Annotated in this window: 217 protein-coding genes, 1 tRNA gene, 1 pseudogene and 1 riboswitch (2 of these 220 cut by a window edge); of the genes and pseudogenes, 124 read left to right on the top strand and 95 right to left on the bottom strand. The window is 59.8% G+C overall.

Features of this window, described 5'->3' with window-relative positions; genetic code table 11:
* From BM254_RS02870 to BM254_RS02790, 17 genes are all read left to right on the top strand, one after another.
* Positions 1-572 carry the 3' portion of a ParA family protein gene (locus BM254_RS02870; RefSeq protein ID WP_091998364.1) on the top strand. It extends 223 nt beyond the left edge of the window, so only the last 572 of its 795 coding nucleotides appear in the window; its start codon lies off the left edge, out of view; it ends in the stop codon at positions 570-572.
* Positions 573-632: 60 nt separating this feature from the next.
* On the top strand, positions 633-1,508 hold the full coding sequence (locus BM254_RS02865) for a ParB/RepB/Spo0J family partition protein (protein WP_091999150.1): 876 nt from the start codon (positions 633-635) through the stop codon (positions 1,506-1,508).
* Between the two features lie 269 nt (positions 1,509-1,777).
* Positions 1,778-2,176, top strand: a complete 399-nt coding sequence (locus BM254_RS02860) for a F0F1 ATP synthase subunit I (RefSeq protein WP_091998362.1) — start codon at positions 1,778-1,780, stop codon at positions 2,174-2,176.
* A gap of 19 nt (positions 2,177-2,195) precedes the next feature.
* Complete coding sequence (atpB, locus tag BM254_RS02855; protein WP_091998360.1) at positions 2,196-3,068, top strand: F0F1 ATP synthase subunit A; 873 nt, start codon at positions 2,196-2,198, stop codon at positions 3,066-3,068.
* Between the two features lie 73 nt (positions 3,069-3,141).
* Entirely contained in the window at positions 3,142-3,399 is a 258-nt protein-coding gene (gene atpE / locus BM254_RS02850) for a F0F1 ATP synthase subunit C (RefSeq protein ID WP_012138088.1), read from the top strand.
* Between the two features lie 68 nt (positions 3,400-3,467).
* A complete protein-coding gene (locus BM254_RS02845; protein ID WP_175497189.1) occupies positions 3,468-3,938 on the top strand; it encodes a F0F1 ATP synthase subunit B in 471 nt (156 codons plus the stop codon).
* 15 nt (positions 3,939-3,953) lie between these two features.
* Positions 3,954-4,490, top strand: coding sequence for a F0F1 ATP synthase subunit delta (locus tag BM254_RS02840; protein WP_091998356.1), 537 nt, complete (start codon positions 3,954-3,956; stop codon positions 4,488-4,490).
* A 28-nt stretch (positions 4,491-4,518) separates the two neighbouring features.
* Positions 4,519-6,063 (top strand): F0F1 ATP synthase subunit alpha, encoded by a 1,545-nt coding sequence (gene atpA, locus BM254_RS02835; protein ID WP_091998354.1) that lies wholly within the window; start codon positions 4,519-4,521, stop codon positions 6,061-6,063.
* Positions 6,064-6,137: 74 nt separating this feature from the next.
* Positions 6,138-7,001: a F0F1 ATP synthase subunit gamma gene (gene atpG / locus BM254_RS02830; RefSeq protein ID WP_091998352.1), complete on the top strand. Its 864-nt coding sequence runs from the start codon at positions 6,138-6,140 to the stop codon at positions 6,999-7,001.
* Between the two features lie 54 nt (positions 7,002-7,055).
* Positions 7,056-8,447, top strand: coding sequence for a F0F1 ATP synthase subunit beta (gene atpD, locus BM254_RS02825; protein WP_091998350.1), 1,392 nt, complete (start codon positions 7,056-7,058; stop codon positions 8,445-8,447).
* A gap of 48 nt (positions 8,448-8,495) precedes the next feature.
* Positions 8,496-8,918 carry a F0F1 ATP synthase subunit epsilon gene (locus BM254_RS02820; RefSeq protein WP_091998348.1) on the top strand — a complete coding sequence of 141 codons (423 nt, stop codon included), beginning with the start codon at positions 8,496-8,498 and terminating at the stop codon, positions 8,916-8,918.
* Between the two features lie 141 nt (positions 8,919-9,059).
* Positions 9,060-10,424: a bifunctional UDP-N-acetylglucosamine diphosphorylase/glucosamine-1-phosphate N-acetyltransferase GlmU gene (gene glmU / locus BM254_RS02815; RefSeq protein ID WP_091998346.1), complete on the top strand. Its 1,365-nt coding sequence runs from the start codon at positions 9,060-9,062 to the stop codon at positions 10,422-10,424.
* A gap of 30 nt (positions 10,425-10,454) precedes the next feature.
* Positions 10,455-12,287 (top strand): glutamine--fructose-6-phosphate transaminase (isomerizing), encoded by a 1,833-nt coding sequence (gene glmS, locus BM254_RS02810; protein WP_091998344.1) that lies wholly within the window; start codon positions 10,455-10,457, stop codon positions 12,285-12,287.
* A 364-nt stretch (positions 12,288-12,651) separates the two neighbouring features.
* Positions 12,652-13,470 carry a transporter substrate-binding domain-containing protein gene (locus BM254_RS02805; RefSeq protein ID WP_091998343.1) on the top strand — a complete coding sequence of 273 codons (819 nt, stop codon included), beginning with the start codon at positions 12,652-12,654 and terminating at the stop codon, positions 13,468-13,470.
* Between the two features lie 152 nt (positions 13,471-13,622).
* Positions 13,623-14,288: an amino acid ABC transporter permease gene (locus tag BM254_RS02800; protein WP_091998340.1), complete on the top strand. Its 666-nt coding sequence runs from the start codon at positions 13,623-13,625 to the stop codon at positions 14,286-14,288.
* On the top strand, positions 14,288-14,941 hold the full coding sequence (locus BM254_RS02795; protein WP_091998338.1) for an amino acid ABC transporter permease: 654 nt from the start codon (positions 14,288-14,290) through the stop codon (positions 14,939-14,941). Before BM254_RS02800 ends, BM254_RS02795 begins: the two co-directional genes overlap by 1 nt.
* Entirely contained in the window at positions 14,938-15,660 is a 723-nt protein-coding gene (locus tag BM254_RS02790; RefSeq protein WP_091998336.1) for an amino acid ABC transporter ATP-binding protein, read from the top strand. The genes BM254_RS02795 and BM254_RS02790 overlap by 4 nt, the downstream gene beginning before the upstream one ends.
* Before the next feature lie 107 nt (positions 15,661-15,767).
* On the opposite strand, the gene BM254_RS02785 is transcribed toward BM254_RS02790, so the two are convergent.
* Positions 15,768-16,370 carry a cysteine hydrolase family protein gene (locus BM254_RS02785; RefSeq protein ID WP_091998334.1) on the bottom strand — a complete coding sequence of 201 codons (603 nt, stop codon included), beginning with the start codon at positions 16,368-16,370 and terminating at the stop codon, positions 15,768-15,770.
* Between the two features lie 273 nt (positions 16,371-16,643).
* Between BM254_RS02785 and BM254_RS02780 the strand changes: the two genes are divergently transcribed.
* The 11 genes from BM254_RS02780 (at position 16,644) to BM254_RS02730 (ending at position 26,789) form a co-directional block, all read left to right on the top strand.
* Positions 16,644-17,528 carry a LysR family transcriptional regulator gene (locus BM254_RS02780; RefSeq protein ID WP_091998332.1) on the top strand — a complete coding sequence of 295 codons (885 nt, stop codon included), beginning with the start codon at positions 16,644-16,646 and terminating at the stop codon, positions 17,526-17,528.
* A 116-nt stretch (positions 17,529-17,644) separates the two neighbouring features.
* Positions 17,645-18,436 (top strand): putative hydro-lyase, encoded by a 792-nt coding sequence (locus BM254_RS02775; RefSeq protein ID WP_091998330.1) that lies wholly within the window; start codon positions 17,645-17,647, stop codon positions 18,434-18,436.
* 35 nt (positions 18,437-18,471) lie between these two features.
* Positions 18,472-19,536: a TRAP transporter substrate-binding protein gene (locus BM254_RS02770; protein ID WP_091998328.1), complete on the top strand. Its 1,065-nt coding sequence runs from the start codon at positions 18,472-18,474 to the stop codon at positions 19,534-19,536.
* A 64-nt stretch (positions 19,537-19,600) separates the two neighbouring features.
* Entirely contained in the window at positions 19,601-20,194 is a 594-nt protein-coding gene (locus tag BM254_RS02765; RefSeq protein ID WP_091998326.1) for a TRAP transporter small permease subunit, read from the top strand.
* Positions 20,194-21,477 carry a TRAP transporter large permease gene (locus BM254_RS02760; protein WP_091998323.1) on the top strand — a complete coding sequence of 428 codons (1,284 nt, stop codon included), beginning with the start codon at positions 20,194-20,196 and terminating at the stop codon, positions 21,475-21,477. The genes BM254_RS02765 and BM254_RS02760 overlap by 1 nt, the downstream gene beginning before the upstream one ends.
* Positions 21,478-21,511: 34 nt before the next feature.
* Positions 21,512-22,189, top strand: coding sequence for a DUF2848 domain-containing protein (locus tag BM254_RS02755; protein WP_091998320.1), 678 nt, complete (start codon positions 21,512-21,514; stop codon positions 22,187-22,189).
* Entirely contained in the window at positions 22,186-23,559 is a 1,374-nt protein-coding gene (locus tag BM254_RS02750; RefSeq protein ID WP_091998318.1) for an amidase, read from the top strand. Before BM254_RS02755 ends, BM254_RS02750 begins: the two co-directional genes overlap by 4 nt.
* On the top strand, positions 23,553-24,353 hold the full coding sequence (locus BM254_RS02745) for a hypothetical protein (RefSeq protein ID WP_091998315.1): 801 nt from the start codon (positions 23,553-23,555) through the stop codon (positions 24,351-24,353). Before BM254_RS02750 ends, BM254_RS02745 begins: the two co-directional genes overlap by 7 nt.
* Positions 24,350-25,105 (top strand): 5-oxoprolinase subunit PxpA, encoded by a 756-nt coding sequence (locus tag BM254_RS02740; protein WP_091998313.1) that lies wholly within the window; start codon positions 24,350-24,352, stop codon positions 25,103-25,105. Before BM254_RS02745 ends, BM254_RS02740 begins: the two co-directional genes overlap by 4 nt.
* Positions 25,102-25,830, top strand: coding sequence for a 5-oxoprolinase subunit PxpB (gene pxpB / locus BM254_RS02735; protein ID WP_091998310.1), 729 nt, complete (start codon positions 25,102-25,104; stop codon positions 25,828-25,830). Before BM254_RS02740 ends, pxpB begins: the two co-directional genes overlap by 4 nt.
* Entirely contained in the window at positions 25,827-26,789 is a 963-nt protein-coding gene (locus BM254_RS02730) for a 5-oxoprolinase subunit C family protein (protein WP_091998308.1), read from the top strand. Before pxpB ends, BM254_RS02730 begins: the two co-directional genes overlap by 4 nt.
* Here BM254_RS02730 and BM254_RS02725 read toward each other — a convergent pair.
* The 5 genes from BM254_RS02725 to BM254_RS02705 are packed head-to-tail and all read right to left on the bottom strand — an operon-like array spanning position 26,740 to position 31,760.
* The gene (locus BM254_RS02725) at positions 26,740-27,306 is read right to left on the bottom strand and encodes a MarR family winged helix-turn-helix transcriptional regulator (protein ID WP_245777338.1); all 567 of its coding nucleotides are present in this window, start codon (positions 27,304-27,306) and stop codon (positions 26,740-26,742) included. The genes BM254_RS02730 and BM254_RS02725 overlap by 50 nt on opposite strands.
* Before the next feature lie 8 nt (positions 27,307-27,314).
* A complete protein-coding gene (gene aliB / locus BM254_RS02720) occupies positions 27,315-28,454 on the bottom strand; it encodes a cyclohexanecarboxyl-CoA dehydrogenase (protein WP_091998304.1) in 1,140 nt (379 codons plus the stop codon).
* Between the two features lie 24 nt (positions 28,455-28,478).
* On the bottom strand, positions 28,479-29,261 hold the full coding sequence (locus BM254_RS02715; RefSeq protein ID WP_091998302.1) for an enoyl-CoA hydratase-related protein: 783 nt from the start codon (positions 29,259-29,261) through the stop codon (positions 28,479-28,481).
* 31 nt (positions 29,262-29,292) lie between these two features.
* Entirely contained in the window at positions 29,293-30,060 is a 768-nt protein-coding gene (locus tag BM254_RS02710; protein ID WP_091998300.1) for an SDR family NAD(P)-dependent oxidoreductase, read from the bottom strand.
* A gap of 35 nt (positions 30,061-30,095) precedes the next feature.
* The gene (locus tag BM254_RS02705; protein WP_091998298.1) at positions 30,096-31,760 is read right to left on the bottom strand and encodes an AMP-binding protein; all 1,665 of its coding nucleotides are present in this window, start codon (positions 31,758-31,760) and stop codon (positions 30,096-30,098) included.
* Positions 31,761-31,970: 210 nt separating this feature from the next.
* Between BM254_RS02705 and BM254_RS02700 the strand changes: the two genes are divergently transcribed.
* The 4 genes from BM254_RS02700 to BM254_RS02685 all read left to right on the top strand — a co-directional run bounded on the left by BM254_RS02700 (position 31,971) and on the right by BM254_RS02685 (position 36,587).
* Entirely contained in the window at positions 31,971-32,747 is a 777-nt protein-coding gene (locus BM254_RS02700; protein WP_091998295.1) for an enoyl-CoA hydratase, read from the top strand.
* Between the two features lie 66 nt (positions 32,748-32,813).
* Positions 32,814-33,995 (top strand): acyl-CoA dehydrogenase, encoded by a 1,182-nt coding sequence (locus BM254_RS02695; RefSeq protein ID WP_091998294.1) that lies wholly within the window; start codon positions 32,814-32,816, stop codon positions 33,993-33,995.
* A gap of 161 nt (positions 33,996-34,156) precedes the next feature.
* A complete protein-coding gene (nhaB, locus tag BM254_RS02690; RefSeq protein WP_091998292.1) occupies positions 34,157-35,662 on the top strand; it encodes a sodium/proton antiporter NhaB in 1,506 nt (501 codons plus the stop codon).
* 88 nt (positions 35,663-35,750) lie between these two features.
* Entirely contained in the window at positions 35,751-36,587 is an 837-nt protein-coding gene (locus tag BM254_RS02685; protein WP_091999147.1) for a substrate-binding periplasmic protein, read from the top strand.
* A gap of 12 nt (positions 36,588-36,599) precedes the next feature.
* Here BM254_RS02685 and BM254_RS02680 read toward each other — a convergent pair whose 3' ends face one another.
* On the bottom strand, positions 36,600-37,250 hold the full coding sequence (locus BM254_RS02680) for a DUF3047 domain-containing protein (RefSeq protein ID WP_091999145.1): 651 nt from the start codon (positions 37,248-37,250) through the stop codon (positions 36,600-36,602).
* 148 nt (positions 37,251-37,398) lie between these two features.
* A riboswitch (cobalamin riboswitch) is annotated at positions 37,399-37,619 on the top strand.
* Positions 37,620-37,751: 132 nt separating this feature from the next.
* Here BM254_RS02680 and BM254_RS02675 point away from each other — a divergent pair.
* The gene (locus BM254_RS02675; RefSeq protein WP_091998290.1) at positions 37,752-40,514 is read left to right on the top strand and encodes a ribonucleoside-diphosphate reductase subunit alpha; all 2,763 of its coding nucleotides are present in this window, start codon (positions 37,752-37,754) and stop codon (positions 40,512-40,514) included.
* Between the two features lie 195 nt (positions 40,515-40,709).
* Complete coding sequence (locus tag BM254_RS02670) at positions 40,710-41,768, top strand: ribonucleotide-diphosphate reductase subunit beta (protein WP_091998288.1); 1,059 nt, start codon at positions 40,710-40,712, stop codon at positions 41,766-41,768.
* A 51-nt stretch (positions 41,769-41,819) separates the two neighbouring features.
* Here the strand turns inward: BM254_RS02670 and BM254_RS02665 are convergent, their stop codons facing one another.
* The gene (locus tag BM254_RS02665) at positions 41,820-42,623 is read right to left on the bottom strand and encodes an enoyl-CoA hydratase-related protein (protein ID WP_091998286.1); all 804 of its coding nucleotides are present in this window, start codon (positions 42,621-42,623) and stop codon (positions 41,820-41,822) included.
* A 53-nt stretch (positions 42,624-42,676) separates the two neighbouring features.
* Between BM254_RS02665 and BM254_RS02660 the strand changes: the two genes are divergently transcribed.
* Positions 42,677-43,450 (top strand): CLCA_X family protein, encoded by a 774-nt coding sequence (locus BM254_RS02660; protein WP_091998283.1) that lies wholly within the window; start codon positions 42,677-42,679, stop codon positions 43,448-43,450.
* A gap of 9 nt (positions 43,451-43,459) precedes the next feature.
* On the opposite strand, the gene BM254_RS02655 is transcribed toward BM254_RS02660, so the two are convergent.
* Entirely contained in the window at positions 43,460-44,419 is a 960-nt protein-coding gene (locus tag BM254_RS02655; RefSeq protein ID WP_091998281.1) for an integron integrase, read from the bottom strand.
* A gap of 318 nt (positions 44,420-44,737) precedes the next feature.
* Here BM254_RS02655 and BM254_RS02650 point away from each other — a divergent pair, with 318 nt between their 5' ends.
* The 4 genes from BM254_RS02650 (at position 44,738) to BM254_RS02635 (ending at position 47,075) form a co-directional block, all read left to right on the top strand.
* Complete coding sequence (locus tag BM254_RS02650; RefSeq protein WP_091998279.1) at positions 44,738-45,223, top strand: hypothetical protein; 486 nt, start codon at positions 44,738-44,740, stop codon at positions 45,221-45,223.
* A 151-nt stretch (positions 45,224-45,374) separates the two neighbouring features.
* Positions 45,375-45,944: a hypothetical protein gene (locus tag BM254_RS02645; protein ID WP_091998277.1), complete on the top strand. Its 570-nt coding sequence runs from the start codon at positions 45,375-45,377 to the stop codon at positions 45,942-45,944.
* A 616-nt stretch (positions 45,945-46,560) separates the two neighbouring features.
* Positions 46,561-46,785 (top strand): addiction module protein, encoded by a 225-nt coding sequence (locus tag BM254_RS02640; protein WP_091998275.1) that lies wholly within the window; start codon positions 46,561-46,563, stop codon positions 46,783-46,785.
* On the top strand, positions 46,782-47,075 hold the full coding sequence (locus tag BM254_RS02635; protein ID WP_062363598.1) for a type II toxin-antitoxin system RelE/ParE family toxin: 294 nt from the start codon (positions 46,782-46,784) through the stop codon (positions 47,073-47,075). The genes BM254_RS02640 and BM254_RS02635 overlap by 4 nt, the downstream gene beginning before the upstream one ends.
* A 66-nt stretch (positions 47,076-47,141) precedes the next feature.
* Here BM254_RS02635 and BM254_RS02630 read toward each other — a convergent pair whose 3' ends face one another.
* Both BM254_RS02630 and BM254_RS02625 read right to left on the bottom strand, forming a co-directional pair.
* Positions 47,142-47,459, bottom strand: coding sequence for a CcdB family protein (locus BM254_RS02630; protein WP_091998272.1), 318 nt, complete (start codon positions 47,457-47,459; stop codon positions 47,142-47,144).
* Complete coding sequence (locus BM254_RS02625) at positions 47,460-47,705, bottom strand: type II toxin-antitoxin system CcdA family antitoxin (protein WP_091998271.1); 246 nt, start codon at positions 47,703-47,705, stop codon at positions 47,460-47,462.
* Between the two features lie 312 nt (positions 47,706-48,017).
* On the opposite strand from BM254_RS02625, the gene rluF reads away from it, so the two are divergent.
* Positions 48,018-49,049, top strand: coding sequence for a 23S rRNA pseudouridine(2604) synthase RluF (gene rluF, locus BM254_RS02620; protein WP_245777337.1), 1,032 nt, complete (start codon positions 48,018-48,020; stop codon positions 49,047-49,049).
* Here the strand turns inward: rluF and rlmE are convergent.
* A complete protein-coding gene (gene rlmE, locus BM254_RS02615) occupies positions 49,046-49,666 on the bottom strand; it encodes a 23S rRNA (uridine(2552)-2'-O)-methyltransferase RlmE (protein WP_091998267.1) in 621 nt (206 codons plus the stop codon). The genes rluF and rlmE overlap by 4 nt on opposite strands.
* Before the next feature lie 123 nt (positions 49,667-49,789).
* Between rlmE and BM254_RS02610 the strand changes: the two genes are divergently transcribed.
* The 8 genes from BM254_RS02610 to BM254_RS02575 all read left to right on the top strand — a co-directional run bounded on the left by BM254_RS02610 (position 49,790) and on the right by BM254_RS02575 (position 53,713).
* Positions 49,790-50,536, top strand: a complete 747-nt coding sequence (locus BM254_RS02610; protein WP_091998265.1) for a TrmH family RNA methyltransferase — start codon at positions 49,790-49,792, stop codon at positions 50,534-50,536.
* A 202-nt stretch (positions 50,537-50,738) separates the two neighbouring features.
* Positions 50,739-51,050 (top strand): type II toxin-antitoxin system RelE/ParE family toxin, encoded by a 312-nt coding sequence (locus BM254_RS02605; protein WP_012137896.1) that lies wholly within the window; start codon positions 50,739-50,741, stop codon positions 51,048-51,050.
* Complete coding sequence (locus tag BM254_RS02600) at positions 51,043-51,330, top strand: helix-turn-helix domain-containing protein (protein WP_012137897.1); 288 nt, start codon at positions 51,043-51,045, stop codon at positions 51,328-51,330. The genes BM254_RS02605 and BM254_RS02600 overlap by 8 nt, the downstream gene beginning before the upstream one ends.
* 102 nt (positions 51,331-51,432) lie before the next feature.
* Positions 51,433-51,693: a hypothetical protein gene (locus BM254_RS02595; RefSeq protein ID WP_091998263.1), complete on the top strand. Its 261-nt coding sequence runs from the start codon at positions 51,433-51,435 to the stop codon at positions 51,691-51,693.
* A 131-nt stretch (positions 51,694-51,824) separates the two neighbouring features.
* Positions 51,825-52,241, top strand: a complete 417-nt coding sequence (locus tag BM254_RS02590; protein WP_091998261.1) for a GNAT family N-acetyltransferase — start codon at positions 51,825-51,827, stop codon at positions 52,239-52,241.
* Positions 52,242-52,378: 137 nt separating this feature from the next.
* Positions 52,379-52,702, top strand: coding sequence for a hypothetical protein (locus BM254_RS02585; RefSeq protein WP_091998259.1), 324 nt, complete (start codon positions 52,379-52,381; stop codon positions 52,700-52,702).
* 121 nt (positions 52,703-52,823) lie between these two features.
* Complete coding sequence (locus BM254_RS02580; protein ID WP_091998257.1) at positions 52,824-53,225, top strand: GFA family protein; 402 nt, start codon at positions 52,824-52,826, stop codon at positions 53,223-53,225.
* A gap of 101 nt (positions 53,226-53,326) precedes the next feature.
* Positions 53,327-53,713, top strand: a complete 387-nt coding sequence (locus tag BM254_RS02575) for a septal ring lytic transglycosylase RlpA family protein (protein WP_091998255.1) — start codon at positions 53,327-53,329, stop codon at positions 53,711-53,713.
* A 30-nt stretch (positions 53,714-53,743) separates the two neighbouring features.
* On the opposite strand, the gene BM254_RS02570 is transcribed toward BM254_RS02575, so the two are convergent.
* A complete protein-coding gene (locus BM254_RS02570; RefSeq protein WP_217647727.1) occupies positions 53,744-54,331 on the bottom strand; it encodes a hypothetical protein in 588 nt (195 codons plus the stop codon).
* Between the two features lie 234 nt (positions 54,332-54,565).
* Here BM254_RS02570 and BM254_RS02565 point away from each other — a divergent pair, with 234 nt between their 5' ends.
* A complete protein-coding gene (locus BM254_RS02565) occupies positions 54,566-55,048 on the top strand; it encodes a YbjN domain-containing protein (RefSeq protein WP_091998252.1) in 483 nt (160 codons plus the stop codon).
* Between the two features lie 79 nt (positions 55,049-55,127).
* On the opposite strand, the gene BM254_RS02560 is transcribed toward BM254_RS02565, so the two are convergent.
* The 5 genes from BM254_RS02560 to prxU all read right to left on the bottom strand — a co-directional run bounded on the left by BM254_RS02560 (position 55,128) and on the right by prxU (position 59,764).
* Complete coding sequence (locus tag BM254_RS02560) at positions 55,128-55,499, bottom strand: VOC family protein (protein WP_091998250.1); 372 nt, start codon at positions 55,497-55,499, stop codon at positions 55,128-55,130.
* Positions 55,500-55,608: 109 nt separating this feature from the next.
* Positions 55,609-55,704 (bottom strand) — tRNA-Sec (locus BM254_RS17725).
* Positions 55,705-55,714: 10 nt separating this feature from the next.
* Positions 55,715-57,640, bottom strand: a complete 1,926-nt coding sequence (gene selB / locus BM254_RS02555; RefSeq protein WP_091998248.1) for a selenocysteine-specific translation elongation factor — start codon at positions 57,638-57,640, stop codon at positions 55,715-55,717.
* 10 nt (positions 57,641-57,650) lie between these two features.
* Complete coding sequence (selA, locus tag BM254_RS02550) at positions 57,651-59,060, bottom strand: L-seryl-tRNA(Sec) selenium transferase (RefSeq protein ID WP_091998246.1); 1,410 nt, start codon at positions 59,058-59,060, stop codon at positions 57,651-57,653.
* A gap of 98 nt (positions 59,061-59,158) precedes the next feature.
* Positions 59,159-59,764: a thioredoxin-dependent peroxiredoxin gene (gene prxU / locus BM254_RS02545; protein WP_245777336.1), complete on the bottom strand. Its 606-nt coding sequence runs from the start codon at positions 59,762-59,764 to the stop codon at positions 59,159-59,161.
* Between the two features lie 299 nt (positions 59,765-60,063).
* On the opposite strand from prxU, the gene BM254_RS02535 reads away from it, so the two are divergent.
* The 3 genes from BM254_RS02535 to BM254_RS02525 all read left to right on the top strand — a co-directional run bounded on the left by BM254_RS02535 (position 60,064) and on the right by BM254_RS02525 (position 63,107).
* The gene (locus tag BM254_RS02535) at positions 60,064-62,259 is read left to right on the top strand and encodes an OsmC domain/YcaO domain-containing protein (protein WP_091998240.1); all 2,196 of its coding nucleotides are present in this window, start codon (positions 60,064-60,066) and stop codon (positions 62,257-62,259) included.
* A gap of 154 nt (positions 62,260-62,413) precedes the next feature.
* Positions 62,414-62,716 carry a hypothetical protein gene (locus BM254_RS02530; RefSeq protein ID WP_091998237.1) on the top strand — a complete coding sequence of 101 codons (303 nt, stop codon included), beginning with the start codon at positions 62,414-62,416 and terminating at the stop codon, positions 62,714-62,716.
* Complete coding sequence (locus tag BM254_RS02525; RefSeq protein WP_091998235.1) at positions 62,706-63,107, top strand: DUF2784 domain-containing protein; 402 nt, start codon at positions 62,706-62,708, stop codon at positions 63,105-63,107. Before BM254_RS02530 ends, BM254_RS02525 begins: the two co-directional genes overlap by 11 nt.
* Positions 63,108-63,110: 3 nt before the next feature.
* On the opposite strand, the gene BM254_RS02520 is transcribed toward BM254_RS02525, so the two are convergent.
* The 3 genes from BM254_RS02520 to BM254_RS02510 form a co-directional block, all read right to left on the bottom strand.
* Positions 63,111-63,896 carry an OmpA family protein gene (locus BM254_RS02520; RefSeq protein ID WP_091998233.1) on the bottom strand — a complete coding sequence of 262 codons (786 nt, stop codon included), beginning with the start codon at positions 63,894-63,896 and terminating at the stop codon, positions 63,111-63,113.
* Positions 63,897-63,918: 22 nt separating this feature from the next.
* On the bottom strand, positions 63,919-64,296 hold the full coding sequence (locus BM254_RS02515; RefSeq protein ID WP_091998230.1) for a DUF4398 domain-containing protein: 378 nt from the start codon (positions 64,294-64,296) through the stop codon (positions 63,919-63,921).
* A 186-nt stretch (positions 64,297-64,482) separates the two neighbouring features.
* A complete protein-coding gene (locus BM254_RS02510; RefSeq protein WP_091998229.1) occupies positions 64,483-65,580 on the bottom strand; it encodes a malate dehydrogenase in 1,098 nt (365 codons plus the stop codon).
* Positions 65,581-65,743: 163 nt separating this feature from the next.
* On the opposite strand from BM254_RS02510, the gene BM254_RS02505 reads away from it, so the two are divergent.
* On the top strand, positions 65,744-65,926 hold the full coding sequence (locus BM254_RS02505; RefSeq protein ID WP_091998227.1) for a hypothetical protein: 183 nt from the start codon (positions 65,744-65,746) through the stop codon (positions 65,924-65,926).
* A gap of 14 nt (positions 65,927-65,940) precedes the next feature.
* On the opposite strand, the gene BM254_RS02500 is transcribed toward BM254_RS02505, so the two are convergent.
* A complete protein-coding gene (locus BM254_RS02500; protein WP_091998225.1) occupies positions 65,941-66,111 on the bottom strand; it encodes a DUF2897 family protein in 171 nt (56 codons plus the stop codon).
* A gap of 203 nt (positions 66,112-66,314) precedes the next feature.
* Between BM254_RS02500 and BM254_RS02495 the strand changes: the two genes are divergently transcribed.
* On the top strand, positions 66,315-67,970 hold the full coding sequence (locus tag BM254_RS02495) for a DUF4382 domain-containing protein (protein ID WP_091998223.1): 1,656 nt from the start codon (positions 66,315-66,317) through the stop codon (positions 67,968-67,970).
* A gap of 45 nt (positions 67,971-68,015) precedes the next feature.
* Here the strand turns inward: BM254_RS02495 and BM254_RS02490 are convergent, their stop codons facing one another.
* Complete coding sequence (locus BM254_RS02490) at positions 68,016-68,699, bottom strand: DUF4396 domain-containing protein (RefSeq protein ID WP_091998221.1); 684 nt, start codon at positions 68,697-68,699, stop codon at positions 68,016-68,018.
* 119 nt (positions 68,700-68,818) lie between these two features.
* On the opposite strand from BM254_RS02490, the gene BM254_RS02485 reads away from it, so the two are divergent.
* The 3 genes from BM254_RS02485 to ahpC all read left to right on the top strand — a co-directional run bounded on the left by BM254_RS02485 (position 68,819) and on the right by ahpC (position 70,283).
* A complete protein-coding gene (locus BM254_RS02485; protein ID WP_091998219.1) occupies positions 68,819-69,142 on the top strand; it encodes a DUF3175 domain-containing protein in 324 nt (107 codons plus the stop codon).
* A gap of 58 nt (positions 69,143-69,200) precedes the next feature.
* A complete protein-coding gene (locus BM254_RS02480) occupies positions 69,201-69,413 on the top strand; it encodes an acetyltransferase (RefSeq protein ID WP_091998217.1) in 213 nt (70 codons plus the stop codon).
* A 306-nt stretch (positions 69,414-69,719) separates the two neighbouring features.
* Positions 69,720-70,283 carry an alkyl hydroperoxide reductase subunit C gene (gene ahpC / locus BM254_RS02475; protein WP_217647726.1) on the top strand — a complete coding sequence of 188 codons (564 nt, stop codon included), beginning with the start codon at positions 69,720-69,722 and terminating at the stop codon, positions 70,281-70,283.
* Between the two features lie 50 nt (positions 70,284-70,333).
* Here ahpC and BM254_RS02470 read toward each other — a convergent pair whose 3' ends face one another.
* On the bottom strand, positions 70,334-73,183 hold the full coding sequence (locus BM254_RS02470) for a cation-translocating P-type ATPase (RefSeq protein WP_091998215.1): 2,850 nt from the start codon (positions 73,181-73,183) through the stop codon (positions 70,334-70,336).
* A gap of 75 nt (positions 73,184-73,258) precedes the next feature.
* Positions 73,259-73,990 (bottom strand): DUF3581 domain-containing protein, encoded by a 732-nt coding sequence (locus BM254_RS02465; RefSeq protein ID WP_091998213.1) that lies wholly within the window; start codon positions 73,988-73,990, stop codon positions 73,259-73,261.
* 142 nt (positions 73,991-74,132) lie between these two features.
* Here BM254_RS02465 and BM254_RS02460 point away from each other — a divergent pair, with 142 nt between their 5' ends.
* Together BM254_RS02460 and ahpF are read left to right on the top strand one after the other, a co-directional pair.
* Entirely contained in the window at positions 74,133-76,034 is a 1,902-nt protein-coding gene (locus BM254_RS02460; RefSeq protein ID WP_091998211.1) for an ATP-binding protein, read from the top strand.
* A 183-nt stretch (positions 76,035-76,217) separates the two neighbouring features.
* Positions 76,218-77,786 carry an alkyl hydroperoxide reductase subunit F gene (ahpF, locus tag BM254_RS02455; protein ID WP_091998209.1) on the top strand — a complete coding sequence of 523 codons (1,569 nt, stop codon included), beginning with the start codon at positions 76,218-76,220 and terminating at the stop codon, positions 77,784-77,786.
* Between the two features lie 58 nt (positions 77,787-77,844).
* Here the strand turns inward: ahpF and BM254_RS02450 are convergent, their stop codons facing one another.
* Positions 77,845-78,513, bottom strand: coding sequence for a transglutaminase-like domain-containing protein (locus BM254_RS02450; protein ID WP_091998207.1), 669 nt, complete (start codon positions 78,511-78,513; stop codon positions 77,845-77,847).
* 97 nt (positions 78,514-78,610) lie between these two features.
* Entirely contained in the window at positions 78,611-79,642 is a 1,032-nt protein-coding gene (locus BM254_RS02445) for a histone deacetylase family protein (protein ID WP_091998205.1), read from the bottom strand.
* A 144-nt stretch (positions 79,643-79,786) separates the two neighbouring features.
* Here BM254_RS02445 and BM254_RS02440 point away from each other — a divergent pair, with 144 nt between their 5' ends.
* The 3 genes from BM254_RS02440 to BM254_RS02430 all read left to right on the top strand — a co-directional run bounded on the left by BM254_RS02440 (position 79,787) and on the right by BM254_RS02430 (position 82,393).
* Positions 79,787-80,335: a YgjV family protein gene (locus BM254_RS02440; RefSeq protein WP_091998203.1), complete on the top strand. Its 549-nt coding sequence runs from the start codon at positions 79,787-79,789 to the stop codon at positions 80,333-80,335.
* Between the two features lie 104 nt (positions 80,336-80,439).
* Complete coding sequence (locus BM254_RS02435; protein ID WP_091998201.1) at positions 80,440-80,730, top strand: encapsulin-associated ferritin-like protein; 291 nt, start codon at positions 80,440-80,442, stop codon at positions 80,728-80,730.
* A gap of 136 nt (positions 80,731-80,866) precedes the next feature.
* Positions 80,867-82,393: a flavin-containing monooxygenase gene (locus tag BM254_RS02430; RefSeq protein ID WP_091998198.1), complete on the top strand. Its 1,527-nt coding sequence runs from the start codon at positions 80,867-80,869 to the stop codon at positions 82,391-82,393.
* Here BM254_RS02430 and mltF read toward each other — a convergent pair whose 3' ends face one another.
* Positions 82,394-83,785: a membrane-bound lytic murein transglycosylase MltF gene (gene mltF, locus BM254_RS02425; RefSeq protein WP_217647725.1), complete on the bottom strand. Its 1,392-nt coding sequence runs from the start codon at positions 83,783-83,785 to the stop codon at positions 82,394-82,396.
* Positions 83,786-83,940: 155 nt separating this feature from the next.
* Here mltF and BM254_RS02420 point away from each other — a divergent pair, with 155 nt between their 5' ends.
* Both BM254_RS02420 and BM254_RS02415 read left to right on the top strand, forming a co-directional pair.
* Positions 83,941-84,396, top strand: a complete 456-nt coding sequence (locus tag BM254_RS02420; protein WP_091998194.1) for a DUF302 domain-containing protein — start codon at positions 83,941-83,943, stop codon at positions 84,394-84,396.
* 96 nt (positions 84,397-84,492) lie between these two features.
* Positions 84,493-85,797: a hypothetical protein gene (locus BM254_RS02415; RefSeq protein ID WP_091998192.1), complete on the top strand. Its 1,305-nt coding sequence runs from the start codon at positions 84,493-84,495 to the stop codon at positions 85,795-85,797.
* 12 nt (positions 85,798-85,809) lie between these two features.
* On the opposite strand, the gene dsbG is transcribed toward BM254_RS02415, so the two are convergent.
* Together dsbG and BM254_RS02405 are read right to left on the bottom strand one after the other, a co-directional pair.
* Positions 85,810-86,586 (bottom strand): thiol:disulfide interchange protein DsbG, encoded by a 777-nt coding sequence (gene dsbG, locus BM254_RS02410; protein ID WP_091998190.1) that lies wholly within the window; start codon positions 86,584-86,586, stop codon positions 85,810-85,812.
* Positions 86,583-87,434, bottom strand: a complete 852-nt coding sequence (locus tag BM254_RS02405; RefSeq protein ID WP_091998188.1) for a TlpA disulfide reductase family protein — start codon at positions 87,432-87,434, stop codon at positions 86,583-86,585. The genes dsbG and BM254_RS02405 overlap by 4 nt, the downstream gene beginning before the upstream one ends.
* A gap of 345 nt (positions 87,435-87,779) precedes the next feature.
* On the opposite strand from BM254_RS02405, the gene BM254_RS02400 reads away from it, so the two are divergent.
* Positions 87,780-89,093 (top strand): DEAD/DEAH box helicase, encoded by a 1,314-nt coding sequence (locus tag BM254_RS02400; RefSeq protein WP_091999137.1) that lies wholly within the window; start codon positions 87,780-87,782, stop codon positions 89,091-89,093.
* A 129-nt stretch (positions 89,094-89,222) separates the two neighbouring features.
* Complete coding sequence (gene mrtJ / locus BM254_RS02395) at positions 89,223-89,708, top strand: JDVT-CTERM system glutamic-type intramembrane protease MrtJ (RefSeq protein WP_091998186.1); 486 nt, start codon at positions 89,223-89,225, stop codon at positions 89,706-89,708.
* 53 nt (positions 89,709-89,761) lie between these two features.
* Here mrtJ and BM254_RS02390 read toward each other — a convergent pair whose 3' ends face one another.
* Complete coding sequence (locus BM254_RS02390) at positions 89,762-92,011, bottom strand: choice-of-anchor O protein (RefSeq protein ID WP_139227001.1); 2,250 nt, start codon at positions 92,009-92,011, stop codon at positions 89,762-89,764.
* A gap of 448 nt (positions 92,012-92,459) precedes the next feature.
* On the opposite strand from BM254_RS02390, the gene BM254_RS02385 reads away from it, so the two are divergent.
* The gene (locus BM254_RS02385; RefSeq protein ID WP_091998182.1) at positions 92,460-94,091 is read left to right on the top strand and encodes a hypothetical protein; all 1,632 of its coding nucleotides are present in this window, start codon (positions 92,460-92,462) and stop codon (positions 94,089-94,091) included.
* Between the two features lie 137 nt (positions 94,092-94,228).
* Here BM254_RS02385 and BM254_RS02380 read toward each other — a convergent pair whose 3' ends face one another.
* Together BM254_RS02380 and BM254_RS02375 are read right to left on the bottom strand one after the other, a co-directional pair.
* Positions 94,229-94,978 carry an OmpW/AlkL family protein gene (locus BM254_RS02380; RefSeq protein WP_091998180.1) on the bottom strand — a complete coding sequence of 250 codons (750 nt, stop codon included), beginning with the start codon at positions 94,976-94,978 and terminating at the stop codon, positions 94,229-94,231.
* A gap of 157 nt (positions 94,979-95,135) precedes the next feature.
* Positions 95,136-95,606, bottom strand: coding sequence for a winged helix-turn-helix transcriptional regulator (locus tag BM254_RS02375; RefSeq protein WP_091998178.1), 471 nt, complete (start codon positions 95,604-95,606; stop codon positions 95,136-95,138).
* A gap of 90 nt (positions 95,607-95,696) precedes the next feature.
* Here BM254_RS02375 and BM254_RS02370 point away from each other — a divergent pair, with 90 nt between their 5' ends.
* Both BM254_RS02370 and bamE read left to right on the top strand, forming a co-directional pair.
* Positions 95,697-96,809 (top strand): NADH:flavin oxidoreductase, encoded by a 1,113-nt coding sequence (locus BM254_RS02370; RefSeq protein WP_091998176.1) that lies wholly within the window; start codon positions 95,697-95,699, stop codon positions 96,807-96,809.
* A 154-nt stretch (positions 96,810-96,963) separates the two neighbouring features.
* The gene (gene bamE, locus BM254_RS02365; protein ID WP_091998174.1) at positions 96,964-97,275 is read left to right on the top strand and encodes an outer membrane protein assembly factor BamE domain-containing protein; all 312 of its coding nucleotides are present in this window, start codon (positions 96,964-96,966) and stop codon (positions 97,273-97,275) included.
* 25 nt (positions 97,276-97,300) lie between these two features.
* Here the strand turns inward: bamE and pntB are convergent, their stop codons facing one another.
* From pntB to BM254_RS02350, 3 genes are all read right to left on the bottom strand, one after another.
* Positions 97,301-98,692 (bottom strand): Re/Si-specific NAD(P)(+) transhydrogenase subunit beta, encoded by a 1,392-nt coding sequence (gene pntB, locus BM254_RS02360; protein WP_091998172.1) that lies wholly within the window; start codon positions 98,690-98,692, stop codon positions 97,301-97,303.
* A 12-nt stretch (positions 98,693-98,704) separates the two neighbouring features.
* On the bottom strand, positions 98,705-100,282 hold the full coding sequence (locus tag BM254_RS02355; protein ID WP_091998169.1) for a Re/Si-specific NAD(P)(+) transhydrogenase subunit alpha: 1,578 nt from the start codon (positions 100,280-100,282) through the stop codon (positions 98,705-98,707).
* Positions 100,283-100,385: 103 nt separating this feature from the next.
* On the bottom strand, positions 100,386-101,018 hold the full coding sequence (locus BM254_RS02350) for a TetR family transcriptional regulator (protein ID WP_091998167.1): 633 nt from the start codon (positions 101,016-101,018) through the stop codon (positions 100,386-100,388).
* A 543-nt stretch (positions 101,019-101,561) separates the two neighbouring features.
* On the opposite strand from BM254_RS02350, the gene BM254_RS02345 reads away from it, so the two are divergent.
* The 3 genes from BM254_RS02345 (at position 101,562) to BM254_RS02335 (ending at position 105,970) form a co-directional block, all read left to right on the top strand.
* Positions 101,562-103,145 (top strand): flavin-containing monooxygenase, encoded by a 1,584-nt coding sequence (locus BM254_RS02345; RefSeq protein WP_091998165.1) that lies wholly within the window; start codon positions 101,562-101,564, stop codon positions 103,143-103,145.
* A 203-nt stretch (positions 103,146-103,348) separates the two neighbouring features.
* The gene (locus tag BM254_RS02340; protein WP_091998163.1) at positions 103,349-105,367 is read left to right on the top strand and encodes a T6SS phospholipase effector Tle1-like catalytic domain-containing protein; all 2,019 of its coding nucleotides are present in this window, start codon (positions 103,349-103,351) and stop codon (positions 105,365-105,367) included.
* Between the two features lie 9 nt (positions 105,368-105,376).
* Positions 105,377-105,970, top strand: a complete 594-nt coding sequence (locus BM254_RS02335; protein WP_091998161.1) for a DUF2931 family protein — start codon at positions 105,377-105,379, stop codon at positions 105,968-105,970.
* A gap of 23 nt (positions 105,971-105,993) precedes the next feature.
* On the opposite strand, the gene scpC is transcribed toward BM254_RS02335, so the two are convergent.
* Positions 105,994-107,502, bottom strand: a complete 1,509-nt coding sequence (gene scpC, locus BM254_RS02330; RefSeq protein WP_245777357.1) for a succinyl-CoA:acetate CoA-transferase ScpC — start codon at positions 107,500-107,502, stop codon at positions 105,994-105,996.
* 181 nt (positions 107,503-107,683) lie between these two features.
* Here scpC and BM254_RS02325 point away from each other — a divergent pair, with 181 nt between their 5' ends.
* From BM254_RS02325 to BM254_RS02315, 3 genes are all read left to right on the top strand, one after another.
* A complete protein-coding gene (locus tag BM254_RS02325; protein WP_091999132.1) occupies positions 107,684-108,316 on the top strand; it encodes a MarC family protein in 633 nt (210 codons plus the stop codon).
* 35 nt (positions 108,317-108,351) lie between these two features.
* Positions 108,352-108,927: a gamma-glutamylcyclotransferase gene (locus BM254_RS02320; RefSeq protein WP_091998159.1), complete on the top strand. Its 576-nt coding sequence runs from the start codon at positions 108,352-108,354 to the stop codon at positions 108,925-108,927.
* A gap of 152 nt (positions 108,928-109,079) precedes the next feature.
* On the top strand, positions 109,080-109,508 hold the full coding sequence (locus BM254_RS02315) for a hypothetical protein (protein ID WP_091998157.1): 429 nt from the start codon (positions 109,080-109,082) through the stop codon (positions 109,506-109,508).
* On the opposite strand, the gene BM254_RS02310 is transcribed toward BM254_RS02315, so the two are convergent.
* Positions 109,465-110,415, bottom strand: a complete 951-nt coding sequence (locus tag BM254_RS02310) for a DMT family transporter (RefSeq protein WP_091998154.1) — start codon at positions 110,413-110,415, stop codon at positions 109,465-109,467. The two genes, BM254_RS02315 and BM254_RS02310, sit on opposite strands and share 44 nt — an antisense overlap.
* Positions 110,416-110,644: 229 nt before the next feature.
* Here BM254_RS02310 and BM254_RS02305 point away from each other — a divergent pair, with 229 nt between their 5' ends.
* The gene (locus tag BM254_RS02305) at positions 110,645-111,610 is read left to right on the top strand and encodes a LysR family transcriptional regulator (protein ID WP_091998152.1); all 966 of its coding nucleotides are present in this window, start codon (positions 110,645-110,647) and stop codon (positions 111,608-111,610) included.
* Positions 111,611-111,655: 45 nt separating this feature from the next.
* On the opposite strand, the gene tsaA is transcribed toward BM254_RS02305, so the two are convergent.
* From tsaA to BM254_RS02285, 4 genes are all read right to left on the bottom strand, one after another.
* Positions 111,656-112,150: a tRNA (N6-threonylcarbamoyladenosine(37)-N6)-methyltransferase TrmO gene (gene tsaA / locus BM254_RS02300; protein ID WP_091998150.1), complete on the bottom strand. Its 495-nt coding sequence runs from the start codon at positions 112,148-112,150 to the stop codon at positions 111,656-111,658.
* Between the two features lie 15 nt (positions 112,151-112,165).
* Positions 112,166-114,673 (bottom strand): acyl-CoA dehydrogenase, encoded by a 2,508-nt coding sequence (locus tag BM254_RS02295; RefSeq protein ID WP_091998148.1) that lies wholly within the window; start codon positions 114,671-114,673, stop codon positions 112,166-112,168.
* Between the two features lie 114 nt (positions 114,674-114,787).
* Positions 114,788-115,678, bottom strand: a complete 891-nt coding sequence (locus BM254_RS02290) for a prenyltransferase (RefSeq protein ID WP_091998146.1) — start codon at positions 115,676-115,678, stop codon at positions 114,788-114,790.
* 12 nt (positions 115,679-115,690) lie between these two features.
* On the bottom strand, positions 115,691-116,578 hold the full coding sequence (locus tag BM254_RS02285; RefSeq protein ID WP_091998144.1) for an AEC family transporter: 888 nt from the start codon (positions 116,576-116,578) through the stop codon (positions 115,691-115,693).
* Between the two features lie 180 nt (positions 116,579-116,758).
* Here BM254_RS02285 and BM254_RS02280 point away from each other — a divergent pair, with 180 nt between their 5' ends.
* Positions 116,759-117,943, top strand: a complete 1,185-nt coding sequence (locus BM254_RS02280) for a MalY/PatB family protein (RefSeq protein WP_091998142.1) — start codon at positions 116,759-116,761, stop codon at positions 117,941-117,943.
* A 10-nt stretch (positions 117,944-117,953) separates the two neighbouring features.
* Here BM254_RS02280 and BM254_RS02275 read toward each other — a convergent pair whose 3' ends face one another.
* Positions 117,954-118,889 carry a DMT family transporter gene (locus tag BM254_RS02275; RefSeq protein ID WP_091998141.1) on the bottom strand — a complete coding sequence of 312 codons (936 nt, stop codon included), beginning with the start codon at positions 118,887-118,889 and terminating at the stop codon, positions 117,954-117,956.
* 51 nt (positions 118,890-118,940) lie between these two features.
* On the bottom strand, positions 118,941-120,332 hold the full coding sequence (locus BM254_RS02270) for a succinylglutamate desuccinylase/aspartoacylase family protein (RefSeq protein WP_425434475.1): 1,392 nt from the start codon (positions 120,330-120,332) through the stop codon (positions 118,941-118,943).
* 194 nt (positions 120,333-120,526) lie between these two features.
* Between BM254_RS02270 and BM254_RS02265 the strand changes: the two genes are divergently transcribed.
* The gene (locus BM254_RS02265; protein WP_091998138.1) at positions 120,527-120,685 is read left to right on the top strand and encodes a YqaE/Pmp3 family membrane protein; all 159 of its coding nucleotides are present in this window, start codon (positions 120,527-120,529) and stop codon (positions 120,683-120,685) included.
* A 93-nt stretch (positions 120,686-120,778) separates the two neighbouring features.
* On the opposite strand, the gene BM254_RS02260 is transcribed toward BM254_RS02265, so the two are convergent.
* Positions 120,779-122,416 (bottom strand): MBL fold metallo-hydrolase, encoded by a 1,638-nt coding sequence (locus BM254_RS02260; protein ID WP_091998136.1) that lies wholly within the window; start codon positions 122,414-122,416, stop codon positions 120,779-120,781.
* 283 nt (positions 122,417-122,699) lie between these two features.
* Here BM254_RS02260 and BM254_RS02255 point away from each other — a divergent pair, with 283 nt between their 5' ends.
* Positions 122,700-123,146, top strand: a complete 447-nt coding sequence (locus BM254_RS02255; protein WP_091998134.1) for a thioesterase family protein — start codon at positions 122,700-122,702, stop codon at positions 123,144-123,146.
* Between the two features lie 27 nt (positions 123,147-123,173).
* On the opposite strand, the gene BM254_RS02250 is transcribed toward BM254_RS02255, so the two are convergent.
* From BM254_RS02250 to BM254_RS02235, 4 genes are all read right to left on the bottom strand, one after another.
* Positions 123,174-124,457 (bottom strand): MATE family efflux transporter, encoded by a 1,284-nt coding sequence (locus BM254_RS02250; protein WP_175497201.1) that lies wholly within the window; start codon positions 124,455-124,457, stop codon positions 123,174-123,176.
* Between the two features lie 147 nt (positions 124,458-124,604).
* Positions 124,605-125,102 (bottom strand): thiol peroxidase, encoded by a 498-nt coding sequence (tpx, locus tag BM254_RS02245; protein WP_091998130.1) that lies wholly within the window; start codon positions 125,100-125,102, stop codon positions 124,605-124,607.
* A gap of 252 nt (positions 125,103-125,354) precedes the next feature.
* Entirely contained in the window at positions 125,355-126,575 is a 1,221-nt protein-coding gene (locus tag BM254_RS02240; protein WP_091998129.1) for a Bcr/CflA family multidrug efflux MFS transporter, read from the bottom strand.
* 236 nt (positions 126,576-126,811) lie between these two features.
* On the bottom strand, positions 126,812-127,723 hold the full coding sequence (locus BM254_RS02235) for a LysR family transcriptional regulator (protein ID WP_091998127.1): 912 nt from the start codon (positions 127,721-127,723) through the stop codon (positions 126,812-126,814).
* A 131-nt stretch (positions 127,724-127,854) separates the two neighbouring features.
* Here BM254_RS02235 and BM254_RS02230 point away from each other — a divergent pair, with 131 nt between their 5' ends.
* Entirely contained in the window at positions 127,855-128,526 is a 672-nt protein-coding gene (locus tag BM254_RS02230; protein WP_091998125.1) for a haloacid dehalogenase type II, read from the top strand.
* A 170-nt stretch (positions 128,527-128,696) separates the two neighbouring features.
* Here the strand turns inward: BM254_RS02230 and BM254_RS02225 are convergent, their stop codons facing one another.
* Positions 128,697-129,848, bottom strand: a complete 1,152-nt coding sequence (locus BM254_RS02225) for an alpha/beta fold hydrolase (RefSeq protein WP_091998123.1) — start codon at positions 129,846-129,848, stop codon at positions 128,697-128,699.
* A gap of 196 nt (positions 129,849-130,044) precedes the next feature.
* Here BM254_RS02225 and BM254_RS02220 point away from each other — a divergent pair, with 196 nt between their 5' ends.
* Complete coding sequence (locus BM254_RS02220) at positions 130,045-130,941, top strand: acyltransferase (protein ID WP_091998121.1); 897 nt, start codon at positions 130,045-130,047, stop codon at positions 130,939-130,941.
* 11 nt (positions 130,942-130,952) lie between these two features.
* Here the strand turns inward: BM254_RS02220 and BM254_RS02215 are convergent, their stop codons facing one another.
* The 10 genes from BM254_RS02215 to folE form a co-directional block, all read right to left on the bottom strand.
* Positions 130,953-132,938, bottom strand: a complete 1,986-nt coding sequence (locus BM254_RS02215) for a ribonuclease R family protein (RefSeq protein WP_091998119.1) — start codon at positions 132,936-132,938, stop codon at positions 130,953-130,955.
* 91 nt (positions 132,939-133,029) lie between these two features.
* Complete coding sequence (locus BM254_RS02210) at positions 133,030-134,745, bottom strand: sensor domain-containing diguanylate cyclase (RefSeq protein ID WP_091998117.1); 1,716 nt, start codon at positions 134,743-134,745, stop codon at positions 133,030-133,032.
* A gap of 123 nt (positions 134,746-134,868) precedes the next feature.
* Positions 134,869-135,318 (bottom strand): DUF411 domain-containing protein, encoded by a 450-nt coding sequence (locus BM254_RS02205; RefSeq protein ID WP_091999129.1) that lies wholly within the window; start codon positions 135,316-135,318, stop codon positions 134,869-134,871.
* 123 nt (positions 135,319-135,441) lie between these two features.
* Positions 135,442-138,048 (bottom strand): heavy metal translocating P-type ATPase, encoded by a 2,607-nt coding sequence (locus BM254_RS02200; protein ID WP_091998115.1) that lies wholly within the window; start codon positions 138,046-138,048, stop codon positions 135,442-135,444.
* Positions 138,041-138,484 (bottom strand): MerR family transcriptional regulator, encoded by a 444-nt coding sequence (locus tag BM254_RS02195; protein WP_091998113.1) that lies wholly within the window; start codon positions 138,482-138,484, stop codon positions 138,041-138,043. The genes BM254_RS02200 and BM254_RS02195 overlap by 8 nt, the downstream gene beginning before the upstream one ends.
* A 235-nt stretch (positions 138,485-138,719) precedes the next feature.
* Positions 138,720-139,034 carry a hypothetical protein gene (locus tag BM254_RS02190; RefSeq protein WP_091998111.1) on the bottom strand — a complete coding sequence of 105 codons (315 nt, stop codon included), beginning with the start codon at positions 139,032-139,034 and terminating at the stop codon, positions 138,720-138,722.
* 58 nt (positions 139,035-139,092) lie between these two features.
* Positions 139,093-141,345, bottom strand: a complete 2,253-nt coding sequence (locus BM254_RS02185) for a putative bifunctional diguanylate cyclase/phosphodiesterase (RefSeq protein ID WP_091998109.1) — start codon at positions 141,343-141,345, stop codon at positions 139,093-139,095.
* A gap of 9 nt (positions 141,346-141,354) precedes the next feature.
* A complete protein-coding gene (locus BM254_RS02180) occupies positions 141,355-141,783 on the bottom strand; it encodes a CoA-binding protein (RefSeq protein WP_091998107.1) in 429 nt (142 codons plus the stop codon).
* 20 nt (positions 141,784-141,803) lie between these two features.
* Positions 141,804-142,178 carry a dihydroneopterin triphosphate 2'-epimerase gene (gene folX, locus BM254_RS02175; protein ID WP_091998105.1) on the bottom strand — a complete coding sequence of 125 codons (375 nt, stop codon included), beginning with the start codon at positions 142,176-142,178 and terminating at the stop codon, positions 141,804-141,806.
* A 25-nt stretch (positions 142,179-142,203) separates the two neighbouring features.
* Positions 142,204-142,773 carry a GTP cyclohydrolase I FolE gene (gene folE / locus BM254_RS02170; protein WP_091998104.1) on the bottom strand — a complete coding sequence of 190 codons (570 nt, stop codon included), beginning with the start codon at positions 142,771-142,773 and terminating at the stop codon, positions 142,204-142,206.
* A 197-nt stretch (positions 142,774-142,970) separates the two neighbouring features.
* Between folE and BM254_RS02165 the strand changes: the two genes are divergently transcribed.
* Positions 142,971-143,891 carry an alpha/beta fold hydrolase gene (locus BM254_RS02165; RefSeq protein ID WP_091998102.1) on the top strand — a complete coding sequence of 307 codons (921 nt, stop codon included), beginning with the start codon at positions 142,971-142,973 and terminating at the stop codon, positions 143,889-143,891.
* On the opposite strand, the gene BM254_RS02160 is transcribed toward BM254_RS02165, so the two are convergent.
* Positions 143,888-144,958, bottom strand: a complete 1,071-nt coding sequence (locus BM254_RS02160) for a GGDEF domain-containing protein (RefSeq protein WP_245777335.1) — start codon at positions 144,956-144,958, stop codon at positions 143,888-143,890. The two genes, BM254_RS02165 and BM254_RS02160, sit on opposite strands and share 4 nt — an antisense overlap.
* A 176-nt stretch (positions 144,959-145,134) precedes the next feature.
* On the opposite strand from BM254_RS02160, the gene BM254_RS02155 reads away from it, so the two are divergent.
* Positions 145,135-146,220, top strand: coding sequence for a patatin-like phospholipase family protein (locus BM254_RS02155; RefSeq protein ID WP_091998098.1), 1,086 nt, complete (start codon positions 145,135-145,137; stop codon positions 146,218-146,220).
* A gap of 45 nt (positions 146,221-146,265) precedes the next feature.
* Positions 146,266-146,514: a CDGSH iron-sulfur domain-containing protein gene (locus BM254_RS02150; protein ID WP_091998096.1), complete on the top strand. Its 249-nt coding sequence runs from the start codon at positions 146,266-146,268 to the stop codon at positions 146,512-146,514.
* 11 nt (positions 146,515-146,525) lie between these two features.
* Here the strand turns inward: BM254_RS02150 and BM254_RS02145 are convergent, their stop codons facing one another.
* The 11 genes from BM254_RS02145 to pilG form a co-directional block, all read right to left on the bottom strand.
* Positions 146,526-147,338 carry a metal ABC transporter permease gene (locus BM254_RS02145; RefSeq protein WP_091998094.1) on the bottom strand — a complete coding sequence of 271 codons (813 nt, stop codon included), beginning with the start codon at positions 147,336-147,338 and terminating at the stop codon, positions 146,526-146,528.
* Positions 147,325-148,113 (bottom strand): zinc ABC transporter ATP-binding protein ZnuC, encoded by a 789-nt coding sequence (gene znuC, locus BM254_RS02140; protein ID WP_091998092.1) that lies wholly within the window; start codon positions 148,111-148,113, stop codon positions 147,325-147,327. Before znuC ends, BM254_RS02145 begins: the two co-directional genes overlap by 14 nt.
* Positions 148,106-148,597 (bottom strand): Fur family transcriptional regulator, encoded by a 492-nt coding sequence (locus BM254_RS02135; protein WP_091998090.1) that lies wholly within the window; start codon positions 148,595-148,597, stop codon positions 148,106-148,108. The genes znuC and BM254_RS02135 overlap by 8 nt, the downstream gene beginning before the upstream one ends.
* 74 nt (positions 148,598-148,671) lie before the next feature.
* On the bottom strand, positions 148,672-149,133 hold the full coding sequence (locus tag BM254_RS02130) for a chemotaxis protein CheW (RefSeq protein ID WP_091998088.1): 462 nt from the start codon (positions 149,131-149,133) through the stop codon (positions 148,672-148,674).
* Positions 149,134-149,144: 11 nt separating this feature from the next.
* Positions 149,145-150,197 (bottom strand): chemotaxis protein CheB, encoded by a 1,053-nt coding sequence (locus BM254_RS02125; protein ID WP_091998086.1) that lies wholly within the window; start codon positions 150,195-150,197, stop codon positions 149,145-149,147.
* Positions 150,197-157,714, bottom strand: a complete 7,518-nt coding sequence (locus BM254_RS02120) for a hybrid sensor histidine kinase/response regulator (protein WP_091998084.1) — start codon at positions 157,712-157,714, stop codon at positions 150,197-150,199. The genes BM254_RS02125 and BM254_RS02120 overlap by 1 nt, the downstream gene beginning before the upstream one ends.
* 11 nt (positions 157,715-157,725) lie before the next feature.
* Positions 157,726-158,625 carry a CheR family methyltransferase gene (locus BM254_RS02115; protein WP_091998083.1) on the bottom strand — a complete coding sequence of 300 codons (900 nt, stop codon included), beginning with the start codon at positions 158,623-158,625 and terminating at the stop codon, positions 157,726-157,728.
* Positions 158,626-158,652: 27 nt separating this feature from the next.
* Entirely contained in the window at positions 158,653-160,728 is a 2,076-nt protein-coding gene (locus BM254_RS02110; RefSeq protein ID WP_175497188.1) for a methyl-accepting chemotaxis protein, read from the bottom strand.
* A gap of 92 nt (positions 160,729-160,820) precedes the next feature.
* Positions 160,821-161,366, bottom strand: coding sequence for a chemotaxis protein CheW (locus tag BM254_RS02105; protein WP_091998080.1), 546 nt, complete (start codon positions 161,364-161,366; stop codon positions 160,821-160,823).
* A 22-nt stretch (positions 161,367-161,388) separates the two neighbouring features.
* Positions 161,389-161,751 (bottom strand): twitching motility response regulator PilH, encoded by a 363-nt coding sequence (pilH, locus tag BM254_RS02100; protein WP_011787171.1) that lies wholly within the window; start codon positions 161,749-161,751, stop codon positions 161,389-161,391.
* A 32-nt stretch (positions 161,752-161,783) separates the two neighbouring features.
* Entirely contained in the window at positions 161,784-162,176 is a 393-nt protein-coding gene (gene pilG, locus BM254_RS02095; protein ID WP_008175635.1) for a twitching motility response regulator PilG, read from the bottom strand.
* A 296-nt stretch (positions 162,177-162,472) separates the two neighbouring features.
* Between pilG and gshB the strand changes: the two genes are divergently transcribed.
* From gshB to BM254_RS02055, 8 genes are all read left to right on the top strand, one after another.
* Positions 162,473-163,426 carry a glutathione synthase gene (gene gshB, locus BM254_RS02090; RefSeq protein ID WP_091998078.1) on the top strand — a complete coding sequence of 318 codons (954 nt, stop codon included), beginning with the start codon at positions 162,473-162,475 and terminating at the stop codon, positions 163,424-163,426.
* 52 nt (positions 163,427-163,478) lie between these two features.
* Positions 163,479-164,339 (top strand): energy transducer TonB, encoded by an 861-nt coding sequence (locus BM254_RS02085; RefSeq protein ID WP_091998076.1) that lies wholly within the window; start codon positions 163,479-163,481, stop codon positions 164,337-164,339.
* Positions 164,336-164,902 (top strand): YqgE/AlgH family protein, encoded by a 567-nt coding sequence (locus BM254_RS02080; protein ID WP_175497187.1) that lies wholly within the window; start codon positions 164,336-164,338, stop codon positions 164,900-164,902. Before BM254_RS02085 ends, BM254_RS02080 begins: the two co-directional genes overlap by 4 nt.
* Complete coding sequence (gene ruvX, locus BM254_RS02075) at positions 164,895-165,335, top strand: Holliday junction resolvase RuvX (protein ID WP_091998073.1); 441 nt, start codon at positions 164,895-164,897, stop codon at positions 165,333-165,335. The genes BM254_RS02080 and ruvX overlap by 8 nt, the downstream gene beginning before the upstream one ends.
* 35 nt (positions 165,336-165,370) lie before the next feature.
* The gene (gene pyrR, locus BM254_RS02070; protein ID WP_091998071.1) at positions 165,371-165,880 is read left to right on the top strand and encodes a bifunctional pyr operon transcriptional regulator/uracil phosphoribosyltransferase PyrR; all 510 of its coding nucleotides are present in this window, start codon (positions 165,371-165,373) and stop codon (positions 165,878-165,880) included.
* Between the two features lie 39 nt (positions 165,881-165,919).
* Positions 165,920-166,930, top strand: coding sequence for an aspartate carbamoyltransferase catalytic subunit (locus tag BM254_RS02065; RefSeq protein WP_091998069.1), 1,011 nt, complete (start codon positions 165,920-165,922; stop codon positions 166,928-166,930).
* Positions 166,927-168,234, top strand: coding sequence for a dihydroorotase (locus BM254_RS02060; protein WP_091998067.1), 1,308 nt, complete (start codon positions 166,927-166,929; stop codon positions 168,232-168,234). The genes BM254_RS02065 and BM254_RS02060 overlap by 4 nt, the downstream gene beginning before the upstream one ends.
* A gap of 200 nt (positions 168,235-168,434) precedes the next feature.
* A complete protein-coding gene (locus BM254_RS02055) occupies positions 168,435-169,466 on the top strand; it encodes a putative solute-binding protein (RefSeq protein ID WP_091998065.1) in 1,032 nt (343 codons plus the stop codon).
* Between the two features lie 33 nt (positions 169,467-169,499).
* Here BM254_RS02055 and BM254_RS02050 read toward each other — a convergent pair whose 3' ends face one another.
* Positions 169,500-169,772, bottom strand: coding sequence for an HU family DNA-binding protein (locus tag BM254_RS02050; protein ID WP_091998063.1), 273 nt, complete (start codon positions 169,770-169,772; stop codon positions 169,500-169,502).
* 234 nt (positions 169,773-170,006) lie between these two features.
* Here BM254_RS02050 and BM254_RS02045 point away from each other — a divergent pair, with 234 nt between their 5' ends.
* The 3 genes from BM254_RS02045 to BM254_RS02035 all read left to right on the top strand — a co-directional run bounded on the left by BM254_RS02045 (position 170,007) and on the right by BM254_RS02035 (position 173,650).
* Complete coding sequence (locus tag BM254_RS02045; RefSeq protein WP_091998061.1) at positions 170,007-171,071, top strand: hypothetical protein; 1,065 nt, start codon at positions 170,007-170,009, stop codon at positions 171,069-171,071.
* A gap of 27 nt (positions 171,072-171,098) precedes the next feature.
* Positions 171,099-173,162 carry a TRAP transporter large permease subunit gene (locus BM254_RS02040; RefSeq protein ID WP_091998059.1) on the top strand — a complete coding sequence of 688 codons (2,064 nt, stop codon included), beginning with the start codon at positions 171,099-171,101 and terminating at the stop codon, positions 173,160-173,162.
* Positions 173,163-173,287: 125 nt separating this feature from the next.
* Positions 173,288-173,650 (top strand): group I truncated hemoglobin, encoded by a 363-nt coding sequence (locus BM254_RS02035; protein WP_175497186.1) that lies wholly within the window; start codon positions 173,288-173,290, stop codon positions 173,648-173,650.
* A 116-nt stretch (positions 173,651-173,766) separates the two neighbouring features.
* Here BM254_RS02035 and BM254_RS02030 read toward each other — a convergent pair whose 3' ends face one another.
* The 6 genes from BM254_RS02030 to mutM form a co-directional block, all read right to left on the bottom strand.
* A complete protein-coding gene (locus tag BM254_RS02030) occupies positions 173,767-175,302 on the bottom strand; it encodes a phosphoenolpyruvate carboxykinase (RefSeq protein WP_091998055.1) in 1,536 nt (511 codons plus the stop codon).
* A 174-nt stretch (positions 175,303-175,476) separates the two neighbouring features.
* Positions 175,477-176,331, bottom strand: a complete 855-nt coding sequence (gene hslO / locus BM254_RS02025) for an Hsp33 family molecular chaperone HslO (RefSeq protein ID WP_091998054.1) — start codon at positions 176,329-176,331, stop codon at positions 175,477-175,479.
* A gap of 68 nt (positions 176,332-176,399) precedes the next feature.
* Positions 176,400-176,807 (bottom strand): ribosome-associated heat shock protein Hsp15, encoded by a 408-nt coding sequence (gene hslR, locus BM254_RS02020; protein WP_091998052.1) that lies wholly within the window; start codon positions 176,805-176,807, stop codon positions 176,400-176,402.
* Between the two features lie 41 nt (positions 176,808-176,848).
* Positions 176,849-177,538, bottom strand: coding sequence for a GMP/IMP nucleotidase (gene yrfG, locus BM254_RS02015; protein WP_091998050.1), 690 nt, complete (start codon positions 177,536-177,538; stop codon positions 176,849-176,851).
* 84 nt (positions 177,539-177,622) lie between these two features.
* Positions 177,623-177,955, bottom strand: coding sequence for a hypothetical protein (locus tag BM254_RS02010; RefSeq protein WP_091998049.1), 333 nt, complete (start codon positions 177,953-177,955; stop codon positions 177,623-177,625).
* Positions 177,956-178,125: 170 nt separating this feature from the next.
* Entirely contained in the window at positions 178,126-178,938 is an 813-nt protein-coding gene (gene mutM / locus BM254_RS02005) for a bifunctional DNA-formamidopyrimidine glycosylase/DNA-(apurinic or apyrimidinic site) lyase (protein ID WP_091998047.1), read from the bottom strand.
* 218 nt (positions 178,939-179,156) lie between these two features.
* Here mutM and BM254_RS02000 point away from each other — a divergent pair, with 218 nt between their 5' ends.
* Positions 179,157-180,335 (top strand): DesA family fatty acid desaturase, encoded by a 1,179-nt coding sequence (locus BM254_RS02000; RefSeq protein WP_091998045.1) that lies wholly within the window; start codon positions 179,157-179,159, stop codon positions 180,333-180,335.
* Between the two features lie 98 nt (positions 180,336-180,433).
* On the opposite strand, the gene BM254_RS01995 is transcribed toward BM254_RS02000, so the two are convergent.
* A complete protein-coding gene (locus BM254_RS01995) occupies positions 180,434-180,694 on the bottom strand; it encodes an acyl-CoA-binding protein (RefSeq protein ID WP_091998043.1) in 261 nt (86 codons plus the stop codon).
* 218 nt (positions 180,695-180,912) lie between these two features.
* Here BM254_RS01995 and BM254_RS01990 point away from each other — a divergent pair, with 218 nt between their 5' ends.
* On the top strand, positions 180,913-181,644 hold the full coding sequence (locus tag BM254_RS01990; protein ID WP_091999123.1) for an HNH endonuclease family protein: 732 nt from the start codon (positions 180,913-180,915) through the stop codon (positions 181,642-181,644).
* Here BM254_RS01990 and BM254_RS17720 read toward each other — a convergent pair.
* Positions 181,571-181,774, bottom strand: coding sequence for a hypothetical protein (locus BM254_RS17720; RefSeq protein ID WP_175497177.1), 204 nt, complete (start codon positions 181,772-181,774; stop codon positions 181,571-181,573). The genes BM254_RS01990 and BM254_RS17720 overlap by 74 nt on opposite strands.
* Before the next feature lie 604 nt (positions 181,775-182,378).
* Here BM254_RS17720 and BM254_RS01985 point away from each other — a divergent pair.
* From BM254_RS01985 to BM254_RS01955, 7 genes are all read left to right on the top strand, one after another.
* Positions 182,379-183,827, top strand: coding sequence for a YfcC family protein (locus BM254_RS01985; RefSeq protein ID WP_091998041.1), 1,449 nt, complete (start codon positions 182,379-182,381; stop codon positions 183,825-183,827).
* Between the two features lie 24 nt (positions 183,828-183,851).
* Positions 183,852-185,081, top strand: a complete 1,230-nt coding sequence (locus tag BM254_RS01980) for an arginine deiminase (RefSeq protein WP_091998039.1) — start codon at positions 183,852-183,854, stop codon at positions 185,079-185,081.
* An 18-nt stretch (positions 185,082-185,099) separates the two neighbouring features.
* Complete coding sequence (locus tag BM254_RS01975; protein ID WP_091998037.1) at positions 185,100-186,101, top strand: ornithine carbamoyltransferase; 1,002 nt, start codon at positions 185,100-185,102, stop codon at positions 186,099-186,101.
* A 1-nt stretch (position 186,102) separates the two neighbouring features.
* Entirely contained in the window at positions 186,103-187,011 is a 909-nt protein-coding gene (gene arcC / locus BM254_RS01970) for a carbamate kinase (RefSeq protein ID WP_091998035.1), read from the top strand.
* A gap of 157 nt (positions 187,012-187,168) precedes the next feature.
* The gene (locus BM254_RS01965) at positions 187,169-188,170 is read left to right on the top strand and encodes an HlyD family secretion protein (RefSeq protein WP_091998033.1); all 1,002 of its coding nucleotides are present in this window, start codon (positions 187,169-187,171) and stop codon (positions 188,168-188,170) included.
* Positions 188,163-190,895, top strand: a complete 2,733-nt coding sequence (gene rbbA, locus BM254_RS01960) for a ribosome-associated ATPase/putative transporter RbbA (protein WP_091998031.1) — start codon at positions 188,163-188,165, stop codon at positions 190,893-190,895. The genes BM254_RS01965 and rbbA overlap by 8 nt, the downstream gene beginning before the upstream one ends.
* Positions 190,896-190,897: 2 nt before the next feature.
* Positions 190,898-192,016 (top strand): ABC transporter permease, encoded by a 1,119-nt coding sequence (locus BM254_RS01955; RefSeq protein WP_091998029.1) that lies wholly within the window; start codon positions 190,898-190,900, stop codon positions 192,014-192,016.
* 29 nt (positions 192,017-192,045) lie between these two features.
* On the opposite strand, the gene BM254_RS01950 is transcribed toward BM254_RS01955, so the two are convergent.
* Together BM254_RS01950 and BM254_RS01945 are read right to left on the bottom strand one after the other, a co-directional pair.
* The gene (locus BM254_RS01950; protein WP_091998027.1) at positions 192,046-192,399 is read right to left on the bottom strand and encodes a hypothetical protein; all 354 of its coding nucleotides are present in this window, start codon (positions 192,397-192,399) and stop codon (positions 192,046-192,048) included.
* Positions 192,400-193,209: 810 nt separating this feature from the next.
* Positions 193,210-194,217, bottom strand: coding sequence for a lipid A deacylase LpxR family protein (locus BM254_RS01945; RefSeq protein ID WP_091998025.1), 1,008 nt, complete (start codon positions 194,215-194,217; stop codon positions 193,210-193,212).
* A 978-nt stretch (positions 194,218-195,195) separates the two neighbouring features.
* Here BM254_RS01945 and BM254_RS17850 point away from each other — a divergent pair.
* Positions 195,196-195,387: pseudogene (locus BM254_RS17850) on the top strand (type VI secretion IcmF C-terminal domain-containing protein); the annotation flags it as partial.
* A gap of 155 nt (positions 195,388-195,542) precedes the next feature.
* Here BM254_RS17850 and rsmD read toward each other — a convergent pair.
* Positions 195,543-196,181 carry a 16S rRNA (guanine(966)-N(2))-methyltransferase RsmD gene (gene rsmD / locus BM254_RS01930; RefSeq protein WP_091998021.1) on the bottom strand — a complete coding sequence of 213 codons (639 nt, stop codon included), beginning with the start codon at positions 196,179-196,181 and terminating at the stop codon, positions 195,543-195,545.
* Positions 196,182-196,342: 161 nt separating this feature from the next.
* On the opposite strand from rsmD, the gene ftsY reads away from it, so the two are divergent.
* From ftsY to BM254_RS01890, 8 genes are all read left to right on the top strand, one after another.
* Entirely contained in the window at positions 196,343-197,548 is a 1,206-nt protein-coding gene (ftsY, locus tag BM254_RS01925) for a signal recognition particle-docking protein FtsY (RefSeq protein WP_091998019.1), read from the top strand.
* Between the two features lie 31 nt (positions 197,549-197,579).
* Positions 197,580-198,281 (top strand): cell division ATP-binding protein FtsE, encoded by a 702-nt coding sequence (gene ftsE, locus BM254_RS01920; RefSeq protein WP_091998017.1) that lies wholly within the window; start codon positions 197,580-197,582, stop codon positions 198,279-198,281.
* The gene (gene ftsX / locus BM254_RS01915; protein ID WP_091998015.1) at positions 198,271-199,275 is read left to right on the top strand and encodes a permease-like cell division protein FtsX; all 1,005 of its coding nucleotides are present in this window, start codon (positions 198,271-198,273) and stop codon (positions 199,273-199,275) included. Before ftsE ends, ftsX begins: the two co-directional genes overlap by 11 nt.
* A 206-nt stretch (positions 199,276-199,481) precedes the next feature.
* Positions 199,482-200,342, top strand: a complete 861-nt coding sequence (gene rpoH, locus BM254_RS01910) for an RNA polymerase sigma factor RpoH (RefSeq protein ID WP_091998014.1) — start codon at positions 199,482-199,484, stop codon at positions 200,340-200,342.
* 238 nt (positions 200,343-200,580) lie between these two features.
* On the top strand, positions 200,581-201,492 hold the full coding sequence (locus tag BM254_RS01905; protein ID WP_091998012.1) for an NAD(P)-dependent oxidoreductase: 912 nt from the start codon (positions 200,581-200,583) through the stop codon (positions 201,490-201,492).
* A gap of 5 nt (positions 201,493-201,497) precedes the next feature.
* Positions 201,498-202,277 (top strand): hydroxypyruvate isomerase, encoded by a 780-nt coding sequence (gene hyi / locus BM254_RS01900; protein ID WP_091998010.1) that lies wholly within the window; start codon positions 201,498-201,500, stop codon positions 202,275-202,277.
* A gap of 103 nt (positions 202,278-202,380) precedes the next feature.
* Positions 202,381-203,061, top strand: a complete 681-nt coding sequence (locus BM254_RS01895) for a winged helix-turn-helix domain-containing protein (RefSeq protein ID WP_091998009.1) — start codon at positions 202,381-202,383, stop codon at positions 203,059-203,061.
* Positions 203,048-204,526 carry a HAMP domain-containing sensor histidine kinase gene (locus BM254_RS01890; RefSeq protein WP_091998007.1) on the top strand — a complete coding sequence of 493 codons (1,479 nt, stop codon included), beginning with the start codon at positions 203,048-203,050 and terminating at the stop codon, positions 204,524-204,526. The genes BM254_RS01895 and BM254_RS01890 overlap by 14 nt, the downstream gene beginning before the upstream one ends.
* On the opposite strand, the gene BM254_RS01885 is transcribed toward BM254_RS01890, so the two are convergent.
* Positions 204,527-204,808: a hypothetical protein gene (locus BM254_RS01885; protein WP_091998005.1), complete on the bottom strand. Its 282-nt coding sequence runs from the start codon at positions 204,806-204,808 to the stop codon at positions 204,527-204,529.
* Between the two features lie 289 nt (positions 204,809-205,097).
* On the opposite strand from BM254_RS01885, the gene greB reads away from it, so the two are divergent.
* Together greB and BM254_RS01875 are read left to right on the top strand one after the other, a co-directional pair.
* A complete protein-coding gene (gene greB, locus BM254_RS01880) occupies positions 205,098-205,613 on the top strand; it encodes a transcription elongation factor GreB (RefSeq protein ID WP_091998004.1) in 516 nt (171 codons plus the stop codon).
* Between the two features lie 113 nt (positions 205,614-205,726).
* Entirely contained in the window at positions 205,727-206,197 is a 471-nt protein-coding gene (locus BM254_RS01875; RefSeq protein WP_091998002.1) for a hypothetical protein, read from the top strand.
* 11 nt (positions 206,198-206,208) lie between these two features.
* Here BM254_RS01875 and BM254_RS01870 read toward each other — a convergent pair whose 3' ends face one another.
* From BM254_RS01870 to BM254_RS01845, 6 genes are all read right to left on the bottom strand, one after another.
* The gene (locus BM254_RS01870) at positions 206,209-206,520 is read right to left on the bottom strand and encodes a site-specific integrase (protein WP_091997999.1); all 312 of its coding nucleotides are present in this window, start codon (positions 206,518-206,520) and stop codon (positions 206,209-206,211) included.
* 143 nt (positions 206,521-206,663) lie between these two features.
* On the bottom strand, positions 206,664-207,119 hold the full coding sequence (locus BM254_RS01865) for a MaoC family dehydratase (RefSeq protein ID WP_091997996.1): 456 nt from the start codon (positions 207,117-207,119) through the stop codon (positions 206,664-206,666).
* Between the two features lie 32 nt (positions 207,120-207,151).
* The gene (locus BM254_RS01860) at positions 207,152-207,898 is read right to left on the bottom strand and encodes a class II aldolase/adducin family protein (protein WP_091997994.1); all 747 of its coding nucleotides are present in this window, start codon (positions 207,896-207,898) and stop codon (positions 207,152-207,154) included.
* Positions 207,899-208,028: 130 nt separating this feature from the next.
* Positions 208,029-209,171 carry an acyl-CoA dehydrogenase family protein gene (locus BM254_RS01855; RefSeq protein ID WP_091997991.1) on the bottom strand — a complete coding sequence of 381 codons (1,143 nt, stop codon included), beginning with the start codon at positions 209,169-209,171 and terminating at the stop codon, positions 208,029-208,031.
* A 10-nt stretch (positions 209,172-209,181) separates the two neighbouring features.
* Positions 209,182-210,378 carry an acyl-CoA dehydrogenase family protein gene (locus tag BM254_RS01850; RefSeq protein WP_091997989.1) on the bottom strand — a complete coding sequence of 399 codons (1,197 nt, stop codon included), beginning with the start codon at positions 210,376-210,378 and terminating at the stop codon, positions 209,182-209,184.
* Between the two features lie 30 nt (positions 210,379-210,408).
* Positions 210,409-211,578: an acyl-CoA dehydrogenase gene (locus tag BM254_RS01845; RefSeq protein ID WP_091997987.1), complete on the bottom strand. Its 1,170-nt coding sequence runs from the start codon at positions 211,576-211,578 to the stop codon at positions 210,409-210,411.
* A gap of 171 nt (positions 211,579-211,749) precedes the next feature.
* Here BM254_RS01845 and BM254_RS01840 point away from each other — a divergent pair, with 171 nt between their 5' ends.
* Entirely contained in the window at positions 211,750-213,111 is a 1,362-nt protein-coding gene (locus BM254_RS01840; protein ID WP_091997985.1) for a hypothetical protein, read from the top strand.
* 19 nt (positions 213,112-213,130) lie between these two features.
* Here the strand turns inward: BM254_RS01840 and BM254_RS01835 are convergent, their stop codons facing one another.
* Positions 213,131-214,060 carry a 2-hydroxyacid dehydrogenase gene (locus BM254_RS01835; RefSeq protein WP_091997983.1) on the bottom strand — a complete coding sequence of 310 codons (930 nt, stop codon included), beginning with the start codon at positions 214,058-214,060 and terminating at the stop codon, positions 213,131-213,133.
* A 275-nt stretch (positions 214,061-214,335) separates the two neighbouring features.
* Here BM254_RS01835 and BM254_RS01830 point away from each other — a divergent pair, with 275 nt between their 5' ends.
* The 6 genes from BM254_RS01830 (at position 214,336) to BM254_RS01805 (ending at position 223,397) form a co-directional block, all read left to right on the top strand.
* A complete protein-coding gene (locus BM254_RS01830) occupies positions 214,336-215,160 on the top strand; it encodes an IclR family transcriptional regulator (RefSeq protein WP_091997981.1) in 825 nt (274 codons plus the stop codon).
* A 286-nt stretch (positions 215,161-215,446) separates the two neighbouring features.
* Positions 215,447-217,540: a 3-hydroxyacyl-CoA dehydrogenase NAD-binding domain-containing protein gene (locus BM254_RS01825; protein WP_091997979.1), complete on the top strand. Its 2,094-nt coding sequence runs from the start codon at positions 215,447-215,449 to the stop codon at positions 217,538-217,540.
* A gap of 141 nt (positions 217,541-217,681) precedes the next feature.
* Positions 217,682-218,866, top strand: coding sequence for an acetyl-CoA C-acyltransferase (locus BM254_RS01820; protein ID WP_091997977.1), 1,185 nt, complete (start codon positions 217,682-217,684; stop codon positions 218,864-218,866).
* 17 nt (positions 218,867-218,883) lie between these two features.
* Entirely contained in the window at positions 218,884-220,686 is a 1,803-nt protein-coding gene (locus BM254_RS01815; protein WP_091997974.1) for an acyl-CoA dehydrogenase, read from the top strand.
* A gap of 178 nt (positions 220,687-220,864) precedes the next feature.
* On the top strand, positions 220,865-221,971 hold the full coding sequence (locus BM254_RS01810) for a zinc-binding dehydrogenase (RefSeq protein WP_091997972.1): 1,107 nt from the start codon (positions 220,865-220,867) through the stop codon (positions 221,969-221,971).
* A gap of 10 nt (positions 221,972-221,981) precedes the next feature.
* On the top strand, positions 221,982-223,397 hold the full coding sequence (locus BM254_RS01805; protein WP_091997970.1) for an aldehyde dehydrogenase family protein: 1,416 nt from the start codon (positions 221,982-221,984) through the stop codon (positions 223,395-223,397).
* Positions 223,398-223,590: 193 nt separating this feature from the next.
* Here the strand turns inward: BM254_RS01805 and BM254_RS01800 are convergent, their stop codons facing one another.
* Positions 223,591-224,172: a QsdR family transcriptional regulator gene (locus BM254_RS01800; RefSeq protein ID WP_091997968.1), complete on the bottom strand. Its 582-nt coding sequence runs from the start codon at positions 224,170-224,172 to the stop codon at positions 223,591-223,593.
* A 55-nt stretch (positions 224,173-224,227) separates the two neighbouring features.
* Here BM254_RS01800 and BM254_RS01795 point away from each other — a divergent pair, with 55 nt between their 5' ends.
* Together BM254_RS01795 and msrA are read left to right on the top strand one after the other, a co-directional pair.
* A complete protein-coding gene (locus tag BM254_RS01795; protein WP_091997967.1) occupies positions 224,228-225,208 on the top strand; it encodes an NAD(P)H-dependent flavin oxidoreductase in 981 nt (326 codons plus the stop codon).
* A gap of 53 nt (positions 225,209-225,261) precedes the next feature.
* Positions 225,262-225,951, top strand: a complete 690-nt coding sequence (msrA, locus tag BM254_RS01790; RefSeq protein WP_091997965.1) for a peptide-methionine (S)-S-oxide reductase MsrA — start codon at positions 225,262-225,264, stop codon at positions 225,949-225,951.
* 70 nt (positions 225,952-226,021) lie between these two features.
* On the opposite strand, the gene BM254_RS01785 is transcribed toward msrA, so the two are convergent.
* Positions 226,022-226,750: a 3'-5' exonuclease gene (locus BM254_RS01785; protein WP_091997963.1), complete on the bottom strand. Its 729-nt coding sequence runs from the start codon at positions 226,748-226,750 to the stop codon at positions 226,022-226,024.
* Positions 226,740-228,097, bottom strand: the 3' portion of a protein-coding gene (locus BM254_RS01780; protein ID WP_091997961.1) for a putative nucleotidyltransferase substrate binding domain-containing protein. The gene runs 520 nt beyond the window's last position; only the last 1,358 of its 1,878 coding nucleotides appear in the window; its start codon lies off the right edge, out of view; it ends in the stop codon at positions 226,740-226,742. The genes BM254_RS01785 and BM254_RS01780 overlap by 11 nt, the downstream gene beginning before the upstream one ends.

The following is a 228,097-nucleotide window of genomic DNA, read 5'->3' as shown; positions in this document are numbered from 1 at the left end:
TCACTGTGGAAAACGGCGGGTTCGACCTGCTGCCGGCGAACGGTGACCTGACCGCCGCGGAAGTGGAGCTGATGAACGAGATCGGCCGGGAACACCGCCTGCGCCTGTCCCTGAACAGCATCCGGGACACCTACGATTACATCCTGATTGATTGTCCGCCGTCCCTGAACCTGCTCACCGTCAATGCCCTGTCGGCCGCGGATTCGGTGCTGATCCCCATGCAGTGCGAGTACTATGCCCTGGAGGGGCTGGCGGCGTTGATGAATACGGTGGAGCAGATCCAGGAAACGGTGAATCCCAACCTGGAGATCGAAGGTCTGTTGCGTACCATGTACGATCCGCGCAACAGTCTGACCCTGGATGTATCCGCCCAGCTGGCGGAGTTTTTCGGTGACAAGGTTTACCGTGCCGTGATTCCCCGCAATGTGCGGCTGGCGGAAGCGCCCAGCTACGGGCTGCCGGCCCTGAAGTACGATCGTGCCTCCAAGGGCGCCGTGGCCTACCTGGCCCTGGCCGGTGAAATGGTCCGCCGCCATGGTTCGAAAAAGACATCCGAGCCGGTTGCGGTGTAACATACCGGGCCGTTGGTACACGACACACAACGCTTTTCAACGGGAAGAATGACAGACACCATGGCGGCTAAGAAACGAGGATTGGGTGAGCGTGGACTGGGAGCCCTGCTGCAGGGTTCAAAGGTCAACCTTAACCAGGAGGTGAAGGACCACGACGGCGAGCTGCGCGAGATCCCGATCGATCTGGTTCAGCGTGGCCGCTACCAGCCCCGCCGAGACATGGATCCCGCCGCCCTGCAGGAACTGGCCGACTCCATCCGCCAACAGGGTGTGATGCAGCCGGTAGTCGTTCGCCCGATCGCCGAGGGCCGTTTCGAGCTGATTGCCGGTGAGCGCCGCTGGCGCGCGGCCCAGATTGCCGAACTCGACAGCCTGCCTGCCATCATCCGCGATGTACCCGATGAAGCCGCCATCGCCATGGCGCTGATCGAGAACATCCAGCGCGAGAACCTCAACCCCATCGAGGAAGCTTTTGCCCTGCAGCGCCTGCAGGACGAGTTCGGGCTGACCCAGGCCCAGGTCGCCGAGGCTGTGGGTAAATCCCGGACCACCATCACCAACCTGCTGCGGCTGATCGGCCTGACCGAGGATGTTCGTCTGATGCTCGAACACGGTGACCTGGAGATGGGCCATGGCCGGGCAATGCTGACCCTGCCCCCGGAACTGCAGATGCAGGTGGCCCGCCAGGTGGTGGCCAAGTCCCTGTCGGTGCGCCAGACCGAAGCGCTGGTGCGCCGGGTCCAGCAACAGTCGCCCGGGGGCAAGTCCAAAGACAAGGGCGCCATTGACCCCAACATTCGCGCCCTGCAGGACGACCTGGCCGAGCGCCTTGGTGCCCGCGTCTCCATCAGTCATGGCCAGCGCGGCAAGGGCAAACTGGTGATCGAATACAGCTCCCTCGACGAGCTCGATGGCATTCTGGGCCATATCAAGTAGCCGGAAATTTTTCCTACTCTTTTCGACCCCCTACGAAAGTCCGTACCGGCTGTTTTACACAACATGTAGTGTTCAATAATTGATCCTGTACCTATTTGTGTCCGGAGGCCGAGAACGCCGCGGATTTCGGGCAATCCGGGCCTGCGCAGTGCGGCCGGATTTGTTGATTCGTGCACATTGAACACATATAATCTGCCGCGCTTGTATCGGTGTATTTGTTTATTTTTTAGACCGAATCGAGTCGAAAACACCGAATTCCCGGGAAAAACATGACGAAGGCAACCCCGAGCGGCATCCGCCGCCCGCCCATCGCACGATGGTTCTTGATTGAGAGTGTGATTCTTGTCGTCGTCAGCCTGGCCTTTTTGTTACGCAGCCAGGTCGCAGGTTATTCAGCGCTACTGGGCGGTCTTATTTTTCTGCTGCCCCATGGTTACTTTGCGCTCAAGGCATTCCGCTACTCCGGCGCGCGGTCTGCCAAAAAGATCATGAGTTCTTTTTACCAGGGTGAGGCCGGCAAGCTCATCCTGTGCGCCATCCTCTTCACGATGGTGTTCAAATGGATTCAGCCGCTTGATGTAGCGGCACTTTTTTTAACATTTGCGATCATGCTGGTCACCAACTGGTTGACACCGCTTCTGGCGGGCAGCAATACGCAGCAAAGCTAACTGGACCTGGGAACCCGTTATGGCAGGAAGTGCATCCGAATATATACAGCATCACCTCCAGAACCTGACCTACGGAAAACTGCCGGCCGGATATGAGCGCGCCGATGGTTCCGTGGTTGAAGAAGCCACCTGGACACTGGCCCGCACCGGCCAGGAAGCCTCCGACATGGGCTTCTGGGCGTTGCACATTGACTCTCTGGGCTGGGCCGTCGGTCTCGGCGTTCTGTTCCTCTTTCTGTTCCGCATGGCCGCCAAGCGTGCCACGTCCGATCAGCCCGGCGGGCTCCAGAACTTCGTCGAAGTGATGGTCGAGTTCGTGGACAACAGCGTGAAGGAAACCTTCCACGGCAAGAACAAGGTGATTGCCCCGCTGGCCCTGACCATCTTCTGCTGGATCTTCCTGATGAACCTGATGGACCTGGTGCCGGTGGACTTCCTGCCGCAGCTGTTCCATCTCATGGGTCTGGAGTACATGAAGGTCGTTCCGACCACCGACGTGAACGTGACCCTGGGTATGTCCCTGTCCGTATTCGCGCTGATCATCTACTACAGCCTGAAGGTGAAGGGCGTGGGTGGCTTCCTCGGTGAGCTGACCCTGCACCCCTTCTCCTCCGACAACCTGTTCCTGAAAATCCTGCTGGTGCCGGTCAATTTCCTGCTCGAGGGCGTGAGCCTGATCGCCAAGCCGATTTCACTGGCTCTGCGTCTGTTCGGTAACCTGTACGCCGGCGAGCTGATCTTCATCCTGATTGCACTGTTGCCGCTGTGGGCACAGTGGACGCTGTCTGTACCCTGGGCGATCTTCCACATCCTGGTAATCACCCTGCAGGCGTTCATCTTCATGATGTTGACGATCGTGTACCTGAGCATGGCTCACGAAGACAGTCACTGATCGGACACCATTGAACCGTAGTCTTAAACCCTAAACCCTTAAACTGAAAACCTAACTGAAACTGGGAGTTATCATGGAAACTGTAGTTGGAATGACCGCTATTGCTGTTGCACTGCTGATCGGCCTGGGTGCCCTGGGTACTGCAATCGGCTTTGGTATCCTCGGTGGCAAGTTCCTGGAAGGCGCCGCGCGTCAGCCGGAAATGACCCCGATGCTGCAGGTTAAAATGTTCATCGTTGCAGGTCTGCTGGACGCCGTAACCATGATCGGTGTTGGTATCGCGCTGTTCTTCACTTTCGCCAACCCGTTTGTCGGCCAGATCGCCGGTTAATCGAGTCGCCAGCCGGGGGCTTTACCCCGGTCAGATGATTCTTAACAAAACAGGCGAGAGGTGAAGACGTGAACATTAATTTGACGATGATTGGTCAAGCCATCGCGTTCTTTATCTTTGTCGTCTTCTGCATGAAGTATGTGTGGCCGCCAATCATGGCCGCACTGCAGGAGCGTCAAAAGAAGATCGCTGACGGCCTGGCTGCTTCAGACCGTGCTGCGCGCGATCTGGAACTGGCTCAGGAAAAGTCAGCAGAGGAACTGCGTGAAGCCAAGCAGCAAGCTGCGGCCCTGATTGAGCAGGCCAACAAGCGTGCGGCCCAGATTGTGGAAGCATCCAAGGATGACGCCCGCAAGGAAGGCCAGAAGCTGATTGAGCAGGCCAAGGCCGAAATTGAACAGGAGCGCAATCAGGCTCGTGACGCCCTGCGTGCAGAAATTGCCGCAATCGCTGTCGCCGGTGCTGAGAAGATCCTGGAAACCTCTGTCGATGCCTCCAAGCACAACGAGATGTTGGAAAAACTGGCGGCAGAACTTTAAACGGCGAGGTTCATCATGGCAGAACTGAGAACGCTGGCCCGTCCATACGCGAAAGCAGCATTTGCAGCCGCCCAGGAGCATAAAGAGCTGGCTGAGTGGTCCCAGGTGCTGACGATTGCCGGACAGGTCACTGCGAATGTAGACATTCGACAGCTTCTCGCGAATCCGGGTCTGGAGGAGCAGAAGAAAGCCGAGCTGATTCTGGAGGTCGTCGAGGACGGCGTCACCGAGCAGGTTCGCAATTTCTTCGCTGTACTGGCAGAAAACCGCCGGCTGACTCTTCTTCCTGAGATTGCAGCGCTCTTCAACACGTACCGGGCTGATCTGGAGCGCACTGTTGATATCGACGTCACCGCCGCATTCGAGCTGACGGACGAACAGCAACAGAAGCTCGCCCAGGCGCTCTCCGAAAAACTCGAGCGGAAAGTGTCACTCGCAGCGTCAACTGACAAGTCTCTGATTGGCGGTGTGATCATCCGCACCGGCGATATGGTCATTGACGCATCTGTACGCGGAAAGCTGAACAAGCTGGCCGACGCTCTGGGCTCCTGATTTCAGCACAAGGTTTGAGGATATTGGCATGCAGCAACTGAATCCATCCGAGATCAGTGACATCATCAAGAAGAGAATCGAGAAGCTCGATATCTCTTCCGAAGCAAAGAACGAAGGTACGATCCTGTCTGTTTCTGACGGTATCGTGCTGATCCACGGTCTCGCCGACGTTATGTACGGTGAGATGATTGAATTCGCCAACGGCACTTTCGGTATGGCTCTGAACCTGGAGCGTGATTCCGTTGGTGCGGTTGTACTGGGTGACTACGAAGATCTGGCCGAAGGTCAGAAGGTTCGTTGTACCGGCCGCATCCTGGAAGTTCCGGTAGGTCCGGAGCTGATGGGTCGTGTGGTTGACGCCCTGGGTAATCCGATCGACGGCAAGGGCGATCTGGGCACCGAGCTGACCTCCCCGGTCGAGAAGGTTGCACCCGGCGTTATCGCTCGTCAGTCCGTTGACGAGCCGGTCCAGACCGGTCTGAAAGCCATCGACACCATGGTGCCGATCGGTCGCGGTCAGCGTGAGCTGATCATCGGTGACCGTCAGATCGGTAAGACTGCGGTTGCGATCGACGCGATCATCAACCAGAAGGACACCGGCATCAAGTGTATCTACGTTGCCGTTGGCCAGAAGCAGTCTTCCATCGCCGCTGTGGTACGTAAGCTCGAAGAGCACGGCGCCATGGACCACACCATCGTGGTTGCCGCGGGTGCTGCGGATCCTGCTTCCATGCAGTTCCTGGCTCCGTACGCCGGTACCTCCATGGGTGAATACTTCCGTGACCGTGGTCAGGACGCCCTGATCATTTACGACGACCTGTCCAAGCAGGCTGTGGCTTACCGCCAGATCTCCCTGCTGCTGCGTCGTCCGCCGGGCCGTGAAGCTTACCCGGGTGACGTATTCTACCTGCACTCACGTCTGCTCGAGCGCGCTTCCCGCGTTAACGCTGACTACGTGGAGGAGTTCACCAACGGTGAAGTGAAAGGCAAGACCGGTTCTCTGACCGCACTGCCGATCATCGAGACCCAGGCCGGTGACGTTTCCGCATTCGTACCGACCAACGTGATCTCCATCACCGACGGCCAGATCTTCCTGGAAACCAACCTGTTCAACTCCGGTATCCGTCCGGCGATGAACGCCGGTATCTCCGTATCCCGGGTAGGTGGTTCCGCCCAGACCAAGATCATGAAGAAGCTTGGCGGTAACATCCGTCTGGCCCTGGCCCAGTATCGTGAACTGGCCGCTTTCGCCCAGTTTGCTTCCGATCTCGACGAAGCAACCCGTAAGCAGCTTGAGCACGGTCAGCGTGTTACGGAACTCATGAAGCAGAACCAGTACAGCCCGATGTCCGTGGCTGAGATGGGCACGGTTCTGTTTGCAGCCAACGAAGGCTTCCTGGACGACGTTGATGTCGACAAGGTGGTTAAGTTCGAAGCGCAGATGCTCGACTGGATGCGCTCCGAGCAGAAAGACCTCCTCGACAAGATCAACGAGAAAGGCGATTACAACGACGAAATCGCTTCCGGCCTGAAAGCTGCACTTGAGAAATTCAAGACCACTCAGAGCTGGTAAGAAATCGGGCCTGCGGCATCAGTCGCGGGCCGCTTTCGTAGCAACGAGTGTCTAACTTGAGAAGGCAGTGAGTTATGGCCGTCGGCAAAGAAATACGTAACCAGATTTCAAGCATCAAGAGCACGCAGAAAATCACCAGCGCCATGGAAATGGTGGCTGCGAGTAAGATGCGGAAGGCTCAGGAGCGCATGCAGGCGACTCGCCCGTATGCCGACAAGATGCGTCAGGTGATCGGGCACATTGCCAAGGCGAATGCTCAGTACAAGCACCCGTTCATGGTCGAGCGCGAGGTCAAGCGCGTGGGCTATATCGTGGTGTCGACTGATCGTGGCCTCTGCGGTGGTCTGAACATCAACCTGTTCAAAGCGCTTGTCCGTGAAATGAAAGCGTGGAAAGAAAAAGGGGTCGAAACCGATCTGTGCGCCATCGGGCAGAAAGGGGCTTCCTTTTTCCGGAGCTACGGCGGCAACGTCGTTGCGGCATTGACCCATATGGGTGACAGCCCGAGCTCCGAAAAACTCATCGGCAACGTCAAGGTCATGTTGGACGCGTTCTCGGAAGGCAAGATCGATCGCCTATACGTGGTAAGCAACGAGTTCGTCAACACCATGACCCAGAGCCCGAAGGTGGAGCAGCTTCTGCCCCTGCCTCCGAGCGAAGACGAAGAAGAGATCAAGAACCAGTGGGATTATCTCTACGAGCCCGATGCCAGGCAGATCCTCGATGGCCTTCTGCCACGTTTTATTGAATCCCAGGTATACCAGGGTGTGGTAGAGAATCTGGCATGTGAACAGGCAGCCCGGATGATCGCCATGAAGAGCGCAACTGATAACGCCGGTAGCATTATCGACGAACTTCAGCTGGCTTATAACAAGGCGCGTCAGGCAGCCATCACCCAAGAGATTTCAGAGATTGTGAGCGGTGCGGCTTCGGTCTGATCACCCCACGATCCAACTGGTTTTATTGACTATCAAGATAACGAGGAACCGAGCATGAGTAGCGGACAAATCGTTCAGATCATTGGCGCGGTTATCGACGTGGAATTCCCACGTGACTCCGTACCCAACGTATATGACGCACTGCTGCTTGAAGGTGGCGAAACAACTCTGGAAGTCCAGCAGCAGCTGGGTGACGGCATTGTTCGTACCATCGCCATGGGCAGCACCGAGGGCCTGAAGCGTGGCCTGAAAGCAGAAAACACCGGCAAGCCGATCTCTGTACCGGTTGGTACACAGACTCTGGGCCGGATCATGGACGTTCTGGGTCGTCCCATCGACGAGCAGGGCGACATTGGTGAAGAAGAGCGCTGGGCTATCCACCGCAAGGCGCCGGGCTATGCCGACCAGGCAGCGTCCGCCGACCTGCTGGAAACCGGCATCAAGGTTATCGACCTGATCTGCCCGTTCGCCAAGGGTGGTAAGGTTGGCCTGTTCGGTGGTGCCGGTGTAGGCAAGACCGTAAACATGATGGAGCTGATCAACAACATCGCGAAAGAGCACTCCGGTCTCTCCGTATTCGCGGGTGTTGGTGAGCGGACCCGGGAAGGTAACGACTTCTACTATGAAATGAAGGAGTCCAACGTTCTCGATAAGGTTGCCATGGTTTACGGCCAGATGAACGAGCCTCCCGGAAACCGTCTGCGTGTGGCCCTGACCGGTCTCACCATGGCCGAGAAGTTCCGTGACGAAGGTCGTGACGTACTGTTGTTCGTTGACAACATCTACCGTTACACCCTGGCCGGTACCGAGGTATCCGCACTGCTGGGCCGTATGCCGTCCGCGGTAGGTTACCAGCCGACCCTGGCCGAAGAGATGGGTCAGCTGCAGGAGCGGATCACCTCCACCAAGACCGGTTCCATCACTTCCATCCAGGCGGTCTACGTACCGGCGGATGACTTGACTGACCCCTCCCCGGCCACCACCTTCTCGCACCTGGATGCGACCGTGGTACTGAGCCGTGACATCGCCTCCAAGGGTATCTACCCGGCGATCGATCCGCTGGATTCCACCTCTCGTCAGCTGGATCCGCTGATCATCGGTCAGGAGCACTACGAAGTGGCTCGTGGCGTGCAGACCAACCTGCAGCGCTACAAGGAACTGAAAGACATCATCGCCATCCTGGGTATGGACGAACTGTCAGAAGAAGACAAGCTGACTGTAGCCCGTGCCCGTAAGATCGAGCGTTTTCTGTCCCAGCCGTTCCACGTTGCTGAAGTATTCACCGGCTCCCCCGGTAAGTACGTGTCTCTGAAGGAGACCATCAGCAGCTTTAAGGGCATCCTCAACGGCGACTATGACGACATGCCTGAGCAGGCGTTCTACATGGTCGGTACCATCGAGGAAGCGGTCGAGAAAGCGAAGGAAATGAAGAGCAAGGGCGAGTAAACTGAAGCCCAAGCCCGAATTTCCGGATCGATCAAAGAGGCAACTGACATGGGTATGACCGTGCATTGTGACGTGGTAAGTGCCGAAACAAAGATCTATTCCGGATTGGTAGAGATGCTGATCGCAGCGGGCTCTGAAGGTGACCTGGGTATTGCCCCGGGTCACGCTCCGCTGCTGACCCAGCTGAAGCCTGGTCCCATTCGGATCATCAAGCAGGGCGGTGAAGAAGAGATTCTTTACGTGTCCGGCGGATATCTGGAGGTCCAGCCCAATCTGGTGACTTTGCTGGCAGACACAGCCGTTCGTGCAAAGGATGTGGACGAAGCTGCTGCGCTTGAAGCCCAGAAAGAGGCTGAGAAGGCACTTGCCGACAAGACCGGTGAATTCGAGTATTCCCGTGCTGCTGCGGAACTGGCCGAGGCTGTTGCTCAGCTTCGTACCATCCAGCAGCTGCGTAACAAAATGCGCTGAGCATTTTCGTTTCGGGTTTGCCGAACACCAAAGCCGCATCCTGAGCGGCTGGAATACCAGCGCCCTGCGTTGGCGATCCGGCCCCGATGGTTGCGGCTTTTTTATTGATTCAAACAAACATCCCGGGAGCCTGAGTTTTCCATGAGCCCGTTACACGTCGTGATCCTGGCCGCCGGCCAGGGTTCCAGAATGAAGTCCGCACTGCCCAAGGTTCTGCACCCGGTGGCCGGCAAAGCCATGCTGCATCACGTGGTGGATACCGCCAAGCAGCTCGGGGCGGAGAAAATTCACACGGTGATCGGCCATGGTGCGGATCAGGTGCGTGCTTCCCTCGACGATCAGACGGTGAACTGGGTACTCCAGACCGAACAACTGGGCACCGGCCATGCCGTCGCACAGGCCCTGCCGGACCTGCCGGATGATGCCCGGGTGCTGGTCCTGTACGGGGATGTCCCCCTGACCCGCCGGGAAACCCTGGAGGCGATGGTCAGCGAGCTGGACGAGGGCAACCTGGCGCTGCTGACCGTGGATATGGACAACCCCCATGGTTATGGTCGCATCGTGCGCAATGACCGGGGTGAGGTTCAGGCCATTGTCGAGCAGAAGGACGCCACTGCCGAGCAGCAGGCCATCCACGAAGTGAACACCGGGATTCTGGCGGTCTCCGCAAGGCATCTGAAAAGCTGGCTGCCGACCCTGTCCAACAGTAATGCCCAGGGCGAATACTATTTGACCGACATCATCGCCATGGCGGTGGAGCATGGGTTGGAAGTCACGGTGTCCCAGCCGCTCAATCCTTTCGAGGTCCAGGGCGTGAACAACCGGGTGCAACTGGCGGAACTGGAGCGCTGGTTCCAGCGCCAGCAGGCCGAACGCCTGATGACCGAAGGCGCCAGCCTGGCGGATCCGGCCCGGGTGGACGTCCGGGGTGAACTCACTATCGGCAACGACCTGTGGATCGACGTGAACGCGGTGTTCGAGGGCAAGGTCAGCCTCGGCAACAACGTGGTTATCGGCCCCAATTGCGTGATCAAGGATGCCACCATTGCCGACGGCGCCGAGATCAAGGCCAACAGCGTGATTGAAGGCGCGGTGGTTGGCGCCAATGCCCAGATCGGCCCGTTCGCCCGCCTGCGTCCGGGTACCGAGCTGGCCGCCAACACCAAGGTGGGCAACTTCGTCGAAACCAAGAAAGCCGTGGTGGGCGAGGGCAGCAAGATCAATCACCTGAGCTACGTGGGTGATGCCTCCCTGGGTCGTAATGTGAATGTGGGTGCAGGTACCATCACCTGCAATTATGATGGGGTGAACAAGTACCGGACCGTGATCGGTGACGGTGTCTTCGTGGGGTCCAATACCTCCCTGGTCGCGCCGGTTACCATCGCCCCGGAGGCGACCATCGGCGCCGGCTCCACCATCACCCGGGATGTGGCAGACAGCGAACTGGCCGTGGCCCGTGGCCGCCAGCGCAACATTTCCGGCTGGGAAAAGCCGAAAAAAGCATAAACGAACGATCAGCGAACAGGTGACAACAGCATGTGTGGGATTGTAGGAGCGGTTTCCGAACGGGACGTCCAGGGTATTTTGCTCGAGGGACTGCGCCGCCTTGAGTACCGGGGTTATGACTCCGCGGGTATGGCCGTCATCGACGGCAAGCATGAAGTGCAGCGCGCCCGTGAAGTCGGCAAGGTTGCGGCCCTGGCCGAGGCCATCGAGGCCAATCCCCTGAGCGGTCACCTGGGCATCGCCCATACCCGCTGGGCCACCCACGGCGAGCCGTCCCAGCTCAATGCCCACCCGCACATGTCTGGTGAGCGCCTGGCCATTGTCCACAACGGCATCATCGAGAACTACCAGGAGCTGCGTGAGGAACTGAAAGCCGACGGCTTCGAGTTTACCTCCCAGACCGACACCGAGGTGGTCGCCCACCTGATCGAGAAGAATTACCGGGAACTGGGTGAACTGTACGCTGCGGTGAAAGCCGCGATTGCCCGCCTGCGCGGTGCCTACGCCCTGGCGGTCGTCCATGCCGACGAGCCGGATCACCTGGTGGTATGCCGGGAAGGCAGCCCGCTGGTAGTGGGCGTCGGTATCGGCGAGAACTTCATCGCCTCGGACCAGCTGGCCCTGCTGCCGGTGACCGACCGGTTCATGTTCCTGGAAGAAGGCGACATGGCTGATATCCGCAAGGACCGGATCGAGATCCACGACCGTGAGGGCACGCCGGTCGAGCGCCAGATCACCCGTTTCGAGCATGGCGCCGATTCCGCCGACAAGGGCGAGTACCGCCACTTCATGCTCAAGGAAATCTACGAACAGCCGAAAGTGATCAAGGCCACCATGGAAGGCCGGCTGACCGATTCACGGGTGCTGGAACAAGCCCTGGGTACCGAAGCGGCCAACCTGCTGGACAACGTTCGCCATGTCCAGATCATCGCCTGCGGCACCTCCTACCACGCCGGCATGGTGGCCCGTTACTGGATCGAGGAACTGGCCGGCGTGCCCTGTTCCGTGGAAGTGGCGTCCGAGTTCCGCTACCGCAAGCACGTGATCCAGCCCGACACGCTGTTCCTGTGCATCTCCCAGTCCGGTGAGACCGCCGACACCCTGGCCGCCTTGCGCCAGGCCAAGCAAGCCGGTTTCCGTGCAGCGCTGGCGATCTGTAACGTACCGGGCAGTTCCCTGGTGCGGGAGTCGGACCTGGTGATCATGACCCAGGCCGGTCCGGAAATCGGTGTCGCCTCCACCAAGGCCTTTACCACCCAGCTGACCGCACTGCTGATCTTCACTCTGGCCCTGGCCCGTCACAATGGCCTGAGCGAAGAGCGTGAAGCCGAGATCGTGCAGGCCATCCATCAGCTCCCGGGTCAGGTCAACGATATCCTGGCCCTGGATGGCGAAATCCAGGAGCTCTCCAAAGCCTTCATGGACAAGCACCACAGCCTGTTCCTGGGTCGGGGCTCCCAGTTCCCGGTCGCCCTGGAAGGCGCCCTGAAGCTCAAGGAAATCTCCTACATCCACGCCGAAGCCTACCCCGCCGGCGAGCTCAAGCACGGCCCGCTGGCGCTGGTGGACAGTGAAATGCCGGTGGTAACCGTCGCACCGAACAACGACCTGGTGGAAAAGCTCAAGTCCAACCTGGAAGAAGTCCGTGCCCGGGGCGGTGAACTGTTCGTGTTTGCCGACAAGGCGGCGGATGTGAAGCCGGAGGAAGGCGTCCACGTGATGCAGATCCCGTCTGTGCACGAGATCACCGCACCGATCGTGTACACCGTACCGCTGCAGTTGCTGTCCTACCATGTGGCTGTACTGAAGGGTACCGATGTGGACCAGCCGCGGAATCTGGCGAAGAGTGTGACGGTGGAGTAATTCCACCGTCGCGCCAACAATGGCCAAGTGTCGCCGCCAGCTCGCAAAAATGCTGCCAGTTCAAACGTTTCCGAAGCGTATTATCTGAAACATCCCTACAATTCCCCTGCAGTTCTGCCTATTAGCAAGGCAGAACTGCGACGTCCTCTCTTGTTGTTTTCTCCACCTCTTGAGTTTTCAGCTTAAAAAAGTCGGTTAAATTTAAAAAATTTAGGAAAATTGTCTGCTAAACGGGAAATTTCAAGAATTTTCACTAAAAAATCTACGGTAGTATTTAAATCGTATGCTCTCTGCACATAGCGGGCGCTATGTAAGCATATCGATTACGCAATAATTGCTGATAAAAGAACAAGAGAGACAAACTATGATCCGTAAACTTGCAACGCTAGTATTCGCGTGTGCTGCCCTCACATCCGTGAGCGCCACTGCCGACCAGCTGGACACCGTGATTCAACGAGGTACTTTGAATTGTGGTGTGGTCCTGGATTTCCCGCCGATGGGGTATTTCGACGAAAACAATGAACCGGCCGGTTTCGACGTCGATTACTGTAATGACCTGGGCGAAGTGCTCGGCGTGGACGTGAATGTCCTCAACCTCACCTGGGGTGACCGGATCCCCTCCCTGATTTCCGGCAAGACCGATGTTGTAATCGGTTCTACCTCCGATACCCTGGAACGTGCCAAGACTGTTGGCTTTACCTACCCGTACTTCGTCTTCAAGTTCCAGGTGATCTCTCATGAAGACAAGAACATCGATTCCTTTGAGGATCTGAAGGATCTCAAAGTCGGTGCAGCTCTCGGAACCACCTACGAAACCGAATACCTGGCTTATGCCGATCAACAGGGCTGGGGCCGGGACAATTACACCTCGTTCAAATCTGAAAACGATGCTTTCCTGGGTCTGTACCAGGGCAAAGTCGACGCCATCATTTCAACCAACACCAACATCGCTACCAAGTTGCGAAGCAAGGAATTCGAAGAGTTTGTCGCTGGCCCTTACGTTCCCAACTACGACGATGTTGTAGGCATCATTGCCAAGCGGGATGAAACCGCCTGGATCAACTACCTGAATCTGTTCCTGATTCACCAGATCCGCGACGGCAACATGAACAAGGCTTACAACAAGCATTTCGGTGTGGACGCGCCCGCCGATCTGATCCAGTCCCTGAGAGACAACAAGTAAGCGCTGAATTGGCGGCCGCCCGACCGGGGGGTCGCCATGGCTCGTCTTACGAGCCAGGCGCAAATTCCCATATGCCCTGGCTCGGATTTCTGATCACGGCTATCAATCAGCGTGGGTCGAGTTTCCTTCCATTCTAAGAAAATGGCCAAGGTATGGACTACGAATTTCACTGGAACATCGTGTTCCAGAATATGCCCGAGTTGCTGAACGGCGCGTTTGTTACCCTGCACGTCTCTGTTCTAGCCATGTTCCTGGGCGTTGTGATCGCCATATTGCTGGCGATTGCCAAAATGAACAACAGCAAACCCTTCTGCTACGTCGCAACGGTCTGGGTCGAGGTTGCCCGAAACACGCCGGCTCTGTTCCAGATCTACATGGCGTATTTTGGCCTTGGGGCGTTTGGCATACACCTGAGCCCCTATGTTGCGGTACTGAGTGCACTGGTGTTCATCAATGCCGGTTACCTCACCGAAACCTTCCGGGGTGGGTTCCAGTCGATTCCGGCTACCCAGTACAGCGCCTCCAAATCCCTGGGCATGACCAGCATTCAGGCTTACCGGTACATCATCCTGCCGCAGATGCTCAGGCGCATCTATCACCCGATGACGAATCAGTTTGTCTGGTCAATCCTGATGAGCTCGTTGGGCATTCTTGTGGGCATGAGTGAGCTTTCCGGCACCACCCAGAGGTTGCAGTCATTGTCGTTCAGAACGCTTGAGTTCTTCATCGTGGCGGCGGTTATGTACTTTGTCATCACCAAGCTGGTGTTGTTCACCTCATCACTGCTTGCTCGAAGACTCTTCAAGGGGGAAATCTGATGAATTCCTTATTCACACCCCTGTCATGGAGCGATAGCGGCCTGATCCTGACCGGTATCTGGAATACCATCATCATCTCCGTTGTCGCAATCGTTGTGGGCACTGTACTGGGTTTGATCGTCGGTTTTCTGCGTGCCGAGAGCAACAAGGCTGTCAACGTCCTTTTCGGCAGCGTGCTGGACGTGCTCAGGAGTGTTCCCCTGATCATCCAGCTTATCCTGTTCTCCACCTTTGTCGGTGCGATGGGGAACCCATTGGCGCCGTTTGTGGCGGGCTCCATCGTACTTTCGCTGTACACCATGGCCTTCATGAGCGAGGTATTTCGCAGTGGCTTCGAGAGTGTCAGCCCCTCGATGCAGATAGCTGCGCGCTCGCTCGGTATGACCAAGTGGCAAACCATCTACCACATCCGGTTACCCATTGGGTTGCGTGCCGTGTTCCCGTCCTGGCTGGGTGTCTCGCTCAGTGTGATCAAGGACTCGGCCCTGGTCTCGGTCATCGGTTACATGGAATTGCTGCGCACCTCGGAGCAACTGATTTCAAGAACCCAGCAGCCGCTCGAGATCCTGATAGGCGTTGGTATCTTTTACTTCATTATTTCCTACCCGCTGTCCCATTACGGCCGGTATGTTGAGAGGAAAATGGCAATATGATCAGCGTACAGAATGTCCATAAATCCTTTGGAGACCTTGAAGTACTGAAAGGCGTGAGCCTGGATGTGGAAAAAGGCGAGGTCGTGAGTGTTATCGGGGGCTCTGGCAGCGGTAAGTCGACCCTGCTGTACTGCATCAATGCCATTGAGACGATCAACAGTGGAAAAATCCTGGTTGATGGTGTGGATGTCCATGCCAAAGAGACCAACAAGGACAAGTTGCGCCAGAAACTGGGCATGGTCTTCCAGCAGTGGAACTCCTTTCCTCACATGACGGTGCTGGAAAATGCGGCGCTTGCCCCCCGGATCGTCAAGAAAATGAGCAGGGACGAGGCGATGGAAATCGCCAAAAAGGAGCTCGAGCACGTGGGCCTGGGTGACAAGCTGGACGTATACCCCACCAAAATGTCCGGCGGCCAGCAGCAGCGCCTGGCAATCGCCCGGGCACTGGCCATGAAACCCGACTACATGCTGCTTGATGAGGTGACCTCCGCACTCGACCCGGAGCTGGTCGGCGAGGTTCTGGACACCTTGCGCCTGTTGGCGGAAGAGGGAATGACCATGATCTGCGTGACCCATGAAATGGGCTTCGCACGGGACGTCTCCGATCGAGTGGCGTATTTCCACCAGGGCGTTATTGCCGAGATTGGTGAGGCCAGGCAGGTGATTACCGATCCGCAAAACCCGCTCACCCAGAAGTTCCTTTCAAAAGTGCGCTAAAAAGTCGCCACAGGCGTGGCGCTGGTTGGGGAGCTTGTGGACCCGGGCTCTCCAACCAACTTTCTGCACGATCCGGGAACACTCGCCTCTACAGTTTCAATCGCAATTCAATCCGGAACATCAGCCACACTCGCAACCACCGCCGAAGGCAGATCCGCGATCGCCGTATGGGCAGCCATATGCACCTGATCGGCCGGAATCACCTCGCCTGAGATGGGGGATGGCAGTGCCCGGGTCGCGGTGGCCGAAGCCACTACAGTGGGGTTGTAACCAAGGGAGAACGCTTCCCGGGCTGTGGCATTCACGCACATGTGTGACATGAAACCGACCAGGATCAGGTTCTCGATACCCGCTTCCTTGAGCTGCTTGTCCAGATCGGTGCTGGCGAAAGAATTCGGGTAGTTCTTGGTGACAACGGGCTCACCCTCTTTCGGTGCGACGATATCGGCAATCTGGCCAATCGGGGCGTTGATGTCGTAGGGGGAGCCGGCACCCGCATCGTGCTGGATATGAAAGACCGGGCGTCCGGCGGCACGGAACCGGTCCAGCAGCTTGCGGCATTCCTCCAGCGCGGGCTCGACACCCTCGAGTTGCATGACGCCTTCCCGATAGGTCTGTTGGGCGTCGATGATGACCAGTGCCGAGGAACTGATGGGGCTTGCGCTATTGCCAAGCCCGACCAGATCACGAAGGGTTTGGGGATTACTCATGATGCTCTCCTTTGTCTTTATTCGTCGTTGGCAACCGAATTACGGCTTGCGTAACTACCTGGATTAACGAGACCTGTCATTCCTCCCCGACTCGACTTATGCTGGAGGCGAAACCGGTATGAGAGGTAATCATCCCCTCCGAAGCTACTGAACGAATGGCTAAAAGGGAAGCACCCGGGTGGTGCAATCACCTGCTACGTTAGTTCCGGTGCTTTGGTACCGGTGTCAGCCGGTTGGTACGCCAGCTCAACAGGTATCTTGATCAGGTAGCCGATGAACATCAGATCCCTCGAAACCTTCTACTGGATTGCCAAGCTGGGCAGCTTCCGCGCGACCGGTGACAAGCTCTATGCCTCCCAGCCCACGATTTCGGCCCGTATTTCCGGGCTTGAGGACGAGCTTGGTGTCGAGTTGTTCGACCGCTCCGGCCGTAGTGCCGTGCTGACGGCAAAAGGACGGGAATTGCTGATTTATGCCGAGAAAATCCTGGAACTTCACCGGGAATTGCTGGAAAAGGTAGCCGATCCGGAGTCCATCCACGGCACTATCCGGCTCGGGGTGGCGGAGACCATTGCCTACACCTGGCTGCCGAAACTGATCGAGCGGATCAACGAAACCTATCCGGCGATCAACCTGGAGCTGGATGTCGACATCTCCATCAATCTTGCCGAGAAACTGATCAAACGGGAGGTGGACATCGCGTTTCTGATCGGCGATGTCCGGCACGAGGATTTTGTCACCAAACCCTTCTACAGTTATTCCCTGACCTGGGTTGCCAGCTCGAAAATGACCCTGCCCGAAGACCCGCTCAGCCTGTCCTCACTGGCACGGATTCCGATCATCACTTACCCGCGCATGAGCGAGCCTCACGCCCATATCCGGTCACTGGTTCATCCCGTGGGGCGTTCCATCCAGATTCACTCCAGTTCGTCGCTTTCAACCATCATCCGGATGACGGTGGACGGCATTGGCGTTAGCGCCTTGCCCCGGGAGATCGTGACCAGTGAGCTGGCCTCCGGCAAATTGCGGGAGTTCCGGGTGGAGGCGACCCTTCCGGACCTGGTGTTCAACGTCGCCTATATGACGGCTCCCGGGGCGCATGTGGTTCGCGCGGTGGCGGATCTGTCGCTGGCGCTGGTCGCTTCCGAAAAGGACTAAAAAACCTGATTTTTGTAACTGATCAGGTTTTTCGATCAATTAAGATCCTTATTATCAATTGGAATTGATCATTGTTTTCGCCTTAACTTAAGTAGAAACCAGTACAAGGCGAAAAAATGACCAATTCCAATACTTCCCCCGCTCAAGCGGTCCGGCTCCGGGCCCGTGATGGTAGCCTGATCAGCCCAACGGCCGGCCTGGCCAACGGCTTCGTTCAGGTCAACCTGGTCATACTTCCCGAGGCCCAGGCCAACGGGTTCCTGAGATTCTGCCAGGCCAACCCGAAGCCGTGCCCCTTGATTGCCGTCAGCGAGCCCGGCCAGCGCGGTTGTGACATCCTGGCCGATGACCTGGATATTGCCCGCGACGTGCCGTCCTACTGTGTCTACCGTGATGGCCAGCTGTCCGAAACCCTTCCGGATGTCTCCGGCCTCTGGCGGGATGATCTGGTGACTTTCGCACTGGGCTGCTCGTTCAGTTTTGAACACGCCCTGGTGCAGAACGGCGTGGCCGTGCGTCATATCGACGAAGGCCGCAACGTGCCCATGTTCAAGACCTCGATCCCGCTCCAGACCGCCGGCGGTTTTGCTGGCCGGATGGTGGTATCCATGCGGCCGTTCCGGGCAGCCCAGGCCATCCGCGCCATCCAGATCACCACCCGTTATCCCCAGGCCCATGGCGCTCCGGTGCATCTGGGCGATCCCGCCCTGATCGGCATTTCCGATCTGGCGCATCCGGACTACGGCGACGCGGTTTCGGTCCATACTGATGAGATCCCGGTCTTCTGGGCCTGCGGTGTGACACCCCAACAGGTGTTGATGGATGCCGGCGTTCCATTCGCGATCACCCACAATCCGGGCTACATGCTGGTAACGGATATTCCCGAAAGTCACGTGGCCCTGCTGTAAAAACGAACGACAACAAAGAGAAGAGGAACCATCCCATGATCAACAAGAAGCATCTTACCTCCGCTGTCGCTGCCGTAACCCTGGCCCTGGCTGGTCAAGCCTCCGCCCAGGAGATCGACGAGACCAGCATTTCCTACGTCGGCAGCTGGAGCAGCCTGTCCCTGTACCAGAACTTCGAGCAGCCGTTCTGGAGCAAGCACATCCCCGAGGCTTCCGGTGGCAACATATCCACCGAAGTCACCACCTTTGACCAGATGGGCCTGGGAGGCGGCGAGGTGTATCGCCTGATGGCCCGGAATGTCATCGAAGTTACCTCCACGGTGGCCGATTACGCCGTCCAGGACGCGCCGGAACTTGAGGGGCTGGACATGCCCATGATCGCGCCGGATGTGGAAACCGCCCGCAAGATCGCCGAGGCCTACTGGCCGGTTCTGGATGACGCCTTCAGCGAACGGTTTGACGGTGCCAAGGTACTGGCGGTGGCCCCGTACCCGTCCCAGGTGGTGTTCTGTAATACCGAGATTGGTGGCCTGTCGGATCTTGCCGGCAAGAAGGTTCGTGCCAGCGGCCGCACCACCGCCGAGTTCCTGGAAGCCCTGGGTGCGGAAGGTATCACCCTGAACTTCAGCGAAGTACCGGGTGCCTTGCAGCGCGGCGTTATCGACTGTGCCGTCACCGGTTCCCTCTCCGGCTACAGCTCCGGCTGGTATGAAGTCTCGACCCATCTGTACCCGCTGCCGGTCGGTGGCTGGGACCATGTGGTCACCGCCATGAATGGCAACAAGTGGAAATCCCTGTCTCCCGAGACCCAGGAATGGTTGCTGAAAGAAATCAAGGAGAACTACGAACAGCCGGTATGGGCTTCCGCAGTAGACGAGACCAAGGAGGGTATTGCCTGCCTGACCGGGCAGGGTGAGTGTTCCCGTGGTGAGCCCGGCGACATGGTTCTGGTGGAAGCTACCGAGAGCGATTTCGAGCAGGTCTCCCGTCACCTGGAAGAAACCCTGCTGCCGAACTGGGCCGCCCGGGTGGACCAGCGCTGGGTGGACCGCTGGAACGAGACCATTGGCAGTGTCAGCGGTCTCAAGGCCTCCAAGTAACCCTGCTTAACCTTCCAGAGACAGAGAACGGGCCGGTAGCTGCCGGCCCGTTCCGGAGAACACTATGTTGGAACAGGTAACGTCCGGACTCGACCGGATTCTTCAGGGCGTCCGTACCGGGTCACTCTGGCTGGCCCGGGCCGGCGGACTTCTGATTCTTCTGACGGTGATCCTGGTGACCATCGAGGTACTGTCCCGCCAGTTTTTCGGGCGTTCGAACGTGCATGCCACCGAAATCACCGGGTATGTCATGGCCATCAGCACCAGTTGGGCGTTTGCCTACACGCTGATGCGCAAGGCCCACATCCGGATCGATGCGCTGTACCTGAAATTCCCGGTCAGTGTCCGTGGCGTGCTGGACCTGGTGGCCTTGCTGTCCCTGGCCCTGTTCTGCGTTCTGGTGGTGGGAGCTGCCTTTGGCGTTACCGAACATTCCTTCAGCGGCGGTGCCCGGGCCAATACACCCCTGGGCACACCGGTATGGATTCCCCAGGCCCTTTGGTTTCTGGGCCTGGTCTGGTTTTCCATCGCGGTCGTGTTGATGTCGCTTCGGGTTCTGCTGGGCGTGATCGGTGGCCACGTGGATGAGGTCCAGTGGCTGGCGGGTAGTCCGACCCTGGATGAACAGATCAGTGATGAGAAAGGGGAAACCAACTGATGATTCTGATAACCCTGCTGGTCCTGCTGGTCCTTCTGCTGCTGAGTGTCCCGGTTGCCGCCACTCTGATCGTGCTGGGACTGTTTCTCGATGAATTTTTCTCGCCGTTTCCCCTGGTCAATGCCATGGGGGACGTGTTGTGGTCGGCGTCCAACAGTTTCCTGCTGATTGCCATTCCACTGTTTATCCTGCTGGGTGAAATCCTGGTGCGTACGGGGATTGCCAAGGGTACCTACCGGGCCCTGGAGAGCTGGTTGTCGTGGCTGCCCGGTGGTCTGCTGCACGCCAACGTTGGAACAGCCACCCTGTTTTCCGCCACCTCGGGCTCCAGTGTCGCCACGGCGGCCACCATCGGTACCGTGGCCATTCCCCAGGGCAAGGAAATGAACTACGACCCACGGCTGTTTACCGGCTCGATTGCCGCCGGCGGCACCCTGGGCATCATGATTCCGCCGTCCATCAACCTGATTGTCTATGGCTTCCTGACCGAGACCTCGATCCCCCAGCTGTTCGCCGCCGGCCTGATCCCGGGTCTGTTGCTGGCACTGCTGTTCGTGGTTGGCACTGCGCTTATCTGCCTGTGGCGGCCTTCGATGGGAGGTCCGAGCACCCATCACTCCTGGGGCGAACGGTTTGCCGGGCTGAAACACCTGGTGCCGGTCCTGGTGCTGTTCGGCATCGTGGTCGGTTCCATCTACGCCGGCTGGGCCACGCCCACCGAGGCGGCGTCGCTTGGTGTCATCGGGGCTTTCGCGATTGCCCTGTCCATGGGCAAGCTGACCAAGACCGTGGTGATGGAAGCCCTTGAGGGCACCATGCGCACCACCGGCATGATCATGCTGATCATTATCGCCTCCTATTTCCTGAACTTCGTTCTGGCCTCGGCGGGCATCACCCGGGAGCTGACGGCGTTCCTGGAGTCCGCGGGCCTGGGTCCCTATTCGACCCTGCTGCTGGTGATCGCCCTGTACATTATCCTGGGCTTCTTCATCGAGACCCTGTCGCTGATGGTTATTACCATTCCGATTGTGGCGCCTATCATCATCGGCATGGGCTTTGATCCGGTCTGGTTCGGCATTCTGCTGATCCTGCTGATCGAAATGGCACTGATTACCCCGCCGGTGGGGCTCAACCTCTACGTTGTCCAGGGGGTGCGCCAGGGCGGTTCTTTCAACGATGTGATGGTCGGAGCGATGCCGTATGTGGCAATGATGCTGCTGATGGCAGTGGCGCTGGTTCTGTTCCCGTCCATCGCCATGTTCCTGCCGGATCTTTTGAACTGATCAGTAACCGGCTGACAACAACAGGAGACACGTAATGACACAATTCCAGCTGGCCGATACCGGTGAAAAACTGGACATCACCGTCCGGGAACTGATCATTGCCGGATGGGCAGGGCGTGAACAGGCGGCCATCGATGAGCATATCGAGGAGCTGAAGGCGATCGGGGTTTCCCCGCCGTCCAGTACCCCCCTGTTCTATCGGGTATCGGCGGACCTGCTGACCACCGAGGGCAATGTCCAGTTCCTGGGCAACGCCTCAAGCGGCGAGGTGGAGGTGCTGCTGCTCGGTACCGAGCGGGGCACGGTGGTGGGCATCGGTTCCGACCATACCGACCGTGAAGCAGAGGCCTGGTCGGTGGCCCATTCCAAGCAGGTGTGTGCCAAGCCCGTGGGCTACCAGGTGTGGTGGCTCGCTGACGTGATCGACCATTGGGATGAACTGGAGATGGCGTCGTTCGCCACCATTGACGGTGAGGAAGTGCGTTACCAGGAGGGCGGTGTCACCGGGCTGCTGCATCCGGAGGAATTGCTGCGCCGTTTTGGCCTGGACCAGCCACAACTGGCGCCCGGGCAGGCCATGCTGTGCGGCACCCTGCCGGTTATTGGCGGGGTCCGTCCCGCCCAGGCGTTCCGGATGGTGTTGAGGGATCCGGTTACCAGCCGCACTCTGGAACACAGTTATCACATTCAGACGCTGCCGGTGGTGAAATGACCCAGTTCAAAGCCGAGGATCTCAAGCCATTGCCGGCCGGGACGCTGGCGGACCTGCTGGATGGCCTGGCAACGGGGCAGTGGCAGGCCGCGGACTTGCTGAAGACCTGTCAGCACAACATGGATACCGGAGATGATCGCGCCCGGCAGGTTTATACCGCCCGTTTTGACCGGACCGCGACCGCCGAGGCGCGTGCAGCGGATAACCTGTACGAGGCGCGGGTGCCGGTGGGGGAGCTGGCGGGGATTCCCGTGGCTCTCAAGGCACTGTTCGACGTGGCAGGGCAGGTGACCCACGCCGGAAGTCAGTGGTGGGACACCCCCGCCGAGCATGATGCGCTGATAGTGTCACGCCTGCGGCGTGCGGGGGCGGTGATCACCGGGCACACCAACATGACCGAGTTTGCCTATTCCGGCCTCGGCCTGAACCCCCATTACGGTACCCCGGACAATCCGCTGGCCCCGGGCCGGATTCCCGGGGGGTCTTCGTCGGGTGCCGCCGTGGCCGTTGCCTGTGATATGGCCGCTGCGGCCATCGGCACCGATACCGGTGGTTCCATCCGTATTCCCTCGGCGTTCTGTGGCCTGGTCGGGTTCAAGCCGTCCCAGCAACGCATACCGAGGCGGGGCACCTTTCCCCTGTCGGACAGCCTGGATTCGGTCGGGCCCATTGCCCGTTCCGTGGACTGTTGTGCCCGGGTCGATGCGGTGCTGGCCGGACTGGAGTGGCAACCGCTCAGGCCCCGGCCACTGGACGGGCTGCGCTTCGCGGTACCCGCCAATTACATGCTGGACGACGTTTCCCGGGAGGTCGCCGATGCCTTCACCCGGAGCCTGAAACTGCTTCGCGACGCCGGCGCCCGGATCGAGGAAGTGGCGGTGCCGGTGCTGGATACCCTGCCGGAACTTTTGGAAGGTGGTGGCCTCACCGCCGCGGAGAGTTACCATATCCACCGGGAATGGTTGCGCTGCCACGGGGACCGCTATGATCCGAGAGTCCGCAGCCGAATGGAGCGGGGCGCACAGCTCGGGGCCGCGGATTACATCGAACTGCTCCGGCGCCGGGCTGACCGCAAGCTACAGGCTGACCAGTGGCTGGCGGCCTACGACGGCCTGCTTGCGCCGACAGTACCGATTGCACCGCCGCGTTTTGAGGAGCTTGCCAGTGATGACGATTATGGTCGTCTGAACCTGCTGGTGCTGCGTAATCCCACGGTGGCCAACCTGCTGGACCTGTGTGCCATCACGCTGCCGAACCACGAGCCGGGTGAGTTGCCCTCGGGGCTGATGCTGGTCGGTCGCAATGGTACCGATGCCGGCTTGCTGGCCATCGCGGCGGGTATCGAGGAGGCGCTCAGGGAAGCATGCTGAGTGTTCTGATCGCAAAGCTGGTGGCCACCGCCCTGGTGGTCATCGGCGTTTCAGTGGCGGTGGGCAAGGTGGGCCCGCGGCTTGGGGGCATACTGGCAGGGACACCCATCATCCTGGGCCCCGGCTACTTTTTCATGCTTCAGGAGCGCTCTGTGGAGTTCCTCCAGGCCGCCGCGCTGTCGACGCTACATGCCCTGATCGCCACCCTCATCTTTGCCATCTGCTTTGTGGTGGCCGCCGGGCGTTTCGGCGTGTACACCAGCCTGGCGTTGGCGACCGGGATCTGGATACCGACGGCCCTGCTGTTTTCCCTGTTGCCGGGTGGGGTATGGGGTGGTTTGCTGGTATACGCTCTGGTGCTGTTCGCGGCCGAAGCCATACGCCGGGCCCTGAAACTGGGCCAGACAGTGGTGGTTGCCCGGTCCGGGTGGTTTGATCTGCTGTTTCGGGGGCTGTTGGCGGGAATTCTGGTGAGCCTCGCGACCACCGTGGCAGCGAAATCCGGGCCGTTGCTTTCCGGTATGCTGGTGGGGTTCCCGGTGGGGCTGTTCACCATTGGCTGGACGTTATATGAGCGCTATGGCGCTGAAGTGGCCAGGGCAACGGTCAGCATGGCCCAGAAAGGCATGCTGAGTCTGGTCGCTTTCGCCTTGGCGCTGGCCCTGATGGTGGGTACCTTGCCACCCATGGCCACCTTTGCCATCTCCCTGCTTGCCTCGATAATGGTAAGTCTGGGTATTTTTGTCATCAGCCAGTGGCGTTATCGCGCACTGCAGACGGGAGAGGGAAAATGAGAACTCTGATGATCAACGCCGACATGGGGGAAAGCTTTGGCCCCTGGGTCATGGGCATGGACGAGCATGTCATGCCCCATGTCGATCTGGCCAACGTGGCCTGTGGCTTCCACGCCTCCGACCCGCACGTTATCCGGCGCACGGTGCGGCTGGCGAAACAGCACGATGTGAAGGTGGGTGCCCATCCGTCCTACCCGGATCTGGTGGGTTTTGGCCGCCGCTCCATCGCCTGCTCGCCGGACGAAGTGGAAGACCTGGTGCTGTACCAGATCGGGGCGCTATCCGGCATTTGCCAGGCCGAGGGCACGGGTATCCACTACGTGAAACCCCACGGTGCCCTCTACAACGACATGATCAAGGATCCCGGCCTGTTCGAGGCCGTGGTCAAGGCGGTCAAGGATTTCGATGGCAACCTGCCTTTGATGACCATGGCCTCCTGTGACACTTCCATGGCCCGGGAAATCGCGGATCGCTACGGCATCAAGCTGTGGTTCGAGGCGTTTGCCGACCGTGCCTATGACGGGGAAGGTCGTCTGGTATCCCGGCGCATACCCGGGGCAGTCCATGAAGACCCCGACGAGATCCTGGAGCAGGCTGTGAAGATTGCCAAGGGCGAACCGCTGACCGCCATTGACGGCAGCGAGATCGAGTTGAACGCCGATACCCTGTGCGTGCACGGGGACAACAACGACTCCATCGCCGCGATCCAGTCGATCCGCGAGGCGATCCTGGCACTGGGAAACCGGGCATGACCGGTAGCCCGGCCAACGCCTTGCCCCGGCTCGAGTCCGCCGGTCTCGATGGCTGGATGGTCCGGCTGTTCGAGCAGATCGACGAGGCCAACCTGCCCTGGATCACGGCCCTGGCACGCCACTGCGAGTCGGCGTTTGCTGACGCGCTGGTGGATCTGGTGCCGTCCTACACCACGCTGCTGGTGGTCTTCGATCCTGTCCGGTTGTCTCCGGCCGAGGCACGGCAAACGATTGCCGGGTTACTGGCGGACCTGAAACCGGACGAGGACCTCGGCACCGGCCAGGTCCACGAACTGCCGACTTTCTATGACCCCAGCGTCGGGCCGGACCTGGGCCGGGTCGCCGAGCACACCGGCATGACCGTGGAGCAAGTCATCGACTGCCACAGCAGCAAAACCTACCGCGTGTTTGCCCTGGGCTTTGCTCCCGGCTTTGCCTTCATGGGGCTGATTGATCCACGACTGGAATGCCCCAGGCTGGATACCCCGCGCAAGAAGGTGCCGGTGGGCAGTGTCGCCATTGCCGCCCGCCAGACCGCCGCCTACCCCACGGCCACCCCTGGTGGCTGGAACCTGCTCGGCCGCACCAGTGCCCGGCTGTTTGACCGTGAACGGGAGGGTTTCAGCCTGCTGAGAGTGGGAGACGAAGTACGCTTTGTCTCCGTCAGCCGCGAGGAATTCGAACGCCAGGGCGGTGATGCCACCCCCATGGAGGCGGCGGGATGACAGCACAAAGCAAGGCGGAAACCGCCATCCGGGTGCACCGGGCCGGGCCGCTGGCGCTGCTGCAGGACCGGGGCCGTTTCGGCGTGCGCCATCTGGGCGTGACCCAGGGCGGGCCGGCGGATCTGTACTCCTGGGCCTGGGCCAATTACCTGGCTGGCAACCCCTGGGGTACCGCGAGCCTGGAGATCACCTTTGGCGGGCTGCAACTGATCGCGGAACGGGATCTGGACATCGCCATCGCCGGCGCCGATCTCGGCGCGACCCTCGATGAGCAACCGGTGCCCCTATGGCAGCGAGTGACCTGGAAGGAAGGCCAGAAACTGATCTTTGCCTCGCCCGTAAGTGGTCTGCGGGCCTACCTCTCGGTTCGGGGTGGCTTTGCCGCCGAACCGGTGATGGGCAGCGTTGCCTGTGTCAGTCGCGAACAGTTGGGCGGCTTCGATGGCTGGGGCAGCAAGCTGGCGGAGGGCGACCGGCTGGCAATTCATACCCCGGAAGGGAAAACGGCCGAGGGAATGACCGAGGCGCCGGGCCATGCCCGTAAAGATTTCCGGGAAGCGCCGGTCCTGGAGCTGCTGCCCGGCGCCCAGATCGGGGAGTTCACCGGCCGCAGCCTCTACGATGCCTTCAATACCTGGTGGCGGGTGGATGACCGGGCGGACCGCATGGGCGTACGTTTGCTCGGCCCGAAGCTGCAGTGCCGGATCGGCTCGCTGATCTCCGAGGGCATCAACCTGGGCGGCGTCCAGGTGCCAGCGGATGGCCAGCCCATTGCCCTGCTCAATGACCGCCAGACCATCGGCGGCTACCCGCGGCTCGGGGCGTTGTCTCCGCTGTCGGCATCCCGGCTGGCCCAGTGCCTGCCAGGGCAGGAGGTCAAGTTCGTGGCCCGCGGAAGTGGGCAAGTACTCAGGGACTACCGGGCTTTTCTGGAGCTGTTTCGGCTTCGGAGGTCATAGATACGTTGGACAGGTCCTGCTGGAGTTTCTTGAGCAGGTGCAGCAGGCTGACGCCGTCATCGAAGCTCATCCCCAGCAGGGCCTGGCGGTAGAACTCGGTGATGGTGTCCTGCAGCTGGTTCCAGAAGGCCCGGCCGGATTCGGTGAGCACCACCAGCCGCGCCCGGCGGTCCTGAGGATCGGGAATTCTCACCACGTGGCCATCCCGCTCCATGCGTTTGAGCACGCCGTCCAGGTTCTGGCGGCTGACATACAGGTATTCCTTGAGCTGGTTGAAGGAGGTGCCTTCCTCGAACCCCTCCCGTGACAGCGCCCCCAGCACCGCCCACTGCACAGCGCTGATGCCCATTTCGTTCTGGACCTGGCGCTGCAGGATGTTTCCGGTCTGGAACAGCCGGAAAAACAGTCGGTTGGGTACGCCTCCGGATTCGTTGACGATCATCTGTGCTCCTGTCGTGCCGCCCGGGCTCTCGGGCCAGGGCAGGCTGTCACCGGCACCCCGAATCGCGGAGGACATGGGGTGCGTCACCTGGGGAGGTACTCGCGCGCGATGATGTTCTTCATGATCTGCGCGGTACCATCACCAATCTGCAGGCCAAGGACATCACGCAACCGCTGGGCAAAGGGCAGGTCTTCGCCCCAGCCAGTGTGGCCGTGGGCCAGCAGGCACTGTTTAACCACATCGAAAGCGAGCTTTGGGCCCCACCACTTGTTCATGGCGGCTTCGGCGTTATGGGGCAGGTTGTTGTCCTTGAGCCAGAGCGCATGGTAGCACTGCATGCGCGCGGCATGAACGTAGGTCTGGTATTCCGCCAGCGGATGGGTCAGGCCCTGGAAGGCGGACAGGTTCTGGCCAAAGGCGGTGCGCTCGGTCAGCCACTGCCAGGTTTCCTCCAGGGACTGCTGGGCCACCGCCAGGCACTGCAGGCCGATCAGCGCGCGGCTGTAGTCGAAACCCTGCATGACCTGTTTGAAGCCCTTGCCTTCGTCACCCATCATGTGGCTGGCGGGCACTTCCACGTTGTCGAAGAAGATGGAGCCCCGGCCGATGGCGCGCTGACCATTGTCCTCGAACCGGGTGGTGGTGATGCCCGGGCTGTCCATGGGCACCAGAAACGCGCTGATGCCGGAGGCGCGCTGCTCCACCGTGCCGGTGCGGGCAAACACCACCGCCACGTCGGCCTGGTCGGCCATGGAGATGGAGGTTTTCTCGCCGTTGAGCACGTAGACGTCGCCCTTTTTCTCCGCCTTCAGGCGCAGGTTGGCGGCGTCGGAGCCGCCGTGGGGTTCGGTCAGGGCGATACAGGCCACCTTCTGGCCGGAGGTCATGCCGTGCAGCCATTCCTTGGCCAGATCCGGCGCGGCGTGGCTGGCAATGATCTGTCCGTTCAGGGACGTCAGCAGGGGAATGTAGCCAACGTTGAAATCCCCCTTGGAGATTTCCTCGATGATCAGGCCGCTGGTGACACAGTCCATGCCACTGCCGCCGAATTCCTCGGGCAGCTCGCCACCGAGCAGGCCCATCTCGCCAAGCTGGCGGATGACATCCTTTTCGATCACGCCTTCCCGGTCCCGTTTGCGATAGCCCGGAGCCAGTACCTCGGCGCTGAAGCGGGCCACAACCTCGCGGATCGCGTTTTGTTCTTCGTTGAATGCGAAATTCATGGTGTTCTCCGGGCTATCGTGCCGTTACTTGTAGTACTTGCGGAATTCCGGTTTGCGCTTTTCCTTGAAGGCGTTGACGCCCTCCTTGGACTCGTCGGTGTCGTAGTAGAGGCTCAGGGCCTGCATACCGAGGGCACCGATGCCGGCGATATTGTCGCTGTCAGCGTTGAACGAGCGCTTGGCGATGGTCAGGGCGGTGGGGCTCTTCTCCAGGATCTCGTCACACCACTTGCGTACTTCCTCGTCCAGCTGCTCGGGGGGAACTACGGCGTTCACCAGGCCCCACTCCAGCGCCTGCTGGGCCGAATACTTGCGGCACAGGTACCAGATCTCCCGGGCCCGCTTCTCACCCACGACCCGCGCCAGGTAGGCGGTGCCGAAGCCGGGATCGACGGAGCCGACCTTGGGGCCGACCTGGCCGAAAATGGCCGTTTCCGAGGCGATGCTCAGGTCACAGATCACGTGCAGGACGTGGCCACCGCCGATGGCGAAGCCGTTGACCCGGGCAATCACTGGCTTGGGTACTTCCCGGATCAGGCGCTGCAGTTCTTCCACCGGCAGGCCGATCAGGCCGCGGCCGTCGTACTGGCCCTCGTGGGCGCCCTGGTCGCCACCGGTGCAGAAAGCTTTCTCGCCGGCGCCGGTGAACACGATCACGCCGATATCCTTGTTCCAGCCGGCGCGATGGAAGGCGTCGATCAGTTCCATGCAGGTCTGGCCGCGGAAGGCGTTGTAGCGGTCCGGGCGGTTGATGGTGATGGTAGCGACGCCGTCGGTTTCGTCGTACAGGATGTCTTCGTAACTCATGTCTGGGTCTCCGTGTTCGTGAAGGTGGCAGTTAGCCGGCCATGGTCAGGCCGCCGGACACACTGATGACCTGGCCGGTGATGAAGTTGGCGTCGTCACTGGCGAGCAGTGCAATGATTCCGGGGTAATCGTCCGGCTGGGCCAGGCGTTTCATGGGCACGGCGTTGCGGAACGCTTCCAGCAATTTCTCCGGGTTCGGCGCACTCTCGGCAACGCCCTTGAGCAGGGCGGTGTCGGTGGGGCCTGGGCAGACCACGTTCAGGCACACGTTCTTGGTGGCCAGTTCCCGGGCCACGGTCTTGCTGAAGCCCACCAGGCCGGCCTTGCAGGCGGCATAGACGGATTCACCGGAGGAACCGACCCGGGCCGCATCGGAAGCCACGTTGATGACCTTGCCACCGCCGGCGGCCACCATCTTCGGCAGTACCACGTGGTGCATGTTCAGGGCGCCGGTCAGGTTCACCGCGATCAGCTGTTCCCAGAGTTTCGGTTCGGTCTTGAGGAACGGGATGAAGCGGTCGAAACCGGCGTTGTTCACCAGTACCGTGGGTACGCCCAGCTCTTTCTCGATGGCCGCCACGGTGTCGGTGATCGCGGCGTAATCGGTGATGTCCGCCGCATAGGCACGGGCGGTGCCGCCGGCTTCGGTAATCAGGTTAGCGGTGGCCCGGGCAGCACTCTCGTCCCGGTCCAGCACCGCAACCAGACTGCCTTCCTCGGCAAATCGCCGGCACACGGCGCGGCCGATGCCGCCCCCGCCGCCGGTGACGATGACGGTTTTTCCGTTCAGGCCTCTCATGATGATTTGCTCCTGTTGCTGGTCAGTCAAAGGGATCAGCCGCGTCTGGCCGGTTCGAGGCGAACCTCTTTGGCCTGCTCGCGCAGCTTGAATTTCTGGATCTTGCCGGAGGCGGTGCGGGGCATGGCCTCGATCACTTCCAGGTATTCCGGCAGGTAGTTCCTCGACAGTTGCTGTTCGGTCAGGTAGGCCTTGACCTGATCCAGCGTCAGATCGGTGGCGTTCTCGTCGAGGGTGACGTAGGCACACAGGCGCTCGCCCAGGCGTTCGTCCGGACAACCCACCAGCGCCACATCGACAATGCCCGGGTACTTGTAGAGCAGGTTCTCTACCTCAACCACGGGGATGTTCTCGCCGCCGCGGATCACCACGTCCTTGGTGCGACCGGTGATGCGGATGTAGCCGTCATTGTCCATGCGAGCGAGGTCGCCGGTGTTGAACCAGCCGTTCTCGTCCACGCCGTAGAGTTCGGGCCGTTTGAGGTAGCCGACAAACAGGCTGGAGCCCCGGACCAGCAGGCTGCCTTCTTCGCCGGCCGGCAGTTCGTTGCCCTGGAAGTCGGTCACTTTCACGTCCATCCAGGGCAGAGCCTTGCCGTCGGACTGGCTGGCCCGCTCGGCGGGATCTTCCGGGCAGGTCATGGTGACCGCACCGTTTTCGGTCATGCCCCAGGCCGAGACAATCTTTGCCTTCAGAACCTTGCCGGCCTGTTCCACCACGGCACTGGGGATGGGGGCGCCGGCGGAGACGAAGATCCGCAGGGAATCCAGTTCGCCCTCGTGCTTGGGTGCGGTTTTCACCAGGTCCGCCAGGAAGGGCGTGGCGGCCATGGTGAAGGCCGGTTTCTCGGCAGCAATCACCTTGCAGACGTAGTCTGCGTCCCAGATGTCCTGGAGGATGGCGGTGGTGCCCAGGTAAACGGGCATCATGATGCCGTACATGAAGCCGGTCTGGTGGGCGACCGGGGAGGCCATCAGTACCTTGTCGTCGGAGCTCAGGTGCAGCCGGTCGGCATAGGGCCGCACGTTGGAGAACAGGGTGTTGGAGGTGTGCATGACCCCCTTGGGTTCGCCGGTGGTGCCGGAGGTGTAGAGGATCTGGATGGCGTCGTCGGCGGTGAGTTCGCGCTCGGCAAACAGGGCGTTGATGTCCTGCTTTTGTTCCCAGGGAGTCTCCACCAGGCGCTGTTCGAAGCTGCGTTCGCCCTCGCCGCCGATCACCAGCAGGGTTTCCAGGTTCGGCAGTTCGGCGCGGATGCCGTCGATCATGGCTTCGTAGTCGAAGCCCCGGAACACCTTGGGAATCACCAGCAGTTTGGCCTCGCCATGCTTGAGCATGAAGCGCAGTTCCCGCTCCCGGAAGATCGGCATAAGCGGGTTCAGGATGGCGCCGATGCGCATACAGGCCAGGTGCAGGGCAGTGGTCTGCCACCAGTTCGGCAGCTGGCAGGCCACCACGTCGCCTTTACCGATGCCCATGCCGGCCAGGCCGGCCGCCATGCGGGTGACCTTGTCATTGAGTTCCCGATAGGTAAGGGCGGTGCGGGTATCGCTGGTGACCTGGTAGCCGACGATGGCTTCCCGGTCCGGGGTGCTGGCCACGGCCTGGTCCAGGTAGTCGGTAATGCGTTTGTCGTTCCATGCGCCGCTCTCGACCATGGCGGCGCGGCGTTCCGGATTGAGAGTGATGCCTGTGTCCATCTGATTCACCTGTTGTGTCCGGTTTGTTGTTGTCGGGGACCTGACTGCAGATGCAGGTCGTTATGGCCTCCATTTCAAAATACGCCCCGCCCAAATATTGTGTCAACATATTGCTTAAAAAAATAGCGGGGTGTAGTCTGTTTTCAATCAGTAAAGTCTTTATATAGAGATATAAAAGGAATAAAGGCAGATCTCTTAGAGAGGGCGGTTATGGAATACAGCAACATATTGCTTGAAAAGCGCGAGGCCGTCGCGCTCATCCGGCTCAACCGGCCGAAGGTGCATAACGCACTGAACAATGCCTTGATGAACGAGCTGACCTCGGTTCTGGAGGCCCTCGAAAAAGACGACAGCATCCGCGCCATTGTCATCACCGGGAACGAGAAGGCCTTTGCCGCCGGTGCGGATATCACCGAAGTCTATGCCCTGGATTTCTCCAGGGCTTACCGGGAGCGCTTCATCTCGGCTAACTGGGAAACCGTGACCCGCTGTCGCAAGCCGGTGATTGCGGCAGTCGCCGGCCTGGCGCTTGGTGGTGGCTGTGAGCTCGCGATGATGTGTGACCTGTTGATCGCGGCCGATACCGCCCGTTTCGGTCAGCCGGAAGTAAAAATCGGCACTCTGCCCGGAGCCGGGGGCACCCAGCGCCTGGCCCGGGCCATTGGCAAGGCCAAGACCATGGACCTGTGCCTGACCGGGCGCACCATGGACGCCGAAGAAGCCGAGCGCAGTGGCCTGGTGAGCCGGATCGTCCCGGCCGGGGAACTGATTGAGACGGCCCTGGCGGTGGCGGCGGAAATCGCGGGCTACTCGCAGATGGCGACCATGATCAACAAGGAGGCGGTCAATCAGGCCTTCGAGACGACCCTGGCGGCGGGCGTGGAGTACGAGCGCCGGTTGCTGTGGTCCAGCTTCGCCAGTGAGGATCGTCATGAGGGCATGAGTGCGTTCCTCGAAAAACGCCAACCGCAATGGAAGCACCGCTGATATCCTGAACGTATCTGCCAGAAACTGTCATATAACCGTGATACCGGAATTGAGTGGAGACCAACCATGGCCAACCAAGCAAGTTTCAACTGGGAAGACCCCCTGTTGCTGGACCAGCAGCTGACCGAAGAAGAGCGCATGGTGCGCGACAGTGCCCGCCAGTTTGCCGACAGCAAGCTCCGGCCGCGGGTACTGGAAGCCTTCCGCAATGAAAAGACCGATCCGGAGATCTTCCGGGAAATGGGCGAGACCGGCCTGCTCGGCGCCACCATCCCCGAGCAGTACGGTGGCAGCGGCCTGAATTACGTGTGTTACGGACTGATCGCCCGGGAAATCGAGCGGGTGGATTCCGGTTACCGTTCCATGATGAGCGTGCAGTCGTCCCTGGTGATGGTGCCCATCTACGAATTCGGCAATGAGGAAACCCGCCAGAAGTACCTGCCGAAACTGGCTTCCGGCGAGTGGATCGGCTGCTTCGGCCTGACCGAGCCGGACCACGGCTCCGATCCCGGCAGCATGGCGACCCGGGCCCGGAAGGTTGACGGCGGTTACCGGCTGACCGGCAGCAAGATGTGGATCACCAACAGCCCGATCGCCGACGTATTTGTGGTCTGGGCCAAGGACGACGATGGCGCGATCCGCGGCTTTGTGCTGGAGAAAGGCTGGGAAGGCCTGAGTGCGCCTGCCATTCACGGCAAGGTGGGGCTGCGCGCCTCCATCACCGGCGAGATCGTGATGGACGGCGTGTTTGTGCCGGAGGAAAACGCCTTCCCGGACGTACGAGGCCTCAAAGGGCCGTTCACCTGCCTGAACTCCGCCCGCTACGGCATTTCCTGGGGTGCCCTGGGCGCGGCCGAGGACTGCTGGCACACTGCCCGTCAGTATGTGCTGGATCGCAAGCAGTTCGGCCGGCCATTGGCGGCCAATCAGCTCATCCAGAAGAAGCTGGCGGACATGCAGACCGACATCACCCTGGCCCTGCAGGGCTGTCTGCGCCTCGGCCGCATGAAGGACGAGGGCACAGCCGCGGTGGAAATCACCTCCATCATGAAGCGTAATTCCTGTGGCAAGGCCCTGGATATCGCCCGCATGGCCCGGGACATGCTCGGTGGTAACGGCATCAGTGATGAGTTCGGGGTGGCCCGCCACCTGGTGAACCTGGAAGTGGTGAACACCTACGAAGGCACCCACGATGTGCATGCCCTGATCCTTGGCCGCGCCCAGACCGGAATCCAGGCTTTCTTCTGACAACCTTTTCATCATTTTTTTAGAAAGCGACCGCATCTGGCCGGAAATCGGTTAGAATGCGGCCGCCCAATTGGTCGATGCACCAATATATAAATATCAAGGAAGATTCAGGGCTTTAGCGACATAATTGCAACTATTCGTTTTCTCAGAAGATCTCTGCAATGCCCACTACCGTGTTGTCCGGCTTCACCCACAATTTCCTTGGCAAGGCGCCTGTCTGGTACAAGCAGGCCATCCTGCTGTTTCTGATTGCCAACCCGATTGTGATGTACGTGCTTGGCCCTGGCGTGGCGGGGTGGTTGCTTATCGGCGAGTTCATTTTCACCCTGGCCATGGCGCTGAAATGCTACCCGTTGCTGCCGGGCGGCCTGCTGGCGGTGGAGGCCTTGCTGATCGGGCTGACCACGCCGGATGCGGTGTATCTGGAGGTGTTGACCAACTTCCCGGTGATCCTGCTGCTGATGTTCATGGTGGCCGGTATCTACTTCATGAAGGAACTGCTGCTGGTCACCTTCACCCAGATCCTGGTGGGGGTCCGCTCCAAGTCGGCGCTGTCCCTGTTGTTCTGCAGCGCCGCGGCGGTACTTTCGGCCTTTCTGGATGCCCTGACCGTCACCGCGGTGATCATTTCCGTGGCCGTCGGTTTCTACTCGGTTTACCACAAGGTGGCGTCCGGCAAGGGCTACCAGCACTCTGACCACAACGCCAACAGTGACGAGGAAGTGATCGAGCTGCACCGGGAAGATCTGGAAAACTTCCGGGCCTTTCTGCGTAGCCTGCTGATGCATGGTGCTGTGGGTACCGCGTTGGGTGGCGTAACCACGATGGTGGGGGAGCCCCAGAACCTGCTGATTGCCAAGGTTGTGGGCTGGGATTTCATCGGCTTCTTCCTGAGCATGGCGCCGGTGAGTCTGCCCGTGCTGGTGGGCGGTCTGGTTACCTGCTGGGCCCTGGAGAAGCTGCGCTGGTTCGGCTATGGCGGCCGCCTGCCGAAGCCGGTGCGCCGGGTGCTGGAAGAGTTTGCCGAGAACGAGCGTAACAAGCGCACCAAGGCAGATCAGGCCGCCCTTTGGGTTCAGGCTGCCGCCGCCGCGGTGCTGGTTATTGGCTTGGCCTTCCACCTGGCGGAGGTGGGGCTGATCGGTCTGCTGGTGATTATCCTGGTAACCTCCTTCACCGGCATCACCGACGAGCACCAGATCGGCAAGGCGTTCCAGGAATCCCTGCCGTTCACTTCACTGCTGGTGGTGTTTTTTGCCGTTGTTGCCGTTATCCACGAGCAGCACCTGTTCAAGCCGATCATTGACTACGTGCTGTCCCTGCCGGAAAGTGAACAGCCGGGCATGTTCTTCATCGCCAACGGCCTGCTTTCCATGATCAGTGACAACGTGTTCGTGGCCACGGTCTACATCAGCGAGGTCAAGCAGGCCCTGGATGCCGGCGCCATCAGTGTCGAGCATTTCCGGGATCTGGCGGTGTCCATCAACACCGGCACCAACCTGCCCAGTGTGGCAACCCCCAACGGCCAGGCCGCCTTCCTGTTCCTGCTGACCTCCGCGATTGCTCCGCTCGTGCGCCTTTCCTACGGGCGCATGGTCTGGATGGCGCTGCCCTATACCCTGGTGATGGGCGGGATCGGCCTGTATTTCGTGGTCTATCACATCTGACAAGTTGCGGGAATTGCGCCACGCGTCAGTGCAGACTCCGTAAGTTCTGGTACTCTAGGCTGCAGTGAAATTTGCAGAACTGGAGATCATGAATAGTCGCGCGAAGTTGTCCTCCGGATTCCGGGAGGTTCGGTTTACGGTCCGGTTTTGTGCCTGGGTGACCATGGCCCTGTTGGCTATCGCGGCCTCTTCGTCCGTTGCGGAGCCCACCGGGGACCGCCGGGTTCTCACCATTGCCTACAATGAATTCCCGCCCTTTGCCCATCACACCGAATCCGGTGAAGCCTCCGGCGAGATTATCGAGGTGACCCGCAAGGTGGTGGAAGAGGCCGGTTATGAGCCCGAATTCCTGTTCCTGCCCATCAGCCGCATCTACCTCTACCTGAAAAACGGCACAGTGGATGCCTGGCCCGGGCTGACCAACATTCCCCAGCTGGAAGGGGAAGTGCTGGAAAGCTGGGCGCAACCACTCACTGTGCAGCTCAGCGCCTGGTATCTGGAGGGCAATCCGCCCCTGAATCACTTTGATGACCTCCAGGGCAAGACCGTGATCGTGATCGGAGGCTATACCTACGCCGGCATGATCCAGTGGCTGCGGGAGTCGGGCCAGATCCTGGTCACCGAGGCTCCGAATCACCGGGCGGCCATCGATATGCTCAAGCGCCGGAGGGGCGACTACGTTCTGGATTACCGTGCACCGGTACGGGAGATCCTGACCGAGCCTTCCGACAGCGTGGTGAGGGAATCGGAAGTCCGCTCCCGGACCGCGGCCTGGTTGTTCTCCCTCGCCAACCCGCGGGCGGCGATTCTCCGGGAAGAGTTTGATGATGCCTACCTGCGTCTGGTGCAGCGGGGTGAACTACCGGCCATCTACCCGAACAGCCATGGCTACGTGATTCCCGGTTTTCCGGAAGCCTACCGCTGAGTTCCGATTTGTTCAGGGCGAGAGGGTGAGGTCCCGGTACCACGCGGTGGCCCGCTCTCCGGTGTTGTCCGAATCCGACATGATGGCAATGCCCACCACCGGTGGTGGGTCCTCGCCGAAGGCCCTGCGATAGTCCGCCGCGATATCCCGTTCCACGCTGACCCATTGACCGACCCGACTGCCGCCGGAGCTTACCGCCACCATCATGGTCCGGTCGGTGTAGGAATTGGCGATGAACTCCCCCTCGGGCAGCTTGTTGGCCCAGATGTAATTGAGGGCATTGCCGGGCAGGGTCTCCCCGAACAGCACTTCCACTGTCTTGCGCTTGGCCCGCTCGAAGAACCCGGCTTCCTCGGGCTGGAACTCGAAGGCCACGTAGATCCGGGCGGGGTAGTCGTCCCCGGATTTTTCCCGGGCGTTGCCGGCTTCGAATACGTTCGACACCTTCCACTGCCAGGCGAGCTTCTGAGTGCTGTCCGGATCCAGGTTCAGGCGGGTGATCAGCCCGGAGGCGCCACCCTCGGTGGTGGCCCTGACCACCTGTTGGCCATCCTCCTGCACGAGTTCATAGAGAGTGTGCTGCTCGATCTTCGGGAATTGCAGCGGCTCCCAGCCATCATCCAGCGATCCGATTTGCGAGAAAGGCGGTATCGGATTGTTCATGGCCAGGGCCTGGGCGCCCAACGCCGCGGAGACGGTGATGCCGGCCAACCAGTACCAGCGAGATTTCATGGCCTACCCCTTGTAATGTTGTATCAACGAAGACAGGGCGATGGCGGAAAAGTGCCTTGTCCCGATCCTTTTACGTGTATATAGTGTTTCTATCCTTGGTCAACTACCAGATGTTGTGATCATTCTCTGATCGCCTCTGGTAGTCGGGAATCCGGTGAGAGTCCGGAACTGACGCGCAGCGGTATTGGGGAACGAGCGTGGCACGATGACACTGGCATCCGCCGGGAAGTCGCTACGCAAGGCCGGATCAGACGATCCACGCCCCTGAGTCCGAAGACCTGCCAGGGATCAGGAGCCAGTAACACCGGCTTCTGGACTGCACCTTCGCGACTCAGGGTGAGCAGACCGGTTCCCGTTGCCTGTCCTCCAGGCAAAGTGTGCCCCTGCATTCGCGAAGGTGAAATGGAACCAACGCGAACCCAGGAGAGCACCATGACAGCCACCGCCTTTGCCGAACCGCCGGCCGCTTCCACCGATACCCAATCCCTTCAGGTAATTAAACGCAACGGCACTCTGGTTGGATTCAATCCGGCCAAGATCAGTGTTGCCGTCACCAAGGCCTTCCTTGCCGTGGAAGGTGACAAGGCCGCTGGCTCCGCCCGCATCAACGATGCCGTACACCGGGTCACCGAACAGGTGGTCCAGGCCATCAGCCGGCGCCTGAAAGCCGGCGGCAAGGTTCATATCGAGGATATCCAGGACCAGGTGGAACTGGCCCTGATGCGGGCCGAGGAACAGAAAGTGGCCCGGGCCTACGTACTGTACCGGGAAGAACACGCCCGCAAGCGCGCCGTGGAAGAACCCATGGAGGCCCACCCGCACCTGACCGTGAAAAAGGCCGACGGCAGCATCGCCCCGCTGGACCTGGGCCTGATGAAGCTGCAGGTGGAACAGGCCGCTACCGGCCTGGACGGCATCGATGGCGAATCCCTGGTGGAAGACGCCCTGCGCAACCTGTACGACGGCATCGAAGAAACCGAAGTGCTCTCGGCCCTGGTCATGACCGCCCGCAGCCGGATCGAGCAGGAGCCCGATTACAGCGCCGTGACCGCCCGACTGCTGCTGGAACAGCTGCGCCTCGAAACTGCCGAAGCCCTGGACCTGCCCCGGAATCAAACGCTGGCGGAGGTCTATCCACAGGCCCTGGCTGCCTTCATCCACGCCGGTATCCGCCACGAGTTGCTGGACGAAGCCCTGGCGGCTTTTGATCTGGAACGCCTCGGCGAGGCCCTGAAACCCGAGCGCGATCACCAGTTCGGCTTCCTGGGCCTGCAGACCCTGTACGACCGCTACTTCCTGCACTGGAACAAGGCCAGGTTGGAGCTGCCCCAGGTGTTCTTCATGCGCGTCGCCATGGGCCTGGCGCTGCGGGAAGACGACCCCAACGCCCGCGCCATCGAGTTCTACGAGCTGCTCTCCAGTTTCGACTACATGGCGAGCACACCAACCCTGTTCAACAGCGGCACCCGCCACTCCCAGCTGTCCTCCTGCTACCTGACCACCGTGCAGGACGACCTGGAAAGCATCTACGGCGCCATTCGCGACAACGCCATGCTGTCAAAATGGGCGGGCGGCCTTGGTAACGACTGGACACCAGTACGGGCGCTCGGCTCCCACATCAAGGGCACCAACGGCCAGAGCCAGGGCGTGGTGCCGTTCCTGAAAGTGGTGAACGACACCGCCGTGGCAGTGAACCAGGGGGGCAAGCGCAAGGGCGCCGTGTGCGCCTACCTGGAAAGCTGGCATCTGGACATCGAGGAATTCCTGGAGCTGCGCAAGAACACCGGTGACGAGCGCCGCCGCACCCACGACATGAACACCGCCAACTGGGTACCGGACCTGCTGATCGAACGCATGCGCGAGGACCGCGACTGGACTCTGTTCTCCCCTAGCGACGTGCCGGATCTGCACGACCTGTACGGCAACGCCTTCCGGGAGCGCTACGAGCAATACGAAGCCCTGGCGGAGCAGGGCAAGATCAAGCTGTTCAAGAAGATCCCCGCCAAACAGCTGTGGCGCAAGATGCTGACCGTGCTGTTCGAGACCGGCCACCCCTGGATCACCTTCAAGGACCCCTGCAACCTGCGCTCACCCCAGCAGCACCAGGGCGTAGTCCACAGCTCCAACCTGTGCACCGAGATCACCCTGAACACCAGTGCCGACGAAATCGCCGTGTGTAACCTGGGCTCGGTGAACCTGGCCGCCCATATCGTTGGGGGCGAACTGGACGTGCAGCGCCTGGAACGCACCGTCACCACCGCCGTACGGATGCTCGATAACGTCATCGACATCAACTACTACGCCGTGCCCCAGGCGAAAAACTCCAACCTCAAGCACCGTCCCGTGGGCCTGGGCCTGATGGGCTTCCAGGACGCGCTGTATCAACTGGGCCTGCCGTATTCCAGCCCGGAGGCGGTCGAGTTTGCCGATGTCGCCATGGAGCAGCTCAGCTACTTCGCCATCCGCGCCTCCGCCACCCTGGCCGGCGAACGGGGCGCCTACGACACCTATGAAGGCTCACTCTGGCACCAGGGCATCCTGCCCATCGACTCCATCAACCTGCTGCAGGAAAACCGCCGGGACGGCGACTGCTCAGTGAATACCGACACGCGCCTGGACTGGACCCCGGTGCGTGATCTGATTGCCAAAAACGGCATGCGCAACAGCAACGTCATGGCCATCGCACCCACCGCCACCATCTCCAACATCGTCGGCGTGTCCCAGTCCATCGAACCGGCGTACCAGAACCTGTTCGTCAAATCGAACCTCTCCGGCGAGTTCACGGTGGTGAACCCCTCCCTGGTCCGTGACCTCAAGGCCGAGGGCCTGTGGGACAACGTGATGGTCAACGACCTCAAGTACTTCGACGGCTCGGTGCAGCAGATCGACCGTATCCCGGCGGAACTGAAAGCCCGCTACGCCACCGCCTTCGAGATCGATGCACGATGGCTGGTGGAGGCTGCCGCCCGGCGCCAGAAATGGCTCGACCAGGCCCAGAGCCTGAACCTGTACATGGCCGAACCCAGCGGCAAGAAGCTTGATGCGCTGTATCAGCTGGCGTGGGAGCGTGGGCTCAAGACCACCTATTACCTGCGTTCCCTGGGGGCCACCGGCGCCGAAAAAATCGCCCCGGTCGCCGCGCCGCAACCGCAGGTGTGTTCCATTGCCGACCCGGACTGCGAGGCGTGTCAGTAAATACTGACATACACAACAGACTATAACTGCCAAGCCTGGAGAACCGGGCTGGTATCCCCTCCCGAAAATGTCTGTAGCCATGGATGGCTACAGCCAAGCCCTACAGGGACGTATTCACGGGCGGTTTTCGGGAGGGGATACCAGATCGGTTCAATCACCAGTTCTGGCAGGCTAAGGAATCAGAGGTAGAAAGCAATGTTGAACTGGGACGACGAACCGAAAACCGAATCCGGACCTGCCGCCACCGGCGGCCCCGCACCCGTGAATGTGGACGACAAGCGGGTAATCAACGGCGAGACCGACATCAACCAACTGGCGCCGTTCAAGTACCCCTGGGCCTGGGAATACTTCATGAACGCCAACAAGAACCACTGGACCCCGCTGGACGTGAACATGGCCCAGGACGTCCACGACTACCATCACCGCCTGAACCCGGCGGAGAAGCACGTGTACGAGAACGTGCTGGCTTATTTGACCACTTCGGACATCCTGGCCATGCGCAACATCGGCCTGGCGGTGATGGAGAAGATGAGCGCACCGGAGCTGCAGATCTATCAGGCCCGCCAGGTGTACGAAGAATCCATGCACACCTGGGCTTATCAGCACTGCATCGAAACCCTGAACCTGGACCAGAGCGAGATCTACAACCGCTACCGCGTGGTGCCGGAGATCCACGGCAAGATCAGGATGGCCAATCGCCGGCTCGATGCCGCCATGCGCCCCGACATGAACCTGCGCAACCCCTATGACCTGCAGGAATTCGTCATGTCCTATCTGTTCTTCGCGGCGGTGTTCGAGGGCGCCTGGTTCTACAACGGCTTCAGCCCGATTTTCGCACTCCAGCGTCGTGGCCTGATGCGCGGCACCGGCGAGCAACTGCAGTACATCCTGCGGGACGAGGCCATGCACTTCTCCTTTGGCCTGAAAGTGGTGAACCAGATCCTCGAGGAGGAAAACATCACCCTGGACCCGAAAGCCGTGCGCGAGATGTGGGATGAATCCGAGGCGGCGGAAACGGCCTACGCCAACTACATCCTGCGCGACCCGATCCTGGGTTATTCGGCGGAATACCACAGCGAGCAGTTCCGCTTCGTGGCCAACCGGCGGGCCCGCACCGTGGGGCTGGAAGAACCGTTCCCGGGGGCGAAGAACGTCTCGCCCTGGCTGGACGAGCAGGCCACCCTGCGCAAGGAGAAGAACTTCTTCGAGACCCGGGTGATCGAATACCAGACCGGCGCGCAGCTGGAGTGGTAAGCCGGTAGGGAAGCGCGGAGCTGTCCGATCTGCCGGGCAGCTCCGGTTGAGTTATTTCCGGGCCATGGCCTCCAGCATCCGGTTCACCGCGTCCAGGTGCTCCGGCTCGTTGTGGCACATGCCCTGGAAGCAGGCGCAGATATCCAGGAAATCCTTCAGCTCGGTGCGCTGGGCCATCTTCATCAGGCGCTTGGTGAGCCGTGTGGCCTTGGGCGGCTGATTGGCCATCTTATTTGCCATTTTCAGGGCTGCCGGCATCAGCTCCTCGCCGGGCACCACGTCCATCACGATGCCCAGTTCCCTGGCTTCGGCGGCATCCACGATGCGGCCGGTCAGCGTCAGCTCGAAGGCACGCTGGTAACCAATCAGCCGCTGCATGAACCAGGCCCCGCCATCGCCGGGAATGATGCCAAGGTTCAGGAAGGTTTCCCCGAATTTGGCGGAATCGGCGGCAATGCGGATATCCGCCATATTGGCCAGATCAAAACCCGCGCCAATGGCTGGCCCGTTCACCGCGGCAATGACCGGTACCTCCACCGCCTGCATCGCCAGTGGAATGCGCTGGATGCCCTTGCGATAGCGCTCGGCACACTCGGCCGGATCCCCGGCGAAATCGCCGCTGCGGTTGGCCATGTCCCGGACGTTGCCGCCGGCACTGAACGCCGAGCCGGCCCCGGTGATCACCAGCACCGAGACGTCCTGGCAGTGATTGACCCATTCCGCCGTGGTGACGATGTCATCAATCAGATTCGAGCCGGTGAGGGCATTGCGCAGGTCGTGCCGGTTCAGGGTCAGCACCGCCACGCCGTCTTCCAGGGTGAGCAGGGCGTCGGTCAGCTGGGGCAGGTTGGTCATCATGGATTCCTTGTTCGGTAGATTCAGAGCGATTGTCTCCCTATGATTGGCCCATGCCAAGAACCTTCTACCGCCGAGGCCCCGACCATCGGGACGATGCCCCCGTGACCTTCCTGGACGTTCGCCGCCGCTTCGATTTCCGCACGGTGGAGATCGGCCGCTGGGTGACCGAACCGGAAAAACAGCGCAGTGCTGCCCTGTTCTACGATGCCCTGTGTGATCTCATGACCATCCTCGGCGGCACCGAGAGCCTCATCTCCCTGCGCGGCACCCTGGCGCTGCAGTACGGCATCGGAGGCCGCCCTGGTGTTTCTGCCCACTACAGCCCCGCCACCCGCAGCTTCGCCCTGGCCAAGAACGCCGGCCCAGGCAGCATCGCCCACGAATGGTTCCACGCCTTCGACCATTACATCTCCGACAAGTTATTCACAGGTACGGGCAAAGGCGAGTTTGCCTCAAAGCTCTGGCTCACCCGCGAAGACGCCATCCCCCATCCCCTGAACGACCGCCTGCAAGCCTGCTACCGCGCCGTTCTGCTGAACGACGCCGGCACCGAACCCAGCGACCTGTTCCGAAAATCTGCGAAAGCCGACAAGGCTGCCGGCGTGCATTACTACAGCCAGCCGGAAGAACTCTGCGCCCGGGCCTTTGAAGCATTTGTGCAGGATGCACAGTGCAAGAATGCATTTCTGGTGCGCGGAACCCGGGAATCGGAAGAAGCAAAGCTGGGGCTTTATCCACAGGGTGAACAGCGAGGGCGGATTAACTTTGCCTTCAAGGATTACTTCCAGAACCTGGGCTGTGCATTGCAAAGACTGGCTCGCTGAGCGGCGTGATCAACCAAGTGGGCTACGTACCCCTGCAAATCCTTGCCCGAGCACATGGGTATAGATCTGGGTGGTGCGCAGATCCGAGTGGCCCAGCAAGTCCTGTACTGTCCGTATATCGGTTCCTCTTTTCAGCAACTCAGTGGCAAAGCTGTGGCGAAACGTGTGACAACCGGCCTTTTTACCGATGCCGGCTTCTCTTGCGGCGTTACGTACGGCCCTCTGCACGGAGGATATGTGGCGATGATGGCGGCAAACATTGCCCAGATTATCCGTGCTGAGAGTGGGCGATGAGAAGAGCCATTGCCATTCCAGTGAATGGCCGGCTCCCGGGTACTTTCGAGCCAGCGCAAAAGGAAGGCTTACGGGATGCAGGAACTGTTCACTTCGTTGTTTCCATGCTCTACGGATGGCTTCCACATGGTCCTGTAACGATCCGATGAGAGAAGCAGGCATCAATGTTGTCCGGTCTTTTGCCCCTTTGCCATCGCGTATCGTGATCACCTGTTGTGGGAAATCCAGATCTTTTATCCTGAGTCGGCATGCCTCTGTAACACGTAGCCCTGATCCATAGAGCAAAGAGGCAATCAGCCTATTAGTATCGTCAAGCTGATTGATGATACGCATGGCCTCTTCGTGACTAAGCACCACCGGCAGCTTTCGGGGTTTCTTTGAGCGAATAACCTCGCCGATGTCTCCCAACGGTTGGTCCAGGACCTTGTCATATAAAAACACCAGAGAATTCAAAGCCTGAGCTTGCGTCGCTGCAGCAACATTCCGGTGCACCGCAAGCCAGGTTAAAAACTCATTAACCTCACGCGGCCCCATGTCCCGGGGATGCCTCATTTGATGAAACCGAATGAAATGGCGGATCCAGTACCAGTAAGTTTTCTCTGTGCGGACGCTGTAGTGATTAACCCGAATAACAGCGCGAACCTGGTCGCGCAGGCGGGGCTGCTTTTCCTGCATAGTGAAGGCTCCATGCCGATAACTGTATATCTATACAGTATTATTGGAGGAGCGGATCACAGATGTCAAATGATTACGTGGAAACGACCCATGCGGTGGGCTAAGCTGTTGTTTTATAAATTTTTGGACGAAATGCTGCCGGTTTCAAAACCCGTAATCATGAAGCGGTAAAATTTCCGCGATAATGCAGCACGTTGTCCAATTGCTGTTAGGACGATATGGAATATCTAGTCAGAATTATTGAAGCCTTAGCTTGGCCTGGAGTGGCCCTCATCGCTCTGTTCGTCTTACGGAGGCCCATCGCTGACATTGATTCCAATGTTGCAGCGCTTGAAGTACAAGGATCTGGAGTTGGAGTTTGAAAGAGATTTGGACAAACTCCGGGAAGAAGCTCGGGACGCGCGGTCAAAAACTACGCTTCCTCCTTCTGACGAATCGGTAGTTGCAGATTTAGACTATTACTTGCAGCAGGTTCGGGAATCCTCGCCAAGAAATGCCGTCATCGAAGCATGGCTGGGTCTCGAATCCTCAGCAGTATCCACCGCCACGCACTTTAAGCTAATGCCGGAGGGAGCGAGGGTAACTGCTTCATCAGCGATAAAGGCGCTCGTAACCGCAGGTGTTCTTTCCGACAACGATATGCGGATCATTAATGAGTTGCGCCTTCTACGAAACAAAGCTGTTCATGAGCTAAGTGCAAGCATTTCAGAATACGAGGCAGCCAAATTCTTGGAAATTGCCCGAGATGTATCGGACATAATTGCCGGGGAAGCTTGGCAAAAATTTGGTGGTTGTAGCGGGTAAGTCCTAACCAATAGTTCCAGTTCGTTCCGGGCCTGAAGGCCCTCCACCGGACGCCCTTTTCTCCGCTTCGCTCCGAAAAGGTCGCCGCTGAACAAAAGCGTTAGAAGGATAGGCGCCAATGTCTGAGTTGGCCTTTTGAAGTGGAGGGAAGATGAAAGAAGGGATCTCTAGATTTGATGATTTTTGGGCGCTCCACGTGAATGGGTATATTTTCCTGCTCTCGGGCAAAGATTTTTCTGAAGCTACCCAAACCGCCAAGAAAAAGTGCGGAGAGACGGTGTGGGCGCAATTTCTCGTGGCAGTTTCGAGCTTTTCAAGACTGTCGGATGCGAAGCGCCATGCCAGCATTGAACGTGACACAGTTAAAGCCATTCAAAACTTCTTTCAACAGAATCCAAGATCGATCCCGCAATACAAGTTCGTGGGCAAAGAGGCTGTAACCGTCGCATCCACATTCATCGAGGCTTGCACCACATGTCCCGCATCCAAGGGCTTGTTTACATGGGAAGAAATCCAGATCGATGGTAAAAACCAATGGATTCTCCGCGAATATTATTCTCAAAGCCTTGTTGAGCGCTTAAGCAACAAAAAAAGATTAGCGAAGACGGTGCCTATCACTCCATCGAAGATTGAAGAGCTGAATGGTAACTCAACTGATTTCACAATCCGCGTAGCTGGGGATTGGCTCCGGATATGTCACGAAGGAGTTCGTGCCCCATGAGTAATCGCGTCACTCGGGAGGACCTAAACACTTCTAACCAGGCCATGCACCGGATGCCAAACCCTCCGCTTCGCTGCGGTTTTGTCACCGGTGATGGCGGGCGTTTGGGCAGACCTTAGTAAGTGCAATGAATCCAAAGGCCCAAGATCTCAACAAGTTAGACAAACATAACTGTATATTCAAACAGTATTTTTCGAGTTGAGATCTGAACCACGAAACAAAATAAGGAAGATCGTTGTTGAACGCTTTTTCAGCTACCCTCGGAGACTCACAGGTGCGTCACAAGACGCGGCTTGAGAACGCCACCTGTGAGTCTCCGAGGGCACGCCATTCATCAGCGATCGCGTTACCTTTTTTGTTGCCATTCTCATCTTTTCAGTACGTCGTTAACCACTCGCCTGGAGCCACGTCGCATGCCCAATAATCCGGAGTGGACTTAGAGGAAGGTGGATCCTGGTAACTTTGCTGGACTGGGCTGCCAAACAAGGTCACTACACGAGACACTCGCGTTGCTCGCGCTCGTGAGTTCCAAACGTTAAAGCTGAAAAGTCGAGTCGTGGCACCTGGTACCCATCCGTGTCAAAATTGGGTGATACGTGAACGAGAGGTTTTGTCCATGAATCTCCAGAAAATTGAAGACGAGGCGCTGCACCTCCCTAAAGAGGAGCGAGCCCAATTGATCCAGAGACTGGTATTGAGTCTGGAGTCTCCTTCAGAAGAAGAGCTCAGATCCGATTGGTTACTTGAGGCCCGACGTAGAGGCGAAGAGCTGGACAATGGCACAGTTCAGGCTGTGTCTAGTGAGGATGTCATGAGGAAGGCTAGAGCACTGATCAAATGACCTATTCTTTTCACCCGGCAGCGGAAGCCGAGTTCCTGGAGTCAGTTGGTTATTACGAATCAAAAGTTCCGGGATTGGGTGGTGCCTTCATAGAGGAATTTGAGGCCTTGGCCAATTTAGTTGGCGAGTCACCAAAAGCCTGGCAAGTCGAGTTGCCACCAGATATTCGTAGAGCGCCCCTTCACAGATTTCCCTTGTCCATCGTTTACCGAGAGAGGCCTGATGGTTTTCAGGTTCTGGCCGTTGCCCATGATCGGCGGCGTCCGCAGTACTGGCTGGGCAGGCTTTAACAATCCGCTGCACAGCGACCGATTTTCCGCCGCTCCGCGGCTCCAAACCGGCGCGTGAGCCGGGCGTTAAATGCCAGTGACAGCAAGATCCAGAGCCCCAACAATCTGCTCTCTAAAATGCGAGAGGGAGCCAACTGGGTTTTTGAGATGCTTTTCTGGTACGGAGGAAATTTGGGGGGTTAACAGCAGTAGTTCCTGATCGGCAAAGCTGATTTCCGGAGTGAGTCCTTGCATGGCTTCGCCACCCAAGGCAGAACGTTTGCCCAAAGGAATAACGATCCGAGTTGCCAGATCGCTCAGGAGGCTGCTCTGAATATCGACAAAGTAAGGGTAGTGCGCTTTGCTAGTTTTACTTGGGTTGGGGTACACATCAAACTGTGACATTCAGAACTCCCTGAATTCATCGCCGAAGCATCCATGTTGTTCGACGAAATCGTTGTAGCTTTTTATCGCAGTACGATTTTCCTCAACCCATTTTGCTGCTTCGCGTTTCGAAAGCTCTTCTTTTAGAGCTCTTTCCAGGGTGGCAGACAAGTTAATGTTCAGTTCTCGGGTCTTACGCAGCAGATCGCTATTGATTGAAAGGTTCGCTGCTTTTTTTGGCGCGGCTGAATTGTAGAGTTCGGCCATGGGGCCTCCAAGTAGCTTTCAAATCCACAATCTGAGTCTATGCGCATGATAATGCGCATGCAAGCATTTAACCAACGCCTGTTGCCGGACGCACCTCCGCTGTCGCTCCGGCACGCCGCAATGCGGGGCGTTAATGGCAAAGGCTTCAGTCTTTTGGGTGGCTTTGTGACAGTAGCCTTACGTAGGTCTCGTCGCTAAAAATGTCGAAACATAACTATCGGTTCCAAGCGACGTCCATAGAGCAGAAGGTGGGAATACCATAAGATAGGCGGGTGACTAGCTGCGAGCGTGGTGCCGTCTTAGCCGGGTGCTGTGCGCAGTTTTATTTTCCAAGCCAATCATCAAGATAAGTCATTACCTATGTTGAATGCCTCGTCGACCCGCCTCAATAAATACATCAGCAGCAGCGGTATGTGCTCGCGCCGCGAAGCGGACCGTTACATTGAACAGGGCAACGTATCTCTGAATGGCCGGCGTGCTGAGGTGGGCGATCTGGTCATGCCCGGAGATACGGTAAAGGTTAACGGGCAGCTGATCGAGCCGCCAGAGCCCGACGACTTCGTTTTCATTGCACTGAATAAACCCGTGGGGGTTGTCAGTACGACAGACAGCAGTGAGCGCAATAACATTGTGCGCTTTGTGGGTCACGGTACCCGAATCTTTCCCATTGGTCGCCTGGATAAAGACTCCCAGGGTTTGATTTTTTTAACCAGTAACGGCGATCTGGTGAATAAGATCTTGCGCGCTGGCAATGACCATGAAAAAGAATATCTGGTGGAAGTGAACAAACCCATTAACAAGGGTTTTGTTGAAGGTATGGCCAACGGGGTGCCGATTCTCGGTACCGTCACCCAAAAATGTAAGGTGCAGCAGGAATCTTCGACGGTCTTCAGAATCACCCTGGTGCAAGGTTTAAACCGCCAGATTCGCCGTATGTGCGCACATTTTGGGTACGATGTGGTCACGCTGGAACGTGTTCGCATCATGAATGTGGATCTCAAAGGCCTGGCCGTTGGTGAGTGGCGCGACCTCACGCAAAAAGAGCTGAATGGCATTATGGACGCCATTAAAGACTCCTCGTCTGAGGCGCCTGCCGGGCATAAAACCACGCAAAAACGGTCAGCCAGTAAGAAGTCCGGTCCGAAACGTGGCGACCCACCTAAAGCCCAGAAAACTGGCGTTAAACCCAATGGCAGGCATAAGCCCGGGAAACCATCCGGCAAACCTAAGAAACCGGGCAAGGGCGGTGACAGAAACCGGCCGGGTGGGAAACCCGGCGGTAAAAACACAGGGCCGAAGTCAAAACGGCCAAGGAAGCCAAGCGTCAAGAAAGCGCGTGGCTAGCCTTTGAAGCCTTTGGCCACTACATAGACCTCGCGGGAGCGGGCGCGTGACGCATCGGGTTTGCGAATCAAGACCTTGCTGAACGACGAACGCACGTCTTTGAGGTACTCGTCATAGCCCACCCCCTGAAACACCTTGGCGACAAAACAGCCGCCGGGCTTCAGGACCTGGCGGGCCATATCCAGGGCCAGCTCCACCAGATACATGGACGCTGCCTGGTCGGCCACATTGATACCGCTGATGTTGGGGGCCATGTCCGAGACCACCAGGTCCACCGGGGCGTTGTCCAGGGTGGCCATGATGTCGTCAAAGACCTCGTCTTCGGTAAAGTCTCCCTGGATGAAGTCCACACCCGCTATGGCATCCATGGGCAGAATATCGGATGCGATCACGCGGCCCTTGGCGCCGACCCTGGTCGCCAATACCTGCGACCAGCCGCCCGGTGCACTGCCAAGGTCCATGGCCACCATGCCGGGGCGAACCAGCTTGTCTTTCTCAATCAGCTCAAGCAGCTTGTAGCTGGCGCGGGAGCGATAGCCATCAGCTTGGGCGCGTTTCACGTACACATCATTGACGTGCTCATCAAGCCATTGCTGGCTGCTTTTGGATCTGGCCATGTCATTGCTCTGAATAGAACCTGAAGTGTGCGCGGATTATACCTGCTCCGGCAGGGGGCTGTAACATGGGAAAATCGCGATCCATGCTAGTATTCAGTGGCTTATTGGTGTGAGTAACGCGCGATGAAACTGGATGACATAAAAAAGCTGCATAAGAAGAAAGGCCGCAAAGATCTGGGCTGTTTTTTGGTGGAAGGCGAGCACCTGATCCTGGAGCTGGAAAAGGCGGCCAGAGCCATTCCTGCATTCCGGCAGGCGAAAGTTTATGTCAGTGAAAGCTACGGCGACGTGGCGACATCGCTGGAACAGGTACGTATTACTGACAAGCAAATGCAAAAGATTGCCGATACGCAGACCCCGCAGGGCATTGTTGCGGTGGTGCCATTTCTTACCGCTGAGCCGCTCTCTGCGCCTTCTGTTGATGCGGGTGAAACACCCCAGGAAAAAACCATTTATTTATACGAAGTTCAGGACCCGGGCAACCTGGGTACCATTTTGCGAACCTTGGCCTGGTTCGGCGGTTTTCGCTGCGTATTAAGCCCCAACAGTGTGGACCCCTATAACCCAAAAGTGGTGCGTGCGAGTATGGGGGCGATTTTCCATGTGCCCATTGAATTGGATGTGAGTATCAACGAGCTGAAAACGCGCTTTGATCACTTTGCGTGCCTGGATATTGCCGGAGCACCACTCTCCAGTGAAAGCTTTACAACGCAACAGTGCTTTATATTTGGCAATGAAGCGCGCGGAGTTCCCCACGACGAACTGGCCAGGCTTGATGTGACCGCGTATTCCATTAAAGGGGCCGGCGTTCTTGAATCGCTGAATTTGGCCACGGTCGTCAATATGTGCGCGTACGAACTGAATCGCTAGCCTCGACGCCGCTCACAGATCGGGTCTCGGAATCCTGCGAGAAAAGGCCCCCGTATGAGGTATAAAAAAAGGATTTAACAATCGGCTGCACGGCGACTGATTTTCCACCGCTTCGCGGTGCAAGATCACGCCGCTTATGGCAGGCGTTACACCTCACTGATCTTGCCTTGACGCTCGTACGGCAACGCCGTATATTTTGGCAATGCTGTTCATCGAAACCTCAACGTTCACAAAGCTATTGCCGAACTACCTCACGGACGAGGAATACCGTGGGCTTCAAACCTACCTTTTGCAGAAGCCGGATGCCGGGGATCTAATCAAAGGCTCGGGTGGCGTTCGTAAAGTTCGATGGGCACCAGCGGGTTCGGGAAAGAGCGGTGGTATCAGAGCCATTTACTACTGGAAGAAGTCTGACCACGAGATATGGATGCTCACGCTGTACAGTAAATCAGAGCGCGCCAGCATTCCTGGCCATACGCTCAAGCAGATAGCGGAGGCAATCAAAAATGGGTGACAGGAACCTTGGGGCAGAAATTCTTGATGGCATCAATGAAATCAAGCAGTTCAAGAAGGGCAAATTGGCTCTACGAACCCACGAGCTATCAGAGCCCTCACCGCCTAAAGTGATCAGGCTGAAGTTGAACATGTCGCAGTCAGCATTTGCCGGTCTTATGGGCGTGAGTGTGCGAACCCTTCAGGATTGGGAACAGGGTCGGCGAGAGCCGCAGGGGCCTGCGGTTGCGCTTCTGCGCATTGCTGAGCAACACCCGGAAGTTTTCAATCAGCTTCACTGACCAGAGTGAGGTGTAACCAGGCCATGCACCGGATGCCACAACTTCCGCTTCGCTGCGGTTTTGCCACCGGTGATGGCGGGCGTTAGCTGTTTTGGTACGACCATGATTGACAAGTTTGAGGCATGGACAAAGAGGGTTTATCAGCCGCAGGAGGCGAAATGGAAGCGTCCTGTCTTGTTGATCCTCAGCCTCGCTATCGGAATCTTGTGTGGGTCGGCTGGCTACGCCCAGTTCCAGTATCAATGGACAAATGACGGGGTCTGGCTGGTCATTGGTTTATTTGGCTTTTTCTCTGTTGTTGGGACCATAGTGGCCCTGTTCTGTAAAGACTATTGGGTTGCCCTAGTGCTTGGAAAAAAATAGTGGATCCTTGCCAGTCACAGCTAACCAATCGTTCAAGTTCGCTACTGGCCTGGCGGCCGTCCGCCGGACGCCCACTACGCTGCGCTCCGCAGGCGCCGCTTAACATTCAGCGTTAATTGCCAAGGAGAGGTATGGCTGTCAGTTTCAAGGTGAATCGCCCCATTACCATAGACCAGTTCACTCGTTTGCTGGAGAGTTCTACCCTCGGGGAGCGTCGGCCGATTCACGACCGAGAATGCATGGAGGGGATGATTTCCAATTCCAATCTCATCGTGAGCGCTTGGGATGGTGCTTTGCTTGTCGGTATAGCCCGCAGTGTCACGGATTTTCACTATGCCTGCTATCTGTCAGATCTGGCTGTTCACAAGAGCTACCAGAAGTCAGGAATAGGTAAACGGTTACAGTCACTGACCCAGGAGCAGCTGGGGCCACTCTGCAAATTGATACTCATCGCAGCACCAGCAGCCAATTCGTACTATGGTCAGATTGGTTACACGCACAATGATCGCTGTTGGGTTCTGGAGCCGGGGGTGACCATTGGCAATTAACAAAGCCATTAAGTCTGTTCCGGGCCGATGGCCCCCCGACGGGCGCCCATTTCGCTGCGCTGCATGGGCGCCGCTAAGCGTTGGCAACCACAGTGATGGCGGGCGTTAACCACACTGGCAATCTGGAGAGTCGATCATTGTGGAAGTTTGACCCAGTCCTCCGAGATGCTGGCTATTATCGTCGGCGTTGGTCATTTATTAATGGTTTACTCAGCTTCGTATTCCTGGTTGCCGGTACAGTAGCTTTCTATTTCGACAATGTGACCCTACCCGGACGTACCGGACTCGCCGAGTTTTCGGGAAAGTGGGCCCACGGGGTAGGGGTGGCTTCCTTTTTCATTGCTGCCTATTGGATTTATCAGTCGGTAAAGGAGTATCGAGTTTCTTTGCTCATACTCCTGGCCCCGTTTTTAGCTGCGGCGGCGGTGTCGGCAATTTTGCTTGCCATCAAGTATGGTTAATAAGTCGTTGTAGTACATTCCGGGCCTTCGGCCCTACACTGGGCGCCCATTTTGCTGCGCGGCATGGCCGCAAAGCCAATGCGTTATGTGTTTTCACCCACAGTCCAGGGAAGGAGTTCTGATGACTGATCATTTCGGCTCTTGTCTGTGCGGTACCGTGAGCTTTGAGATAAAAGGTGAGTTCGACAGCTTTTACCTGTGCCATTGTCAGCATTGCCAAAAAGATACAGGTTCGGCTCATGCAGCAAATCTATTCTCGCACTCAGCGAAATTGGTCTGGCAGTCGGGTGCAGATGCAGTGACTTCCTTTACGCTTCCAGGCACTCGTCATAACAAGAGCTTTTGTAAGTTGTGTGGTTCAGCATTGCCAAACACTCAGATCGCAGGTTTGCTTGTCGTTCCCGCAGGGTGTTTGGACACTGAAATCACTATGGTGCCAACTGCGCATATCTTCTCATCCAGCAAAGCCGCTTGGGATGAGGGGTTAGGGGAGGTGCCAAAGTTCGAGGGACTGCCAACTTGAGCTACCATCACACAACCAGTGACTGTTGTCGGACGCACCTTCGCTGCGCTTTGGCACGCCGCGAAGCCGGGGCGTAAGCCCAACAAAAGACTCGGACCAAGATGAATACGTTCAAAAAGATAGTCGTAGTTGCATGTTTCAGCCTGATCGCAGGATGTTCAAGTGTCCAGCCCGTGGCCGGGGGTAGCTGGGCCGGATTCACTGAAACCGGGCAGGCGTCCTACTATGCGGATAAATTTCAGAACAGGCAGACAGCCAGTGGTGCAATTTATAAGCACGACCTCCCTACAGCGGCACACAAGAAGCTACCGTTCGGTTCAAAGGTGAAAGTCACCAACGTAGAGAATGGCAAAGATGTCGTTGTAGAGATCAACGATCGTGGGCCGTTCGTGAAGGGGCGTATCATTGATCTCTCTAAATCTGCGTTCAGTAGTATCGGCAGTACATCGTCGGGCTTGATCGACGTGAAAATCGAAGTGCTGAGGTAGCGCAAAGCGAGAGAATGCAGCGGACACCAGTTACGGTTTCCCAACACTGAACTGCCAGTCAAACCTGCTTCGCTTCCACATCATCGCGGATAACCCGAAGTAGAAGGACATGTACAACGCAAAGTGCCATTCGATGACGTTCTCCGATTGATCAGCCCAGCTGACGCCGGTGGCTTTGATGACAACGTTGGCGATGCCCAGGCACCAATAGAGCACCATTAACAGGAACTGCAGGTTCAGGTAGCGGCGGATGTGGGTGTCCAGTTCGGCAGATTTCTGTTGAAGGCTTCGAATACTGAACATCTGGGCCAGTACCGTCAGGGCAAAATAGAGCGTCGTGCCGTACCGGCGCAGGAACCGGTAGAAATCCCCCTCGGTTCCCAGGAAGTCCACATAGAGGATCAGGAAGAGCGCGCCAATAGCCCCTGAAACAAAGGTCCAGAAATGGGCCTTTTGTGTGATCTGCTTTAACCAGACACTTTGCAGGTACCAGAATAGAACCAGTAAAGCCGCCACGGGCATCATCAGGCCACGAAACAGGAAGATCGCATTGCCTTCACGGGCGGCGCGACTGATGGATGTGCACCCCCCGACATAGGGCACACATTCGTTTGCCACCCCTTCCCATAATCCAAATAAAAACGACCCGTGAGCCGCGATGATGGGTATCAGGCAAACACTCCAGGCAAGATGGTGGGGACGCATACTGTGCTCCCGAACTTTTGAATTTTTATTATGGCAAGTTCGAGGAGAATGGGCATGGATTGATCAAGCAAGAGCTCCCCGCTGACAGGGTGATTGCTAGTCCGTATTGGTATACTTCTGGCCGTACATAATCTGGAGGAACATTTTTTGAACGATAAACATTTGAAGTATCTGCTGATGGCATTTGCTTGCCTTGCGATCTTATTGGGTGGCGGTATGGCGCATGCTGCAAAGATGATCGATGGCAGTAAGCCTGGGGATATCCTGGAGATTGCCAAGGGTTTCGGCTACGCCACCTTGGACACCGATGATGACGGCGACCCGATGATCACTGGCCGTATCGATGGTAACCGCTTCGTTATTCACTTTTATAATTGCACCAATGGTGAGAACTGCGGCGTGATCCTGTTGAGAGCGGCTTGGATATCTGACAATGTCGACTGGGAGACGCTCAACGGCTGGAACACCAGAATGCTGGTCGGCATGGCCTATCTGGATGATGAGAACGATCCGGTCATCGAGTTGCCGGTGATTCTGGAGGGAGGGGTCAGTGCCGATAATCTTGAAGAGGTCTTTGATTACTGGCGCACCGTGCTGGGGAGCTTCGAGACGGAAGTGATCAAGGACTGACAATCAGCTTTGGTTCGGAATGACTACTCTGGCAGGCCGCCCTCATGGCTGCGGCCTGCATCTTTATTGAATCGCCGTCTTACCCGAAGTAGTAAAACGCCAGCTTGTTACCATCCGGGTCTTTCACGTAGGCCCCATAAAACTGCCCGGGAATCCGCTGCCCCGGTTCGCCGTCACAGGTGGCGCCCAGTTCGATGGCCTTTTTGTAGTGGGCATCGACGGCCTCTTTGGGGCCGGGGTGGATCGCCAGCATGTTGCCATTGCCCGGATGGTTGGGCTCTTCATTGAAGGGGATGCACACCGCCAGCATCGGTTCGCGCATGCTCTTGCCGATGAAGGCAATGCGCCCCATGTCCAACAGTACCTTGGCGCCCAGATCACTCAGCAGTTCGCTGTAGAAGGCTTTTGCCCGTTCCATGTCACTGACACCGATGGTGACGTAGCCGATCATTGTGTTTTCTCCTCATTGGTTGTTGATCCAGCAGTGTAAATACGAGGCGAGCGGCGAAAAGTTCTGTTCGTCTCGGGGCTGCCAGGCGAATAGTCGGGAAGGGTAGAGATGGCGGAAGAGAGCAGGAGTCGAACCTACCAGGGATTGCTTGACAACCCCTCCCGGTTTTGAAGACCGGGCGCCCCACCGGGGAACGATCTCTTCCTTAAGTGTTTTCATACTGACCAAGGTGGTGCAGTACTGTCCTCACGAATGACATGGTCGTCACGGACACGCCGAGTGTAGCCGATGCGATCGAAGAATTCGAGAATGCGAATAGCCACCTTGCGACCGCCGCTGCCGTCCGGATAGAGGATGTCCCGAAAAGGCGCTGCTCGGGCGCCGTCGTAGGTTTCATTGAGCTGGCGGACGATCCCGGCCAGCTCAGCCACGGCGTCGGCGGTGAAATAGTGGTCGTGGGCGACCGGGTAGAGTTCGCCGGCACGGGCGAGGCGTTTGAACAGTTGCCGCACCTCGTGCTCCGGTACGCCGGTGGCGTGGAACACGTCCCGTACGCGCGGCGGGTTATAGGGCTGTTCGTCCAATAGCGGCTTGAGCCGGGCAAATTGCTCCCGGTCTTCGTCCGTGACATTGGCGCGATGCGTTGGCAGATGCAGCCAGGCCCGGGTCTGGATGATCTGGCCGGATGCCAGCAGTTCGTTGCAGAGCGCGTCGAAGGGAGCCCGGCCAAGTCGTGCGGCAGTCATTCGGCGAAGACGGTCAGGTTCGACACCGATCATGTCCGGGCTGTTGTCGTGTTCGCGGGCAAGGGTATCGAGCAACCGGGCCTTGAGTGCCTTCCAGGCCGGTTGGGTGAAACCGGTGGCGGTCTCCCGATCCCGGATCACCTTGAGCCCTGCCCGCTCCCAGAGCTTTTCTGCTTCCTCATCCGCCAGGTTCCAGGCCAGGGTGAAACGCTGCAAATCAACGCCGGCCGCAGCCTGTTTTGCCAGGGTTTGCAGTGTGACCAGCGGATCGTCCTGGCGCATCTGATCAAGCAGCGCGAGGCGTTGTTCAGTGCGTTTGTGGCGCGTGGGCGGGAAGATGTCGAGCACCCTGCCACCGCCGACGGTACGACGAGCGCCGGCATCGCGCAGGATGAAGCGGTCCCCGCGCAGGGCCAGGGTTTCGCGCTCCAGCAGGATTTCCGCCAGTGCCGTGCTGCCGGATTCCACCTTCTTGCAATCCAGCAGTGCCACTCGCCCCATGATGTCATCGGCGCCCAGGTGTACATGCACGGTCTGCATGTGTTTGACCGGCTGCTGGCCGGCCGGAACCCGAAGTTCTGCCTGGAACCGCGTGAGCGGCAGGTGCAGTGACGGGTCGATCAGCCACATGCCCCGCTCGATGTCCTGCTTGTCGAAATCCCCTTTCAGCGCTATGGCGCAGCGGTCGCCGGCACGGCCGGTTTCAGCTTCCCGGTCCTGAACATGCAGTCCTCGCACCCTCGCTGTCAGGCCGGCCGGTGAGACCATGACTGTCTGGCCGACGGTTATGGTGCCTGCGTGGGCCGTGCCGGTTACGACCGTGCCTGCGCCGGTAATCGAGAAGCGCCGGTCGATGGCAAGGCGGAAGCGGCCTTTTGCCGGCCGGGTGGGCCAGGCGGCTGCGGCGGCTTCCAGATACTCCCGCAGAGCCGGCACGTCTTCGCCGGTCTGGCCGGACAGGGGGAAGATCGGGCTGTCCCTGAGCCCGGTCCCGGCGAGCAGTTCCATGATTTCTTCTTGTACCTGTTCAAGCCGCTCGGGCGAGACCGCATTGATCTTGGTCAGGGCAACCGCGCCCTGTTTCCGGTCCAGCAGGTCGAGCAGTTCCAGGTGTTCCCGGGTCTGGGGCATCGGGCCGTCGTCAGCGGCAATGACCAGGAGCACGAAATCGATGGCGGTCGAGCCGGCGAGCATGTTCCGGATGAGCTTTTCATGGCCGGGTACGTCAACGAATCCCAACACCGAACCGTCCGGCAGGGGGCTATAGGCATAGCCCAGGTCGACCGTGATGCCGCGGGCTTTCTCCTCCGGCAGGCGGTCGGCGTCGACGCCGGTCAGCGCTTTAACGAGGGTGGTTTTGCCGTGGTCGATGTGGCCGGCGGTGCCTATCAGCATGGTGTAGAGCTCAGCGTGTTGGTGTTTGGGATAGGTCCAGTTGCGTTAGTTGCGCCGTGAAATCCGGTTCCTGTTCGGGCGGCAAGCAGCGCAGGTCGAGCAGCAGGGCGCCGTCCTCGATGCGCCCGACCACCGGTTTGGGCAAGCAGCGTAAGCCGGCCTCAAGACGGTTGAGTACGCCACTGCTGCGCCCCTGCGGACGCACCGCCAGGCCGGCAGAAGGCAGGCGATCCACTGGCAGCGAACCCGAACCGATCTGGGACCGCAGCGGGACGATCTCCACGTCCACCGGCCATGCGTCGAGCGCGGATTGCAGCTCTGGCAGCAGCCGTTGGGCGGCCTCGCGGATTTCGGCCTCGGGCCGGGTCAGTTGTTGCAGGGTGGTCAGGCGTTGTGACAGCCGATCGGGATCGCGATACAGGCGCAGTACCGCTTCCAGGCTGGCCAGGGTCAGCTTGCCGACGCGCAACGCCCGCTTGAGCGGGTTCTGCTTGATCTGGGCAATCAGGTCCCGGCGGCCCACCAGCATTCCCACCTGCGGGCCGCCGAGCAGCTTGTCACCGGAGAAGGTGACCAGGTCGGCGCCGGCCTCGATGCTCTCGCGCGGGGTGGGCTCATGGGGCAATCCCCAGCGTTCGAGATCGGTCAGGGTACCTGAGCCCAGATCCACCGCGAAGGTCAATTCATGCTCATGGGCGAGGGTGGCGAGTTCGTGTTCGGGAACGGCGTGGGTGAAGCCCTCGATGGCATAGTTGCTGGTGTGTACCTTCATGAACATGCCGGTGCGCGGGCTGATGGCGCCGGCGAAATCCCTGAGGTGGGTGCGGTTGGTGGTGCCAACCTCGACCAGCTTGGCACCGGCCCGTTTCATGATATCCGGGACCCGGAATGCACCACCGATCTCGACCAGCTCACCCCGGGAAACCACCACTTTTTTCTTGTGGGCCAGGGTATTGAGCAACAGAAACACTGCAGCGGCGTTGTTGTTGACCACCGTGGCAGCCTCGGCGCCGGTCAGTTCGCAAAGCAGTTGCTCGACCACGTCGTCACGATCACCGCGGCCGCCCTGCTCGATATCGTACTCCAGTGCACAGGGGTTGCGGGCCGCCTCGACCAGAGCCGTGATGGCCTCCTCGGGCAGTGAAGCGCGGCCGAGATTGGTGTGCAGCACGGTACCGGTCAGGTTGAACACCGGGCACAGGCGGGGAAGGGCCTGTGCCTGCGCGGCGGCGGAAACATCTTCGATCAAGCTTGATTCATCCGGAATCGGTGCGCCATTCCGGCCGGCTTCACGGGCTTCGGCCAACTGGTCGCGAATCAGGCCGGTAATGACGGCGCGACCATGGGCTTGAACCAGGCCCTCGATGCGGTCATGGGTTAGCAGATGGCTGACCGAAGGCAACTTCGAAAGAGCATTCATCGTGGAGTTCCATTTGTTGTCGTCGTCCCGCCTTCCAGCCAAAAAGAACCCCGTCACTGGGACGGGGTTCATGATGGTCGGCTACAAGACGAGACCGATCATTCCATGGAGGGATTCCAGACCTTCCAGACATTCCCGACCAGATCCGGCCCGGGTTTGAGGGTGGTCTTGCCCGGTTCCCAACCGGCCGGACAGGCTTCTTTGCCTTGAGTCGCACGAACGTGCTGGTAGGCCTGAATCTGCCGGATGGTTTCACCCAGCTTGCGGCCAACTGGCGGGGTGAGCATTTCCATGGCCTGGATGACACCATCGGGATCGATGATGAACCGACCGCGGAGCTCAACGCCCTGGTTTTCTTCCCAGCAACCGTAGGCCCGGCCCAAGGCGCCGTTCTGATCGGCCACCATCGGGAAGGGGACTTCTCCTCCAATCATTTTGCTCAGTTCGTGCTCATCCCAGATTTTGTGCACGAACTGACTGTCGACACTGACAGATATGACTTCAACACCCAGGTCCTGGAGCTTCTGATAATTTGCGGCGACCGCCGACACTTCAGTAGCTCAGACGAATGTGAAATCACCCGGATAGAAACAGAGCATCACCCACTTGCCGGCATAATCGGAGAGCGACACGTTGGTGAATCCCCCCTTGTGATAAGCCGGTGCTGTGAAGCCGGGGGCTTTTTGCCCAACGCGCGCTGCCATCACAGATACCTCTTCCTTTGCTGTTGGTTCAGTTGTTGCCGGCGGTGGGCCGCTCTCGACCGAGCCGGTGGGCCGGTCACATGATGCAGAATCCTGATTTGCCATAAGTTCTCCTTCAATAGCGGTGTGACAGATGCAAGTACAGGTACTCGAAACCCGTCATGAGCAAGATTAGCCCACTGAGGGAACTTTGCCAGTCAGCCGCAGTAATACGGAGAGACGAGGCCTTGCAAAAACTGGATAATGACGGGTTTTAGCCTGACGGCTCGCCGAAATTCTCCAAGCCTGGTGCTCCCGCTATGGAAATCAAAGTCAATTTTCTCGACAACCTCCGCCTTGAAGCCAAGTTCGACGACTTCACTGTCGTCACCGATCAGCCCATCCGTTACAAGGGCGATGGCTCGGCCCCGAGTCCTTTCGACTACTTCCTGGCATCCTCAGCGCTGTGTGCGGCCTATTTTGTCCGGGTGTACTGCCTGGCGCGTAACATTCCCACCGACAACATCCGGCTGTCCCAGAACAACATCGTGGACCCGGAGAACCGGTACAACCAGATCTTCAAGATCCAGGTGGAGCTGCCGGAGGATCTGCCCGAGAAAGATCGGCAGGGCATCCTGCGTTCAATCGACCGCTGCACCGTGAAGAAGGTGGTGCAGACCGGCCCGAATTTCGAGATCGAGACGGTGGAAAGCCTGGACGAGGATGCCCAGGCGCTGCTGATGGTGGAGCCGGACAGCGAGCACCACACGTTCATCGAGGGCAAGGACGCACCGCTGGAGCAGACCATCGCCAGAATGACCGGCATCCTGCGGGAGCTGGGCATGAAGATCGAGATCGCTTCCTGGCGCAACATCGTGCCTCACGTGTGGTCCCTGCACATCCGCGATGCGGCGTCGCCCATGTGCTTCACCAACGGCAAGGGTGCCACCAAGGAGAGTGCCCTGTGTTCGGCCCTGGGCGAGTTCATCGAGCGGCTGAACTGCAACTTCTTCTACAACGATCAGTTCTTCGGCGAGGACATCGCCAACGCCGATTTTGTGCATTATCCGGATGAGAAGTGGTTCCAGCCGGGCCCGGAGGACGAGCTGCCCGAAGGCATCCTGGACGACCACTGCCTGGCCATCTACAACCCGGAGGGGGAGCTTGGTGGTTCCAACCTGATTGATACCAACTCCGGTCGGGTGGACCGGGGTATCTGCTCCCTGCCGTTCGTGCGCCAGTCTGATGGTGAGGTGGTGTATTTCCCCTCCAACCTGATTGAGAACCTGTTCCTGAGCAACGGCATGAGCGCCGGTAACACGCTTGCTGAGGCCAAGGTTCAGTGCCTGTCCGAGATTTTCGAGCGGGCGGTGAAGAAGCAGATCATCGAGGAAGAGATTGCCCTGCCGGATGTGCCCCGGCATGTGCTTGAGCGCTATCCCGAGATCGTGGAAGCGATCGAGGCGCTGGAAGCCCAGGGCTTCCCGGTGCTGGTGAAAGATGCCTCCCTCGGCGGCCGGTTCCCGGTGATGTGTGTGACCCTGATGAACCCGAAAACCGGCGGCGTGTTCGCCTCCTTCGGGGCGCACCCGAGCTTCCACGTGGCCCTGGAGCGCAGCCTGACCGAGCTGATGCAGGGCCGCAGCTTCGAGGGCCTGAACGACGTGCCGCCGCCCACCTTCAATAGCCTGGCGGTCTCCGAGCCCAACAATTACGTGGAGCACTTCATCGACTCCACCGGCGTGGTGTCCTGGCGCTTCTTCAGCGCGAAGTCCGACTACGAGTTCAGTGACTGGAATTTTTCCGGGACTAACGAGGAAGAGGCCGATTTTCTCTTTGGCATCCTGGCGAACCTGGGCAAGGAAGTTTACGTGGCTGTGCATGAGGCTCTTGGCGCCCCGACCTGCCGCATTCTGGTGCCGGGCTACTCCGAGGTCTATCCGGTGGAGGACCTGATCTGGGACAACACCAACATGGCCCTGGACTACCGGGAAGACATCCTCAACTTGCACTCCCTGAGTGACGAGCAGCTGGCGGACCTGGCGGAGCGGCTGGAAGCCAGCCAGCTCGATAACTACATGACCATCATCAACCTGATCGGCGTGGAGTTTGATGAAAACACCGTGTGGGGGCAGCTGACCATCCTCGAGCTCAAACTGCTGATCTGCCTGGCCTTGGGCTGGCACGAGGAAGCGCTGGAATTCGTCGAGATGTTCCTGCAGTTCAACGACAACACCGTCGAACGTGGCCTGTTCTACCAGGCCATGCAAGCGGTGCTGGAAGTGACCCTGGACGAGGATCTGGAGCTGGACGATTACATCGCCAACTTCCGCCGCATGTTCGGCGATGACACCATGGATGCGGTGGTTGGCTCTGTCGAGGGCACCGTGCGCTTCCACGGCCTGACGCCGACCAACATGCAGCTCGAAGGTCTGGAGAAGCACCTGCGACTGGTCGACAGCTACAAGAAGCTGCACGCGGCCCGGGCGCGTGCAGCGGGTGTGGCCAAGGGCTGAGGTCCGACCCCAGCCGAACCGGTCCCAATAGGGTGGCTCGCCGAAGTAGCCGTCGAGAAAGGCGGTGATTCTCGGGAAACAGTCGGGGATGTTCTATTGGCGCTTAGGCCCTTAAAGTGGGAGTTCACGCACAGCATCGGGAGGGTGCCGGACCATGAAATTACTCGTCATCGCAATTTTTGTGGGAGTGGTGCTGTTTCTGATCTATCGGAGTAAAAAGAACATCGATCCGGCGGAACAGGCCTGTGCGAAAGAAATCGGAAGTTTGCTGAATTCAGATCCGGATGCTGATACCCGCACCATCGCGGATATTTTTGCCAGGCACGACATTGACCAGTCTCGGTGTTCCCGGGTTGGTGCCATGGTGATGCCCCAGTTGCGGAAAAACGGGATGAAGCCGGAGGATGCCCGAATCGCCATGATTCAGGTAAAAAAGGCGTATTCTCTTGTCCCCTGAGTTCTATCTCGCGCTGGCGGATTCACTGCTGGTGCTGCATGTACTGCTGGTGGCCTTTGTCATTTTCGGCCTGGCAGCAATTTTTATCGGCCCCTTCCTGCATTGGCACTGGGTGCGGAATGTCTGGTTCCGGGTCACTCACCTGGTGGTGATCGGCATCGTCGTCCTGCAAGCCTGGCTTGGCGTTCTTTGTCCACTGACAGCCTGGGAGATGGCGTTACGTGAAAAGGCAGGAACGGCCGGCTATGAGGGCTCCTTCATCCAGCATTGGCTGCAATCCATTCTCTATTACAGCGCCCCGGAGTGGGTATTCATCCTCGCTTATACTGTGTTCGGGGGCGTGGTCCTGGCCAGCTGGTTCCTGGTCAGGCCAGGACGGCCCCGGAAATGATCCTCAGCGTGTCTGGATCACGCCGCTCTCGTCGGAAATGACGATCTCCACCCGTCGGTTCTGTTGTCGCCCGGCACTGGTGTCGTTGCTCGCTACGGGATAAGCCTCGCCGTAGCCGATCACTTCCACCCGGCTTCGCGCAACTCCCTCGGCCATCAGCGCATCGCGCACGGCCATGGCCCGGCGTTCGGACAGGTCCTGGTTGTATGACTCTGCGCCGGTGCTGTCGGTGTAGCCTTCGACCCGCACCCGGCGCTCTTCATATTGCAGCATGAAGTCCGAGAGCCTCTGTACCGTGCGCATACCGGCGGGTTTCAGATCGGCCTTGTTGAGGTCGAACAGGACGTCACCGAGGGTCAGTACCATGCCGCGCTCGGTTTGCTCCGCCTGGAGGGCCTCCATTTGCGCCCGGAGCGCGTCGGCTTCGCTGGTTTTGAGCTGTAGCATGATGTCCTGGCGCCGCTTTTCTGCAGAGCTGATTTCCTCTTCCAGTTCAGCGCGCAAGCCCTGCTGCTCGGCGATTTCGGCATGACGCTTGGCGAGGTAGGCAGCCTGCTCGACGAGCACGATATCCTCGTCGTCCGCCAGCAAGGCGTCTGCCCGATCCAGTTCAGTCTGCGCGCTGCGGAGCTGGCTGGAACCGCTGCGGGCAACGTAGGGATCTTCCGCGATCTTGTTGTAGACCATTCGTGCTTCTTCGACTTTGGTGTTCTGCTCGGGGGCGCTGGCACAGCCAAACATCAGCGCCGACAGCCCGACCGTGGTAATCAGGGACAGTGTACGATTCATGGTGTCGATCTCCTTTCAGGGCTCACTGTTGGTCCATTTCCAGCTGTCTGCGGAGGTTCTCGATGTTGGCATTGATCTCCTCCACGGCGCGCCTGGCTTTCTCGGTCTCGGAGCGGGCTCCGGCCAACTGTGCGTCCACCGCGGCCTGCTCCAGCAAGCGCTCGGCTTCCCTGTATTCTTCCCGATCGATCAGTTCGCGGGCATCGGCCACCTTGTTCTGGGCCTGGTTCAGCAGAACCGGCTCGAACTGGCGGGCATCGGCGGCCTCAGCTTGTGAGATGGACCCGGTGGCCAGCTGCAAATCGCTGTCAGGGCGTGGTCCGGGACCCGCACAGGCCGCAAGGGTGGCTGCGAATCCCAGAATGATGAAGGTGCGTGAGAAACGGATGTGTGGCTGCATGCATGAACTCCCTTGTTCAGACATTTCCTTGGGTGGGGGTGATCACGGCTGTGAAATTTTGTGAAATCCCAAGAAAAATATAGCAGCTGTGGGGGCAGTAACGAGGTTTTTGGTCAAAAAGTGCCCTGATCAGGCGGGCCTGAGCGAATCTTGCCCGGGCGGATATCACGCCCGGGCAGATGCAGATCAGCGAACGCGATCGGTCTGCAGGTATTGCTTCTTCGGCAGTGAGATACCGTCGTCGTACAGGGTGGTTCCCGAGCGCAGGCACACGGAGAGGTTGCGGTGGGATTCCCCGGTTTCCTTCGGCAGAAGGTCTTTCACGGTTTCCATTTCCGTGAGCAGTTCCTGCTCGGACAGGGTCATTTTTTCCCGGGCAAACTCACTGATTTCCAGGCCCTGAACGATCTGGTAGCGGCCGTAGTCGCAGCGCACCGGGAACGAGTAGATGATGCCTTTCTCGATGCCATAGCTGCCGTCACTGACAATCCCCATGCTGACCCAGTCGTTCTCGGGGGTGCCGTTAATCCAGTCGTGCATGTGGTTGATGATGGCCTGGGCGGCGGAGGCGGCGCTGGAATGGCCACGGGCGTCGATGATGGCAGAGCCACGTTTCTGGATCTTCTCGATGAAGGTGTCCCGGTACCAGTCCTGGTCGATCTGCGGCAGCGCCGGTTCCCCATAGATGGTGGCGTGGTGCAGGTCCGGGAACTGGGTGGAGGAGTGGTTACCCCAGACAGTGACGCGGCGGATATCCTTGGGATTGGCGCCGGTATGGTTGGCCATGATGCCCCGGGTCCGGTTGTGGTCCAGACGGGTGAGGGCGGTGAACTGGGCGGGTGACAGATCCGGGGCGTTGCGGCTGGCGATCAGGGCGTTGGTGTTGGCCGGGTTACCGACTACCAGCACCTTCACATCCCGGTTCGCCAATTTGTTGATGGCCTGGCCCTGATGGGCAAAGATCGGCGCGTTGGTGGCGATCAGTTCGCTGCGCTCCATCCCCGGTCCGCGGGGCTTGGCGCCAATGAGCAACACATAGTGGGCACCGACCACACCTTCCTCGAAATTGTCGTGCAGGCTGATGCTGTGCAGCAGGGGGAAGGCACAGTCTTCCAGCTCCATGGCGATACCACGCAGGGGTTCCATGGCCTGCGGCATTTCGATCAGTTGCAGGATAACCGGCTGGTCCTGGCCGATCATTTCACCGGTGGCGATCTTGAACAGCAGAGAGTGGCTGATGCTGCCGGCGGCGCCGGTGATGGCGATTCTGACGGGACGTTTCATAGCAAGTAACCATTGTTGTTGGGGCCGAATTTGCCGGCATTCACCGGCGGAAACGAGAGGGACGATTATGCTTGGAGAATGGAGGCTCGTCATTGCCTGCGATGGTTTGTCGCAGCGCCTGTTCCGTGCAACGCATCGATAAGGCCAGGGAGGCTGTTTGGTGATGAGAGATGAAATTGTCCTGCTTGCCTACTACCTGGCGGAGCTCCTGGCTTTCGGTTTCGGTCTCTATATCTGGATTTCCAACGGGGCCATCTTTAACTGGGGTGCAATGTTGGGAGCGGGTATTGCGTGGTTTCTCGCCAGGGTTGTGCTGGTTAACCTGGCTGCCGTTCTCTTTCGTTAGATGCGGGCCGTCATTCAGTCATCGCCTTCTGCCCTGTCTTTTTCCTCCATTTCGGCCTTGCGCTTGCGGATTTTCTCCAGTTTCTCCGGTGGAAGGCGCATGTGGGCCGAGTCGCGCAGTAGCATGAGGCTGCCGACGATCAGGGCCAGGGCAAGCAGGATTATGATCCATCCTATGAGGGGCATGGCCTTATGACTCCGGTGCGGGATGTTCTCTCTTTATAGTGGACCTTCCGGGCAGGAGGCAACCTGCAGAGGTTACGACCGCTCGCGTTCGACCTTTTCCGGGGGGGGGGGGGCGGGTAACAAATCCTTCATGATTCAGTCGGAACGGCTGGCGGCAGTTTGGCGTGGATTTGTTGTATCAGACCAAAAACAAGGAGTGGGATATGTCTTTTTCGCGGATTCAGGCCGCCTGGCTGGCGTTGCTCATCGGCCCGGCAGTCGCACTTACCGGCTGTGGCGGCTCGTCTTCTGATTCGTCTTCGACGACAACAGCGGAGTCCACGTCGCCCCAGGGCTCGGTGGCGATGTTTGTAACCGATGCACCCGCTGATCCCGATCTGTTCGAAGCGGTGTATGTAACCCTGAGCCAGGTTGAGCTGGTTCCGGAGGATGGCAGCCAGCCAATCGTTGTCCGTGAGGGTGATCCGGTCACCGTGGATTTACTCAACCTGACCCATGATTCCTTGCCGCTGAGCTACCGTGAGGGTATCCCGGAGGGCCGTTATTGCGAGATCCGGTTGACGGTGGATGAGGTGAAGCTGGATCTGGCGGATGGAGAGACTGTGACAACCGGGTTGCCCGCTGATGGCTTGGTGACACTGCTGCCGGATGACTGCCTTGACGTGCAGACCGGTGGTGTCGTCAATGTGCAGCTGGATATCGACCTGGGCAAATCCATCTTCGAGGAAGACGGTGCCTATTTCATGCGCCCGGTGTTCTACGTGGACGTGATTCGGGAGCCAGGTAGTCAGCGCCTCGTGCGCCTGGAAGGTAAAATCTCCGAGTTTGACCAGGACCAGCAGCGGATCCTGTTGTGTGACAGCCTGCCGGTCCAGCGGTATGACTTTGATAACACCTACCAGGGTTGCGCCTGGGTGGACCTGACCGATTCAACAGCCCTGTTCGATAATCTGAATTACGATGGCGAACCCCGTGCGCTTTCAGAGTTGTTCATGGATGCCAAGCTCGGTCAGACCCTGGCTGTTGCCGGTGTAGTCAGCGAATTCGGCCATGGTGTGCTCGAGTTTGATATTCCGGCAGGCCAGCTGCCACCGCCTGGTGAGTGCAAGCTCTGGTATCCGGAGCGGCCAGCAGGCCAGCAGCCACCACCCAAACCCTGTGATCTGCTGGTTGAGACCGCGCCGACTGACACGGTGGTTATTGACCACGATGCCCGGATCATCCTTGACCGTCGGGGACTGATGGCTGTGGATGCCATAGCCCTTGAGCTTGGCGAATTCCTTCGGGTCGATGGCTCGGTTGTTGATCCCGTCACCGATGGCGCATTCACCATGGCCTCACGGCCCGGAGAAGCTGTGCAGGCTGACGCCGCCGATCCTCTTCCGGTGGCTTTGCAGGCAACGGCCGCTGGTGTAAATGGAACGCGCATTGTGTCCAAAACCGGAGCGTACTTGGGCACCGACGCAGTCATCCCCGAAACGCCGGTTTCCGTGGATGGCATCCTCGAAACATCTTCGGTCGGCAACACTCTCCGGGCTGCTCTGGTGGTTCTCGATGAAGCCATGCAGGGGCTTGAGCGCCTGAGCGGCACCGTCCAGACTGTGGATGGCTCGACGGCCATCGTGACCACTGCAATCGCCGACGATAACCCCTGTGGTGATTCTGCCGGTGACCTGCAGATCGTGACCGATGCAGAGACCCGGTTCCTGACCGTGACCGTGACTGACTCCGGCAGCACCTCCCGTGATGGCGGTACCCTTGAGGCCGATCAGACGGTGGATGTTTACGGTGTGTGCGCCACAGATGGTACCTTCGATGCCGAACAGGTCGTGATTATCGAGGACACGCGAGCATTTTGATGCTCCTGTCAGTTTTTTCACTCAACGCCAATCTTGATGAGCGGATCAGTGGCAGTGCGCATGCGCTGCCGCGTCCGTGTCTCTCGGATCGCCCATGCCGCCCTTCAGACCATATTTGATCAGCAGCAGATTTGCCGGCCAGGCGGCGAACAGGCCAAGCGACAGGGACACATAGAGTGATGACCAGAACAGGGCATCGCTCATGGTCGCTTCACCACCCAGGTACAGGTCCGTGGTGATGGCCACAGATTCCATGACCACGATGGAGATGGATTCCGCCACGAAGGCACCCTTGAAGGCTTCCTTGAAGGGCATGCCGTTCTGCATCATGGGGCCGATATTCATGGCGAAGCCGAAGATGTACGCCAGCGAGAAGGTGATGATCGCAGCCCAGAAATTTCCCATGGCAAACAGGCCGACGGAGATAATGACACCGAGGATCTCACCGATGCCGCAGCCGGAATAGCAGTGGGCCACGGAGCGGAAGCCTTTTCTGGACAGACTGTCGGTGGCTATCTGCTTGCGCCCCGAATAGCGGTAGATCAGGACACCGATGGGGCCGGAATAGAGTACTGTCAGTCCCCATACCCACTGCATCATGGAGGCGATGTGGCTGTTGTTGGTGCGCAGATCGTAGACCACCCACGCAACACTGGCTGCGACGAGGGCCAGCCAGATACCGAGACCGGTCCAGTTGTCGATCAAGGCCTGAATCTGGTCAATAGCCATAGCCGAGAGAAACCTTTGCCCGGAAAATTTGGAGTAATGTTTAAACTCTGGACCCGCTTGACCGTTTTTCAACCATGTATGGTGAAGAACGGCCGAGGTAACGCACACAGGAGGGGATCATGAGTTCACAAAAAGTCCGGAGTGAGCCTGCAAGCCAATGGTCACAGAGAGTGACGGAGACCAGTGACTCGCTGGATCTCGAGGACGGTATTTTTACCCTGGAGGATCCGAAGGAGATTGCGTTATCCCTGAAGCGTTCAGCGGAACAGAGTTCACGGCGGAAATCCAAACCTTTCCGCGCCGCCATGTCGATGCTGACGTTCTACATCAACCGTGCGGGTAAACATCTTCCTGAAGAGCAACGGCAACGACTGGAGCAGGCCAAGGATGAATTGCGAGCCCTGTATGGGCGGCCACGGAAACAGTCCGTTGACCGGAAATAAGCAGACTGCCGGGTCTTCTGTTAAGTTTAGGGATAATCCCCCGAGAAGGAGTTCGTCCATGTTTGTTGCCGAGAAAGCCACCGGGCACTTGATTGAAGTGCTTGATACCGCAGCTTTGTTTGATCCCCATCTCGACTCTGTCAAAGGCAGTTTGCATTACGGAGAGGAGGCCCAGGATCCCGAGTTCTACCGGAAATCGGAACTGGTGTTTCCTTCTGGTGAAGCCCTGCCGGTATGCTGGACCAATCCGGACTACCGTCGTAAGAAATAAATCTTTCCTGCTTTGCCTGCATCCTGGCGAAGTAACGGAGCGAGGTGGCTGCCATCAAATCGTCACCCAGGGAAAATATTCTGGATTTCCACAAGATTGAACTTGCGGGATAAGACCCCATATCAACAACCGCAGTTACTTCCCGGGATGGAATTGGCTGCGGGTTGTTGATCCGGGCTTCGCCTGGATAGACTGAACCTATCCCTTGATTGGAAATTATCAATTTAAACGAAGCCGGAAAAATCCGTATCTTTGCGTCCCGTAAATTCTTCAACCCTCAAATGCACCAAACAGGAGTTATCTTTAATGGGCATCATTAACAGCGAGATCAAGCCGTTCAACGCCACCGCTTTCAAGAACGGTGAGTTTGTTGAGATCAGCGAAGCAGACGTAAAAGGAAAGTGGGCTGTCTTTTTCTTCTACCCGGCCGACTTCACTTTCGTATGCCCGACCGAGCTGGGCGACGTAGCTGACAAGTACGAAGAGCTGCAGAAGCTGGGCGTAGAAGTGTTCTCCGTGTCCACCGACACCCACTTCACCCACAAGGCGTGGCACGATACTTCCGAGACCATCGGTAAGATCCAGTACTACATGGTTGGCGACCAGACCGGCACCATCACCAACAACTTCGGTGTTATGCGTGAAGGCCAGGGCCTGGCCGACCGTGCCACTTTCGTGATCGATCCGGACGGCATCATCCAGGCCGTTGAGATCACCGCCGAAGGCATCGGCCGTGACGCCGACGACCTGCTGCGCAAGATCAAGGCCGCCCAGTACGTTCGCAAGAACCCGGGTGAAGTTTGCCCGGCCAAGTGGAAAGAAGGCGAAGAGACTCTGGCTCCGTCCCTGGACCTGGTCGGCAAGATCTAAGTTTCCCCTAGCGGTGAAACTGAACGGATGCGAGGTCTGCCGTGCGGACCTCAGATTCCCGAAGAACCCCGGTTTATCCGGGGTTCTTTGCGTTTGGGCATCAGCAACTTGCTTAACTCGCGCAGCCAGAGTACCGAGCTGGCAACTGTGGCGCAGAACAGCCAGTCTCCCGGAGCCAGGCTGACCGTGGAGAACGCCTGCTGCAGAAATGGCAGGTAGACCACTGCCATTTGCAGCGCCAGCGCCAGGGCGATGGAGCCCCAGAGCCAGGGGTTGGAGAACAGACCCTTGAAGGCGCTGGATTCATCCGAGCGGGAAGTGAATACGGTAAACATCGAGAACAGTACCAGGGTGGTGAAGGCCATGGTCTGGCCGTAGGCCAGGTCCCCTGTGCCCTCGATCAGCCCGGCTGGCAGGGAGGCGTCGAGAACGAACAGGGTGCCGGCTGCGGTGATGGCACCCACCATCACGATACCGGCCCACATCTGCCGGGTGATCACCCCTTCCTTTCGCGGCCTGGGCGGCCGTTTCATTGCTTCCTCATCGCCGGGATCGAGCCCCAGCGCCAGTGCCGGAGCGCCATCACTGACCATGTTGATCCACAGGATCTGAGTGGCCAGAAGGGGCAGGGCGAGGCCGTCGCTGGTCATGCCCAGGCCAATGATGTCCGCCAGAAGCACTCCGAAGAACATGGTAAGCACCTCGCCCATGTTGGACGACAGCAGGTACCGGAGAAACTTGCGGATGTTGGCGAAAATAGCCCGGCCTTCCTCCACCGCCGCGACAATCGAGGCGAAGTTGTCGTCCGCCAGAATGATGTCCGATGCCTTGCGGGAGACATCGGTGCCGGTGATGCCCATGGCTACCCCGATATCGGCGGTACGCAGGGCCGGGGCATCGTTCACTCCGTCGCCGGTCATGGCCACGATGGCGCCGTCTCTCTGCAATGCCTTGACGATCCTGAGTTTGTGCTCGGGGTTTACCCGGGCATAGACGGAAACCTCCCGTGCCGTCCTGTACAGCAGGTCGTCTGGCATCCGGTCGATCTCGGCACCGGTAACGGCGCGGCCGTCACGACAGATACCCAGCTCGGCCCCGATGACTGCCGCGGTCACCGGATGGTCGCCGGTAATCATCACCGGCCGGATACCGGCGGCCAGGGCCTGGGTTACCGCCTCTCTGGCTTCCTGCCGGGGCGGGTCGATCATTCCGATCAGGCCGACAAAGATCAGGTCCTGTTCCACATGGTCGCCGACATCTTCCGGCTCAAAGTCATCGGCCGGCAGCATTCGGGCTGCGACTCCGAGCGTGCGCAGGGCTTCACCGGCCAGTTGTTCGTTGGTGGCGAGGAGCTCTTTCCGGCGCTCGGGTGTCAGGGGGCGAGTGGTATCACCGACCCGCTCGCGGTTGCAACGACCCAGCAGAACATCCGGGGCGCCCTTGGTGAAAACCTGGATGTGTTCCCGTTGCTGGCTGTCGGTATGGAGGGTAGACATCAGTTTGCGTTCCGATGAGAACGGAACCTCGCCGACACGGCGGTAGCGGGAGTCCAGGGTTTCATCGGTCAATCCCACCTTGCGGGCAGCAACGATCAGGGCGCCTTCGGTGGGGTCGCCCTGGATGGTCCATTGACCATCTTCCTGCTGGAGCACGGCGTTAGTGGCCCGGTCACCAACGGTCAGGGCCCGTTCCAGTTCCAGCCTCAAGTCGTCGGAAAGGTCGCCGGTTGCTTCGGCCCCATCACGCCATGCAGTCACCTGGCCTTCAGGCGCGTAACCGGTACCGCCGAGAATGACCCGGCCACTGGCGGTCACCACGGCCCGCACCGTCATCTCGTTGCGGGTGAGGGTGCCGGTCTTGTCCGAGGCGATAACGTTGGCTGACCCCAGGGTTTCCACGGCAGCCAGATGACGAACGATGGCGTTGCGGCGGGCCATACGCTGAACCCCGAGGGCCAGAACGGCAGTAACCACGGCGGGCAAACCTTCGGGCACGGCGGCAACGGCCAGGGCGACACCGAGGATAAGCACGTCGAACACCGCGGAAAAGCCGGAGACATGCTCCACCAGAATGATGGTTACAATCATCACCGCGGCGATCGCGAGCACCACCAGTCCGAGGAGACGTCCAAGCCGGGCGAGGTCCTGCTGCAGTGGCGTGGTTTCCGGAAGTGCCGCCTCGAGCATGCCGGCAATCTGGCCCATCTGGCTCTGCATGCCAGTGGCGGTGACCACCGCCTTGCCCCGGCCATAGGTTACGGTAGTGCCGCTGAACACCATGTTCTGGCGGTCGCCAATGGCAGCCTCACCAATGATGGTTTCCGGTTCCTTGGTCTCGGGCAGGCTCTCACCGGTCAAAGAGGCTTCGGAGGTTTGCAGGGCCACTGACTGAATCAGCCGGCCGTCGGCGGGGATGGTGTCACCTTCCTCCATCATCAGGATGTCACCAACGACCACATCACGGGCGGGAATACTGCGTTGCTCGCCACCGCGAATCACCCGGGCCCGGGCGGCGGACATCTGACGGAGGGCCGCCACCGACTGTTCGGCCCGCGCCTGCTGGATAAATCCCATTGCCGCATTGAGAATGACAATGGCGAGGATCGCAATGGCTTCGTAGGGCAGATCAGACTCGCGCTCGAACAGCCACAAGGCAAGGGAGACCGCAGCGGCTAACAGCAACAGAATGACGAGGGGATCGGTAAATTGTGCCAGCAGTTTGCGCCAGCCGGGGATCGGTTTCCTGGTGCGCAGCTGGTTCGGCCCGTCCCGTTCCAGCCGGGCCCTGGCTTCGTCCTCGCTCAGGCCGCGATGTTCGTTACTGCCCAGAGCCTCGATGACCGCGCCGGGAGACAGGCGATAGGCCGCCATCGGTTCTCCCGGTACTCGTTCTCCCGCCATGAGGATGCGTCCTTGTGCCGATCAGGTTCACAAGCATCAGTGTAGACGCAGGACGGTATAGTAGGATGATTGGCGTCAGGAGCTGGCGATCTCGCTGCCGTAATCGGCGCCGCGGGCCTTGAGCCGGTAGAATTCCTCGATCACTTCCGCCATCGCTTCCGGACAGTAGGGCCGTAATCCACTCAGCACCAGTCGTTTGGTCACATCGCCCACCGGCTTGCCATCGGCCTTCAACAGATATTCCAGCGTCACGTTGCCCCGTTTACCGGCGGCTTCCAGGTCAGCGTTGCTCAGCTCCAGTTCCGGGGAGGAGGCATCCACCGTGTCCAGGGACAGGCTCATGCTCTCGTACATCACCATGGGGCGATCCGGATTGAACATGACACCGTTGGATTCCATCAGCGGCTTCAGGGTGTGCGGAAAGTTCTTGCCCGAGGCCGCCACGTAACAGCGGGTGAAATCCTCGATGAACTGCTCATCCCGGGTAAGCTCGCCGCTGCGGGTGACCTCAAGGTAGACCTTGCCATTGTCGTCACAGACTTCGATGCTGTCGTCGCCGTTTTCCCGGAACAGGAGCTCGACACCATCACCGACCAGGCTGCGGAACCGGAATGTCATGTTCTGGGAGAGCCCGAAGCGGGACAGAACCACGGCAAACAAGAGATCCCCCGGTACGCAGAAGCGGCGGGCATCGGGATCATGAATCGGGTTGAAGTCCCCGGCCACTTCCTTGGCGAACTGGCTGGCCTGAAGCGCGGAAATGGTGACACGTCCGTCCTGGACAGAGTGGAAACGTTTTAAAAACATGGTTCGCCTTTTACGGGTCGCGGGGCTGACAATGGGAAGATTAACTTCTCGTCCTCCTATGATAGTTGAGCCGCATCAATAGCAAAATGCGCTATTTGTCCTACTGTGGAGAAGAGGCAAGAAAATTCACGGGGGATGGCTTATGGGCATTACGGCAATTCCGGTTGACCAGCGGGTGATCGATATCGATTCCCGGCGGTTTGCGTCGGTGGAAAAGGCGCTGGTGGAGTTGATCACCAACAGCGATGACAGTTACTCCCGACTGGAGCGTGCCGGCGTTGAGGTCACCGGAGGCGTTACCATCCAGTACGAGCGCCACCAGAACGGCGCCATGCTGGTGGTTGCCGACCAGGCCGAGGGCATGACCTGGCAACAGGCGCTGGCCAGCCTGACCTACGGTGGTGCCCACAGCCCGCTGGCGAAGGGTGAGGGAACCGGTCGTGGCTTCTTTGGCCGTGGCCTCAAACAGGCTATCTACGGTCTTGGTTATGGCTGGCTGGAGACGCTGCACAACGGCCGCTATACCCGAATCGACCTGTTCCGTGGCGAAGACGGAGGCTATCTCTACGACGACGGCGAAGGTGATCGTGAGGCAAAGGATACCGATTATGAGCGCCTCGGCACCGATGCTAATGGCACCCGGGTGGCCATCGTGATCGACAATCCCCTGGTTCACATTTCCCAGTACCGTTCGGTGTTGCACTCGATCTCCCATAACATCTACCTGAGGGAGATTCTCGGGCGTCGGCGGGTGGAGCTGGTGCACCGCCAGGCCGGCAAGGAAGTGGAGCGGATGGGGCCGGTTCACTACCTGGAACCGGAATCCAGGGTGCTGCTGGGGCCACAACAGCCGTGCAGTTTTGTCTACGAACAGGTGAGCTACCCGTTTACCCTGACCCTGAAGCGGGCACTCAATGCCGAGTTGACCCTGCATGGTGACGAGCGCACCAATGGACTGCTGGTGCTGTCCGGTAACGCGGTGCTCGATTGCCAGTTGTTCGAATTCGAGAACCAGGTAGGTACGGAATACCTGTTCGGCGAGGTGAATTGTCCCGCTCTGACCGAGAAGCTTGGCCAGGGGCTGGCCATCATCAGCGATGAGCGGGAGGGGCTCAACCTCAAAGACCCCTTTGTGGCAGCGTTCGGGCGGGCCGTCAGCAAGTATCTCCGGCCGGCGGTGCAGGAGGAGCGGGAGCATCTGCGCCATCTGGAGCATGCCACCGCGTCGGGCAGAACCGACCACATGATCGAACATCTGCTGGAGCGCATGAACCGGGCTGCAATCCAGGATCTGCGCATCTCCTTGCCGCCGGCGGGTGATACTGAGGCGGAATCGGAGCCGGGGCCTGAAGAGCCTGCACTGCGTTTCACCACCCCGTTCTATTACCGGCAGGCCGGTCACCCGTTTCATGTCTCCTTGCTGGTGAATCCGGCCAGTTTTGCCCCGGACGATGTGTTGCACATCAGCTACCGCTTTCCGGATTCGGTTCAGCTGGATACCAAACCGACGGAGGTGCCGGTGTCCCAGTTAACCGACCGCCATCGGATTGAATGGACCATCACCGGTGATTCCGTCGGAGACCGGGGCGAGATTACCGTTCGCAGCCAGCATTACTGGGCCTGGTGTGAGGTGGTGATCGCGGACCACGGCGCCCATCACCGGCACCATCGGCCCAAGCATCATCCCAGGCACAATCACCGGGCCGCATCCCGTGACCACGGCGAGGCGATGTTCATCGGCTATGATTTCCGCGCCCTCCACAACGAACTGGAGCGGGCGGTATACAGCCCGAAGGAACGCAAGATCCTGATCAATACCGAGGCGCCGACCGTGCAGCTGTACGTGGACGGCCGCGGCCGTTTCCGGGATTCCGCACGTCTGCTGCTGGCGGAACTGTTCATGGACGTGATCTCCGACGAACTGGCCCGCCACCAGCTGGCACGGTCAAAGGAGCCCGAAAGCGTGGCCGCATTCCATGCCGCCAAGATGGACATCATCCGGCGCTACGGCAGCGACATTCACCGTTCTTTCATCAACGCCTGACAGCCTGCCAGGGAGTGGCAGGCTATTACTGCATTCCGCTTTATAGGGCTGCCCTATCAAACAATTTGGGGCAATTAATTTGAGGCTTAGGCTTCGAATCCTTATCTTACCCGCAACTTCAATTACTGATCCATTTTTAATTCAGACACTTAGCTTTACGACATATTAAGGGGAAAAACCTACATGTTGGATGCCAATATCAAGCAACAGCTCCAGGCCTACATGGAAAAACTGCAGCAGCCGATCGAGCTGGTGGCGGCCTATGACGACAGCAAGAAGTCCCAGGAGCTGAAAGAGCTGCTGGAAGACATCGAGCCGATGTCCTCCAAGATCAGCCTGCGTACCGAGGAATCCCCGGACGTGCGGCGCCCGTCTTTTGCGATCAACCGGGTGGGTACTGACATTGGTGTCCGGTTTGCCGGCATTCCCATGGGCCACGAGTTCACCTCCCTGGTGCTGGCCCTGCTGCAGGTGGGTGGTCATCCGTCCAAGGAATCCCGGGAGCTGATCGAGCAGATCAAAGACCTGGAAGGGAGTTTCGAGTTTGAAACCTACTTCTCCCTGTCCTGCCAGAACTGCCCGGACGTGGTTCAGGCCCTCAACCTGATGGCTGTTCTGAACCCGAACATCAAGCACACCTCCATTGACGGTGCACTGTTCCAGGACGAAGTGGAACAGCGTGAAGTGATGGCTGTGCCCAGTGTGTTCATGAACGGCGAGTCCTGGGGCCAGGGCCGTATGACCCTGGAAGAGATCGTGGCACGGCTGGACACCAGTTCCGCCGAGAAGGAAGCCGAGAAGCTCAACCAGAAGGATTCGTTCGAGGTGCTGGTCATCGGTGGTGGCCCGGCAGGTTCTGCTGCCGCGATCTATGCCGCTCGTAAGGGTATCTCTACCGCCATCGCAGCGGAGCGTTTCGGTGGCCAGGTGGCTGACACCATGGGCATCGAGAACCTGATTTCCGTGCCGTACACCGAGGGTCCAAAGCTGGTCTCCGCCATGGAGCAGCACGTCAAGGAATACGACGTGGACATCATGAACATGCAGCGCGCCGAGAAACTGATCCCGGCCGCCAAGACCGGTGGCCTGCATGAGGTGCGGCTGGCCAACGGCGCGACCCTGAAATCCCGTACCGTGGTGCTGTCCACCGGTGCCCGCTGGCGCCAGCTGGGCGTGCCGGGTGAGGAAGAGTACCGCAACAAGGGTGTGGCCTACTGCCCGCACTGTGACGGCCCGCTGTTCAAGGGCAAGCGCGTGGCGGTCATCGGCGGTGGTAACTCCGGCGTGGAAGCGGCCATCGACCTGGCGGGTATCGTCGGCCACGTGACCTTGATCGAGTTCGGCGCCGAGATGCGTGCCGATGACGTGCTGCAGAAGAAGCTGCGCAGTCTGGCCAATGTGAAGATCGTGACCTCCGCCCAGACCACCGAGATCGTGGGTGAAAATGGCAAGGTCAGCGGCCTGAACTACACCGATCGCAACACCGGTGAAGAACACCACGTGGAACTTGAAGGCGTGTTCGTCCAGATCGGCCTTGTTCCGAACACCGAGTGGCTGAAGGGTGACATTGAGCTGAGCCAGCACGGCGAGGTCATCGTCAACGACCGCAACGAGACCTCCATCCCGGGCGTCTTCGCGGCCGGCGATGCCACCACGGTGCCCTACAAGCAGATCGTGATTTCCATGGGTGAGGGATCCAAGGCGGCGCTGAGTGCCTTTGACTTCCTGATCCGGAATTCTGTCGAGGACTGAGATTGGCTTAAAAATGGGGTCTGATGAAAGCTTTCTTCTGACCCCTCCTTCACCCCAACTACCGCCCGGAAATATCCTTCTCCAGACTCCCCTCAACCCCCAAACTCTCCCCATCCTCCGGAAACAGATGCCCATACGCCGCCCGCACCCCATCCACAATGAACCGGTGCGGCACATCGTCAAACACCCCGTGGTCGTTGATGTACTCCATGTGCGCCTGGCCATCCTCGGTGAACTCCTGGAACACCGAGTCATGCACACCATCAAACTCCAGCGGCTCCACCTTCATCAGCTCGCAAAGCTGCTTGTTGAACGCCGGGGTCGCCTTTACCCACCGGCCATTCAGGTACAGCTCGATAAAACCGTGCATCCGGAAAATATCGGAGCGCAGCCATTCGATCAGTTTGGGGCTGGAGAGGTGGTTACGCACATCGGCCAGGCCCAGCTGGCTGGGGATGCCGATGGCCCGGGCGGCGGCGCCGAGGAGGACGGCCTTGGGGATACAGTAGGTCTCGCCGCTGGTCAGGGCATAGCTGGCGGACAGGGTCCTGGGATCGGTGCAGAACACGTAGGGGTTGTAGTTGATGCTGTCCCGGACCGCGAGGTAGAGCACCTTGATCTGCTCCACCGGGTCGTCGGAAACACCTTCAAGCTGCCGGGCGATCCAGGCCTTGAGTTCGGGCTTGTCGTAATCGAAGAAGGCGGTGGGCTGAAGGTAGCGTTCCATAGGGACTCATCCAGGTTTCGGGCATCAAAGTCCGATCCTCCCTGATTAGCAACCTACGGGCAATGGCCATTTCCGCCAAAGCCATTGCCCGCTTTGCTCATTCCTTGCCTTCAAAGCCCTGCATGACATTGACCGCATTCACGCCGATGGCGTCCACGTCATAACCGCCTTCCATGGTGAATACCGTGGGCAGCCCCAGCTGCTCCAGGCGTTTGCCGAGCTTCAGGTAATCGCCGGAGGTGAGCTTGAAGAAGGAAATCGGGTCCTCCTCGAAGGTATCCACCCCCAGCGCAACCACCAGGGCATCCGGTCCGAATGCCTGGATACGCTCGCAGGCCTTCTCCAGACCCTGGCTCCAGACGCTATAAGGCGTGTTCGGCGGGTACACGATATTGAGATTATAGCCTTCCCCTTCACCCTCTCCGGTTTCATCCTCGAAGCCGAGGAAGTGCGGGAAGACCAGGTCCGGGTCGCCATGCAGGCTGATGGTGAGGACGTCGCTGCGATCATAGAAAATCGCCTGGGTGCCGTTGCCATGATGGAAGTCCACATCGAGCACCGCCACTTTGTCGTAGCCCTGGTCCCGGAAGGCCTGGGCGACAATGGCGGCATTGTTGAAGAAGCAGTAGCCTCCGAACACATCGGCATGGGCGTGATGACCCGGTGGCCGGCACAGGGCAAAGGCGGCTCGTTCACCACCGGCCACCAGTTTCAGGGCGGTGAGAGCGACATTGGCAGAGGCCCGGGCCGCTTCCCAGGTGCCATCGGAGATCGAGGTATCGGCGCCGAGGCTGTAATAGCCCAGGCGACCGTCGATATCCTTCGGCAGCCGGGCGCGCATGCCCCGGCCAACCCAGAAGGTGGGGATGGCCTCGCCGCGTTTGCCGGCCGCCACCCACTCGTCCCAGCAGGTTTCCAGAAAACTGACATAATCGACCGTGTGCACCCGCTTGACCGGCTCAAGCCCGAACTCTTCCGGCTCCAGGATCTCCCCGAGCGACTGGTCCTTAACCCGCGCCAGGATGGTTTCGGCCCGGGAAGGCTTCTCGTGGGGCTCGATCAGCAGACCGCCGTCCAGTTCGGTTTTGACATGGCGACGGCTGTGCAGGGGGGAGAACACGGTTTTCATGGCGGCGGATATTCCTCGCTGAACGAATCGGATCACTCTGGCACACGGGAGATCGTGGCTCAAATGCGGCAATTGTGGCAGGCTGGTGCCCTTTTCAGGGAGAGGGGATTACCGATATGAGGACTTTTGAATTAGCGGAGAACCATGACTGATCTGATTGCGGATATGTCCCTGGCCGAAGGACTCGGGCAGCTATGTGGCCTCATCGCCCTGGCATTCTGCATTGCCGGCTTCGCCAACAAGAACGACGACCGGCTGATGGTGCTGCTGATCTCCGCCAACGTCGCCTTCGCCCTGATGTTTGCTTTCTTCGAGAGCTGGACAGCGTCGGCACTGACGGTGCTGGTGATTGTCCGCATCACGCTCGCCCGCAAATACCAGGGCAACTGGCAGATCATGGCGGTGATGCTGGCGGTGAATCTGGTGGTCGCCTGGGTAACCTGGAAATCTCTGACTGACGTCTTCCCGCTCACGGCCGCGGTGCTCGGTACCGTGGGCATGTTCATGCTCCGGGGTATCGCGCTCAGAATTGTTCTGGGCCTGGCTGCGCTGGCCTGGATGCTCAACAACATCGTGATCGGCTCGGTGGGCGGTACGCTCGCTGAAGCCATGGTGTTGGTCACCAACATCATCACCATCATCCGGCTCTACCGGCTGCAGAAAAAGTACCCGGATTTCCGTCCCGGCGACTGATCCTGAGAGAGCTTCCCACCTTTTCTCCCGGTGAATTCTGGACTATTGTCAGAGAGGCTTTGCTACGCAAACTCACTGAATACAGTCGATAAAAGGAACAGATTATGGCCAATGAAAGCTACCATGAACCCGTCGAAGAGCTGTCCGACGATACCCGGGACATGCATAGGGCAATCAGTTCTCTGATGGAGGAGTTCGAGGCCGTCGACTGGTACAACCAGCGTGCTTCCTCCTGCAAGGATTCCCAGCTGAAGGCGATTCTCGAGCACAACCGGGATGAGGAAAAGGAACACGCAGCCATGGTGCTGGAATGGATCCGCCGGAAAGATCCCACCATGGACAAGTATCTGCGGGAATTCCTGTTCACGGATGGCCCGATCGGGCACCACGACTGACTCTTTCAACAGGCCTGTTGTGCGACATGGGCCAATTTTTGCCGGAGCGGAACTCGTTACCGTTGAATCATGACCCGGGCCTGCTGTCTCACAGCAAGGGCCCGGAATGAGTTCATCTGTTTGCGAGGCCGCACCCATGAGCCATCACCATTTTGACATCCTGATCATCGGCGCCGGCGTTTCCGGCATTGGCATGGCGTGCCACCTGAAGCGCGAGTGCCCGGGCAAGTCGTTTGCCATTCTGGAGCGCCGCCAGTCCCTTGGGGGCACCTGGGACCTGTTCCGCTATCCCGGCATCCGTTCCGATTCCGACATGTTCACCTTCGGCTACAACTTCCGCCCCTGGACCGGTGGCAAGGTGCTGGCGGATGGCGCCTCGATCAAGAATTACGTGCGTGAGACTGCCCGGGAGAATGATGTCGAACTGCATATCCGCTACGGCCTGGCGGTGAAAACAGCGGATTGGTCGGGTGTGGACAAGTGCTGGAAACTGACCGCCCAGAACGAGGCCACTGGCGAAACCGAACACTACACCGCCAGTTTCCTGGTGGGCTGTACCGGTTACTACAACTATGACCAGGGCTATAAGCCGGACTTTCCCGGCGAGAGTGATTTCAAAGGTCAGATCGTGCATCCCCAGCACTGGCCAGAGGACCTGGACTACACCGGCAAAAAGGTGGTGGTGATCGGCAGTGGCGCCACTGCCATAACCCTGGTACCGACCATGGCAGAAAAGGCGGCGCACGTGACCATGCTGCAGCGCTCGCCCACCTACCTGATGCCGTTGCCCTCAACAGACAAGGTGACGCTGGCTCTTCAGAAGGTACTGCCGGAGAAGGCGGCGTACCGGCTGACCCGCGCCCGCAATATTTCCATCTCGCGCCTGCTGTACCAGCGCTCCCGCAAGAGCCCGAAAGCCATGCGCCGGCTGTTTCTGTCGGTGATCAAGCGGCAGCTGGATGGCGAGGCGGATATGCGTCACTTCACGCCGGACTACAATCCGTGGGACCAGCGCCTTTGTGTGGTCAAGGATGGCGATCTGTTCAAGGCACTGAAGGCCGGCAAGGCTTCCATTGCCACTGACCACATCGAGCGGTTTACGGAGACCGGTATCCGGCTCAAATCCGGTGAGGAGCTGGACGCGGACATCATCATTCCGGCCACCGGACTGGACATCCAGATGCTCGGCGGCATCAAGCCGAGCGTGGATGGCCGGGAAGTGGTGCTCAAGGACAAGGTGATCTACAAGAACGTGATGGTCGAGGGCGTGCCCAACGCCGCCATGATTTTCGGCTACACCAACATTTCCTGGACCCTGAAGGTGGATATCGCCGCCGAGTACCTGTGCCGGCTGATCAACCTCATGGACAAGCGCGGTTACCGCACTGTTATGGCCCGCGATAACGAGAACAGTCGGGGCGAGGACACCATCCTGGGTTCCCTGAATTCGGGTTACATCAAGCGCGCCGCGGATCGTCTGCCACGTCAGGGTACCCAGGGCCCCTGGAAGTCTTCCCAGAACTATCTGGAGGATGTGAAGATCCTGCGGTTTGATCCGATCGAGGATGGCTACCTGGAATTCGATGGCCAACGCTCTCGCGCCGGCGAGCGCCAGGCCCGGGGCTTCCTGCGACCCTTGCGCTCGGCGCTGTTCGGCTCCTGATCAGTCGAACGCTGTGCGAATTACGTCTCGGTAGTTCCGGATCCGCTGGACATAGTGCACGGGCTCATAGCCCCGGGCGTAGCCATAGCGGGTGCTGGGGTAATAGCGCTTGTCGGCTTTCAGGGGTAGTACCTGAACCATGTCCTCCCAGGAGTCCGGATTCTTGCCCAGCTCCCGGGCCAGCTGGCGGGCATCCAGCAGGTGGCCGCGCCCGATGTTGTAGCTGGCCAGAGCCAGGAATGTCCGGTCCGGCTCAGGGATGGTTTCCGGCAGGCGGCGATGCCTGTCGGCCAGGTAGCGGGCCCCACCGTCGATGGCCGCTACGGGGTCGAGGCGGTTGGTCACGCCCAGGGATTCGGCAGTGCGCTGGGTCAGCATCATGATGCCCCTTACCCCGGTCGGCGATTTTGCGGTGGGGTCCCAGTGGGACTCCTGGTAGGCGAGGGCGGCCAGCAGGTCTGCGGGCATACCGGTTTTGGCTTCCGCTTCCTCGAACTTGTCGATGAATTTCGGCAACCGTTCGTCGATGCGGCGGTTCAGCGCCCGCAAGTCAACAAAGTCGAACTCGCCGATGTAGGCGTAGTAACGGTGCTCCATTTCGCCGATGGCCTCGTCACCCTCCTTGCTGTTCATCCACTCCCGGGCATCCGAGGCCAGCTCGTCGGCTCCGGCCGGCAGGTACCAGCCCAGATTGCGACCTTCGGTGAGGGGCATGGCGACTTCCAGGTGCGGGAAGTGGCGACGCATCACCTGCACGATGTTGGAATCAGCGACAGTACACTCGATGTCCCGCTCCGCCACCTCAGACAGCAGGATTTCAGTGGTGCGTTCGGCATCTTCGGTGAATTCGATGCCCGGGTATTGTTCGTTCAGCCGGCGCAGGGTCTCGGCATAGCTGGACCCGGCAGTGATCACGATCCCGGTACCGGGAATGGCATCCGGTTTCCGGGGCAGGGGGCGGGCATCCCGATGGCACACCAGCTGTTCGGTAATTTCCGTATGGGCCGGTCCGCGGGTGAACTGATCATCCCGTGACGGCAGGTGGGTCAGGCCGGCCGCGGCCAGGTGAGTGTTACCAGCGGCGAGCGCATCCAGCACGTCGCTGGTGGAATCGAGCATGGTCCACTCCACCTGCCAGCCGCGGGATGTGGCGTAATCACTGATCAATGCATGCTCGGGCCCGATCGGATTCTCGTGGCGGTCCAGATAATAGGTGGTGGAACCGTTCCGGGTGGCAACCTTGAGGATTCCGCTTTCAGAGGGGGGTGCGAGTTCCTCGCTGATGACCTGCTGGTTTTCGGTTTCGTTTTCGAGTCCGGTTTCGCTCCCGACTTCGGCTTCGCCGCAGCCTGCCAGCAGGATAGGTACGATCAGAAGACTTCTTCTGTACATCCGACCTGACATCATCACAACTCCGTGGCCTGGTGACTGTATAAGCATTATTACGTACTTATCAGAGACATACTCCCAGACTTCCGGAATGGATGCATCAAGATTCGCCCGGTGGTCTAGACTGGAGATTACATTTCCCTGAAGGGGTCACCGCTATGAATTTCCTGATCAAACCTGTTTCGTTCGTACTCGTCCTTGTGCTGGGTTCACTGGCCCATGCCGCCGACGGACTGATTGTGGTGAAGAGCAACCACGGTGTGGCAGAGACTGCAGACCGGCTCGAAGCCGTGTTGCAGGAGAAAGGCATGAAGATCATGAACCGGATCAACCACGCCGCTGGCGCGGATTCTGCCGGTATGGAGTTGCGCCCCACGGAGCTGGTGATCTTTGGTAACCCGAAAGTGGGGACGCCGCTGATGCAGTGTGCCCAGAGTGTGGCAGTGGACCTTCCCCAGAAGGCCCTGATCTGGGAGGACGAACAGGGTCAGGTGTGGTTCGGCTACAACGATCCCGCCTACCTGAAAGCCCGGCATACCATCGAGGGCTGTGACGAAGTCCTGGGTAAGGTGAACAACGCGTTGGCTAATTTCGCTGAGGCAGCAACAAAATAGATCCCGGCCAACCGGGATCTATCCCCATAAATGCTGATGGCGGTGCGTAAGTAGCTTCCTTAATATCGGCGCCTCGCCTATTGAGGAAGCATACCCTTGCAGTCGATCCGTTCCATTCTCGCCTACCTTGCCCTGATTGCCGCGGTGCTCTCGTTGTTGCCGGGGATGGCGCTTGTGGGTGCGGTCGCGGTGGGCCTGGCGGTGCTGCTGGGCTGGCAGGACATGCGCCGGGTGCCGAGGGTGGTGTTTTCCGTTGCCGTCCTGGCCCTGGTGTTCGCGCTGGGCCGGGATCCGGGACTGATTGTGGATGCTGCCAACAATATGACCCGTCTGGCGGGGCTTGTGCTGGCGGTGATGTTGCTGTCCAACGTGCTGGGTCGTTCCCGGGATCTGCAACGGATTTCAGCCAGTCTCTTCGGTGGCAAGCCCCTGACCCGTTACCTGAGCCTGGCCTTCGGTACCTCCCTGGTATCCATTCCGCTGAACTTTGGCTCGGTGGCGGTCGTTGGCAGCCTGGTGGGCGAGCGTATCCGCCGCGGAGGGGGTTCGGCTGCTACCCGCAACGCCACCCGGGCGGTGCTCCGTGGGTTCGGGGTATCGCCGATTTTCTCACCGCTTTCGATTTCGGTGGTGCTCACGCTCACCCTGTTGCCAGGCCTTGGCAGTATCGAGCTGCTGTCGCTCGCAATTCCTTTTTCGGTTTTACTGATCCTGATGGGCCTGTTCTGGCGGGACCCGGAAACCGGCCAGGAACAGGTTGCCCCGGAAAACATGGCCGGCGTGGCAACCTGGGTACGGTTTGGTGGCCTGGTCCTGGCCATTTGCGTGGGTGTCTTCGTGCTTAGCCACCGGTTCGACCTCAGCTACGCCTACGCGGTAACCCTCTCTTGCCTGGGCGCTGTGTTGGGAGGGCGCCTGCTGGCCTGGAGCCGCCGCCAGAATCCGCCCATGGCCAACATGGCGAACGTCAGTAACGAGCTGGCCATTGTTGGCGGTTCGGCTTTCATCGGTTCGGTCATCAGTGGCGTGGTGCTGGGTCAGATCAGCGGTAACGCCGACCTGCCGGCCTGGAGCTGGCCCATTCTGGCCGCCTGCGTGCCCTGGGTTTATTTCCTTGCGGGTCTGGGCGGTGTTAATCCCATCGTGGTCGGGACCCTGGTTGGCGGTGTCCTGGGATCCCTCTGGCCGTCGGAAGCTCTGATCGGACTGGGTATCGGCATGGTGACCGGCTGGGGCATTACCGCCTTTGGAACCCCGTTTGCCGCCAACGCCCTGATCATGGAGCGATTGACCGGGTACCCGGCCGTAGACGCCTCGTTCCGCTGGAGCCTTCCCCTTTCCCTGTCCGGGCTGACCCTTGCCAGCCTGACGGCCGTTATTCTGACCGCCTGGCTGGCCTGACCTGAACAGCACTCAGGGTTTAGGCCCCATCATGCGCTCCAGGGCCTGGGGATTCGGCAGGCCCTGCACCATCATCACCTTGCCCTCGTCGTCCTTGTAGAGAGTGCTCGGTGTGGCGCGGAGACCCAGCTCCTGCATCAGGCGGTTATTGGCTTTGACGTCCATGCGAGCCGCGCTTACCAGCTTGCGGTCAACCTCGATGCCGCCCTGCTGGTAGCTGGCCTGGTGATCGTGCAGTGCTTCTTCGGGGTTTTCACTGCCGAGAATCGTGGCGGCTTTGGTCAGGCTGTCTTCTTTCAGAATGCCCACCAGGATATGGCGCAGCTGGACCTTGCCGGCGGCAATCCAGGGCTCGGCCTGCTGGCGGAACCGGTAGCAGTAGGGGCAGTTGGGGTCGGTGAAGGTGTAGATGATGGTGTCCGCATCGCTGGAACCATCCTGTACCCAGTTGCTGTCCTCCAGTTGCGGCCAGGCTTCGGCGAACTTCGGGCCTTCGATCAGTTCCTGGATGCTGGCAGCACTGAGGTTGTTCCCTTCCTCGTCCAGCAGGGTGCCAACGATCACGTGCCTGCCATCGGGTGTCAGGTAAAAGGCCAGCGACCGCCCCTGCATTTCGCCGACATAGCCGGTCATGCCGCCCGGGGCGTCAAAGCTGTCCACAACCTTCACACCCTGTTGTTCCAGGGACTGGATGGCCGGCGGATAGTCCTGTGCCTGCACAGTGGCTGTAAAAAGGGCAGAGGTCAGCAGGGCGCCCCTGAACAGGCGCGGGAGTGGGGAATTGCTCATCGGGATGTTAACTCCTTGGATGGGGAGGATGGGAGAAAGCCGGAATCGAAGCGCTCGAGGCTCCGGGCCAGGCTGGCGCGTGACAGTTCGCCCATGTGGGTGTCCACCAGGTTGCCCTCGGCGTTGTAGAACAGGGTCGTGGGCAAGCCCTGGCTGCCCACGACCCGGCCGAAACTGCCCGGGCGGTCACTGAGTACATGGTCGAGGTGCAGGTTCTGTTCGCTCAGGAACTTGCGGATGGTCTCGGGGTGCTCGCCCTGGTTGGCGAACACGAAGTTGATACCGGGATACCGTTGCTGGGCTTCCTCCAGTACCGGCATTTCACGAATGCACGGTGGGCACCAGGTGGCCCAGAGATTCACCACAACGGGCTGGCCCCGGGAAATGTCGGCCAGGCTGACCGGCTGTTCGTTGAGGTCGGTCAGCGCGACTTCGGGCAACCCCTGGGTCTGCTGGTTGATCAGGGTAATGACTCCGGTGGTGAAGCCCCAGGTGATCATGCCCGCGGCAACGGCGGTGCCCAGGGCCCGGCGAATGTTTGCGCGCCGCCACATCAGGTACCCGGCAAAGACAAGTGCCACGATCAGGCCGGTCACCGGATCAAAACCGCCATCGCGGATATCGATCATACCCAGCCAGTCACCCTGGTAATGCTCGAAATAACGGACCACGAAGCCGATACGGGAACCGATCATGGCCACCAGGAAAATATCCGCCAGGGAGCCGGATATCGGGGTTTTTTGCTTGCGACCGGTGAGCGCGCCGACAATCAGGGCCACAACAAAGGCCAGAACAATAAGCAGATGCCCGATGGACAGGCTGAGGGGACCAACGCCGACGCTGAGCATGGAATCTCCAAAATTTGGCGGATTTGTAGAATGATACGGGCGCTAGTGACCAGAGACATTCGCCGGAGTTCCATCTTTTTCCGAAGATGAAAGCCTGCTAATGAAACCACTTATAGCTATTTCCCGGACCCTCTGTTACTGTGCCTGCATCCTGCCTCTAGGGATTCCGCACTATCACGGCCAACAGGCCGCTTTGCGAACCTCCATACGACCTGTCAGAGGACGTCCCGCCGATAACGGCGTGTGACTGTAGTCGTCATTTTTCCATGAATCATCATGGTTTCTGCCCGCATTCGCCGATGGACGGTGTTCGTGGAGGCAGAATCAATCAAGAGTTTATCCAATATGAGTTTTTCTTCTCTCGGTTTGTCCGAGCAGCTGGTCCGTGCCACTACCGACCAGGGCTATGAAACCCCGTCTCCGATCCAGCAGCAGGCCATCCCGGCGGTGCTGTCCGGCAAGGATGTGATGGCTGCCGCCCAGACCGGTACCGGCAAGACTGCCGGCTTTACCCTGCCGCTTTTGCAGCGCCTTGCGGCCAATCCGCGCTCCGGCAAGGGCCCCCGTGCCCTGATCCTGGCGCCGACCCGCGAGCTGGCGGCCCAGGTTCACGACAGCGTGGCCCTGTACAGCAAGTACATGCCGACCAAGTCCGCTGTGGTTTTCGGCGGGGTCAAGATCAATCCCCAGATGATGAAGCTGCGCAAGGGCCTGGACGTGCTGGTGGCAACACCGGGACGGCTGATGGATCTGTACCAGCAGAATGCGGTGCGCTTCAACGAAGTGGAAATCCTGGTGCTGGACGAAGCCGACCGCATGCTCGATATGGGCTTCATCCGCGACATCCGCAAGATCCTGGCGCTGTTGCCGGCCAAGCGCCAGAACCTGCTGTTCTCCGCCACCTTCTCCAACGAGATCCGTGGCCTGGCCCAGGGCCTGCTGAACGATCCGGTTCAGGTGGAAGTGGCGGCCCGTAACACCGCAGCAGAGAGCATCAAGCAATCAATTTACCCGGTAGACCAGAGCCAGAAGACCGCCCTGCTGAGCAAGCTGGTGCGGGACAACGCCTGGGAACAGGTGCTGGTGTTCACCCGTACCAAGCACGGTGCCAACCGCCTGACCAAGAAGCTGGAGCAGGACGGTATCACCGCCGCTGCCATCCATGGCAACAAGTCCCAGGGTGCGCGCACCCGGGCGCTGGCCGAGTTCAAGCAGGGTGATATCCGGGTACTGGTTGCCACCGACATCGCAGCCCGTGGCCTGGACATCAAACAGCTGCCGCAGGTGGTCAACTTTGAACTGCCGAACGTGCCGGAAGATTATGTGCACCGGATTGGCCGTACCGGCCGTGCCGGTGAGAGCGGCCATGCGTTGTCCCTGGTCAGTGCCGATGAGGGCAAACTGCTGGCGGGCATCGAGAAGCTGATCAAGAAGCAGCTGCCGCGCAAGGAAGTGGAAGGCTTCGAGCCGAAAAACAACCTGCCGTTGAAGCCCAAGGCCAAGGCCGATCCGGCCAAAGCCCGCAGCCGTAACGGGCGTAGCGGTGCCAATGGCAAGCCTGCCGGCAATGGCCGCAGCTTTGGCGGCCGTCCTGGTGAGAGCCGGAGCCGCAATGGCGGTGGCCAGCGGGGCCGGTCGGCGCAACGCCAGAGCGCCTGAGTCGCCCGGTAAGTCCTTTCAAAGCGGAGCCATTGGCTCCGCTTTGTTGTTTCTGGTGCCTGACTTTGGCCGGGGTAATGCTCTAGTATCCAGAGTTGTTACTCCGGCAAAAGGCGCAAGTGCCCATCCATGGCGACCGAAACAAATGTAAGGGAAGATCTGGGGCTGGTACCGCCGCCCCGGCTGTTCACGGACCGACAGTTCATTCTGGCGCTGGTGCCCGGGTGTGGTGTGAGCCTTTTGGTGGCGGGCTTGTCGGTTGCCGGCTCTTCCGGTGTCAGCCTGACCCTGCTCCAGGCCTTTTCCCTTGTGCTCTGGTACCCGGTACTGGAGGAACTGCTGTTCCGGGGAGCGCTCCAGGGCTATCTCAGCACCACCACGTTCGGTCAACGGGCACTGATGGGGCTGTCACTCGCCAATGTGCTGACGGCCATCCTCTTCACCACCCTGCATCTGGTTTACCGGGCCGACCCGCTGGCCTGGCTGGTGTTTTTCCCCGGCCTGGTGTTCGGCTATTTCCGCGACCGCCATGGGTCCCTTCTTGGCCCTGTGATCCTGCATTCTGCCTATAACGCCTGCCTGATTCCCGGCTGGTTGCTGTTCTCCGGATCCTGAACGAAAAAACCCCGGCACAGGGCCGGGGTTGAAAGGGTTGCGACTCTCAGCTATCAGGCACGAGCCTTGATCTTGCGGACAGTCAGACCACCGATGGCCAGGGCCGTCAGCAGGAACAGGGTCGGGTCAAACGGTGCGCCCGGCTTGTAGCTGCAGCCGAAGAGAGTGCCATCGCTGCTGCTTGATGAAGCGGTGCTGTCGCCGTCATCGGTACCGCCATCAGTGCCATCATCCGCAACTTCAACTGTTGTGGACTGACGGAACATGGCATGGGTGCCGCCATCCCGGTTCTCGTTCCAGACCACGTACAGGTTGTTGCCGGCCGGCGTCATCTGGATCTGGGACTCGAAGTCTTCCACATCGTCAGCTTCACCGGCGAATCGGGTCACATCTGTATAGGTGGCGCCCTTGTCTTCGGCGAGTGCGGCGTAAAGATCCAGCTCACTCGGCTCTTCCAGACTCCATTCGGAGACGTTGGTCTGGGTGCCCCAGGCTACGTAGAAGCGGCTTTGGTCCTGGCATTCCTCCGGGTTTGAACTACATGCAGGTGTATTCCCCGGTGTGCCCACCAGTCGCGGTTCACGCACGTTGATGGAGGTATCGGTGATATTGCTCAGGTTGTCCGGCGCCGACCAGGTACCGGCCACGCCGTCGTAATGGCGCATGTAGAAGTTGTAGTTCTTGGTGTTGGTGTACAACAGTTCTGCCAGCACCGGTGTGTAGGTGTAACCCACGTAGAGGTCATCGCCACGAAGCAGACCGCGGTGGGCGATGGCGTTCTCCTCGACCTTCTGGTACGTGTCGTCGGACAGGGTGGAGGTGGCAATATCCGCATCCGTGGTGGCTTCTGCTTCCTCGGTACGGCTGCTCATGTTCAGAGCCGGAGCGTTATCAAGCTGGGTAGCCAGCAAGAAATCCGACTCAAAACAGTTGCCTGCATCCACGGCTGGAACCATTTCTGCGGGGGAGAAACCGTTGCCGCCGGCCACGATACCCTTACGCAGCATGATGTCGGAAGGACCGCCCTGCGTAAATTCGCCCTCTTTCCAGAAGATGCCCAGGCGCATTCCGCTTTCAGCACCCGGCTCGCGCTGCATGACAAAACGCACGCGACGGGCATTCAGAAGCGGATCGCTGATGATGCAGCCGGCCGTTTCTTCGGGAATGGTATCGGTAATGGAAGTCCAGCTAGGCGGAGTGTTCCAGTTAAAGGTGTGGTACCGGACAAATTTACCCTCATCCAGGCCACCGGACCCTTTGGTTTCCTCATAGGCCACGATTACCTGTGGCGCCGAATCCAGAGTTCCCTTCATGACCCCCAGGTTCGCCCGTGAGGCGCCAGCGACACCACTTTCGATGACGACTTCACCAGAACCTGATCCACCGTCTTCGAGTGGCCCGAGTAGCACGCCATCGATGTCACGAATAGCGTTGTAGTTCCCGGAGGCATTCTGGCCGTTGAAGTTGTCAGTAATGCGAACCGGCGTTGACCAGATCTGATTTCCCTCGGTCACATCGTCCTGATCGAGCCATTCTTTGAGCGCGTAGCTGTACCAGATGTCGGTGCCAGAGCTGACGTTGGCCCCGGAAGCACCATCACCCGGGCCATCAGCCTCACCGAGTTGCAGGCCGCGAGGATCTTCCTGCCAGGTAACCGCCCACTCGCCGGTACCCAAGCCACGGTTTACGTCCTGTTTGGCGTCGCGTTCACCGGTCGACAGCTGTACCGGATCACCCCAGGTGATGCCCTCTTCGCCATTTAGGCCGGTTACGGCATAGGTACAGGCAAAGGGAATTTCCCGATTGTCGAGGGTCAGGTAGCTGACTGAACGTTGCTCTCCACCGGGACAGAATTTGTCGACCCAGGTGACCACGATGCGGTCGCCGGCGGCGTAGAGGTTTGGTTTTTCGGAATCGCCATAAAATGGGGTTCGCGTACCATTGCCGTCCCAATCCGTATCCATGGAAGATTCAGCAGCTGTGTTTGAAATGTTAGTCAGTTCCGACCAATTAGACTCTACGGAGCAATCTGAAGTCGCCTCACAGGTACGTACAAACAGATCCCGGGCAGGACGCTCTTCCTGACCCTTGACGTCATAGACGGGATAGTTGGCCGGATCAGTATAGTCGCCAAACACTGCCAACAGCCGACCATTAGCCAGCCTCGAAATCTTCGTCTTATTCGCGCCACCGTTGGCACTGAGTTCAACACTTTCTCCAAAATCGAGCCCGGTTGCCGCCCAACTTGCGCCCGGTGCAGCCATCGCTGCCACTACCGCCGTTACCAAAACCTTCTGTTTCATGAAAAACCTCATCACATCCATTGTTTCAAGGGTCAGGGACAACTGGCTCCTGATCGCTTTTTGCACTTTACTTGTAGTTCAGGTTGTCATTTCGGGCTATTAGTATTTTCTGTCGTCTGAGTAAAATCTGACCAGGGTCAACGTCGGCAAGGCCGTGCTGTATCACATTAAAGGGAATCAAAATCAGAGGGATAGCAGCATGAATACAAACGTTGCGGGTTTGTCGGGAATGGTGCGACATGTTGTCGCAGTTTTCATTATTGCTCTTGCAGGCTGTAGCGACGGAGGTGGGGGAAGTTCCGGAGACACGGATACCGGTGACGATGACCCGGTACTTCCGTCTCTAACCACGCAGATCGAACACTGGGAGCAGACGGGGGTTTTCATAGCGGCAGCCGACTGCGGCCAGTGCCACACCGCAAGCCAGCCGGGGGAAGACCCCGCCGTCATGCGATCACCTGATCCCCTGGTTTCGGAAAACCAGCCGTCGCCGGACGGCGAGGACATCAGCCCCTTCTATGACTGGAAAAGCAGCGTGATGGCCAATGCCTTCACGGACCCGTATTTCCGCGCGGTCATGATGCATGAAACCGAAGTCTTTCCCCATCTGGCAGGTTTTATCGAGGACACCTGCCTGACCTGTCACAGCCCCATGGCGCGAACCCATGCCCACCAGACCGGGGTCAGTCTGGTACAGGATGAGTCCTGTCTTCTCGAAGACGGTTGTTACCGGGCCGATCAGGCGCTGGAAGATCCGAGCGCCCGGGAAGGTATCAGTTGTACCGCCTGCCACCAGATCACGGATTCGGTGCTCGATGGGTATGTGCATTCCGGCGATTATGAGATTGTGGATGAGAACCACCCGGATGCTTTCACCATCTATGGTCCGTACCAGAACCCTCGCGGGCAGGCGATGCAGAACCAGGTGGGCTTCACACCAGAATATGGCATGCACATGGGAGATTCCCGCCACTGTGCCAGTTGCCACGATCTGTTTACCCCGACGCTCGACATGGTGACGGACGAGCCCAATGGTGAGGTTTTCCCGGAGCAGACTCCCTACACCGAGTGGGCGGCCAGCGATTTCGGACCCGATGGCAGCACCACCACTTCCTGTCAGCAGTGCCATATGGCTCGGCAGGAGATAAGTGAAAATTACCAAACCCGTATTGCTGTCATGGCTAATGGCGCGGTAAATCTGAATTGGCCCGAGCGCATCCCCTATTTTCCCCACGTTATGGTCGGAGGCAATACCTGGCTGCTGGAGACCCTGGAACTGTTCCGGGAGGAACTGGGCCGGGCCAACATCAATGAGGAAGGAGAGTTCGCCGCCACTGCGGAACTGACGAGGGAGCTCCTGAAAACATCAGCCGATCTGGTGCCCGCCAATGCCGCTTTCAGCGGTACAGAGTTGGCTTTCGATCTCACCATCACCAACAAAACCGGCCACAAGCTGCCCACCAGCTTCCCCTCCCGTCGGATCTGGGTCGCGACCCGGGTGACCGACAGTGCAGGGGCGGTGGTGTTTGACAGTGGTTTCCCGGACAAGAACTACCAGCTAACGGTAGATGCAGCCTTTACCTCTGATGCGTGCATGGCCATCAAGAAGCCGGCAGGCTTTGATTCCTCGGCTTGTTACCAACCGCACATTAACCGGGTGACGACACCGGAAGAGATTCCCATCTATGAAGTCGTGATGGGCTCCACCACTAACGCCATTACCCATGTATTGCTATATGCCTCTGTATCCCTGAAGGACAATCGCATTCCGCCGAGCGGATTTGACTCCAGCGTTGTGCCTCCCGAAATACTTCCTGAGGGCGTGGACGGTGACGCCGATTTCAATCTGAACAACGCCGGACAGGACACCATTACCTACCAGCTGCCGATGCCGGAGACGGCAAAGCCACCGTTCAGAGTGGAATCCACCCTGTACTACCAGAGCATTCGCCCCACCTTTGTCGATGCGGCCCATGGCGAACATCCCTGGATTCGCGAGTTCGAGACCATTGCCAGTATCAACCCGCCGCCTGCGGAAGTACTGGCCTCGGCGAACTTCACGGTCGATGCCGTTGAATAGGGATTGAAGGTTACTGGATCCAGAACCGGCTCAGGGACGAGCTTATTCGGGGCACAAAAAAGCGGGGCATAGCCCCGCACAGGAGAACGCACCTTCCGGCAGCCCACAGACCATGAGGCTGCCGGAGGGCACGGGGATCAGAATTTGTAGGAAACGCCTACCATGTAGACCCAGGGGTCGATGTCGACGTCGAGCTTGCCGGTCGTAATCTTGCTGCCGTCTGCAGCGTAGACTCCGATCTCGGCGTCGGTATCAATGTCGACCCACCAGATTGCAGCGTTGAGGCCGATGTTCTCGGTGATCATGTAGTCCATGCCGACTTCCGCGGCGAGGCCGAAGCTGTCATCGAGAGACAGATCTGTGCGATCGACTGTTCCAGCAGGGGTATCCAGATTGGCCTGTGCTACTGCATCAACCGTATCCGTCAGTGTCTGGGTGGTTTTTTCTTCGAAGAACATGGTGTAGTTGAAGCCGGCACCAACGTAAGGCTGGAACTTGCTGTTGTTCGGCATCGGGAAGTACTGCAGTGTAATGGTCGGGGGCAGGTGCTTAGTCTCACCCAGCTTTCCGGCTCCACCCAGCGCAGCGCCATCACCTTCAATGTCGTGTTTGAAGGGGGTTGCACCCAGCACACCCACCGCAATCTGGTCAGTCAGCATGTAACTGAACCGAAGCCCGAGCTGGGTATCAGAATCCACATCCACCTGGGCGCCCGGTACGGAAGGCAGGGCAGCCAGATCTGTTCTGAGGTCACTGCTGGAGGCGTCGGGATCAACCATAACTGCACCGACACGACCAATAAAATCGCCAGCTTCGAAGGCCTGAGCTGCAGGTGCCGCAGCCATAACCGCAGCAGCCAGTACACCAAGTTTGAAAGAACGGGACATAAGCCATCTCCTTTATGCAAATCGTCGATGGCTTCAGATTAATGACAGCGGCGAAGTGAAACTTGATATAGCGCAAGATTCGTCAGGGGATGGGGATGCTTTGAGCGGCGGATTGATCCAACTCAAGAAAATGCACACCTGCGGGTGCTGCGTATGGTCAGGCCGAGTTCTTTTTGTTGGAGGGCAGGTGCTCTTCCGGTACAGACACGTCGCGGATGCTCAGGGGCTGGCCGTCCGCATCCCGAACCTGAACTTCCTGGATCGGCCGGCCGGTGGCGCGGTCGCGCAGGTCGAGCGGCCCCTGATCAGGCGCCGGATTCCACTTGTCGCCCCACTGGCGCAGGGCGATCACCACCGGGAACAGATCCCGGCCCTTTTCGGTGAGCCGGTATTCGAAGCGGGAACCATGCTCACCGACATCCACCTTGCGCAGCACCCCGTTATCCACCAGGCGCGCCAGACGGTCACAGAGGATGTTCTTGGCGATGCCCAGCTCCTGCTGAAAGTCGACGAACCGGCGGGTGCCGTACATCGCCTGCAGCACGATCAACAACGACCACCAGTCACCCACTTCATTGAGGGCGCGGGCGACGGAGCACTGGGAATCATCAAAACGTTTTCTGGCCATGTACGGGAGTGTACCGAATAGGGTTGCATCTTAAAACCAGATTGAATAGGGTTGCTTTACGAAACCAAATTAGTGAGGTTGCACATTACCATGAGCATGAACCTGGGTCCTTTGTTTGAACCGTTTGAAATCCACAACCTCAAGCTGCGCAACCGCGTGGCCATGGCTCCGATGACCCGCAATTTCTCCCCCAATGGTGTTCCGGGTGAGGATGTCGTCGCTTATTACCGCCGCCGTGCCGAGGCCGGTGTTGGCCTGATCATTACCGAAGGCACTACCGTCAACCATGCGGCGGCGAATGGCTATCCCAATGTGCCGGCATTCCATGGCGAGGAAGCCCTGGCCGGCTGGAAGCAGGTGGTGGATGCCGTGCATGAGGCCGGCGGCGCCATTTTCCCGCAGCTTTGGCACGTAGGCGCTGTGCGTAAAGAAGGCACCGATCCGGATCCGTCCGTTCCCGGTTACAGCCCCTCCGGCCTGTTCGCGCCGGGCAAGCCCAACGGCAAGGCCATGACGAAGGAAGATATTCAGGAAGTCATCCAGGCCTTCGGTGATGCCGCCCAGGATGCCAAAGCACTGGGTTTTGACGGCGTCGAGATCCACGGTGCCCATGGTTACCTGCTGGACCAGTTCCTGTGGGAAGGCACCAACCAGCGGGACGACGAGTACGGCGGCAGCCTGGAAAACCGCCTGCGCTTTGTGGTGGAGATCGTCGAGGAAGTCCGCCACCGTGTCGGTCCTGATTTCCCGATCATGCTGCGTTTCTCCCAATGGAAGCAGCAGGATTACGAGGCCAGGCTGGTCCACAGTCCCGAAGAGCTTGAGCGTTTCCTGAAGCCCCTGGTGGAAGCCGGTGTGGACATCTTCCACGCGTCCACCCGTCGGTTCTGGGAGCCGGAGTTTGAAGGCTCCAACCTCAACCTGGCCGGCTGGACCCAGAAGCTGTCCGGCAAGCCCACCATGTCCGTCGGCAGCGTCGGCCTCACCGAAGACTTCATCAGCGGCACCTTCGCCAGCAAGAAAGAAGCGGTGGAAAAGGCCGGCATCGACGAGCTGGTTGAGCGCATGAACAACCACGAGTTCGAGCTGATCGCCGTTGGTCGGGCTCTGCTGCAAGACCCGGAATGGCTGGTCAAGGTGAAGGAAGGCCGCCTCGAGGAAGTGGAATCCTTCGCCAAGAAGTCCCTCGCCAAGCTTTACTGATCGACCCTTCGATCCCACTGTGCCGCAGCGCCGAAAGGCCTGCGGCTTTTTTGTGGCGGCTGGGCAGTGAGCCAGAACCTCTCAGCCACGTAATCGCGTCCTTCGAGATAACAGCTAAGATTAGGGAAATTCAGAAGTAAACAGGGAGTTCACAATGACTGCGTTTCAGTCACTCAAAACCATGGCAATGGCCATCCTGGTCGCAACTCTGGTTGGCTGTGCCACCGTTGGCCACGATTTCCCGACCCATAACGTCGACCAGATCCGCATCGGCGAGACCACCCGGTCAGATATCCAGGAACTGTTCGGTGAACCCTGGCGCACCGGCGTCGAGGATGGCAAACGCACCTGGACCTATGGCAAGTACAAGTGGTCTGCTTTTGGTGATGCGGAAACCACTGATCTGGTCGTGCGATTCAACCAGGACGGAACCGTGTCGTCCTACGTGTACAACACCACCGAATAATGCCCGGAGTAGACAGGGGCTGGCCTCAGCCCCGCAACCCGCTGACCAGCTTGTCGATGCTTTCCTTGGCATCGCCGAACAGCATGCGGGCGTTGTCCTTGAAGAACAGCGGGTTCTCGACGCCGGAATAACCGGTAGCCATGCCGCGTTTGAGGACAACCACCTGGCGGGCCTTCCAGACCTCGAGCACCGGCATGCCGGCAATCGGGCTGCCCGGGTCTTCGGCGGCGGCCGGGTTCACCGTGTCGTTGGCGCCGATCACCAGTACCACATCAGTATCCGGGAAATCGGCGTTGATCTCGTCCATTTCCAGCACGATGTCATAGGGCACGTGGGCCTCGGCCAGTAGCACGTTCATATGCCCCGGCAGGCGGCCCGCCACCGGGTGGATGCCAAAGCGCACATTCACCCCACGGTCCCGAAGGATTTTAGTCATTTCGCTGACACCGTTTTGGGCCTGGGCCACCGCCATGCCGTAACCGGGAACAATGATCACCGACTCGGCGTTGCGCAGTTCCTCACAGACATCATCGACACTGGATTCGTGCACTGTCTGGTCGGTATCCGCGGCCGCCGAACTGCTGCTGGTCTGGCCGAAGCCGCCCAGGATCACGCTGATGAATGACCGGTTCATGGCCTTGCACATGATGTAGCTGAGAATGGCACCGCTGCTGCCCACCAGGGCACCAACAACAATCAACAGGTCGTTGCCCAGCATGAAACCGATGGAAGCCGCTGCCCACCCGGAGTAGCTGTTGAGCATGGACACCACCACCGGCATATCGGCGCCGCCAATGGCCATGATCAGGTGAATGCCAAGGACCGAGGCAATCGCGGTCATCAGCACCAGGGCGACAATGCCCAGGGCCATGCTCTCGGTGCCCAGGAACCACGCCCCGAGGAATACACAGACAATGATTGCCGCCAGGTTCATCAGGTGCCGGCCGGGCAGGGTCAGGGCCTTGCTGTCGATGCGACCATCCAGCTTGCCGCAGGCCACCAGAGAGCCCGTGAAGGTCACCGCGCCAATGAAGGTGCCAACGAAGACTTCCACCAGTTTGATGGTGTGCTCGGCTCCGGAGGTGGCAATCAGCGGCTCGATGTAGCCGGAAAAGCCCACAAACACGGCTGCCGCGCCGACAAAGCTGTGAAGCAGGGCCACCAGTTGCGGCATCTGGGTCATTTCCACCTTGTTGGCGATGGCGATGCCAATGCCGGCACCCAGCAAAACTGCAACCACGATCGAGACGATGCCGCCGTCAACGCTGGCCAGCGTGGCACCCACGGCGATGATGATGCCGGCAACGCCGTAGAGATTACCTCGCCGTGCCGATTCCTGGTGGCTGAGGCCGCCCAGGCTGAGAATGAAACAGATACTTGCGACCACGTAGGCCACGCTCACCAGTCCTGTGCTCATATCGGGCGCCTCCTACTTGCGGAACATTTTGAGCATGCGATGGGTGACCCGGAAGCCACCGCCCACGTTGATGCTGGCAATCAGCACCGCGACAAACGCCATGATGCCAACGGCAATATTCTCCGACTGGGCCAGGTGCAGAATGGCGCCGATCACGATGATGCCGCTGATGGCGTTGGTGACGCTCATCAGGGGGGTATGCAGAGAAGGGGTCACGTTCCAGATCACCTGCCAGCCAATAAAGCAGGCCAGCACAAACACGGTGAAGTGCTGCAGGAAGCTCTCTGGTGCGTGGGCGCCCACTCCGTAGAGTGCCAGTGCCGTAACCACGAACAGCGCGCCCTTGCCGATCAGGCTGCGGCGGTCCGCCTCCTTCTTGGCGGCCGCTTTTGCTTCGGCTGAAGGCTCCTCGGTGCCCGGTGCGGGTTTGGGGCTGACCGGCGATTCCGGTTTCGGTGGTGGCCAGGTGATGTCGTCCTCGTGGACTACCGTCAGGCCACGAATGACTTCGTCTTCCATGTTCACCAGTGGCTTGCCGTCTTTTTCGGGCGTCAGCTCGGTGAGCAGGTGCACCAGGTTGGTGGCGTAGAGATCACTGGCCACTTTGGCCATGCGGCTGGGCAGGTCGGTGTAGCCGATCAGGGTGACGCCATGATGATGTGCCACCTTGCCGGGTTCAGTGAGTTCGCAGTTACCGCCCCGCTCGGAGGCCAGGTCGACAATGACGCTGCCGGGTTTCATGGATTTCACCATGTCGGCGGTGATCAGTTTCGGTGCCGGCTTGCCGGGAATCAGGGCGGTGGTGATGATGATATCCACCTCTTTCGCCTGCTCCGCAAACAACGCCATCTCTGCCTTGATGAACTCGTCGCTCATCTGCTTGGCGTAGCCACCGCTGCCGCTGCCATCCTCATTCTCGAAGTCCAGAACCAGGAACTCGGCCCCCATGCTCTCAACCTGTTCCTTCACCTCAAGACGGGTATCGAAAGCCCGCACGATAGCGCCCATGCTGTTGGCGGCGCCGATCGCCGCGAGGCCTGCCACCCCGGCACCGATTACCATGATCTTCGCCGGGGGCACCTTGCCTGCGGCCGTTACCTGACCGGTAAAGAAACGCCCGAAGTGGTTCGCCGCCTCGATCACCGCCCGATAGCCGGCAATGTTGGCCATGGCGCTGAGGGCGTCCATTTTCTGGGCGCGGCTGATGCGGGGCAGGCTGTCGATGGCGAAGGACGTAATCTTTCTGGCGGCGAGCTTCTCAAGCAGTTCCGGATTCTGGGCCGGCCAGATGTAGCTGACCAGAAACGCACCCTCTTTCATCAGATCCGCTTCGTGCTTGCCCAGCGCCGGGTTTTCCATCGGTGCCCGGACCTTCAGGATGAAATCGGATTCTTTCCACAGCGAGCCGGTGTCCGCTGCGATGGCTGCGCCCACTTTTTCATAGGCGGCATCGGAGTAGTTCGCGGCCTCGCCGGCGCCGCCTTCGACGATGACCTCGTAACCAAGTCCGATCAGTTTGTGAACAGAGGGTGGCGTAGCGGCCACCCGCCGTTCGTCCTCGAAAATTTCCCTGGGGATACCGATTTTCATTATTGGCGTGCCTCCGGATTTCCCGATCAATCAGATGCCTGGATACCTACATACTAGTGCAGGCTGCCAGATCTGCCCGTAAACCGGAGGTTTTGAAAGCGTATCAGGTGTGTGTCAGAGCAAGTTCCTCGACGTCCGACTGGGACAGGTGGTCCAGCATAGCGCCCCGGAACTGACGGTTGATGAAGTGTTCGGTTTCAGTCTGGATGGTTTCCCGATGTGCCGGTTTCTCGATGTAATCCATGGCCCGGAAGAGGATGTAGCGGATGGTCATACGGGAAATTTCATGGATGGTCTCCGGCGGCACGGCACTGACCAAATGTCGCTCGATAATATCCTCCGCCATTTCCCGGGCGCTGGCCTCCAGCTGCGATTCCAGAGCCCGGCGCAGCGCCGGCGAAGGGCCGTGAAGTTCCCGCACCGCCACGGTGGTCGCGGCTGGGTTGGCCAGGAAATAGCGGTATACGAACGCAACTGTGTCGTGGGAGGCCTGTTCGGAGGAATCCGCCATCTGCCGAAGCTCCCGGACTCCGGCCTTCATGTCTTCGGCAATATAGCCCAGTACCTGCAGCCCGAATTCGTCCAGGTTCTTGAAGTGCCGGTAAAAAGTATTCGGGTTCAGCCCCGCCTCACGGGCAAGTTCCCGCAACCCGAGTGACGTGAGACTTCTCGTTTCGGTAATCAGCCTGAGTGCGGCCTGGATCAGCTTCAGTTTTCCGCCTGTTAAAGCGTTCATGCGTTCCTCGTGTTTCGGAGTAAGGCCGGGTGGTGGCGCACCTTCCCAGACACGCTACAAGCACGTCCCTGTGCGCTTGTTTCAGGCCATCCATGGCCTTCAACAGTCTGGGAAGGTGCGCCACCACCCGGCCCCGAGCCTGGGAGACGGCATTCTCCGGATGTCTGCAGGTTGGTTTGGGCAGGGCTTTCCAAAACTGTGCGGAGCCATGGATGGCGGAGCCCAAGCGTCACAGGGGTGAGGCCGAGCGTTTATGAAGCGAAGCTTCATGCGATAGCCGAACGACCGCAATCTGTGATTGCGGGCTGGACCCCGCAGGGGTGCCGAAGGAGCGGGTTTTGGAAAGCCCTGCCCAAACCAACCTCGCTCCCAGATTCTGAGGTGACAGAGGACAGTTACCTGTCAGCCGAGGCCATTTCTCCATTATTTCGACTTTTGAAGTATACGACTGTCTACTTTGCTGTGTATACATGTGTCTACCGGTCATGATGACCACCCGAACAAGAGCAGACAAGGCCGCAAAGGCCAACCAGGAGAGCAGCAATGACAACAACCACGCAGATCGCCATCATCGGCACCGGCTTCTCCGGCCTGGGCATGGCCATCAAACTCAAGGAAGCCGGATTTCACGACTTTGTCATCCTCGAACAGAGCGACGACATTGGCGGTACCTGGCACGAGAACCACTACCCGGGCTGCGCCTGTGACGTCCAGTCAGCGCTGTACTCCTTCTCCTTCGAACAGAACCCCGACTGGAGCCGAATGTTTGCGACCCAGCCGGAGATCAAGGCCTACCTCAAACGCTGCGCCGAAAAATACGGACTGATGGAACACATCCAGCTCAATACCCACGTCGCAGGTGCCCATTGGGACGAAAAAACCGGAACCTGGACTGTCGAAACCTGCTACAGCCCCAAACTCTGGGCCTACATGCAGGAGAAGGGCCTGAAGCCGGGGGATGAACTGGACCGGGATGACAAGGACCTGCCCTGGTTCAGCAAGCTGAACGCAGACATCCTGGTATCCGGCATGGGTGGTCTCAGCACTCCGTCCTACCCGGAGATCAAAGGCATCGAAACCTTCACCGGCACCAGCTTCCACTCCCAGGACTGGGACCATGGTTATGATCTTCGCGGCAAGCGCGTGGCAGTCATTGGCACCGGAGCGTCCGCGATTCAGTTCGTACCGGAAGTGGCCAAAGAAGCTGCGAGGCTGGATCTGTACCAGCGCACGCCGCCCTGGATCATGCCCAAGCCGGATCGGGAGATCCGTCCGCTTGAGAAAATGATGTTCCGGAAGTTTCCGCAAACCCTGAACGCCTTCCGCCAGAGCATCTACTGGATGCTGGAAGGCCGGGTGCTGGGCTTTGTGGGTAACCCCCGCATCCTGAAACTCGGGGAGCTGCAGGCGCGCCGACACATCCGCAGCCAGATCAGGGACAAGGACCTGCGCAAAAAGGTTACCCCGGATTTCCACTTTGGCTGCAAGCGGGTACTGATCTCCAACAACTATTACCCGGCCCTGGACCAGGATCATGTGAACGTGTTGACCGACGGTATTCGGGAAGTGAAAGGCAACGTGATTGTGGATAACGCCGGCAACGAGCGTTCCGTGGACTGCATCATCTACGGCACCGGCTTCAAGGCTCAGGAGCCCATTCCCCGGGGCATGATCTTCGGCCGTGGTGGCCTGGACCTGCTCGATGCCTGGCACGAAGGCGCCGAGGCCTATAAGGGTACCACCGTGGCCGGCTTCCCCAACTTCTTCATGCTTATGGGCCCTAACACCGGCCTGGGCCACAGTTCCATGGTGTACATGATTGAATCCCAGGTGCAGTACGTGCTCGATGCCATCAGGAAGATGCAACACCGGGGCTGGAAGAGCGTGGAGGTAAAGGATGAAGCCTTCAGCGAGTACAACGCCTCGATTCACGCCAAGCTTGGCGACTCGGTCTGGCAGACCGGCTGCAAGAGCTGGTACGTGAACGAGAATGGCAAGAACACCACCCTCTGGCCGGGCTTTACCTGGCAGTTCCGTCAGCAGACAAAGCGGTTTGATGCCGAGCAATACGTTTGCGAGGAAGTGACGGGAATGCAGGCCCACGGCGAGCCGGCGATGGCTGGCTGATGGCTTAACAGGTCGGGATGAATTCCTTCTACCCAGATTGGGTAAAAATATGCCCAATCTGGGTAGGTTTGAATTGAGAGCCTGTCCCTTGTGTCGTGCTAGCAAATTGAGTAGTTTCTCCTGTCCCGGCGAGCCACGGATTCGGCTCGCCATCGACAGGTGCCCGACAGTGAATCGGGCACTCAGGACCAACAGGGAACGTTATGCATATCAAACCCTTCTATCGCCTGCGCCCGGCGGATTTGCCGTTGGTCGAAAGCCCGTTTCTGGCTTCGCAAACCCTTCGCCGGACACTGTCTGACCCGCTTGCGGGCCACTCCTCACTGCTACTCGATGATATTCCGGGCGTTCTGCCTGGCACCCCGCGCGAGGTGGTTCACCAGTACCTGATCTCCCGCGTTGCCACAGGCGAATTGTGTCTGGTTCATACCGGCATCGGCTCGGATCGCCCAATGAGCCCAGTGGTTTCCTGGCGACCGGATCAAGGTGATGGCAACTCGGGAGCCTGGCACTGCGAGAGCGGCGCGCGCGAAATCATCGGCCTCGAACATTCCGTATCGGAGCTGAACCGAAAGGGGCTGACCCCCAGGGACCTGTCCCGTGCTGAAGGGATCGGTTTCCGGAATTATCAGGGAAGTCCGGCGGAGTCCGAGCTCAATGGAGGCCCGCAGCATGAAAATGCTGATCGCCGGCTAACGCTACCGCTGGGCGCATCGGCCAGTGTCCTGCCGCTTGCGGCCGAGTCAAAAACTCTTGAATCCGAAGGTGAACCGGACGGCGTCCATCTGGTAGCGGGATTGTTCACCGATGGCACGCTGAATAACGTCGACAACATCGAGATATTCAGAAAGCGGCTGATGGCCGAGTGCGTGGAGCCGGTCAAGGCTGATCCTTCCCGTCTGGAAGAGTGCCGGAATCTACTCGCGATGCGGATGGGGGAGAGCTATGCCAATGGGCCGACCAATGTTGTGAAGTTGTTTGATTTGTATGATCGTGGAGCAGTCAAAAGAGACCTTCGCACGACACTTTTTGTGAAGGCATACGAACCCGGTCCTGGAACCAAAACTGGCGAAGAGGATTCGAAACTTGGTGCAGCTACTGGGCTCGGCGACACTGGTGTGCCGGCTCAAGTTAGCAAGCTTTTCAGAAAATTGGTGCAGGAGATTGTTCGTGTTTTAGGAGAGTCTGAAATCAAAAGTCTGACACTGGACCTCTTCGGATTTAGCCGTGGTGCGGCTGCCGCTCGTCATGCAAGCAATGAGATTTTGAAAGGAAATGATGGAGCTCTGGCCAGAGCCATGGCCAGTAAAGGCCTGGATTGGCCAAAAGAGGTGAGTATTCGTTTTATTGGTTTGTTTGATACCGTGGCCGGCATTTTGAATTTGCCACAATTAGATTTTTCGCCGCGGAATGATGTTAACAGGCCTTTGGAGCTTTATTTGGATCCAGAAAAGTTGGGAAAGGTTGTTCACTTGGTGGCAACAGATGAAAAACGAGCCAACTTTTCTTTGAACAGTGTCAGAGCTGATGATGGCATCCTCCCTGCCAATTATAGAGAGATCGAAATGCCGGGAGCACACTCAGATGTGGGTGGTGGGTATCCGGACGCACAAACTGAGGAGCTCTTACTGCATCCGACGCTTAGGATTTTTGGCAGTAGAGCCGGGAGACCCTCAGAGACAATGGAGTGGGACAACTTAGAGAGTCTTCGTGCACAAACAGAAGCAGAAGGTTGGATTGGTGAGTACAGCCTGCCCTTGTCGGATGGAAGTAAGCCATTTCTGGAAATTGAACAGAAGGTAAATCAACATCCGTCTCCTGATGGGAGCATTGAACTGTCGTTAAGGATGATGCGGCACGTGAGAGGTGAATACTCCCGTATTGGGATGCATTTAATGCACATGTTGGCGGTAAGTGAAGGCGTTCCTCTCAAACCCATACCCGAGAATGGTAGCTTTAAGATTCCGGATGGGCTGGAGTCGGTAGCTGAAGAAATGAAGGCTCAGGTCTCGGCAGGTATCGATAACCTGAAGCTCAGCGATAAAGATCTGCGGCTTGTCCGTCAGCGATACATCCATCATTCAGCCCACTATAACCTCATGGATCTATTGGTTGCTGATCAAGTGCTTTCCCTCGAAGTACCAGCTGAACAGTGGTTTCATCCGCTTAGACCTTCGTCATCACAAGAGCGGCTTGTGCATTTCAACCGGAAGCCAGGATAGGGAGCCTCAATGTTTAAGGGACTGATAGTAGTATTAACCATTTTGGTGTCTGGTTGCAGCGTCACAGCCGCACAGAAAGAAGAGGTCACATGGTACTTTTCTTTGGCGACCCCGGAACACTATGACGTATGGGTTGAGCATCTGGAGTTTGAACTTTCCGGAGTGCGGCACTGGTACCATCCCGCAGGTTCGATGAGTTGTTGTTGGATAGGACCCTACGGGCCTTCAGGTGTTTCAGGATACATGGAACCATTCCCGAATTTCGTTGCTATTCAGTGGTTTTCTTTCGCAGAACAGAAGTTTTATCAGAGATTGATTGAGATTCCGGCCAACTGGAAAAAGCGAATGATGAAGCGTGCACCAGTTGTTACTCCACGGAGTGTGAGAATGGAGCCGCGCGACACTCTCACTTTTGGTCTCGCCCCCGGCGGAGAAATTGTCGTCTGGATGATGAATCAGGTTGGCAATGAGGTTGAACTGGCCCGCCTCCAGGCGAACGAGATGGACAGAAATCCGGATATTTATCGGGCGAATACTCGTGAATATCTGGAAGAGCATGGTGAGTATCTAAAAGAACACGGCATACCACTGACCGGCTGGTAACCCCAGCCGGTCAATCAAGGCAGTCACATCTGCCCGGTTTCCTCAAACCGCTGATGCCAGCTCAATGCCTCGCCCAGCAAATGCGGGGTATGCATACCCCGGCCGCTGGCGCAGGCGCGCTCGAAGTAGTCCAGCAGTTTTGGCTTGAAGTCCGGATGGGCGCAGTTTTCGATGATTTTCAGGGCTCGCTGGCGAGGTGCCAGGCCGCGGAGGTCGGCCAGGCCCTGTTCGGTCACGACGATCTGCACATCGTGTTCGGTGTGGTCCACGTGGGAGACCATGGGCACGATCGTCGAGATGGCGCCGCCCTTGGCGGTGGACGGGGTCATGAACACGGAGATGTAGCCGTTGCGCGCGAAGTCGCCGGAGCCGCCGATGCCGTTCATGATGCGGCTGCCCATGACGTGGGTGGAGTTCACGTTGCCATAGATGTCCGCCTCGATCATGCCGTTCATGGCGATGATGCCCAGCCGGCGGATGACTTCCGGGTGGTTACTGATTTCCTGGGTGCGCAGGATGATGCGTTCCCGGTAGAAATCGATGTTCCGGGCCAGTTCCCGGTTGGCTTCCGGGCTCAGGGAGAAAGCAGTGGCGGAGGCCATGCGCAGCTTGCCGGATTTGAGCATGTCGAGCATGCCGTCCTGCAGTACCTCGGTGTAGGCGGTCAGGTTTTCGAACGGGCCGTCGTTCAGGCCAGCCAGTACGGCGTTGGCGATGTTGCCGACTCCGGACTGTAGCGGCAGCAGGTTCTGTGGCAGCCGGTTGTCCTCCACTTCCATCTCGAAGAACTTGAGCAGGTGCCGGGCGATGCGCCGGGAGTTTTCGTCCGGGTCACTGAACCGGGAATTGCGGTCCGGGGCGTTGGTTTCCACCACTGCGATGACTTTTTCCGGAGGGCACAGCAGGTACTTCTCGCCAATCCGGTCGTCCGGAGCGGTCATCTGGATCGGTTTGCGGCGCGGCGGCAGGGCGGTACCGTAGTAGACATCGTGCATGCCTTCCAGGCCGGAACTCTGGCCGTGGTTTACTTCCAGGATGACCTTGTCGGTCTGGTCGATCCAGGTCTTGTTGTTGCCGATGGAAGACGAGGGAATCAGCCGGCCGTCCTCGGTCACCCCCGCCACCTCGATTACCGCCACGTCGAGCTTGCCGAAGAATCCGGACCAGGCATGCTGGGCCACGTGGGAAAGGTGAATGTCGATGTATTCCATCCGCCCTTCGTTGATCTTCTGCCGGCACACCGGGTCACTCTGGTAGGGCAGGCGCATTTCGATGCCGTCCACCTCGGCCAGGGCACCGTCCAGTTCCGGCGCGGTAGAGGCGCCGGTCCAGACGCTGATGCGGTAGTTCTCTCCGCGGTCGCGGTGTTCCCGAATATGCTCGGCCAGGGCCTGGGGAACGGCTTTCGGATAGCCGGCACCGGTGAATCCGCTCATGCCGACGTTGACGCCGGAGGGGATAAGGGCAGCCGCTTCCTTGGCAGTCATGATGCGTTCACGCAGGTGGGGGCAGAGAATTCGGGGGGCTGTAATCACGATGACTCCGGTTTGCTGTTTGCTAACAATGGTTCTCAAAATAGCTAGAAATAATACCATAAGTATAGGTACCTATGCTTAAGACTTAAGGCGATAGGGGCGGAGTACGTTCTGTTGCGTACGGAAGTCATTGAAATCAGGCGCTATGCTTGTCGTTTTTTCCAGCCGGACTTTCCTGATGTTTGAGACGTTTTTTAGCACCTATCTGAGCAGCACCATCCGCTTCGTGTTCCTGTTGGCGCCGTTCTTTGTGGTCACCATGTTCCTGGCGCTGACCCGGGGGCTTCCGGCTGCGGAGAAATCCTCGATCATCCGCCGGTCCATCGTGTCCGCGTTTATCCTGGGGCTGGTGCTGTTCTTTGCCGGCCCGCTGCTGTTCGATGCCATCGGCATTACCCTGAATTCCTTCCGCATCGGCGCCGGTTGCCTGCTGTTCCTGACGGCGGTAAGCCTGGTCAGCAGTGGTACCCGTAACCACGCGACAGGCCTGCCGGAGGAAGACCGGGACGATGTGGCCGTGGTGCCTCTGGCCATTCCGGTAATGATTGGCCCGGCCACCATTGGTGCGATCATGGTGTATGGTGCCGAACTGAAGGCGGTGCCCCAGGTGGCAGGTGGCTTGCTGGGTCTGGTATCGGGGCTGCTGATCCTGGGACTGTTGTTGCATCTCTCCGGCTACCTGGAGAAGGTCCTGGGTAAGACCGGCCTCAACATCATGTCGAAAATCAGTGGTCTGATCCTGTCCGCCATGGCAGCGGAAATCGTCCTGACGGGTATTGCCGGCTTTATCGCCAGCACCCAGACGGCCTAGAATGGCAGACTTCAGCAACATTCCGGCAGTAATCCATGTCTGTTAACACCATCGAGCACAACCGCAAGCGATTCAATTTCGAGGGTATTGATGCCATCTGGCTGTTCGGCTATGGCTCGCTGATCTACAAGGTGGATTTTCCGTTCCTGGAGAAACGTCCTGCCTCGATTCGGGGCTGGGTTCGGCGGTTCTGGCAGGCTTCCCATGACCACCGGGGCACGCCGGAAGCGCCGGGACGCGTGGTGACCCTGATCGAGCAGCCGGGTGCCGTGTGCAAGGGTATGGCCTATCGGGTCTCGCCCCACGTGTTCGAGTACCTGGATGTGCGGGAGAAGAACGGCTACCTGCGCTTCAGTACCACCATGACCTTTGACGATGGCAGTCACGCCGAGGGCCTGGTGTACATCGCTACCGAGGATAACGAAGCGTTCCTGGGCGAGGCGTCGGAAGCGGATATTGCCCGCCAGATTGCTTCCGCCACCGGGCCGAGTGGCCCCAATTCCGAGTACCTGCTGCGGCTGGCGGAGTCGTTACGGGCGCTCGGGGATGACTGCGCCCATACCTTCACCATCGAGTCTCACCTGCGTTCTGTCGACAACGCCGACAGATAAACGTCAAGTTTGCCCTGTTCCATGTAAAGCTTGTGCAAAGCCCCGGCCAGGGCGCTGACATTCTTCTCCTGTTCGATAACCTGCTATCAGGTAACCCGGAAATGGCTCCGGGTTGTTGTCGATCCAGTCTTGAACAGGACGGGAGAACAGCTATGAAACGATTCCTGATCAGCAGTCTTGTGGTGATCGCCCTTGGTTTTGCCGGCACAGCTGCCGCCGAAGATTACCGGGGCTTTGGCCATCCGCCGGGCATCCAGAAACAGCTGGACCGGGGCAAGGCCTTACCGCCAGGGCACCAGAAGAAATTCATGAAGGCCCATTACCGACGGGACCACCACGAGCGGCACTACAAGCACCGTGACCGTCGTTACCGGGATCGCGATGATCGCCACCATCATCGTCGTCACGACCGCCGCGACTACCGGGACAAGTACCGGCATCACCGGGACCGCCACGACCACTATCGCTACCGCGACGGTTACCGCACCAACCTGCGGTATGACGATCACTTGCCGCCGGAACACCGGGTTGCCCGGATCATTCGCGACACTCATGCGCTAATCGATGATTCCCGTCGCTGAAGCCGGCCTTCCGTTCTTCCTTCTTTGCTCGCCGGGTGTCGGGGTTGAAACCCCGGGCCGGTGAGCGGCGCCGGTGCCGCAATCCGATCAGGATCAGCGGTACCACGATCATCAGGCTGCCGGCCAGGAACCAGAGATCCGGCACTTCCCCGAACCAGATCCAGCCAATGGCGACGGCCCAGATCAGGCCGGTGTATTCGGCGCTGGTGACCTGGTTGGCGTCTACCTGCCGGTAGGCCAGCAGCACGGTGATGTTGTAACCGAGTATGAACAGGGCGGAGCCCAGGGCGCTGATCAGAATGCCGGCGTTCCAGGCAGCGCCTTCCCACCAGGCCAAGGCGCCCGCCGCTGGCAGGATCAGCAGGTAGTTCAGGAACAGTTTGTGGACGGTGGACTGCTGTTTGGGCAACTGGCGAACCATCACTGCGTTGATCGCCAGGGCAAACGCGGAGGCGAGGGCGGCGATGGCGGCCCAGTTGAATTCCACCGGGCGCAGGATGACGACGATGCCGGCAAAGCCGCTGAACACGGCGAATACGCTCAGCGGGGTCAGCTGCTCACGGAAGATGATGACGGACAGCACCATGACCAGGATCGGCGCGGCGTAGAACACGGCGTTGGCGGTGGCCAGGGGGAGGTTGCCCAGGGCGATGACCATGCACAGGATGCCAGCCAGGTGAATGTGGGCGCGCACGGTGTGGACGCCGAGGCCTGCGAACAGGTGCCGGCGGTTCAGTTGGCCGAGCAGGGGCAGCAGGAACACCAGGGTCAGGATGCAGCGCAGGAACGCAAACTGGAAGATGGGGGTTCCCGGTTCCAGCAGTTTGATGAATACGTCCGAGGCGATGGCCATGGCGTTGCCGATGACCAGCAGAAGAATGGCGCTGTTTACGGTCTTGCCTGACATGGTGTTACTCCGCTCATAAACCTTCGAGTCTGGTGCCTGGAACAGGCCAGTTTCCCCCTCCGAAAACCGCTGTGAATACGTCCCTGTACGCTTGCTCTCCGCCATCCATGGCTCCGAGCATTTTCGGAGGGGGAAACCGGCCTGTCCCTCAAGTTTCGGTGGTGAGTCTACGACCATGCTAATATCCGATAAAATGATCTTTATTATTCACCCATTAGAAAATTAGATAATGAAACTGCCACCCCTGAAAGCACTCCCCGTCTTCGAGGCCGTCGCCCGCCTTAACAGCTTCTCCCATGCTGCCGAGGAACTGGCGGTCAGCCAGAGTGCCGTGAGTCATCAGATCAAACAGCTGGAGACCTACCTCGGCGAGCAGCTGTTCTGGCGTAGTGGCCGGACGCTGACGCTGACCGATGAGGGGCGGCAGTATCTGGATGCGGTCAGTTCCGCGCTGTTGCAGATCGAACGGGCCAGTGAGCAATTGCTGGGGCACGAGGAGTCCCGCATCCGGTTGTCGGTGTTCAGTTCGTTTGCGGTGCGTTGGTTGGTGCCGCGGTTGCCGGAGTTGCAGCGGTTACATCCGCAGATTGATCTGGCGCTGGAGATGAGCAGTGAGAATCCGCAGTTGTCGGATAGGGTGGCAGACTGCTTTATCACCGTGCACAAGAATTCCGCTGCTTACAGCTATGAGTTGTTGTATGTAGAGCAGTTGTTCCCGGTTTGCAGTCAGGATTACTGGCAGAAGATCCGGCGGGAGCTCGGGCGTGAGGGTGCCGATGCGGACAACGAGGCGTTGACGCCGGATGAGGTGGCGCGGTTTCCACTGTTGTCGACCCACAGCATTTTCGAGAAACCGGCCGGTGACTGGGAGGTCTGGTACAAGGCGGTGGATCGGGACATTCCGTCAGGCGCGCGTATTCAGCATTTCAGCCACATGCTGCTGGCGCTGGAGGCGGCCAGGTTCCATCAGGGGGTCGCGCTGACCAACGATTACATGTTGAGCACCCGTAAGGACTCGGAGGATTTTGTCCGGTTGCCCTGTCATCCGGTGATAACGGGGGATGAGTTCTATTTTGCCTGGAAGACCAGCCGGCGGCGGGAGCGGGGTATTCAGGTTTTGCGGCGTTGGTTGCTGGATGAGGCGATTCGGGGAGGTTTGCGGAGCGGTGGCCAGGGCGGTTCGGAGGGTATCTGAACGGATGGTATTAACGGTCGCGGCGCATGGCCCGCGCCGCAACATTTATTGGCATGGAATCCCGTTGTCGGTTTTCGGGGGTGCTTTCGGGCTGAAGGCGCAGCGGTCGGGCTTGATGTCCACCAGGGGGGTGCCATCAAGGCAATCGAGGCCGCGCACGAACACGGTGCCCTTTTCAATTCGAACCAGTTTGACGATGGACGTGCCGATCGGATTGGGGCGTACCGGAGAGCGCAGCGCAAAGGTTCCGAATGTTTGGCCATCGCTTTTGGGGCTTTGCCGGACCAGGTCGCGGCGGCTTTTGTCCAGCCAATAGAGCACTTCGATGGTGTCATAGTCTTCAAGGCCTTTCAGCCCGTCATGCCAGACCGGATCCAGAACCAGCTGGCATTCCGGGCCGTCAAGTCGGCCCTGGCGCGGGCAATCGCGGCGATCGCGCCAGGGGGTCCGGATGGTGCCAATGAAGCGCAGTGTGGCGTCAGAGGCTGGTCCGAGTTCGACTGCCTGCTCGTTGGGGCGTAATTCTCCAGGGTCGCTCATTGTGTGGCCTGCAGGTTATGTTTCTTCTTTTGGTGAGCGTTCCACTACCTTGCGCTTGCCCTTGGCGCAGCGGGACAGAGCCTTGAGGCCATCCTCATCAAACGCATCCACCCGGATAACATCGTAAAGGGCTTCCAGAGCTTCCAGCAGCTTGTCGCACTCGTCCGCCTTTACCACGCCTTCGGCACAGGCCCAGTCCACCAGCTCCTTGCGCTCGTGGCCCATCAGCAGGGCAATGCCATCCAGCTCATCCTCATCGCGGTTGCGAATGGCCTCATGCAGCCGGCCACGCATGCCGGCGGTTTCGTTGGCCAGTTTGTAGGCGTTGAGTACGCGGCCCAGGGGATCTTCCGGGTCCATGTTGGTGTAGGCGCCCCGGCTGATGCGCTGGCGCACCGGGGTATCCTCGACGATAGTGCGGGAGACCTTGGTGCCCAGGCTGTCGTCCGGGCCGTTGAGGCCGGTGGCGCCGAGCGGGAATACCAGCAGGCGTAGCGGCCAGCGCAGGGCCGGAACCGGGAAGTTGATGATGGCTTCGCGCATGGAGTCCTGCAGATCGCGAAGACAGGTTTTCAGGCTCCATTCCACCAGCGGCCGCTGGTCATCCGGGTAGCCTTCCTCATGCCATTGTTTGATCACCGCTGTGGCGTAGTAGAGGTGCACCAGGCAGTCTGCCATCCGGCCGGACAGGCGCTGGCGGGCTTTCAGGCCGCCGCCGACGGTGAGCAGGGTGACGTCGGTCATCAGGGCGAAGGCCGCGGAGAACCGGGCGAGCTGGCGGTAGTGGCGTATGATCTCGCCGTGGCGAGGCACCGATTCGATCACGCCTCCGGTCAGCGCCAGGAGGAAGGCTCGCAGCGCATTGCGGGTGGTGTGGGCCAGGTGGCGGTAGAAGATGCCATCGAATTTCTTCGCGGCCTTGTCTTCGTCTTCCATGCCCGCCGCCTCGATTTCCTCGACGATGAACGGATGGCAGCGGATAGAGCCCTGGCCGAAGATCATCAGGCTGCGGGTGAGAATGTTGGCGCCTTCCACGGTTATGCCGATGGGCACCGCCTGGTAGGCCCGGGCCAGGAAGTTGCGGGGGCCAGTGATGACGCCGCGGCCGGCCACTACATCCATGGCGTGGTTGATCACTTCCCGCATCAGGTCGGTGTTGCGGTATTTCAGCACCGCCGAGGGCACGGATGGGCGCACGCCCCGGTCCAGCATGCCGGAGGTGAGCAGCCGGGCGGCATCCATCATGTAGGTATAGCCGGCGATGGGCTCCAGGGCTTCCTGAACGCCTTCAAACTGGCTGATGGAGCGGCCGAACTGCTCCCGGGTGTAGGCGTAGGAGCCGGTGGCCAGGCTGGCCACCTTGCCGGCACCGGTGCCGAGGGCGGGCAGGGAGATGGAGCGGCCGATGGACAGGCACTCCAGCAGCATGGTCCAGCCTTTGCCGAGCATGTCCTGGCCGCCGATCACCTGGTCCATGGGGATGAAAACGTCGGTGCCCCAGGTGGGGCCGTTCATGAAAACGGTGTTCATGGGCAGGTGCCGGGCACCGGCGTTCACGCCCTCGGTATCCCTGGGCACCAGCACGCAGGTGACGCCCACCTCGTCGGTCTCGCCCACCAGATGCTCCGGGTCGTAGACCTTGATGGCCAGGCCGATCAGGGTGGCTACCGGGGCCAGGGTGATGTAACGCTTGTTCCAGGTGACCTTCAGGCCCAGTACTTCCTCACCGTTCCACTCACCTTTGCAGACGATGCCTTTGTCCGGGATGGCACCCGCGTCGGAACCGGCCACTGGGGATGTCAGGGCGAAACAGGGGATTTCCTCGCCCTGGGCCAGGCGCGGAAGGTAATGCTGTTTCTGGCCGTCGGTGCCGTAGTGCATCAGGAGCTCACCCGGGCCCAGGGAGTTGGGCACCATGACGGTAACCGCTGCCGAGACGCTGCGGGTGGAGATCTTCATGACAATCTCAGAATGGGCGGTGTTGGAGAAACCGAGGCCGCCATCCTCCTTGGGAATCACCAGGCCGAAGAAACCGTTCTCCCTGATGAACTTCCAGACCTTGTCTGGCAGGTCGTAATGCTCATGGGTGATCTTCCAGTCATCGAGCATAGAGCAGAGCTTTTCCACCGGGCCATCGAGAAAGGCCTGCTCTTCGCTGGTCAGGTGCGCGGGCTTGGCGTCCAGCAGTTTGTTCCAGTTGGGTTTGCCCGAGAAGAGTTCGCCATCCCAGTCCACAGAGCCCGAGCTGAGCGCTTCCTGCTCAGTATCGGACAGCTTGGGCAGCCGGCTGCGAACCCAGCCCAGCAGGGGGCGGCTGATCTTGTCCAGGCGCAGGTCGCCGGGGATGACCAGGATCAGTGCGAGCGCGAGGAAAATGCCGCCGAAGATGATGCTGAGAAGGTGCCATTCATCCTGGAAAAGGCCGACAACGGTGGCAATGGCCATCACCGCGGCCGCCACGGTGCCTCCGATGCCAAGGTAGATCAGTACCAGGGCACTGATCAGTAACAGCAGAACACTCATGGGCAGACCTCCATATCATCAATGAAATCAACAAAATCTGACCTTAACCATCGGCCAAAGTCCCTGTACTTGCAAGGATCGGGATCAAGTCCGGATGGGAAACCCGGTTGGTTGTCAGAGGCTGAGTCCGGCAATCAGTAACGCCAGTGTGGACAGCAGGACGGCCACGTTCGTTCCCAGCACCGCATTCAGCCGCTCCGGGTTGTCGAGAACCAGCGGCAGTTGCCGGGAAATCCACAGGCTGACGGGCAAGGTAACCAGGGCCAGGGCGCTCCATACCGGTAATCCGCCCAGCAGAACACCCGCGAGGACAGGAACATAGCTGCCAAGCAAGAGCACTGCGACCAGTCGTGCAGCCGCCGTTCGGCCCAGGGTAATAACCAGGTGACGCCGGCCGACTTTCTGGTCAGCATCGGCATCCGGAATCTGGTTGATCAGCAACAGCTCACTCACCAGGCACTGGGCTACCAGGGTCACCAGGAGGGCGGAAGTATCGATCCTGCCGCCCAGGGCGACGATGGCACCGAGGACCATGACCGGCCCGAACCCGAGGCCGGGGGCGAGCAGGCACAGGATGGGCCGGCGGGTAATCCAGCGGGTATAGGTCAGCACCAGGACGATACCGGCAACGCCCAGTACCAGAAGGGGCAATCCCCGTTGCCATAGGAAATACAGGCCGATTGCCGTCACCAGGCCCAGGGTTCCGATGGCGGCAGCCAGAACGCCCTTGGCCGCCGAAGGCACGTCGGGGAGTGCGCCGCTGCCACCGGAGAAGGGGGTGCGACGGGTGATCATATCCAGACCGGAAACAAAGTCCTCGTACTCGTTGAACAGGTTGACCGCCGCGTGGGCGAGCAGGGCGCCGATGAATACCAGCAGGGTGTCGATCAGGGCGGGTGAGCCGCCCTGTTGCCAGGCGACGGCCACACCAAGCCCGGCGCAGAGAGGGGCGAGAACCAGAAAGTTGGGGCGAAAGGCGCGAACCACCGCAGCCGCTTCGGACATGCTGTCTTTTCCTTATACGTAACCGGCGGCAAACACCAGTCCCAGCACGATCGGCATCACTATCAGGCTGCCGAGGTTACTGAGCAGGACCAGTGACGCCACGGTATGGGGCTCCTGCTGGTATTGCTCAGCAACCATATAATTGAGCACCGCTGGAGGCAAGGCGGCGAACACCCACAGTGAGGCGGCCTGAAGGCCGGGCAGATCGAGCACGGCAATCAGCGGCCAGGCCAGCAGCAGGCCGCTGGCGGGGCAGGCGATGGCCCCCAGCAGGCCTAGTTTCCAGTCGTTGAAATCGATGTCGAGCATGCGTACCCCCAGGGCAAACAGCATCAGCGGGATACACACCTCACCGAGCATGTTCATGCTTTCCAGCAGGGTGTCAGGCAGAGCGATGCCGCTGAGGTTGACCGCGAGGCCGGCAACGCACGCGAACACGATGGGGAGCTTCAGCCGCTGGATGATCGAGGTGTGGGGATCGAGCATGTAGAGCCCCACGCTGAAATGCAGAAGCATCTCGACGATGAACAGCACGATGGCCGCGGGCAGGGCTGCATCACCGAAGGCCAGCAACAGCACCGGAATGCCCATGTTGCCGGAATTGTTGAACATCATCGGGGGCAGGAAGGTTTTCAGGTTCAGCTTGAGCGCCTTCGCCACCGGGTACAGCAGGACGCCGGAGCCGAGCACCACCACCGTCGCGCCCAGGGCCAGCCTGGCGTATTCCTGGAGGGGAGCCTGTTGGTCCGCCAGTACCGCAAACACGAGCAGGGGCACAAAAAGCTCCATGTTCAGCACGTTCAGGCCCTTTATGTCGGGGCTGCGGTAACGGCCGTACAGGGCGCCACAGCCGGTGATCAGAAACACCGGCAACATCGTGGAAAGAATCTGGCCAAGCATCGGAGGGCTCCGGCAAACAGGAAAAGTCGGATGAATAAACGGTTAGGTTCGCAAGTAACGCGGAGCTTGGCAAATGCTATTGTCGCGAATTCGACCAAAGCCCAAGGGTTTGCCTGACGCCCTCGCGGTGGACACAATAACCGGCATTGTCAGTTCGTATTCCGACCCTGGAGAGCACCCGTGCCCCGTTTCGATCAACCTTTGTCCCGTGAGAACACCTGTTCCGTGAAGTTCGATGCCCGCAAGGCGGTCTTTGGCCGGGAAGACGTCGTGCCGGTCTGGGTGGCGGACATGGACTTCGCGGCCCCGGAGGCGGTAACGGAGGCCCTGAAGCAGCGCGCCGAACATCCGGTCTATGGCTACACCCTGTTTCCGGAATCCCTGTACCAGTCCATGATCGACTGGTTCCGGCAGCGTCACGGCTGGGAAATCCGCCGGGAGTGGATCCTGATGGCGCCGGGGGTGGTGCCATCACTGCACGCGGCCTGTCTCGCCTACGCCGGGCCCGGTGAGGGTGTGATCGTCCAGCCGCCGGTATACCCGCCGTTTTTCAGTTCGGTGAAGCTGACCGGGCGGAGTGTCGTGGAGAACCCGCTCATTGCTGACCGAACCGAGGATGGCGAGATCCGCTACACCATGGATCTGGAGCATCTGGAGGCCTGCGCGGCGCGGCCGGAGAACCGGGTCCTGATGTTATGCTCGCCCCATAACCCGGTAGGCCGGGTGTGGTCGGAACAGGAGCTGCGATCGGTTCTGGATATCGCGCGCCGGCACGATCTGGTGGTGCTCAGCGACGAAATCCACTGTGACCTGGTGTTCCCCGATGCACCTCGTCATCGGATGCTGGCCACCCTGGCGCAACCGGACGATGCCCTGGTCACCGCAGTGGCGCCGAGTAAGAGTTTCAACATGCCGGGGCTCGGGCTCTCGGCCCTGGTGATCCCCGACCAGTCCCGTCGGCAGGCCATCAAGGCCGTGTTTGACCAGATGCATTTGCCGCAGTGCAACCCGTTCAGCGTGGCCGGATTCGAGGCGGGCTACCGGGAAGGCGGCCCCTGGCTGGACCAGTTGATGGCGTACCTGCAGGGGAACCGGGATTATGTGGTCGATGCCGTCAGCCGCCTGCCCGGAATCACCACCTTCGCGCCCGAAGGGACCTACCTGATGTGGCTGGATTGTCGCGAGCTGGGGCTGGACGATGCCGGGCTGAAACGGTTCTTTGTCCAGGACGCCGGCGTGGGCATGAATCCGGGCATCAGCTTCGGAGAGCCGGGAACCGGGTTCATGCGCCTGAACATCGGCTGTCCGCGCCAGACCCTCGTGGAGGTGCTGGATCGGATCGAGCAGGCGCTCTCGGCAGCCTGAACCGGCAGGTCTAGTCGTCAGCCTTGCGAAACGCGGGCCGTTTGACCCGTGTTGCCAGCAACAGTCCCACGAGAATCAGGCCACCCCCGACGATATGGAACAGTCCCAGGGATTCGCCCAGGAACAGACCGGCGAGGACGGACGCATACACCGGGGTCAGATACATGAAAATGGCGGCGCCTCCCGGGCCGATGGTATGCACGCCGTGGTTCCAGAACCCGTAGGCCAGAATGCCGGGGAAGATGGCGAAGTACAGCAGTGGCAGGGCGGTATCGCGGGATAGTTCGAAGCCGCCGGCGAAGAAAAACAGATCCATCAGATAGAACGGAAAGATGATCAGGGTGCCAAGCAGGATCTGGGTGGTAAGGAAAGTCAGGGCCGGCAGTGGCACAGCCTGGCGGCGCAGCAGCACCGAGAACAACCCCCAGCTGAATACCGCCGCGACCATGATCAGGTCACCGGGCTGGGCCTGCAGCCCGGTGAGCACTGAAAGCTGGCCCCGGGCAATCACCACCAGGATACCGAGCACCGCCAGACCGATACCCAGGGCCTGGATGGGGCGGGTGCGGTCACCCAGCATCAGCCAGGCCAGCAGGGCCACGAAGATGGGGATGGTGGCATTGATCAGGGCGATGTTGGTGGCGGTGGTGGTGATGGCGGCGTAGTACAGCAACGAGTTGAACGCGGCCACGCTGAAGGTGGCCAGGGCCACCATGGAGCCGAGGTGTTGGCGGATTACCTGCCGGTGGCGCAGGATGCCCGGCAGGCCAAACGGTAGCAGGATGGCCAGGGCAATGATCCAGCGCCAGAACGACATGGACAGGGGCGGTATGTCCTGCACGGTGCCCCGGGCAACCACTGCATTGCCGGCCCAGAACAGGGGCGTCAGCACCAGCCCGGTGTAGGCCAGTGCCGTGGATTTCGAGAAGGACTGTGACGAAGCCAAGAGCGGTTCTCCCGTCGTTTTTCATCCGCTGGGTGAAAAACGACTAGCATACTACTCTCCCGGCACTTCTGCCTCCGTACCAATGTGGTAGGCGGCAAAGCCGGCCATCACGACCTGGTCCACCGCCATGCCGATAATCCGGCCTTTCGAGGTTGAGCGGATCGGATGCTGGGCATTGGTGATCGGATCGGCGACATAACCGAGGATCTCCCCCTCGCTGACATTGGCGCCAAGCTCCACCTCGCTGAACAGGATGCCGCCGTGGTTGGCCCGGATCCAGTCAGAATCGTAGTAGACCGGCTCCGGGTCGCCCCAGACAAACATCCGCGAAATCATGCCCTGTTTCTCCATCAGGCTGGTGAGGCTGTTGACCCCGGCCTCGATCTGATGCTCCTGGATCCGGTGGGATTCGCCGGCCTCCATGGTGACGGTGGTAATCCCGGCATCTACCGCCGCGGTCCTGAGCATGCCGGCCGATCCGGAGCTGTGGACCACGGCCATGCGATCAAAGCCTCGGGTGAACCGGGCCACATCCGGGTTGTTCATGTCCGCCCGCAACTGCGGCAGGTTGGTGCGCTTGAGGGAACCGGTGTGGATGTCCACCAGCATGTCGCAACGGCGGATAATGTTCTCGAACAGGGAATGGGCGATCCGGTCTGCCAGGCTGCCGGTCTCGCTGCCGGGAAAGTGCCGGTTCAGGTCGCGCCGGTCCGGCAGGTAACGGCTGGCCTGCTGGAATCCGGGCAGGTTGACGATGGGGATGCCCACCACGCGCCCGCTGAGTTTCTCAGGATTCAGGTCGTACACCGTGCGGCGGATGATCTCGATACCGTTGAGCTCGTCACCATGAACGGCCCCGGTCAGGCAAAGGGTAGGGCCGGCATTGACGCCATTGACCACCAGCACCGGCGTGGGCTGGGACAGCCCGGCGATCTGGATGCCCGGCGACCAGGCCAGTCGGGTCGAGGTCCCCGGCATCACTTCGCTGCCCAGCAGGGTGAAGCTGCTGGCTTTTTCCGGCTCAGGTTCAGGCTCAGGCGCGGCCTGGACGGTGTCCGGAGCCGCCTCCGTTTCATCTTCCGCGCCAGCTTCCGGTTCCGGTCTGGTCACCGTGGCTGAGGGGGCAGGCTCTGGCACGACCTCCTTCAGGTCAATGTGCGGGGCCACCCTCTGGGCCGGCTCTTCCCGGACAGCCTGCTCGCTGGCATCGGGATCAGTGTCCGGTTCCTGTTCCGCTTCCGTTGCGGTTGATTCCAGAGGCTCGGACTGCTCGATGTCCTCGACATCCTCATCCTCGGCCAGTTCAGCCACCAGGATCGCTTTCGCGGCTGTCTCGCCGGGGGCATTGGCAGCGGAGTCTTCGGCCAGTGCGGGCGGGGAGGCAAGGCCAAGCGCGGCGGCCAGTGCCAGCAGGAAGCTCGTTGTTCGGGAGGCGTCAAACAGCATGGTTCCTCAACGTTCGTGATTTGGCGCTAAAGGATAGAGTCACGCTGGCCTTGATGGATACAGCTGTGACAAAGGTTTAATGCCCATTTCATTAAATCCGGCCACGATGAGTTACAGTGCCGGTCTAAGCTGTTTACAGGTGCTATGTTGTAAGCATGTGACAGTTATAACGTTGCCAAGGAGTGAACCCTATGGATCTTTTGCGAATTTTGATAGCAATTTTGTTACCGCCTCTGGGCGTGTTTTTGCAGGTAGGTATCGGCAAACACTTCTGGATCAACATTCTGCTGACGCTCCTGGGTTACATTCCAGGCATCGTGCATGCGGTGTGGGTAATTGCCAAGAAGTAGAAAATTCTGAATGTTCAAAGCAAAAGCCCGGGAATTCCGGGCTTTTTGCGTTAGATGGCTGTGAAAACATTCGGTTGGAGCCGACTGCTCTGGTCAGGTGTGATCATTACGGAACCACTGCCCGTCCTCTTCCCTGGCCCGGCCATCGGCTTCGAGCTTCAGCAGGTGCGCAAGCGCCGAGCGAGCGGCCAGACCGTGAATCGCCGCCGGGACATCGTCGTAGGCTTTCGCTGTCAGATCCTTCAGACCGACCGGCGACAACTCCTTGAGGGCCTTGGCCACCTTGTGCTCTCGGGACAGCCGATGAGTGATCAGGTAGTCGATCACCGCCTCAGGGCGGGCCATGAGGAAACCATGGGCCGGCGCGATATAGTTCAGCGGTTCTGTCAGCAGCTCGTACAGCGACTCGATGTAGGCCTTCATGTCGCCGTCCGGCGGATTAATGACCACGGTCGAACCCTGCATGATGTGATCCCCGGAGAACAACAGCTCCTGGTCCACCAGCAGGTAACACAGATGATTCGAGGCATGGCCGGGGGTATGGAGCACCTTGAGCAGCCCGGCCTCGGTAACAATCAGATCCCCGTGCTCCGGCTGATCGTCAGGCTCAAACGATTGGTCCTGGGAGGCCCCGGCAGGCGCGGGCCAGCCGAAGACCCGGCAACCGGTCTTCTCTTTCAGCGTGGCGGTGCCCGGCGAGTGGTCAATATGGGTGTGGGTCACCACCACCTGATCGATCACGCCCCCGGTCAGCTCCAGAATCCGCTCGATATGGGCCGGCTCATCCGGCCCCGGATCCAGGACCGTAAACCGCTCGTGACCCAGCAGGTAGGTGTTGGTACCGGGGCCGGTCATCATGCCCGGATTGGGCGCGGTCAGTCGCAGCACCCCGGCGGCAATCTCCACCGCTTCCCCGGGTACGATCTCCGCACGAGTCGATCCTTCACCTTCCGGATCCAGCTTGGCCGCCTCATCATAAGCCGGCGAGCCGGGCTCCAGGGTGACCGGCTTACCCTTCCGCACCGCTGGCCAGGGCTGACTGGGATAAGGCTCCGGCGGATTGGCGTGGGCATAGCGCATGACCGCTTCGGTGGTGTCAAAATCGCTCAGCACCCGCAACGTCCGGATCGTCGGCAGCCCCAGCAACCGCTTGCCGCTGCGATGCTCCTCCAAGGCCTCGGCCGGATCGATCCAGACATGATCAATGGTCTCCACCCCGTCATGGGAAGCATCCTGCCCCTCCGGCGCTGTCGCCACGAAAAACCGGGTATCAAACCGCCGTGGCGGGCCGGGCGGTGTAATCCAGTGGCTCAGATAAGCCACCCGGTCCAGGGGAATCGTCAGGGCGTGTTTCTGACACAAGTCCGCGAGTGAAACCTCACCCTTGAACAGCGGCATCCGCTCCTTCCGGACCGGGTGGCCGCCATCCACTAGCGCCCCCTGCTCATCCAGCGCCAGCAGAATCCCGGCCTCCTCGAAACACTCCCGGACGGCAGCCAGCATATAATCCGCTCCACCCTCATCCAGGCTCATGATCTGACTGATCTCGGCATCAGCCGGACCAATGGCATGTTCACGGCCATGGGGTTCCTGAACGTCCACTGCCCCTCCGGGAAAAACAAAGTACCCGGGCATGAAAGCGGCTTTCCAGGTCCGTTGCAGGAGCAGAACCTGAAGCCCCTCGGACGTGTCTCGAAGCAGGATCAGTGTGGCGGCAGGGCGTATATCCATAAGGTTTCCAGTCAGTCGTTCTTGTCAGGTGCGCGAACGGGGCGGGAACAAGGGGGTTGGGATGGCCTTTCCAAAACTGTGCGGAGCCATGGATGGCGGAGCTCAAGCGCCACATGGACGTGCTTGAGCGGGTTTTGGAAAGGCCATCCCAACCCCCGCTCCCCCGAACTCAAGGCGCAGGGATCAGAAGCAAGATAACTGAATTTGCCATAGGGTGAACAGTAAAACCCAAGAGCGTATGATTCGCGACAACAGCAACCCGCATCCAGACAGGTGACCAACCGTGGCCCGAATCAAACTCTCCTTCCCGGACGACGCCTTCGTCTTCGAAACCAGAATGCCCGTCCGCATCACCGACATCAACGGCGCCAACCACCTCGGCAACGACGCCCTCATCTCCATGCTGTCCGAAGCCCGGGCCCAGTTTCTGGTGGAATACGGCGTCGAAGAAAGCGACCGGCAGGACATCGGCATCATCATTACCGACCTCGCCACCATGTACCAGTCCGAGTCCTTCTACCCGGACATGCTGCGCTTCGAAGTCGGCCTGATGGACTTCAACAAATACGGCGGCGATTTCGTATTCCGGGTCACCAAGGCCGACGGCGGCCAGCCCGTGGCGCTCGCCAAGTACGGCTTCGTATTCTTCGACTACCAGCGCCGACAAGTGGCCCCGATGCCCGACAGCTTCCGCTCACGCTTCGCCGGCAGTGAATCAGGGGATTCCTGAGCGAGTCCCTCCAGCGGGTGCCCGCAATCAGGCGGGCGCCTCCTGCTGGCGGAGATGGGTCATGCCCTGGCGGTACAGGAGATAGGCGGTGGTGCCGGCCAGCAGGTTGCCCACCAGCGCTCCTGACATCAGCCCGGTGAGTCCTGAGATCTGCGAGCCTAGCCAAAGCATCGGCAGGTACCAGGCAAACAGCCGCAGGGTGGAAATCAGCAGAGCGCGCATGGGCAGCCCGAGGGCATTGTTCACCGAGACCATCAGCATACACACCCCCAGCCCGCTGTAACTCAGCGGCACCCGCAACAGATAGTTCACCAGGATCTCCTGCACATCCGCATCCCGGGTGAACAGGGTCGAAACCAGGCCTGATGCGGCCAGCCAGATCAGCGCCAGAGCCAGCTGCCAGACCACGATAAACCGCACGGCAATGCGCACCAGTCGGCGGATGGTTTCCACTTCGCCGGCGCCCAGCAGGCGCCCGATCATTGGCGGCATGGACATGGTCAGGGCCAGCACCACCACGATCGAGAAGAACTCCAGACGGGTACCCAGACCCCAGGCGGCCACCGCCGCCGAACCGAAACCGGCCACCAGCGCCGTGGCCAGCATGGCCGAGACTGGCGGCATCAGCTGGCTGACCATGGCCGGTGCCATGATGCTGCCAAGCTGACGTAGGGCCTGGGTCAGTTTCAGCTGGAGCAGGTCAAAGCGGAGCCATTGGCGGCGAATCAGGGCCGGGTATATAACCAGCGCGCCCAGCCCGAACGCGGTAATGGTGGCCCAGGCCGCACCCGGCAGACCCCAGCCGAAAACAAAAATGTACAGCGGGTCGAGGGCGATGTTGATCAGGCTGGTGGCAATCATCATGTAGCCCGGCAGCTTGGTATCGCCATTGGAACGGCACACCGCGTAACCGAAATACAGCATGGCCCCGGTCCATGCCGACACCAGCCAGGGCGCCCAGTACTCCCGGATTACCGGGCGCAGCGACGTTTCGGCCCCCAGCAGATCGAGGATTACGGTCTGCAGCAGCCATACCGACAGGCACAGGATCAGCGCCAGACTGGCACCGATGGTGACGACCAGCCCGCCCAGACGCTGGGCCCGGAGTTCGTCGCCCTGGCCCAGGGTGCGGGAGATGATGGCGGTGGTGGCAATGCCAAGACCCACATACATGCCACTCACCAGCTGCTGCATCGGCACCGTAAAACCCAGTGCGGCCAGCGGATCGCGCCCGAGCTGACCCACGAAGGCACTGTCGGCCAGATGGAAGGTCATCAGGGACAGGACGCCGAACAGCATGGGCCAGGTCATGTCATAGAGCTGGCGGCCGAGGCTCGCGTTTTCGGATGTCTGGTTCAAAACAGCCTGCGTGGTATCGGGAGTGGGTGAAAAGGCTGGAGAGTATAACGCAGATCGGCTGTCGGAGCCTGAACGCCCCGGCAGCCGATCGGGAGGGTATCAGAGTGCGTTCAGGGCGGCGTCGTAATCCGGCTCGTTCTTGATTTCGTTCACCAGCTCGCTGTGCAGCACCTTGTTGTTCTCGTCCAGCACCACAACGGCACGGGCACACAGGCCGGCCAGCGGGCCATCCTGGATGGCGACGCCGTAGTCCTGCTGGAACGCGTAGTTACGGAAGGTGGACAGGGTTTCCACATCTTTCAGGCCTTCGGCGCCGCAGAAGCGTGAGGCGGCGAAGGGCAGGTCGGCGGAGACCACCAGCACCACGGTGTTGTCCAGGTTGCCGGCCTTCTCGTTGAATTTGCGGGTGGAGGCGGCGCAGACACCGGTGTCGATGCTGGGGATGATGTTCAGGATCTTGCGCTTGCCCGCCCAGTTGTCGAGTTTGACTTCTTCCAGGCCGCTGTTGGTCAGGGTGAAGGGGGGAGCGTTGTCGCCCGGTTGGGGGAATTTGCCGCTCAGTTCGATGGGGTTGCCGTCCAGGGTGACTTTGCTCATTTTGGCTCCTTGTTGAGTCCGGTTTGGGGTTTTACTGATCTACTCTTCCCAGACTAGTTTGGATGACTTTGATTGTCATTATCGCTGTTCTGGTTGGGTGCCGGTCCGGGCAGGGGCCTGCTTTCCAAAACCCGCTCCTGCGGCACGTCCCTGTGACGCTTGAGCTCCGCCATCCTTGGCTCCGCACAGTTTTGGAAAGCAGGCCCCTACCCGGACTCCAACCACCGAGGTGGATTCAATCAGACCAGACCACTATCGGCTGGATGCACCCTGCGGCTCGAAGCCGGGAGCCGGGTGGCGTTGGACCAGGATCAGGTAGCAGGCCATTGCGATGGCGGCGCATACGGCGATGATGCTGGCCATGACCAGGGAGGTGCCGTCGTGGAAGTGGCCGACGAGGCCTCCGGCTACGGCGGCGAGGGCCATCTGGATGAAGCCGAACAGGGCGGAGGCGGAGCCGGCCATGGTGGGGAAGTTGGCCAGGGCGCCAGCCATGGTCTGGGGGAGGACCATGCCGGTGCCGATCATGAACAGGGCCTGGGGCAGGATGACGGCCCAGACGTTGTAGATTTCCTGGTAGGCCAGGATGGCCATAGTGGCCCCGCCCGCAACGGCGACCATCAGTCCACGGACGAGAATCTGATCGGTATTGAGGTTGCGGCCGAGGCGCACGGCGGTGAGGTTGCCGATGATGAAGCCGGCGACCACGCAGGCCGCGTAGAGGCCGAAGTGCCGGGGAGCGACTCCGAGGAAATCGATCAGCACGAAAGAAGATCCGGACAGGAAGGCGAACAGTCCGGCAAAGATAGCTGCATTGGTGAGCGAGTAGCCCAGAAAGCTGACATCCGTGATGATGCGACGATAGTTCTTGAGCAGGGCGCAGGGCTTGAGCGGCTGGCGATACTCCGGGCGCATGGGTTCAGGAATGCCGTAGGCAACGACCACGGCCATGATCAGGGCGTAGGCGCCGAGCGCGATGAAGATGGACGACCAGCCCAGGCCGGTTACCAGTACGCCGCCGATGGTCGGAGCAACCGCCGGCGCCACGGCCATGATGCTGGCCAGGATGGCGAGGATTTTTGCCGCTTCGCGCGGGGTGTAGATGTCCCGGATGGCGGCACGGCCAAGAACCGGCCCGGCGGAACCGCCCAGAGCCTGGAGGAAGCGGCAGACCTGGAGGGTTTCGATGTTGGTGGCCAGGGCACAGCCCAGGCTGGCCAGTGCAAACAGGACAAAGCCGCCAATCATGATCGGCTTGCGACCAAACCGGTCGGCCAGCGGGCCACAGATCAGCTGTGCGATGGCAAAGCCCGCCAGGTAGAGGCTCAGCGTCAACTGGACCTGGTCAGTGCCGGTACCGAAGTCGCTGCCGATTTGCGGCATCGCAGGCAGGTACATGTCCGTCGCCAGGGGACCCAGGGCGACGGCCGCTGCCAATAAAATCGTTGTCCAGACACTGGTGAGTGTGAGCATCGTGGTCCTGTTGCGTTATCAAAAGAGTTCGACAGGCCGGGTTGGGATAGCCTTTCCGAAACTGTGCGGAGCCATGGATGGCGGAGCTCAAGCGTCACATGGACGTGCCGCAAGGAGCGTGTTTCGGAAAGGCTATCCCAACCTGGCCGACCTACTACGTGTTGGAAGTCTAGGGTGGAAGGAGGCGAAAGATAACGGGGCTATCGTTCATAGGATATATGAACAAAACTAATTGATTAGCCGTCAAGCCTGTTCATGGTGGCTGCAACCGCGTTCACCTGATTTCTTAACCACTTATGGGCCGGATCGTTCTGGTTGCGGCGATGCCAGAGCATCAGCAGCGTGAAGGGCTTGAAATCGAAGGGCAGCGGCACCCAGGCAAAATCCCGCATCAGGTGCTTGCTCATCCGCTCCGGTGCCGTTGCCAGCATATCGGTGCCCCGGAGGAACTCGGGGAGCCCGGAGAAGTTGGAGACCGTAACCACGTTGCGCCGCGTGAGACCCCGAGCCGAGATCGAGATATCAAGACTGGGTTTTTCGCCGGTGGCGAAGAGCAGGGCGATGTGATCGGCCTTGAGGTAGTCCGACAGATCATTGGGTGGCTCGCGATGGGAAGGGTCATAGAACACCACCATGCGATCGGCCATCAGCCCACGCTGCATGATGTCCGTAGCTTCCGGCGGGTGGGGGGAAATAATCAGGTCGCACACATCCTTGCGCAGCATGTCAGCACTCGGAATCCCGGACGGAATCACCTGAAGGCTGATCCCCGGTGCTTCCCTACGCAGGATTTTAACAAGGCCCGGAAGCAGCAGATCCCTCTGGTAATCATTGGCGGCAATGGTGAACGTAAACTCGGCCGTGGCCGGGCTGAACGGAGGGCCGGCGGAGAGTGAGTGAAGATCGTCCAGGATCTGCCGAATATGCGGCCCCGCCTGCAGGGCATAGCGGGTCGGCACGATACCCCGGCCGGACTTCACGAACAGCGGATCCCCCAGCCCCTGCCGGAGTCGCTCCAGCGTATGACTGACCGCCGACTGGGTCACGCCCAGCCGAAGGGCAGCCCGCGACACACTGCCCTCGTCCAGAACGGCGAGGAAGGTACTGAGCGCGCGAAAATCCAGGTTCAATGTATCAATCGGGTTCATGAATGGCAGTGTAACCTGTGCCCGGATGGTCGGCCATCTCTGCGCTTTGAGTGTTTATTCAAAAATGTGGGACTTCTGTAGTACGGTTAGTCGTAACGGACAAGACAACTACACGAAACGAGGCTCATTCTATGACCATGCATCTGGCGTTCGATGTCTACGGCACCCTGGTGGACCCCATGGGCATGTCCGACCTGTTACGGCAGGACGCCGGCGACCAGGCCGAATCGGTAGCCGCCCTCTGGCGCGAGAAACAGCTGGAGTTCTCGTTCCGCAAAGGCCTGATGAAAGCCTACGAAGATTTCGGCGTTTGCACCCGCCAGGCCCTGCGCTACGCCATGGCCACCCGAAAACTGGAACTGTCCCAGGACCGGGAAGACGAACTGATGGCCGCCTACCTCGCATTACCCGCGTTCGAGGATTCCCTGCCCGCGCTTCAGGCGCTTAAGGGAAAATACCCGCTGTTTGCGTTCTCCAACGGCAGTTACCCGGCACTGGAGAAGGTGCTGGGGCACAATAACCTACTGGACCAGTTCGACGACCTGGTATCGGTCGACGATATCAAGAGCTTCAAACCCGACCCGGCGGTATACACCTACGCAAGGCGGGCGACAGGCGCTTGGGACCAGCCGCTGTGCTTGGTGTCGAGTAATGCGTGGGATGTCATTGGTGCCAGAGCTGCGGGGTTAATGGCGATCTGGGTGCAAAGGGATGGTAATAAGATCTTTGAAGACTGGGGCATTAAACCCTCTGCAGTAATCAGCAGCCTCTCAGAGCTGCCTTCGACACTGGCAAGCCTCTAAAGTTAGCGGAGGCGGTTGTTGGGTAGGGCTGTCCAAAACTGTGCGGAGCCATGGATGGCGGAGCTCAAGCGTCACATGGACGTGCCGAAGGAGCGGGTTTTGGACAGCCCTACCCAACATCCGCCGCCATGCACAGAGTCGAAACCTTGAAATCCTGAAAGGCTGAAATGCTAGTCAGACCGCAAAGCAAGCCACTCGGCCATCTCCAACCAGCTCTCCTTGGGCGCTTTGCTCCCCGCCAGAATCCCCATATGCCCCCCAGGCACCACCCGAAATGTCTTGTCCCCGGAACTCACATGATCCATCACCCGCTTGGCCGCCCCCGGCGTCACCATCGTATCCTCACTACCGGCAATCGCCAGTAAGTTGGCACTCACGTTCTCCAGCCGGGCAATATCCTCACCGATCTGGATCTCACCCTTCGACAACTGATTATCGATCCACACCCGAACCACCGTGTCCTGAATAATCCCGCCGGGATACGCCACCATGCGATCCAGGAACGCCGAGGTCGTGGCATGACTGGTCACAAACTCCCGGTCCCCCAGCCGCACAATCAGCTCCCAGTAGCCCATCACGCTGCCAATCGGATTGGTCAGCTTGAACCCCAGGGTATTGGCCCAGCCGGGGGTATGGAACCAGTGCGGTTTCAGATTGTGGATCCGGAAGCCCGTACGCTTGCGAATCACCTCGGCCGCCTCGGCAATGGCCTGGGACGCCACCCCCATGAACCCGGAGGCGTGGCTGTCGATGGGCGAACCCAGCACAATGGCATTGCGCACATGCTGGTCCCGACTCAGGGCAGAGTAGAACAGGGTGAACATGCCGCCCATACTCCAGCCGTGCAGGGACAGCTCCTGCTCACCACAGTGCTCGCGCACCCGGTTCAGATAGTCAGGCAGCAGTTCCGCCACATAGGTGTGCAGGCTGTAGTGGCTGTGTTCGCGCTTCGGCACACCCCAGTCGATCAGGTAGACCTCGAAACCCTTGGCGCGCAGGAAACGGACCAGACTGCGCTGGGGAAACAGATCATAGATCAGCATGTTGACCGCCAGTGGCGGGATGATGACGATCGGTGTGCGGTGGGTGGTCCGTTCCACCGGAATGGTCAGATCGTCCAGTTCGATGAAATCTTCCTGCAGCGGCGGGTAGTAGCGCAGGCTGACCAGACCGTCGGAATGCAGTGTCTCAAAGGGCGTCTGGCCGGCCTGGACCAGGCTGGCGGCGCGGAACACCCGGTCAAAAGCATTGCCGGCATAGATGGTGGTCTGGCGGGTCAGGCCGGAGGTTTTGTCGAGCACCGACTTGAACGGATTGGGCATCGGGATTTCCATGGAACAGTTGATCACACCAGTTTAGAGAAAACAGGTGGCAAGGCTAACCCCGGGAGCGTGTGGTGCCTATGGCAAAACCGTCCACCGTGGCGGGCAAACCGGTCACATCGGGCCACTGCCCATTATCGCCGGCCCTTGCTATCATGCGGCGCCATCGGACACAAAAACCAGAAGCAGGAAAGCCATGCTCAGTTTCCTCCCGGCCCCGGTCAAGGGCGTACTCAATTCCATCCTCCTCGGCATCAACACGTTGTTCTGGTGCATCCTGCTGTACATCCCGGCAATCCTGAAGCTGATCGTCCCGATCAAGGGTTTTCGCGTGCTGTGCACCCGCTGGATCATCGCCATCGCCGAAGCCTGGGTGGCCTGCAACATCGGCTGGATGAAGCTCACCCACGGCACCCGCTGGGACGTGAAAGGTGCCGAGGAGCTGGAGCGCCAAAGCTGGTACCTGGTTCTTAGCAACCATCAGAGCTGGGTCGACATCCTGGCCATGCAGCGGGTGTTCAACAAGCGGGCACCGTTCCTGAAATTCTTCCTGAAGCAGCAACTGATCTGGGTGCCGGTGATCGGCCTGGCCTGGTGGGGCCTGGATTTCCCGTTCATGAAGCGCTACACCCGGGAATACCTGATCAAGCACCCGGAAAAGCGGGGTGAGGACCTCAAGGCCACCCGCCACGCTTGCGAGAAGTTCCGCTTCACCCCGGTGAGCGTGATGAACTTTGTCGAGGGCACCCGGTTTACCCAGGCCAAGCACGACAAACAGAAATCACCCTACAAACACCTGCTGACCCCGAAGGCGGGCGGTGTAGCCTTTGTGCTGGATGCCATGGGTGATTCCATCGAGACCCTGGTGGACCTCACCATTGCCTATCCCGATGGCGCGCCCACGTTCTGGGAGTTCCTCTGTGGTGAGGTGAAGGCCATCCGGATGGAGATCCATACCAAGACCATTCCGGAACACCTGAAAGGTCGGGATTATTCCGCCGATGCCGAACATCGGCGGAACGTGAAGAACTGGCTGGCGGAACTATGGCAGGCGAAGGACGCGCGGCTGGAGCGGATGCTGGCCGACCGGTAAGCCGGCGGTTTTTAACTGCCGGCTTCGTCGTTACCGTTCTGGATTTCCTCGGCGTCCACCAGCTTGAAGTTGATCTGGCGGCACTCGTCATCCACGCCTGCAAAGGTGACGTTCACCCGCTGCTCCAGCTGGAAGATGCGGCCGTTCTTGTTGTGCACCAGGCGCAGGGTCACCGGATCGAAGCTGAACTTTCCTTCCAGGTCCCGGCAGCTGACAAAGCCTTCGAGGCCGTTGCAGTCCAGGCGCACAAAGAAGCCGGAGGGAACGGTCCGGCTGATGGTGCCGGCCATGGGTTCTTCGTTGAGGGACTTGGCGTAGTCGCTCTTGAGCCAGGCTTCCAGTGAGTTGGCGGCCTGGCGCGCGCGGATCTGGCTCGCCTGCAGGGCTTCGAGCTGCTGCGCGTTCAATGGCTTGATCGGCGTATCCCAGAGGCTGGCCTTGATCAGCCGGTGCACGTAAAAGTCCGAGAACTTGCGCAACGGCGAGGTGAAGGTGGTGTAGGCCGCAAGGCCCATGCCCTGGTGCGGTGCCGCCTCGAAGCGCAATTCGGCCCGCGCCAGCTGACGGGAGATGATGGCCTTAACCGGCACCTCCGCCTCCAGATCCTCGGTCTGCTTCATCAGGGCCTTGAAGCCCTCGGCAGAATTGGCATCCAGGTCGGCCAGGTGCGGCGCGTGGCTCTCCAGCAGTTTGCGGATATTCTCGGCACGATCGTCGCGCAGGCCCGGGTGCTGGATGAACAGGCCTTCACCCCGCTGCCGTAGGAAGTCGGCAGCACAGCGGTTAGCAGCCACCATGCACTCCTCCACCAGGCGATGCGCCTCGTTCTGGACCGCCGGTTCGATCAACCGGATTCGCTTGTTCTCGTCCAGGCGCAGGCGGAATTCCGGCCGGTCGGTGCTGAGCAGGGCGTGCTCGCTGCGCCATTTACGCAGGGCCGTAGCCGTCTGATGCAGCTGGTCCAGACTGTTGGCGACGGCATCCGGCAGGGCCTTGATCTCGTCGTCCTCCCGGCCCTCGATCAGGTGCGATACCAGGTCGTAGCTGAGCTTGCCCCGGGAGCGGATCACTGCCTGGTGGAAGCTGTAATCTCCCAGGCTGCCATCGTTGTTGACCTGCAGGTCACACACCAGGGCCAGTCGCTTCACCTCCGGCATCAATGAACACAGACGGGTGCTGATGGCGTCCGGCAGCATGGGCAAGGGTTCGCCCGGAAAGTAGATCGCCGTGGCGCGGTTGAATGCCTCTTCCTCCGCCGGTGTACCCGGTTTGATGACCGCGGTCGGGTCGGCGATGGCGATAGACAGGGTCCAGCCAGTGGCGTTGGGCGTGGCCATCAAGGCGTCGTCCATGTCCTGGGTGCCCGGGCTGTCGATGGTCACGTAGGGCTGGTCGGTGCGATCTTCCCGGCCTTCGTGGTGGGCCTCCAGGCTGTCCTCGCTCAGGCTGTCCGCCTGTTTCCGGACCGACTCCGGCCAGGTGTCGGCCAGGTCGAAGCTGGCCAGGGTAAAGGAGCGTTCGATGCCGGGCTCACCGGCCTTGCCGATGATCCGCAGCACCCGGGCCTGGCCCTTGCCGTCCTTGAACGGGTGGCGATGGATCTGGCAGTAGATGTAATCGTCCGGCTGGGCGCCCTTGCGTTCCTTGGGCGGAATGAAAATCCAGCGGTTGATGCCCGGGGTGTCCGGCGCCACGAAGTGGCCCTTGCCCTTGATCAGGTAACGGCCGACAAAGGTGGTCAGGTGGGTTTCCAGCACTTCGTCCACCACGCCCTGGGTCTTGCCCTTTTCCACCTCGTGCTCGGTGACGTTAATGCGGTCGCCGGGCAGCACTTTCTGCATCTCCTCGGGGGGCAGAAACACATCACGGCCCTCATCGAGGGCAACAAAGCCGAAGCGCCCGTTGGTGGCCTTAACGGTACCGGGGAAGACCACCTTGTTTTCCTTGATATCGGTTTTGAGCTGGCGCAATTGACTGAGAGCGTCGGCGTTGAGCATGTAAGAGGAACCTGGCTGCAAAAAATGGATGTTGGGGCGGAGTATAACGGTTATGAAAGCAGCCGTCAGATACGGTGTGGTAACCCGTAACTCAGGCTTCGGGCAGGACGCTGGAGTCTTCCTGGATGCAGACCTGATTACGGCCGCCGGCCTTGGCCTGGTAGAGCGCCCGGTCCGCCTCGCGGAGGATGGTATCGCTGCTGTCGCCGGGCTTCCAGAGATAACCGCCGACGCTCACGGTCACCGGCAATCCGGTCTTGCGGCTCTCCTCCTCGACACCCTCACAGATTCGTCTGGCAATCCGCTCCAGGGTCGGGGCATCACAGGGTGACAGCAGAACCACGAACTCGTCGCCGCCCCAGCGCCCGGGCTGGTCATAGGGCCGGACGTTGGCCCTGAGCCAGAGTGCAACGCGACAGAGAATTTCATCGCCGGCCTGGTGGCCGTGCCTGTCATTGATGGCCTTGAAATGATCGATGTCGAGCCAGATCAGGCCAAAGTCCTGTTGGCTGCGGTCACTGCGCTCGATTTCCGCTTCCAGCAGTTCATCCAGCCCGCGACGGTTCTTCAGTCCGGTCAGGGCATCGATCCGGGCCAGGCGCTGCAGCTCCTCGGTCCGCTGGGCGACTTTCTGTTCCAGGTCCCGGGTGTTGAGCTGGACCCGGTTGGCCATGGTTTCGAAGTGATCCACCAGCCGGCCGATCTCGTTGTCCGGCTTGGGCAGGTAGGGCAGATTGAAATTGCCCTCCCGAAGGCGCTTGACCGCATCTTCCAGAGCCACCACCGGGCGGAGAATGCGGGACTGGATGATCAGGTGGAACAGCACCAGGGAGATCAGCAGGCTGACCAGGAAGACCGCGACCAGGGGCCAGAGATAACTGGTGGGGACAAGGGTATCGAGATCCACCAGGGTGATTTCGAACCAGCCGATGTTGGGCAGAAAGGCGACACCGGCCAGATGCTTGCGTCCATCCACGGTCACAAACCCGCTCTCCACGGCACCAACACGGCCCTCCCGCTGCTTGAGCATCTGCAGCATGCCAAGGATCTGTTGCTTGTCCTGGGGATCTTCGAACAGCAGGTCGACGGTGTTCTTCTGGCCTTCGGGCTTGATGATACTGGCAAAATCGATGTAGTTACGGTCCCGGTAGAGCTGGATGGCACCGTTGTAGTCGACGAACAGGGTGGTGATGCCTTCCTGCCCGATATCCACGATATCCTGCAGGAAATCGTCCAGATTCAGGCCGGTGCCCACCATCCCGACTATTTCACCCTGGTCGTTGCGCATAAGCACGTCGATCCAGACCTTGGTCACGCCCAGCTCCACATCCGGATTCACGTTCAGATGGAAATCCCGGCCTTCGTCAATGAGCTGGAAAAACCAGGCGTCCTCGGGCTTGTTGGCGTCCAGGGTATAGCGGTACTGGTTGCCGGCATACTCGTTTGCGGCGTTGTTGTAGTAGTAATGGCCGTTCTGGCGAAGCGCGACGAAATAGCTGTTGTCCCGGAAATTGGAACGGAAGCTTTCCATCTGCCGGATGGCGTCGGCTTGCAGGGCAGGGTCGTCGGGATTTTGTGCCCACTGGATCAGGGTTGATGAGCTGGCCATCTGCCTGGCAAGACCGATCTCACGCTCCAGGGATTGCAGCAGGCGGGCGCTGTCATAACGGACCTGGATCTCCGCGACTTGCTGGCCCCAGCGTTCGATGATGTTCTCGGAGAGCTCGCGATAAGCCAGCCAGGAAGCACTCGCCGCCACGATGATCAGTGCGGCGGCGAGACCAAGAATTCGGGTTTTGAGACTCAAGGGGTGTCCTTGCCAATGTTCCGTTTGAGACCTGCTTCTCATCATAGAACACTGGTGAAGGACAGTGTAGGAAAAATAGACAGAAGTCGGAGCCTGCCATGTGCGACAGGCATCCGTCAGCCGTTAATTGTACTCGGAGAAAACCCGGGTCTGGCCGGCATCATTGAACATGATCACTTTGTAGTGATCCTTGCGGTCGCCCATTTCCATGCCGGGGGAGCCGGCGGGCATGCCGGGCACGCTGAGTCCCGTGACTTTGGGCGCTTCCGAGATCAGACGCTGGATGTCACTGGCCGGCACATGACCCTCGATCACATAGTCGCCGACAAACGCGGTGTGGCAGCTTGCCAGGGCCGGCGTCAGCCCGGCCTTGATCTTGATCGGGTTCAGGTCGTTGGTATCGGTCACCTTCACGTCAAAGCCGTTTTCTTCCAGATGGTCGACCCAGTCCGTGCAGCAGCCACAGGTGGGTGATTTGTACACATGAATGCTCTGGGCGGCGCCGCCGGCAAGGGCGGTGGTGCTGAAACCGAGGGCAGCGGCGAGGCCAAGGGCCAGGGTGTGTTTCTTCATGGTGTTCACCTCAATGATGTTGATGTTCGTCGGACGCTTTGCTGCCGGAATCGCTCAGCCAGAACCACCAGACAATGGCGGCCATGAGTACAATCCCTCCGGCGTTGACCAGAAAAGTGTCCATCAGTTCTGCTCCTTGTGTTCAGTACGCTCCGGATTGTGGCTGGTTCGGAACAGCCGCAGACGGTTGGCGTTGGAGACCACGGTGACCGAAGACAGGGACATGGCCGCGCCGGCCAGGATCGGATTCATCAGGATGCCCCACAAAGGATAGAGCAGGCCTGCGGCCACCGGTATACCCAGGGAGTTGTATATGAAGGCCCCGAACAGGTTCTGGTGAATGTTCTTCACCGTGGCCCGGGAAATCTCGATGGCATCGGGCACCCCGTGCAGGGACCCGCGCATCAGGGTGATGGCGGCACTCTCGATGGCCACATCCGTGCCGGTGCCGATGGCGAAGCCGACATCAGCAGCCGCCAGCGCGGGCGCATCGTTGATGCCGTCACCGACCATGGCCACGGTGTAGCCCTTGCCACGCATCTCGCTGACCACCTCGGCCTTGTCCTCGGGCAGGACTTCCGCCCGGTAATCGTCGATGTCCGCCTTACTGGCGATGGCCCGTGCCGTTGCCTCCACGTCGCCGGTAACCATCATCACCTTGATGCCGGCGTGGTGCAGCCGCTTGATGGCGGCTTTTGAATCGGGCTTGATGGCATCGGCCACCCCGATCACCCCCAGAACCTCGTCGCCAAGGGCCAGGTACAGCGGGGTGCCGGCCTCTGCCGTGATGGTATCGGCGGCGTCAGAGAGACTGTCCAGAGTCAGGCCCTCGTCTTCCAGCCAGCGGCGATTGCCGAGGTTTACGGTCTGCCCGTCCAGCTCACCCCGGACGCCCTTGCCATTGATGGCCTCGAAGCCGGATACCTTTTCCGGCTCGATGTTCTCATCCCGTGCTTTTGCCAGAATTGCCTCTGCCAGCGGATGCTCCGAGTGCTGCTCCAGGCCGGCGGCCAGGGCAAGCAGCCGGGACTCGTCACCGTTGGCCGAATGCACACGGGTGACCCCAGGATGCCCCTCGGTGATGGTTCCGGTCTTGTCGAGGATCACCAGATCCAGCTTGCCGGCGGTCTGCAGGGCATCCCCCTGGCGGATCAGGGCGCCATACTCGGCGGCCTTGCCGACACCGACCATCACCGACATCGGCGTGGCCAGCCCAAGGGCACACGGGCAGGCAATAATCAGCACCGTGGTGGCGGCCACCATCATGTGCACGACCGCCGGCTCCGGCCCGACGTTGTACCAGACCAGCGCCGAAAAGACGGCGATGATCATCACCGTGGGCACGAACACCGACGAGATCTTGTCTGCCAGGCGACCGATGGCGGGCTTGGAGCCCTGGGCCTTTTTCACCAGCCGGATGATCTGCGCCAGGGCCGTCTCGCTGCCGACCCGGGTGGCTTCATAGATGATTGAGCCGTGAGTATTCAGGGTGCCGGCGGAAACCTCGTCACCCTCGGCCTTGCTCACCGGCATGGGCTCGCCGGTCAGCATGCTCTCGTCCACCCGGCTGCTGCCCTCGCGGATGACGCCATCCACCGGAATCTTCTCGCCCGGACGCACCCGGACCCGGTCGCCTTTGCGCACCTCTTCCACCGGAATGTCCTGCTCCTGGCCATCCCGGATCACCCGGGCGGTTTTCGCCCGCAGATCCAGCAGCCGGCGGACCGCCTCCGACGTCTTGCCCTTGGCCCGCAACTCCAGTGCCTGGCCCAGATTGATCAGACCGATGATCATCGCCGAGGCCTCGAAATACACATGCCGGGCCATCTCCGGCAACAACTCCGGCACGCTGGCCACGACAATGGAATACAGCCAGGCGGTACCTGTGCCGACGGCAATCAGCGTGTCCATATTGGCGTTATGATGCCGGAACGCCTTCCAGGCCCCGGTGTAGAAATGCCCGCCGGTGGCGGCCATCACGATCAACGTCAGAACACCAAGTCCCAACCAGGTGGTCTGGTTGGCCTCGGTCACCATCATCGACCCGAAGCCCATGCCCCAGATCATCAGACCCAGACCCAGGGACAGACTCACCGCCATCTTGATCAGCAGTGAGCGGTACTGCCTGCGATCCTCTGCCTGCTTACGCTCATCCGCATCGTCGGCATTCTCGATCACACTGGCGCCATAACCGGCACTCTCGATGGCCCTGACCAGTGCCTGCGGATCCGCGTCCCCGGTCGCCGTCGCGGTGTTGTCCGCCAGGTTCATATGGGCGTGGGAAACGCCTGAAACCGACATCATCGCCTTCTCGATGGTATTCACGCAGGAGGCGCAGGTAGCACCGGAGACCGAAAGACTGACCTGGTCACCCCCGGCCGGCGCCTCTGGGGCAACCTCATCCGGCGTTTCCGCCTGGTGCCCGGAATGATCCTGGTGAGTATGCCCCTCAGAAGTCTCAGCCTTCGCCTTGCCGGCGCAACAACTGGCCGGTTGTTCATCGGCCTCTTTGACCGGTTCGGCCGGATAGCCTGCGTCCGTCACCCGCCGTGCCGCCTCCTCAAGGTCGACACCCTCGGGCAAGGCGACCGTCTGCTCCTCCAGATTCACCTCCACCAGCTCGGTGTCACCGGTCAGAGGTTCAAGCGCGTTACGAATCTTTTTCGCACAGCCCTGACAGGACGCCCCTGAAATGGACAATGCCCGGTGCAGTTCGGTTGTCTCAGTCATCTGAATACGCCTCCGTATCTTTGGCGAGGGCCGGCTCGTCCCAATGCTCGATCAGCCGACAGATCGTATGACCGTCCGGCGTGCCATCCGGCATATCGCGCCAGATCCCGAGAGCACTCTTCATCCGCTCCCGCAGCTGCTGCAACTCGGCAATCTCCCGCTCCACCTCGGCCAACCGCTTCTCGAACACCTCCCGCACCATCGGGCACGGCGAATGGTGGTCATCGGCCTGATCCAGAATCGACCGTATCTCCGGCAGCGAAAACCCCAGCTGCCGAGCCTTGCGGGCAAACCGCAGCCGGCGCAGGTCATCGGCGTCGTACTGCTGATAATTGTTGTCTGGGTTGCGGGTCGGATTGAGCAGACCCTCCCGGGTGTAGAAGCGGACGGTGTCGGGATTCACACCGGCGGCCTGGGCGATTTCTTTGACTTTCATAATGACGTTTCCACCCTGAGTTGGCGGAGCGGCCGGTTGGGCTATCGGTATGAAACTGTGCGGAGCCATGGATGGCGGAGCTCAAGCGTCACAGGGACGTGCTTGAGCGTGTTTCATACCGATAGCCCAACCGGACACGGCATGCACCAGTGATAACTCAACTAATGAAGATAGCCTAAAACCTGTGAGCAACTCACAGGTCAAAGGTTTTTTGAGGACTTTGAGGAAGGAGAGGTCAGCGCCCCTTGGCGCGCAGGAAGGTTCCGCAGGTCTTGCACTGATCCGGCGCCATCAGCTTCGCCTGCCAGCCGATCTTGTGGCCACAGGCCGGACACCGCAGCCGCAGCTGCAACACAATGATTGGGGCGATCAGAGCCGCAATCAGAACCCCCAGGGAACCCCAGTTCTCGCCACTGGACAGCCCCAGCTGGCTACTGAACACCAGCACCACTGTCAGCGCCACAAACGCAAAAATGAAGTAATTGCGGTTCCAGCGCTCCCACCGCCGGATCTGCGCATCCTGCTCGGGAGTCAGATACTTCGCTGCCATAAAACACACGCCATAGAATTGTTCCAGACATCATGGGGATAACGATCGGCCATTACAATCAGGTGCTCTCCGGAGTGCCGAGATTCAGAAGCCCCGCTTCAAGGGCCTTTTCCAGTTCCACGGCAGGAATCGGCCGGCTGATCAGGTAACCCTGGATCAGGTTGCAACCGTGTTGCCTGAGGAAATCCAGCTGCTCCTCCGTCTCCACACCTTCGGCAATCACCCGGATGCCCAGGTTGTGGGCCAGATTGATCACCGCCCGGGTGATCACCGAGTCATCGTGGCGCTCGGTCACCGAGGTAATGAACGAGCGGTCGATCTTCAGCAGATCCACCGGGAAGTCCCGCAGATAGCCCAGGGAAGAATAGCCCACACCGAAATCATCGATGGCCAGATTGACGCCGAGCTCATGGAGCCGCCCCAGCTGATTGCGGTTGTGTTCAATGTTCTGGATGAAGATCTCTTCGGTCAGCTCCACTTCCAGATGATTGGCCGGCACATGCTCCGCTTCGAGGGTTTCCCGGATGTCATCCACCAGATGCTCATCGTCCAGTTCCCGCCCGGACAGGTTGATGGCGATGCGCAGGTCCTTGCAGGAAGTGCCTTTCCAGGCTGCCAGCTGGCGACAGGCGGCGGCCACCACCCAGCGACCGATATCCGTGATCCGCCCACTTTCCTCGGCCAGGGGAATGAACTCCACCGGCGACAACAGGCCGCGGCGAGGGTGTTGCCAGCGGATCAGCGCCTCCACGCTGTGAATCTCCCCGGTCTCCAGGTCGACCTGGGGCTGGAAGTGGAGCACGAACTCGTTGTTGGCCAGTGCCTGGTCGAGATCCTTGTCCAGCTCCAGGCGGGTGACTTCCCGTTCCTGCATGCCTTCGGTATAGAACTGATAGGAATTGCGTCCCTGCTCCTTGGCCCGGTACAGGGCGACATCGGCATTGCGCAGCAGGGTATCGGCATCCTGCCCGCTCTGGGGGTAGATCGCCACACCCATGGTGGCGGTAATCCGGTGGCCCTCGCCGTGAACCTCGAAGGGCGTCTCGAAGCAATGCTTGATATGGCCGAGCAGGTGGATGACATCATCGATCGTCTCCACCTGCTGCTGGCAGAACATGAACTCGTCGCCCCCGGAGTAGGCCACCAGGATGCGCTCATCACTCAGCTGGTTCAGGCGTTCGGCAACCCGGACCAGGAGCTCGTCACCGAACTGGTGGCCAAGGGAGTCGTTGAGCATCTGGAACCGGTCCAGGTCCAGCATGATCAGGGCCACCTGCCGGTTCTGGCGCCCGGCAATGCCGAGCGTGTGGGCCAGGTCCTCCATGAAGAACCGGCGGTTGGCCAGACCGGTGAGGGTGTCGGTGGATTCCAGGCGGGCCAGATCCTGCTGGATCTCCTTGCGCTGGTCGATTTCCTGCTCCAGTTCCCGGCGGGTTTTCAGCAATGCCCGGTTGCGCTTGAGAATCAGCTGGGCCAGCAGGGTGGTCAGACTGGTCAGCAGGCCCATGAACAGGACGGCGGTGAACGTCAGCCAGGGCCAGTCACTGCGCTGGTTACCCACCCAGGTGCTGGTGGGCCGGATCGTCAGCGTCCAGTCCAGGGTTGGCAGGTCGACCGTTTCGGTCTGGGCAAAGTGTTCGCTGGTGTCAGCCAGCCTGTTGAGCTGGTAACTGAGTTCACCGTTGTCCCGGATGTCCACCTGGAATGACTGCAGCACGCGGCTGGTCAACAACTGCTGGATCAGGGTCTCGATCTGGAACACCCCGGCAATGAAGCCGTTGTTGTCGGCTCCGGTGCCCACCGGTGCGTAAATCACCATGCCCTTGCCGCCCTGTTTCAGGTCGATGATCCCGGAAATGTCGTACTGGCCGGTGGTACGTGCGGTCTCCAGGGCCTGGCGACGGCGGTCGGAGAAGGCGACGTTGTAGCCCACGACATTGTGATTACCGGAAACCGGTTCCAGCCAGCGGATGACAAATTCCCGGTCGATCCATTCGATGGCCTGGTAGACGCCAAAGTCGTTGAGGTAATGGCGGGCATCGGCGCGCCAGGCGGCCTCGGTGGTTTCCGGTTCCACGTGCAGCCGGGCGGCCATCCGGTTGATGGCCTGGGCGTGGATGGTGAATTCCCGCTCCAGGTGGTCGACCATGGCGACCGCTTCGTTGGCCAGGTTGGCCCGGATCTGATGATCGTCCTGGTGAATCATGCCATAGCGCAAGCCGGCCGCCAGGGCCAGGAATGCCAGCAGGATGAGAACCGGGAAAACGGGGCTCAGCAGGGCGCGGGCAAGGATGTTGTTGGTGGGGCCCATGACCGACCCTCAGTGTTTTTTGGTGATGCCCAGGCGCGAAATGTCCTGTTTCGGGCAGCGGTCCATCACTACCGTAAGTCCGGCATCCTCGGCCCGGGCTGCGCCCGGCTGGTTGATGACGCCGATCTGCATCCACACCACCGGGATCTTCAGCTCGATGGCCTGGTCGATGACCGCATCGGTGCGTTCTGGGGCCAGGAACAGGTCGGCCATATCCACTGTCTGCGGCACGGATTTCAGATCCGGGAATACGGTCTCGCCCAGCAGGGTCTGCCCGACCAGGCGAGGGTTGACCGGGATTACCCGGTAGCCCTGCCCCTGGAGAAATTCCATGACTTCATGGGAAGGCCGGTTGGTTTTTTCGCTGGCGCCCACCAGAGCAATGGTGTGCACGTTTTCCAGGATGGAACGGATCTCTTCCGGGGAGTTGCTGGGCATGAATGCCTCTCTGCTACGGATTAACGGTGCGCCTCAAGGCACACGGACACGGATTCGGCATAGCGTAACGCGTGGGGCTTGTCGATTTCCACCTGCGCCCACTGTACCGCACCATGCTCCATGACAATGCTCAGTACTTCGTGAGTCAGACGCTCGAGCAGTGCGAACCGGTTGCCATCCACATGAGCGATGATCTGCTTGGTAATGGTGCGATAGTTCAGGGCCGCATCGATCTCGTTCTGGTGGATGGCATCACTGGCGTCGTAGGTCAGTTCAACGTTGATCACCACATCCTGCTGGTTGTTGATCTCTTCTTCCTTGATGCCGATGTAGGCGCGCAGCAACAGGTTCTTGATGCGCACCCGGGCCTGCTTTTTCCCGATAACGTCTGTCATACCATCTCCGTTGCCCGCTTGGGCCTCAGCGGTTGTTGCCGATCAGGTTGAGGAATTCTGTACGGGTTGCCTGGGATTTACGGAACTGGCCCAGCATCATCGAGGTTTTCATGCGGGAGTTCTGTTTTTCCACACCGCGCATCATCATGCACATGTGCTGGGCCTCGATTACCACGGCAACGCCCTTGGCGTTGGTGACACTTTCGATGGCCTCGGCAATCTGCCGGGTCAGGTTTTCCTGGATCTGCAGGCGACGGGCGTACATGTCCACGATGCGGGCGAACTTCGAAAGGCCCAGCACCTTGCCCTGGGGCAGGTAGGCGATGTGGCACTTGCCGATGAATGGCAGGATGTGGTGTTCGCACATGCTATACAGCTCGATGTCCTGGACCACTACCATTTCGTCCATGGCGGACTCGAACACGGCATTGTTGACCAGGTCGCCGAGATCCTGCTGGTAGCCTCGGGTCAGGAACTGCATGGCCTTGGCCGCGCGCATGGGGGTGTCCTGCAGACCTTCGCGGTTGGAGTCTTCGCCGAGTCCGTCAATAATGGCACGGTAGTGGCCCGCGAGGTCATCAAGGAGTTTGGTCATAATCGTTTCCGGTTGGCTGTCACTTTCAAGGGCCAAAGCTTAAGGCAATTTGCCCCTCATCTCTACGCTTTACGCAGCCGGCGTGGGAAAAGACCACATTCCCGGAAAGTCATGTCGGCAGCCGCGCCCGGGCTATGGCGGGTTCCCGTTCTTTGCTTTAAAGTTTCAGGCATTCAGTCACATGTCGGGGATGACCCATGGATCACGTGATAGCCGGAGCCTGGGCGGGTGCCCAGGCGCGGGAGGCGGGAAGCCTCGAGGGCTGGCAGCAGGGAGGCAAGTGGTTCAGCTACGGCGGCCACGCCATTTTCAGCCGGATGGCCGGTCAGGGCGAACCACTGGTGCTCCTGCACGGGTTTCCCACCGCCAGCTGGGACTGGAGCCGGATCTGGCCAATGCTGGTTCAGCAACATTCAGTACTGGCTCTGGACATGCTGGGTTTCGGCTTTTCCGACAAACCGACCGGCTACCACTACAGCATTGAGGATCAGGCGGATCTGGTGCAGGGCTGGCTTGAGGGGCTGGGACTGGGGACAGTGCATCTGTTTGCCCACGATTACGGTTGTAGCGTGGTTCAGGAGTTGCTGGCCCGGGACCAGGAGGACCGACTGCATTTCCGGATCGGTTCGGTCTGCTTCCTCAACGGCGCACTTTTCCCCGAAGTTCATAACCCCCTGTTCATACAACGGGTATTGCGCAGCCCGTTAGGCGGCCTGATCAGCCGCGGCCTGACCCGGCGCACCTTCGAATACAACTTCCGGCGCCTGTTTGGCACCCAGAATCCGCCGGACCGCCAGGACCTCGAGGATTTCTGGCACCTGCTGACCTACAACAACGGCCGGGGCATCCTGCACCATCTGATCCAGTTCATGGAGGAGCGACGCTGTCACCGGAACCGATGGGTGGGTGCACTGCAGTTGGCGCGCCTGCCCATGCGCCTGATCTCCGGTACCGCCGATCCGGTGTCCGGCGTCGCCATGGCCCGGCGCTACCGGGAGCTGATCCGGGACGCGGATATGGTCAGCCTGCGTAACGTTGGTCACTATCCCCACTTCGAAAGCCCCTGGGACGTGTTCACCGGGTACCGGGATTTTCGCAAACAGCTGGCCGGTGGCTAGCTGATCATGGGATCCGGGATTCCGCCGTCAGGTTCGGGGGTCCTGGTGGTTTCAGGGCGACCGGCATTGATCACCTGGTTGCGGCCGCGGGATTTGGCGTCATAAAGCGCCTGATCGGCCCGATTCAGCCACACCGACCAGGTTTCGCCCCGGGACACCTCTGCCACACTGGCACTGGCGCTCAGTTTGATATTGTCGAGAAAGGGCTTGCCGCTGATGCCGGCCAACAGATGGTGGGCCAGGGTGTTGGCATCCCGCTCGCCGGTTTCCGGCAGCACGATCATGAATTCCTCACCGCCGATCCGGAACAGTTTGTCGTTTTCCCGTAACCGTTTGCGCAATCGCAACGCCATCTCCTTGAGGACCTTGTCGCCGGCCAGGTGACCCCATTGGTCGTTGATGGTCTTGAAATAGTCCAGGTCCAGCAGGATCAGGCTGGAAATCCGGTCATACCGCTCCCGCATCTGGATCTGGCTGTTCAGGACATCGGAGAGCTGCGAACGGTTCAGGCAACCGGTCAAGGGGTCGGTGGTGGCCAGGCGGGTGAGTTCCTGCTGGAGCTTGCCCACCAGCCACGCGAAGATCATGGCAAACAGGCAGGTCAGCCCCAGGGAGAAGGTGATCCGCCAGAAATCCGCCTCCGGAAACTTCACGAACGACACCACCGCCATGATGGCGACAAAGATGGCATTGCTGACGATTGCTTCCCGCAGCGGCAGCAGGAAAAACAGGGCAGTGGCGGCCGGGTAGGCCCAGTACAGGCCGGAGTGACCATTAATGCTGGTGGAGTAGGCGGCACAGACCACGGCCAGCAGGGGAAACAGCCGACCTTTGAGGAAATAGGTACCCTTCAGGCGCAGGAAGGCGATAACGAGCAGGGCATTGAGGCAGAACAGGAGCAACAGCCCGGATAACAGAAAATGGTCCTGCTTCCACTGCACCAGTACCAGCGGCGCCACGGCGACGAATGCCCAGAAATGAAGATGGTACACCAGCTGGCGTTTGAACCCGAGAACCGCAAGGGTCGGTGTCGTTGCCAGCGAACTGTCGGACGCCGTGATATTCAAATCCTTCTCCTGGTGGTGATTCTGGCTTACGTTCCATGAAAGCATTCAGGCCCTCTCGTGACCTTTGCCTATTAATGAAGCAGAAAGCGCGGTTTATGGCCACCATTAGTTTTGTTCAGTTGGCTGGCAATTGATGCTTTCGATACACTCCCCGCCACTGAAACAGGGAGCCTGCCATGACCGCCATCCATACCCGAGCTCCGGCCCTGACTGTCCGGGCCGGTCGCCGAGCCTTGCAACGGCTCAGAGACAAACCGCTGACGCCGGACGACGTTCATGTCATACCCGGTGCCGCTGGCGGTCCGAAAGCGCTCGGCATCAGCGGGCTGGACAAGGCAATTTTCGGGGACTGGCTGCCCGGAGCACCGCAGGAGCGCGCCCTGATTGGCTCTTCCATCGGCAGCTGGCGCTTTGCCGCGGTGGCGTCCTCGGACGACCCCAAGGCACAGCTGGCACGCCTGGCTGACCTGTATACCTCCCAGCGCTTTGCCAAGGGCGTGAGTGCCGCCGAGGTGACCCGCAAGAGTATCCAGTTCCTGGAGGAACTGCTCGGCGGCCGGGAGGAGTACATCCTGAACCACCCCTGGTATCGGCTGAACATTGTCGTGGTGCGCAGTCTCGGCCTGCTGGAGCACGACACCCGGGGCCGGCTGGGACTGGGCCTGATGAATGCCATCAGCGCCAACATGGTCAGTCGCCGGCATCTGGGGCGCTTCATGGAGCGGGGTATCATTCACGATGCCCGCCTGAAAACGCCGGTGTCCAAACTGGTGGACTTCCCCAGCCACGAGGTGGCCCTGACCAGTGATAATCTGCTGCCGGCGTTGCTGGCATCGGCCTCCATCCCGCTGGTGATGTCCGGAGTGCGCAACATTCCCGGCGCACCGGACGGTGTCTACCGCGATGGTGGCTTGCTGGATTATCACCTGGATCTGCCTTACCAGCAGCCGGGTGTGATCCTGTACCCGCACTTTACCGACAAGGTGGTGCCCGGCTGGTTCGACAAGTCGCTGCCCTGGCGCCGGGGCGATGCCAACCGCTTGCAGGATGTGCTGCTGGTGGCACCCTCCGCCGAGTACCTGCAGACCCTCCCGGATCGCAAACTCCCGGACCGCAAGGATTTCGAGAAATACGTGGGGGACGATACCGGCCGGGAGCGTTCCTGGCGCCAGGCGATTGCCGAGAGCGACCGGCTGGGGGATGAATTCCTGGAATTGCTGGAAACTGGCCGCCTGGCGGAGGTGATCAAGCCGCTGCAATAGTCTTGGCTATACTGAACCGACAGAATCAGCGAATGGAGATAAGCCATGCCGGAAGAACAGCCGAAGATTGCAAAGAAAAGCCCCTACGCCGTGCAGGTCGAGGGTGGCAAGAACTATGTGTGGTGTGCTTGCGGACACAGTGACAACCAGCCCTTTTGCGACGGCTCCCACAAGGGCACCGGTTTCAGCCCGGTGAAGTACACCGCCGAGAAAACCGAGTGGGTCTGGTTCTGTGGCTGCAAACGCACGGGCTCACCACCCATGTGTGATGGCACCCACAAGACGCTGGACTAGAAACCGGCCAATCAGGCGGCGGTTCTGGCCGTTGTGCTGTAGGTTACCAGGAAGGCCAGAAACGCCGTCACCACCACCGAGGGCCCGGCCGGTGTGTCCAGATGCCAGGATAGCGCCAGGCCGCCACTGACCGAGACAAAGCCGAATACGACAGCCAACCCCACCATGTGTTCCGGTGTGCGGGCCAGTCGCCGAGCGGAGGCGGCCGGGATGATCAGCAGCGCGGTAATCAGCAGCACGCCGACGATTTTCATGGCCACGGCGATGACCAGGGAAAACATCAGCATCAACACCAGCCGCAGCCGCTCCACCGGGAACCCCTCCACCCGGGCCAGCTCCTCGTGAATGGTGCTCATCAGCAGGCCCTGCCACAGGGTCACCAGCAGCACGAGAATCACCGCCGCTCCGCCGTAGATCCACAACAGGTCATCCCGGCTCATGGCCAACAGATCGCCGAATAGCAGCCCGGTCAGATCCACCCGCACATCCGGCATGAAACTCAGCGTGACCAGGCCGATGGCCAGGGCACTGTGGGCGAGGATCCCGAGCAGGGTATCCGTGGCCAGGGTCCGGGTTTTCGAGAATGCCACCAGCACCAGGGCAATGACCACGCAGGTGATGATGACGCCAACATTCAGCGGCACGCTGATCAGGAAACTCAGGGCAATGCCTAGCAGCGCGGAGTGGGCCAGGGTATCGCCGAAATAGGCCAGACGGCGCCACACCACGAAGCACCCGAGGGGGCCGGCGATCAGGGCAACCCCCAGGCCACCGATCAGGGCGCGCCAGAAGAAGTCGTTCAGGAGACTGTCAATGATGGACATGGTTGCAGCTGTCTCCGTGGCTATCGGCTGGGGAGGACTGGCCGAGGACGACGTCTCCGTGCAGGTTGTGGCGGTGGTTGTGGTGGTGATGGTAAACCGCCACGGATTCGGCCACCGACTGGCCGAAGGTCTCGATGAAGGCCGGGTCGTGGGAAATGTCGGCGGGAAAGCCGCTGCAGCAGACGTGCTGGTTCAGGCAGATAACCTTGTCGGTGGCGGCCATCACCAGGTGCAGATCGTGGGAGATCATGATGACGCCGCACCTGAGTTCGTCCCGCAGTTCCCGGATCAGCTCGTACAGCGCCGCCTGGCCGTTGATGTCGACCCCCTGGGCGGGTTCGTCCAGAACCAGCAGGTCCGGTTTCCGGGCCAGCGCCCGGGCCAGCAGCAGTCGTTGTTTTTCACCGCCGGACAGATGATGGACCGAGGCGTTGACCAGATGCTCGATGCCGGTCCGGGCCAGGGCTTTCAGGCATTCGCCGCGACTGCGGCCGCTCAGAGCCATAAAGCGTTTGACGCTCAACGGCAGGGTAGCTTCCATTTGCAGGTTCTGGGGCACATAGCCGATCACCAGACCGGACGCCCGTTGCACCTTGCCCCCGGTGATCGGCTGCAGGCCCAGCAGGGCCTTGATCAGGGTAGTCTTGCCGGCGCCGTTGGGGCCGATGATGGTGATGATGTCACCGCGATGGACGTTCAGGTTGACCCGATCCACCGCGGGACGGTCATCGAACCGGACCGTGACGTTGTCCAGGGTCACCAGGGGATCAGTCATGGCGGCTCTCCGACTGGCATCTCGGGCACAGGCCGGCGATCTCCAGGGTCACGTTCTCGGCCTTGAAATGCTCGGCCTTAGCGGCGCCCTCGATCGCGCCGGAGACGCCGGGTGCTGTGAGCTCCAGAACATTGCCGCAGCTGCGGCAGATCAGGAACATGCCGGTATGGTTCTCCCCGGCATGGGCACAGCCGATGAAGGCATTGAGAGAGGCAATCCGGTGCACCAGTCCATGTTGCTGGAGGAAATCCAGGGCCCGGTACACCGTCGGTGGTGCCGCATTCTGGCCTTCGGCGGTCAGCTCAGCCAGGACGTCGTAAGCTCCCAGGGGCTTGTGGGATTGCCAGATCAGTTCCAGGACCCGCTCCCGGGTGGGCGTCAGGCGCGCGTTCTGGGCCCGGCAAATCGCACGGGCATCAGCCAGGGCCTGGGTGACACAGGCCTGATGGTTGTGTGGGCGATAGGGAAGTGCTTGGCTTGCCATGACGGGAATCCTGGGAAATTTGGTACATTATAACATTTCCAGGATTCCCTGCCATGACCGGGTAGGAGCAGGTACTAGCGGCGTGCTGAGCGTGCCAGGGATTCCAGGTATTCCAAATTGGGAATCCAGGCTTCCTCGCTCTCGACTTCGACCTTCATCAGATCTGCCGGGCCGGTGTCACCCTCGAGCCGGTGCACTTCCGCTTCGGTCAGTCGTGCCTGGCTGGGAATCCCCTGGGTGACCAGCGCCATGAACGGCACCTCACTGTGATGCTCGCCAATGGTGTTCAACACCACGATCCGGCCCCGGTTGTCACCGGGCACCATCAGGCTGCCGCCATTGGCGGCATCGTAGGAAATCACCGGCAAATCCAGGCCTCGCCAGTCCAGGTAGCCCACCAGCCAGTCCGGGGTATTGGAGCCGGGTTCTTCGCTGGCGTAGTCCACAACCTCGGCGATGGAAACGTTGGGCAGTAACAATTGCCGACCGGTCATCGGGATCATGACACAGGGGAGGGCTTGACGGTTTTCGGGCATCGCTTCTGTCCTCAGGCGGAATCGCGTTTCTGCCGGCCTCTGAGCAGGCAGGATTTTTCAATGGTTTTGATCAGTTCCCGTGCCAGTTGCTCGGGAGTGCCGGTGAAACTGGCGCAGCCGGTGGCCGCCACGGAATCCGGCATGGAACTGTTGCCGCAACTGCTGCTTTCCTGGACCCAGATCCGGCTACCAAAGGCTTTGAGAATGGGCGCTGCCAGAGCGCCATCGTTGCCCATGCCGGAAAAGAGGATAGCATGGCAGCGGGCCCGGTAGTGGTCGGCCACATTGAGTAGCACCTGGTCGATGGAGGGGCCGTACGGTCCGGGCCAGGGCTTGTTCACTTCGGTCAGGGCGCCGGTACTGTCCAGCCGCCACTCGTGTTCCACCGGCATCAGCACCACATCTCCGTTGCGGACCCGGTAGCCTTCCTGTGCCGCCTTGAGCCGGTAATGGGCATCGCGGCCCAGGACCCGGGTCAGCACCCCGGTGAAATTGTCGTCGATGTGCTGGGCGTAGATAAACCCCACGGGTAGTCCCTGGGGCAGGTGATCGAGAAAGGTTTTGACCGCCGCCGGTCCGCCCAGGGAGGCACCCAGAATCCAGACCTCCTCGGCAATGGAGTCCGGTACCGCAGGTTTGATCCAGTGGGGCAGTTCGGGTTTGCTCTGTGGTGCCGCCGGCTCGTCTTCGAGTTTTTCGAGCGTCGTTTCCGAGTCCAGCTCCTCGAGATGCCCCAGTTGCTTTTCCAGTTTGCCCAGCAGCCGTCGTTCCCAGCGGAAATAGTCGGTGCTGCCAGGCTTGGGGGCCTGGTCAAGACCGAACAGGACCGGTGCCTCGGTATTGTCCAGCAGCAGATCGAACAGCGCGGGGTGGTCGGCCTCGTCTTCCAGGGTGATCAGCCACAGATCCGCCTCGGGAAACTGTGGCTGGTATTCCAGCCGCTGGGGATCGCCACAGAAGGAGACCTCGAGTCCGAACTTGGCCGTTGCGGCCTGCAGCCGGTGTCGCTGCAGCACCACATCGGACACGATTCCGACCCGGGGCCGGCCTCCCTGGCCGGCCATTACTCGGTTCCGGTCAGCCGCTTGATGGTCTCAAGCAGCTCGGTTTCCTGGAACGGTTTGCCGAGGTACTCGTTGACGCCGATGGCCAGGGCCCGCTCGCGGTGCTTCTCGCCGGTCCTGGAGGTAATCATGCAGATCGGCGTCTCCCGCAGGTTGTCGTCGTGGCGAATGAAGCTGGCCACTTCGAAGCCGTCCATCCTCGGCATCTCGATATCGAGCAGGATGATGTCGGGCTTGTGATCCTGCAGCTGGGCAACTGCATCCAGGCCGTCTTTGGCGGTGAGTACTTCCATGCCATTGCGCTCCAGCAGGCGGGAAGTAACTTTCCGTACGGTAACCGAGTCGTCCACCACCATGACGGTGGTGATCTGCTCTTCGTACCGGGCAGCTTCCCGCGCCTTCTCCAGGTTCGCCAGACGCTGGCGGTCGGAGAGGATGTCCGAACGCAGCATGGCCGGAAGGTCGAGGATCACCACCACGTTACCATCACCGAGGATGGTGGCACCGGAGACCCCGCGAACGGTACTGAACTGGGGCCCGAGGGATTTAACCACGATTTCCCGGCTGCCCATCAGGCTGTCCACCTGCAGGGCCATGGGTTGCTCGGCACCCCGTACCAGGATTACCGGCAGCGGCAGTGCCTGGCCCTGGAGCTTGGGTTGGTGATCGCTGTTGAGCAGGCTACCCAGATACTGCAGGCGGTACTGCTGGCCGGCATACTCATACATCGGGGCATCCGGCTTGTAGTATTCCTCGAGTTCGTAGGTGCTGACCCGCACGATACCTTCGATGGTATTCAGCGGAATGGCGTAGAAGTCCTCGCCGGTGGTAACCATCAGCGCGCGGTTTACCGATACCGTGAACGGCAGTCGCACGGTGAAGGTGGTGCCACGACCTACCGCGGAGTCGATATCGAGGCTGCCACCGAGTTGCTTGATCTCGCTGGCCACCACGTCCATTCCGACACCCCGGCCGGAGATCTGGGTGACCTGCTCGGCAGTGGAAAAGCCCGGCTGCAGGATGAACTGCAGGACTTCCCGTTCTGACAGGTCTTCATCGGCCCGCAGCAACCCCTGGCGGATGGCCTTGTCGCGGATGACGCTGGAGGGAATGCCCTTGCCGTCGTCCATCATCCGCAGCACCACGTCACCCCCTTCCCGGGTCAGGGACAGGGTCACTTCCCCGGTTTCGGGCTTGCCGGCGTTCTTGCGGTCTTCCGGCGCTTCGATGCCGTGGTCGAGGGCGTTCCGCAGCATGTGCTCCAGGGGCGCAACCATGCGCTCCAGGATGTTGCGGTCCATCTCCCCTTCCGCGTTGCGGACATCGAAGTCCACTTTCTTGCCCAGTTCGCCGCTGATCTGGCGGACGATCCGGCGCAGGCGGGGCACCATGGAGGCAAACGGAATCATTCGGGTCTTCATCAGACCTTCCTGCAGTTCCGTGTTGATCCGGGACTGCTGGACCAGCAGGGTCTCGGTATCCCGGACCCGGTCGGCCATGGTTTCCCGGAGGTCTGCCAGGTCCGAGGAGGATTCGGTCAGGGCCCGTGACAACTGCTGGATGGCGGAGTAGCGGTCCATCTCCAGCGGGTCGAAGTCGTCGCCATAGTCCGGGCCGTGCTCCTGTTCGGCACGGAACAGGATCTGGGCTTCGGTCTCGATCTCCATCCGGCGCAGCTGCTCCCGCAGACGCTCGATGGTTGCCGCCATTTCATCCAGGGTGTGGCCGAAGTCGCTGGTCTGCTGTTCCAGTCGGCCACGGGTGATACTGGTTTCACCGGCCAGGTTGACCAGCTCGTCCAGCAGCGGTGCCGAAACCCGGATGGTTTCCTGGACCCGCTGCACTTCCGGAGCTTTTTTCCGGGGCTGGGCCGGCGTTTTCGCCGGTGCCTTCTCCGGTTTTGGTGCCGGTGCAGTCTCGGCCCTGGGCTCGGCTGTGGTGGCCGGGGTTGCCTCCGTCTTCGGCTCCGCCGGGGCAGGGCTGGTTTCAGCAGTGGTCTCCGGCTCGGCTGGACCACCCTCGAAGCGGCGGCGGACCTCGGTCACCAGGGCGATGATGGCGTCGTGATCGTCGGTGATGGCCTGCCACTGGGTTTCGTCCGGCGCGTTGCCGCCCAGATCGATCAACCGGGTCTCTAAGGCATGGGCCTTGTCACCCAGTTCGGTCAGTTGCGCCAGGCGCGCGCCACCCTTGAGGGTATGCAGGGCCCGCTGGGCTTCCTGGTTGAAATCGTGATTGCCGGGATCTTTACGCCAGTTCTCGAGTACTTGCTCGAGCTGGTCCATGATCTCGCCGGCCTCTTCCAGGAAGATCTCCAGGACTTCCGGATCGACCGTGTCGGCGCTGGCGGTTGTGGGCGCCTCGGGGCCTGACTCGGCCGCTGATGCCTCCTGTCCTACCGCCCGGAACGCCTCCACCAGACCGTGACCGGTTTCCGGCTTATCGCCTTCTTCCAGGGCGGTCAGCATGGCTTTCAGGGTGGCATTGGCGCGCTCACTCAATTCCAGCAGGGCGTGCTGGTTGTTGGCGCCGCCAATCAGGGGGTCCAGGGCCTCGGCCCAGGCTTCGGCCAGCTCGGCAATGGGATCGACATCCGAGAGCCGGGCACCGCCCTTGAGGGTATGAAGCTCCTGCTGGAGCTGGGTCACCCCGGACAGTTCCTCGGGTTCGTCTTTCCACTGGGCCAGGCATTCATCGATGGCCTCGTGAATTTCCAGACCCTCGTCCAGGAAGATGCCGATCAGGTCGTTATCGGAAGCCGGCTCCAGGTGCTCTTCGAAACCGGACTCGGTGCGAGCTTCCGGTTGCTCCCCGGCCACTTCCGGCGCCGGGGCAGTGGGGGTTTCGCCCCGGATGACGGATTCCACCTGGGCCACCAGGTCGGTAGCAGGCGGGCAGGGCTTCTGGGTCGCGACCTGCTCAACCATCTGGGCCAGACGGTCGTGACAGGCAAACAGCAGGTCCGTCATGTCCTCGGACGCGGCCAGATGGCCTTCGGCCACTTTCTCGAACAGGTCCTCGAGGACGTGGGTGAGATCGCCGATGGCATTGACGCCGGCCATGCGCGCGCCCCCTTTCAGGGTATGCACGTCACGCTGCAGTTCGGCTGCTACCGAAGTGTCTGACGGGTTCTCGCTCCAGGTGTGCAGGGCACTGCCGGTGGAGTTGATCAGGTCATAGGCTTCTTCGAGGAAGATGCCCACCAGCTCCGGATCCAGATGGGAAAGGTCAGTCGGACCTTCTTCCTGCGTCTCGCTGGCCGGTTCGCCGGCGGTTTCATCTACCGGTGCGGTCGATTCCCCGGGCTGTTGCTCCGGTGCGGGCTCGGCAACATCCGTGACCGGTCGTGAACCGGCCGCGCTGCCCATGTAAGCCTGGATCTCGGCAACCAGATCCGGTGCCGGCCGCGGAGTTTCACCGTTTTCAAGGGCCTCCACCATGCCGGCAAGGCGGTCATGGCTGCGGAACAAGAGGTCGGACAGCTGGTCGTTGACCGACAGCCGTTGCTCGGTCAGGCCCTCGAACAGGGTTTCCAGTTCGTGGGACAGGTCGCCTACGGCGGGAATGTCGGCCAGACGGGCGCCGCCCTTGAGGGTGTGCAGGTCGCGCTGCAGCAACCGGAGGATATCGAGATTACCGGTATTTTCGCTCCAGCTCTGCAGGGCCTCGGCGGTGCTGTCGATCAGGTCCCGGGCTTCTTCCAGGAAGATCTCGGCCAGTTCCTGATCGAGGCCGTCATCGGATTCATCGGTTTCGGGAAGCGGCGGCTGCTCGGCTTCAGCCTGCGGCTCCGTTTCTGCTTCGGGCTCGTCGAGACCGTCGGAGTCGAAACTCAGATCAATTTCTTCTAGTTCGTCGTCGAACTGCTGCTCGAAGGCGTCCGGTGTCACGGATGCTTCCGTGCCGGTTGTATCGGCCGGCTCACTCCGGCCTTCGGCCAGCGTCTCGATACGGGCCAGCAGCTCGGGATCGGAACTGGTGGCAAGGCCGGCAGCGACCTGATCCATCATGTTGATCAGTTGCTCATGACCGGCACGGACGGTGGTGAAGAAGTGCTCATCCGGCGCCTGATGGTCGTCGGCGACCGCCTCGTAGGCGTTGTTCAGGGCACCGGCAAGGGCGGAGACATCGGTGAGACCGGCTTCAGCCGCGCCCTCGGTCAGCTGGTCCAGCTCGTTCCGGAGCTGCGCCAGCGGGCCGGTTTCCGTCGGATCGGCCGCCCACCGGTCAAGGATCTGCTCGGCGTCGAGGACAATGTCCAGGCCTTCGTTCAGGAATAGGCGAACCAGCTGGGATTCGGCCTGTCGGGTCGGCGCTCTGGTGTCGTCATCGGCAGCAGCCCGCAGGGTGGAGCGGCTGAGGTTCTCGAGCCTTTCGAGGAATTCCTCGGTGCCCGTCAGCGGTGCTTGCGGGTTCTGTCGAATCTGGGCCAGGCCACGGGTCAGGAAGTCGCAGGCCTGCTCGATCAGGGCGACGACTTCCCGGTCAGCCCGCTTGTTCTGGGCGCGGGCTTCTTTCACAAACCGCTCGAGGGGAGTGATGACCTCGGCGATGGGTGTGATTCCGGCGGTATGGGCACTGCCCTTGAGGGTATGCAGGGCCCGGGACAGGTCGTCGGTGTAGGGGACGGTGGTCTTGTCTCCGGCGGCGGCCAGGTACTCCTTCAGGGTCTGCAGATGGGTCTCGGTTTCGCTCTCGAAAATGTCGAGCAGCACCGGATCCACGCCGTTGTCATCGGCCTCGTGGGTTTCCGCCGTAGTCTCCGGAGCTGCCTCGGATTCCTCTGCGCCGGTTGGCATGGCGCCGGTGTCGGGGATCTCGCCATTGGCCAGGGTGTTGGCCCGGGCTTCGAGGGCCAATGTGTCCATGGAAGGCGCACGACGTTTCTCGAAGTCTTCCACCAGTGGCGGCAGCGCCTCGGTGACATCCTGCAACAGCGCCGCAATTTCATCGTTCATGAGGATCGAGCCGTCGATGGCTCGATTGAGCATGTTCTCGACCGACCAGGCCAGTTCACCCACTACATTGGCACCAACCATACGGCCGCTGCCCTTGAGGGTGTGGAAGGCCCGGCGGACTTCGGTGAGCGCACTGCGGTCATCGTGCTGACGCAGCAGCATCGGCAGGTACTCACGGATGGTATCCAGGACTTCACCGGCCTCTTCGACGAAGATCTCGAGGATTTCGTCATCGATCAGATCGTCCTCGTCGCTTCCGGCCGGCGCTTCCGTTGCAAGAGCAGGCTCGGGTTGTGCCGGCGTCTCGTCAGCGGCCGGGGCCTCGGCAACCGGAGCGGATTCCGGCGCCTGTTCGTCGTCGGTGCGCCGGGTGTCGGCCATGGCTTCGGCGCGTCCGATCAGGCCGTCAACGTCTCCGTCCGCCTGGCCATCCCGGAATTCCTGGATCAGGGTCGGAATCCGTGCGTTGACCTCGTCCACCAGGGTGAACAGATCGTCGGTCGGTTTGATGGTCTGGTCGATGACCCGGTTCAGCAGGTTTTCCACCGACCAGGCCAGCTCGCCGATGCTGGTGGCACCGACCATACGACCACTGCCCTTGAGGGTGTGGAATGCCCGACGGACTTCGGTCAGGGCTTCACGGTCGTCGTGGTTCTGGCGCAGACGCGGATAGAAGTCGTGGATGGTCTCCAGGACCTCCTGGGCTTCCTCGACGAAGATCTCCAGGATCTCGTCGTCCAGCAGGTCCTCGTCGGATTCCTTGGCGTCCTCGGGTGCGGCTGCGGATTCTTCGGCAGGGCTCTCAGCCTCCGCCGGCACTTCAGGCTCGGCTGCTGGGGCGTTCCAGGTGGGCTCGGCACCCACCGGAAAACCGAGGGAGGCCAGGCTGTCTTCGGCGACCTGCAGCACGGCGTCGTTTTCGCTGATACCCTCGGCCAGCCGCTCCAGGTAGTACTCGATACTGGTGACCGCATCGGCCAGGGTGTCCAGTTGTTTCCAGTCCGGCACCTGTTTGCCACCGAGCAGGACATCTGTGATGTAACGCTCGGCGGATTCGAGCATGTCCACCACACGATCGAGGGGAATCAGGGCAAGACCGCCACGGATGCTGTGCAGCAATTCCGGAACGTGTTCGATCTCGCGGGTATCCCACTGGGATGCGATGAAGTTGACGATGGCGGATTTGACCTGCTCGAGGGTGTTGCGGGATTCCCGCAGCAGGGCAGAGCTGGCTTCGCCCAGTTCCCGTGAGCCCAGGTTGATCGCGTCGCCGGGGCGTGCGTCGTCCTGTGTCTCGACCTGGCGGTCGGTGTCGAGGCCGGCCAGGCTGGCTTCGACATACAGCAGGGCGCCGGCAATGTCCATCAGGGTGCCGTCGTCCACCAGTTCGGTCTGGTCGCTGAGTTTTTCCACCAGCTCAATCTGTTCGGTCACCACTTTGCGGGGGATACCCAGGCCGAGCACGGCGAGGGTGTTGGCCACCTGGCGCAGGCCGGGCAACAGATCGTCCAGCTCGCTGTTCTGGCGCAACTCGGAGCGCACGAACAGGTCCAGCTGGTCCTTGAGCTTGGCCAACTCTTCGTTCAGGGCGCTGACCACCGAGTGGATCGCCTCACGGCCCGGCCCGGATACCCGGGTACGGGCGGCATCGACGTCATCGTCCGATGGCAGTGCCATGTTGAGCTTGTAGTCGTTACGCAGGGCCTGGACCTGCGGGGTGTCCAGGTCCCGGGCACGGGCCACGTAGTAGAGCAGGTGCTTGAGCAGCGCTTCCGGGGCCTGCTGCTGGAGCACATTCGCTTGGCCGTCGGTAAGCAGCCGAATTTCGGCATCCAGCTCCCGCAGCAGGGATTTGACCGCGGCGTTGACCGGGTTCGCGTGGGCCTGGAGGGTCTCCACGAAGGCACTGGCGGCTTTCCACAGTTCACCGCGCGGTGTGTTCTGGCACAGGCGGGCGAGCCGCTGGATGACCTTCTGGAGGTAGCTGAACTGGGCGTCCAGATCCTCCTCGCGGACCACACCGGCCAGGGCGAACTGGTACATCTGCCGGAGCTTGCGGATATGGCCGAGAACCTTCGGGTCCTGCAGCCGCCGGGAGGCGGCGCCGCTGACACTCATCTGCGCCCGGCTGAGATCCGGCTTGAACAGCGAGGTATCGGAGAGCAGGGCTTCGCCCCGGGCGGCCCGCAGGTCATTGAGCATGGGCAGCAGCACCATCGGGAAATCATCTTCGCTGCTGGTCAGGTGCTCCAGGTACTGGGGCAACTGCAGGATCGCCTGCATCAGAATGTCAACGGCCTCGTCCACATTGCCGACGGACTCGTTGAGAATCGCCTGGGTGAGCTTTTCCATTTCCTCGGTGAGCAATGCCGCACCGTAGAGTTCCACCATCTGCAGGGTGCCATGCACCTGATGGAGATAATTCAGGCAGAAGCGCAGGCGCGCGGTGTCGTCACGGTTCTCGACATACGCTTCCAGTGCATGCTGGCCTTGGGTCAGCGTGTCCTGTATTTCTCCCCGAACCCAGTCGAGGGCGATGCTGTCATGGTGATTGCCCATAACCACTCCGGTTATTCTTCGTCGGCCTGGCGTTTGATCCACGCCAGAACATGTTCCGAGGGTACCCGCTGCAGGCCGGGTGGTTGCCAGTCGGTCAACTCACCCTGGCCCAGCACCAGTAATCCCCCCGGTGCCAGTCTTTCTGCTAACCGCTTCACGATCTCCCGCCGGCGCCAGCGGCGGAAATAGATCAGCAGATTCTGGCAGAAGATGATGTTCATTCCGTGCATGGGTGCGGTGTCCAGATCCAGGACATTGAGCCTGGTGAAACACACCCGATCTCGGATGCTCTTTACGATTTCGACAGTATTTCGCTCGGCGGGGCGGAAATACCGTTCCTTCAGGATTTCGTCCATCCCCAGCAGTTTCCGGGCGCTGAACTGCCCCTTGCCGGCCTTGTCAATGGCGGGCTTGCTGATGTCGGACCCGGTCACCCCGAACAATGGCTGCATTGCCAGCTGGTTCATGCACTCGTTGAGTACCATCGCCAGCGTGTAGGGCTCTTCGCCGGTTGAACAGCCGACGCTCCAGGCTTCCAGGGCACGCTTCCTCAGCTGCTCACGCGGCCGCGTCAGGACATAGTCGGACACCAGCCGGAAGGCATCGGGATCCCGGAAGAACCGGGTCTCCTGGACGGTCAGCCGATCCACCAGGGTTGCCCATTCCACCACCGCGTCCGGGCCGGATACGATTTTCTCGTAGTAGGCCTGGTAGCTGCTGCAGCCGATCTCCCGCATCCGGATCCCGATGTTGGTCTCCAGGAACGAGCGTCGATCGGCCGACAGGGTTATCCCGGTGCGATGCTCCAGCAGGGTCTGCCACTGGTGGAACTGCGCCGCATCCATATCCGGAAGGCGGCGCATGGACCAGATACCTTCGGCGGGTGACAGGTTGTCGTGGGTATGCGCCATAAACTGTCAGCTGCCCCGGGCCGTTCTTCAGCCCACCACCGGAACGTCGCTGTCTTCCTCTTGCTCTTCGTCGGCCACGTCCTCTTCCGGCAGGGTGAAGCCGGCAACAGAGGACCGCAGTTCGGACGCCATCTCGGCCAGGTTACCGATAGACTTCGCGGTCGCGTTGGTACCGGACGAGGTCTGGGAGGTGATTTCCTGGATAACGTTCATGGTGTTGGAAATGTGGGCCGCAGAGGACGACTGCTGGCGTGCGGCGTTGGAGATGTTCTGGATCAACTCCGCCAGAGACATGGATACGTTCTCGATTTCCTCGAGTGCGATACCCGCGTCCTGGGCCAGACGGGCACCACGGACCACCTCGGCGGTGGTGTGTTCCATGGAGATAACCGCCTCGTTGGTATCGGACTGGATCGTCTTAACCAGGGCTTCAATCTGCTTTGTTGCCGCAGAGGAACGTTCCGCGAGGCGCTGAACCTCGTCCGCAACCACCGCGAAGCCTCGACCCGCGTCACCGGCCATGGAGGCCTGGATCGCGGCGTTCAGGGACAGGATGTTGGTCTGGTCGGCGATGTCGTTGATCAGGGATACGATGTCACCGATTTCCTGGGAGGATTCACCCAGACGCTTGATCCGCTTGGAGGTTTCCTGGATCTGCTCCCGGATGTTGTCCATGCCGCGGATGGTATTCTGTACCACTTCCGCGCCTTTCTTCGCGATCGCAACCGACCGCTCCGCAACCGCGGAGGATTCGGCGGCGTTCGAGGATACCTGGTCGATGGACACGGCCATCTCGTTAACCGCGGCAGAAGCCCCGGCAATTTCCTGGGCCTGGTGCTCGGAAGCGTCGGCCAGGTGCATCGCGGTGGACTGGGTTTCCTGGGCGGCGCCCGCTACCCGTACCGCGGTACCACGAATCGCCTGTACCAGTCCGCGCATCTGGTCGATCGCGTAGTTGATGGAGTCGGCGATGGCACCGGTGAAGTCCTCGGTTACCGTGGCCTCGGTGGTCAGGTCACCATCCGCCAGGTCGGCGAGTTCGTCCAGCAGTCGCAGGATCGCGTTCTGGTTCTGTTCGTTCTGCTCCTGGGTCGCAGCCAGACGGGCCTGGGCTTCGCGGTAAAGGGCAAGACCGATGAAGACAACGATGGCAACCATCGCGGCCAGGATGATAAAGGCCAGGGTCGGGCTGACCAGGCGTGAGCCCGGCTGGGTACGGAAGCCTTCGGCCAGGACAGAGAGTTCTGAGAGCAGGATCTCGGAGTTCTGGAAGATGTCGCTGGCAGCGGTACGCACCTTGAAGAGGTCGGGAGAGGCTTCAAGGATGGCGTCAACGTTCTGGGAAACGAACTCGAACAGCTCGGCAACCGCTTCCAGACCGTAGATGGCGTCTTCATCGGTTACCCGGGAGATGCCCATGGCTTCGTTGCCGTTGAGCTGGCCGTCGAGAACCCGGCCGAACAGGCTGGCGTCGCGGCCGAACCGGTCGGCGGCGATAACCGCGTCTTCGTCACCGGACAGTACGTTGTTAACAGAACGGACGATACGCTCGGCCAGCAGCGACTGGCGCTGGGCCAGGGCGATCTGTTCGGCTGGTGCGTCGTTGTCCAGCAGGATCTGTACGATGTCGTCGTACTCCACCTGGAGCTGGGGAATGGTTTCGTTCAGGGTCCGGGCCACTTCGTGCAGGCCCAGTACCGCATCCTGGGTGGAGAGGATGCTGTCGGCATTTTCCCGGACAATGTTCCAGTTCTGCTGTACACCGCTTTGCTGTGCCAGTTCACTGGGGGGCAGGCCGGTTTCCGGGTTGCCTTCGGTGACGAAGGTCCAGAGCTGCTGGAAGTCATCGCGGGAGCGGCGCAACTGGTTGAATGCCTCGGCGGTACCGCCGGCGGCCTCGGTCGCGTTCTTCGCAATGGCCTGCGAGAGTACCCGCAGTTCCGCAGTGTGGGCAATGTATCGCTGGTCGTTCTGGCTGTCACGGTTGATGATGAACAGCACGGCAACGAGCAGGACGGTAAGTGCGATCAGTGCGGCGATCAGGCCGGCAACCAGCTTGTTGCCTCCCTGTCCCATACCCAATCTTCCGGCTCTGTTTTTCATGTTCTGGCTCCCGGCCTCTTCAAAATGTTGGCAAGTCTGTTTTAGCGGATTTCAGGCGGTCAGGGTGATGTTCCTGCCAGTGTCACCACCCTTTACCACTGCGCGACGTCCAGGAAGTGCTCGTCGGCCACCAGATCGGCAGCGGAGAACACTCTCCAGACTTCCTCGTTGCGTTCGTAGCCGCCTGTAACAAACGGACGAACGCTTTCGGGGACCCCTTGCGGCGCCTCCCGGAAACTGTCGGTTGTGAAATACTGCATCCCCAGGACGCTGTCCACGACCAGCCCGCTGAACACATCCCCCTGCTCAACGACCAGAACCCGCCGGTCACGCTGACTGCGCGAGGAGCGGGGTATGTCGAAGAAGCTGGCGAGATCGACCAGGGGGAGCAGGCGGCCGCGCACGTTGGCGGCGCCCAGCAAGAATGGCCGCACACCCGGAATGTGGGTGAAACGGGGCACATGGAGAATTTCTGTCACTTCACCCATGGGGGCCACATAGTGCTCACCCGATAACACGAAGCCGATGCCGTTCCACAGCTCAACGGCTTCCTGTTGCTCCGGCAGGCCGGCGGCCATGGACCGGCTGCGCTGGGCGATATCCGTCAGAACGGCAAAAGGGGCGGCCTGGGCGGACATGCGTACTCCAAGGTTGTGAGGGTCAGGCGATCAGGCTGTTGATGGTCTTGATCAGGTCGTCTTCGTTCACCGGCTTTACCAGGTAACCCTTGGCGCCCTGGCGGGTGCCCCATACGCGGTCGGTTTCCTGGTCCTTGGTGGTAACGATGACAACCGGAATGGAGGCAGTCTCGGGCGCACGGGTCAGCTGGCGGGTCGCCTGGAAGCCGTTCAGGCCTGGCATGACTACGTCCATCAGTACCAGGTCCGGCGTTTCAGCGCGGGCCTTGGCAACACCATCCGCGCCGTTATCGGCGGTCAGGACTTCGTGCTTGTGCTTTTCCAGGATGGTGGAAATCTTCTTCACCTCGGTGGGAGAGTCATCAACAATCAGAATGCGGGCCATGGTTTCCTCGATGGTTCTTGATTTCAGCAGGTTTACTGTTCCGCCTGTGGTACGTACTGGCGGATGGTGTTTAGCAGCTCGTCCTTGCTGAACGGTTTGGTCAGATATTGGTCAGAGCCTACGATGCGACCTTTCGCTTTATCGAACAGTCCGTCCTTGCTGGAGAGCATGATAACCGGCGTCTTTTTGAAAGAGGAATTGTTCTTGATCAGTGCGCAGGTCTGGTAGCCATCCAGGCGCGGCATCATGATGTCAACGAAAATGATGTCCGGCTGGGAATCGGCAATCTTGGCCAGAGCGTCAAAGCCGTCAGTCGCGGTGATGACCTCACAGCCGACCTTCTTGAGGAGGGTTTCTGCGGTGCGACGAATCGTTTTGCTGTCGTCGATCACCATAATCTTCAGATTCTCGAAGTTGTCATCCATTGTCCAACTGCCTTGCGCTCAGCGACTATCTTTATTTTGGAACGGGGGTTTTAACACAAACCTCAAGGTTCTTCTATAAACCCCGCTCAGTTATAGAATATCGATGGCCATATAAAAAGTATTAGTTTGTGACTAAATGTACTTCTGCCCGCACAGTCACGTATCTCCTGAGGATATCTCCGGATGCATTCGCGGCTCGGGTACAATACCATCTGACGTCTCAGGATAGCATTTAACGCCCGGCTCGCTCTGCTGACCGGTTCGTGTTTTTACTTCCCAGGAGCTGAAGAGACACTATGACAGTCCGACTCGGGATCGTGATGGATCCCATCGAAAACATCACGTTCAAGAAAGACAGTTCGCTCGCCATGTTGCTGGCCGCGCAGAAGCGGGGCTGGGAGATCGAATACATGGAGTTGCCCGACATGTACCTCGACGGTGGCCGGGCGATGGCCCACACCCGGGATCTGACTGTCCACATGGACCCGGAGAACTGGTTCAGCTTCGGCGGCAGTCAGGACCGGGCCCTGGGCGATCTGGACGTGATCCTGATGCGCAAGGATCCGCCCGTGGACCGCGAGTTCCTGATGGCTACCTACATCCTGGAGGCGGCGGAACTGCAGGGCGCCCTGGTGGTAAACCCCGCCGCCACTCTGCGGGACTGTAACGAGAAGCTGTTCGCCACCCAGTTCGAGGATCTGACGCCGCCGTTGCTGGTGAGCCGTTCGGCGCACCGGTTCCGGGAGTTCTATGCCGAGCACGGTGATATCATCATGAAGCCGGTGGACGGCATGGGCGGTCACTCGATCTTCCGGGTGCGGGAGAACGATTTCAACCTGGGCGTGATCATCGAGACCCTGACCAACTATGGCACCCACCAGGCCATGGCACAGAAATTCATTCCCGAGATTGTCGATGGCGACAAACGGATCCTGCTCATCGAGGGCGAGCCGGTGCCCTATGCCCTTGCGCGGATTCCGTCCCAGGGCGAGAATCGCGGCAACCTCGCGGCCGGCGGCCGGGGTGAGGGCCGGGAGTTGACCGATCGTGACCGGGAAATCTGTGCCCGCGTCGCCCCTGCGATCAAGGAGAAGGGCCTGATGTTTGTCGGCCTCGACGTGATCGGCGACTATCTGACTGAAATCAATGTAACCAGCCCCACCTGCATCCGGGAACTGGATGCGGCCTACGGCATCGATATCGGCGGCATGCTGATGGATGCCATTGAAAAGCGCCTGAAGCAGGCGTAACCGACAGAATGGGGCGAGCAGTGCAGGACCAACGACAGGATCAGGAACAGGAATGGCAGTTCAGGTAAGCGATTTTGACCGGTTTTCCTTCACCCTGTTCATGGCGTTGGCCGTGCACGCGATTATCGTGCTGGGCATCACCTTCGCGCCGGAGCCTCCGCGCTCGTCGGCCCAGACCATGGAAATCACCCTGTCCCAGTTTGAAGACGAGAAGGCCCCGGAAAAGGCCGATTTTCTGGCCCAGACCAATCAGCAGGGCAGTGGCACCGAAGACGAACCCCGGGAAATGACCACGCCCCAGCCGGCCGAGGTCAGCCAGCCGGAACCGGCACAGGTACAGCCCGAGCCGCCATCCCGGCCGGAACCGGTGAAGCAGCAGGAACAGACGGTGGTGCAGACCACAGCGCCCTCCAGCCGCAAGGTGGCCGAGCCGGAAGAGAAAGCCGAGCCGGAACCGCAACCGGTGGAGAAAAAGAAAAGCCTGATGGAGCGCAGCCTGGAAATCGCCAGCCTGGAAGCGCGGTTTGATGCCCAGCAACAGGCCTATGCCCGCAAGCCCCGGGTCATGCGGGTCACGTCTGCCTCGACCCTGCAGTCCACCAACGCCTGGTATGTCCAGAACTGGATCAGCAAGGTCACCCGTGTCGGGAACATCAATTACCCGACCGAGGCCCGCAGAGCGGGTATCTACGGCACGCTCCGGATGCTGGTATCGCTCAAGAAAGATGGCACAATCAAGGAAGTGGCTATCCTGCAGTCCTCGGGCAGCCGGGTCCTGGACGACGCCGCCATCCGCATCGTGCGCATGGCATCCCCGTTCGCCCCGTTCCCGGAAGACATGCGCGAGGAAGTGGATGAGCTGGAAATCATACGAACCTGGTCTTTCCAACGGCGGGGGCTGACATCCGGATGACCGCAACCAGGAAATCTCCCAACAGTCTGCAGCACCACTTTCTGGTGGCTTCGCCCTGGCTGGCCGACCCCCGTTTTCACGGTGGTGTGATCTACATCTGTGAACATTCCGACGACGGAGCGCTCGGGCTGATGATCAACCAGCCGCTGGATATCCACCTCGGTGAGATTCTGGAACAGCTGGACATGCATGGCTCCGAGCTGGACCTCCCGGTCTACAGTGGTGGCCCGGTTCAGCCCGAGCGTGGCTTCGTGCTCCACAGCCCCGCTACCACATGGCAGAACACCGTCCAGGTGGCCGAAGACGTTCTGCTTACCACCTCCCGGGACATCCTGGCCGGCATCGGCCGTGGCGATGGTCCGGAAGAGTTCCTGGTAGCACTGGGTTACTCCGGCTGGGGCGAGGGTCAGCTGGAGGAGGAGCTGGGCAGCAACTCCTGGCTGACCTGTCCGGCCAGTACCGACATCCTGTTCCGGACGCCGGCCCAGGACCGCTACCAGGCGGTACTCAAGCTGATCGGTATCGACCTGAACCAGCTGACCGAGTTCGGCGGCCATGCCTGAGGCGGGCAATCGCCGGGTGATGGCGTTCGATTTCGGCACCCGCAGGATCGGCGTGGCCACCGGGCAGGAGTTGCTGGGTACCGGTGAGCCGCTGGCGATGATTCCCGCCCGGGACGGCATCCCGGACTGGTCGGTGGTGGAAAAACTGCTGGAGGAGTGGCGGCCGGACCTGGTGCTGGTGGGCCTGCCCCTGAACATGGACGACACCGAGAACGAGATGTGCGCCCGGGCCCGCAAGTTCGGCAACCGTATCCACGGCCGTTTCCATTACCCGGTGGAGATGGTGGACGAACGGCTCACCAGTTTCGAGGCCAAGGGTGACGTCTTGGCCCGCGGTGGCAGCCGGGATTTCGGCCGCCATGGTGTTGATGACCGCGCCGCGGTACTGATTCTGGAAACCTGGTTCCGGGAACAGGATAATAGCGCCGGCTGACATTTCCGGCTGACCTGAAACACAGTGAGGACCTGATGACCGCACAGCTTGATATCAACCAGCTGCTGGATGAGCTGGAAACGGGATTGCGCCGGATCCTGGAGGAGCGCAATGTGACCGAGCCGGCGGTGATCGGTATCCGTACCGGCGGCGTCTGGCTGGCGGATGTGCTGAGCAAACGCCTGGGCATTGATCAGGCTTTCGGGGAGCTGGATATCTCGTTTTACCGGGACGACTTCAGCCGCATCGGCCTGAATCCGAAGGTGAAGCCCTCCAGCCTGCCGTTCGATACCGAGGGCCGGGACATCATCCTCATCGACGACGTCATCATGAGTGGCCGGACCATCCGTGCCGCCATGAACGAAATTTTCGACTACGGTCGTCCAGCCAGTATCATACTGGCCACCCTGATTGATCTCGGCGCCCGGGAACTGCCGATCCAGCCGGATGTGGCCGGGCGGGTGCTGTCCCTGGATGCCCATCAGCGGGTCAAGCTCCGGGGCCCCGACCCCCTGCGCATCGAACTACAGGAAACCGGGCAGTAACCAGCGATTCCATACGGCAACACAGCAAACAGGCGACCCATGACCGCACACGACCCTTCCCCGCACCACTTGCAGCTGACCCGGGATGGTCAGTTGCGGCATTTCCTCACCCTCGACGGCCTCGACCGTGATTTGCTTACCGATATCCTGGATACCGCCGACTCCTTCATCGAAGTGGGGGAGCGGACCATCAAGAAAGTGCCGCTGCTGCGGGGGCGAACGGTGGTCAACCTGTTCTTCGAGTCCAGTACCCGTACCCGAAGCACCTTCGAGCTTGCCGCCAAGCGCCTGTCGGCGGACGTGCTGAACCTGGATATCAGCACCTCGGCCACCTCCAAGGGCGAATCCCTGTCCGATACCCTGCTCAACCTCGAGGCCATGGCCAGCGACATGTTTGTGGTGCGCCACTCCCAGAGCGGGGCGCCGCATTTCATCGCCGAGAGCGTGACGCCGGGGGTTGCGATCATCAATGCCGGCGACGGCCGCCACGCTCATCCCACCCAGGCCATGCTCGACATGCTCACCATTCGCCAGCACAAGCAGCGGTTTGACGGCCTGAAAGTCGCCATTGTCGGTGATGTCCTGCATTCCCGGGTTGCCCGCTCCCAGATCCGGGCGTTGAATGTGCTCGGGGCGGAAGAAGTCCGGGTCATTGCCCCGGGAACCCTGCTGCCCAAGGATGTGGAGAGCCTCGGCTGCACCGTTGAATACGACATGGAAAAGGGCATGAAAGACCTGGATGTGGTGATCATGCTGCGGCTCCAGAAGGAGCGCATGGAGGGAGCCCTGCTGCCCAGTGAGCGGGAGTTCTACCGGTTGTATGGTCTCAATCGCGAGAAGCTGGCCCTGGCCCATCCGGAATGCATCGTGATGCATCCGGGGCCGATCAACCGCGGGGTGGAGATCGAATCGGCGGTGGCCGATGGGCCCCAGTCGGTGATTCTCAACCAGGTCACCAACGGCATCGCCATCCGGATGGCGGTAATGTCCATGGCCATGGGTGGCCAGGTGGCAGAACGTCAGCAGAAGGCAGAAAGGGCAAAAGCATGAGTCATACCAGCAACCAATCCTCGCCGCTGCTGCTGATTACCGGTGGTCGACTGATCGATGGCCAGGGCCGGGAAACCGACAACGACGCCCTGCTGATTCGCGATGGCCGGATTGCCGCCACCGGCAGTCAGGCCCGCAGTGCCGATGTCGATGACACCATCAACGCCGACGGCTGGGTGATCGCCCCGGGCTTTGTCGATCTGTGCTGCAACCTGCGTGAACCGGGCAACGGCCAGAAGGGCAATATTGCGTCGGAAACCCGGGCCGCGGCCCATGGTGGCTTCACCACGGTTTGCGCCTCGCCGGAAACCTCGCCGGTCAATGATTCCGGCGCGGTCACGCACCTGATCCGGGATGTGGCTGCCAGTCGCTCCCCGATCCGGGTATTGCCCATTGGCGCCATTACCCGCGGGCTTGAGGGTGACCTGCTCAGCGATATGGCGGGCCTCAGGAATGCCGGCTGCGTTGCCGTGGGTAACGGCGCCCGGGGCGTGCGCAATGCCCGTATCCTGCGCCGTTGCATGGCCTACGCCCAGACCTTTGGCCTGACCGTGATGTTCAGCCCGGAAAACCAGGCCCTGGCGGCAGACGGCTATGCCCATGACGGTCTGGTGACGTCCCGCCTGGGGCTTCTGGGGATACCCGAAGTGGCAGAGACGGCCGCGGTCATGGAGATGCTGTTGCTGGCGGAGGAGACCGGTGTACGGCTGCATCTGAGCCAGCTCTCCTGTGCCCGCAGTGTCGAAATGCTGGCGGAAGCGCAGCAGCGGGGTATCCAGGTCACGGCCGACGTCGCCATGCACCAGCTGGTGTTTACCGAGGATGCCCTGGCCGGCTTTGATAGCCGCTTCCATGTGCGCCCGCCGCTGCGCTCCGAGACTGACCGCAAAGCCCTGGTGGCCGGCGTGAGGGAGGGTATCATCGCGGCCATTGTCAGCCAGCACCAGCCCCACGATTCCGCCGCCAAGCAGGCGCCGCTGGCGGCTACCGAACCGGGCCTGTCCACCATCGAAAGTGTGCTGTCCATGGGTCTTGAACTGGTGAACCGGGACGAACTGGCGCTGACCGACCTGGTGCGGGCACTGACTGCCGGGCCGGCTTCGGTCATCGGCCGGAGCGCCGGACTGGCCGAGGGCGATGTGGCCGATCTATGTTTGTTTGATCCGGCAGCAACCTGGACCGCTGACGACAGCTCTCTGGTTTCAGCCGGGCGCCACGCACCGGTCATCGGCCGCGAACTGCCAGGCGTGGTCCGGATGACACTGGTCGAGGGTCACAAGGCCTGGGACGCGCTCCAGGTCTGACCCCGGAAATGCGGCAGAGGTCCGGTGGCCTCTGTCGATACCATCACAGAAACTCCTCCTCTTGCTGAAAAGACCTTGATGGCAGGCACCTGTGCCAACGTATTCTTGTAGCGGTCGACCTAAGGTCGCTCAAGGACAACGTGGCAACGCCGGCACCCGGACGTTCCGGCGCCCGACAATAATAAATCAGGAGTCATCCCGTGAAACCAGCACACTTCCCGCATCGGGTGGCCGTAGCCGCCACCCTGTGCGCTTCCCTGTTGTTTCCTTCCCTTGGTCAGGCCCAGGAGCAGGCGCCCAGGGAAATCCTCGAACGCAGCTTCTGCGTCTTTGATCCGGTGGGGGCCAACGGCCCGTTGTTCGCCATCACCAAAACCTTCCAACCGGTAGCCCTGAAGCGGGGCATCAAGCTCGACCTGCGGGCCTACACCGACGAAAAGGTGGCGGCCGAGGACTTCAAGGCCGGTCAGTGCGATGCGGTCCTGCTGACCGGCACCCGCGCCCGCGAGTTCAACAAGTTCACCGGCAGCCTCGAAGCCATGGGCGCGGTACCGGGCGAGGAGGAGATGCGCCTGCTGTACAACACCCTGAGCCAGCCCAAGGCCCGGCCGTTTCTGGTGAACGGGCCCTACGAGGTGGCTGGCGTGTTCCCGGCCGGTGCGATCTACCTGCACACCCGGGATCGCAGCATCGACTCTGTTGAAAAACTGCAGGGCAAGCGTATCGCGACCCTGGATTATGACGAGGCATCGGTGCGCATGGTGCGCCACGTCGGCGCCTCGGTGGTGGGTTCCAACTCCGCCAACTTCGCTGGCAAGTTCAACAACGGCAGCGTCGATCTCGCCTATGCACCTGCGGTGGCCTACCAGCCCCTGGAGCTGTATAAGGGCGTGAATCCGGACGGTGCCGTGGTTCGCTATGCGCTCGCCTACATGAACTTCCAGGTGATCATGCACCGGGATCGCTTTCCGGATGATGCCGGCCAGATGGTCCGTGACCAGGCCATCCAGCGGCTGGACGAGGCGTACGGGATCATTGCGGAGGCGGAAGCCGGCATTCCCGAAGAAGTCTGGATGAGCCTGCCGCAGGAAGATACCGCCGAGTACGACAAGATGCTGAGAAAGGTACGCCTGTCCCTGCTGGAGGATGGCGTTTACGACGAGCGTGCCATCAAGCTGATGAAGGCGATCCGGTGCCGGGTGGATGGTGCCCGTGCGGAGTGCGCCTCCTGAGAACGAGGGCCCGCGGTGCGGGCCCGATGCTCCTTACTGAACCGCATCCTTGAGGGCCTTGCCCGCCTTGAACCCGACGGTCTTGCTCGCCGGAATCTGGATGGAAGCCCCGGTCTGGGGATTGCGGCCGCTGCGGGCCTCACGGCTGCGGAGATTGAAAGTTCCGAAGCCGATCAGGCTGACATCCTCGCCACGGGCGGCAGCGGCGGATACCTGGTCGGTGAAAGCAGCAATGACTTCGCCCGCTTTCTCCCGGGTCATACCGGTGCGGTCGGCAATGGCGGCAGCGAGTTCAGGTTTACGCATGTGAGAGTCCTCTTATTGTCGTTGTCGACAGAAATCTATAGTGGCTCGGCGCAAATTGTGCAAACCGGGCTGTTACAAAAGCATCGGCCGGAGGCGTCATTTGCGGCCCCCGTCTCATAAAAACCGGTCCTGACAGGCCATAATGCCCGCCGGTTACAGTTCGTAACATTTGAGCCGGCTGCCGGTGTCGAGTCCGCGCGATCAGAACAAGAACGTAAAAAAGGTACAGAAGTCATGACCGACCTCCGCAAATCTCCCCGATCTCCGAGCACCCTGCGGGCCCGCTTCCGCGGCCTGCTCGCCACGCTTGCCGTCACGACCCTGGTCACCGGCTGCGGTGCGATTGACCACATGATGTACAAGACCACCGGTGACGTCATGCAGGGATTCTCCCGCAATCACACGGTTCCGTACCTGATGCAGTCACAGGATCTGGCCATGGGGTGTGCCATGAGCGAGGCCACGGCACCGTTGCTGATGTCCTTCGGGCGGGTCACGGACGAACCGGACCAGCTGGCGGTCATGCTGTACCTCTCCTCCGGCGGTTGTGCCGAGGAGCAGGCCCGGGAGCACGAGCTGGATGCCCTGGCCGCCCTGAACGGGATGGAGGCGGAGGAGGCCGAGGATGCCATGATCCGCCAGAAGCGGGCCTACGCTCTGGCCTCCCGGCGCTATTTCCGGGCCTGGCAGCATCACAATGCCCATTATGGCGAGGTCGGTACTGGCGAGTGCCCGGAATTCGAGGATGACATGGACGAGTTCATCTACCTTGCCGGCCTGCTGTCGGGTCTGCAGGCACTGAATGCCCAGATCCAGTCCACCTCCTCAATTGGCGTGCCGGCCAACATCGGTTCTATTGTGGAGCGGGGCACCAGTTGCCTGGCCAACGACAAGTGGTGGGGCGCGCCGATGGCGTTGCGCGCCACCGTCTGGGCAATGATTCCAGGAGCCCAACCCGAGGGCGAGGACGCCTTCGAACGATTGCAGATTGCCGACGATCAGGGCGAGGCCGCGGGTGTGCGCCTGCCGCACGTGTTCCATGCCATCGCGGCCGTGAACAAGGGTGATGAGGCACGCCTTAGGGAAGTCATCCGGGAGCATGCCGAATCCCTGGAGCAGGATCCGGCCAACGAGGACTGGCGTTTCGTGGATGCCATGGCCACCAACATGATCGTGGCCATTTCCGACCGGATGTGGGTGGAGAATACCGGCCACCGCACGCCGCTTGGTCAGCTCGGCACCTTCTGGGACGACCGGCAGGAGTCGGTTGAAACCATGGATCTGGATGATCTGCTGTAAACCATCGGTTCCCGGGGATAGGTAGTTATGACCAAGGCTGGTTTTCGTCGTACCGGACTGGAGTGGTTTTCGTCGCTGCCGGCCTGCTTGCTGTTGCTGGCGGTGGTGCTGTTCTCCACCAGCAGTGACATCCACAACCGGATGCTGCAGACCGGTGAGCAGTTGTGGAGTGGTTATTACAAGCTCCGGATGGATCCGGTGGCACCGGAGTGCGATCCGGACCGCGATATCGAAGACGCCGTTGCCGCCGAGATGGCACAGGAGCCGGACAGCGACGATCCGATGGCGGCGTTACTCGGGGCGGAAGAGAAAGATCCGGACGAGGTGCGCCTGTCGATCGAACGGTCGGTCGCGGACTGCAAGGCCGCCCATCAGGATTACCAGAACCTGAAAGACAACCTGACGCCGGGGGTCAAGGCATACCGGGCGGTGGAGCTGTTTGTTGCAGACGTCATCGCCCTGGGCCTGGAATCGCAGCGCTACATCCTGGTGATACTGGTCATGCTGTGCGCGGTGACCGCCACCCTGACCCGCCACCACATTGCCATGCGGGCCATGGAAACCCGCCTGGACTACACGGTATCCCACACCCTGCAAACCATTGCCAATGCCATGTTGCTGGGTTCCAGCGTGATCTTCCGCCAGTCCAGTCTTGGCTCGGACACCTCGGTCTCCGGTGAGGAACTGCTGCTGCACAACCTCTGGATCGCCGGCTTTGCCTGCCTGACCCTGGCCAGTCTCTACCGTCTGTTCCGGGTACCCGAGAATCTCCAGGAGGGCGGCAGTCTGAACAAGGCGTTCCTGGCGGTGCCGCTCTATACCGTCATGTGCCTGATCTCCGGCACCTATTTTGCCCTGATCGGCCACTCCTCGGGCATTGGCATCTACCTGGGCAAGATGATGGAGCTGGCGGACATGTTCCTGAACGTCGGGTTGTATGTCTGGGTGGGCATGATGCTCAAGCAGACCCGCCTGGCTACCCTGGTGTTCAACGTGTTCCGGCCCTGGCACATGCCACCGGAAATGCTGGCGGTGGTGGCTGTCCTGGTGGCGGCCGTACCCACCGCTTACACCGGTGCCTCGGGGATCTTTGTAATCGCCGCCGGCGCGGTGATCTACAGCGAGCTCCGTGCCGCCGGGGCCCGGCGGCAACTGGCCCTGGCCGCGACCGCCATGTCCGGTTCCCTGGGGGTGGTGCTGAGGCCGTGCCTGCTGGTCGTGGTGATCGCCTACCTGAACCGGGAAGTGACCACCGATGAACTGTTCGGCTGGGGTATCTGGGTGTTCCTGCTTACCGCTGCGATGTTCACGCTGGTGGCGCTGTCGGTCAACCGCCAGAGCCGGTTTGATCTTGCGCCCTCTTCAGTGGCGTTCCCGGCCATGATCCAGGCGCTTAAGCCACTGATTCCCTATGTTCTGGTGATTTCGGTGGTGGTCATGTTCTACCGGTTTGCCCTGGATGTGACCATGGACGAGTTCTCGGCACCCCGGCTGTTGCCGGTGATCATGCTGGCCATTCTGGTGTATGAGCATGTCAGCCTGAAGAACCGCAGGGGCAGGGCCTCCGGCGAGATCAATCACCAGGGCCTGGAGCGCAGCGTTCGGGGGGCGACCAACGATACCACGGCGGAAATTGGCGCGCTGCTGCTACTACTCGGGCTCTCGGTCAGCATCGGCGGTGTGATCGAGCGCTCCCACATCATGCAGAGCTTTCCCCAGGCTTTCGACAGTGCCTGGTCAGCAATGCTGCTGATGGTGGTGATCCTGGTCATCCTGGGCATGATCATGGATGCCTTCGGCGCCGTCATCCTGGTGACCGCCACCGTGGCCGGCATTGCCTATGCCAGCGGCATTCACCCTGTCCACTTCTGGATGGTCACCCTGGTGGCCTTTGAACTCGGCTATCTGAGTCCGCCGGTGGCGCTCAACCATCTGCTGACCCGGCAGGTGGTGGGCGAGGCCGAGGTGATGGCCGCCCAGCAGGAAACCGGTACCTTCTACCAGCGCCACGAGCGGATCATCCTGCCGCTGATTGCCATGGGGATCTCATTGCTGGTGGTGTCGTTCGTGCCACTGTTGTTTTACGCTTGATTAGATTGCTTCCTGACGAGGTTGGTCAGGCTGAAAGGAGCTATAATTGGTAGGGCACCCCTCGAAATAACCTACCGATGCCTCTGTGGCATTGGGTCAAGCGCGTTATGCGCGAGGAGGTTCCCGTGACAGAATCACTGTTCAACAGACTCGGTGGTGTGGATGGCATTACCCGGATTGCCAACGATGTGGTCGATAACCATGCGGTCAACAAAGTGGTTGGCGTCCGATTTGCTGATATTGATTTGCCGAAGCTCAAGCATGCGGCGGCGACGTTTTTCGTCAGCGCAACGGGTGGCCCGTCAGATGCCTATCAGGGCAAGGATATGTTGGCGGCCCACCGTGGTATGAATATTTCTCCCTCGGAATTCATGGCCGTACTTGATGACGCCCTGCTGGCGCTGGAGAAGAATGGTATTGGTCAGCGTGAGCGGGAGGAAGTGCTCTACGCGTTGTATGGCCTCAGATCCCAGGTAGTGGCGGTCTGAACGAAAAAGGGGTCAGATGAAAGCTTTCATCTGACCCCTTTTTTATACCGCGAATTTGGCGCCTTAAGTCGGGGTCAGAAGAATGCTTTCTTCTGACCCCTTTTTCATTTCAAAACTCAGCTCAGCTTCGGGCCGGCCTCGACGATGGAGTCGGCCACGTCGAACTTCTTGAAGTTCTCAACGAACTGGGCAATCAGTTCCTGGGCCTTGCCGTCGTAATAGTCCGGGCTGACCCAGGTTTGGCGCGGGTTCAGCAGTTCGGTATCGACACCCGGCACGTGCTTGGGAACGTCCAGATTCAGGGCGTCCAGGTGCTCGGTTTCCACGTCGTCCAGGTCGCCATTCTGGATTGCGGCGATGATGGCACGGGTGGTCGGGATGCTGAAACGGCTGCCTTCGCCGTAGGGACCACCGGTCCAGCCGGTGTTGACCAGAAATACCTTGCTGCCGAACTCGTCCATGCGCTTCATCAGCAGCTCGGCGTAGACGCCGGCCGGACGCGGGAAGAACGGTGCGCCGAAACAGGTGGAGAAGGTGGACTTCAGCTTGGAAGAAGAGCCCATCTCGGTGGAACCCACCAGGGCGGTGTAGCCGCTCAGGAAGTGGTAAGCCGCCGCTTCACGGTTCAGGATGGACACGGGCGGCAGTACGCCGGTCATGTCGCAGGTCAGGAACACGATGTGGGACGGCTCGCCGGCACGGTTCTCGATCACGCGCTTCTCCACGTGCTCCAGCGGGTAGGCGCAACGGGAGTTTTCGGTGAGGGACACGTCGGTGTAATCCGGTACGCGGGTTTCCTCGTCGATCATCACGTTTTCAACGATGGCGCCGAAACGGATGGCGTCCCAGATGATCGGTTCGTTTTTCTGGCTCAGGTCGATGCACTTGGCGTAGCACCCGCCTTCGATGTTGAATACGGTACCGGTGCCCCAGCCGTGCTCGTCGTCACCGATCAGGTAGCGGTGCGGATCGGCGGACAGGGTGGTCTTGCCCGTGCCGGACAGGCCGAAGAACAGGCAGGTTTCGCCAGTCTCGCTGACGTTGGCGGAGCAGTGCATCGGCAGCACGTCTTTCTCGGGCAGCAGGAAGTTCTGCACGGAGAACATCGCCTTCTTCATCTCGCCGGCGTAGTGCATGCCCGCCAGAAGCACCTTGCGCTTGGCAAAGTTGAGGATTACACAGCCATCGGAGTTGGTGCCGTCACGCTCGGGCACACACTCGAAGTTGGCGGCGTTGAGGATCTGCCATTCCTGCTTGTCGGCCTGGTTGTAGCTGTCCGGGCGGATAAACAGGTTCTGGCCGAACAGGTTCTGCCAGGCGGTCTCGGTGACCATCTTCACCGGCAGGTAATGCTCGGGATCGGAGCCGACGTGCACGTGGGCTACGAACTGGTCCTTTTCCGCGATGTAGGCTTCAACGCGATCCCACAGGGCGTCGAACTTGTCAGCGTCGAACGGACGGTTGATCGGCCCCCACTGGATGTCGTCAGCGGTGCTGGGCTCCTCGACGATAAAGCGGTCCATAGGAGACCGGCCCGTACGATCACCGGTTTTAACCACCAGTGAACCGTTGCAAGCCAGCTGGCCTTCGTTACGTGCCAGTGCCAGCTCGACCAGTCGTGCTGTACTCAGATCAGTATAAGTGTTGCTCACTTCGACCTCGCCCTCGGGATGTCTTCGTGATTGCCCAGGCCGTCCCCCCAAAATTGACGGAAATCTGAGCAATCGGGTCAATTCAGGCGCGCTATTATGCCAGAGACGCCGGTAAAAAACGACTGCCCTGAAAGCCGCGCCAGCTGGGGCTTCCGGGCAAATATAAGTCCGCGGTTAGTGTAACGTATGACCGGTGAAAAGGTGATCAATGTCATTTCTATCGAAGCGATAGTGAGAATGACAGAACTGGCAATCCATCTCGATCGAGCCCTGCTCGTCCAGAATGCTGTAGCACTCTTCCTTGCCGATGGCTTCCAGGGCGCCAAGGGTCCGCTCCCGGGAACAGCTGCACCGGAAAGCCACCGGTTCCGGGTCAAACAGGCGCACTGTCTCCTCATTGAACAGCCGGTACAGCAGGGTCTCGCTGTCCAGTTTGAGCAGTTCGTCGGCCTCGACCGTGCGGGCCAGGTGATTGACCCGTTCCCACAGCTCGTCGTCCTCCTCGGTATGGCCCGGCAGACGCTGAAGCATCAGGCCGGCGGCACCGTTCTCGTCGGCGAACAGGAACAGACTGGTGGCAAGCTGTTCGGAGCGCTCGAAGTACTCTTCCAGGCAGCCGGCCAGGCTGTTTTCCTCACGGGGCACGACGCCCTGGTAGCGCTGACCCTGGGCCGGGGTGATGGTGATGGCCATGCGCCCCTGGCCCAGCAGGGCCTCGAAATCCTCTTCACGGATGGAATGCTCGTCAAACCGGGCCAGCCCGCGGATGTGGCGGTCGTGGCTGCACTCGGCCATGAGCGTGCTGATCGGGCCGTCGCCCTGGGCCTGCAGTGACAGGGTACCCTCGAATTTCAGGGAAGAACTCATCAGAACACTGGCAACCAGTGATTCGCCCAGCAGCTCGCGCACGGAATCCGGGTAGGGCGCCTGGCTGCCGATTTCCCGAAAACTCTCGCCCAGCTGGACCCAGGCACCCCGCACCTGGCTGTGCTCGAAAATAAAGCGTTGGAACTGGTCACGGGATGCCATGGTCTGTCTCCTGGAAATTGAATACTGGAATCGGGGTAAAGGGTTGGTCGGTCCCGCCGGAGCGGGACTCAGATACCGTGCTGTTCGCGGAAGCGCCGGATATCCCGGCGGTCCTTCTTGTTGGGCCGGCGCGCGGGAGGTAGCTGGGCCGCCTGCATGGTTTTACGCTGCCAGGCGAGATCCTCGCGACGTTTCACGCTGTCTTCGGTCTCGTGATAGAGCTTCTGGGCCTCGGGTGCACCCCGGCGGCGGTCACTGATGTCGTCAATGATCACCACCTTTTCCTGCCAGCCCAGACGCAGGGTCACCTTGGCGCCGGTTTCGACAATCTTGCCGGGCTTGCTGCGCTGGTTGTTGTAATGAACCTTGCCGCCCTCGATGGCTTCCTTGGCCAGGGAACGCGTCTTGTAGAAGCGGGCAGCCCAGAGCCATTTGTCGAGTCGTACCTTCTGGTCGTCAGCGTTGGTCGCCGTCATGTCTCCTCACCTGATGAGCGTATGGTCGAATTATAACCGGCTCACCGGTTCGATGGCAGGGGTTGGCGTTGCCGAAGTGCGGGCAGGACTTCGTTGAAATGATGGATGCTGGGGATCTCCGGGTGCCGTTCCCGCGCCGGCTGCCGGCTGTCCGGCGCCAGGATGGCCAGGCATTGGCCGATGCCCGCAGTCCGGGCGCTTTCAAGCACGGGGAAGCTGTCGTCCACCATCAGGGTGCTCGGAGCGGTGTAAGGAGTTACTGACTTCAGGTCCTGCCAGAACAGGGGATCCTCTTTGGGCTTGCCCAGGTCGTGGCTGGAAACGATGCTGTCCACATAGCGATCAAGCCCGGTGCGCTCCAGCTTCAGGGCCAGCGGATCGGGGTGGCAGTTGGTCACGATCACCGAACGCAACCCGGCGGCCTTCAGGGCTTCGAGAAAATCCGTGACGTGGGGACGATAACCGATGCGGTCACCCACTTCGGCCTTGAGCCCGGTAATATCAACGGACAGTTTCTCGCTCCAGTAATCGGTGCAGTACCAGTTCAGGGAGCCCCGCTCGGCCATGATCATGGGGATCAGGGTGTCTTTGGCCTGCTGCTGGTGCAGGTCGAACTGCTCGGCATAGCGCCGGGGCAGATGCTCGAGCCAGAAGTGATTGTCGAAGTGCAGGTCGAGCAGGGTTCCGTCCATATCGAGGAACACCGTCTCAACGGAAGACCAATCCACCATAAACAAAACAGCCTGAAGAGATTTTCTTCAGGCTGCCGGAGAATACCGGCCAAGACAAGCCGGAAAAGTACGGATTTGTGGGGATCAGTTGTCTGACTGTTCCACTGTTTCCGGTTTCTTGCCGGTGCGGGTGCAGCCGAGGCAGCGTACGAAAGTGGCCTTGGCCGGGCCTACCACCAGGACTTCGCCGGCTTCACCGGCGTTGCCGCCGAGCGCGGAGAACGGCAGGGATACCAGATAAACCGCGCTGCCGATAATGGTGGTGGCCAGCAGGGCAGGGCGAACAAAGAGCGCGTCTCCGGTCATGGCCAGTGCAGACGGTGTCTCATCCACGGCCTGGGCATGGCCAACGGATGAGAAAGCCATCAGGCAGGCTGCCAGGGTGGCCATGAGTGTGCGGGAAATCTTGCGGGTCATTGTACTGTCTCCTGAACTTTGTCGGCCCTGTAGATGCTCGGTTTTGGCAATATCAGCGTGAGGGCCGGACATTTAAAGAACGACCCTATTGTAGACCGTGAGCATTAATCCTCTGTTAACTATGAATCATATTTGCGCATTTTCAAACGATTTTTCGTTGCAAAATGTGCTCAGCGCTGGCATTTCGGGCAATAGACCGTGGAGCGGTTGTTCATGCGGATCTCCTTGAGGGTGGCGGCGCATTCCTTGCAGGCTTCACCGCCCCGGCCATAGACCAGCAGGGACTGGGCAAAATAGCCGGGCTTGCCATCACTGTTCACAAAGTCCCGCAGGGTGGTGCCGCCCATCAGGATCGCGGCGCTCAGGGTCTCCCGGATCGCTTCGGCGAGCCGGTGGTAGCGGTCCAGGCTGATCCGGCCGGCCTTGCGTTTGGGGTGGATGCCGGCCTTGAACAGGGCCTCATTGGCGTAGATGTTGCCCACGCCCACCACCACGTGGTTGTCCATGATGAAGGACTTCACCGGCGTCTGCTTTCCCCGGGACAGCCGGAACAGCAGCGGGCCGTTGAATTCCGGTGACAGCGGCTCCGGGCCCAGATTCGCGATCAGCGGGTGGCTGGCGGCGGTTTCGGTCCAGAGCCAACAGCCGAAGCGGCGGGGATCGTTGAAACGCAGGGTCACGCCGGAGGCAAGCGTCAGGTCAATGTGGTCATGGCTCTGGGGCGGGGCGTTGTCGATGATGACCCGCAGGCTCCCGGACATACCCAGATGCACAATCACCGTGCCGCCATCGAGGTTGATAAAAAGGTACTTGGCGCGCCGGTCCACGCTGCGGATTATCTGGCCTCTCAGTCGTTCGGGCAGATCCTCCGGAACCGGCCAGCGCAGCCTGCCATTGCGCACGACAACATCGGTGATGGTCTGGCCTTCGCAGTGGGGCGCAATGCCCTGGCGGGTGGTTTCAACTTCGGGTAATTCGGGCACGCGGGCGATCTCCGGTGGTCTGCAGCGGGCATGGTTACCAAACAGGGCAGACAAGTGTAATCAGTAACAAATTTTCGGCCAAATTCGGTTGTTGCAGCGAACACCTGTACGCTAAAGTTGGGGTGTTGGTTTGTTGCCCCTTCGAGTGTTTGCGAAATACCCCGATGTATCGCCCGCCGAACGGCTGCAAGCCGCCGATCTGATTTTGAGGAAATACTATGTGGTTCAACGGTCTCCTTGACCTCTCGGTGCCGCAACTGATCCTGGTTGCCCTGGCCCTGACGCACGTCACCATCGTAAGCGTGACGCTTTATCTACACCGCCATTCCGCCCATAACTCGCTGGATCTGCATCCGGCGCTGGCGCATTTTTTCCGGTTCTGGCTGTGGCTGACCACCGCCCAGAACACCAAGGAGTGGACGGCGATCCATCGCAAGCACCACGCCAAGTGTGAAACCGAGGAAGACCCCCACAGCCCGGTGGTTCTGGGCATCCGGAAAGTGCTCCTTGAAGGCGCCGAACTCTACGCCGAGGCAGCTACCCCGGAAACCCTGCAACGCTATGGCCAGCGCACCCCGGAAGACTGGATTGAGCGCAAGATCTATACCCCGCACAAGCATCTGGGCATCGTCATCATGGCAGCGCTCAATCTGATGCTGTTCGGCGTGCACGGTATCTGGATCTGGGCAGTGCAGATGCTCTGGATCCCGGTCTGGGCAGCCGGCGTGGTCAATGGCATCGGGCATTACCTGGGCTACCGCAACTTCGAGTGCGCGGACAATGCCCGCAACATCTCCCCGTTCGGTATCCTGATCGGCGGTGAGGAGCTGCACAACAACCATCACACCTACCCGAACTCCTCCAAGCTGTCCCGGCGCTGGTACGAGGTGGACATTGGCTGGGGCTACATCCGCCTGTTCCAGCTGTTCGGCCTGGCCAAACCCAAGGGTTACCGCCCCATCGCCCATTACGTGCCGGGCAAGCAGGACGTGGATGTGGAAACCGTGATGGCTATTGCCAACAACCGCTTCGACATCATGCGCCAGTACCGCAAGCGGGTGATGGAGCCGGTCCTGCGCCAGCAGAAGGCGCTGATGGATGATGAAATCCGCCCGCGCTACCGCAAGCTCAAGCGCCTGCTGTCACGGGAAGCCACGCTGATCCATCCGCGGGAGAAAGAGCACCTGGATACCGTGCTGGAGCGGCACGAGATCCTCAGGCAGATCTACGAAAAGAGTCACGAACTCCAGGCCCTGTGGCGCCAGCGCGGCCTCAAGCCCCAGGAAAAACTGCAGGCGCTGATGGACTGGTGCAAGGAGGCGGAAGCCAGCGGCATCCGTTACCTCGAAGAGTTCGCCGCGCACCTTCGGGCCTACTCGCTGCGGCCGGCGGCCTGAGCGGGCATCAATAAAAAAGGGGTCGGAAGAAAACTTTCCTCCGACCCCACTTTCCCGGGGTCTGATGAACGCTTTCATCTGACCCCTGTTTCCTCTCCTTACTTCAGCGCCTCCAGCTTGTCCACGTACTGCTGCATCGCATCGTCCTTCGACATGCCCTTGAGCTTGTCCCAGGCGTCGTACTTGGCCCGGCCGACAAAATCCATCATGCCCGGACGCTTACCGGAAACATCGCCCTCGGTGGCCTGCTTGTACAGGGCATAGAACTCCAGCTTCATCTCGTTGGACGGCTTGAAATCGCCTTCGGCGGTCTGGATGTAGTTCACCGCTTCGTCGAACTTGGCTTTCAGGTCACTCATGGGATTCTCCTTGGTGTTGATCGTTCTGTCCTGGGGTGGATGCTGGGAGTATAGACAGAGGGTAAATGGGCGTCATTGACTGAATTGGCTGTGGCGGTTGCTAAAGGAGCCATCGGTTCCACTGCTCTGCGCCTCGGAAAGAATTCGAGCGTTTTTTATATAGTGCTTTGATAGAGTTACATCTCAAGAAACTAGTTCTTTACACCGAAGCTTTCTTCATGAAGTTCCTGATTTCCACATTAGTTTCACTATTGGCGGCGCTACTGATCTCCTTGCCCGTTGCAGCCGGCCAACCGATCAAGAAATCCGAATCGGGGATTTGTCACCCTCCAAGTAGCCGTTGGTACGAAAGAACGGAGCACTTCGATCCTTACCCTAGTTTAGAGAGTTGCATAGCCTCTGGGGGAAGGTTTCCAAAAAATGGGATGCACGTAACCGGGGAATCCAATACGAACGAAGCGGGAATGCTGAATTCTGGCTATCGGCGAACACGTTTTGGTCGAGGTTGGGATGACAGGGATGGTGATTGTCGAGATAGTCGTGCTGAAGCCCTCGTTGCCAGCTCTACAACACGAGTACGATTCGCCTCGAACCGAGAATGTCGCGTAGTTACCGGTAGGTGGATCAGTCCTTTTACAGGCAATGTTATCCAAAATTCTAGTGATATTGACATTGACCACGTGGTACCGCTGGCCTGGTCTTGGGCGCATGGTGCCGACGATTGGAGTGATGAAAAACGGGAGCGCTTTGCTAATGACCCCGTGAACCTGTGGCCAGTCGAGGCGGGCCTGAACCGCAGTAAGGGCGCTAAGGGACCGGATCAGTGGCTGCCGCCGTCCGGTCAGTGCCAGTACGTCGCCCGTTTTTCGAGAGTGGTCAAACAGTATGATCTCCAACTAACAACGCGTGAACGCGGATGGCTAAAGAACTTTCTGGAAGAGTGCCGCTGATGATCGCTGGCTTGCCAGGGTGTCCAGCGCACAAACGGTCGGACTGGGCCAGCGTCAGCACAGCTGAAATCGTTTCTATACGGGTTTTAGTCGCAATTAGTAGCGCAAGATAATAAACAAAAGCGGACATTCGCCTCGCATTCAATCCGAGCTAGTTTCTCTGGCTCAAGCCTGAAAACCCATCCTTTTTGGAGCTAAGGAATGGGTTCAAAACAGAGTTCCTGTGAGGGCCTTGGGTCGGCAAAGATGCTTGTAGAATTTATGGGCGTAATGAGGGATACTTGGATTCCGCAAAATGTTTGCAGCTTTATTTGCACAGTGCTGCGCACTTTTCACAAGCCAAACTTGTTACTCCTTGTTTTAGAAAAGACCTTTTTAGCCCCCTGGATTTAACTTGCAGAAATGTGCACAGATAAGCCGCGCGCAAGCTTTTGACAGCGCCCGGGTTCGCAGAATAGTGGAAAGGCAGCTAGTATCCCTTTGAAATGGATTGAAAATTCGCCCTATGATGCGGGTCTAAATTGAAAGAGCCGACCGGCTTTAGTTCGAATTCGTCAGAAAATGTCCTATCTCAACTCTGTAAGTGCCTTATTTCGGTAACGTGTCTACGATTACTATGATGTCGTAGGCATGCCGACCTAGATAATTGACTCATCGCCAATAGGGGTGTGTCCGTCTACTTGGGTCCCCGGGGAGCAAGTCTACACAATGCGAATAAGGATAGGAGACGCATCGTGACTGAAGACGAAAAATTGCCAGAAAATCCTGAGAACGACCTTGCTTCACGATTTCCCACTGCCTACACCATTCTTTTTGGCCTGATTATTCTGGTAGCCGCGCTGACTTGGATTATCCCGGCGGGGCAGTATGAGCGTGTAATGAATGAAGAGGTCGGGCGAGAAGTGGCCGTGCCCGGGACCTACCAAACTGTTGACCCGAATCCTCAGGGCTTTGTTGAAGTGATGCTGGCGCCGACGGCAGGTTTCTACGATCCCGACAGCTATGTCGCCAACGCCATTGATGTTGCCCTGTTTGTGCTCTTCCTAGGCGGCTTTCTTGGCGTGATGAATGCCACGGGTGCCATAGACACCGGTATTCGCAGCGCGATGCGGCATCTAAAGGGCCATGAAATCTGGATGATACCCATCCTGATGACATTGTTCGCCATTGGTGGCACGACCTACGGCATGGCCGAGGAGACCCTGGCGTTCTACGCAATTCTTATCCCGGTGATGATCGCTGCCGGCTACGACGCTGTAACGGGTGTTGCCATTATTCTTGTTGGCGCCGGAATTGGTGTTCTGGGCTCGACCATAAACCCGTTTGCTACCGTAATTGCGGCCAATGCTGCGAACATTCCGTTTACGGACGGCATCGTGCTCCGGTTCGTGCTTCTGGTCGGAGGACTGATTATCTGCGCCGCGTATGTGATGCGCTACGCCCACAGGGTCAAGCAGGATCCATCGCGGTCGGTTGTCGCCAAACAGTGGGATGCGCATCGTAAGTTGTTCCTGAAAGGTCATGAGGAAGGATTCGAAGATGCGACTCTCAATACCACTCAGGTCATCGCGCTGGTCATATTCGCCCTGACGTTCGCCGTCATGATCTGGGGTGTATCCTCCCAGGGCTGGTGGATGGCGCGCATGGGTGCTCTGTTCTTTGGCGCTGCCATTGTCATCGGCCTGGTTGCCCGTCTGGGCGAGAAAAAGCTCACCGGTAGTTTTGTTGATGGTGCCCGGGATCTGTTGGGTGTTGCCCTGGTGGTTGGGCTGGCCCGTGGCATCGTTGTCATAATGGATCAGGGCATGATCGCCGACACGATTCTTCACAGCGCGGAGACGTCGCTGGGCGGACTGCCCGAGCTTGCCTTCATCAACCTGATGTTCTGGATTGAAGTTGGTATGAGCTTCTTTGTGCCATCGTCTTCCGGTCTGGCGGTGTTGTCGATGCCGATCCTTGCGCCGCTGGGCGATTTTGCCAACGTTGGCCGTGATCTGGTGGTTACCGCCTATCAATCCGCCAATGGCCTGGTAAATCTGATCAACCCGACCTTTGCCGTGGTGGTTGGTGGTCTGGCGATCGGACGGGTGTCCTATGATCGGTGGATTGCTTTTATCTGGCCATTGTTGCTGATTCTGACAGTGTTCATAAGTCTGATTATCAGCATCGGTACTCTTATCTGATTCCCTGGTAAAAAGGAGATTGCCATGTCTGAACCGACACTGGGTGTTCACTCGGAAACCGGCGCGCTACGCCAGGTTATTGTCTGCCGCCCGGGCCTCGCGCACCGGCGCCTGACGCCCTCCAATTGCGATGCGCTGTTGTTTGATGACGTGTTCTGGGTCAAGCAGGCCCAGAAAGACCACGACGTGTTTTCCGGCCTCATGCGTGCCAGGGGCGTTGAAGTACTGGACGTCAACGAATTGCTGGCGGAGACGCTGGATATTGGGAAGGCGCGCAAATGGATACTGGATCATCGCATTACCTGGAACGAAATCGGTGTCGGGATGGTTTCGGATCTGCGTGCCTGGATGGACGAACTGCCGGGGACCAAGCTGGCAGAGTTTCTTATCGGCGGCCTTGAAGTGGCGGATCTGCCGTTTGATCCGGTGGGTCTGTTTGGCAACCATCTCGGTCATTACGGCTTCGTATTGCCACCGCTGCCAAACTTCCTGTTCACCCGCGATAACAGCGCCTGGATCTATGGTGGCGTCACCCTGAACCCCATGTACTGGCCGGCGCGGAAGCCTGAAACCCTGCTTATGGCCGGTATCTACAAGTTCCACCCCAAATTCGCCGGCAAGGTCAATGTGCACTGGGGCGACCCGCTGAAAGATCACGGTCTTGCTTCCCTGGAGGGTGGGGATGTCATGCCGGTGGGTAATGGTGCCGTGCTGGTGGGCATGGGCGAACGCTCGTCCCCTCAGGCCATCGGGCAGCTGGCCAAGTCGCTCTTTGAAAGTGGCACAGCCGAGCGGGTGGTTGCCTGCCAGATACCCAAATCCCGTTCAGCCATGCATCTGGATACCGTCTTTACATTCTGCGGCGGCAATGTGGTCACTACGTTCAAGGAAGTGGCCGATGAAATGGTCTGTTATGACCTGCGCCCCGGAGAGGGCAAGAAACATCTCGCTTTTCGTCAGGATCCACGTCCATTGTTCGAAGTAGTTGCGGACGTACTGGGTTACAAGCAACTGGAGATCGTTCCCACCGGCGGTAATGACCCGGCGGAGCGAGAGCGTGAGCAGTGGAACGATGGCAACAACGTACTGGCGCTAAGCCCGGGAGTCGTCATTGGCTATGATCGCAACGACGATACCAACGCCGCACTGGAGGCGGCAGGCATCGAAGTGTTGGCAATACCGGGAGCAGAACTTGGGCGTGGCCGCGGTGGTGGCCGCTGTATGAGCTGTCCAACGATGCGTGATCCCGTTTAACTGGAAAGGACAACCGTTATGGCATTCAATCTCAAGAACCGACACTTCCTTACCCTGAGGGATTTTAGCCCCAGGGAAATTGGCTTTTTGCTGAAGTTGTCCTCGGATCTCAAGACCGCCAAGTATGCTGGCACCGAAGTGCCCAAGCTCGAAGGCAAAGACATTGCACTGATCTTCGAGAAAAACTCCACGCGAACCAGGGTTGGATTTGAAGTGGCCGCCTTCGACCAGGGGGCGCGGGTCACCTACCTGGGGCCGACCGGAACTCACATCGGCCACAAGGAATCGGTGAAAGACACCGCCCGGGTGCTTGGCCGGGTCTACGATGCCATCGAGTACCGGGGGTTTGGACAAGCCGTTGTGGAGGAACTGGCGCAGTACGCCGGCGTGCCGGTCTACAATGGACTCACCAACGAGTTCCATCCCACCCAGATACTGGCGGATTTCCTGACCATGCAGGAGCATGTGGAAAAGCCGCTGCGGGATGTGGCTTACGTGTTCATCGGCGATGCCGCCAACAATATGGGCGACAGCCTGCTGATCGGCGGCGCCAAGATGGGTATGGACGTGCGCTTGTGCGCACCGAAGGCCTGCTGGCCCAATCAGGCCGTGCAGGAGGAGGCCCGGGCGCTGGCGGCTGAAACCGGAGCTCGCATCACCATTACCGATGACGTCGACACCGCCGTGGCCGGGGTCGATTTCGTGTATACCGATGTCTGGGTCTCGATGGGTGAGCCGAAGGAAAAGTGGGCCGAGCGCATCAAATTGCTGATGCCTTACCAGGTCAACGCGGCCCTGATGGCCAAAACCGGCAATCCACGTGCTCGGTTCATGCACTGTCTGCCGGCCTTTCACAACACCGAAACCGTGGTGGGAAAGGAGATTCAGGAAACCTATGGCATTGACGCCATGGAGGTGACTGAAGAGGTGTTCGAAAGCCCCGCTTCGATTGTTTTCGATCAGGCCGAGAACCGCATGCACACCATCAAGGCCGTCCTCGTGGCGACCCTGGGAGGCTGACATGCTGGTTGTGGCAGCGTTGGGTGGTAATGCCCTCCTGAAACGCGGGGAGCCGCTCACTGCGGAGGTCCAGCGCAACAATGTGCAGATTGCGGCCCGATCGCTGGCAGCGGTTGTCCGGGCCGGCCACGATCTTGTGGTCACCCATGGTAATGGGCCACAGGTGGGGTTGCTGGCTTTGCAGGGCGCCTCCTATAAACCGGATGAGGCCTACCCGCTGGATGTCCTGGGTGCGGAAACCGAGGGCATGATCGGCTATATGATCGAACAGGAGCTGGAGAACGCTCTGGAACATGACCGGCCGGTCGCAACCCTGCTGACCCAGGTGGTGGTGGATCCGAAGGACCCGGCTTTTGAAAAGCCGACCAAGTTTGTGGGGCCGGTCTATGACCGCGAAGAGGCAGAGCGTCGTGCGACCGTTGCGGGCTGGAGTGTTGCGCCGGACGGTGACAAGTGGCGCCGGGTGGTGCCTTCTCCGAAGCCCCTGGAAATACCGGACATGCGCGTACTGAAGTTACTGCTCGATCAGGGCGTGGTCGTGGTGTGTGCCGGGGGTGGAGGAATACCCGTGCTGCGCAGGGACGATGGCAGCATGGTTGGCATTGAAGCGGTTATCGACAAGGATGCCGCAAGCGCACTACTGGCGAGGCAGTTGAAGGCGGACGCGTTGTTACTGCTGACCGATGTCGAGGCTGTCTACCGGGATTTCGGCACGGACCAGTCGACGCCGATTTCCGAACTGGCAGTGTCCGAGGCGAGATCGATGGATATGCCGGCCGGGTCCATGGGCCCCAAGCTGCACGCCGCCTGCGATTTTGCCCAATCTGCCGGGATTAGCGGCATTGGCCGGTTGCAGGACGCGGTGGCCATCCTTGACGGCTTGGCGGGTACGCGCGTGTCGGCAAGGTAACGTGGATGTTGAACCGCATACGGTTGGTCTATTTCCTCTGCTTTTCGATATGATGCTTGTTACGCAAGGATTGGGCTGATTGGAGGAGGTGCCACGTTTCTCCATTTAATTTGTTACCAGATTCCGTATTCTGAAATCTCTATATCTAGGAAAACTCATGCCCGACTCAAAAGCCCCTTTCGGCCCTAAAAGCCTTGTTGCACTGAGTATTGTGATTGTCATCCTTGCGGCTATCGTCTGGCGGGTCATGACAGACGATGCCGAACTGTCCGGGCATATTGCCTCCGGCAATGGGCGAATCGAAGCCACGGAAGTCGATATTGCGACCCGGATACCAGGCCGACTGCAAAGCTTCTTTGTGGCGGAAGGCGACTTGATTGAGAAGGGCCATCCGGTAGCAAAGATGGATACCGATGAACTGGAAGCGCGGTTGGCCGCAGCCAAGGCAAACCTCATGCAGGCGCAGGAGAGCAAGCGGCTGGCTAAGGCTGTCGTAACCCAACGGGAGAGCGAACAACGGTTGGCCCGGGCGGAATTGGCTCGCTTCGAGAGCCTCATGGAAAAAGGCCATGTTTCCCGGGAACAATTTGATCAGGCACAAACTAAGGCCGAGACAGCCGCCGCTGCTTTGCAAGCTGCCAGGGTACAGGTTGCTTCTGCCAGTGCGGGTATTGAGGCCGCGCAAGCCAGCATTCGTGGAATCGAGACAACCATCGATGACAGTCACCTGGAGAGCCCGGTGGGTGGGCGTGTGCTGTATCGGTTGGCAGAGCCTGGCGAGGTTCTCGCAGCCGGTGGAAAAGTTGCTACAGTGCTGGATGTGACCGATGTCTACATGACCATTTTCCTGCCAACATCGCAGGCGGGCAAAGTTAGGGTTGGGTCGGAGGCGCGGATTATACTTGATGCTCTGCCAGACTATGTGATCCCGGCGGAAGTAAGCTTTGTTGCCGCAGAAGCCCAATTCACGCCGAAATCCGTAGAGACCCGGAGCGAACGTGAGAAGTTAATGTTTCGGATCCGGATCCGCATTGATGCGGACCTGTTGAATGCCTACCGTGATCGGGTCAAGACCGGGGTCCCGGGTGTCGCCTATGTCTTGCTCGACGAAAGCCAAGGCTGGCCAGTCCATTTGCAGGTAACTTTGCCCAATGACTGACACGGTTGCTCGCCTGGAGGGCGTTAGCCACGTTTACGGTGGATGTAAGGCACTCACTGACATCCACATTGAGATGCCTGCCGGTTGCATGGTGGGCCTCATTGGACCGGATGGCGCGGGGAAATCCACTCTTCTCGGGCTGGTCGCCGGTGCGCGGAAACTGCAAGCCGGCTCATTGGATGTGCTTGGCGGAGATATGGCGAGTCAGCAGTTTCGAAGCCGGCTCGCGCCGCGCATTGCCTACATGCCCCAGGGGTTGGGAGGCAACCTTTATCACACCCTGACTGTCGATGAGAATATTGGTTTCTTCGCCGATCTCTTCGGGCTGAGGGGTGTGCGACGGGAGCAACAGGTTCATCGGCTGCTGGAGGCCACCGGTTTACTTCCATTCAGGGACAGGCCGGCCGGTAAGTTATCGGGAGGCATGAAGCAGAAGCTTGGCCTTTGTTGTGCCCTGATCCATAACCCTGATCTTCTGATTCTCGACGAACCCACCACTGGTGTTGATCCACTGTCCCGGGCCCGATTCTGGGACCTGATCGATAGAATCCGCGCCCAGCAACCGGGCATGAGTGTCCTGGTTGCCACAGCCTACATGGAAGAAGCGGAACGGTATGACTGGTTAGCCGCTATGGATGACGGTGCCATCCTGGCGACTGGCTCGCCCCTGGAGTTGCGTACACAGACCAACACCCGAACGCTGGATGAAGCCTTTATCGCTCTGTCCTCAGGCTCAGCCTCCACGACCAGCACCGAAAAAAGAGAGGAGAAGGCGCCCAAAACGGCGTCGCAGACGGGAGACAACCTTCCGGCAATCGAAGCAAATCATCTGACCTTGCGGTTCGGCGATTTTACGGCGGTAAAAGACGTCAGTTTATCGATTTCCAGAGGGGAGATATTCGGCTTCCTTGGCTCTAATGGCTGTGGCAAAACCACGACCATGAAGATGTTGACCGGGCTATTGCCTCCTTCCGAGGGTGATGTTTTGCTCTTTGGAAAGCCACTGGATGCCAGGGACCTGAGCACAAGGCAACGCGTTGGCTATATGTCGCAGGGGTTCTCCCTGTATGGCGAACTGACGGTGAGGCAGAATCTCGAACTGCACGCCCGTTTGTTCCACCTGCCGGCAGAGCAGGTCAGTGTCCGGGTCGATGAGCTGGCGCAGGAGTTCGGGCTGGCCGAGGTAATGGATCAGCTGGCAAGTCATCTGCCACTGGGGGTTCGCCAGAGGCTTTCACTGGCCGTGGCTGTTGTACATCGGCCTGAATTACTGATTCTCGACGAACCAACGTCGGGGGTTGACCCTGGCGCGCGGAACCAGTTCTGGGCCCTGCTGTTCCGACTGTCCCGCGAGGATGGGGTGACGATTTTTATTTCTACCCATTTTATGAACGAGGGTGAGCGGTGTGACCGGATCTCACTGATGCACGCCGGTGAGGTGCTGGCGTCAGACAAGCCGGAGGTGCTGATCCGGGAAGCAGGTGAAAAAAACCTCGAAGGGGCATTCATGCGCACTCTCGAGACCGCCACTGGAGACGAAGACATCGGCAATGGTGCTGTACTTACCGATGATCATGGAGGTGAGCCCGAATACCGTTGGTTCAGTGCCCGAAGATTGTGGGCCTATGGACACCGTGAAGCACGGGAACTGATCAGGGACCCGATCCGTATGGCGTTTGCCTTTATTGGCTCGGCCCTGCTGATGCTGATCCTCGGCTATGGTATTACCCTTGATGTCGAAGATCTGTCCTTTGCGGTCCTCGACCAGGATCAGACCCCGCAAAGCCGGGATTATGCCACTGCATTCTCCGGATCCCGGTATTTTATCGAGCGTCCGCCCATCAGGGACATGTCCGAATTAAACCAGCGGATGCAGTCTGGAGAGCTTAGCCTCGCTCTCTTGATCCCCCCGGGCTATGGCAAGGATCTGAAGCGGGGAAGAGACACAGAAATTGGCGTCTGGGTTGATGGTGCCATGCCGTTCCGGGGAGAGACCATTGCCGGTTATGTTGAGGGAATCCACTACAACTACCTGGCGGATCTGGTATTTCGTACCTACGGAACAGTTCCGACACTCAGCCTCGTCTCGATTGAAGACCGGTATCGGTACAATCAGGATTTCCGAAGCCTGGATGCGATGGTGCCCGCAGTTATCCCGATACTGCTTATTTTTATTCCTTCCATCCTGATGGCTCTGGGTATCGTCCGGGAAAAAGAGCTGGGATCGATCACCAACCTGTACGTCACGCCGGTAACGCGTCTTGAATTCCTGTTGGGTAAGCAGCTTCCATACATCGCTTTCAGTATGATCAGTTATGTCAGCCTGGTTATGCTGGCGGTTTGGATATTTGAAGTGCCGCTCAAAGGGGGATTATGGACACTCTCACTTGGCGCCCTCTTGTACGTAGTGGTCACCACCGGACTGGGTCAGGTAATTTCGGCGTTTGCCTCCACCCAGATTGCAGCACTTGCCGCAACCGCGATCATTACCCTCTTGCCCACCGTACAGTTCTCAGGCCTGACTGAGCCGGTCTCCTCTCAGGAAGGCGTGGGCGCGCTCATTGGTGAGTTCTGGCCTGCAACCTGGTTCCTTCAGGTCAGTCGCGGGGTCTTTACCAAGGGGCTTTCCTTCAGCGACCTTCAGCAGACGTTACTATACCTGGCGGCCTTCATTCCGGTGTTGACGTTGTTATCGGTCATGCTGCTCAAGAAACAGGGGCGCTAGCGATGAAGTCACTGGCGAATATCTGGAATCTGGGCCTCAAAGAGTTGCGCAGTCTTTGGGGGGATAAAGTACTGATGGTGTTTGTTCTGCTGGCATTCACCCTGATTATCTATACCGCGGGCTCGGCCGGATCCATGGAATTGAACAATGCCCCCGTGGCTGTGGTGGATGAAGATCAGACCATACTGTCCGGACGGATTATGCAGTCGTTCCAGCAGCCCTGGTTTCTCAAGCCAGATCTGATTCGATACGACCAGATTGATACCATGCTCGACCGGGGGTCACATACCTTCGTCCTGGTGATACCTGAAGGCTTTGAGCGGGATGTGCGCAAAGGTGACGTGGTCAGTGTGCAGCTGAATATCGACGCAACCCGAATGACCCAGGCGTTTATCGGGGCCAACTATATTCAATCGTTTGTAATGACCGAAGTTGCGGAATTCATCGAGCTTGGCAGTGGCTCAACGGAGCTCCCGGTTAATCTGGTGAATCGGGTAAGCTTTAACCCCAACCTCGAAGGCTCCTGGTTCGGGGGAGTGATGGAGCTGATTACAGAAATTACCCTGATCAGCATCATTCTGACCGGTGCCGCCCTGATCCGGGAGCGGGAACACGGCACTATAGAGCATCTGATGGTGATGCCGCTGCGCTCCTACGAGATCATGGCGGCCAAAGTCTGGGCCAATGCGCTGGTGGTAATGATTGCGGCCACGCTATCGGTGACCGTTGTCATTCAGGGTTGGCTTCAGGTACCCGTTGCCGGGTCTGTTCTACTGTTTCTCTTCGGGGCCTTGATTCACCTGTTCTCTACGACGGCCATTGGCATTCTGGTTGGCACCGTAGCGCGAACCATGCCCCAGTTTGGCCTTTTGTTGATACTCATCATACTGCCGCTACAGCTTCTCTCAGGCGGTATTACGCCCCGGGAGAGCATGCCGGACCTCGTTCAGGATATCATGCTGCTGGCTCCAACAACCCACTTCGTGAGTCTGGCTCAGGGGATTCTGTACCGTGGTGCCGGTCTTGATGTGGTGTGGCCCCAGTTTTTGGCTCTGACTGCCATCGGAGCGGTGTTTTTCGGGGCAGCTCTGATGCTATTCCGGCGTCATATGTCTGTATGAATACCTCTTTTTTGGCTGCCCCTCTCTTATCACATTTTAGGTTGGTAGCGTCCTTCGTGGATCTTTACGCGATCAATTTCGAAACCGTCGAACTTTCTCACATAGGTGTCCTCGTCGACCTGCTCGAAGACGCTACAGCCGCCCCGGTGGCCATAGCCGATGCTGGTACAGAACTCCCCGTCTTTCACCTCCCAGGTTCCGAGATAGCGGGTATAGCCTGATGCCTGCTCGGCTCGCTTGTCATGGCCGTAGATTTTTCCGTCTTCAGAAAAGTACTCGTAGAAGGTGTGTCGGCGCTTGCCGTCTTCTCGATAGTCGGCTTGCAGAGTATTACCTATCAGCGCATCACGAATCTGTTCCCCATCAAGAACATCTTGACCCATAACGACACCTGACGATGAAATAAGAACGGCTAGTGCACTGAACTTAATAAGTTTTCTCACTTTTATATCCCTTCCTAGATGTTTGGACTCAAGTATAGATCACCCGCCCAATTTTGCTACTTTGACCTGCTTGCCGGTGCACTAACCGCTGATAGTTCTTTTTTAAGTGTTTGAAAAGTCGTGAAGCCAGCCACTTTCAAACGTTGCGTCCGAAATGCCGAGCCCACGACAGTTCTCTCCGGGACCGGTGTACCAAATTAGACTTGTTTCAGGACGAAGGCAATCTGCTCTTCAGCGTAACGGGATCACTTCATGGCATGATCTCCTGCTCAGCGCCAGATCTTGCCGAGTTTTCCAGTTTTAAATGAACTGAAACTCAGGGGTCAAAGCTGGGGACGAGCGACGCGTTCTGCTCTGTTGACTCCGATTTGAACAATTTTAAGGCAGACAACGATGTCTATGGATACTCACACGGTGCCTAGATGATATTGGCGTTAGCCAACCTCCTTAGCGAGAGCTCTCAGAGTTCGGGCTTTATAGGCCATATTGGAGGGGATGATTTCATCTCGCTTTTAAGCGGCGCCGACACCCGATCAGAACATGTCTGCAAAGAAATCCTGGGTCGCTTCGCGAAGATAGCTCCCTCATTCTATAGCGAGGAACATCAAAGAGCTTGCGGACATCCTGGTGGAGCTAAAAGCGCAAGCTTAAAAAGAGCCAGGAAATAGTCTTTTTATTGATAGGCGGCACGAACCAAAGCTCCCCACCCCTTGGAAGGCGACCCGACTTCACGACTGTTCACCTCACGCTTCAATAGCGCCAGGTCAGAGACAGAGTGCCGAAGCTGAAGCTCTCTTTGTCCGATTGTTCTTCCCCTGTCGTGGCTCTGAGGATCAGGGCCGCCTGGAGACTTTGCCATTGCCGGGTTGCACCGATACCGATCTGAGCCAGCATGAGATTTTCCTCGAAGCGGTAGGGACCGGCGTTATCTTTCAGATTGGAATAGGGAACATATTCGAGTCCCAGGCCGATAAAAACGGACCAGCCCGTCCCTGCATTATTAAATGTTGCCGGAAGTCCGACTGTGCTGGAAGTTCCGGCGTAATCGGGTACAAAATTCGGTGGTAGATATTTGCCTGTTCGCCAAATACAGCCGATCCTGGTATGAGATCGAAGGCTGGAAATCATGGCCGAACCGACCCAAGCAAGCTCCTGTTCCAATTCCCCTTTGCGACCGCTACGCCACACCTTTTGAGCATGCGTGCTCTGTAGGCCGCCGACCACATTTGTGCCGAGTTGGAAATCCCAGCCCCTGGGTTCTTCACTTCCGGTTAGTTTGTGAACCCACTTTTGGGAGGCTTCCGCCCCGCTTTCCGGACCTACTAAGCCCACATGAGCCCCGTAGCCCGTAATACGGTCCGCGTCCCAACTCCAGACAGTAGTGCTCAGTAAAAGGTAACCTGCATAGGGAAGGTCATTGGGATTGGGTTGCTCTTGCGAAATGTCATCAGGAGTAACCATCAGCTGCCGAAGACTGAATGAAACCGCCTGCTCCTGGGCTTCTGGATCAATGCCCGGAACCGCATCCAGCCATTGCCCCATCGCTCGGGATAACCGAGAAGTTGTGGCATCTGGGTCTTTGGATGACGAAGTGAGATATGACAAGCGCAAACCATTGGTATAGCCCTGATCAAGGCCCAGAAGTAGGTCGTTGTCCCATGAGAGGTTGAAGGTATCTGCGTGGGCGCAGAAGGGTAAAGGCGCTATTAGCAATAGCGCCTTTACAGGCGCGCGCACCGAAAAAACAAGATATACCATTCGAGTAGCGAAGCCCCATCCAGTCAGTGAGCAAGCTATTCTCTTTCCTGCCGAGCTGAATGGAAAGCCATGATCTTCGTCGGAAACCCTCAGTGCCTTTGAAGGTCTGAGCAAGAATTCTTGGCTATTTCACCTAACAGGATTGAAGAACATTATTTTTGGTACTGGGCGACCTCCCTCGCCAAGATAGCTTGCATGGCTATCAGGTCCTCATCACTGAACGAGGTATCGGTCTGATAGGCAGGAGTATATATCTGCTGCAAGATTTTAGAACCAAAGATTTCTTTGGCTATTGTGGTTCGCCAAAAAACAACAAATAAGATGAAGTTTCCGCTTAAGTCTGTATTTGGGAAAACCAACCACGGTCCGGTAGCGCCCGAGGAAGAAAGGGATGTAGAGCAAAAGGGGGTCATTAAATATCTGCGAAAAGAAAGAGTGGGCAGTTACAAGCAGTCCTATCACCCACTATCTATGATCAAGCTACCGGAGGCCATTCTTTTACCGGTGCCAACACACGATGAAATGTGAGGTGCATGACTCTGATGTGGCTTTTCTCTTTTTTGACTGGATTGGAGTGATGATTAAATGATGAATGTGATAATCGTAAGTTCACGGAGCAATGATCCGCTGTGCTAAGAAGTGTCCAATGCGGCGAGGCTGTTGTTCGGCTACTCTGAATGTCCGCTTTGCGACCTCACCGAACAATAAATTGCTGGCCAGAATAGCGCGTTCTGGGGGATTAAATACTAGTTACTATTTCGGTGGATAAAAGGGAGATGAAGCCAGGCCTCTCCCTGGCGCGTCACACCACTCGGCAGGTGTCGCGTTTGCCTGGCATCCTTGCCGGCCGGTGAGCTCAATCAACGCATTGTTGGCTCAAGAATAAAGTTAACTCAATAAGCTTCGATTTTCAGGGCGTCGATCACAGAATTCTCGATTAGGATCTTCAATGAGCTGGACCACCAGATCAGTTGGGTCGAAAGCGGTCCCTGGGCCCTGTTCCGGTTGTTGGGCAAAGCAGACATTACCGGGGTGAGCAGTAATGCGGTGGATGTGAGGTTCCGTGTCGACGATGGGGAAATGAAGTACCGCCTGCATGCCGGCAGTAATACCAATCCCTTCACTCAACAGCTGCTGGCGGGGTATCGGATACCGCGAAGTCTCTATTGATTGGGCGGGGGTGGACGAAGGCCTGGGGCTCAGCTTATCCCGCAGTTTGCAGTCCAGGCAGGGGTCAGATGAAAGCGTTCATCTGACCCCATCTTCACACCCATAGCTCGCGACCCAAGTCGGGGTCAGAAGAAGGCTTTCTTCAGACCCCAGCTTTACTCCCCATCTGCGTCCTTTGGCACCCGAAACAGGCAATAACTCACCTGTCCGGCGGTTTTCTGCCGGTGCAGTTGCCAGCCTGACGGAACCGCCGGCGTTGGCAGTTCGCTCTCATGCTCGACATACACCCAGCCTCCGGGTTTGATCCATTGCTGGGACTCCAGCAGCCGAAACAGCCGATCCAGCCAGCCCTGTCGGAAGGGCGGGTCCATGAAGATGATGTCGAAGGGTGGGCGCTGGCGGTGGGCCAGGTAGGTTTCCACGCCCTGGCAGACTACGTCGCCTTTGTCCGATTTCAGCAGGCGCAGGTTATCCCGCAGGGCCTTGGCCAGGGCCGGGGTGTGGTCCACCAGGGTCGCGGCACCGGCACCGCGGGACAGGGCTTCCAGCCCGAGGGCGCCGGAGCCGGCGAACAGGTCCAGGCAGTCCGCTCCCGCTATGTGGTAGTTCAGCCAGTTGAACAGGGTTTCCCGGGTGCGGGCCGGGGTGGGGCGCACGCCGCCGGCATCGGGAAAGCGGAGTTTCCGGCTGCGCCAGTCGCCGCCGATGATTCGCAGTTCGCCGCTGCCGCTTTGGGCGTCGGGTTTCCGGGATGGTGAGCCGGGTTTGCGGCGGGCTGTTCTGCGTTGCGCCATGGGGGTGCTCCGGAGTGCTGGGGAGGTGAATCAGTGCGACGTTATGGTACCGGAAAGCGGTGCCCCTTTGGATAACCCGGCGGCCCCTCACTTAAACCTGGCAGTCTGCTAGAATGTCGGCTTTGTTTTCGCCCGCCCATTTCCAGACAGATGGTAGAACTATGACGGCAGAGTGGATTTCAATCGGCCTTTTGGCCCTTCTTGTGCTCTTCTTTGTGGTGGATGTTGCCGGTAACCGCAAGCGGGTACCCCGGCCCAAGCCCGTTCCCCAGCGCAAGCCGGAGGTGGCCAGAGGGCCGGCCCCGGCCGAAGAGCCCGAGGCGAAAGAAGCCCCCGAAGCCGAAGCCCCGGCTGCACCGGAAGCCCCTGCCGAAGCACCTGCGAAAGAGAAGCCCGTCGAAGCGCCCGCTCCGGAAGCAGTGCCAGAGCCTGCGCCGGAACCCGAGCCCCAGGTCAGTGTGTTCGAGCGGATCAAGCAGGGCCTTGGTAAGACCCGCGCCAGTCTGACCGGTGGTCTTGCGGACCTGTTCTCTGTCGGCAAGAAGATTGACGAGGATCTGCTCGAGGAAATCGAGACCACGCTGCTGATGGCCGATGTCGGTGTGACCGCCACCTCCGAAATCATCGATTCGCTGACCGACAAGCTCGAGCGCAACCAGCTCAAGGACGGTGAGGCGCTGCGCAAGGCCTTGCGGGATGAGTTGCACGGCCTGCTGAAGGATGTCACCAAGCCCCTGGAGATCGATGCGGGCAAGAAGCCCTATGTGATTCTCATGGTCGGTGTGAACGGCGTGGGCAAGACCACCACCATCGGCAAACTCTCCAAGAAGTTCCAGGCCGAAGGCAAGTCGGTCATGCTGGCCGCCGGCGATACCTTCCGGGCGGCTGCGGTCGAGCAGCTGCAGGTCTGGGGCGAGCGCAATAACGTGCCGGTTGTGGCCCAGGAAACCGGTTCCGACAGCGCCTCGGTGATCTTCGATGCGATCCAGTCGGCCCAGTCCCGTGGCACGGATGTGGTCATTGCCGATACCGCCGGTCGTCTCCAGAACAAGGAAAACCTGATGAACGAGCTGGCCAAGGTCGTTCGGGTCATGAAGAAGCTGGACGAATCCGCGCCCCACGAAGTGATGTTGGTGCTGGACGCCGGCACCGGCCAGAATGCCCTGAGCCAGGCCCAGGTGTTCCAGCAGGCGGTGGGTGTATCCGGCATTACCCTGACGAAACTGGACGGCACAGCAAAAGGCGGTATCGTATTCGCCATTGCCCGTCAGTTGCAGTTGCCGATCCGCTTTATAGGTGTGGGCGAGCAGGCCGATGACCTGCGCAGTTTCGATGCCGAGACCTTTGTCGACGCGCTGTTTGACTGAGGCCGCGTTCTACCCGGAGCAGTAGTCACCGATGATCGAATTTCGCCAGGTCACCAAACGCTATGACAGCGACCACACGGCGCTGGCGCAGGTCAATTTCAGCCTGAACCGGGGTGAACTGGCCTTCCTGACCGGCCACTCCGGGGCCGGCAAGAGTACCCTGCTCAAGCTCATCATGGTGATGGAGCGCCCCAGTGCCGGGGAAGTGGTGGTCGGTGGCCAGCTGCTCAACCGGCTGCCGCGCCGGCAGATTCCCTACATCCGCCGCCATATCGGTGTGGTGTTCCAGAACCATCAGTTGTTGTTCGACCGCACCGTCTTCGACAACGTGGCCATGCCCCTGGAGGTGATGGGCGCATCGCCCCGGGATATCGGCCGCCGCGTGCGCGCCGCGCTGGACAAGGTGGGCCTGCTCAACAAGGAAAAGATGAACCCGATGCAGCTGTCCGGCGGTGAGCAGCAACGGGTCGGTATTGCCCGTGCGGTGGTGAACAAACCCCCGGTGCTGCTGGCGGATGAGCCCACCGGTAACCTGGATCCGGAGCTTTCCGCCGACATCATGAATTTGTTTACCCGGTTCAGCCAGGTGGGCGTGACTGTACTGATCGCCACCCACGACATTGGTCTGGTGAATGAAATGGACCGCCGGACCCTCACGCTGGACCACGGCCGCCTGATTGCCGGCGGCAGCTCACCCCTGCAGGGTGCCGCGGGAGGTGTCAGTGGCCACTGACTCACGCCGGAAAGCCGATACTGCCCGGGGTGCCAAGACGGGGCGTTCCCCCTGGAAGGAGCAGGCCCGCAGTTACTTCGACCACCACCGCAAGGTGGCGAAGGACAGTGCGCGCCGTTTGTGGAAGACACCGGTAGGAACCGGGATGACCTGGACGGTCATGGGGGTCGCCCTGGCGTTGCCGGTGGCACTGCTGCTGTTGCTGACGAGTTTGCAGGGCGTAAGTGCCGGCTGGGAGAGCAGCGCCCGGGTAACCGCGTATCTCCAGCTGGAGGTGCCGCTTGAGGACGCCCGGGGCCTGGTGGACGAGATCCGCACCGACAGCCGCATTTCAGACATTGAACTGGTGGACCGGGAGCAGGCGCTGGCGGAGTTCCGTGCCAATTCGGGCCTGGAAGATGCCCTGGACTACCTGGAAGAGAATCCCCTGCCACACACCCTGCTGATCACGCCGGACGAGCGTAGCCGCTCAGCGACCGGGGTGGAGGCGCTGGTCACGTTTGTCCGGGGCCTGGAAGGGGTTGAGCGGGTCCAGGTCGACCTGGGCTGGCTGCAACGGCTCAATGCCATGACGGACTTGCTTGCCCGGGCGGTCTGGGCGCTGGCGATCCTGCTGGCAGCGGCAGTGATTCTGGTCATAGGTAACACAGTGAGGCTCGCGATCGAGAGCCGCCGCGATGAAATCCTGGTGGCCAAGCTGGTTGGCGGCACCGACGCCTTCGTTCGCCGGCCCTTTCTCTATACCGGTGCCTGGTATGGTCTCGGTGGCGGTGTTGTCGCCTGGATTCTGCTGCAGCTGTCTCTCTGGTGGCTCAGCGGCCCGATCGAGCGGCTGGCCGGGCTGTACCGGAGTGACTTTACCCTGGTCGGTCTTGGCCTTGATGGAGTACTGGCGTTGATTATTGTGGCAATGCTGCTAGGCTGGCTTGGCGCATGGGTTGCGGTGAAGCGTCATCTGGATGACATAGAACCCGGCGATATTGCCGGTGGATGATCCGGAACGGTGATCCGGGTCGCGGGAATACCGTATTGAAAACATAGCTTGCGCTGGCGTAGTTTGAGAATCAGCGAAAGCAACAGTGAATTTTCCAGGTAGTTGATTTAAAACGTTTTACTGGAGAGTTCGGGAACTTATCAAGTTCTTGGCGGTCTAATTTTTAGTTGCTATATTTAAAGGTCGTCAGGTTCGGAGGTAACTGAATGGGTACGAGTTTACAACTGGTTGACAGACTGGTTCCGGGTGCCAATCTCGAGTCTTATATTCAGGCTGCGAGTCGCATCCCAGTGCTCTCAGCGGACGAGGAAAAGGAGCTGGCGGAACGGCTCCATTATGAAGGCGACGTGGAAGCCGCTCGTCAGCTTGTACTCTCTCATCTTCGTTTTGTGATTCACATTGCCCGCAGCTATTCCGGCTACGGGCTGGCCCAGGCTGACCTGATCCAGGAAGGCAATGTCGGGCTGATGAAGGCAGTCAAGCGCTTCAACCCGGAATACGGGGTGCGCCTGGTTTCCTTCGCGGTACACTGGATCAAGGCCGAGATTCACGAGTTTATTCTGCGTAACTGGCGGATCGTGAAGGTGGCCACCACCAAGGCCCAGCGCAAGCTGTTCTTCAACCTGCGCAGCCGGAAGAAGAAGCTGGCATGGCTCAGCCATGACGAGCTGCATGCGGTGGCGGCAGATCTGGGTGTGGAGCCGCGGGTGGTTCGTGAAATGGAGGGCCGGCTGGCTTCCCAGGATACGGCCTTTGACGGTCCGATGGACGATGATGACGACAACGCCTACCAGGCGCCGGCGTACTACCTGGAAGATCGCCGCAGTGATCCGGCAACCCAGCTGGAGAACGCGGACTGGTCCGAGGATTCCAATGGTCGCCTGATGCATGCGCTGGAAAGCCTGGATGAGCGTAGTCAGGACATTCTGCGGGAACGCTGGTTGTCCGAGAGCAAGTCCACATTGCATGAATTGGCGGACAAGTATGGGGTTTCTGCGGAGCGGATTCGCCAGCTTGAGAAGAATGCCATGAAGAAGATCAAAGTGAAGATGGCTGAAGCGGCCTGATCGGGTTCCGCCAAGCGATTGAAAAAACGCCACCACCGTTCGCGGTTGGTGGCGTTTTTGTTTGTATAATCGGTAGACCTTATATTTGCGGGAGGAAGCGATCGGGTGGCTCTTGCCAAAACACGCTCCTTGCGGCACGTCCCTGTGACGCTTGGGCTCCGCCATCCATGGCTCCGCACAGTTTTGGCAAGAGCCACCCGATCGCTTCTCGTACATTTGATGTGAAGGCCAACAGATCATGACCTCAAACTATCCCCATATTGCTTTCCTTGGTATTGGCCTGATGGGCGCTCCCATGACACGGAATCTGCTGGACGCGGGTTTTCCGATGACGTTGTGGAATAGGACCACCAGTAAGTGTGAGCCGTTTGCCGGGGAGGCGACGATTGCCGAAACGCCGGCCGACGCGGTTCGCGAGGCGGACATTGTGATCACTATGCTGGAGAACGGTGACGTAGTTGAGGACGTGCTGGTCGGGCAGGGGGCGATGGATAACGTGAAGTCCGGCGCGCTGGTGATCGATATGAGTTCGGTTCAGCCGTCTCTGGCTCGGCGACATGCCGAGCTGGCGCGGGAGCAGGGCGCCGGTTACGTGGATGCGCCGGTTTCCGGTGGTACCGTGGGTGCGGCCGAGGCGCGGTTGAGTATCATGGCCGGTGGCTCGGAGGCGGATATTGATCGGGCGCGGCCGGTGTTCGAGGCCATGGGCAAGTGCACCCGTATCGGCCCGGTGGGTGCCGGGCAACTGGCCAAGCTGGCCAATCAGGCGATTGTGGGGATCACCATCGGAGCGGTGTCCGAGGCGTTGCTGCTGGCTGCCAAAGGTGGCGCTGATCCGGCGGCGGTTCGGGAGGCGCTGATGGGTGGCTTTGCCGGTAGCCGGATTCTGGAGCTGCATGGGCAGCGGATGATTGACCGGGATTTTGCACCGGGCGCGCCGTCGAGGATTCAGCTCAAGGACCTGCGCATGATTCTGGATGAGGCGCGGGCAGAAGGGCTGACGCTGCCGCTGTCCCAGCAGGTGCATAATGAGTATCTGTCGCTGGTGGCCAATGGCCACAGTGATGTCGACCACAGCGGTCTGCTGCTGGAACTGGAACACCTGAACGGAACCCTGATGGGTTCTCTTGGCCGAGGCCCCAAGGAGTAAGTGCTATGCCCCGTTTTTCCGCGAATCTGTCGATGCTGTTTAACGAAGTGGATTTCATTGCGCGTTTTGCCAGGGCCCGGGAGGCCGGCTTTGAGGGTGTGGAGTATCTGTTTCCCTACGCCTGGCCGGCACAGGACATTGCCCGGGAGCTGGAGGTCAACAACCTGACCCAGGTACTGTTCAATCTGCCGCCGGGAGACTGGGATGCCGGTGAGCGGGGCATTGCCTGCCTGCCGGACCGGGTGGATGAATTCCGGGAAGGTGTCGACCGGGCGATCGAGTATGCCCGGGAGCTGGGTTGCCGGCAGGTGAATTGCCTGGCGGGGCTCAAGCCTGCGGATCTCGACGAGGAAACGGCGTGGAAGACCCTGGTTGCCAATGTCCGCTACGCGGCTGAACGGCTGGATGCCGAGGGGATCACGCTGTGCCTGGAGGCCATCAATTCCCGGGTCGACATGCCCGGGTTCTTTCTGGACACCTCGGGCAAGGTGCTGGCTCTGATCGAGGAAGTGGAAATGGACAACGTGCGCCTTCAGTACGATCTTTACCATATGCAGATCATGGAGGGCGATCTGATCCGGACCATGGAGTGCCTGCTGCCGTGGATTGGCCACATCCAGTTCGCCGACAATCCGGGTCGAAACGAGCCTGGCACCGGAGAGATTAACTTTTCGAATGTTTTCGCGGCCATTGATCGGCTGGACTACGATGGCTGGGTAGGTGCGGAGTACCGGCCTTCCGGTAACACGGAGGCGTCGCTGGGGTGGTTCTCGGGGCAGTCGTGACCGTCGCCTTAGGCGACACCCTCTTACAAGATCGTAACTGGCCGGCTTTCGGACTTCTCCGTAACCTTACAGTTAATGTTATCCGCTATCAGGAGGGGAACCGGTGAAAGCACTGGTAATCGAAGATGATAAGGACGTAGCCAATTACCTGGTAAAGGGACTGAAAGAATCCGATTTCGTTGTGGATCATGCCGCCGATGGTAAGGAAGGCATGATGATGGCGGCCAGTGAAGATTACGACATCATGATCGTCGACCGGATGCTGCCGGGGATGGATGGGCTGTCCATCATCAAGACCGTCCGTGCCACTGGCAACCAGACCCCGGTGCTCATTCTCAGCGCCCTGGGCGATGTGGATGACCGCGTCGAAGGTTTGCGTGGAGGCGGTGATGACTACCTGACCAAGCCGTTCTCGTTTACCGAACTGCTGGCCCGGATCGAGTCGCTGATTCGCCGTCATCGCCAGGCCGCCGAGACCGAGACGGTACTTCGGGTCGCGGATCTGGAGATGGATCTGCTCGCACGCACCGTTAAACGTGCCGGCAAGAATATTGACGTGCAGCCGCGGGAATTCCGGTTGCTGGAATACCTGATGCGTAATGCCGGGCAGGTGGTGACCCGGACCATGCTGCTCGAGAAAGTCTGGGACTATCACTTCGACCCCCAGACCAACGTGATCGACGTTCACATCAGCCGCCTGCGCGCCAAGATCGACAAGGAATTCGATACACCCTTGCTGCAAACCATCCGGGGTGCAGGATACATGCTGCGTGAAACTGCTTAGTCAGCTCAGAACCTCTACTTTCCAGCTCGCCCTGCTGTACATGGTGGTTTTTGCCACCTCGGTATTCCTGTTACTGGCCTTCATCTATTGGCGTACAGCAGGCTTCATGACTGCCCAGACCGATCAGACCATCGAGGCGGAAATCGCCGGCCTGGCGGAGCAGTACCGGGGCCGGGGTGTAAATGGCCTGATCACCATCATCCGGGAGCGGGTTGCCCGGGACCCCAACGCCAAATCCATCTATCTGCTGACCACCGACGACTTCCTCAAGCTGGCCGGCAACATCGAGGCCTGGCCGGAAGGCAGCCGTTCGGAAAGCGGCTGGATCAATTTCACCCTGAACGAATCCGTTGGCTGGACCGGTCCCGAGCGGCTTGCCCGCGCCCGGATTTTCGAGGTCCAGGGCGGGTTGCGCCTGCTCGTCGGCCGGGATGTGGATGAACTCACCAATCTCAAGCGGGTGATCGAAACCGCCATCAACTGGGGTATGGGCATCACCCTGGCTCTGGCCCTGCTCGGCGGTTTCCTGATGAGTCGCAGCACCACCCGGCGGATCGAGGTAATCAACAATACTTCCCGGCGGATCATGAACGGTCACCTGTCCCTGCGCATACCCACCCGGGGTACCGACGACGACTTTGACCAGCTGGCGGAAAACCTCAACCAGATGCTGGACCGGATCGTGTACCTGATGGAAGGCATTCGTCACGTCTCCGACAGCATTGCCCATGACCTGAGGACGCCACTCACGCGACTTCGCAACCAGCTGGAAAACACCCTGATCACGGTGAATGACGACGAGGCGAGGGAGCATGTCGGTCAGGCGGTCGCCGAGGCGGACCAGTTACTGGCTACCTTCAACGCCCTGCTGCGGATTGCCCGTCTGGAAACTCGGGGCAATGCTGCGGACATGAAAGCGGTCTCCCTGGATGAACTCGTGTCCGATGCCTGCGAACTCTACGAAGCGCTGGCGGAAGACAAGGAGCAGAACTTCGAGCAGTCCCTGGCCAAGGGCGTGATGATCGAGGGGGATCGGGACCTGCTGTTCCAGATGGTCAGTAACCTGATTGATAACGCTATCAAGTACACGCCGGAGAAAGGCCGGATCGGTATTGTGGTCAGACGTGAAGGCAATGAGGCTATCTTCGAGGTCCAGGACAGCGGTATCGGTATTCCCGATGATGAAAAGGATCAGGTATTCCAGCGTTTCTACCGGGTCGGCAAGAGCCGGTCACTGCCCGGTAATGGTCTCGGCCTGAGCCTGGTCAGCGCGGTGGCAGAGATCCACCAGGGGCGGATCGTTCTGAGTGATACCTACCCGGGAGAGGAATCACCGGGGCTGACCGTAACGGTCCGGATGCCCGCGTTCACCGCTGCCCGGAAACGGATCAAGGCGACCCAGGCAGAATCGGGGGAAGCTGCCGGTGCGGAAACCAAGGCACCGGCAGAAACGTCAGGCCACTGATTACTCGCTGGCGCGGAACCGGTTGAAGCGGTCACGGACCGGACCAATCACGGCATCCGCCCGGTTCTCAACGTTATGGGCCAGGTGCTCGAACTGGGAGCGCCGGCGGTCCACCTTCGCCTGGATGCTGTCCCACTCGCCTTCCCAGTGCTTCTGTTCGGCGAACAGGAAAGCGGCCAGGTTGTGGCGATTGATCTTGCTGGTCACGCCCAGCTGATCGAGCCGGTAACCCAGCGTGTCGACGCCGTTGAGCGCCAGCTGCATGAGTTTCTGTGTGTTCATGGTCGGATCTCCGTCAGTATCCAATCGATCGAGAATGCTATTACCCGAACGCTAACGCCGTTGCTCTAGGCTGTGCAACCTAATTTGGACCGGGTCAAAGCCTGTCAAAAAGGTAATTCGCTGGCCACAGCGGGGTAATGTGATGTGTGGAGAATGGGTATTGTAGACAGGAAGGAGCGGTAGCAACCGCTTGCTTCTCCCTCCAGCACAGCGCTAGCCTTAACCCCGTTCTTACGGGGTTTTTTTATGGCCGTTTCCCGGGCCAGTGCAACAAAGGAATCACACCCAAATGAATCAGGCATCCGGTAATGGCGGTGCCCGGCCGCGCTATATCACGCCAGAGGGCGAGCAGGCGCTCCGCAAAGAGCTGCAATACCTGTGGAAGGAGAAGCGCCCGCAGGTGACTCAGGCCGTGCGCGAGGCCGCTGCCCTCGGCGATCGTTCGGAAAACGCCGAGTATATCTATGGCAAGAAGCAGCTGCGGGAGATCGACCGGCGGGTCCGCTTTCTCAGCAAGCGCCTGGAGGAGGTCACCGTTGTCGATCGGCTTCCGGAGCAGCGGGACAAGGTCTTCTTCGGCGCCTGGGTGACCATTGAGGATGAGGATGGCAAGGAGCAGACCTTCCGGCTGGTGGGTGCCGACGAGTTCGATCTCGACAAGGGCTATCTCAGCATCAACTCGCCCATGGCCCGGGCCCTGATTGGCAAGCATCTGGACGACGAAGTCAGCGTGCGCACCCCGGAAGGGTTCAAGTCGGTGTTCATCACCGGGATCCATTACGGATCGGCCCCGGAAGACAAGTGAAGGGTGTCACATTCCCGTCGACTGATCCGGCATCCTTTGTGATATGTCGCTAGACTGTTCAAAAATTGTCACATCATGTGACCGGGACAGGGTGGTCTGACGGGGTTACGGAAATGGTTTTTCAGGGTCTGGACGTTCGCATTTTTCACTGGCGCACCGGGTTGCTGGCGGGATTACTGGTGTTTGCTGCAGTGTCGGGCCCTGCGCTGGCTCAGTCTGAGGACGAATCCTCGGGCGAGAACGGGGAAGCTTTCATCTACGAGGAACGCTCTACCATCGATACCATCCCCCTGCGTTCGATCGAGGAGGACGCCCTGGCCAACACGGTTGTCGAAGGGGGGCTGGCAGCGCCGGCCGAAGGCGTGGCGGTGAAGCCCCGGTCCGAGGATGACTTCTATCTGGACCCTTTAGCCCTGCAGCCCCGGGATGAGCGAACCGACCTGGGGCGTTCGGAGATTCCGGTGGATATCCGTTTCAGTAATCCCAAGTCCGTGCCAGGCCAGACCCACAGCAACAACTACGTGATCCGGCCACCGGAAAACCGCACCTACGACACGCTCAACACCAACCTGATCGAACGCTGAGAAGTGATCGTTCAGGCGGCTACGACACCGCTCAGTTCGGATTTGCCGAGCACCTTCTCGTAGAAGAACGCCAGTGCCTGCCTGGCCTGGTTGAGACGCGCCCGGGACACCCGCATGCCCTCGCTGAGATAGCTCAGAAACTGTTGTTGATCCTCGCTTTCCAGGGCCTCGGGGTCCTTGGAATCGTGGAACAGCACGAAACGGGTAATCCAGTGCAGGTAGGTTTGTTCTGCGCGTTGGTTGAGCTGTTGCTCCCGGATGGCAGCGGTCAGACGACGGACGAGGTCCGGCTGGGATTGCTCCAGTGCCTGGGTGATTGTCATGGGTAAAACTCTTCCGCTTGGGATCGTTGTTGTTATGTTGGACGCATCTTATGACAATCTTTTGAACGTCGCAAAATTTTCCTTTTACGGTTTGTAAGCACCCTGTTACGGCCTGGAAGGCAAGCAGCCCAGACCGGTTTTACTCAGATCACGTACATGGCGAGGTTGTCAGCGACGCAGGCGGGTTTGTCCTCACCGCGGATTTCGATGGTGGTGCGGTAGGTCGCCAGCACTCGTTTGTCGTCAACCTGTGTCAGGTCCTTCAGTTCCACCTTGCTGCGGATTTCCGCTCCCGCCTTCACTGCTGCCGGGAACCTCAGCTTGTCCAGGCCATAGTTGATTGTGGCGGAGGTTCCGGTGACCTTCAGGGTCTGGCTGTTGAGCATGGGGATCAGGGATGCGGTGAGGTAGCCGTGAGCCACCGGGCTTTTCCAGGGCGACTCACGCTTCGCCCGCTCGACATCCACGTGGATCCACTGGTGATCGCCGGTGGCATCGGCAAACGCGTTGATCATGTCCTGGCTGATGGTGGTCCAGGGGCTATGGCCGATGACCACGCCCTTGTAGTTCTCCAGGTCGTTGATCGCGATTGAAACCATGGGATTCTCCTGGCAGTCGGTTGGCGAAGGCATCACACGCCGTAGCCGGGGTTCTTGCTGTCCAGCAGGCGCACCAGTGCCGGCCAGGTCAGCCTGGCGGCCATACCCAGGGACTGGGACTGATCGGCGGTCGTCCGGATTGCCTGGTCCGAGGGCAGATGGACCGGTCCGCAGCTTTGGGCCTTGACCTGGATCTCGCAGGCCTTCATCAGGAAATACAGGTAGGTGAAGGTCTCGGGCACATCCTTGCCGGCGGTCAGTACGCCGTGGTTGCGCAGGAGCATCATCGATTTGTCGCCCAGGTCCCGGATCAGGCGCTCCCGTTCATCCAGATTCAGGGCAACACCCTCGTATTCGTGATAACTCAGGTGCTCCAGGCACAGCATGGCGGTCTGGCTCAACGGCAGCAGTCCGTCCCGGTGGGCCGAGACGGCGACGCCATCGGCGGCGTGCAGGTGCATGACGGCCCCGGCATCCTCCCGCCCCATATGGACGGCGCTGTGAATGGTGAACCCGGCCGGATTGATGCGGCTGATACTGCCGGACTCCACCACCTCGCCATTCTGATCGACTTTCACCAGTGAGGAGGCAGTGATTTCGTGGAACAGCAGGCCGTAAGGGTTGATCAGGAAATGATGGTCGGGGCCGGGTACCCGAGCGGACAGGTGGGTAAAGACCAGGTCGTCCCAGCCAAACAGGGCAACCAGCCGGTAGGCGGCTGCCAGTTCGGTTCTCACCTTCCATTCGGCTTTTTTCAGGTCTGCGGTGTCTGTTGTCATGGTTATCACCTCTGAAAGAGGACAGCAGGCACGCAGGCCGCTGCCCGGAAACAAAAAAGGGGATGGCTGTTGGGCCACCCCCGAAAAGGCCTCTGACTGGCAAGAGGCCCCAGGCTCACTTAAGAAGGGGTTAGCTGGCCTGTAACAGGGTGGCGTAACGCTCCAGGTGGAAATCGTCATCGCCGAGCTGGTGGTTGATCATGATCAGGCGTTTGGCGTAATGGGCAAAGTTGTATTCCCAGGTCATGCCGATACCGCCGTGGGACTGAATGCCCTGTTCGGAAATGAACTGGCCACTGCGACCGATCACGTTCTTGGCTGCGGCCAGAATCCGGCGCCGTTCGTCGCTCTGGGGTTCATCGGCCACGCTGGCCGCCAGGATGGCCATGGAACGGGCCTGCTCCAGTTCCGACATCATGTCCACCATGCGGTGCTGCAAAACCTGGAACCGGCCAATGGGCACACCGAACTGCTTGCGCTGCTTCAGGTACTCCAGGGTCAGATCACAGGCTACCTCCATCACGCCTACAGCCTCGCCACACAGGGCAGCGATAGCGCGACCGGCCTGGTACTCGATAACTCCGGCTCCCTGGCCTTCCTCGCCCAGCAATGCCTCTGCGCCAACGGTGACATTGTTGAGGAACAGGTCGCAGCCCTTGGCACCGTCGATGGTCGGGTAGGTGCGACGCTCGAGCCCTTCGGCATCGGCGGGTACCAGGAAGAGGCTGATGCCGTCGGCATCCCGGCTGTCGCCGGATGTGCGGGCCGAGACCACCAGTACATCCGCGCAATGACCGCCAATGACCACGGCCTTACGGCCGTTCAGGACATAGTTGCCACCGGATTTTTCGGCGCGGGTTTCCACATCGTTCAGATCGTAGAAGCTCTGGGGCTCCTGCAAACCCACAGCCGCACGGGTTTCGCCGCTGGCGATACCGCCGAGCCACTGCTCTTTCTGCTGGTCATTACCGGCCTGGCTGATCAGGCCGCCGCCCAGGACAATCGATTGCAGGTAGGGTTCGATACACAGGCCACGACCCAGTTCGGTCATCACACTCTGTACTTCCACGCCGCTGCCGCCAAAGCCGCCCAGCTCCTCGGGGAAGGGCACGGCAGTGAGGCCCAGCTCACCCAGCTGTTTCCAGAAATCCGCACTGAAGCCCAGCTCGGATTCGCTGTACTCCAGGCGTTTTTCAAAACTGTACTCACCGCGTACCAGGCGGGCCACGGTGTCCTGCAACATCTGTTGCTCTTCGTTGAGTCGGAAATCCATGGTCGCCTCCTTAAAGCCCGAGAATCATTTTCGACACGATGTTCTTCTGGATCTCGTTGGACCCGCCGAAAATCGACAGCTTGCGGTTGTTGAAGTACTGGGCTGCCAACGGGGCGGCGTTCTTGTCCGAGAGGAAGTCGCCGTCGTAGTCCAGGTCCAGCTCTTCTTCCACGAACGGGATCGCGTAGGGGCCGATGGCCCGGCGGGCCAGATCATTGATGGCCTGACGGATCTCGGTACCGCGGACCTTGAGCATGGAGCTCTCCGCCCCGGGCATACCACCGCCCTCGACCGAGGCAACGATACGCAGGTTGCTGATCGCCGCTGCCATCAGGTCAATTTCCACCTGGGCAATGCGTTGGCTGAAGGCAGTATCCTCGATCAGCGGCTTGCCGTTCTTCAGGCGGCGCGAGGCCAGTTCCTTGAGGTGCTGCAGGGCCGCCTTGGACAGACCGATACCGGCAAGACCGGTGCGCTCGTAGGTGAGCAGATACTTGGCGTAGGTCCAGCCCTTGTCTTCCTCGCCCACCAGGTTTTCCGCCGGCACTTTCACGTCCTCGAAGAACACCTCGTTCACTTCGTGCTCGCCATCGAGGGTAATGATCGGCCGCACGGTGATGCCCGGCGTGTTCATGTCGATCAGCAGGAAGGAGATACCCTCCTGGGCTTTTACCTCGGTATTGGTGCGCACCAGGCAGAAAATCATGTTGGCGTGCTGACCGAGGGTGGTCCAGGTCTTCTGGCCGTTGACGATGTAATGGTCACCCTCGCGTACGGCGCGGGTTTTCAGGGACGCCAGGTCAGAGCCGGCGCCGGGCTCGGAGTAACCCTGGCACCACCAGTCCTCACCACTGAGGATGCGGGGCAGATACTTCTGTTTCTGCTCTTCAGTGCCGAACTTGATGATCACCGGGGCGACCATGTTGACGCCGAAGGGAATGGAGCGAGGTACCCCATACCGGCAGGATTCTTCATCCCAGATGTGCTTCTGAACCGGGGTCCATTTCACACCGCCGTATTCTTCCGGCCAGTGAGTGGCGTACCAGCCCTGTTCGCTCAGAATTTTCTGCCAGCGCTGATGGTCCTCTTTGGACAGCCGCCGGAAACCTTTCACCTTGGCGGCGATATCCGCCGGTAACTTCTCATCCAGGAACGCGCGCACTTCGTCACGGAAGGCCAGTTCCTCGGCCGTGTAGTTCATGTTCATGGGAAAACCTCGTTCGCGTTGATCTCTAAGTCAGCTGAAAGCCTGAATCCCGGTCTGGCCCCGGCCAAGAATCAGGGCATGCACATCGTGGGTGCCCTCGTAGGTATTCACCGCCTCAAGATTCATGACGTGGCGGATGACGTGGTACTCGTCGGCAATGCCGTTGCCGCCGTGCATGTCCCGGGAAACCCGGGCGATGTCCAGGGCCTTGCCGCAATTATTGCGCTTTAGCAGTGACACCGCATCCGGAGTGGCAATGCCGGCGTCCATCATGCGACCCAGCTGAAGCACCGATTGCAAGCCGATGGTGATCTCGGTCTGCATATCCACCAGCTTTTTCTGGATCAGCTGGTTGGCGGCCAGGGGCTTGCCGAACTGCTTGCGCTCGAGAGTGTAGTTGCGGGCGGCGTGCCAGCAGAATTCCGCCGCGCCCAGGGCGCCCCAGCTGATGCCGAACCGGGCCTTGTTCAGGCAGCTCAGCGGGCCTTTCAGGCCTTCCACTTCCAGACGGTTTTCCTCGGGCACGAACACCTCATCCATGAAGATGGAGCCGGTGTCGGAAGCCCGCAGGGAGAACTTGCCCTGGATCTTCGGGGTGTCCAGTCCCTTGGCACCTTCCCGTTCGATGACAAAGCCGTTCACATTGCCGTCCAGCTTGGCCCAGACCACGCAGATGTCGGCAATGGGTGAGTTGGTGATCCAGGTCTTGGAACCACTCAGCAGATAACCGCCGTCGACTTTTTTCGCACGGGTTTCCATGCCGCCGGGATCGGAACCATGGTTGGGTTCGGTCAGGCCGAAGCAGCCCACGTATTCCCCGGAAGCCAGCTTGGGCAGGATGCGCTGCTTCAGTGCTTCCTTGCCGTAGGAGAAGATCGGGTACATAACCAGGGAAGACTGCACACTCAGGGCTGAACGGTAGGCGGAATCCACACGCTCCACTTCCCGGGCGATCAGGCCATAGCAGACATGGTTCAGACCCGGGCCGCCATATTCTTCCGGCAGGGTGGCGCCGAGCATGCCCAGTTCACCCATCTGGTTGAAGATGTTGCGATCGAATTTCTCGTGCCGGTTGGCTTCGATGATGCCCGGCATCAGCTGCTGGTCACAGAAACTGCGGATACTGTCGCGGACCTGACGCTCGGTCTCGTCCAGTTGTGCGTCGAAATTCAGCAGGTCATTCCAGGGTGCGGAAGCCATTCGTATTCTCCTGCAGGCAATGAGCGGGAAGCCCGATCATGAGATTTCCCGGCGTTGTGTGTTAATATAGTTTCGTTTAGCGAAACACAGTTTTGTAAATGAATGGCAAAAGACTAATCCGGGTATTATGGAAATGCAAGCAGTGATCAATCGTCGCTGGTCGGGGCGACTATGAACACGATTCTGCAATGGCTGGTATCGCTGGCGGTGCTGACCGAGCTGGTCGCCATCTGCCTCGGCAACCGCGAGTTGAGCGCGTTTGCCGGCGGCATCTTTGTGGCTGCCTTCCTGATCGGGGCGGGGCGTCTGCAGGGCTATGCCCGCATGCTGCTGTTACTGTCCCTTGCGGTACTGGGAGGACTCGCCGGCTATGGCACGCTGGCAACGGATCAGCTGATGAAAGCAGCCTCGGATGCCGCGTTCTATTCGGCGTTCCTCGGCAGCCTGGGCATGATGCAGTGCCTGGTGCGCCGATTCGAGGTGTTGCGCCGGATCCACGATGTGCTGCTCGGCGGCCGGCCAGGCTGGCTGTATCCGAAATACGCCCTGGTCAGCTGCGGCATCGCCTCGGTGCTGAGTTTCGGCATGATGAGCCTGCTCTGTGGCACGCTCTCGGAAACCCTGCGTGAGCGTGGCATTACCGGTGAATCACGTTTGCAGTGGTTGCGCAGCGTTCTGATCAGCGCCCTCCGGGGCTTTGCCCTGGTGCCCCTGGTGGCGCCGACCAGTGTGGCGGTGGCTATCCTTACCCGTGAGCTGCCCCAGCTGAGCTGGTCACTGTTGTTGCCCTTCGGAGTGGTTGCCGCGCTGGTACTGGTGGCCGTTGGCTGGGTACTGGAGCAGCGCCGGTTCCGCAGGGTCAGCAGTGAACGAATGGCCCTCGAGGGTTGGCCGGCGGGCACAGGGCGTTTGCTGGTGCTCATTCTGGTGGTCTTTGCGGTGATGGCAGCTCTGGTGGCGAGTACCGGCCTCAAGGTATCGGTGGCAGCCATGCTGACGGTACCCTCCGTGACCGTGCTTTACATGCTCGCGCAGGAGTGGAAGTTGGTACCGGTTCTGCGGGAGGGTGCGGAGCAGGTATGGACCATGAACAACGAAATGGCCATTTTTGCCGCCTCGGCCATTCTCGGGGTGGCCTTGTCAGCCGTGATTCCCGCCGATGCGCTTGCCGGCCTGCTCCAGGGCGGTAGCGGTGTTTTCCTGCTGGCGGTGCTGGGTATGCTGATGATGCCCATGTTCTCCATGATCGGGGTCATTCCGATCACCGTACTGAGTGTTCAGGCCGGATTGCTGCCGGAACTGGTGGCTGGCGGGATGAATCCGTTGCCGGTGGCCGTGGCCCTGGTGATCGGCTTTTCCCTGGCCATGATGCTCTCGCCCTTTGGTCCCTCGGTGATGCTGCTTTCCCGGTTTGGCCAGGTATCCCGGTGGGTGGTGGCGTTTCGCTGGAATGGGCGGTTCGTGTTGATCGCCATCCCCCTGCTGCTGGTGCTGACGGCTCTGGTGGCCTGGCTGGCACCGACCGTGGGGTGATCGGTGCCGGCCGCCCGGGTCAGTAACCGCGACTGGTATCGACGATGCCGGTAATGGTCAGGCCCCGGGCGTGATCCCGGATCTTGCCGGTGATCTGTTCCAGGGTGGCATCCCGAAGTGTTCTGGCGGAGATGTGCGGTGTGATGGTGATTTCATTGCGCTGCCAGAACGGATGCCCCTCAGGCAGCGGTTCCTTGCGGAACACATCCAGGGAGGCCCGGACCAGCTTGCCCTCGTCAAGGACTTTCAGCAGGTCGTCCTCGACCAGGTGTTCGCCCCGGCCGACGTTGATCAGCACCGCGCCGGGCTGCAACTGGCTCAGCAGTTCATAGTCGATGATGTCCCGGGTTTCATCGGTCAGGGGCAGGGTGTTGACCAGAACCCGGGTGGATTTCAGGAATTCGCCGAGCTCGTCCGCACCGGCATAGGTGCGGACACCGTCGAGGTCGTGCTCACTCCGGGCCCAGCCATTTACCCGGTAGTCCAGGTCCGCCAGGGTACGCGCCACGCGCTTGCCGATATGCCCGAGCCCCATGACACCCACGGGCCATTCGCTGCGCTTGATCGGGCGATGAATCTTCCAGATGCCCTGGCGCTGCTGCTCCCGGTAGGTTTCCATCCCGCGGCTGGCTTCCAGCAACTGGTGCAGCACGTATTCGGCCATCTGCACCGACATGCCGGCGTCTTCCAGGCGCACCACGGTCAGGTCTTCGGGCAGGTTGGGTACTTTCAGCAACCCGTCGATACCGGCACCGAGGTTGAACACTGCCTTGAGCTTCTTCTCCCGCTCGAACAGTTTCGCGGGTGGCTGCCAGACGATGGCGTAGTCGGCATCGATCGCGGGACCGTCGGGATCCCAGACGTGAACCTCCGCCTCCGGCAGCAGCTCCTTGATGGGAACTGTCCAACGTTCCGGCTTGGGGTCACCTGCGACAAATAGAACCTTCATTTCGCCTCCGGGGTCGTAACTGGCAATTTACACTGCTATTTTGTTTTGCAATGCAGAATAAGATATCGAGCAAATCGGGTAAAGGCGGTATCGGGTATCGCCCTGCGAGTTTTGTTTTGAAACATTACCGGAGAGTGTTTCATATTTGGCACGGGTTTTGAAAAGACTTTCTGGTACTTGATTTGCTCAGCGATTAAAATGGCGCATCTTTAGTCATTCGTCAGATTGATACCCCGGACACCGGAGCAGGCGACGCGGTTGGAGGACGTCCCACTATGGCAAGAACAAAACAAAATTCACCGGAACTGAGAGTGGCATCCGGTGACGGTGAGCCGGTCAAGCCGGAAAAGGACCGCAAGTTTGTCGAGGCGCTGTCCCGTGGCCTGGATGTGCTCCGCGCGTTCAGCCAGGGTTCGGTTATCCTGGGTAATCAGGATATTGCCCGCATCACCGGCCTGCCCAAGCCGACCGTGTCCCGGATGACCTACACGCTGACCAAACTCGGTTACCTGAGCTATAACACCCAGCTGGAGAAATACCAGCTCAGCTCCGGGGTGCTGGCGTTGGGTTACGCCTACGTGTCCAACCTCAAGGTGCGTCAGCTGGCCAAGCCCTACATGGACGAGTTTGCCCGCCAGACCAACATGTCCGTGGGCCTGACGTGCCGGGACCGCCTGCACATGATCTACGTGGAAAACCGGTTGCCGCCGGAAGCGTCCCTGCTGCGTATGGAGATCGGCCTGAAACTGCCCATGGCCACCACCTCCGCCGGCCGCGCCTACTACTGCGCCATCAGCGACAAGGCCCGTACTATGATCGATGAGGCCATGGCTGATAAGTACGGGGAAGCCTGGCCGGAAAAGAAAGAAGGTCTGGAACAGGCCATGAAGGATTACAAGGAGCACGGCTTCTGTCTGTCCCTGGGCGAGTGGGACCGCAACATCAACTCCGCGGGCGTTCCCATCCACCTGCAGGATGGCACCATTATGGCCCTGACCTGTGCCGCGCCCTCCTACCTGGTATCTGCTGAAAAACTCCGTGGCTCCATTGCCCACCAGCTGGCGATGCTGGCGGGTGATATCGAATCACTGGGCGTTTGATGAACGACTGCGAGGTCGCGAAGGGAGGCGGTGAGTAGGTCCTTCCGAAACCTTGCGGAGCCAGGGATGGCGGAGCAGAGCGTACATGGACGTATTCACAGCGTGTTTCGGAAGGACCTACTCGCTGCCTCCCGACGAACTCCCAATCAAAGAACCGCAGAGGAAATTCTGCGGTTTTTTTGTGTCTGTAGTTTAATGGACGGTTGAAACCAACCAGAAACTTGTATTAAATCGTACGCATGTTTCGCTAGTTAAAATCTCATTTCAATTAAGGCGAGGAGAGAATATGTCTGAGGTCGTTAGCTATAACCGGGAAGGCAATATCGGCGTTATTACCGTGAACTATCCGCCGGTCAATGCCCTCGGCCACGCTGTTCGCTCGGGTCTGCTTGCAGCCCTGGAGCAAGGCCAGAAGGACACAGACGCCAAGGTACTGCTGCTGGTGTGCGAAGGTCGCACCTTTATTGCCGGCGCCGACATCCGGGAATTCGGCAAGCCGATGCAGGACCCGACCCTGCCCACGGTCGTGAATACCTATGAAAACAGTGACAAGCCCCTGGTCGCCGCGATTCATGGCACCGCTCTGGGTGGCGGCCTGGAAACCGCGCTGAGCTGCCATTACCGGGTGGCCCTGAGCAGCGCCAAGGTGGGGCTGCCGGAAGTGAAGCTCGGCCTGCTGCCGGGCGCTGGTGGTACCCAGCGGCTGCCTCGTCTGACCGGTGCCCAGAAGGCACTGGAGATGATTACCACCGGTGAGTTCGTCGGTGCCCGGGACGCTCTGGAGCTGGGTATTGTCGATGCCGTGGAGGATGGCGACGACATCCGTGCCGTGGGTCTGGCCTTTGCTCAAAAGATTGCGGATGAAGGCAAGCCGGTGCGCCGGGTGCGTGACATCACCGACAAGATCGAGGCCGAGAAGGGCACTGATGTCTTCGATCAGTTCCGGGAAGGGCTGAAGAAGCGGGCTCGCGGTCTGTTCTCCCCGTTCAAGTGTGTCGATGCCGTGGAAGCCGCGTTCAACCTGCCGTTCGAGGAAGGCATGAAGCGCGAGCGGGAGCTGTTCATGGAATGCATGGAGTCGCCCCAGCGCGCGGGTCTGATCCACTCGTTCTTTGGTGAGCGCGAGGCTTCCAAGGTCAAGGGCCTGGCCAAGGACACCCCGGTCCGTGACGTGAAGAGCGTGGGTATCATCGGTGCCGGCACCATGGGTGGCGGTATCGCCATGAACTTCGCCAACGTGGGCATTCCGGTCACCATCGTTGAGGTGAAGCAGGAAGCGCTGGACAAGGGCCTGGCCATCATCCGCCGCAACTACGAGAACTCCGCCAAGAAAGGCAAGCTCACCCAGGAGCAGGTGGAGCAGCGCATGGCCCTGATCACTCCGAGTCTGACCTACGACGATTTCCGGGACGTTGACCTGGTGATCGAGGCCGTATTCGAGAACATGGCCATCAAGAAGGAGATTTTTGCCAAGCTGGATGAGGTCTGCAAACCGGGCGCCATCCTGGCTTCCAACACCTCCACCCTGGACATCGACGAAATCGCTTCCGCCACCAGGCGTCCGGAAGACGTGGTGGGCATGCACTTCTTCAGCCCGGCCAATGTCATGAAGCTGCTGGAAAACGTGCGTGGCACCAAGACCTCCGACGAAGTGAAGGCCACGGTCATGGCGGTCGCCAAGAAGATCAAGAAAGTGGGTGTTATGGTCGGCAACTGCTACGGCTTTGTCGGTAACCGGATGCTGCACAAGCGCGGCACCGAGGCCATGTCCCTGGTGGACGAGGGCGCCACGCCGCAGCAGGTTGACAAGGTCCTGACCGACCTGGGCTTCCCCATGGGGCAGTTCGCCATGTCCGACCTGGCGGGTATCGATGTCGGCTACCGCATCCGCGAGGAGCGTCGTAAGGCCGGCGAGGACATCCCGGCCAGCTGGATGGACAAGCTTGCCGAACAGGGCCGTCTTGGCCAGAAGACCCAGGCGGGTGTCTACAAATATGAGGAAGGCAGCCGCAAGCCGATTCCGGATCCCGAAGTGGAGCAGCTGATCGAGGAGTTCCGCAAGGAGCAGGGCATTACCCCGCGTGAGATCAGCGACCAGGAAATCCTTGAGCGCTGCATGTACGTGATGATCAACGAAGGCGCCAAGATCCTGGAAGAGGGCATCGCCGACCGTCCCATCGACATCGACATTGTCTGGATCTACGGCTACGGCTTCCCGGCCTACCGTGGTGGCCCGATGTTCTGGGCCGATCAGGAAGGTCTGGACAATATTCTGGCGGCCGTGAAGAAGTACCAGGACACCGTCGGTGGTGAGCAGTGGCAGCCGGCGGCGTTGCTGGAGAAGTTGGTCAGCGAAGGCAAGGCGTTCGGCGATCTTTGAATTTGGGTCGGGGTGGGCTCCAAGACGGGGTCAGAAGAAGGCTTTCTTCTGACCCCAGGTTCACGCCTCGTCCCTGGAATTTCATGAAAACGGGGTCAGATGAAAGCGTTCATCTGACCCCATCTTTACCGGAGAATAATCATGTCCGAAGCAGTCATCGTTTCCACCGCCCGCACCGGCCTTGGCAAATCCTACCGGGGCTCCCTGAACAACACCCACAGCGTGGACATGGCCGGCCATGTCATCAAGCACGCGGTCGAGCGGGCCGGCATTGATCCGGCCATCGTTGAAGATGTCATCATGGGTGCTGCTTTCCAGGAAGGTGCCCAGGGCCGGAATATCGCCCGCTTGGCGGCCATTCGCGCCGGCCTTCCGGTGACCACCGCCGGTTTTTCCATTAACCGTTTCTGCAGTTCCGGTTTGCAGTCCATTGCCCTTGCCGCCCAGCGCGTTGTGTCCGAGAAGGTGCCGGCCATGGTTGCCGGTGGCGTCGAGTCCATCTCCCTGGTGCAGAACGACAAGATCAACAGCTTCCATGCCACCAATGAATGGCTGATGAAGCACAAGCCCGAGCTTTACCTGTCCATGATCGAGACGGCGGATATCGTGGCCAAGCGCTACAACGTCAGCCGCGAGTCCCAGGACGAATACTCCCTGATCTCCCAGCAGCGTACAGCGGCCGCCCAGCAAGCCGGCAAGTTCGACGATGAAATCGTGCCGTTTGACACCACCATGCTGGTGAAAGACAAGGAAACCGGCGAGGTTAGCGAAAAGCAGGTGACTCTGGATCGTGACGAGTGCAACCGTCCGAATACCACCCTCGAGGGCCTTGCTAGCCTGGAACCCGTGCGTGGCCCGGAGCAGTTCATCACCGCCGGTAACGCCAGCCAGCTGTCTGATGGCGCGTCGGTCTGTACCGTCATGAACAGCACCTACGCCGAGAAGCACAACATTGAGCCCATGGGGATCTTCCGTGGTTTCGCCGTGGCCGGCTGCGAGCCCGACGAGATGGGCATTGGTCCGGTCTTCGCCATTCCCCGTCTGCTTGAGCGTGCCGGCCTGAAAATGGACGATATTGACCTGTGGGAGCTCAACGAAGCGTTTGCGTCCCAGGTAGTGTATTGCCGTGATCGCCTGGGCATTCCCATGGAGAAGCTGAATGTGAATGGCGGTTCCATCTCCATTGGTCATCCTTTCGGTGTTACCGGCTCTCGCCAGACCGGCCATGCCCTGATTGAAGGCAAGCGTCGCGGTGCCAAATACGTGGTAATCACCATGTGCATCGGTGGTGGCCAGGGTGCTGCCGGTCTGTTCGAAGTGGTGTAAGCCGGGGGAGCGTCGCCATGCAGCAGAAAATCATCAACACCCGGGATCTGGCGTTCCAGCTCTATGAGCTGCACGACGTGGAGCAGGTGCTGCGGTTTGAACGGTACTCGGAGCATAATCGCGAGACCCTGCAGGCGGCGCTGGACCTGGCCCTGAAGGTGGCGGCGGAGGAGTTTGCACCGCACGCCCGTCTGGTGGACGAGGAAGAACCCACCTTTGAAAACGGCCGGGTAGAGATGCGCCCGGAAGTCCGCAAGGCCCTGGACGTGCTCAAGGGTACCGGCCTGATGGCAGCCAGCCAGAATTACAAACGGGGCGGCATGCAGCTGCCGGCAGCGGTGGCGCAGATGTGCGTCGGCCTGCTCAAGGGCGCCAATGTTGGCACCCAGGGCTACGCCGGCCTGACCATCGCGGCCGCCAACCTGATCCTGGCCCATGGCAGCGAGGAGCAGAAGACCCGCTACGCCGATCACATGCTGGCAGGCCGGTTCTTCGGCACCATGTGCCTGACCGAACCCCATGCCGGTTCGTCCCTGGGGGATCTCCGCACTCGCGCCGAGCCCCAACCAGACGGCAGCTACCGGTTGTTCGGCAACAAGATCTACATCTCCGGCGGTGATCACGAGCTGAGCGAAAACATCATTCACATGGTGCTCGCCCGCTTGCCGGACGCACCGCCAGGGGTGAAGGGTATTTCCCTGTTCCTGGTGCCAAAAATCCTGGTGAACGAGGACGGTTCCCTGGGCGAGCGTAATGATGTCGCCCTGGCCGGCCTCATTCACAAGATGGGCTATCGCGGCACCACTTCCACCATGCTCAACTTCGGTGAGCAGCAGGGTGCTGTTGGCTACCTGGTGGGCAAGCCACACCAGGGCCTCGCCGCTATGTTCCATATGATGAACGAGGCCCGGATCGGGGTTGGCCTGGGTTCAGTGATGCTGGGGTACACTGGCTACCTGCATGCCCTGGAGTACGCCCGGGAGCGGCGGCAGGGCCGACCAATTGGCGAGAAGGATCCGTCCAGCCCACAGGTACCGCTGATCCGCCACGCCGATATCCGGCGCATGCTGCTGGCCCAGAAGGCCTACGTGGAAGGTGGCCTGGCCCTGTGCCTGCAGGGCGCGATGCTGGTGGACGAGAAGAAGTTTGCGGAAACCGGCGAGAAGCGTGAGCTGGCCGCCGGCCTGCTGGACCTGCTGACGCCGGTCATCAAGTCCTGGCCGTCCCGCTATTGCCTGGAAGCCAACAGCCTGGCCATCCAGGTGCATGGCGGCTATGGCTACACCCGGGAGTATCCGGTGGAGCAGTTCTACCGGGATAACCGGCTCAATCCGATTCACGAGGGAACCCACGGAATCCAGGGCCTCGACCTGCTGGGCCGGAAGGTTTCCATGGCCGATGGCCGGTTCTACCGCGAGTTGATGCATCGAATCGAGGCTACCATTGGTGAGGCCCGTGCCCATTCTCGACTGGCCGCGAGTGCCGAGCGTCTTGAGCAGGCAGCACGGGCGATGGCCGGCGCCACCGAAGCCATTAACGCAGTCAAGGCCAGTGGCGACAAGGAAAAAGCCCTGGCTAACGCCACCCTGTATCTGGATGCCTTCGGGCAGGTGGTGGTGGGCTGGCTGTGGTTGCGACAGGGGCTGAAGGCCGTTGCGGGTCTGGGAAGCTCGGATAGCCAGGACAATGCCTTTTACGAGGGTAAGCTCAGGGCCTGCGAGTATTTTGCCCGTTATGAATTGCCGGGTGTGGTGAGTGCTGCTGAGTTGCTGAATGCGGTCGACGAGACGGCTTTGAGCATGGCCGATGAGGCGTTCTAGGGCTCCAAGACGGGGTCAGAAGAAAGCTTTCTTCTGACCCCACTTTGACCACCAAGGACTGACGTTTACCCGGGGTCAGATGAATGCTTTCATCTGACCCCAACTTTACCTTCACCAACCCCCCGGGGTCTGATGAAACCCTTCATCTGACCCCTCTTTCACAAAAAGGGGAGTAGAAATGGACAGACAAGCCAAAGCCGTGGTCTGCCGGGAATGGGGCCAGCCCGTTCAGGTCGAGACCATCACCGTGGAAGGCCCCAGGCGGGGCGAGATCACCATCAAGATTGCGGCCTGTGGTGTGTGCCACAGTGATCTGTCCGCCACCACCGGCAAGATCCCCTATCCGCCGCCCCTGGTGCTGGGCCATGAGGCTGCGGGCGTTGTGGTGGAAGTGGGAGAAGGGGTGACCGAATTCCAGGAGGGTGACCACGTGGTCAGCTCCTTCATCTCAATGTGCGGCAAGTGCCGGCAGTGTGTCCGGGGTCGGCCGGTGTTGTGTGAGAATGCCCGCAAGGCCATGTTCACCCTGCCGGATGGCACCGTGCGCACCAAGGGCGCCGATGGTGAGTCGCTGAACGTGTTCGGGGCCTGCGGTGTGATGGCGGAATACGCCACCATGCATGTGGATAATTGTGTGAAAGTGGATGACACCGTGCCCATGCAGAATGCCGCCCTGGTCGGGTGCGCGGTAATGACCGGCGTTGGCGCCGTCTTCAACACCGCGCAGCTGGAGCCGGGTTCCCGGGCCGCAGTGTTCGGGATCGGCGGCGTGGGTCTGAACGCCATCCAGGGCTGTGCCACTGCCGGCGCCGAGATGATCGTGGCGGTGGACAGCAACCCGAAGAAGCTGGAGATGGCCCGGGAATTCGGAGCGACCCATACGGTCAACATCAACGAGGTGGACGACGCCGCCAAGGCGGTTAAGAAACTGACCGGTGGCGTCGACTACGCCTTTGAATGCGTGGGCGCCGGCCCGGTGGTGGAGCAGGCCTACAAGTGTCTCGGCCGGGGTGGCACCGCCGTGGTAGTCGGGGTGGCCGATCCGAAGGATAAGACCTCACTGACCACCCTGACGCTGCCAGCCGATGAGCGGACCCTGAAAGGCAGCTGGCTGGGCTCGGCCCGCCCCCAGCACGATTTCCCCAGAATCCTGGGGCTTTACAAGGCCGGTAAACTCAAGTTGGATGAACTGATTACCCGGACCTACCCCATTGAAGAGGCTGCCCAGGCTTTCGATGATATGGTGGCAGGCAAGAACGCCCGTGGCGTGATCGTATTTGATTAAGGGGGAGAACATGAACGAATTGAGCAAGAACTATATCAACGGCCAGTGGGTCAGGTGGAGCGGCGAGCTGATCGATGTCCACGAAGCCGGCACCGGTGACGTCATTGCCCGCGTACCCGCCTCCGGTCGCGAGGAAATGGAGCAGGCCATCGCCGCAGCGGATGCCGCGTTCGAGAGCTGGTCTGAAAGCACCCTGGAGCAACGCCTGACAGTGCTGGAACAGCTGCACGCGGGGCTGAAGGAACGGGCGCCGGAGATTGCCGAGACCGTGAGCCGGGAAGTGGGCATGCCGATCAAGCTGGCCACCCCCATCCAGGCAGGCATGCCGGCGGCCGTCACCAAGACCTACCTGAAACTGCTGCCGGACTTCCAGTTTACCGAACAGTCCGGCAACTCCGAGGTGCAGTACGCCCCGGTGGGTGTGGTCGGCTGTATCACCCCCTGGAACTACCCGCTGCACCAGGTGATCCTGAAGATCGTCCCTGCAATCGCGGCTGGTTGCACCGTGGTACTCAAGCCTTCGGAAATCGCCCCCCAGACTGCCTATATCCTGGCGGAAATCCTGGACGGTACCGATCTGCCCAAGGGTGTATTCAACATGGTGTGCGGTCTGGGCCAGACCGTGGGTGATACCCTGATCAAGCATCCGGATGTGCGCATGGTGTCTTTCACCGGCTCCACCCGCACCGGCCACCTGATTGCCCACGCTGCGGCCGATGATTTCAAGCGTATTGCGCTGGAGATGGGTGGCAAGTCTGCGTCGGTCATCCTTCCGGACGCTGACCTCGCGGGCGCGGTCAAGGGCACCGTGAACAACTGTCTGCTCAACTCCGGCCAGACCTGTACCGCCCTGACCCGCATGCTGGTCCCGGCGGACAAGCACGATGAGGCCTGTGAACTGGCGGCAGCCGCCGTGGCCAAGATGACCCCGGGCAACCCGCTCGAGGAAACAACCCGTCTGGGCCCGCTGTCTTCCGCCCAGCAGCGTGACCGGGTGATCGACTATATCAAGCTCGGTATCGAGGAAGGCGCCACCCTGGTGGCTGGCGGACCGGAAGCGCCGGAAGGCTGTGACAAGGGCTACTTCGTCAAGGCCACCGTGTTCGGCAACGTCCGGCCGGACAGCCGCATTGCACAGGAAGAAATCTTCGGGCCCGTGCTGAGCATCATTCCCTATAACGACGAGGCTGAGGCGATCCGTATTGCCAATGGCACACAGTATGGCCTGTCCGGCGCCGTCTGGTCCGCCGATGATGCTCATGCCAAGCGCGTCGCCGGCAAGTTGCGCACCGGTCAGGTGACGGTCAATGGTGGTGCCTTCAACGCCCTGGCGCCCTTCGGCGGCTTCGGCCATTCCGGCCTCGGCCGGGAGTTCGGCAAGTGGGGTCTGGAGGAGTTCCTTGAGGTGCGGTCGCTGCAGCTCTGAGGCGGAGTGGACGCTGAACCTGGGGATTGAACAAGGGGTCAGATGAAAGCGTTCATCTGACCCCGACTTCACGCCGAAGCACGGGGAATCCCCTGAAAACGGGGTCAGAAGAAAGCTTTCTTCTGACCCCACTTTCAAGATTAAACCGGGCAAGCCTTCCGGGGTCTGATGAACGCTTTCATCTGACCCTTTCCTAGGCCTTGCCCCCCAGCAGAATCCTTACCGCCGTACAGGCATCCTCCAGCTCTTCATCCCGGGGTTCGCGCCCGCCGATGATGTCGCTGTAGAGGCAGGATTCCGCGAGGCGGACCATGAAGTAGGACAGGCTGTCCACGCTCAAGGGCGGATTGATCTTGCCCTGGGCGACCTGGTCCTTGAGGGTGCGGGTATTCGCTTCCACGGTCCGGGCATGCAGGGTGGACTGGGACGAGGTCAGGATTCTCAGCGCGTACTCCGGGTCCTGGTTGATGAACCGCCTTAACGGCTCGAAGTGCAGGATCGTGGAATTGATTTTCCGGTAGACGCCAACAATGTAATCGACCCCCTCACCGGGGGTAGTGGCAAGAGCTTCCAGGCGCAGTGGTTCGTACAGGGACCAGAGCACTTCACCGATCAGCAGGTCCTTGTTGCCCACCCACCGAAACAGGGTGGCCCGGCCGATGTTGAGTTCGTCCGACAGGGATGCCAGGTGGATACGCTCGCCTTTGAGCCACATGCGCCGGGCCCGCTTGAACGCGTCGGCGGGGGTCGCTTTGGTTGTTGTTCTGGCTGTCACTGGAACCTCTTATACAAATTCGATTTCATTCTAACGACAAAAAGAGAACGCTGCTATGAAGACCAGAATCACAGAGCTGTTTGGCATTGAGCACCCCATTATCCAGGGTGGCATGCATTGGGTGGGCTATGCCGAACTGGCAGCGGCGGTATCCAATGCCGGTGGCCTGGGTATCCTGACCGCGCTGACCCAGCCGACACCCGAAGATCTGGCCCGGGAGATTGCCCGTTGCCGGGAAATGACGGACAAGCCCTTTGGCGTCAATCTCACGTTTCTGCCGTCGTTCAAGGAACCGCCCTATCCGGAGTACATCCAGGCGATCATCGACGGTAGTGTGAAGATTGTGGAAACCGCCGGCCGCAGCCCGGAAAAGTACATGGAGCAGCTCAAAAGCGCCGGTATCAAGGTGATTCACAAGTGCACCTCGGTGCGCCACGCCCTGAAGGCCCAGCGCATTGGCTGTGACGCAGTCAGCGTCGACGGCTTCGAATGCGCCGGTCACCCGGGCGAGGACGATATTCCCAATTTCATTCTGCTGCCCCGGGCGGCCGAGGAACTGACCATTCCCTTCGTGGCCTCCGGCGGCATGGCCGATGGCCGCAGCCTGGTGGCGGCCATGGCGCTGGGTGCCGAAGGCATGAACATGGGAACCCGCTTCCTGGCCACCCGGGAAGCCCCGATTCATGACCGGGTGAAACAGACCATCGTCGACTCGGACGAACTGCAGACCCGCCTGATCATGCGGCCGCTCCGGAACACCGAGCGGGTCCTTCGTAACCGGGCCGTGGATGAAATCATCCGCATTGAGGCCGAGAAGGGCAGCGACACCACCATCGACGATATCCGCCACCTGGTGACCGGCGCCAAGGGCAAGCTGGTGCTCCATGAGGGCCGCATGGACGAGGCGGCCTGGAGTTGCGGCATGGTCGCCGGACTGATCCACGATGTTCCCAGCTGCGACGAACTGATCGACCGGATCATGACCGAGGCCCATGCCATTATTCGTGAGCGACTGGCGGGATTTCTGGGTGAATGATGCTGTCTACCCCTTAATGCGGGGTGGATAGCATCAATTGCAGGAGACATACCATGAAACGCAGAATCCCGGGCTTTGCTCTCGCGCTGTCCCTGATATTGGCCGGCATGGCGTATACATCAATCGCCATCGCAGACAATCACGATAGCAGCGATACCGGGTTCGCCCCGGACGATCCGGGCCTTGCGGTCGCTACCTTCGCTGGCGGCTGCTTCTGGTGTGTGGAGGCGGGTTACGAGAAAGTGCCCGGGGTGGTGGAGGCCGTCTCCGGGTACGCCGGTGGCAGTGTCGAGAATCCCACCTATGAGCAGGTCTCTTCTGGCAGCACCGGTCACACGGAGGCGGTCCAGGTCTACTACGATCCGGATGAGATGACCTACGAGGGGCTTTTGCAGGGCCTGTGGCGGATGATGGATCCCACCGACGCCAATGGCCAGTTTGTCGATCGGGGCAAGCAGTACCGGCCGGCGATCTTCTACCACAATGACGAGCAGAAGCGTCTGGCCGAGGCCGCCAGGCAGGAACTGGAGGCTTCGGGTATCTATGACAAGCCGGTGGTGATTGAAATTGTACCGTTGGATACCTTCTACCCGGCGGAGCAGTACCACCAGGATTACTACAAGAAGAATCCGCTGCGCTACAAGTTCTACACCTTCAACTCCGGTCGCTATCAGTTCATCGAGAAGGTCTATGGCGAGGACTATGAACTGGACTTCTCCAAGTTCCGGCCCGCAGCCAGGTAGTCGGATGCCAGGGGCAAAGGCTTTAACCCGCAAGCTTCCATGAAGCCCGATCAGAATTCCTGAACCGCGCTCAGAGCCACAGATCCTTGATCGGCGTGTTCGGTCCGAAATGGTGATGAATCTGGGCCTGGAGCAGTTCGGCCGTGGCCAGGGCATCGATCAGCGCGTTGTGGGAAGCGTAATGGGGCAGCCCGTAGCGCTGACGGCTGTCGGCCAGCCGGATCGATACCGGTTTTTTGCCCAGTAACCGTTGCCAGCGGGTCGGCCGCCGGTCCGGGTGCAGGTGGGCTTCGATGGCCATGGTGTCGATGACCGGGAAGCGGATGCCTTCGCCCAGCCGCCACTGCAGCGCCACGTTGAGGAACGGTCGCTCGATGTCCCGGTAATGGACCACCGGGATGCGGCCATTCAGGTAGCTGAACAGCTTGTCCAATACCTCGTTGAGGTCCGGGGCCTTGTCGATGTCGGAGTGGGTGATGCCGTGCACTTCGATGGAGGTCTGGTGCAGCGGCAGTTGCGGGCGCACCACTTGGTGCCAGCAACGACCCAGCTGGATCCCGCCCAGGGTGAAGGGCACCAGCCCGACACTGACGATGGAGTGCTCGTTCGGATCAAGTCCCGTGGTCTCGAAATCCAGCGCCACCAGTGGAACGTCCGACATCGGCATATCCGGATCGACGCAGCCGGCTTCGTAGAAGGCCTTGAGCAATGGCGACTTTGCCTGTTGGGCGAGCTCCCGGTACTGCTCGGGCCAGGTGGATTTCGGGGTGTTCGACTGGCCTTCCGGATTACTGGGCATTGCGACCTACCTGGGCGTTGTAGCGGAAACGCAGGAACTTCTGGGCGTTGCTGACCACCTGGAAGGCGTCCTTCAGGTGGCTGCGTTCGAAGGGGGAGAGATCCTCGGGGCGCACGTTATTGTCGGGCTTTCGGCCATCCTCGATGGCCAGGGCCTGATGCCGGATACGAACGATGGAGATGAACTCGAGGGCATCCCGCAGGTTGCCGAGATCATCTTCCAATAGCAGCTTGGTCTGGCCGATGACCTTGAGGCGTTCAAAGGAGTTCTGGGCCCGGGACCCGCAGGCCAGGGCATGGACCCGGATGAGGTCGGAGAGCGGGGCGGTGCCGCGCCGTTTCAGGTTGAAGGTCTTGCGATGCTGGCCATCCTCCTCCAGCACAAAGGTGCGGAAAAAGCCCAGAGGTGGCGTGCGGTTCAGGGCATTGCGCGCCAACAGGGTGAGGAAGCGCTGGCTGTGGCTGGCTTTCTCCGCCACCAGCGCCTTCAGTTCTTCTGCGAACCCGGTGTTGCCGTGGATGCCGTCCAGGTCAAAGAAGATGTTGCTGTTCAGCAGGGCCTCGGCCTTGGGGTTCTCGATCCAGTCGGTAAAATAGCCCTTCCACACCCGCAGCGGCTGACGCCACTTCGGATTGGTGGCCATGATCTCGCCGGTACAATACGTGTAGCCGCACTCCGCCAGACCGTCGCTGACAAACTTTGCCAGCGCCAGGAAGTACTCGTCATGCTCCTCGGGCACGAAGCTGTCGTCCAGGATCATGGCATTGTCCTGGTCGGTCACCACCAGCTGCTCGTCCCGGGCCATGGAGCCCAGGGCCATGAAGCAGTAGGGAATCGGCGGTGGTCCCAGTTTTTCCTCGCCCAGTTCCAGCAGCCGCTGGGTGAAGCTCCGGCCGATGCCGGCCATGGCGCTTCCGATCATGTGGGAGTTGGCGTCTTCGTTCACCATGCGCACAAAGGTATCCGGCACATCCCGGCTGATTTTCTTCAGGCCTTTGACGTCATTCTGGTGATAGATATTGCTGACCAGGTACAGGCTGCTCTGGCTCTCGTATTTCACGATGTCAGACAGCGCAATCACGCCCCGCACCTCGTCCTTATCCATGACCGGCAGGTGATGCACGTTGTTGTGCAGCATCATGAGCATGGCTTCAAAAATGTAGGCGCTGGCGCGAATGGTGATCAGACCCTCGGACATGATGTCGCTGATCGGAGTTTCCGAGGGCAGGGCTTCGGTAACGGCCCGGGTCCGCAGGTCCCGGTCGGTGATGATGCCCTTGAGCATGGGGTTTTCGCCGCTTTCGTCCATCAGCAGCAGCGCGGAAACACCCTGGTCGGTCATGATTC

The organism is Marinobacter pelagius (assembly GCF_900114925.1).
GTDB lineage: Bacteria > Pseudomonadota > Gammaproteobacteria > Pseudomonadales > Oleiphilaceae > Marinobacter > Marinobacter pelagius.
Note: the sequence above shows the minus strand (reverse complement) of the source record. Positions and strands in the feature narration are given on the sequence as shown.

Coding starts and splice junctions, on each gene's coding strand:
- BM254_RS02860 (WP_091998362.1), top strand. CDS start 1,778: ATGACGAAGGCAACCCCGAGCGGCATCCGCCGCCCGCCCATCGCACGA.
- folX (WP_091998105.1), bottom strand. CDS start 142,178: ATGACAGACGTTATCGGGAAAAAGCAGGCCCGGGTGCGCATCAAGAAC.
- atpE (WP_012138088.1), top strand. CDS start 3,142: ATGGAAACTGTAGTTGGAATGACCGCTATTGCTGTTGCACTGCTGATC.
- BM254_RS02730 (WP_091998308.1), top strand. CDS start 25,827: ATGACAGCACAAAGCAAGGCGGAAACCGCCATCCGGGTGCACCGGGCC.
- BM254_RS01945 (WP_091998025.1), bottom strand. CDS start 194,217: ATGGTATATCTTGTTTTTTCGGTGCGCGCGCCTGTAAAGGCGCTATTG.
- BM254_RS02355 (WP_091998169.1), bottom strand. CDS start 100,282: ATGAAAATCGGTATCCCCAGGGAAATTTTCGAGGACGAACGGCGGGTG.
- BM254_RS02115 (WP_091998083.1), bottom strand. CDS start 158,625: ATGGCGCATACCCACGACAACCTGTCACCCGCCGAAGGTATCTGGTCC.
- BM254_RS02285 (WP_091998144.1), bottom strand. CDS start 116,578: ATGCTTGGCCAGATTCTTTCCACGATGTTGCCGGTGTTTCTGATCACC.
- BM254_RS01810 (WP_091997972.1), top strand. CDS start 220,865: ATGGACAGACAAGCCAAAGCCGTGGTCTGCCGGGAATGGGGCCAGCCC.
- BM254_RS02265 (WP_091998138.1), top strand. CDS start 120,527: ATGGATCTTTTGCGAATTTTGATAGCAATTTTGTTACCGCCTCTGGGC.
- BM254_RS02675 (WP_091998290.1), top strand. CDS start 37,752: ATGACAGCCACCGCCTTTGCCGAACCGCCGGCCGCTTCCACCGATACC.
- BM254_RS01905 (WP_091998012.1), top strand. CDS start 200,581: ATGACCTCAAACTATCCCCATATTGCTTTCCTTGGTATTGGCCTGATG.
- BM254_RS02580 (WP_091998257.1), top strand. CDS start 52,824: ATGACTGATCATTTCGGCTCTTGTCTGTGCGGTACCGTGAGCTTTGAG.
- BM254_RS02135 (WP_091998090.1), bottom strand. CDS start 148,597: ATGGCAAGCCAAGCACTTCCCTATCGCCCACACAACCATCAGGCCTGT.
- hslR (WP_091998052.1), bottom strand. CDS start 176,807: ATGACGGCGACCAACGCTGACGACCAGAAGGTACGACTCGACAAATGG.
- dsbG (WP_091998190.1), bottom strand. CDS start 86,586: ATGAGCAATTCCCCACTCCCGCGCCTGTTCAGGGGCGCCCTGCTGACC.
- BM254_RS01840 (WP_091997985.1), top strand. CDS start 211,750: ATGAACACGATTCTGCAATGGCTGGTATCGCTGGCGGTGCTGACCGAG.
- BM254_RS02755 (WP_091998320.1), top strand. CDS start 21,512: ATGACACAATTCCAGCTGGCCGATACCGGTGAAAAACTGGACATCACC.
- BM254_RS02480 (WP_091998217.1), top strand. CDS start 69,201: ATGTTTGTTGCCGAGAAAGCCACCGGGCACTTGATTGAAGTGCTTGAT.
- BM254_RS02345 (WP_091998165.1), top strand. CDS start 101,562: ATGACAACAACCACGCAGATCGCCATCATCGGCACCGGCTTCTCCGGC.
- tsaA (WP_091998150.1), bottom strand. CDS start 112,150: ATGAGCGACCCTGGAGAATTACGCCCCAACGAGCAGGCAGTCGAACTC.
- BM254_RS02670 (WP_091998288.1), top strand. CDS start 40,710: ATGTTGAACTGGGACGACGAACCGAAAACCGAATCCGGACCTGCCGCC.
- BM254_RS02040 (WP_091998059.1), top strand. CDS start 171,099: ATGACCAAGGCTGGTTTTCGTCGTACCGGACTGGAGTGGTTTTCGTCG.
- BM254_RS02320 (WP_091998159.1), top strand. CDS start 108,352: ATGTCTGTTAACACCATCGAGCACAACCGCAAGCGATTCAATTTCGAG.
- atpB (WP_091998360.1), top strand. CDS start 2,196: ATGGCAGGAAGTGCATCCGAATATATACAGCATCACCTCCAGAACCTG.
- BM254_RS02715 (WP_091998302.1), bottom strand. CDS start 29,261: ATGAGTTACGAAGACATCCTGTACGACGAAACCGACGGCGTCGCTACC.
- nhaB (WP_091998292.1), top strand. CDS start 34,157: ATGCCCACTACCGTGTTGTCCGGCTTCACCCACAATTTCCTTGGCAAG.
- BM254_RS02765 (WP_091998326.1), top strand. CDS start 19,601: ATGTTGGAACAGGTAACGTCCGGACTCGACCGGATTCTTCAGGGCGTC.
- BM254_RS02010 (WP_091998049.1), bottom strand. CDS start 177,955: ATGACCCGCAAGATTTCCCGCACACTCATGGCCACCCTGGCAGCCTGC.
- BM254_RS01870 (WP_091997999.1), bottom strand. CDS start 206,520: ATGACAATCACCCAGGCACTGGAGCAATCCCAGCCGGACCTCGTCCGT.
- BM254_RS02685 (WP_091999147.1), top strand. CDS start 35,751: ATGAATAGTCGCGCGAAGTTGTCCTCCGGATTCCGGGAGGTTCGGTTT.
- rpoH (WP_091998014.1), top strand. CDS start 199,482: ATGGGTACGAGTTTACAACTGGTTGACAGACTGGTTCCGGGTGCCAAT.
- BM254_RS02165 (WP_091998102.1), top strand. CDS start 142,971: ATGGATCACGTGATAGCCGGAGCCTGGGCGGGTGCCCAGGCGCGGGAG.
- BM254_RS02560 (WP_091998250.1), bottom strand. CDS start 55,499: ATGATCGGCTACGTCACCATCGGTGTCAGTGACATGGAACGGGCAAAA.
- BM254_RS02695 (WP_091998294.1), top strand. CDS start 32,814: ATGGCCAACCAAGCAAGTTTCAACTGGGAAGACCCCCTGTTGCTGGAC.
- BM254_RS02460 (WP_091998211.1), top strand. CDS start 74,133: ATGGGCATTACGGCAATTCCGGTTGACCAGCGGGTGATCGATATCGAT.
- BM254_RS02060 (WP_091998067.1), top strand. CDS start 166,927: ATGAGTCATACCAGCAACCAATCCTCGCCGCTGCTGCTGATTACCGGT.
- atpG (WP_091998352.1), top strand. CDS start 6,138: ATGGCCGTCGGCAAAGAAATACGTAACCAGATTTCAAGCATCAAGAGC.
- BM254_RS01865 (WP_091997996.1), bottom strand. CDS start 207,119: ATGGTTTCAATCGCGATCAACGACCTGGAGAACTACAAGGGCGTGGTC.
- BM254_RS02420 (WP_091998194.1), top strand. CDS start 83,941: ATGAATTTCCTGATCAAACCTGTTTCGTTCGTACTCGTCCTTGTGCTG.
- BM254_RS02200 (WP_091998115.1), bottom strand. CDS start 138,048: ATGACTGAGACAACCGAACTGCACCGGGCATTGTCCATTTCAGGGGCG.
- hyi (WP_091998010.1), top strand. CDS start 201,498: ATGCCCCGTTTTTCCGCGAATCTGTCGATGCTGTTTAACGAAGTGGAT.
- BM254_RS02120 (WP_091998084.1), bottom strand. CDS start 157,714: ATGGGCAATCACCATGACAGCATCGCCCTCGACTGGGTTCGGGGAGAA.
- BM254_RS02370 (WP_091998176.1), top strand. CDS start 95,697: ATGAGCATGAACCTGGGTCCTTTGTTTGAACCGTTTGAAATCCACAAC.
- BM254_RS02045 (WP_091998061.1), top strand. CDS start 170,007: ATGACCGACCTCCGCAAATCTCCCCGATCTCCGAGCACCCTGCGGGCC.
- yrfG (WP_091998050.1), bottom strand. CDS start 177,538: ATGGTGGATTGGTCTTCCGTTGAGACGGTGTTCCTCGATATGGACGGA.
- BM254_RS02680 (WP_091999145.1), bottom strand. CDS start 37,250: ATGAACAATCCGATACCGCCTTTCTCGCAAATCGGATCGCTGGATGAT.
- BM254_RS02770 (WP_091998328.1), top strand. CDS start 18,472: ATGATCAACAAGAAGCATCTTACCTCCGCTGTCGCTGCCGTAACCCTG.
- BM254_RS02725 (WP_245777338.1), bottom strand. CDS start 27,306: ATGTCCTCCGCGATTCGGGGTGCCGGTGACAGCCTGCCCTGGCCCGAG.
- BM254_RS02195 (WP_091998113.1), bottom strand. CDS start 138,484: ATGAAAGTCAAAGAAATCGCCCAGGCCGCCGGTGTGAATCCCGACACC.
- rsmD (WP_091998021.1), bottom strand. CDS start 196,181: ATGGCGCAACGCAGAACAGCCCGCCGCAAACCCGGCTCACCATCCCGG.
- BM254_RS02230 (WP_091998125.1), top strand. CDS start 127,855: ATGACCATGCATCTGGCGTTCGATGTCTACGGCACCCTGGTGGACCCC.
- BM254_RS02700 (WP_091998295.1), top strand. CDS start 31,971: ATGGAATACAGCAACATATTGCTTGAAAAGCGCGAGGCCGTCGCGCTC.
- BM254_RS01815 (WP_091997974.1), top strand. CDS start 218,884: ATGCAGCAGAAAATCATCAACACCCGGGATCTGGCGTTCCAGCTCTAT.
- gshB (WP_091998078.1), top strand. CDS start 162,473: ATGACAGTCCGACTCGGGATCGTGATGGATCCCATCGAAAACATCACG.
- BM254_RS02780 (WP_091998332.1), top strand. CDS start 16,644: ATGAACATCAGATCCCTCGAAACCTTCTACTGGATTGCCAAGCTGGGC.
- BM254_RS02150 (WP_091998096.1), top strand. CDS start 146,266: ATGCCGGAAGAACAGCCGAAGATTGCAAAGAAAAGCCCCTACGCCGTG.
- bamE (WP_091998174.1), top strand. CDS start 96,964: ATGACTGCGTTTCAGTCACTCAAAACCATGGCAATGGCCATCCTGGTC.
- BM254_RS02235 (WP_091998127.1), bottom strand. CDS start 127,723: ATGAACCCGATTGATACATTGAACCTGGATTTTCGCGCGCTCAGTACC.
- BM254_RS02295 (WP_091998148.1), bottom strand. CDS start 114,673: ATGAGTGTTCTGCTGTTACTGATCAGTGCCCTGGTACTGATCTACCTT.
- BM254_RS02445 (WP_091998205.1), bottom strand. CDS start 79,642: ATGAAAACCGTGTTCTCCCCCCTGCACAGCCGTCGCCATGTCAAAACC.
- ruvX (WP_091998073.1), top strand. CDS start 164,895: ATGCCTGAGGCGGGCAATCGCCGGGTGATGGCGTTCGATTTCGGCACC.
- BM254_RS02105 (WP_091998080.1), bottom strand. CDS start 161,366: ATGTCCGCCCAGGCCGCCCCTTTTGCCGTTCTGACGGATATCGCCCAG.
- BM254_RS02400 (WP_091999137.1), top strand. CDS start 87,780: ATGAGTTTTTCTTCTCTCGGTTTGTCCGAGCAGCTGGTCCGTGCCACT.
- BM254_RS02250 (WP_175497201.1), bottom strand. CDS start 124,457: ATGACCTGGCCCATGCTGTTCGGCGTCCTGTCCCTGATGACCTTCCAT.
- BM254_RS01885 (WP_091998005.1), bottom strand. CDS start 204,808: ATGAACACACAGAAACTCATGCAGCTGGCGCTCAACGGCGTCGACACG.
- BM254_RS02470 (WP_091998215.1), bottom strand. CDS start 73,183: ATGGCGGGAGAACGAGTACCGGGAGAACCGATGGCGGCCTATCGCCTG.
- BM254_RS02795 (WP_091998338.1), top strand. CDS start 14,288: ATGAATTCCTTATTCACACCCCTGTCATGGAGCGATAGCGGCCTGATC.
- BM254_RS01795 (WP_091997967.1), top strand. CDS start 224,228: ATGAAGACCAGAATCACAGAGCTGTTTGGCATTGAGCACCCCATTATC.
- mrtJ (WP_091998186.1), top strand. CDS start 89,223: ATGGCGACCGAAACAAATGTAAGGGAAGATCTGGGGCTGGTACCGCCG.
- BM254_RS01785 (WP_091997963.1), bottom strand. CDS start 226,750: ATGCCCAGTAATCCGGAAGGCCAGTCGAACACCCCGAAATCCACCTGG.
- BM254_RS02750 (WP_091998318.1), top strand. CDS start 22,186: ATGACCCAGTTCAAAGCCGAGGATCTCAAGCCATTGCCGGCCGGGACG.
- BM254_RS02240 (WP_091998129.1), bottom strand. CDS start 126,575: ATGCTCACACTCACCAGTGTCTGGACAACGATTTTATTGGCAGCGGCC.
- BM254_RS02290 (WP_091998146.1), bottom strand. CDS start 115,678: ATGTCCGAAGCGGCTGCGGTGGTTCGCGCCTTTCGCCCCAACTTTCTG.
- BM254_RS02635 (WP_062363598.1), top strand. CDS start 46,782: ATGACCTATTCTTTTCACCCGGCAGCGGAAGCCGAGTTCCTGGAGTCA.
- BM254_RS02430 (WP_091998198.1), top strand. CDS start 80,867: ATGAGCCATCACCATTTTGACATCCTGATCATCGGCGCCGGCGTTTCC.
- BM254_RS02745 (WP_091998315.1), top strand. CDS start 23,553: ATGCTGAGTGTTCTGATCGCAAAGCTGGTGGCCACCGCCCTGGTGGTC.
- BM254_RS02145 (WP_091998094.1), bottom strand. CDS start 147,338: ATGTCCATCATTGACAGTCTCCTGAACGACTTCTTCTGGCGCGCCCTG.
- pntB (WP_091998172.1), bottom strand. CDS start 98,692: ATGAGCACAGGACTGGTGAGCGTGGCCTACGTGGTCGCAAGTATCTGT.
- BM254_RS02435 (WP_091998201.1), top strand. CDS start 80,440: ATGGCCAATGAAAGCTACCATGAACCCGTCGAAGAGCTGTCCGACGAT.
- ftsY (WP_091998019.1), top strand. CDS start 196,343: ATGACGGCAGAGTGGATTTCAATCGGCCTTTTGGCCCTTCTTGTGCTC.
- hslO (WP_091998054.1), bottom strand. CDS start 176,331: ATGGCATCCCGTGACCAGTTCCAACGCTTTATTTTCGAGCACAGCCAG.
- BM254_RS01845 (WP_091997987.1), bottom strand. CDS start 211,578: ATGGCTTCCGCACCCTGGAATGACCTGCTGAATTTCGACGCACAACTG.
- BM254_RS02390 (WP_139227001.1), bottom strand. CDS start 92,011: ATGAAACAGAAGGTTTTGGTAACGGCGGTAGTGGCAGCGATGGCTGCA.
- BM254_RS01995 (WP_091998043.1), bottom strand. CDS start 180,694: ATGAGTGACCTGAAAGCCAAGTTCGACGAAGCGGTGAACTACATCCAG.
- BM254_RS02225 (WP_091998123.1), bottom strand. CDS start 129,848: ATGCCCAATCCGTTCAAGTCGGTGCTCGACAAAACCTCCGGCCTGACC.
- BM254_RS02190 (WP_091998111.1), bottom strand. CDS start 139,034: ATGGCAGCGAAGTATCTGACTCCCGAGCAGGATGCGCAGATCCGGCGG.
- ahpF (WP_091998209.1), top strand. CDS start 76,218: ATGTTGGATGCCAATATCAAGCAACAGCTCCAGGCCTACATGGAAAAA.
- BM254_RS02350 (WP_091998167.1), bottom strand. CDS start 101,018: ATGAACGCTTTAACAGGCGGAAAACTGAAGCTGATCCAGGCCGCACTC.
- selA (WP_091998246.1), bottom strand. CDS start 59,060: ATGAATGCTCTTTCGAAGTTGCCTTCGGTCAGCCATCTGCTAACCCAT.
- BM254_RS02305 (WP_091998152.1), top strand. CDS start 110,645: ATGAAACTGCCACCCCTGAAAGCACTCCCCGTCTTCGAGGCCGTCGCC.
- BM254_RS01850 (WP_091997989.1), bottom strand. CDS start 210,378: ATGAACATGAACTACACGGCCGAGGAACTGGCCTTCCGTGACGAAGTG.
- BM254_RS02660 (WP_091998283.1), top strand. CDS start 42,677: ATGCCAAGAACCTTCTACCGCCGAGGCCCCGACCATCGGGACGATGCC.
- BM254_RS02375 (WP_091998178.1), bottom strand. CDS start 95,606: ATGGCCAGAAAACGTTTTGATGATTCCCAGTGCTCCGTCGCCCGCGCC.
- BM254_RS02380 (WP_091998180.1), bottom strand. CDS start 94,978: ATGTCCCGTTCTTTCAAACTTGGTGTACTGGCTGCTGCGGTTATGGCT.
- BM254_RS02710 (WP_091998300.1), bottom strand. CDS start 30,060: ATGAGAGGCCTGAACGGAAAAACCGTCATCGTCACCGGCGGCGGGGGC.
- pyrR (WP_091998071.1), top strand. CDS start 165,371: ATGACCGCACAGCTTGATATCAACCAGCTGCTGGATGAGCTGGAAACG.
- ahpC (WP_217647726.1), top strand. CDS start 69,720: ATGGGCATCATTAACAGCGAGATCAAGCCGTTCAACGCCACCGCTTTC.
- BM254_RS02640 (WP_091998275.1), top strand. CDS start 46,561: ATGAATCTCCAGAAAATTGAAGACGAGGCGCTGCACCTCCCTAAAGAG.
- BM254_RS02575 (WP_091998255.1), top strand. CDS start 53,327: ATGAATACGTTCAAAAAGATAGTCGTAGTTGCATGTTTCAGCCTGATC.
- BM254_RS02155 (WP_091998098.1), top strand. CDS start 145,135: ATGACCGCCATCCATACCCGAGCTCCGGCCCTGACTGTCCGGGCCGGT.
- BM254_RS01855 (WP_091997991.1), bottom strand. CDS start 209,171: ATGGATTTCCGACTCAACGAAGAGCAACAGATGTTGCAGGACACCGTG.
- BM254_RS02600 (WP_012137897.1), top strand. CDS start 51,043: ATGGGTGACAGGAACCTTGGGGCAGAAATTCTTGATGGCATCAATGAA.
- mltF (WP_217647725.1), bottom strand. CDS start 83,785: ATGTACAGAAGAAGTCTTCTGATCGTACCTATCCTGCTGGCAGGCTGC.
- BM254_RS02325 (WP_091999132.1), top strand. CDS start 107,684: ATGTTTGAGACGTTTTTTAGCACCTATCTGAGCAGCACCATCCGCTTC.
- BM254_RS02335 (WP_091998161.1), top strand. CDS start 105,377: ATGTTTAAGGGACTGATAGTAGTATTAACCATTTTGGTGTCTGGTTGC.
- BM254_RS02050 (WP_091998063.1), bottom strand. CDS start 169,772: ATGCGTAAACCTGAACTCGCTGCCGCCATTGCCGACCGCACCGGTATG.
- BM254_RS02490 (WP_091998221.1), bottom strand. CDS start 68,699: ATGGCTATTGACCAGATTCAGGCCTTGATCGACAACTGGACCGGTCTC.
- BM254_RS02625 (WP_091998271.1), bottom strand. CDS start 47,705: ATGGCCGAACTCTACAATTCAGCCGCGCCAAAAAAAGCAGCGAACCTT.
- BM254_RS02185 (WP_091998109.1), bottom strand. CDS start 141,345: ATGGGCCCCACCAACAACATCCTTGCCCGCGCCCTGCTGAGCCCCGTT.
- BM254_RS02340 (WP_091998163.1), top strand. CDS start 103,349: ATGCATATCAAACCCTTCTATCGCCTGCGCCCGGCGGATTTGCCGTTG.
- BM254_RS01980 (WP_091998039.1), top strand. CDS start 183,852: ATGTCTGAACCGACACTGGGTGTTCACTCGGAAACCGGCGCGCTACGC.
- BM254_RS01875 (WP_091998002.1), top strand. CDS start 205,727: ATGGTTTTTCAGGGTCTGGACGTTCGCATTTTTCACTGGCGCACCGGG.
- BM254_RS02665 (WP_091998286.1), bottom strand. CDS start 42,623: ATGACCAACCTGCCCCAGCTGACCGACGCCCTGCTCACCCTGGAAGAC.
- BM254_RS01965 (WP_091998033.1), top strand. CDS start 187,169: ATGCCCGACTCAAAAGCCCCTTTCGGCCCTAAAAGCCTTGTTGCACTG.
- BM254_RS02495 (WP_091998223.1), top strand. CDS start 66,315: ATGTCTTTTTCGCGGATTCAGGCCGCCTGGCTGGCGTTGCTCATCGGC.
- BM254_RS02065 (WP_091998069.1), top strand. CDS start 165,920: ATGACCGCACACGACCCTTCCCCGCACCACTTGCAGCTGACCCGGGAT.
- BM254_RS02785 (WP_091998334.1), bottom strand. CDS start 16,370: ATGAGTAATCCCCAAACCCTTCGTGATCTGGTCGGGCTTGGCAATAGC.
- BM254_RS02405 (WP_091998188.1), bottom strand. CDS start 87,434: ATGCTCAGCGTCGGCGTTGGTCCCCTCAGCCTGTCCATCGGGCATCTG.
- BM254_RS01860 (WP_091997994.1), bottom strand. CDS start 207,898: ATGACAACAGACACCGCAGACCTGAAAAAAGCCGAATGGAAGGTGAGA.
- rlmE (WP_091998267.1), bottom strand. CDS start 49,666: ATGGCCAGATCCAAAAGCAGCCAGCAATGGCTTGATGAGCACGTCAAT.
- BM254_RS02440 (WP_091998203.1), top strand. CDS start 79,787: ATGACTGATCTGATTGCGGATATGTCCCTGGCCGAAGGACTCGGGCAG.
- BM254_RS02530 (WP_091998237.1), top strand. CDS start 62,414: ATGAAATTACTCGTCATCGCAATTTTTGTGGGAGTGGTGCTGTTTCTG.
- BM254_RS02655 (WP_091998281.1), bottom strand. CDS start 44,419: ATGCAGGAAAAGCAGCCCCGCCTGCGCGACCAGGTTCGCGCTGTTATT.
- arcC (WP_091998035.1), top strand. CDS start 186,103: ATGCTGGTTGTGGCAGCGTTGGGTGGTAATGCCCTCCTGAAACGCGGG.
- BM254_RS02450 (WP_091998207.1), bottom strand. CDS start 78,513: ATGGAACGCTACCTTCAGCCCACCGCCTTCTTCGATTACGACAAGCCC.
- BM254_RS02085 (WP_091998076.1), top strand. CDS start 163,479: ATGGCAGTTCAGGTAAGCGATTTTGACCGGTTTTCCTTCACCCTGTTC.
- BM254_RS02385 (WP_091998182.1), top strand. CDS start 92,460: ATGCGATCACCTGATCCCCTGGTTTCGGAAAACCAGCCGTCGCCGGAC.
- pilH (WP_011787171.1), bottom strand. CDS start 161,751: ATGGCCCGCATTCTGATTGTTGATGACTCTCCCACCGAGGTGAAGAAG.
- BM254_RS02820 (WP_091998348.1), top strand. CDS start 8,496: ATGGGTATGACCGTGCATTGTGACGTGGTAAGTGCCGAAACAAAGATC.
- BM254_RS02465 (WP_091998213.1), bottom strand. CDS start 73,990: ATGTTTTTAAAACGTTTCCACTCTGTCCAGGACGGACGTGTCACCATT.
- BM254_RS02315 (WP_091998157.1), top strand. CDS start 109,080: ATGAAACGATTCCTGATCAGCAGTCTTGTGGTGATCGCCCTTGGTTTT.
- BM254_RS01955 (WP_091998029.1), top strand. CDS start 190,898: ATGAAGTCACTGGCGAATATCTGGAATCTGGGCCTCAAAGAGTTGCGC.
- BM254_RS17720 (WP_175497177.1), bottom strand. CDS start 181,774: ATGTCCGCTTTTGTTTATTATCTTGCGCTACTAATTGCGACTAAAACC.
- BM254_RS01975 (WP_091998037.1), top strand. CDS start 185,100: ATGGCATTCAATCTCAAGAACCGACACTTCCTTACCCTGAGGGATTTT.
- BM254_RS02535 (WP_091998240.1), top strand. CDS start 60,064: ATGGAAATCAAAGTCAATTTTCTCGACAACCTCCGCCTTGAAGCCAAG.
- BM254_RS02000 (WP_091998045.1), top strand. CDS start 179,157: ATGTGGTTCAACGGTCTCCTTGACCTCTCGGTGCCGCAACTGATCCTG.
- BM254_RS02790 (WP_091998336.1), top strand. CDS start 14,938: ATGATCAGCGTACAGAATGTCCATAAATCCTTTGGAGACCTTGAAGTA.
- BM254_RS02080 (WP_175497187.1), top strand. CDS start 164,336: ATGACCGCAACCAGGAAATCTCCCAACAGTCTGCAGCACCACTTTCTG.
- rbbA (WP_091998031.1), top strand. CDS start 188,163: ATGACTGACACGGTTGCTCGCCTGGAGGGCGTTAGCCACGTTTACGGT.
- BM254_RS02805 (WP_091998343.1), top strand. CDS start 12,652: ATGATCCGTAAACTTGCAACGCTAGTATTCGCGTGTGCTGCCCTCACA.
- BM254_RS02110 (WP_175497188.1), bottom strand. CDS start 160,728: ATGAAAAACAGAGCCGGAAGATTGGGTATGGGACAGGGAGGCAACAAG.
- BM254_RS02505 (WP_091998227.1), top strand. CDS start 65,744: ATGAGAGATGAAATTGTCCTGCTTGCCTACTACCTGGCGGAGCTCCTG.
- BM254_RS02130 (WP_091998088.1), bottom strand. CDS start 149,133: ATGCCCGAAAACCGTCAAGCCCTCCCCTGTGTCATGATCCCGATGACC.
- selB (WP_091998248.1), bottom strand. CDS start 57,640: ATGCTGATAGGCACCGCCGGCCACATCGACCACGGCAAAACCACCCTC.
- BM254_RS02260 (WP_091998136.1), bottom strand. CDS start 122,416: ATGGATATACGCCCTGCCGCCACACTGATCCTGCTTCGAGACACGTCC.
- BM254_RS02125 (WP_091998086.1), bottom strand. CDS start 150,197: ATGGCCGGCCAGGGAGGCCGGCCCCGGGTCGGAATCGTGTCCGATGTG.
- greB (WP_091998004.1), top strand. CDS start 205,098: ATGAATCAGGCATCCGGTAATGGCGGTGCCCGGCCGCGCTATATCACG.
- aliB (WP_091998304.1), bottom strand. CDS start 28,454: ATGAATTTCGCATTCAACGAAGAACAAAACGCGATCCGCGAGGTTGTG.
- glmS (WP_091998344.1), top strand. CDS start 10,455: ATGTGTGGGATTGTAGGAGCGGTTTCCGAACGGGACGTCCAGGGTATT.
- BM254_RS02840 (WP_091998356.1), top strand. CDS start 3,954: ATGGCAGAACTGAGAACGCTGGCCCGTCCATACGCGAAAGCAGCATTT.
- msrA (WP_091997965.1), top strand. CDS start 225,262: ATGAAACGCAGAATCCCGGGCTTTGCTCTCGCGCTGTCCCTGATATTG.
- BM254_RS02510 (WP_091998229.1), bottom strand. CDS start 65,580: ATGAAACGTCCCGTCAGAATCGCCATCACCGGCGCCGCCGGCAGCATC.
- BM254_RS02590 (WP_091998261.1), top strand. CDS start 51,825: ATGGCTGTCAGTTTCAAGGTGAATCGCCCCATTACCATAGACCAGTTC.
- BM254_RS01830 (WP_091997981.1), top strand. CDS start 214,336: ATGGCAAGAACAAAACAAAATTCACCGGAACTGAGAGTGGCATCCGGT.
- BM254_RS02215 (WP_091998119.1), bottom strand. CDS start 132,938: ATGCTCAACGCCGACGCTCTCAGTCAATTGCGCCAGCTCAAAACCGAT.
- BM254_RS02775 (WP_091998330.1), top strand. CDS start 17,645: ATGACCAATTCCAATACTTCCCCCGCTCAAGCGGTCCGGCTCCGGGCC.
- BM254_RS02220 (WP_091998121.1), top strand. CDS start 130,045: ATGCTCAGTTTCCTCCCGGCCCCGGTCAAGGGCGTACTCAATTCCATC.
- folE (WP_091998104.1), bottom strand. CDS start 142,773: ATGACCAAACTCCTTGATGACCTCGCGGGCCACTACCGTGCCATTATT.
- BM254_RS01950 (WP_091998027.1), bottom strand. CDS start 192,399: ATGGGTCAAGATGTTCTTGATGGGGAACAGATTCGTGATGCGCTGATA.
- BM254_RS02520 (WP_091998233.1), bottom strand. CDS start 63,896: ATGAATCGTACACTGTCCCTGATTACCACGGTCGGGCTGTCGGCGCTG.
- BM254_RS02865 (WP_091999150.1), top strand. CDS start 633: ATGGCGGCTAAGAAACGAGGATTGGGTGAGCGTGGACTGGGAGCCCTG.
- BM254_RS02485 (WP_091998219.1), top strand. CDS start 68,819: ATGAGTTCACAAAAAGTCCGGAGTGAGCCTGCAAGCCAATGGTCACAG.
- atpA (WP_091998354.1), top strand. CDS start 4,519: ATGCAGCAACTGAATCCATCCGAGATCAGTGACATCATCAAGAAGAGA.
- BM254_RS01825 (WP_091997979.1), top strand. CDS start 215,447: ATGTCTGAGGTCGTTAGCTATAACCGGGAAGGCAATATCGGCGTTATT.
- glmU (WP_091998346.1), top strand. CDS start 9,060: ATGAGCCCGTTACACGTCGTGATCCTGGCCGCCGGCCAGGGTTCCAGA.
- BM254_RS01805 (WP_091997970.1), top strand. CDS start 221,982: ATGAACGAATTGAGCAAGAACTATATCAACGGCCAGTGGGTCAGGTGG.
- BM254_RS02605 (WP_012137896.1), top strand. CDS start 50,739: ATGCTGTTCATCGAAACCTCAACGTTCACAAAGCTATTGCCGAACTAC.
- BM254_RS02760 (WP_091998323.1), top strand. CDS start 20,194: ATGATTCTGATAACCCTGCTGGTCCTGCTGGTCCTTCTGCTGCTGAGT.
- BM254_RS02500 (WP_091998225.1), bottom strand. CDS start 66,111: ATGCCCCTCATAGGATGGATCATAATCCTGCTTGCCCTGGCCCTGATC.
- BM254_RS02180 (WP_091998107.1), bottom strand. CDS start 141,783: ATGCCCAGCAACTCCCCGGAAGAGATCCGTTCCATCCTGGAAAACGTG.
- BM254_RS02645 (WP_091998277.1), top strand. CDS start 45,375: ATGAAAGAAGGGATCTCTAGATTTGATGATTTTTGGGCGCTCCACGTG.
- znuC (WP_091998092.1), bottom strand. CDS start 148,113: ATGACTGATCCCCTGGTGACCCTGGACAACGTCACGGTCCGGTTCGAT.
- BM254_RS02630 (WP_091998272.1), bottom strand. CDS start 47,459: ATGTCACAGTTTGATGTGTACCCCAACCCAAGTAAAACTAGCAAAGCG.
- BM254_RS01990 (WP_091999123.1), top strand. CDS start 180,913: ATGAAGTTCCTGATTTCCACATTAGTTTCACTATTGGCGGCGCTACTG.
- pilG (WP_008175635.1), bottom strand. CDS start 162,176: ATGGATGACAACTTCGAGAATCTGAAGATTATGGTGATCGACGACAGC.
- pxpB (WP_091998310.1), top strand. CDS start 25,102: ATGACCGGTAGCCCGGCCAACGCCTTGCCCCGGCTCGAGTCCGCCGGT.
- BM254_RS02205 (WP_091999129.1), bottom strand. CDS start 135,318: ATGAAGAAACACACCCTGGCCCTTGGCCTCGCCGCTGCCCTCGGTTTC.
- BM254_RS02515 (WP_091998230.1), bottom strand. CDS start 64,296: ATGCAGCCACACATCCGTTTCTCACGCACCTTCATCATTCTGGGATTC.
- BM254_RS02800 (WP_091998340.1), top strand. CDS start 13,623: ATGGACTACGAATTTCACTGGAACATCGTGTTCCAGAATATGCCCGAG.
- BM254_RS01835 (WP_091997983.1), bottom strand. CDS start 214,060: ATGAAGGTTCTATTTGTCGCAGGTGACCCCAAGCCGGAACGTTGGACA.
- BM254_RS02310 (WP_091998154.1), bottom strand. CDS start 110,415: ATGTCAGGCAAGACCGTAAACAGCGCCATTCTTCTGCTGGTCATCGGC.
- BM254_RS02610 (WP_091998265.1), top strand. CDS start 49,790: ATGAAACTGGATGACATAAAAAAGCTGCATAAGAAGAAAGGCCGCAAA.
- BM254_RS02650 (WP_091998279.1), top strand. CDS start 44,738: ATGTTGCAGCGCTTGAAGTACAAGGATCTGGAGTTGGAGTTTGAAAGA.
- BM254_RS02740 (WP_091998313.1), top strand. CDS start 24,350: ATGAGAACTCTGATGATCAACGCCGACATGGGGGAAAGCTTTGGCCCC.
- atpD (WP_091998350.1), top strand. CDS start 7,056: ATGAGTAGCGGACAAATCGTTCAGATCATTGGCGCGGTTATCGACGTG.
- ftsE (WP_091998017.1), top strand. CDS start 197,580: ATGATCGAATTTCGCCAGGTCACCAAACGCTATGACAGCGACCACACG.
- BM254_RS01820 (WP_091997977.1), top strand. CDS start 217,682: ATGTCCGAAGCAGTCATCGTTTCCACCGCCCGCACCGGCCTTGGCAAA.
- tpx (WP_091998130.1), bottom strand. CDS start 125,102: ATGAGCAAAGTCACCCTGGACGGCAACCCCATCGAACTGAGCGGCAAA.
- BM254_RS02595 (WP_091998263.1), top strand. CDS start 51,433: ATGATTGACAAGTTTGAGGCATGGACAAAGAGGGTTTATCAGCCGCAG.
- BM254_RS02705 (WP_091998298.1), bottom strand. CDS start 31,760: ATGGACACAGGCATCACTCTCAATCCGGAACGCCGCGCCGCCATGGTC.